This is a genomic window from Crateriforma conspicua (genome assembly GCF_007752935.1).
Taxonomy (GTDB): Bacteria; Planctomycetota; Planctomycetia; order Pirellulales; family Pirellulaceae; genus Crateriforma; species Crateriforma conspicua.
Genome location: NZ_CP036319.1, coordinates 1,441,784 through 1,672,469, shown reverse-complemented (window position 1 = coordinate 1,672,469; position 230,686 = coordinate 1,441,784). Strand labels below are relative to the sequence as shown.

Annotated in this window: 182 protein-coding genes and 5 tRNA genes (2 of these 187 cut by a window edge); 89 read left to right on the top strand and 98 right to left on the bottom strand. The window is 56.1% G+C overall.

Going from position 1 to position 230,686, the window contains the following annotated elements; translation table 11 throughout:
- Window positions 1-1,578, bottom strand: the start of a protein-coding gene (locus Mal65_RS06145) for a hypothetical protein (protein WP_145294877.1). Its footprint begins 1,608 nt before the window's first position; only the first 1,578 of its 3,186 coding nucleotides appear in the window; its start codon is at window positions 1,576-1,578; its stop codon lies beyond the left edge, outside the window.
- A 296-nt stretch (window positions 1,579-1,874) separates the two neighbouring features.
- On the opposite strand from Mal65_RS06145, the gene Mal65_RS06140 reads away from it, so the two are divergent.
- From Mal65_RS06140 to Mal65_RS06105, 8 genes are all read left to right on the top strand, one after another.
- A complete protein-coding gene (locus tag Mal65_RS06140) occupies window positions 1,875-3,467 on the top strand; it encodes a sulfatase family protein (protein WP_145294874.1) in 1,593 nt (530 codons plus the stop codon).
- A 545-nt stretch (window positions 3,468-4,012) separates the two neighbouring features.
- Window positions 4,013-4,762, top strand: coding sequence for a ribulose-phosphate 3-epimerase (gene rpe / locus Mal65_RS06135; protein WP_145294872.1), 750 nt, complete (start codon window positions 4,013-4,015; stop codon window positions 4,760-4,762).
- Complete coding sequence (locus Mal65_RS06130; protein ID WP_196784615.1) at window positions 4,759-5,349, top strand: histidine phosphatase family protein; 591 nt, start codon at window positions 4,759-4,761, stop codon at window positions 5,347-5,349. Before rpe ends, Mal65_RS06130 begins: the two co-directional genes overlap by 4 nt.
- 511 nt (window positions 5,350-5,860) lie before the next feature.
- Window positions 5,861-7,426, top strand: a complete 1,566-nt coding sequence (locus Mal65_RS06125) for a DUF1549 domain-containing protein (protein ID WP_145304725.1) — start codon at window positions 5,861-5,863, stop codon at window positions 7,424-7,426.
- 57 nt (window positions 7,427-7,483) lie between these two features.
- A complete protein-coding gene (locus Mal65_RS06120) occupies window positions 7,484-8,752 on the top strand; it encodes a DUF1501 domain-containing protein (protein WP_145294869.1) in 1,269 nt (422 codons plus the stop codon).
- A gap of 128 nt (window positions 8,753-8,880) precedes the next feature.
- Window positions 8,881-9,492, top strand: a complete 612-nt coding sequence (locus tag Mal65_RS06115; RefSeq protein WP_145294865.1) for an RNA polymerase sigma factor — start codon at window positions 8,881-8,883, stop codon at window positions 9,490-9,492.
- Between the two features lie 3 nt (window positions 9,493-9,495).
- Window positions 9,496-11,592 carry a hypothetical protein gene (locus Mal65_RS06110; RefSeq protein ID WP_145294862.1) on the top strand — a complete coding sequence of 699 codons (2,097 nt, stop codon included), beginning with the start codon at window positions 9,496-9,498 and terminating at the stop codon, window positions 11,590-11,592.
- Between the two features lie 163 nt (window positions 11,593-11,755).
- Window positions 11,756-12,424 carry a GYF domain-containing protein gene (locus Mal65_RS06105; RefSeq protein WP_145294859.1) on the top strand — a complete coding sequence of 223 codons (669 nt, stop codon included), beginning with the start codon at window positions 11,756-11,758 and terminating at the stop codon, window positions 12,422-12,424.
- 23 nt (window positions 12,425-12,447) lie between these two features.
- Here the strand turns inward: Mal65_RS06105 and Mal65_RS06100 are convergent, their stop codons facing one another.
- Window positions 12,448-13,290, bottom strand: a complete 843-nt coding sequence (locus Mal65_RS06100; protein ID WP_145294856.1) for a class I SAM-dependent methyltransferase — start codon at window positions 13,288-13,290, stop codon at window positions 12,448-12,450.
- 156 nt (window positions 13,291-13,446) lie between these two features.
- Here Mal65_RS06100 and gap point away from each other — a divergent pair, with 156 nt between their 5' ends.
- A complete protein-coding gene (gap, locus tag Mal65_RS06095; protein ID WP_145294853.1) occupies window positions 13,447-14,442 on the top strand; it encodes a type I glyceraldehyde-3-phosphate dehydrogenase in 996 nt (331 codons plus the stop codon).
- Between the two features lie 385 nt (window positions 14,443-14,827).
- A complete protein-coding gene (locus Mal65_RS06090) occupies window positions 14,828-16,090 on the top strand; it encodes a hypothetical protein (RefSeq protein WP_165701100.1) in 1,263 nt (420 codons plus the stop codon).
- On the opposite strand, the gene Mal65_RS06085 is transcribed toward Mal65_RS06090, so the two are convergent.
- The gene (locus Mal65_RS06085) at window positions 16,076-17,386 is read right to left on the bottom strand and encodes a PQQ-binding-like beta-propeller repeat protein (RefSeq protein WP_196784614.1); all 1,311 of its coding nucleotides are present in this window, start codon (window positions 17,384-17,386) and stop codon (window positions 16,076-16,078) included. The genes Mal65_RS06090 and Mal65_RS06085 overlap by 15 nt on opposite strands.
- A gap of 105 nt (window positions 17,387-17,491) precedes the next feature.
- Complete coding sequence (locus Mal65_RS06080; RefSeq protein WP_165701099.1) at window positions 17,492-18,556, bottom strand: esterase/lipase family protein; 1,065 nt, start codon at window positions 18,554-18,556, stop codon at window positions 17,492-17,494.
- Between the two features lie 226 nt (window positions 18,557-18,782).
- On the opposite strand from Mal65_RS06080, the gene Mal65_RS06075 reads away from it, so the two are divergent.
- The 3 genes from Mal65_RS06075 to Mal65_RS06065 are packed head-to-tail and all read left to right on the top strand — an operon-like array spanning window position 18,783 to window position 22,767.
- Window positions 18,783-21,197 (top strand): heavy metal translocating P-type ATPase, encoded by a 2,415-nt coding sequence (locus Mal65_RS06075; RefSeq protein ID WP_145294845.1) that lies wholly within the window; start codon window positions 18,783-18,785, stop codon window positions 21,195-21,197.
- Entirely contained in the window at window positions 21,194-22,165 is a 972-nt protein-coding gene (locus tag Mal65_RS06070; protein ID WP_145294844.1) for a deoxyhypusine synthase family protein, read from the top strand. Before Mal65_RS06075 ends, Mal65_RS06070 begins: the two co-directional genes overlap by 4 nt.
- Window positions 22,166-22,215: 50 nt before the next feature.
- Window positions 22,216-22,767 (top strand): nucleotidyl transferase family protein, encoded by a 552-nt coding sequence (locus Mal65_RS06065; protein ID WP_145294841.1) that lies wholly within the window; start codon window positions 22,216-22,218, stop codon window positions 22,765-22,767.
- On the opposite strand, the gene hemG is transcribed toward Mal65_RS06065, so the two are convergent.
- On the bottom strand, window positions 22,718-24,169 hold the full coding sequence (gene hemG / locus Mal65_RS06060; RefSeq protein WP_196784613.1) for a protoporphyrinogen oxidase: 1,452 nt from the start codon (window positions 24,167-24,169) through the stop codon (window positions 22,718-22,720). The two genes, Mal65_RS06065 and hemG, sit on opposite strands and share 50 nt — an antisense overlap.
- Entirely contained in the window at window positions 24,166-25,476 is a 1,311-nt protein-coding gene (locus Mal65_RS06055; protein ID WP_145294838.1) for a hypothetical protein, read from the bottom strand. The genes hemG and Mal65_RS06055 overlap by 4 nt, the downstream gene beginning before the upstream one ends.
- Before the next feature lie 509 nt (window positions 25,477-25,985).
- On the opposite strand from Mal65_RS06055, the gene Mal65_RS06050 reads away from it, so the two are divergent.
- The 3 genes from Mal65_RS06050 (at window position 25,986) to Mal65_RS06040 (ending at window position 32,544) form a co-directional block, all read left to right on the top strand.
- The gene (locus Mal65_RS06050) at window positions 25,986-27,284 is read left to right on the top strand and encodes a glucose-1-phosphate adenylyltransferase (protein WP_145294836.1); all 1,299 of its coding nucleotides are present in this window, start codon (window positions 25,986-25,988) and stop codon (window positions 27,282-27,284) included.
- A gap of 109 nt (window positions 27,285-27,393) precedes the next feature.
- Window positions 27,394-28,500, top strand: coding sequence for a Gfo/Idh/MocA family protein (locus tag Mal65_RS06045; protein WP_145294833.1), 1,107 nt, complete (start codon window positions 27,394-27,396; stop codon window positions 28,498-28,500).
- A 195-nt stretch (window positions 28,501-28,695) separates the two neighbouring features.
- Window positions 28,696-32,544, top strand: a complete 3,849-nt coding sequence (locus tag Mal65_RS06040; RefSeq protein WP_145294830.1) for a serine/threonine-protein kinase — start codon at window positions 28,696-28,698, stop codon at window positions 32,542-32,544.
- A 264-nt stretch (window positions 32,545-32,808) separates the two neighbouring features.
- On the opposite strand, the gene rplK is transcribed toward Mal65_RS06040, so the two are convergent.
- The 10 genes from rplK to Mal65_RS05990 form a co-directional block, all read right to left on the bottom strand.
- Window positions 32,809-33,234: a 50S ribosomal protein L11 gene (rplK, locus tag Mal65_RS06035; protein ID WP_145294827.1), complete on the bottom strand. Its 426-nt coding sequence runs from the start codon at window positions 33,232-33,234 to the stop codon at window positions 32,809-32,811.
- Between the two features lie 140 nt (window positions 33,235-33,374).
- Window positions 33,375-34,145: a transcription termination/antitermination protein NusG gene (nusG, locus tag Mal65_RS06030; protein ID WP_145294825.1), complete on the bottom strand. Its 771-nt coding sequence runs from the start codon at window positions 34,143-34,145 to the stop codon at window positions 33,375-33,377.
- Between the two features lie 75 nt (window positions 34,146-34,220).
- Complete coding sequence (gene secE / locus Mal65_RS06025) at window positions 34,221-34,664, bottom strand: preprotein translocase subunit SecE (RefSeq protein WP_145294822.1); 444 nt, start codon at window positions 34,662-34,664, stop codon at window positions 34,221-34,223.
- Between the two features lie 404 nt (window positions 34,665-35,068).
- Window positions 35,069-35,142: transfer RNA gene (locus Mal65_RS06020), tRNA-Trp, on the bottom strand.
- A gap of 226 nt (window positions 35,143-35,368) precedes the next feature.
- Entirely contained in the window at window positions 35,369-36,565 is a 1,197-nt protein-coding gene (gene tuf / locus Mal65_RS06015) for an elongation factor Tu (RefSeq protein ID WP_145294820.1), read from the bottom strand.
- Between the two features lie 250 nt (window positions 36,566-36,815).
- Window positions 36,816-36,887: transfer RNA gene (locus tag Mal65_RS06010), tRNA-Thr, on the bottom strand.
- Between the two features lie 139 nt (window positions 36,888-37,026).
- Window positions 37,027-37,097, bottom strand: a tRNA-Gly gene (locus Mal65_RS06005).
- 117 nt (window positions 37,098-37,214) lie between these two features.
- Window positions 37,215-37,296 (bottom strand) — tRNA-Tyr (locus Mal65_RS06000).
- 180 nt (window positions 37,297-37,476) lie between these two features.
- A tRNA-Thr gene (locus Mal65_RS05995) sits at window positions 37,477-37,549 on the bottom strand.
- Between the two features lie 109 nt (window positions 37,550-37,658).
- Window positions 37,659-38,498, bottom strand: a complete 840-nt coding sequence (locus Mal65_RS05990) for an MBL fold metallo-hydrolase (protein ID WP_145294817.1) — start codon at window positions 38,496-38,498, stop codon at window positions 37,659-37,661.
- A gap of 311 nt (window positions 38,499-38,809) precedes the next feature.
- Between Mal65_RS05990 and accD the strand changes: the two genes are divergently transcribed.
- The 5 genes from accD to Mal65_RS05965 all read left to right on the top strand — a co-directional run bounded on the left by accD (window position 38,810) and on the right by Mal65_RS05965 (window position 43,593).
- Window positions 38,810-39,616, top strand: a complete 807-nt coding sequence (gene accD / locus Mal65_RS05985; protein ID WP_196784612.1) for an acetyl-CoA carboxylase, carboxyltransferase subunit beta — start codon at window positions 38,810-38,812, stop codon at window positions 39,614-39,616.
- 51 nt (window positions 39,617-39,667) lie between these two features.
- Window positions 39,668-40,549: a serine/threonine protein kinase gene (locus Mal65_RS05980; RefSeq protein ID WP_145294814.1), complete on the top strand. Its 882-nt coding sequence runs from the start codon at window positions 39,668-39,670 to the stop codon at window positions 40,547-40,549.
- A gap of 161 nt (window positions 40,550-40,710) precedes the next feature.
- Complete coding sequence (locus tag Mal65_RS05975; protein ID WP_145294811.1) at window positions 40,711-41,787, top strand: hypothetical protein; 1,077 nt, start codon at window positions 40,711-40,713, stop codon at window positions 41,785-41,787.
- 779 nt (window positions 41,788-42,566) lie between these two features.
- The gene (locus Mal65_RS05970) at window positions 42,567-43,403 is read left to right on the top strand and encodes a hypothetical protein (protein WP_145294809.1); all 837 of its coding nucleotides are present in this window, start codon (window positions 42,567-42,569) and stop codon (window positions 43,401-43,403) included.
- Window positions 43,381-43,593 carry a hypothetical protein gene (locus Mal65_RS05965; protein ID WP_145294806.1) on the top strand — a complete coding sequence of 71 codons (213 nt, stop codon included), beginning with the start codon at window positions 43,381-43,383 and terminating at the stop codon, window positions 43,591-43,593. The genes Mal65_RS05970 and Mal65_RS05965 overlap by 23 nt, the downstream gene beginning before the upstream one ends.
- Window positions 43,594-43,790: 197 nt before the next feature.
- Here Mal65_RS05965 and Mal65_RS26370 read toward each other — a convergent pair whose 3' ends face one another.
- Both Mal65_RS26370 and Mal65_RS05960 read right to left on the bottom strand, forming a co-directional pair.
- Window positions 43,791-43,961, bottom strand: coding sequence for a hypothetical protein (locus Mal65_RS26370; RefSeq protein ID WP_165701098.1), 171 nt, complete (start codon window positions 43,959-43,961; stop codon window positions 43,791-43,793).
- Between the two features lie 89 nt (window positions 43,962-44,050).
- Window positions 44,051-45,736 (bottom strand): ABC transporter permease, encoded by a 1,686-nt coding sequence (locus Mal65_RS05960; protein ID WP_196784611.1) that lies wholly within the window; start codon window positions 45,734-45,736, stop codon window positions 44,051-44,053.
- Between the two features lie 178 nt (window positions 45,737-45,914).
- Between Mal65_RS05960 and Mal65_RS05955 the strand changes: the two genes are divergently transcribed.
- The 3 genes from Mal65_RS05955 (at window position 45,915) to trxA (ending at window position 48,023) form a co-directional block, all read left to right on the top strand.
- Window positions 45,915-46,664 (top strand): sugar phosphate isomerase/epimerase family protein, encoded by a 750-nt coding sequence (locus tag Mal65_RS05955; protein WP_145294804.1) that lies wholly within the window; start codon window positions 45,915-45,917, stop codon window positions 46,662-46,664.
- 5 nt (window positions 46,665-46,669) lie between these two features.
- Window positions 46,670-47,521, top strand: coding sequence for an NUDIX hydrolase (locus Mal65_RS05950; RefSeq protein WP_145294802.1), 852 nt, complete (start codon window positions 46,670-46,672; stop codon window positions 47,519-47,521).
- Between the two features lie 169 nt (window positions 47,522-47,690).
- On the top strand, window positions 47,691-48,023 hold the full coding sequence (gene trxA / locus Mal65_RS05945) for a thioredoxin (RefSeq protein WP_145294799.1): 333 nt from the start codon (window positions 47,691-47,693) through the stop codon (window positions 48,021-48,023).
- A 148-nt stretch (window positions 48,024-48,171) separates the two neighbouring features.
- Here trxA and Mal65_RS05940 read toward each other — a convergent pair whose 3' ends face one another.
- Entirely contained in the window at window positions 48,172-49,332 is a 1,161-nt protein-coding gene (locus tag Mal65_RS05940) for a DegT/DnrJ/EryC1/StrS family aminotransferase (RefSeq protein ID WP_145294796.1), read from the bottom strand.
- Between the two features lie 568 nt (window positions 49,333-49,900).
- Here Mal65_RS05940 and fusA point away from each other — a divergent pair.
- Entirely contained in the window at window positions 49,901-51,985 is a 2,085-nt protein-coding gene (gene fusA / locus Mal65_RS05935; RefSeq protein WP_145294794.1) for an elongation factor G, read from the top strand.
- 160 nt (window positions 51,986-52,145) lie between these two features.
- On the opposite strand, the gene Mal65_RS05930 is transcribed toward fusA, so the two are convergent.
- Window positions 52,146-52,997 carry a metallophosphoesterase family protein gene (locus Mal65_RS05930; RefSeq protein WP_196784610.1) on the bottom strand — a complete coding sequence of 284 codons (852 nt, stop codon included), beginning with the start codon at window positions 52,995-52,997 and terminating at the stop codon, window positions 52,146-52,148.
- Window positions 52,998-53,042: 45 nt separating this feature from the next.
- The gene (locus Mal65_RS05925; protein ID WP_196784609.1) at window positions 53,043-54,212 is read right to left on the bottom strand and encodes a dGTP triphosphohydrolase; all 1,170 of its coding nucleotides are present in this window, start codon (window positions 54,210-54,212) and stop codon (window positions 53,043-53,045) included.
- A 534-nt stretch (window positions 54,213-54,746) separates the two neighbouring features.
- On the opposite strand from Mal65_RS05925, the gene uvrA reads away from it, so the two are divergent.
- Window positions 54,747-57,287: an excinuclease ABC subunit UvrA gene (uvrA, locus tag Mal65_RS05920; RefSeq protein ID WP_390621887.1), complete on the top strand. Its 2,541-nt coding sequence runs from the start codon at window positions 54,747-54,749 to the stop codon at window positions 57,285-57,287.
- Window positions 57,288-57,323: 36 nt separating this feature from the next.
- On the opposite strand, the gene Mal65_RS05915 is transcribed toward uvrA, so the two are convergent.
- The 4 genes from Mal65_RS05915 to Mal65_RS05900 all read right to left on the bottom strand — a co-directional run bounded on the left by Mal65_RS05915 (window position 57,324) and on the right by Mal65_RS05900 (window position 62,293).
- The gene (locus tag Mal65_RS05915; RefSeq protein ID WP_145294788.1) at window positions 57,324-58,190 is read right to left on the bottom strand and encodes a DUF1571 domain-containing protein; all 867 of its coding nucleotides are present in this window, start codon (window positions 58,188-58,190) and stop codon (window positions 57,324-57,326) included.
- A 147-nt stretch (window positions 58,191-58,337) separates the two neighbouring features.
- On the bottom strand, window positions 58,338-60,044 hold the full coding sequence (locus tag Mal65_RS05910) for a hypothetical protein (protein ID WP_145294785.1): 1,707 nt from the start codon (window positions 60,042-60,044) through the stop codon (window positions 58,338-58,340).
- Between the two features lie 312 nt (window positions 60,045-60,356).
- Window positions 60,357-60,971 carry an RdgB/HAM1 family non-canonical purine NTP pyrophosphatase gene (rdgB, locus tag Mal65_RS05905; RefSeq protein WP_145294783.1) on the bottom strand — a complete coding sequence of 205 codons (615 nt, stop codon included), beginning with the start codon at window positions 60,969-60,971 and terminating at the stop codon, window positions 60,357-60,359.
- A 182-nt stretch (window positions 60,972-61,153) separates the two neighbouring features.
- Window positions 61,154-62,293, bottom strand: coding sequence for a hypothetical protein (locus tag Mal65_RS05900; protein ID WP_145294780.1), 1,140 nt, complete (start codon window positions 62,291-62,293; stop codon window positions 61,154-61,156).
- A gap of 447 nt (window positions 62,294-62,740) precedes the next feature.
- Between Mal65_RS05900 and Mal65_RS05895 the strand changes: the two genes are divergently transcribed.
- Window positions 62,741-66,481, top strand: a complete 3,741-nt coding sequence (locus Mal65_RS05895; protein ID WP_196784607.1) for a DUF7133 domain-containing protein — start codon at window positions 62,741-62,743, stop codon at window positions 66,479-66,481.
- Window positions 66,482-66,493: 12 nt separating this feature from the next.
- On the opposite strand, the gene Mal65_RS05890 is transcribed toward Mal65_RS05895, so the two are convergent.
- Window positions 66,494-68,320 carry a DUF885 domain-containing protein gene (locus Mal65_RS05890; RefSeq protein ID WP_145294777.1) on the bottom strand — a complete coding sequence of 609 codons (1,827 nt, stop codon included), beginning with the start codon at window positions 68,318-68,320 and terminating at the stop codon, window positions 66,494-66,496.
- A 119-nt stretch (window positions 68,321-68,439) separates the two neighbouring features.
- On the bottom strand, window positions 68,440-69,018 hold the full coding sequence (locus Mal65_RS05885; RefSeq protein WP_145294775.1) for an N-acetyltransferase: 579 nt from the start codon (window positions 69,016-69,018) through the stop codon (window positions 68,440-68,442).
- Window positions 69,019-69,245: 227 nt separating this feature from the next.
- On the opposite strand from Mal65_RS05885, the gene Mal65_RS05880 reads away from it, so the two are divergent.
- Window positions 69,246-70,268, top strand: a complete 1,023-nt coding sequence (locus tag Mal65_RS05880; protein ID WP_196784606.1) for a quinone oxidoreductase family protein — start codon at window positions 69,246-69,248, stop codon at window positions 70,266-70,268.
- Between the two features lie 210 nt (window positions 70,269-70,478).
- A complete protein-coding gene (locus Mal65_RS05875) occupies window positions 70,479-73,694 on the top strand; it encodes a glycoside hydrolase family 2 TIM barrel-domain containing protein (RefSeq protein WP_145294772.1) in 3,216 nt (1,071 codons plus the stop codon).
- A gap of 34 nt (window positions 73,695-73,728) precedes the next feature.
- On the opposite strand, the gene Mal65_RS05870 is transcribed toward Mal65_RS05875, so the two are convergent.
- From Mal65_RS05870 to Mal65_RS05845, 6 genes are all read right to left on the bottom strand, one after another.
- Window positions 73,729-74,610, bottom strand: a complete 882-nt coding sequence (locus Mal65_RS05870; RefSeq protein WP_145294769.1) for a YitT family protein — start codon at window positions 74,608-74,610, stop codon at window positions 73,729-73,731.
- A 98-nt stretch (window positions 74,611-74,708) separates the two neighbouring features.
- Complete coding sequence (locus tag Mal65_RS05865) at window positions 74,709-75,320, bottom strand: DUF3124 domain-containing protein (RefSeq protein WP_145294767.1); 612 nt, start codon at window positions 75,318-75,320, stop codon at window positions 74,709-74,711.
- 144 nt (window positions 75,321-75,464) lie between these two features.
- Entirely contained in the window at window positions 75,465-77,717 is a 2,253-nt protein-coding gene (locus Mal65_RS05860; RefSeq protein WP_145294764.1) for a sulfatase-like hydrolase/transferase, read from the bottom strand.
- A gap of 151 nt (window positions 77,718-77,868) precedes the next feature.
- A complete protein-coding gene (locus tag Mal65_RS05855) occupies window positions 77,869-79,272 on the bottom strand; it encodes a sulfatase-like hydrolase/transferase (protein ID WP_145294761.1) in 1,404 nt (467 codons plus the stop codon).
- Window positions 79,273-79,320: 48 nt separating this feature from the next.
- Window positions 79,321-82,578 carry a glycoside hydrolase family 2 TIM barrel-domain containing protein gene (locus tag Mal65_RS05850; protein ID WP_145294758.1) on the bottom strand — a complete coding sequence of 1,086 codons (3,258 nt, stop codon included), beginning with the start codon at window positions 82,576-82,578 and terminating at the stop codon, window positions 79,321-79,323.
- Between the two features lie 169 nt (window positions 82,579-82,747).
- Complete coding sequence (locus tag Mal65_RS05845) at window positions 82,748-84,763, bottom strand: glycoside hydrolase family 127 protein (protein WP_145294755.1); 2,016 nt, start codon at window positions 84,761-84,763, stop codon at window positions 82,748-82,750.
- Window positions 84,764-85,473: 710 nt separating this feature from the next.
- Here Mal65_RS05845 and Mal65_RS05840 point away from each other — a divergent pair.
- Complete coding sequence (locus Mal65_RS05840; protein WP_196784605.1) at window positions 85,474-86,187, top strand: FadR/GntR family transcriptional regulator; 714 nt, start codon at window positions 85,474-85,476, stop codon at window positions 86,185-86,187.
- 185 nt (window positions 86,188-86,372) lie between these two features.
- Window positions 86,373-87,638: a mechanosensitive ion channel family protein gene (locus tag Mal65_RS05835; RefSeq protein ID WP_145294749.1), complete on the top strand. Its 1,266-nt coding sequence runs from the start codon at window positions 86,373-86,375 to the stop codon at window positions 87,636-87,638.
- Window positions 87,639-87,748: 110 nt separating this feature from the next.
- Here Mal65_RS05835 and Mal65_RS27375 read toward each other — a convergent pair whose 3' ends face one another.
- Window positions 87,749-89,095, bottom strand: a complete 1,347-nt coding sequence (locus tag Mal65_RS27375; RefSeq protein ID WP_145294746.1) for a methyl-accepting chemotaxis protein — start codon at window positions 89,093-89,095, stop codon at window positions 87,749-87,751.
- 305 nt (window positions 89,096-89,400) lie between these two features.
- Between Mal65_RS27375 and Mal65_RS05825 the strand changes: the two genes are divergently transcribed.
- From Mal65_RS05825 to Mal65_RS05805, 5 genes are all read left to right on the top strand, one after another.
- Complete coding sequence (locus Mal65_RS05825; RefSeq protein WP_196784604.1) at window positions 89,401-90,567, top strand: alpha/beta hydrolase; 1,167 nt, start codon at window positions 89,401-89,403, stop codon at window positions 90,565-90,567.
- Window positions 90,568-90,660: 93 nt separating this feature from the next.
- Window positions 90,661-91,629 carry a sugar ABC transporter substrate-binding protein gene (locus Mal65_RS05820; RefSeq protein ID WP_145294744.1) on the top strand — a complete coding sequence of 323 codons (969 nt, stop codon included), beginning with the start codon at window positions 90,661-90,663 and terminating at the stop codon, window positions 91,627-91,629.
- On the top strand, window positions 91,629-93,155 hold the full coding sequence (locus tag Mal65_RS05815) for a sugar ABC transporter ATP-binding protein (protein ID WP_145294741.1): 1,527 nt from the start codon (window positions 91,629-91,631) through the stop codon (window positions 93,153-93,155). Before Mal65_RS05820 ends, Mal65_RS05815 begins: the two co-directional genes overlap by 1 nt.
- Complete coding sequence (locus Mal65_RS05810; RefSeq protein ID WP_145294738.1) at window positions 93,152-94,111, top strand: ABC transporter permease; 960 nt, start codon at window positions 93,152-93,154, stop codon at window positions 94,109-94,111. The genes Mal65_RS05815 and Mal65_RS05810 overlap by 4 nt, the downstream gene beginning before the upstream one ends.
- A 77-nt stretch (window positions 94,112-94,188) precedes the next feature.
- A complete protein-coding gene (locus Mal65_RS05805) occupies window positions 94,189-96,030 on the top strand; it encodes an arylsulfatase (RefSeq protein ID WP_145294735.1) in 1,842 nt (613 codons plus the stop codon).
- Between the two features lie 51 nt (window positions 96,031-96,081).
- Here the strand turns inward: Mal65_RS05805 and Mal65_RS05800 are convergent, their stop codons facing one another.
- Window positions 96,082-96,474 carry a winged helix-turn-helix transcriptional regulator gene (locus Mal65_RS05800; protein WP_145294732.1) on the bottom strand — a complete coding sequence of 131 codons (393 nt, stop codon included), beginning with the start codon at window positions 96,472-96,474 and terminating at the stop codon, window positions 96,082-96,084.
- A 168-nt stretch (window positions 96,475-96,642) separates the two neighbouring features.
- Here Mal65_RS05800 and Mal65_RS05795 point away from each other — a divergent pair, with 168 nt between their 5' ends.
- The 3 genes from Mal65_RS05795 (at window position 96,643) to Mal65_RS05785 (ending at window position 99,491) form a co-directional block, all read left to right on the top strand.
- Window positions 96,643-97,488: an enoyl-CoA hydratase/isomerase family protein gene (locus Mal65_RS05795; protein WP_145304715.1), complete on the top strand. Its 846-nt coding sequence runs from the start codon at window positions 96,643-96,645 to the stop codon at window positions 97,486-97,488.
- Window positions 97,489-97,535: 47 nt separating this feature from the next.
- Window positions 97,536-98,522 carry a zinc-dependent alcohol dehydrogenase family protein gene (locus tag Mal65_RS05790; protein ID WP_145294729.1) on the top strand — a complete coding sequence of 329 codons (987 nt, stop codon included), beginning with the start codon at window positions 97,536-97,538 and terminating at the stop codon, window positions 98,520-98,522.
- Between the two features lie 492 nt (window positions 98,523-99,014).
- The gene (locus Mal65_RS05785) at window positions 99,015-99,491 is read left to right on the top strand and encodes a transposase (protein WP_196784602.1); all 477 of its coding nucleotides are present in this window, start codon (window positions 99,015-99,017) and stop codon (window positions 99,489-99,491) included.
- 317 nt (window positions 99,492-99,808) lie between these two features.
- Here Mal65_RS05785 and Mal65_RS05780 read toward each other — a convergent pair whose 3' ends face one another.
- Complete coding sequence (locus Mal65_RS05780) at window positions 99,809-101,263, bottom strand: serine hydrolase domain-containing protein (RefSeq protein WP_145294726.1); 1,455 nt, start codon at window positions 101,261-101,263, stop codon at window positions 99,809-99,811.
- 347 nt (window positions 101,264-101,610) lie between these two features.
- On the opposite strand from Mal65_RS05780, the gene Mal65_RS05775 reads away from it, so the two are divergent.
- The gene (locus Mal65_RS05775; protein WP_145294723.1) at window positions 101,611-102,687 is read left to right on the top strand and encodes a uroporphyrinogen decarboxylase family protein; all 1,077 of its coding nucleotides are present in this window, start codon (window positions 101,611-101,613) and stop codon (window positions 102,685-102,687) included.
- Here the strand turns inward: Mal65_RS05775 and Mal65_RS05770 are convergent.
- Window positions 102,674-103,324, bottom strand: a complete 651-nt coding sequence (locus Mal65_RS05770) for a cobalamin B12-binding domain-containing protein (protein WP_145294720.1) — start codon at window positions 103,322-103,324, stop codon at window positions 102,674-102,676. The two genes, Mal65_RS05775 and Mal65_RS05770, sit on opposite strands and share 14 nt — an antisense overlap.
- 117 nt (window positions 103,325-103,441) lie before the next feature.
- On the opposite strand from Mal65_RS05770, the gene Mal65_RS05765 reads away from it, so the two are divergent.
- The 3 genes from Mal65_RS05765 to Mal65_RS05755 all read left to right on the top strand — a co-directional run bounded on the left by Mal65_RS05765 (window position 103,442) and on the right by Mal65_RS05755 (window position 106,939).
- On the top strand, window positions 103,442-104,161 hold the full coding sequence (locus Mal65_RS05765) for a vitamin B12 dependent-methionine synthase activation domain-containing protein (RefSeq protein ID WP_165701097.1): 720 nt from the start codon (window positions 103,442-103,444) through the stop codon (window positions 104,159-104,161).
- 205 nt (window positions 104,162-104,366) lie between these two features.
- Window positions 104,367-106,019, top strand: a complete 1,653-nt coding sequence (locus tag Mal65_RS05760; protein WP_165701096.1) for a uroporphyrinogen decarboxylase family protein — start codon at window positions 104,367-104,369, stop codon at window positions 106,017-106,019.
- Window positions 106,016-106,939 (top strand): CobW family GTP-binding protein, encoded by a 924-nt coding sequence (locus Mal65_RS05755; RefSeq protein WP_165701095.1) that lies wholly within the window; start codon window positions 106,016-106,018, stop codon window positions 106,937-106,939. The genes Mal65_RS05760 and Mal65_RS05755 overlap by 4 nt, the downstream gene beginning before the upstream one ends.
- Before the next feature lie 25 nt (window positions 106,940-106,964).
- Here Mal65_RS05755 and Mal65_RS05750 read toward each other — a convergent pair whose 3' ends face one another.
- Together Mal65_RS05750 and Mal65_RS05745 are read right to left on the bottom strand one after the other, a co-directional pair.
- The gene (locus Mal65_RS05750) at window positions 106,965-109,505 is read right to left on the bottom strand and encodes a right-handed parallel beta-helix repeat-containing protein (RefSeq protein WP_145294710.1); all 2,541 of its coding nucleotides are present in this window, start codon (window positions 109,503-109,505) and stop codon (window positions 106,965-106,967) included.
- A gap of 122 nt (window positions 109,506-109,627) precedes the next feature.
- Window positions 109,628-112,312 (bottom strand): carbohydrate binding domain-containing protein, encoded by a 2,685-nt coding sequence (locus tag Mal65_RS05745; RefSeq protein ID WP_145294707.1) that lies wholly within the window; start codon window positions 112,310-112,312, stop codon window positions 109,628-109,630.
- A 63-nt stretch (window positions 112,313-112,375) separates the two neighbouring features.
- On the opposite strand from Mal65_RS05745, the gene Mal65_RS05740 reads away from it, so the two are divergent.
- The 3 genes from Mal65_RS05740 (at window position 112,376) to Mal65_RS05730 (ending at window position 114,772) form a co-directional block, all read left to right on the top strand.
- A complete protein-coding gene (locus Mal65_RS05740) occupies window positions 112,376-112,573 on the top strand; it encodes a hypothetical protein (RefSeq protein ID WP_145294704.1) in 198 nt (65 codons plus the stop codon).
- Window positions 112,574-112,784: 211 nt separating this feature from the next.
- Window positions 112,785-113,777 (top strand): alpha/beta hydrolase, encoded by a 993-nt coding sequence (locus Mal65_RS05735; RefSeq protein WP_145294701.1) that lies wholly within the window; start codon window positions 112,785-112,787, stop codon window positions 113,775-113,777.
- Between the two features lie 212 nt (window positions 113,778-113,989).
- Complete coding sequence (locus Mal65_RS05730) at window positions 113,990-114,772, top strand: hypothetical protein (protein WP_145294699.1); 783 nt, start codon at window positions 113,990-113,992, stop codon at window positions 114,770-114,772.
- Between the two features lie 71 nt (window positions 114,773-114,843).
- Here the strand turns inward: Mal65_RS05730 and Mal65_RS05725 are convergent, their stop codons facing one another.
- From Mal65_RS05725 to Mal65_RS27300, 8 genes are all read right to left on the bottom strand, one after another.
- A complete protein-coding gene (locus tag Mal65_RS05725) occupies window positions 114,844-116,076 on the bottom strand; it encodes an SHD1 domain-containing protein (RefSeq protein WP_231131290.1) in 1,233 nt (410 codons plus the stop codon).
- A gap of 190 nt (window positions 116,077-116,266) precedes the next feature.
- Entirely contained in the window at window positions 116,267-117,241 is a 975-nt protein-coding gene (locus Mal65_RS05720; RefSeq protein WP_165701093.1) for a sulfite exporter TauE/SafE family protein, read from the bottom strand.
- A 31-nt stretch (window positions 117,242-117,272) separates the two neighbouring features.
- Window positions 117,273-118,061, bottom strand: a complete 789-nt coding sequence (locus Mal65_RS05715; RefSeq protein ID WP_145294690.1) for an SDR family oxidoreductase — start codon at window positions 118,059-118,061, stop codon at window positions 117,273-117,275.
- 65 nt (window positions 118,062-118,126) lie between these two features.
- Window positions 118,127-118,993, bottom strand: a complete 867-nt coding sequence (locus Mal65_RS05710) for a DUF4437 domain-containing protein (protein WP_196784600.1) — start codon at window positions 118,991-118,993, stop codon at window positions 118,127-118,129.
- 206 nt (window positions 118,994-119,199) lie between these two features.
- Entirely contained in the window at window positions 119,200-119,757 is a 558-nt protein-coding gene (locus Mal65_RS05705) for an ECF-type sigma factor (protein ID WP_145294687.1), read from the bottom strand.
- Between the two features lie 68 nt (window positions 119,758-119,825).
- Entirely contained in the window at window positions 119,826-122,039 is a 2,214-nt protein-coding gene (locus Mal65_RS05700; protein ID WP_145294684.1) for a serine/threonine-protein kinase, read from the bottom strand.
- A 221-nt stretch (window positions 122,040-122,260) separates the two neighbouring features.
- The gene (locus Mal65_RS05695; RefSeq protein WP_145294681.1) at window positions 122,261-123,811 is read right to left on the bottom strand and encodes a sulfatase family protein; all 1,551 of its coding nucleotides are present in this window, start codon (window positions 123,809-123,811) and stop codon (window positions 122,261-122,263) included.
- Between the two features lie 335 nt (window positions 123,812-124,146).
- Window positions 124,147-124,269: a hypothetical protein gene (locus Mal65_RS27300; RefSeq protein WP_261342881.1), complete on the bottom strand. Its 123-nt coding sequence runs from the start codon at window positions 124,267-124,269 to the stop codon at window positions 124,147-124,149.
- 64 nt (window positions 124,270-124,333) lie between these two features.
- Here Mal65_RS27300 and Mal65_RS05690 point away from each other — a divergent pair, with 64 nt between their 5' ends.
- The 3 genes from Mal65_RS05690 to Mal65_RS05680 all read left to right on the top strand — a co-directional run bounded on the left by Mal65_RS05690 (window position 124,334) and on the right by Mal65_RS05680 (window position 128,012).
- Complete coding sequence (locus tag Mal65_RS05690; RefSeq protein WP_145294678.1) at window positions 124,334-125,146, top strand: 3-keto-alpha-glucoside-1,2-lyase-like domain-containing protein; 813 nt, start codon at window positions 124,334-124,336, stop codon at window positions 125,144-125,146.
- A 131-nt stretch (window positions 125,147-125,277) separates the two neighbouring features.
- Complete coding sequence (locus tag Mal65_RS05685) at window positions 125,278-126,156, top strand: family 16 glycosylhydrolase (RefSeq protein WP_145294675.1); 879 nt, start codon at window positions 125,278-125,280, stop codon at window positions 126,154-126,156.
- Window positions 126,157-126,500: 344 nt separating this feature from the next.
- A complete protein-coding gene (locus Mal65_RS05680; RefSeq protein WP_196784599.1) occupies window positions 126,501-128,012 on the top strand; it encodes a hypothetical protein in 1,512 nt (503 codons plus the stop codon).
- A gap of 10 nt (window positions 128,013-128,022) precedes the next feature.
- On the opposite strand, the gene Mal65_RS05675 is transcribed toward Mal65_RS05680, so the two are convergent.
- The 3 genes from Mal65_RS05675 to Mal65_RS05665 form a co-directional block, all read right to left on the bottom strand.
- Complete coding sequence (locus Mal65_RS05675; protein ID WP_231131289.1) at window positions 128,023-129,345, bottom strand: endo-1,4-beta-xylanase; 1,323 nt, start codon at window positions 129,343-129,345, stop codon at window positions 128,023-128,025.
- Between the two features lie 152 nt (window positions 129,346-129,497).
- Window positions 129,498-130,565, bottom strand: a complete 1,068-nt coding sequence (locus tag Mal65_RS05670) for a glycosyl hydrolase (protein WP_145294668.1) — start codon at window positions 130,563-130,565, stop codon at window positions 129,498-129,500.
- Between the two features lie 77 nt (window positions 130,566-130,642).
- Window positions 130,643-132,211 carry a sulfatase family protein gene (locus Mal65_RS05665; protein WP_145294665.1) on the bottom strand — a complete coding sequence of 523 codons (1,569 nt, stop codon included), beginning with the start codon at window positions 132,209-132,211 and terminating at the stop codon, window positions 130,643-130,645.
- Window positions 132,212-132,610: 399 nt separating this feature from the next.
- On the opposite strand from Mal65_RS05665, the gene Mal65_RS05660 reads away from it, so the two are divergent.
- Window positions 132,611-134,026 carry a sulfatase gene (locus tag Mal65_RS05660; protein ID WP_145294662.1) on the top strand — a complete coding sequence of 472 codons (1,416 nt, stop codon included), beginning with the start codon at window positions 132,611-132,613 and terminating at the stop codon, window positions 134,024-134,026.
- A gap of 44 nt (window positions 134,027-134,070) precedes the next feature.
- Here Mal65_RS05660 and Mal65_RS05655 read toward each other — a convergent pair whose 3' ends face one another.
- The 3 genes from Mal65_RS05655 to Mal65_RS05645 are packed head-to-tail and all read right to left on the bottom strand — an operon-like array spanning window position 134,071 to window position 137,884.
- A complete protein-coding gene (locus Mal65_RS05655; RefSeq protein ID WP_145294659.1) occupies window positions 134,071-135,912 on the bottom strand; it encodes an alkaline phosphatase D family protein in 1,842 nt (613 codons plus the stop codon).
- Window positions 135,909-136,820 (bottom strand): hypothetical protein, encoded by a 912-nt coding sequence (locus Mal65_RS05650; RefSeq protein ID WP_231131288.1) that lies wholly within the window; start codon window positions 136,818-136,820, stop codon window positions 135,909-135,911. Before Mal65_RS05650 ends, Mal65_RS05655 begins: the two co-directional genes overlap by 4 nt.
- Entirely contained in the window at window positions 136,817-137,884 is a 1,068-nt protein-coding gene (locus Mal65_RS05645) for a cytochrome c peroxidase (protein ID WP_165701091.1), read from the bottom strand. The genes Mal65_RS05650 and Mal65_RS05645 overlap by 4 nt, the downstream gene beginning before the upstream one ends.
- Window positions 137,885-138,368: 484 nt before the next feature.
- On the opposite strand from Mal65_RS05645, the gene Mal65_RS05640 reads away from it, so the two are divergent.
- Window positions 138,369-139,415 carry a hypothetical protein gene (locus Mal65_RS05640; RefSeq protein WP_145294654.1) on the top strand — a complete coding sequence of 349 codons (1,047 nt, stop codon included), beginning with the start codon at window positions 138,369-138,371 and terminating at the stop codon, window positions 139,413-139,415.
- Between the two features lie 3 nt (window positions 139,416-139,418).
- Here Mal65_RS05640 and Mal65_RS05635 read toward each other — a convergent pair whose 3' ends face one another.
- On the bottom strand, window positions 139,419-139,652 hold the full coding sequence (locus tag Mal65_RS05635) for an FmdB family zinc ribbon protein (protein ID WP_196784598.1): 234 nt from the start codon (window positions 139,650-139,652) through the stop codon (window positions 139,419-139,421).
- A 28-nt stretch (window positions 139,653-139,680) separates the two neighbouring features.
- Here Mal65_RS05635 and Mal65_RS05630 point away from each other — a divergent pair, with 28 nt between their 5' ends.
- From Mal65_RS05630 to Mal65_RS05585, 10 genes are all read left to right on the top strand, one after another.
- On the top strand, window positions 139,681-140,199 hold the full coding sequence (locus Mal65_RS05630) for a hypothetical protein (RefSeq protein WP_145294648.1): 519 nt from the start codon (window positions 139,681-139,683) through the stop codon (window positions 140,197-140,199).
- A gap of 143 nt (window positions 140,200-140,342) precedes the next feature.
- Window positions 140,343-140,864, top strand: coding sequence for a hypothetical protein (locus Mal65_RS05625; RefSeq protein ID WP_165701090.1), 522 nt, complete (start codon window positions 140,343-140,345; stop codon window positions 140,862-140,864).
- Window positions 140,861-142,120 (top strand): zinc metallochaperone GTPase ZigA, encoded by a 1,260-nt coding sequence (gene zigA, locus Mal65_RS05620; protein WP_145294642.1) that lies wholly within the window; start codon window positions 140,861-140,863, stop codon window positions 142,118-142,120. The genes Mal65_RS05625 and zigA overlap by 4 nt, the downstream gene beginning before the upstream one ends.
- The gene (locus Mal65_RS05615) at window positions 142,113-142,805 is read left to right on the top strand and encodes a MerC domain-containing protein (RefSeq protein ID WP_196784597.1); all 693 of its coding nucleotides are present in this window, start codon (window positions 142,113-142,115) and stop codon (window positions 142,803-142,805) included. Before zigA ends, Mal65_RS05615 begins: the two co-directional genes overlap by 8 nt.
- A complete protein-coding gene (locus Mal65_RS05610) occupies window positions 142,802-143,950 on the top strand; it encodes an NAD(P)/FAD-dependent oxidoreductase (RefSeq protein WP_145294637.1) in 1,149 nt (382 codons plus the stop codon). Before Mal65_RS05615 ends, Mal65_RS05610 begins: the two co-directional genes overlap by 4 nt.
- Complete coding sequence (locus Mal65_RS05605) at window positions 143,944-144,171, top strand: hypothetical protein (protein ID WP_145294635.1); 228 nt, start codon at window positions 143,944-143,946, stop codon at window positions 144,169-144,171. The genes Mal65_RS05610 and Mal65_RS05605 overlap by 7 nt, the downstream gene beginning before the upstream one ends.
- Window position 144,172: 1 nt before the next feature.
- Window positions 144,173-144,775, top strand: coding sequence for a hypothetical protein (locus Mal65_RS05600; protein WP_145294632.1), 603 nt, complete (start codon window positions 144,173-144,175; stop codon window positions 144,773-144,775).
- A gap of 45 nt (window positions 144,776-144,820) precedes the next feature.
- Entirely contained in the window at window positions 144,821-144,982 is a 162-nt protein-coding gene (locus Mal65_RS27465; RefSeq protein ID WP_196784596.1) for a GTP-binding protein, read from the top strand.
- 8 nt (window positions 144,983-144,990) lie between these two features.
- On the top strand, window positions 144,991-145,446 hold the full coding sequence (locus Mal65_RS05590; RefSeq protein ID WP_145294629.1) for a thioredoxin family protein: 456 nt from the start codon (window positions 144,991-144,993) through the stop codon (window positions 145,444-145,446).
- Between the two features lie 29 nt (window positions 145,447-145,475).
- The gene (locus tag Mal65_RS05585; protein ID WP_196784595.1) at window positions 145,476-146,555 is read left to right on the top strand and encodes a CobW family GTP-binding protein; all 1,080 of its coding nucleotides are present in this window, start codon (window positions 145,476-145,478) and stop codon (window positions 146,553-146,555) included.
- 54 nt (window positions 146,556-146,609) lie between these two features.
- Here Mal65_RS05585 and Mal65_RS05580 read toward each other — a convergent pair whose 3' ends face one another.
- On the bottom strand, window positions 146,610-148,676 hold the full coding sequence (locus tag Mal65_RS05580) for a S9 family peptidase (protein WP_145294626.1): 2,067 nt from the start codon (window positions 148,674-148,676) through the stop codon (window positions 146,610-146,612).
- Window positions 148,677-149,071: 395 nt separating this feature from the next.
- Between Mal65_RS05580 and Mal65_RS05575 the strand changes: the two genes are divergently transcribed.
- Window positions 149,072-150,475, top strand: coding sequence for an alkaline phosphatase PhoX (locus Mal65_RS05575; protein WP_196784594.1), 1,404 nt, complete (start codon window positions 149,072-149,074; stop codon window positions 150,473-150,475).
- A 246-nt stretch (window positions 150,476-150,721) separates the two neighbouring features.
- Here Mal65_RS05575 and Mal65_RS05570 read toward each other — a convergent pair whose 3' ends face one another.
- The gene (locus Mal65_RS05570) at window positions 150,722-151,882 is read right to left on the bottom strand and encodes a transposase (RefSeq protein WP_145304704.1); all 1,161 of its coding nucleotides are present in this window, start codon (window positions 151,880-151,882) and stop codon (window positions 150,722-150,724) included.
- Between the two features lie 165 nt (window positions 151,883-152,047).
- On the opposite strand from Mal65_RS05570, the gene Mal65_RS27460 reads away from it, so the two are divergent.
- Window positions 152,048-152,395 carry a tyrosine-type recombinase/integrase gene (locus Mal65_RS27460; protein ID WP_196784592.1) on the top strand — a complete coding sequence of 116 codons (348 nt, stop codon included), beginning with the start codon at window positions 152,048-152,050 and terminating at the stop codon, window positions 152,393-152,395.
- Window positions 152,396-152,529: 134 nt separating this feature from the next.
- Here the strand turns inward: Mal65_RS27460 and Mal65_RS27455 are convergent, their stop codons facing one another.
- The 13 genes from Mal65_RS27455 to Mal65_RS05500 all read right to left on the bottom strand — a co-directional run bounded on the left by Mal65_RS27455 (window position 152,530) and on the right by Mal65_RS05500 (window position 174,959).
- Entirely contained in the window at window positions 152,530-152,877 is a 348-nt protein-coding gene (locus Mal65_RS27455; protein ID WP_145294624.1) for a 4Fe-4S dicluster domain-containing protein, read from the bottom strand.
- Window positions 152,878-152,943: 66 nt separating this feature from the next.
- Window positions 152,944-156,024: a hypothetical protein gene (locus Mal65_RS05555; RefSeq protein WP_145294621.1), complete on the bottom strand. Its 3,081-nt coding sequence runs from the start codon at window positions 156,022-156,024 to the stop codon at window positions 152,944-152,946.
- Window positions 156,021-157,760, bottom strand: coding sequence for a hypothetical protein (locus Mal65_RS05550; RefSeq protein WP_145294618.1), 1,740 nt, complete (start codon window positions 157,758-157,760; stop codon window positions 156,021-156,023). Before Mal65_RS05550 ends, Mal65_RS05555 begins: the two co-directional genes overlap by 4 nt.
- 11 nt (window positions 157,761-157,771) lie before the next feature.
- Window positions 157,772-159,823: a protease Lon-related BREX system protein BrxL gene (gene brxL, locus Mal65_RS05545; RefSeq protein WP_145294615.1), complete on the bottom strand. Its 2,052-nt coding sequence runs from the start codon at window positions 159,821-159,823 to the stop codon at window positions 157,772-157,774.
- Between the two features lie 17 nt (window positions 159,824-159,840).
- A complete protein-coding gene (locus tag Mal65_RS05540) occupies window positions 159,841-162,381 on the bottom strand; it encodes a PglZ domain-containing protein (protein WP_145294613.1) in 2,541 nt (846 codons plus the stop codon).
- A complete protein-coding gene (locus Mal65_RS05535) occupies window positions 162,381-163,538 on the bottom strand; it encodes a Fic family protein (protein ID WP_145294610.1) in 1,158 nt (385 codons plus the stop codon). Before Mal65_RS05535 ends, Mal65_RS05540 begins: the two co-directional genes overlap by 1 nt.
- Before the next feature lie 127 nt (window positions 163,539-163,665).
- Window positions 163,666-167,997 (bottom strand): BREX-1 system adenine-specific DNA-methyltransferase PglX, encoded by a 4,332-nt coding sequence (pglX, locus tag Mal65_RS05530; protein ID WP_145294607.1) that lies wholly within the window; start codon window positions 167,995-167,997, stop codon window positions 163,666-163,668.
- A gap of 19 nt (window positions 167,998-168,016) precedes the next feature.
- Entirely contained in the window at window positions 168,017-171,562 is a 3,546-nt protein-coding gene (gene brxC, locus Mal65_RS05525) for a BREX system P-loop protein BrxC (protein WP_145294603.1), read from the bottom strand.
- 14 nt (window positions 171,563-171,576) lie between these two features.
- On the bottom strand, window positions 171,577-172,164 hold the full coding sequence (locus Mal65_RS05520) for a BREX protein BrxB domain-containing protein (RefSeq protein ID WP_145294600.1): 588 nt from the start codon (window positions 172,162-172,164) through the stop codon (window positions 171,577-171,579).
- Window positions 172,161-172,940, bottom strand: a complete 780-nt coding sequence (locus Mal65_RS05515; protein ID WP_145294597.1) for a BrxA family protein — start codon at window positions 172,938-172,940, stop codon at window positions 172,161-172,163. The genes Mal65_RS05520 and Mal65_RS05515 overlap by 4 nt, the downstream gene beginning before the upstream one ends.
- Window positions 172,937-173,500 carry a BrxE family protein gene (locus Mal65_RS05510; protein ID WP_165701089.1) on the bottom strand — a complete coding sequence of 188 codons (564 nt, stop codon included), beginning with the start codon at window positions 173,498-173,500 and terminating at the stop codon, window positions 172,937-172,939. Before Mal65_RS05510 ends, Mal65_RS05515 begins: the two co-directional genes overlap by 4 nt.
- Window positions 173,490-173,759, bottom strand: a complete 270-nt coding sequence (locus Mal65_RS05505) for a helix-turn-helix domain-containing protein (protein WP_145294592.1) — start codon at window positions 173,757-173,759, stop codon at window positions 173,490-173,492. The genes Mal65_RS05510 and Mal65_RS05505 overlap by 11 nt, the downstream gene beginning before the upstream one ends.
- A 120-nt stretch (window positions 173,760-173,879) precedes the next feature.
- Window positions 173,880-174,959, bottom strand: a complete 1,080-nt coding sequence (locus Mal65_RS05500; RefSeq protein ID WP_231131287.1) for a tyrosine-type recombinase/integrase — start codon at window positions 174,957-174,959, stop codon at window positions 173,880-173,882.
- Window positions 174,960-175,349: 390 nt separating this feature from the next.
- Here Mal65_RS05500 and Mal65_RS05495 point away from each other — a divergent pair, with 390 nt between their 5' ends.
- A complete protein-coding gene (locus Mal65_RS05495) occupies window positions 175,350-176,138 on the top strand; it encodes a hypothetical protein (RefSeq protein WP_145294587.1) in 789 nt (262 codons plus the stop codon).
- Window positions 176,139-176,637: 499 nt separating this feature from the next.
- The gene (locus tag Mal65_RS05490) at window positions 176,638-177,465 is read left to right on the top strand and encodes an ArdC-like ssDNA-binding domain-containing protein (protein WP_145294584.1); all 828 of its coding nucleotides are present in this window, start codon (window positions 176,638-176,640) and stop codon (window positions 177,463-177,465) included.
- 134 nt (window positions 177,466-177,599) lie between these two features.
- Here the strand turns inward: Mal65_RS05490 and Mal65_RS05485 are convergent, their stop codons facing one another.
- The 6 genes from Mal65_RS05485 to Mal65_RS26360 all read right to left on the bottom strand — a co-directional run bounded on the left by Mal65_RS05485 (window position 177,600) and on the right by Mal65_RS26360 (window position 184,677).
- Complete coding sequence (locus Mal65_RS05485; RefSeq protein WP_145294581.1) at window positions 177,600-179,171, bottom strand: type IV secretory system conjugative DNA transfer family protein; 1,572 nt, start codon at window positions 179,169-179,171, stop codon at window positions 177,600-177,602.
- Window positions 179,168-181,597, bottom strand: coding sequence for a MobF family relaxase (gene mobF, locus Mal65_RS05480; RefSeq protein ID WP_145294579.1), 2,430 nt, complete (start codon window positions 181,595-181,597; stop codon window positions 179,168-179,170). Before mobF (Mal65_RS05480) ends, Mal65_RS05485 begins: the two co-directional genes overlap by 4 nt.
- Before the next feature lie 11 nt (window positions 181,598-181,608).
- Entirely contained in the window at window positions 181,609-181,830 is a 222-nt protein-coding gene (locus tag Mal65_RS05475) for a hypothetical protein (protein WP_145294576.1), read from the bottom strand.
- 38 nt (window positions 181,831-181,868) lie between these two features.
- Entirely contained in the window at window positions 181,869-182,105 is a 237-nt protein-coding gene (locus tag Mal65_RS26365; protein WP_165701088.1) for a hypothetical protein, read from the bottom strand.
- 354 nt (window positions 182,106-182,459) lie between these two features.
- A complete protein-coding gene (locus Mal65_RS05470) occupies window positions 182,460-183,917 on the bottom strand; it encodes a replication initiator protein A (protein WP_145294574.1) in 1,458 nt (485 codons plus the stop codon).
- A gap of 388 nt (window positions 183,918-184,305) precedes the next feature.
- The gene (locus Mal65_RS26360) at window positions 184,306-184,677 is read right to left on the bottom strand and encodes a hypothetical protein (protein WP_165701087.1); all 372 of its coding nucleotides are present in this window, start codon (window positions 184,675-184,677) and stop codon (window positions 184,306-184,308) included.
- Here Mal65_RS26360 and Mal65_RS05465 point away from each other — a divergent pair.
- From Mal65_RS05465 to Mal65_RS05405, 13 genes are all read left to right on the top strand, one after another.
- Window positions 184,663-185,403 carry a nucleotide-binding protein gene (locus Mal65_RS05465; RefSeq protein ID WP_165701086.1) on the top strand — a complete coding sequence of 247 codons (741 nt, stop codon included), beginning with the start codon at window positions 184,663-184,665 and terminating at the stop codon, window positions 185,401-185,403. The genes Mal65_RS26360 and Mal65_RS05465 overlap by 15 nt on opposite strands.
- Window positions 185,396-185,821, top strand: coding sequence for a hypothetical protein (locus Mal65_RS05460; RefSeq protein WP_145294568.1), 426 nt, complete (start codon window positions 185,396-185,398; stop codon window positions 185,819-185,821). The genes Mal65_RS05465 and Mal65_RS05460 overlap by 8 nt, the downstream gene beginning before the upstream one ends.
- Before the next feature lie 58 nt (window positions 185,822-185,879).
- Window positions 185,880-186,266: a helix-turn-helix domain-containing protein gene (locus tag Mal65_RS05455; RefSeq protein ID WP_145294565.1), complete on the top strand. Its 387-nt coding sequence runs from the start codon at window positions 185,880-185,882 to the stop codon at window positions 186,264-186,266.
- Between the two features lie 180 nt (window positions 186,267-186,446).
- Entirely contained in the window at window positions 186,447-187,457 is a 1,011-nt protein-coding gene (locus tag Mal65_RS05450) for a hypothetical protein (RefSeq protein ID WP_145294562.1), read from the top strand.
- Between the two features lie 230 nt (window positions 187,458-187,687).
- Window positions 187,688-188,149, top strand: a complete 462-nt coding sequence (locus tag Mal65_RS05445) for a hypothetical protein (protein ID WP_145294560.1) — start codon at window positions 187,688-187,690, stop codon at window positions 188,147-188,149.
- Window positions 188,150-188,307: 158 nt separating this feature from the next.
- A complete protein-coding gene (locus Mal65_RS05440) occupies window positions 188,308-190,038 on the top strand; it encodes a type IV secretory system conjugative DNA transfer family protein (RefSeq protein ID WP_165701085.1) in 1,731 nt (576 codons plus the stop codon).
- Window positions 190,039-190,131: 93 nt separating this feature from the next.
- A complete protein-coding gene (locus tag Mal65_RS05435) occupies window positions 190,132-190,398 on the top strand; it encodes a hypothetical protein (protein ID WP_145294553.1) in 267 nt (88 codons plus the stop codon).
- 71 nt (window positions 190,399-190,469) lie between these two features.
- Complete coding sequence (locus tag Mal65_RS05430; RefSeq protein WP_145294551.1) at window positions 190,470-190,850, top strand: DUF6573 family protein; 381 nt, start codon at window positions 190,470-190,472, stop codon at window positions 190,848-190,850.
- A gap of 220 nt (window positions 190,851-191,070) precedes the next feature.
- Window positions 191,071-191,397, top strand: a complete 327-nt coding sequence (locus Mal65_RS05425; RefSeq protein ID WP_145294549.1) for a hypothetical protein — start codon at window positions 191,071-191,073, stop codon at window positions 191,395-191,397.
- 24 nt (window positions 191,398-191,421) lie between these two features.
- Window positions 191,422-194,043, top strand: coding sequence for a MobF family relaxase (mobF, locus tag Mal65_RS05420; protein ID WP_165701084.1), 2,622 nt, complete (start codon window positions 191,422-191,424; stop codon window positions 194,041-194,043).
- Window positions 194,044-194,543: 500 nt separating this feature from the next.
- Window positions 194,544-196,058 (top strand): type IV secretory system conjugative DNA transfer family protein, encoded by a 1,515-nt coding sequence (locus tag Mal65_RS05415; protein WP_145294543.1) that lies wholly within the window; start codon window positions 194,544-194,546, stop codon window positions 196,056-196,058.
- A gap of 28 nt (window positions 196,059-196,086) precedes the next feature.
- The gene (locus Mal65_RS05410) at window positions 196,087-197,061 is read left to right on the top strand and encodes a DNA-primase RepB domain-containing protein (RefSeq protein ID WP_145294541.1); all 975 of its coding nucleotides are present in this window, start codon (window positions 196,087-196,089) and stop codon (window positions 197,059-197,061) included.
- Between the two features lie 266 nt (window positions 197,062-197,327).
- Window positions 197,328-198,812, top strand: coding sequence for a recombinase family protein (locus Mal65_RS05405; RefSeq protein ID WP_145294538.1), 1,485 nt, complete (start codon window positions 197,328-197,330; stop codon window positions 198,810-198,812).
- Between the two features lie 419 nt (window positions 198,813-199,231).
- Here Mal65_RS05405 and Mal65_RS05400 read toward each other — a convergent pair whose 3' ends face one another.
- The 4 genes from Mal65_RS05400 to Mal65_RS05385 all read right to left on the bottom strand — a co-directional run bounded on the left by Mal65_RS05400 (window position 199,232) and on the right by Mal65_RS05385 (window position 203,161).
- Complete coding sequence (locus Mal65_RS05400) at window positions 199,232-199,771, bottom strand: IS5 family transposase (RefSeq protein ID WP_261343541.1); 540 nt, start codon at window positions 199,769-199,771, stop codon at window positions 199,232-199,234.
- 331 nt (window positions 199,772-200,102) lie between these two features.
- A complete protein-coding gene (locus tag Mal65_RS05395; protein WP_145294531.1) occupies window positions 200,103-200,585 on the bottom strand; it encodes a hypothetical protein in 483 nt (160 codons plus the stop codon).
- Between the two features lie 13 nt (window positions 200,586-200,598).
- On the bottom strand, window positions 200,599-201,924 hold the full coding sequence (locus Mal65_RS05390; protein ID WP_145294528.1) for a hypothetical protein: 1,326 nt from the start codon (window positions 201,922-201,924) through the stop codon (window positions 200,599-200,601).
- Between the two features lie 37 nt (window positions 201,925-201,961).
- Window positions 201,962-203,161 carry a hypothetical protein gene (locus Mal65_RS05385; protein WP_145294525.1) on the bottom strand — a complete coding sequence of 400 codons (1,200 nt, stop codon included), beginning with the start codon at window positions 203,159-203,161 and terminating at the stop codon, window positions 201,962-201,964.
- 2,734 nt (window positions 203,162-205,895) lie between these two features.
- Here Mal65_RS05385 and Mal65_RS05370 point away from each other — a divergent pair.
- Both Mal65_RS05370 and Mal65_RS27450 read left to right on the top strand, forming a co-directional pair.
- Window positions 205,896-206,846, top strand: coding sequence for a DUF1559 family PulG-like putative transporter (locus tag Mal65_RS05370; protein WP_145294517.1), 951 nt, complete (start codon window positions 205,896-205,898; stop codon window positions 206,844-206,846).
- 129 nt (window positions 206,847-206,975) lie between these two features.
- Complete coding sequence (locus Mal65_RS27450; protein WP_145294513.1) at window positions 206,976-207,746, top strand: glycosyltransferase family 2 protein; 771 nt, start codon at window positions 206,976-206,978, stop codon at window positions 207,744-207,746.
- A gap of 36 nt (window positions 207,747-207,782) precedes the next feature.
- On the opposite strand, the gene Mal65_RS05360 is transcribed toward Mal65_RS27450, so the two are convergent.
- The 12 genes from Mal65_RS05360 to Mal65_RS05310 all read right to left on the bottom strand — a co-directional run bounded on the left by Mal65_RS05360 (window position 207,783) and on the right by Mal65_RS05310 (window position 218,299).
- Entirely contained in the window at window positions 207,783-208,181 is a 399-nt protein-coding gene (locus tag Mal65_RS05360; RefSeq protein ID WP_145294511.1) for a transposase, read from the bottom strand.
- 321 nt (window positions 208,182-208,502) lie between these two features.
- The gene (locus Mal65_RS27445; RefSeq protein WP_390621964.1) at window positions 208,503-208,940 is read right to left on the bottom strand and encodes a transposase; all 438 of its coding nucleotides are present in this window, start codon (window positions 208,938-208,940) and stop codon (window positions 208,503-208,505) included.
- Between the two features lie 320 nt (window positions 208,941-209,260).
- The gene (locus Mal65_RS05350) at window positions 209,261-209,800 is read right to left on the bottom strand and encodes a manganese efflux pump (RefSeq protein ID WP_145294508.1); all 540 of its coding nucleotides are present in this window, start codon (window positions 209,798-209,800) and stop codon (window positions 209,261-209,263) included.
- Between the two features lie 15 nt (window positions 209,801-209,815).
- Window positions 209,816-210,022, bottom strand: coding sequence for a helix-turn-helix domain-containing protein (locus tag Mal65_RS05345; protein ID WP_145294505.1), 207 nt, complete (start codon window positions 210,020-210,022; stop codon window positions 209,816-209,818).
- A 736-nt stretch (window positions 210,023-210,758) separates the two neighbouring features.
- The gene (locus Mal65_RS05340; RefSeq protein ID WP_145294502.1) at window positions 210,759-212,351 is read right to left on the bottom strand and encodes a type IV secretory system conjugative DNA transfer family protein; all 1,593 of its coding nucleotides are present in this window, start codon (window positions 212,349-212,351) and stop codon (window positions 210,759-210,761) included.
- The gene (locus tag Mal65_RS05335; RefSeq protein ID WP_145294499.1) at window positions 212,351-213,097 is read right to left on the bottom strand and encodes a hypothetical protein; all 747 of its coding nucleotides are present in this window, start codon (window positions 213,095-213,097) and stop codon (window positions 212,351-212,353) included. Before Mal65_RS05335 ends, Mal65_RS05340 begins: the two co-directional genes overlap by 1 nt.
- Window positions 213,061-213,669 carry a hypothetical protein gene (locus tag Mal65_RS05330; protein WP_145294496.1) on the bottom strand — a complete coding sequence of 203 codons (609 nt, stop codon included), beginning with the start codon at window positions 213,667-213,669 and terminating at the stop codon, window positions 213,061-213,063. The genes Mal65_RS05335 and Mal65_RS05330 overlap by 37 nt, the downstream gene beginning before the upstream one ends.
- Before the next feature lie 4 nt (window positions 213,670-213,673).
- A complete protein-coding gene (locus Mal65_RS05325) occupies window positions 213,674-214,402 on the bottom strand; it encodes a hypothetical protein (RefSeq protein WP_165701083.1) in 729 nt (242 codons plus the stop codon).
- A gap of 363 nt (window positions 214,403-214,765) precedes the next feature.
- The gene (locus Mal65_RS26355) at window positions 214,766-214,933 is read right to left on the bottom strand and encodes a hypothetical protein (protein ID WP_165701082.1); all 168 of its coding nucleotides are present in this window, start codon (window positions 214,931-214,933) and stop codon (window positions 214,766-214,768) included.
- 126 nt (window positions 214,934-215,059) lie between these two features.
- Window positions 215,060-216,100 carry a hypothetical protein gene (locus Mal65_RS05320; RefSeq protein WP_165701081.1) on the bottom strand — a complete coding sequence of 347 codons (1,041 nt, stop codon included), beginning with the start codon at window positions 216,098-216,100 and terminating at the stop codon, window positions 215,060-215,062.
- 5 nt (window positions 216,101-216,105) lie between these two features.
- Window positions 216,106-217,125 (bottom strand): hypothetical protein, encoded by a 1,020-nt coding sequence (locus Mal65_RS05315; protein WP_145294486.1) that lies wholly within the window; start codon window positions 217,123-217,125, stop codon window positions 216,106-216,108.
- A gap of 97 nt (window positions 217,126-217,222) precedes the next feature.
- Window positions 217,223-218,299 carry a replication initiator protein A gene (locus Mal65_RS05310; RefSeq protein WP_145294483.1) on the bottom strand — a complete coding sequence of 359 codons (1,077 nt, stop codon included), beginning with the start codon at window positions 218,297-218,299 and terminating at the stop codon, window positions 217,223-217,225.
- A gap of 459 nt (window positions 218,300-218,758) precedes the next feature.
- On the opposite strand from Mal65_RS05310, the gene Mal65_RS05305 reads away from it, so the two are divergent.
- The 7 genes from Mal65_RS05305 to Mal65_RS27440 all read left to right on the top strand — a co-directional run bounded on the left by Mal65_RS05305 (window position 218,759) and on the right by Mal65_RS27440 (window position 222,905).
- Window positions 218,759-219,367 (top strand): recombinase family protein, encoded by a 609-nt coding sequence (locus Mal65_RS05305; protein WP_145294481.1) that lies wholly within the window; start codon window positions 218,759-218,761, stop codon window positions 219,365-219,367.
- Complete coding sequence (locus Mal65_RS05300) at window positions 219,360-219,734, top strand: hypothetical protein (RefSeq protein WP_145294478.1); 375 nt, start codon at window positions 219,360-219,362, stop codon at window positions 219,732-219,734. The genes Mal65_RS05305 and Mal65_RS05300 overlap by 8 nt, the downstream gene beginning before the upstream one ends.
- Window positions 219,735-219,889: 155 nt before the next feature.
- Entirely contained in the window at window positions 219,890-220,858 is a 969-nt protein-coding gene (locus tag Mal65_RS05295; RefSeq protein ID WP_145294475.1) for a DUF3991 and TOPRIM domain-containing protein, read from the top strand.
- 243 nt (window positions 220,859-221,101) lie between these two features.
- The gene (locus tag Mal65_RS05290) at window positions 221,102-221,347 is read left to right on the top strand and encodes a hypothetical protein (protein WP_145294472.1); all 246 of its coding nucleotides are present in this window, start codon (window positions 221,102-221,104) and stop codon (window positions 221,345-221,347) included.
- On the top strand, window positions 221,344-222,018 hold the full coding sequence (locus tag Mal65_RS05285) for a hypothetical protein (RefSeq protein WP_145294469.1): 675 nt from the start codon (window positions 221,344-221,346) through the stop codon (window positions 222,016-222,018). The genes Mal65_RS05290 and Mal65_RS05285 overlap by 4 nt, the downstream gene beginning before the upstream one ends.
- Window positions 222,019-222,165: 147 nt before the next feature.
- Complete coding sequence (locus tag Mal65_RS05280) at window positions 222,166-222,495, top strand: hypothetical protein (RefSeq protein ID WP_145294467.1); 330 nt, start codon at window positions 222,166-222,168, stop codon at window positions 222,493-222,495.
- A complete protein-coding gene (locus Mal65_RS27440; protein ID WP_145294463.1) occupies window positions 222,495-222,905 on the top strand; it encodes a PIN domain-containing protein in 411 nt (136 codons plus the stop codon). The genes Mal65_RS05280 and Mal65_RS27440 overlap by 1 nt, the downstream gene beginning before the upstream one ends.
- A 15-nt stretch (window positions 222,906-222,920) precedes the next feature.
- Here Mal65_RS27440 and Mal65_RS05270 read toward each other — a convergent pair whose 3' ends face one another.
- Window positions 222,921-223,253 (bottom strand): hypothetical protein, encoded by a 333-nt coding sequence (locus Mal65_RS05270; RefSeq protein ID WP_165701080.1) that lies wholly within the window; start codon window positions 223,251-223,253, stop codon window positions 222,921-222,923.
- A 315-nt stretch (window positions 223,254-223,568) separates the two neighbouring features.
- On the opposite strand from Mal65_RS05270, the gene Mal65_RS05265 reads away from it, so the two are divergent.
- Window positions 223,569-223,841 carry a hypothetical protein gene (locus Mal65_RS05265; protein WP_145294457.1) on the top strand — a complete coding sequence of 91 codons (273 nt, stop codon included), beginning with the start codon at window positions 223,569-223,571 and terminating at the stop codon, window positions 223,839-223,841.
- 206 nt (window positions 223,842-224,047) lie between these two features.
- Here Mal65_RS05265 and Mal65_RS05260 read toward each other — a convergent pair whose 3' ends face one another.
- The 6 genes from Mal65_RS05260 to parA all read right to left on the bottom strand — a co-directional run bounded on the left by Mal65_RS05260 (window position 224,048) and on the right by parA (window position 230,120).
- A complete protein-coding gene (locus tag Mal65_RS05260; RefSeq protein WP_145294455.1) occupies window positions 224,048-224,461 on the bottom strand; it encodes a hypothetical protein in 414 nt (137 codons plus the stop codon).
- A gap of 2 nt (window positions 224,462-224,463) precedes the next feature.
- Window positions 224,464-227,433, bottom strand: a complete 2,970-nt coding sequence (gene mobF, locus Mal65_RS05255; protein ID WP_196784591.1) for a MobF family relaxase — start codon at window positions 227,431-227,433, stop codon at window positions 224,464-224,466.
- 440 nt (window positions 227,434-227,873) lie between these two features.
- Complete coding sequence (locus Mal65_RS05250; protein ID WP_145294452.1) at window positions 227,874-228,503, bottom strand: hypothetical protein; 630 nt, start codon at window positions 228,501-228,503, stop codon at window positions 227,874-227,876.
- A gap of 51 nt (window positions 228,504-228,554) precedes the next feature.
- Window positions 228,555-228,704: a hypothetical protein gene (locus Mal65_RS26350; RefSeq protein ID WP_165701079.1), complete on the bottom strand. Its 150-nt coding sequence runs from the start codon at window positions 228,702-228,704 to the stop codon at window positions 228,555-228,557.
- Between the two features lie 565 nt (window positions 228,705-229,269).
- Window positions 229,270-229,503, bottom strand: a complete 234-nt coding sequence (locus Mal65_RS05245) for a hypothetical protein (protein WP_145294449.1) — start codon at window positions 229,501-229,503, stop codon at window positions 229,270-229,272.
- Complete coding sequence (gene parA, locus Mal65_RS05240) at window positions 229,500-230,120, bottom strand: ParA family partition ATPase (RefSeq protein ID WP_145294446.1); 621 nt, start codon at window positions 230,118-230,120, stop codon at window positions 229,500-229,502. Before parA ends, Mal65_RS05245 begins: the two co-directional genes overlap by 4 nt.
- Before the next feature lie 164 nt (window positions 230,121-230,284).
- Between parA and Mal65_RS05235 the strand changes: the two genes are divergently transcribed.
- On the top strand, window positions 230,285-230,686 hold the 5' portion of the coding sequence (locus Mal65_RS05235; RefSeq protein WP_165701078.1) for an ankyrin repeat domain-containing protein. 306 nt of this gene lie beyond the right edge of the window; the window shows 402 of its 708 coding nt (coding positions 1-402); its start codon is at window positions 230,285-230,287; its stop codon lies off the right edge, out of view.

Here is a 230,686-nt window from a genome sequence, read left to right as displayed (position 1 = left end):
GTCCCGAACAGGCTCGGGTGCATCCTGATGTTCGCCTTGATTCACAGACTCAGCGGACGGTGATTGCATCGTCTGCTGATCGGACGTCAACAGATGACCTTCGGTGCATCGACACCCGCTGGACTCCAGCACGGACCGCAGGATTCGTCGGGGATGCGGCGACAATGAATCCGAAACCACCACGCCGTCGATTCCCATCGTGCGTACAAAATCAACGCACCGCTGGGCGGCAACCCAGTCTTTCTGGGCCTGGCAGGTGGCATCGACAAATTCGTCCTGCAGGGATCGCCAATCGACATCGCCGGTCCATCGCGCCGACCAGTCCGGCGACGTTACCGCCAAGTGGACTTGCCGCCCGCCGGCGATCTTATGCGTACGATTCTGGTTGTTGGTCGGGGAAGGAATGGTGGTCGATTCCAATTCGATCGAGCGAATCAGCACGTCGCCGGGCCCATCGTTGGTCACCGCCAAACGAAAGGTGTCACCGGCACCACGCACCAGCATGCTGGTTTCTTCCCAGCGATCCGCATCGGGATCCAGACCATCGGCCGCGCGATCACCGCTGGCAATGACGCGACAAACCGCGGCATCGCTTGCCCCCGCTTGTTCCGCTGCAACCGTCAACACCGATCCGATGGGTCCGGCGTGACGGATCCGAATCCGATAAAGCCGGCGGTCGTCGGGTCCATTTCGCCCCAACAATTGCCGAGGGTCCAGTTGTCGTGCATGAACCAGTTGCCGAGGATCAATTAACTGGCGTGGATCCAAAAGACTGGACCCGGCATACAGTTCCAACTGGATTGACTGAGTGGCATTCAACTTGGCCGCCAACGAATCCCCCTTGCCCACCGCAGGCAGATTCAAAAGTGGGTTGGGGGTCATCCCTGGCAAATGTGGCAATGCCGAACCGGTGATGGGGTTGGACTTGGGCATCCAGCGGTTGAAAGGACGCAGCGGATCGCCGCCCGCCCGAACCGCGTCCTCGCTACGCCACGTCACCGCGGCAATCGCTTCATCGGAAAGCTGGTCGCCGGTCCATGTTTCGGAGTGTTCGGTTTTGACGTCGGCCGCGTTGACTTTGGTTTCCGGCAACACGACCAAGGTCAGCCGGGTCATCGGCATCAACTCGGTCGCTTTGCGGAATCGATTCCAAGTCGAATCGACAATGTCGGTCAATTGAATCCGCAGCTCGTGGACGCCGGCCGCCAAATCATCGGGCAGGTCCACGGTGATCGTTTCGGTGGAACCCTGGTCATCCCAGGCCGAAGTCGCGGTTTGTCGATCCACATCACGATGCGGTTGAACCGACAGCAGTCGTGCGATGAAGCGAACCGATTGTCCGGTGGTCGCATCACTTCGCGTTGCTTGAATTTGAACTTGGGATGCTGCACGCGGCTTCAGAAACACGGGCGTCTTGGTCGAAACGGGCCGGTCATCAATGACCAGTGACCAAGTCGGTTCCGGGGGCGACGCGGCCGCAGGGGTAACGTCTTGGGACGATTCATCCGCCCCCACCGTGGCCCACAGCAGAGTGCCCAGCAGCAATGCACCGGCGCAGACGCCGCGTCCGATCCACATCCCAGACGACTCGGGTCGTCGGGTGTGATCAGTACAGGCGTTGCAATTCGGTTGGTTGGCCGAATGCGATCGGCGAAGACATCCTTGTCCGTTCATCCATCGCGCAGGTCGGTTCTCCGGCGGGCTTCCGTGAAAGCGGCCTGGGGCTGCCGGCGGGCTTCAGGCCATCACAAACGGTCGCAGCGTATCTGAACTTCTGTCTTCGGGTAAACAGCGAATCGGCGACGGTTGGCCTAAGATGGCATGCCTTCTTGCGTCCCCCCCTCCTTGAACACGCGTTGCCGAGTCCTTCCGACATGCCGTTTTCCCGTTCCAGACGTCCCGCCCGCGGCCCTGCGCCGGTGATCCTGTTTTGTTGTTTCCTTGCCGCAGCGGCCCGCCCACTTGACGCACAACCGGCCACCGAATCGCAGCCGAATCGGTTGAATGTGGTGTTCATCCTGTGCGACGACCACCGCTTCGATTGTCTGGGCGCGGCCGGTCATCCGTTTTTGGAAACGCCCCATTTGGACGCCCTGGCCGATTCGGGGACTCGATTGACGTCGGCGTACGTCACCACGTCGCTTTGTTCGCCCAGTCGCGCTTCGATTTTGACCGGCCAGTACGCCCACAACCACCACGTGATCGATAACTATCACGAAGTCGATCCAAATCTGAGTTTCTTTCCCCAGGACCTTCAAGCCGCCGGGTACCAAACCGCCTTCATCGGCAAATGGCACATGGGTGGCGACGACGACCAGCCCCAACGTGGATTTGATCATTGGATTTCATTCAAAGGGCAGGGGACTTACTGGCCGGACGGTCACGGCACGACACGAGAAGTGCCTCAGACGACCTATGACGGTCTGAACATCAACGGCCAACGTGTGAAGCAAAACGGTTACATCACGGACGAACTGACCGACTACGCAGAAGACTGGCTGAACCAACTGGACCCGGACCGGCCGTTCTTTCTGTATGTCAGTCACAAAGCGGTCCATGCGGACTTTGTGCCGGCGGATCGTCACCGCGGGCGGTACGACGACCAACCCTTGCCGATCACCATCCCCAGTGACGAAACGTTGCACCGGGGCGCGATTCCGATGTGGGTGCGGAATCAACGCAACAGCCGGCACGGCGCGGACTTCGGATACAACCTGGCCGATTTTGATCCCGCGGTCTACTACCGGCGGTACTGTGAATCACTATTGGCGGTGGACGATGGCGTCGGACGTTTGATGCAATGTTTGCGTTCCATCGACGCGGCAGACAACACCCTGGTGATTTACATGGGCGACAACGGATTTCAATTCGGCGACCACGGCCTGATCGACAAACGCACCGCGTACGAAGCGTCGGCGAAGGTTCCTCTGTTGTTCCATGCACCGGGACGTGTGCCGGCGGGCAAAGAGTTTGACGGGTTGGTCGCGGGCATTGATATCGCGCCGACGATTTTGGAAGCGACCGAATCGAAACCAATGACCTCGATCGACGGAACCAGTTTCTGGAAACCGTTGTGCCAAGCGGACGCTTCGCCTTTGGCCGACCGGACGTTGTTGTACGAGTACTATTGGGAACGCAACTATCCTCACACACCCACACTGCATGCGGTTCTTGGCGGCCGATACAAATACATCCGCTGTCATGGACTGTGGGACAAGGATGAACTGTATGACTTGCAAACGGACCCTGACGAACTGGTCAACCTAATTGATGCACCGGAGCACCAGAACCGCGTCGCGAAAATGAACCGACGCCTTTGGGAAATGCTGGAACAGACCGACGGGATGGAAGTTCCATTGCTGGAAGACCGGGGACCACGTTTCCCATGGCGTCATCCCGACAAGACGGACGCGGCCGAATTTCACGACGATTATTTTCACCGCAGCGAGCCGCCGCGCAGGCCTTGATGTCGGGCGTGAGCCGGTTCGGCCGTGGCGATGGCCGACCGTTTCTCGATTGAGTGGGAACCGAGCCCACCAGTGTCGGATCCCCCGATGGCGGACGGCTGTTTTGCATCGAATTGGCCCAACGCGAGGTTGGTGCCCAAAAACCGCACCCACGAAAATCGGATTTTACGGAAAAATCGCAACCTTTAGGCCAGATTCCCAAATGAAGAATCGCCGAGTTTCACGGACTCGGCGGCCATTTCGGGGGAGGCTTCAGCCGGGGATCAGGGAATTCGCCGATTGACACCCGGCCGGCTTCTCTGCAGTCTGTTCCGCCACTTGGCCCGTGAACGCCATTTGCGACCACACACCATCGACACCGCCGATCGAACGACGGGATCTTGGAACGGGGTTTGCGAAAACGCCTTGGACGCCAGTCAGCCGACTGACACCATGGCATGGGGGATGCGGGCTTGGCGTCATCTTTTTCGTCCGGTGCCCGGCGGCATAACCGCCGGGCCGATGGTCGGCGAAGGTGGCTTTGTGAACTCGACGCGAGAGACTGCATGTCTTCTGACGCCAACCGCAATCGATCTGAACGAATCCGCGTGTTTCGCGAGTCAACGCCGATGGTGTTGCCGAGCGTTCTGAACGCGGATTTCGGAGATCTGGGCGGTGAACTCCAGCGACTGACCGATGCCGGTGCCCGGGCGCTTCACCTGGACGTGATGGACGGTCACTTTGTGCCCAACCTGACGTTCGGCATGCCGATCGTCGAAGGGTTGCGACGCCACACCGATTTGCCACTGGACGTGCATTTGATGATCAGCGATCCGCTGCGTTACGCCGGACCGATGGTCGATGCGGGCGCCGACATGCTGACCTTTCATGTCGAAGCGGTCGACGATCCGGCGGCCGCGGCCCAGTCGATTGCCGACCTTGGCGTCGCGGTCGGGGTCGCGATCAACCCGGACGCGTCGATGGACCAATTGGAACCATGTTTGGACCACGTCGACATGGTTTTGATCATGAGCGTCCAAGCCGGCTTTGGCGGACAAGCCTTCAACCCGATCGCGTTGGAACGTCTTCGTTCGCTTCGCAATCAATACCCGGATTTGTTGCTGGAAGCCGACGGTGGCATCAAAGCGTCGAACATTGCCGACGTTCGTGCGGCAGGTTGTGATTGCTTCGTCGTCGGATCGGCGATTTTGAAAAGCGACGACTACGGCAAAGCGATCGACGAACTGAATGACCAGATCGCTTCGGCAAACCCGTCCGGTGCAAACATCAGCCCAGGACAGGAGGCCACACGATGATGTTGTTGTCACGCGCCCCACAGCGGGCCGAAGTCCTGTTGATTCGCCCCGGTTCCACCGAGTTCGATGAACAGGGTCGCATCAAAGGCAGCCTGGACATTCCGCTTAGCAAGTCTGGCAAGCGCGAAGTCGCGTCGATGGCGTCCGAACTGTCCAACCTGAACGTCGGTGTGATCTATGCATCGCCCTGCCGGTCGGCGCAACAGACGGCGAAGCGGTTGGCCGAAGGTCGCGACGTGCGGGTCAAGACGATCGAGTGCTTGCGTAACATCGACCACGGCTTGTGGCACGGGAAGTTGATCGAGGAAGTCCGCCGCAACCAACCGCGGGTCTATCGCGCCGGTCAAGAATCGCCCGACGATTTTTGTCCCCCCGAAGGCGAACCCATCTCGATGGCCAAGGAACGCGTTCGCAAAGGCATTCGCAAGCTCCTCCGCCGTCCCGGGGGCTGCGTGATCGCAATGATCGTCCCCGATCCCCTGGCGACGTTGGTCGAAAGCTGTCTGCGCGGCGAACAGCTGAGCAATCTATGGCAGGCCGAAACGCGGGCCGCCGACTGGACGCTGATCGAAACCACCACCGCGTGACCCGGACCCGGCCCGGCACCGACGGGCCGAAAATCCCCTGGAACCGTTAAATCCGTTCCCTGGGGTGGGAATTCACTGGCCGACGGCATTGCTTGGTACCGGATTTGATCGGTCGCGGCCACGATCGCGTTTGCAGACCGAATACACTGCATCGCACGGTTCAACACCGCTGTTGGTTTCGTCGGTTCGATTCGGACCGATTCGACCGCCGCGGGTACTTTCGCCGCGGATCGGCGTTTGAACTGTGACAAGCCGCCGCACCTTTGACTTTTCGGGGTGACTCTTCTGGGGCCAAACGCGATGCACCGTCGTGGGGATGCCTTGGTGGACGTTGCCGAGGGTTTCGCCGCCGATGATTCGATTGCCTTCATCACCGTTTTCACATCCATCCGCGTCGGGCGGACGTCGCGTTTTGACGGCGTCGTCGATCTGTTTGGCTTGGTTCGTTGTCGCCACCGTTGACGTGCAGATCGCCCGGGCCGATGACGCCGATTCCGTCCAGCGGCCGGAGATGTGTGACAGGATCGACGCCCGCATCGAATCGGTGTGGACCGATTGGGAAATGCGTCCGTCGGCCGAGACGGATGACGCGACTTGGTGCCGACGCGTTTTTCTGGATTTGATCGGTCGGATCCCTTCGGTCGACGAACTGGAATCCTTCACCGACGATCGATCGTCACAGAAAGACGTCGCGCTGGTCCAGCGATTGTTGCACGACGAACGGTACACCGCGGAGTACGCCAATCATTGGGCAGGCATTTGGACCAATCTGCTGATCGGACGTAGTGGCGGCATGGACCGCCGATCGTTGACCGACCGCAGCGGCATGCAAAAGTACCTGCGTGATTCGTTCGCAGGAAATCGGACCTACGACAAGATCGTGTACGACATGATCACCGCGACCGGGTCGACCAAGCCCGGCACCGAGAACTTCAACGGCGCGGTGAACTTTCTGGTCGACAAAGTCAACGCCGAAAAGGGCACGCTGGCGACCAGCAGCACGTCCCGCATCTTCCTGGGCCAACAAGTCCAGTGCACGCAGTGCCACAATCACCCGTTTAATCAGTGGAAACAACAGAAGTTCTGGGAATTCAATTCCTTCTTTCGCCAAACGCGAGCCTTGCGGCGTTTCCAGTCGGGAACCCGCGACATCGATCACGCGGAATTGATCGATCAAGACTTCGCCGGCGAAGCGGGGGATCCGGATGATGCGTTGGTGTTTTATGAATTGCGAAACGGCCTGACCAAGGTCGCGTATCCGGTGTTCACCGACGGGACCGAGGTGGACGTCAGCGGATTCGTCAGCGACGTGAATCGACGGCAGGAACTGGCGCGGCTGATGCTGCAAAGCGAATTTCTGGACAAGATGATCGTCAATCGGATGTGGGCGCATTTCCTGGGATATGGGTTCACTCGACCGATCGATGACCTGGGTCCCCATAACCCGCCGACGCATCCGGAATTGCTGGACGAACTGGCTGCGGAATTTCGCCGAAGCAGTTACGACCTGAAAAAGCTGCAAGCTTGGATCACACTCAGTCGGCCCTATCGATTGTCGGCCACCAAGAACGCGACCAACGAACTGGACGATCCGTCGGTCGGCGAAACGCCCAAGTTTTCGCGTTTCTATCTGCGTCAAATGTCCGCCGAGCAACTGTATCAATCACTGTTGACGGCGACCGGTGCAACGCCCGAGGGCAGCTACGAGGAACAGGAACAACAACGACGGCGTTGGCTGCAGCAGTTTGTCGTCGCTTTCGGTACCGACGAAGGCGATGAAGCGACGACGTTCAACGGATCGATCCCGCAGGCGTTGATGTTGTTCAACGGCGAATTAACGCGGCGAGCTACCAAGACCGAGACGGGTGGATTTCTGGATCGGCTGGCCCGCACATCGAAGTCACCGCGTGAATCGGTAAGGCGCCTATTCTTGGCGGGTCTGGCACGACAGCCGACTGCACCGGAGATTCGCATCGCGGGCAAGCTGATGGCGGCCCGGGGCGGCGACCAGAAAGAAATGCTGGGCGACATGTGGTGGGCGATTTTGAACAGCAACGAATTCATCATGCAACATTGACGACCACGCCCGCACGCCAAAGCAACGCTTGACTTTTCTTCTTTTGGGAAACGGACCATGTTCTTCACCACTCCGACGGGAATGACACGGCGGCACTTCATCAGCCACTTGGCCGGATCATCCGCCATGGCCGCTTCGGCGATGACGCTGGGAAACGCGATCGGTGCCAACGCTGACAGCCTGCGGAAGAACCGCAAGGCGGCGATCCTGTTATGGATGGGGGGCGGTCCGTCGACGATCGACTTGTGGGACTTGAAACCCGGCGCACCGACGGGCGGTCCGTTCAAACCGATCAGCACGACCGGTGATGTGCAGATCTGTGAACACTTGCCGCAGGTCGCCCAGCAGATGCAACATCTGTCGATCGTCCGCAGCATGTCCACTCGCGAAGCGGACCACAATCGCGGCCGGTATTACATGCACACGGGTTTCGTTCCCAACCCGAACATTGAACACCCGACTTACGGCAGCGTTATTTCACACGAATTGATGCACCAGAGACCGGAACTGGAAATTCCCCCCTTCGTTTCGGTCGGCGGCAGCAGTGGTGGCCCTGGATTTTTGGGCATGGCATGGTCGCCGTTTTCGGTGACCAGCGACGGTCGCGTCCGAAACCTGGAAATGCGTTTGGACGACCAGCGTTTGCGTCAACGTGTCGCCGCGTTGGATTTGATCGAAAGCGGATTCATTCGACGAACCCGCGACACGCCGGCCGGCGAGCACGCCAAAGTGCTGGACAAAACCGTCGCGTTGATGACCAGCGATCAGATGAAAGCGTTTGACGTCGACAGCGAACCCGAGGCGATGAAGGAACGGTATGGGACCAACCGTTTCGGCCAAGGCTGTTTGCTGGCCCGTCGGTTGGTGGAATCCGGTGTGCCGTTTGTGGAGGTCGACTTGGGCGGCTGGGACAACCACCAGGGGATCCATGCGACCCTGCGCGATCAACGCTTGCCCGTGTTGGACCAGGCGATGAGCGCTTTGGTCGAAGATCTGAACCAGCGTGGCATGTGGCAGGACACGGTGGTCCTGTGGATGGGCGAATTCGGGCGGACGCCGCGGATCAATCAAAACGCCGGACGCGACCACTTTGCCAGGGCCTGGTCCTGCGTCGTCGGGGGCGGTTCGCTGCGAGGCGGTATCGCCGTCGGGCAAACGAATGCGGACGGAACCGCGGTGGACACCGAGCCGTATAGCAGCGAAGACCTCATGTCGACCGTTTGCCACGGCTTGGGAATTTCCACCGATAAGACCTTCACCAGCAAGAACGGCAGGCCGATGAAGATTGCCGGGGGTGGTAAACTGATTACCGAACTGACGGCTTAGCGAAGCGGATCGTCACTGCGGCACCACCAACGGGGCACGGGGGCGATCGTCGCGGGGCCTTGATGGAAGGAAACTGTTTCGCCCAAGCCGCTTGGTAACGACCGACTTCGCCCCGCTGTGAAAGCTTGATGCCCGGATCGGATGACCCGCCCGCCGCGTCGACCGATCCGGATGGTCGCCCTGTGACGCCACAGGTCCCGTCCGACGAATCGGCCGACGACGCGAATTTGACGCCCGCCCAGCTGATCCAACGCCACCAGCGTGGCGTCTGGAGATACCTGCGCATGCTGGGATGTGACGAAGCCACGGCGGATGATTTGACGCAGGACACATTCCTGCGAGTACTGCGGCGGAAAAACTTCGTTCAACACAATGATTCCGCGACCGCCGGCTATCTGCGTCGCACCGCCTACAACTTGCTGATTTCCCAGCATCGAAAGACCGGGCGAATGCGAACGGTGGGTGATTCGGTGGTCCTGGATGAAGCCTGGCAACGCTGGGCCGGAAAGGATTTGACCGGTGACGCCGCAACCGATGCGTTGCGGCAGTGTTTGAAACAATTGACCGATCGCGCCCAGATGGCGTTGCGGATGCGGTTTGCCGAACAGGCCAGCCGCATCGAAATTGGCGACGCGCTGGGGATCACCGATCACGGCGCGCGAAACCTGATGCAGCGGGCCAAGAAACAACTACGTGAATGCGTCGACCAACGTCTGAATCAGACCGAGTCCGACACCTGAACCATGAACGCGACGAACCCAAACGACCGCGAATTCGACGACGGCGACGAAGGCCAGGACTTGGTCTTGGACGGCCTGCTGCGCGAAATCCTGAACAACAGTGATCCGCCCGACCTGTCGTCAAAGATCCTGCGTCGATTGAGCCAGGAAACCGAAAACGTCCAGCCACCGCCGGTCGTTCGGCGTGACCGAGTTTCGGAGGTGGAAAGCGACGGCTCGGACGCGCCGCAAGATTCTCGCTCGGTGGTCCAGCCCTCGAGTGGGCCCGATGCGTCGGGTTCCAAAACAACGTTGGCCGTGGTGATGACCTTGGCCGCTTCGTTGTTAGTTGCCTTGGCCTGGTACGGCTGGGACACGCGACCGACCGGTGACGCCCCCTCGGTGGCTGAAAAGCCGCCGGGTACCGACAAGGACACCGTGGCCGCCGATAACGAATCGGGGCAGGGCGATGCATCCAAGCAAAACGATGCACCGGAGCCCCACGATCAATTTGCGGCGACGTCGGATCGACCGACGGATTCGGCTTTGGCCGAGGCGTCCCCCGACAACTTGCCGAGCGTCAAAACGCTTCACGACGGCAGCGACGGCTCCGGTGCAACCACCCGCAACAACCCACCAAACACCGCGGTGGCAATGCAGCGGATCGAACGCTGGCTGGAATCACAACGACCACCGGCGTTGAACGTCGCGGTGGTTGATGACCTGTTGGACGACCAGTTCGAACGCTACTGGACATCGCTTGGCGTCACACCGACACCACCGCGAAGCGATCAACAATGGGCCCAGTTTGTACGCGACCGCTTGAACGTGGATCTGGATCCTTCGTTACACGACGATGCGGACCGGATTCGAAAGGTGCTGAGGGGTCCCGACCAGTCCAAGACGGTCGCACGTCAACTGTTGGACGATTGGACCGACGGCGGTTTGCAAAGTGTGGGAACACAAAAGCGACAATCGTTGATTCAGTCGTTGGCTGAAGTGATCCGCGACGGTGACAACGCGGCGGTGTGGTTGGCGGACTTGATGGGCGGACAGCATCCCGATTCCGCCGCGTTTGCCAAAGCGATGTCGCGGGGCGGTCCACACGCGATGGTGGGACGATTCGCATCGTTGTCCATGGGGCGCGACGTTCGTTGTTTACGCTGCCATGACGCGTTGGTCGACACCGGCGCGGCCCAGCAAGAATATTGGGCTTTCGCTAGCTTGATTCGAAATCGTCCATCCAGCGACGCCGGTTCGCCGGTCTTCTTTGACGCGACGGACGGACGACGGGTGATGACCCGACCGGGTGCAGCGATCCGCTGGGTGGTCGGTGACACTTGGCCGGCGCCGACCGCTTCACGCGGCGGCAATGGCGATCGCGAAGTTCTTGACTTGGAAGGCCGAATCGAACAACGAACGCGGTGGGCTCAATCTTTGACGCGTTCACCCGCGGTCGCCGATGGTCTGGTCAACGCGATCTGGGAATCGGTTTATCAACGTCCGCTGCAGGGTAGCTTGGTCGACGTCGACAGTGCGCCGATGGACGCGACTTTGGGCCAGATCGAACAAACGTTGGTTGCCGATCTGTGGGCCAATCAATTCGACTTGGCCCGGACCATTGCGTTGGTCGTCGCATCACCACCGGCCGATCGGACAACCGCCACGTCGCTGTCGACCGACCAACCGTGGACGATCGATCCGGCCGACGATCAAGCCTATGCGGCCTTTGCGGCTTCGCGGGCGGCGGTCAGTCGGATCTCGATGCGCAAGCGAGGCGAATTGGTGATGGCGACCGGCGGTGGATTGCTGCGGATCGAAAACGACCAAGTCGTCTTGGCCCAGGGACTTCACGCGGGTGCCGCCAACGATGACGGCGTTTCGGCGCGGGAACGCTTGCGTCAGTTGCAGATGCGTGATTTCCCGGTCCGCGAAGACACGTATCCCGTCGCCTGGTTGGCCAGCGTGGCCGATGCCGATTCGCGGCTGGATCACCTGTGCTTCCTGGCGGGTTGGGACGACGTTCCGCCGCTGGTTTCCGAAGCGGATCGTTCGATGCGTGACGGCCAGATTCCCGAAAAGCTGCGTCTGCATCGTCTGTGGTGGATGATCCAGCCCTGATTCCTGATAGTCATCAGCGGGCATCGGCAGGGTCAGTCCGTGGGGGACGAATCGTGGTGACGATTGCACTACACTGTGGGTGCACGGCACGGATAAGTTCGCGCCAGAAACACCCCGCCGGATTGACACCGTTCGGCCCGCTTTTCGATCTGATCTTGACGCCATGGGAATCCGATTTGCCTGCCATCATTGTGGCAAGCGACTGAACATCAAGAACGAATTGGCGGGAAAGCGAGGCGTTTGTCCGGAGTGCAAGAAGCGATTTCGGATCCCTTTGTCCGACGCTGATTTTTCGATCGCCGTTGATGCCGGCGATGACGCGGCCAGCGACGACACCGGTCAAAAGCCACCAGTCCAGCCGGCCGTGACCGCGCCGATCGCGGATTCGTTGCTGGACGATCCGGACGCGGCTTGGTACGTCCGGCCGGCCGAAGGAGGTCAATACGGGCCGGCGACCAGCGAAACATTGGCCCAGTGGATCGACGATGGTCGCGTGGCCCATGACGCCCTGGTTTGGCGTGACGGTTGGCCCCAGTGGCGACCGGCCCCTGAAGCGTTTCCGGAACGAGTGGACAAATTGCCCGTGGCGTCGCAGGCGGTCGACGCCCGCACCGAGGTGGCCGCCGATGCCGGCAACACAGAGCCCGCGGCGCCCGAAACGGACAACGTCGCCGCCGTCGATCCCACCGGCGACGCGATTCAATTAGCCGGAGATCCCGCGATCGGCGCGACTCGTGGCAAACGGACGGACCGGCGTGGGGTTTCGATCGGCATGCTGGCCGGCGTGTGCGTGGCGCTGGTCGCCGTCTTGATTTACGTCGTCACCCGCTAGTCACCATCATTCCGATCTGCAGTTCACTGCGCGACCACGATGAACCCGCCGATCTTTGACGGCAAACGAGGTCGCCTCGACAAAAAGCCCGTGCCATCGGCGGCGATTCGGTGCACCTGATCGACGGTCCAACCGGCCTGGCGAACCGCAGTCGTGATTTCACGTTGTGAAAACCGGTGCAAGAACATCTGGCTGAGCCCGCGATAGGCATACACATGATCGCCAAATTCGTGATCCTTCCGTGTCCAGGCCTTCACCGCCGAAGCCAACCAGCGACGCATTCCGCCGGGCTCGGCAAACCAGGCCGCACGATGGTGGACGTGAATTACCAGCCGGCCCCCGTTGCGGGTCATCCGGCGGGCGTGCTGCAGCACCGCGTTTCGATTGGCACGTCCCTGAATCATGCCCAGCGTGCTGAACATGCAGATGGTGTGGTCGATTGAATCGTCGGCCAGCGAATCCAGTTCGACCAAATTTGCTTGGACCGGAAAGATGCGTCCGACCGGTGAATCGGGCTGTGAATCCGTCGGGATCTCTTGGGTGACCCGCCGCATCAGGTTCTGCAGCATCGGCCGGCTTAGGTCGATCGCGACCACGTCATAGCCGCGTCGGGCCAGCGGAATCGCCGATCGGCCGGTGCCGCATCCCAAATCGGCGACCCGACAGCCTGCGGTTTCGCGTCGCGGGAACAATTCCGCCAGGAATTCATCATCTAGGTGGCACAGCGGGGTATCGGCCACAAACGCGTCGTAATGGTCGGCGATCGTCCGCTGATGAAGATACTGCCAGGTTCCCGGCGCCACGCCACGCGGTCGTCGCCACTGTGGCGGCGTCGGATCGGGCGGGGGCTGTTTCAAGTCGGTCATGCTTTCCTATAATCCCGCTCCGTGAACGACGTGTCAGCGGTCTTCCTACGACCGTCTGCATCATGGTCCCCACAGAATCTATTCCACCGCCGGCCTGGGGTCTGTAGCGACTTTGGCTTGGCTGATGTCCCAAGAGAGAACAGAAAGAGACGAACCGTGGCAGTTAAAGTCGGAATCAATGGTTTTGGTCGTATCGGCCGGATGGTGTTTCGTTCGTCGGTCACCCGCGACGATATCGAAGTGGTCGCGATCAACGACTTGTTGGACGTTGATTACTTGGCCTACATGCTGCAATACGACTCGGTTCACGGCCCGTTCAAGGGCGAGGTTGCTGTCGACGGCGACGCCCTGGTCGTCAACGGCAAAAAGATCCGCATCACCGCCGAAACCGATCCCGCCCAACTGAAATGGGGCGACGCGGGTGTCGACGTCGTCGTTGAATCGACCGGTATTTTCTTGACCGCGGATTCCGCACAAGGCCACTTGGACGCCGGTGCCAAGAAGGTCGTGATGTCGGCACCGTCCAAGGACGACACCCCGATGTTCGTCATGGGCGTTAACGACGACAGCTATGCCGGCCAAAAATTCGTTTCCAACGCTTCGTGCACGACCAACTGCTTGGCACCGCTGGCCAAGGTCTTGAACGACAGCTTCGGCATCAAGCGTGGTTTGATGACCACCGTTCACGCCGCCACCGCGACCCAAAAAACCGTCGACGGACCTTCGAAGAAGGACTGGCGCGGCGGCCGCGGCATCCTGGAAAACATCATCCCGTCCAGCACCGGTGCGGCCAAAGCCGTCGGAAAGGTCATTCCGGAATTGAACGGCAAGCTGACCGGCATGGCGTTCCGCGTTCCCACCAGCGACGTTTCGGTCGTCGACCTGACCGTCGAACTGGAAAAGGAAACCACCTATGAAGACATCTGCAAGGCGATGAAGGCAGCCGCCGATGGCTCGATGAAGGGTGTCCTGGGCTACACCGAAGACAAGGTCGTTTCGACCGACTTCCGTGGCGAAGCTCGCACCTCGGTCTTCGACGCCGGCGCCGGAATCCAACTGGATGGCACCTTCGTCAAAGTCGTCTCCTGGTACGACAACGAATGGGGCTACAGCAACAAGGTGCTGGACCTGGTCGCGAAGATCAGCGAGTAATCGTCGACCGGATGGCAAGTGATTCGATCCCGAATCGCTTCACCGCAACCGAATCAAACCTGCCGCGCAGCGGGCCCGCCGAACCATCGGCGCGGCCCGCTGGGTTTTTTAAGCCCTCCCCCAATTTTGCCTGCGGCCGGCAAAGGCATGCGTTTTCAAAGCGGCGTGCCGGTTTCCCGGCGAGACGTGGCGATCTTCCTATACAGATATGGCAATCTCGCATTGACCGGCGCGTCGGCTGCTTGGTAGGTGGACATGAGCGAAATTCAGAATTTTCCTTCATTCCAGCGCCGCACCCGGCAAATTGATCGCAAACACGCCGTCGCCGCCCCACCCGCTTACGCCGCCATCGAGCGCCGCGGCGTTTCGCCTGTTACACGTCGCGGTGCTGTTGATCGGCATCGCAACACTGAGCGGTTGCCGCAGCCGTGCGAAGCAGGACTTGTACGTCCAAAAGCTGACCAGCGAAGTCCGATTGCTGGAAGACCAGCTGTACCAGGCCGATTACGAGAACCAAGTGCTGGCTGAAAAGCTGCAACGTGAACGCGAACGCCGCGAACGAGCACGATCGGCTGTGAATGCCGAACCACGTTCGACCTACCGAAACCCACCGACCGAGCTGGCGCAACCGCGGACGACCACACCCCGCACCGAATCGACGGATCCGCCCCCCAGTCCGATCGCCGACCAGCGACCGGATGCCGATCCGGTCCCCGATGCGATTGAACCGTCCGATACAGCAATCCCACCGGCCGATTCGCCCAAGGCCGATGCGACCAACCGAGTGTTGCCACCGGCGGGCGACGACAGCGGCATGCCCGATTTAGACGACCTGGATGATCCGAGTGCTTGGATCGACGAAGGCGAAGTCATTCCGCCCGGTGTGGGCGATCTGGAAAACAATGGGGCGCCCAATACACTGCCGGCCCCGGCCGACGACACCGGCACACCCGACATCGGCGAAGCGACTCCGCCCAGCGAGCCGGAACCGCCGGGAACGTTCGATTTGCAGATCCCGCCCATCGAACCGGGTGAAATCCTGCCGCCACCGGCCCCGGGGACCCCCGCCGAAGATCCCCCCGGGAAGGTGCCGTTGCCCGATTCGCTGAAAGAACTGGGCGTCCGATCCGATGCCTCGCCGATCAAGCTGTCACTTCATCGCGGCTTTTCCGGTCCACACCAGTTCGGCGACGAAGACCATCCGGCCGATCAGCTTGCCAACGGCATGCTGTTGACCGTGACGGCCACCGACCTGTCGGACCGACCGCTGGATCTGGCCGAATTCGACATCGACGCCAAGCTGAACGTGGTTGCGATCGACCCGAACGAGACCGATGAGCACGCCGTTCTGGCGAAATGGGAATTTGACCCTGCCGAAGTCCGCGGGCTGGTCAGTCGAGTTCCAGTCAGCGGCCTGCGAATTCCCGTCATGTGGGACGACGTCCCGCCGTCGGTCAGCGAAGTGGTCATCCAAGCGACTCTGGCGACCGACGACGACAAATTGTCATGCGAAGGTGTCGTGCGGCTGGACAAACCCGCCGGTGCGAACGGTTGGATGCCTCGGGGCGACGATGTCCAGCGTGTAAAGACCGCGATGGCCGACGAACCCGACGCCGATACGAATTCATCAAGCTCAACGATTCGCTGAACCGGTCCAACGATATAAACGCAGCGAATTCAAGTCTCGCACGACGACCAGGTCGTCACGGACGGCCAGGTGAGCCCAAGCGTCGGCGGCGACTTGGGATGTATCCACCACGCGAAACTTGTCCGGCGTCGGTTCGATCAAACGCAGAACGCCGTCATTGGCAAGCGACAAGATTTGCCGATCGTTGTGGACCAGGCTGCAGTAATCGCCGATCGGCCGCGACGTCCAACGAATGCTGCCGTCTTGTAAATCCAAGCAAGTGAACCGCTGGTTCTTCAAATGCAGATACACGTTGCCGTCAATCACGACGGGCGATGACATGTAACCCTGCGTCTTTTGACTCCAAACCTCATTGACCGTCGAGCCTTCTGGATCGTCGTTGGCGATCTGAAACAGGTGGCTGCGTCCGCTGTGGGCGGCGGTAAAGATTCGGTCGCCGATCACAAGCGGCGTCAAGATATTCATTCCCCGAAACGCCTCCACCGGCGTCTTCCAAAGCACGGTCCCATCGTCGGGATCCACGCCGCACAACTCCAGTCGTGTTTGCACCACCAACTGTTTCTTGCCCGCGATCACCGCCATGACCGGACTGGAAAACGCGCCACTGGACATCATGTCCGACGAACCGCCCAAGACCGTCCACAGGACTCGCCCGGTGGCCAAGTCCACCTTAATCAGCCCACCGCCGGACTGCACATAAACGACGTCCCCGTCAATCAGTGGAGAGCAAACCGCACCGAAAGGTTGCAGGGGCGTACCCTCGCTGGCAGGCAAGTCGTTCCTCCAATTCTCTTGGCCGGTCTGCGGATCCAACGAAACCAACACGTCCCGCATCCCCAGAATCACCAAATGACCGGGAACGCACGCGGGGGTGGAACGAATCCAATCACCGTTCTTGGCGGCAAAGAACGGGACCGCCATATGACCTTCCCAGCGACGGTTCCAAACCATTTGCCCGTCGGACAACCGATACGCCGTGACCTGTTCATACTTGCGGTCAATGGTTTCGGTGGTGAAGACCAGATCATCCAGCAATACCGGCCCGCTGTAGCTGGGTGAATGATCTTTGGACCATTGCAATTGCAACCTGCCGTCCAGCTTGTCCGGCCACGACGATCCCGGGATGCGTCCATCGCGATCGGGGCCACGCCACTGGTTCCAGACGCTTGCACCGGAGCCCGTTTGATCCCCGGTTGTCGTGACAGCGGAGTCCGCCGCGGACGCCGAACGAGCGTCTGGGATCGAAGCAAACAGCACGAATCCCAAAAACAACGCAGCGTGAATGATTCGATTCAAAGCAGTCTTCTCCCCGATGCAGTGTCGAGCGACGCATGCGTCGCTCGACGCACTGTGATAACGACAGCCCAAAAGCTCGGTAACTCTAGCCGGCGGTCAATCCGCTCAGTTTGCATCCGAGACTTCGGGTGTACCGGTCGGCAATTCCTTCAAGCCCAAGTGGGTCTTTAGGAAATCGATGGTGTACGCCTGGACGTCGGGATCGTCCATGATGAACGAATGCAGCAGGGGAAACGTCTGGGTGTCGGCCGCCCCGGGCAAATAAGCTTCTTCGACGCTGACGACAAAGTCACCGGCGCCCTCGGTCAACGGGTTTTGGATGGCTTCATCGGACATGTCTCCCGCGACGATGGCGAAGGGGAACGGCGGAATGGCCAAGTGCTTTTCCAGTTTTTCAAATTCCGGCCCCAACTCCATGCCGCCCTGGCCGGTCACGATGCCGAACACGCCCGTTTGCGCCAATCGCTTGGCAATGATCGCGCCCTGGTTGGGCGGCCCCAACATGACCATCGCCTTGCAGCGTGGCAGCAAATGGTCCGGATCGCCGGACGCTTGCAGATCGGCAATCAAGTGCCGCACAACAATGTTCCCCATGCTGTGGCCGACGAAGGCGATCGGCCGATCCTTGGGCAGCGACCGCAGCGTATCGGCCAGTGCCGCGGCATGTTCGGCGACGCCGCCTCGCGTGCTGGCATAGCTGTAGGTCACCGCGTCCAACTGTTCGTCTTTTTCGATCGCGTCTTCCAAGCCCATCATCGACCGGTGGCTGCGGAACAATCCGTGCAGCAACATCACGATGGGTTTGCCGCCGGCGTCCGACGCGACCGCGGGCTTCAATGGGCACAGTTGATCCAAGACGGCTTCACAGGCCTCGCGGCTGCCCCAAGCCCGCCGAACGTCTTTCTGGTCCAACAGCCGCCAGTGCTTGGTCAACACGTTCTGCTGAATCCGGTATTCTTCCCGGTGCACGTGGTCGGTCCAAAACTGTGAACCTCCGGCCGTTTTCAATGGCACATTCCACATGGATTTGGGTGCCGGTCGGTCTTCGGATGACACCTCGGTCTCCTGAGCGTCGGAACGTACCTGGAAAACGCAATTTTGAATCACAGCGGCGACCGTGATTGCGGCGGCGAATGATGCCAGCTGGGCGACTGATTTTATAGAACGCATGGCGAACGCGATGATGGGTGGCAAGTGATTTGCAAAGTCGAATCTTGGGGGGATCCATCGGAGCGAAAAGACGGCCTTTGGAACAGAACCGAGCGTCCCGCCGGAATACAGAGCCCGCCCACGGCCCCGATCTTCGCCCCCGAACCGAAATTCTTGATTCGAGGTGCTGAATCCCCGCCCGAGCCCGAGGGCAGGGAAGCACCCTTTTTGAAAAAGATCCATCACCATGAACAGGACCGCCGACGCGATTGATCCCGTATGCGGCATGACCGTTGATCCCGACGGGGCGCCGCACCGACATCACCAGGGCACCGATTATTACTTCTGTTGTCCAGGCTGTGCAGAAAAATTCGCATCGGACCCCGAAAGCACGTTGCGACGACGGCGCGAAAAGGATGCGGCCAAGGCCCAGGGTCATGGGGCATGTTGCGGCGGCGGTGATGGCGGGCTGCCCGTGCTGCAAATCGGCGGCGGCAGCAACCCTGGCGTCTCCACCGGTGATCCGGACGCCGTTTATATCTGTCCGATGCACCCCGAAATCGAACAGATCGGGTTCGGCGATTGTCCGATTTGCGGAATGGACTTGGAACCCAAGCAGGTGCAAGTCGCCGGCGATGTTGCCGATGATCCCCAGTACCAAAACATGCGGCGTCGTTTCTGGATCGGCGTCGCGTTGTCGATCCCGCTGCTGATCCTGTCGATGGGCCCGATGGTCGGCATACCGATCACCGAATCGGTTTCGCCGCGTGTGGGCGGTTGGCTGCAATGGGCATTGGCGACGCCGATTGTTTTCGGATGCGGTTGGCCGCTGCTCGTTCGTGGCGTCAAGTCGTTCCAAGGTTGGAACCTGAACATGTTTTCGCTGATCGCGGTGGGCACCCTTGCCGCCTACGCGTTCAGCACGGTCGCATTGATTGCGCCGGCAGTGGTCCCCGATGCGTTTCGTTCCGGGGACGGCCTGCCCCTGTACTTTGAATCGGCCGCGGTCATCATCACCCTGGTTTTGATGGGCCAAGTCCTGGAACTGCGTGCCAGAGGTCGCACCGGAGATGCCATTCGCCAGTTGATGGAACTGACACCCGACACGGCACACCGAATGGACGACGGTGGCAACGAAACCGACGTGTCACTTGCCGAAGTTCGTCAGGGGGACCGATTGCGGATTCGACCTGGCGAAAAAATCCCCGTCGATGGCGAAGTGGTCGATGGCCAAAGCCACGTCGATGAATCCATGATCTCCGGCGAACCGATTCCGGTAATGAAGCAGACCGGCGATTCGTTGACCGGCGGCACCTTGAACCAGTCGGGCGCATTGACGATGACGGCGACCAATGTCGGCGACGAAACCGTGCTCAGCCAAATCGTTCAAATGGTGGCCCAAGCCCAACGCAGCCAGGCTCCGATTCAACGACTTGTCGACAAGGTTTCCCAGTACTTTGTTCCCGCCGTCATTGCTTCCGCGCTGATCGCCTTCGTTGCCTGGTGGGCTTTGGGACCGGAACCAACCTTGGCACATGCCTTTGTTGCCGCCGTGGCCGTACTGATCATCGCCTGCCCCTGTGCGTTGGGCCTGGCAACACCAATGTCCGTGATGGTCGGTGTTGGTCGTGGTGCCAGAGAAGGCGTCTTGATCAAGGATGCCGAAGCGATCGAAGTGATGGAGAAAGTCGACACCATCGTGGTGGACAAAACAGGCACGCTAACGGTCGGTCGTCCGGAAGTCACAAACGTTCGAAGCATTGGCGACGATGCTTCGGAAACCTGGATGCGTCTGGCGGCAATCGCCGAATCGTCAAGCGAACACCCGCTGGGGCGGGCCATCGTCCGGCACGCCGCCGATGAACCGTTGCCGACGCCCGAAGCCTTTGAAAGCACCACGGGTCGTGGCGTCACCGCACAACACGATGGTCACGTGATTCGCGTGGGGCAACCGGACTGGCTATCGGACAATGGCATCGACGTTCCAGAAAATGCCACCACGACGATGACCGAATTGCAGTCCGATGGTGCGACCGCGGTGCTGGTCGCAATCGACGATGCGGTCCGCGGTGTGATCGGAATCACCGATCCGATCAAGCCGTCGACCGAACATGCGATCGCGACTTTGCATGATTCCGGCAAGCGGATTGTGATGATGACCGGTGACGCACGGCCGACCGCTCTTGCGGTCGGCCAGACACTGGGGATCGACGAAATCCATGCGGGTGTCACACCACAGCAAAAGCATGACCTTGTCCGCGACATGCAGCGTGAAGGTCACGTGGTGGCGATGGCCGGCGATGGAATCAACGACGCCCCGGCCTTGGCGGCGGCCGACGTGGGCATCGCCATGGGAACCGGCGCGGGGGTCGCCATCGATTCAGCCAAAATCACGCTAGTCGGCGGTGATTTGCGAGGCGTCGCCGCTGCGGAATTGCTAAGCCGAAAAACCATGGCCAACATCCGCCAGAACCTGTTCTTTGCGTTCGTCTACAACGCGGTGGGCGTTCCGATCGCTGGCGGCTTGCTTTATCCCTTGCTCGGTTGGATGCTAAGCCCGATGATCGCCGCTGCGGCGATGAGTTTTAGCAGTGTTTCGGTCATCGCCAACGCCCTGCGACTTCGCAACCTTCGCTTACAACTGGACCGAGGAAACGAGTGAACGTTTCGGAATTTTTGGACCAACACTTTCATCACTTCAACGCCCGCGAAACCGTCCAGGCGGCTCGCGTCTATCGCGACTTTGTCCGGCCCGATGGTGGTGGCGGAAAGATGATGGTGACTCTGGCCGGTGCCATGTCCACTGGTGAAATCGGTCGTTCGCTGGCGGAGATGATTCGCCAGAACAAAGTTCATGCCATCACGTGCACCGCCGCCAATCTGGAAGAAGACGTCTTCAACTTGGTCGCCCACGACGAATATCGCATTGTCGAAGACTGGCGAGCCTTGTCGGTACAGGACGAGGTCAAGCTGCGCGACGAAGGTTTCAATCGCGTGACCGACACCTGTATTCCCGAAACGGTGATGCGGCACCTGGAAGCCCGTCTGTTGAAGCTATGGCAAAAGGCCGCCGACGAAGGTGAATCGCACAGTCCGGCTTGGTACATGATGGAAGTGCTGCGGGACGAAACCCTGAAAGAACACTACCAGATCCCGGTGGAAAACAGTTGGCTGATGGCGGCGATGCAAGCCGGCATCCCCGTTTTCGTTCCGGGATTCGAAGACAGTACCCTGGGCAACATCTTTGCCGCACGCGTCTACGAAAAGAAGGTCGCCCGGCACGACGTGTATTGGTCGGGCACACGCCAGATGGAAGCGTTGATCCAGTGGTACCAGGACACAGCGGCCGACAGCCCGATCGGCTTCTTCCAAATTGGCGGCGGCATTGCAGGTGACTTTCCGATTTGCGTCGTGCCGTTGTTGATCCAAGACTTGAAGCTGGACATTCCTTTGTGGGCGTACTTCTGTCAAATCAGTGATGCGGTGACCAGCTATGGCGGTTACAGCGGCGCTGTGCCGAACGAAAAAATCACTTGGTACAAACTGGAACCGGAAGCCCCCAAGTTCATGATCCAAAGCGATGCTTCGATTGTGGCTCCGCTGATGTTCGCCTACGTCCTAGGCTGGTAAATCGACTTGGGCAAATTGATCGACAGGCGACGACCGAAAGGTGCCGTTCCATGCTGATCCAAGGTCAATACCAAAGCGGATCGTTGGTATTTCCAGGCAGCTTCAATCCCATCCACGACGGCCACTTGGCGATGGCTGACGTGGCGTCACGCAAGTACGCCACGAAGGTTCAGCCGGAAATCTCCATTGCCAATGTGGACAAGCCAGACATTGACGATGCGGATCTGCAGCGCCGCCTGGCTCGGGTGCAACGAATCGGAACACCGCTGGTCACCCGGGCGGCACGTTTTTTTGAAAAGGCCGCGTGTTTTCCTGGGTGCCGTTTCCTGATCGGCGCCGATACGGCACTACGGCTGAATGATCCGGCCTATGCCAATCATTGTCCCCGCCAACGCGACCAGTGCATTGCGAAGATCCGACAACATGGGTGCCAGTTTGTTGTGTTCGGACGGTTGATCGGACACACGTTTCAAGACGCGACAACGTTACCGCTGTGCCAAAACCTATTGGCCATCTGTGATTTGGTTCCCGAATCCGATTTTCGCATCGACATCAGCAGCACGCAGTTGCGGTCGATGCGGCCTGATCAATCACCGCCTTAGCGACTTGCCCAGCCTGTCCGATCAGCGGTGCAATGCCGACGCCACGCAGTGCGTTACTGCATAAGTGCAGTCCGGGGATCCTGGCAATATCGGCATCGATCGTGGCGACTCGGTCCAGATGCCCGATTTCGTATTGCGGCATCGCTTTGTTCCAGCGAACAACTGTTTGATGCACCGGAGCCCCCGACAATCCAACCAGATCTCTGAGTTCGTCAGTGGCCAGTTGAACCAAGTCGGCGTCATCACGCTGCAGCAAATCACTTTGCAGCATGCCGCCGACAAAAACGCGAACGATCACATGATCGGGCGGACACCGACCGGCAAACTTTTCGCTGGCAAAACTGACGGCCAGGATGCGTCGATTCTCGATCGCCGGGACGACCAGACCAAAGGTGGGTGGCAACCCCGGCATGTCTTCACGGCGCACCACCATGACGACGATTCCCGCGGACGCCGAAATGATCGACGCTAGTTGATCCGACGCGGCGGGCGCCAAATCGGCGATCAGATTCGCCGTGCGTGATGCCGGCGTCGCGACGACGACTTGGTCAAAGCTTTGCACCGAAGCATCAGCCAATGCCAAATCAAAACCGCCCCGTTCATTGCGGCCAATGCGATTGACCGCGGCGTTGGTACGGACCGACGTGGGTGGCAATGATTCGGCCAACAAGTCGATCAAGCCTTGCATGCCGAAGCGAAATGCGCGGAATTTTTCATAGCGTGCACCACTGCTGGTGGCCTCAACGCCATCACGTCCCCCGAACCGACGACGCAGTGTCGCGGCGGTCAACGATCCGTGTCGACGGACCATCGCGTGGATCGGGGCCATCGTCGCACGCATGCTCAACCGTTCCACGTCGGCGGTGTAGATACCGGCGACCAACGGCTGAACGATCCGCTGTAACAATTCGTCCCCGAATCGTCGGCGGACGAATGACGCCACGCTTTCATCATCCTCCGAATCTGGTTCACCAATGCAGGGCTCGGCCAATAGACGCAGCTTGCCCTGTGGCGAAAGCAATGGCGTGGTGACCATGGAACGCAAGCGTGTGGGCCGCATCAGCACAAAGCCCTCGGGAATGCTGCGCAGACGTCCTTGGTGGACAATCATCGCGCCGCGACCGGCCGATTTCGGATGGATCAGGCGATCGGACGCGTCCAAACGGTCGATCAGATCCAGCGCCGACGAGGGCTCGGTCGCCAACATATCGGCACCGCGATCCAAGTGGATCGTCCCCAGATCGGGATGTTCCAACGTGGACGTGCCAATGACACCGCCCAGACGATCGGCACTTTCAAAAAGACAGACTTCGATCTCCGGTGCATCCAGCCGCAACCACGCCGAGGTTGCCAAGCCGGCCAAGCCGCCGCCGATGACCGCAATTCGGGTTTGACGAATCACCGACCGTATTCATCCCCATACTCGTCGCCATACATCTCTTCTTCCTCGCCGTACCCGTAATCTTCTTCGCCATAGCCGTAGCCGTTGTTTTGGCGACCGCCCAGATCGATGCCCAAATCTTTGGGGATCATTTTGCCCAGCGTTTCCGCCCCGGCGATCAGAGATTCCATGGCCACATGGAACTCCTTGGCCGTGCCGGCATCGCGCAGCGGTTGCAGGAACGGCCCGGCGACTCCGCTGACCATTGCCGCCACGCCGCCGCCACCGACGCTGCCGTCGTCGGTTTCGTCCAGCTTTGCCTGCCATTGTTCGACTTGTTTGTCCCAGTCTTTGGCCAAACTGGACGGCAACCAGAAACCGTCGACCTTTTCCAAGTCGAACTGAACCTTTTGCTTTTCGCTGATGACTTGGGTGACCGTGACCTTGCCATCCTTGCCTTCATCAAACGTCATTTCTGGTACACCGCTGGACGCCGAATCATCCATCAGCGGATGCAAATAGGCGGCCATGGCTGTGTCGTAATCCGCCAACCACTTTCCGAAAGGTTGGGTTTTCAAGTCTTCCAGCTTCAGCGTTTGCGGGTCGAAACCGGACCGCATCATATTGGCGGCAGCCAAGGTCATTTCACGAAGCTGTGCCGTGGTTTCCGCCGAAACACTTTCAAAGCGTGGGTGCGAAAACAACCAGTTCTGGCGGGTCACGACCGTGTCACCCACTTGATGAATCGTGGACGTGACCGCATCGAAAGCCGACGGGTCCAGTTTTCTAGCGGCCTGGGCAATGATCTTTTCCAGATCTTTGCGATACAGCGGCGGCAACGATTCGAACAGGACGCGGACGTGACCGGCCTGCAGTTGCGCGACCATGTGGTTGAACGCTTCTTCGGCAGAAACATTGCGTAGCGGAGGTTGATACGCCGGCGCCGGTTCGGGCTCGGGCAGCGGGTCGGGAGCCGGGGCCGCGGCGATTTCCGCCTGCTGTTGCAGCTGCTGGACCGAAGCATCGCGGTTCTGATCCAGTTCGGCCGCCAAGTCGTCCGCTTGGATACGGCTGTCCGACCGCAGGTCTTCCATTTTGACGGTGACGCGTCGACCGCCACTGGTTTCCAGCACCACGTTGTCGCCCCAACGTCCGATCATCCGGGCTTCGATGGAACTGGTGCCTTCCAGATTGGTCCAGGTTTCCGCCGACAATGGGCTGGCCATCACGACGGCCAAAGTGACCGACATCAAGGATCGACGGGCCAAGTGACCGATCGGTTGGCGGGTTTTGCAAACGGCGCGGAAGCCGATTTTTGTGGTCTTCATGTCCGGACCATCAGAAAAGTGATGCGGGGCAAACTGGCGAACAAAAACGTCGGCGATGGGGATCGCGGCGTCGCCCCCAGTTTAAGTCGCGACGTGATCGCTTGTCAGGGATTGTCGGGACTTCTTTGACGATCGTGTTACCCGAACCTATCGGACGGGGAATCACCTCGGAGGGTCGCCCGGGACATCGAATCACGGCAAAACAGACGGGGAAGATTGACGAAAATTCCAGATAGACGATCCCTTACCGGGCGGATCGACGCGGCGGCGCGATGACGCGTTGTCGCAAACCTTTCTGGTCACGGGCCGATGCAGTACAAACCAATCTTTCGCGCCCCTTCGCCGGCTGCCCGACGTTCGTGGTCAAACTGACACGACAAACGTGTCAGCAAATCCCACCGCCCCAGCCGCCGATGTTAAAACGGTCGCATCCCATATCGATCGCCAAACGCCCGCGAGTCCCGACGTCGGGGCCGGCATCCATCCAGCGTTAGAACCACGAGAACAGCATGTCCAGCGAACATATCGACCTGAGCAATACGATCGCATTGATTTTGGGTGGAGGCCGTGGGACGCGTTTGTTCCCGCTAACCAAAATTCGTGCCAAACCGGCCGTGCCGTTGGCCGCAAAGTATCGCCTGATCGATATCCCAATCAGCAACTGTATCAACAGCGGTCTGAATCGCGCCTATGTGTTGACCCAGTTCTTGTCGGAAAGTTTGCACCGGCACCTGCGGCAAACCTACACGTTCGACATTTTCAGCGGTGGTTTTGTCGAACTCTTGGCCGCTCAACAAACCGTCAGCGAAGGCACCGATTGGTACCAGGGCACCGCCGATGCGGTGCGCAAGAACTTGGTGCACCTGCGAGAAAGCTGGATCGAACACATTTTGATTCTGTCCGGCGACCAACTGTATCGCATGGACTTTCGCGACATGATGAAGACGCACATCGACAGCGGCGCCGATGCGACGATCGCCGCCATTCCGGTGGACCGCAAGGATGCGTCGGCCCTGGGCATCATGCAGGTTGATGACAGCGGACGAGTCCGTGGCTTTGTCGAAAAACCCCAAACCGACGAAGAACTGGCCAAAGTCAAAATGGATCCGGCTTGGATCGAAGCACGCGGGATCCCCGCCCAAGGTCGCGAATGTCTGGCCAGCATGGGCCTGTACATCTTCAACAAATCGGTGATGGTCGACCTGCTGGAAAGCAGCACCCACGAGGATTTCGGTAAAGAAGTTTTCCCCGCCGCATTGGATTCGCACAAAGTTAACGTGCACCTGTTCGATGGATACTGGGAAGACATCGGAACGATCCGCGCGTTTTACGAAGCTAACCTGAGCCTGGCCGGAAAGAACCCGCCCTTCGACTTGCGGGACCGAAACGCACCGATCTACAGTCGGCCACGATTCTTGCCGCCGACGATCATGGGCGATGCAAAAATCAACAACAGCTTGATCGCCGACGGATGCCACATCGGCGACAACGTGACGATCGAAAACAGCGTGATCGGCTTGCGGACCGTCGTCGGCGATAACGTGACCATCCGCGACAGCGTGGTGATGGGGGCGGATTTCATCGAACGCCGACAGGGGCCGCGCGACGGCAAACTGCCCGTCGGTATCGGCGCCAACAGTCAAATCAGTGGCGCGATCTTGGACAAGAACTGTCGGATCGGGGAAAACGTCGTGATCGAAAACGCCAGCAAGGTCGACTATCACGGCGAGGATGACGCCTTCCAAGTCCGTGACGGCATCTCCATCGTCATCAAAGATGCCCAGATCGAATCAGGGTTTCGGTTCTAAAAAATCCAACGCCGCATGACCTCGCCGTTCGCGTGCCTTCTTCCCGGAGGGCACGCGATGATCTTTCACCACCGAACCTGTTTCCTTCCAATTCGTGAAATTGTCATCCATGAGTTCCCAACCGTGTCGCTGGGGTTTTCTGGGCGCCGCCGCCATCGCAAGAAAGAACTGGAAAGCCATCCGACTTAGCGGCAACGGCGTCATCACTGCGGTTGCCAGCCGGAGCGTCCAAAGGGCGGCCGATTTCATTGCCCAGTGCGAAGCCGAAGTGCCGCAAAGTGTCACGGCCGAAGCGGTCGAAGGTTACGACGCGCTGCTGCAACGCGACGACATTGACGCGGTCTATGTCCCGCTGCCCACCGGTATCCGCAAGCCGTGGGTCTTGAAAGCCGCCGCGGCGGGCAAGCACGTCTTGTGCGAAAAACCGGTCGCGGTCCATGGCGATGACGTCGCCGAAATGATCCAAGCTTGCCAAGACGCGGGCGTGCAATTCATGGACGGCGTGATGTTTGATCACAGCACGCGGTTGGCCGGGATTGAAGATTCACTGCGCCCCGGTGGCCCGGTCGGCAACGTGCGCCGTATTCAAACCCATTTTTCCTTCAACGGCGGTGACGATTTTGTGGGCGCCAACATTCGCGCCGACGCCGAACTGGAACCGCACGGCTGCTTGGGTGATCTGGGCTGGTACTGCATCCGGTTCACGCTGTTCGTCACCGGTGGCCGGATGCCCGAATCGGTTTCGGCCCGTACGTTGACGCCGATCGGCCAGGGCAACGCCAAGGTACCGGGCGAATTTTCCGCCGAGATGCGTTTCGACGATCAAACCAGCGCCGCGTTTTACTGTTCATTCTTGACGGCGAACCAACAAACGGCCCTGGTCAGCGGCGATCGCGGCTATGTGGCGGTGGACGATTTTGTGTTGCCCTTTTACGACGGCTCGCTGCATTGGACCGAAAACCGGCACGACCTGCAGGTGGACAATTGCCGTTGGAATTTCCGTCGCGTCAGCGACGGACGACGTGTTGACGAGTTCGCCGGCGGCGAACCGGACGCACAAGAAGTTCGGATGGTTCGACATCTGGGCGATATCGCCCTGTCAGGTCAACTAGAATCACACTGGCCTGAGATCAGTTTAAAGACGCAACGAGTCCTGGATGCCTGTCGGCGAAGTGCGGCGGAACAGGGTGCGGTTGTGTGCATCGAGAGTTCTTGAAATCGCCATTTTGGCCGTTTCCTAAGGCTCTGGACGGTTTTAGACTGTTCCCACCCCCCCCACGTCGGCGACATCGGATGGTCCGCCGACGCCCGGTGACCATCCTAGAATCGTGGTGGCTCTCCTCGGGCATGGGGGACCGCAGCGCAACAGCCCGAACCGTTTCGTCACGATCGCCCACTGGAATGTGCCCCCATGGCGGGACCGAGCCAGTCCGACTTTTTGCCGCCACAGTCATCCGAAACGGTGACCCGGGGCCAATTGCGCAAGGACACTCGTCGTTCATCGCCATTGGACCGTCATCAACCGCCGCCGTGGAAGGAAGGCGACCGGCTTGGCAGTTTCATTCTGCGTGAATGCTTGGGACGCGGCAGCAGCGGTTGCGTTTATCGGGTTTCGGAAATCGGCGGTGGCGAACGGACGTTGGCCCTGAAACTGTTGTTGCCCGGCAGCCCCGAAGACCTGGTCCGTAACAAGTGCGGGTTCCGGCGGATGCAGAACATCCAGCACCCGGGGCTGGTGCGGGTCCATCGCATGCACCGCCTGGACGACTTCATCGGTTTGTCGATGCAGGAAGTCGATGGTGTGACGTTGTACCACTACGTCGACGAACTGTTGAATTTGCCGGTCGAACAGCGTTGGCAGCGGCTGCTGGAACTGACCCGCGATTACGCATCCGCACTCGCGGCGATGCACCATGTGGGACTGGTCCATCGGGACATCAAGCCGCGAAACCTGATGGTCGACAACCAGGGACGCGGCCGCATCGTTGACTACGGCTTGGTCGGTACATTCGACCCACAAGAAGACCCCAACGGATTCCGGCATTACTACGTCGGCAGCCCGAACTACATGGCACCGGAAACCTGCTGGGATCGCTACTACATGCCGGCCGGTGATGTTTTCAGTTTGGGCCTGTCGATCGTCCAGGTGGCACGCAGTATCGAATCGGCGGGACGAGACGACGAAAACGACTTGCCCCGCAGCGACAGTTCGCGGGACCAGGACGGCCAATTGATCCGGGGCGCGATTCAAAGCATGGGGACCTCCATTCCCCAGTTGTTGCGTAACGCTTGTGCCGAAATGCTGGAATTGGATCCGGCCGAACGACCCAGCGCGTTGATGATTTCACGGCTGGGCCAGCCTCCCAAAGTCAACTTGTTGGCGTTGGGACACGAGGAATTTTCGAGCCGACCGCTGGAATGCGACCAGATTCGCGCTTGGATTCGCTGCATCGCTAGCGGCGGGTCCGGGCGATTGCATATTTGTGGCGATAGCGGCATGGGTAAGTCCGCGCTGCTCGATCGCGTCTTGGAAGCCTTCCCAAAGTATGGCTGGATCCAAATTTTTCGGGCCAAGTGTTTGCCGCGCGAAGGCCAACCGCTGCAAGCGTTCGACACGATCGTCGATGAGATCGTGGGCCGTTTCATGAAATCCGATCGCGAGCCGATTCGGATGGACTTGGCCAGTACGTCGGTGCTGCACGAAGCGTTTCCGGTGCTGGCCAGCATGATCAAGCCGGACGATACGCTTGCGCCCCCGCCGCACGATTCCCAGCGTCTGAACGCAATTCAGGCCGGCGTTCGACTGACACGAGAACTATCTTCCCTAGGCCCTTTGATCCTGATCATTGACGACGTCCATCGTGCCGATCGTGACAGTCTGAATTTACTGGACGATCTGCAGGCGTCGGGTTTGGATTCGTTCGGAATCATCACGGTTTCGCGGACGCCGGATCGACTGCAGCACCGTGCCGCCGATGCCACGATCCAGCTGGAACCACTGAACGATCGGACCGCCCATCAATGGCTATGCGAAGTCAATGATCGCTGGGCGTTGGGGCTGCCGGACGACGTCATTCGACACTGGGTGTCGGTGTGCGGCGGCTGCCCGCTGGACCTTCAAATGGTCGCCGATGAATTGAAACCCGGCGGCGTGCTGTCCCCACCCGGCAACCTGTCGAGCGACTTGGGCATCGGACGCATGCGATTGTGGCGACGCCGCATCGATCAATTATCGACCGAGGCCCAGCAGGTCTTGGAATGGATCTGTGTCGCAGGCCAGGGCGTCACCTATCGCGAACTGGGCCAACTGAGCGGGCTGGGCGAAGCGGTCGACGTGGTGATTTCGGAATTGTCGCACCAGCGGTTGGTCTTGGATGACACGCAACCGACGGCCGGCAGCGACGATGACGATGAACAAGGGTCCGGCGGCGGTTCTGTCCGCGCGATCCACTGCAGCGTGGCCGAAGGCGTCATGGCCACGATGTCCGGCAAACGAAAGTTGGCGGTGCATCGCCAGTGGGCAGAACTGCTGATCGCCCGCCGTGACGCCGATTCGCTGGCCGGACGCATCGCCGGTCACCTGCTGGACGCGGAATTACCCGGCGAAGCGGTCCCGTATGCGTTGAAGGCGGCCGAAGATGCCGAGCGTCGTGTGGCGATGACCGAAGCGGCGCGGTGGCGGGAAAGGGTCTTACCCGAGCTGAGCGGGCCAGAACTTCAGCAACAACTTCGCGAAGTCGCACGCTGCTTCGACGCCGCCGATCGCCCCGCCGATTCGGGACGCTATTTCCAACAGTTGGCCGATCTGGAGGACGATTCGCCGGAAAAGACCGACCTGGAAATGATCGCGCTGGTCCAGTTCGTCCGCAGCGGTCAGCTGGGACGATTTCGACAACGATTGGCCGACCTGAGCCGTTGCACCGGATTGCCCGCCCCCAAGTCGCCCTGGAAATCCAAGCTGGCGGCCTTGTACCGAGCCGCTCGCCTTAGCCTGAGCGGTTTTCAATTCGGTGACCTGCCGCCCCAGGACGCTGCGGCCCCGTCCACCGATGGCCCCGATGAAAGGTCACCGGATCAACGGCCACAGGATGCCACGGGGAACAAGCCGGACACCGAAGACCTACGCTTACGTTGTTCCGTCGAACTCACCCGCCCGCTTTCCATGCTGGACAACGGCTTGGCGACGGAACTGGGCCTGGCGGCGACCGAGGTGGCGTACCGATCGGGCAGCGAAGCCCAGCGGTTGCACATGGCCGTGGGATCCGCCGTTTTTGGTTCCTATCAGCCGGGCCGAATGCGAGCCCGCAGCCGTCAACTGCTGGAAGAAATCCGCCCGCGTTTCGAAGCCTGTCACGACGAAAAATTGTGGGGCGACTTCCATAGCGCCTGGGGATATCACCATTTGCTGCAGTGTGACTGGGCGTCCGCAATCGGCCCGATGCAGCAATCCGCGATCCACTACGAACGATCGGGACAGCGGTGTGGATTCGAACTATTTCATACCAAGTGGGGCATCATCTGGTCGCTGTTGAAGACCGGCGATGTGGAAGCCATGCGGGCGCTGGCCTATCAGATGCGTGACGACGCCAACCGTCGAAATGACCGGTTCGGATGGCTGGTGTCCACCGGTGGGCTTTCACTGGCGGCTTGGCTGGCCGACGACGACATGAACGGCGTTTCGGAAATCCAAAAACTGACCCGTCGATCCATTCATGAACTGGGTCCACAGTGGATCGACGCGTTCGATAGGATCAGCGCGATAGCACGCGACAGCTATCTAGGATTGTGGGATCGTGTCGCCCAGTGTGATTCCGGACCCCAAAATCGCTGGATCCGGCGTCTGGCCAAACGCTTTGAATTGCTGTCGGTCCTGCAGGATGAATTTGTCCTGCGAGGCCTGTTCGAATCCTGGAAGGATCGGAGGGATGACGACGGCCCATCCGCCGGCCAAACCAAGTTGGTCGAACGAAAACTGTCACGCCGCTTGGCAAAGATGGGCCGCCAGCCGTCGGGCTACGCCGGCATGGTGTCGGATCTGTTCCGCGGCAAACTTGCCGCGTGCAGCCAACAACCCAATGCGATCGATATCCTGTCGACTGCGGCCGACCATGCGGATCAATTGAACCTGCTGCCCTATCGCTTGGTGGCCGAGGACTGGATCCGCTTCTGCCACCACAACCAAAAGGGCACGGCACTGGTCAAGCACCTTCGAGACCAAGGCGTCGTTCGCCCGGAAAATTTCAGCCGTCTGTTTGATTGACGGCCGGGCATCGACAGAATTCCGCGGGTGTGGCGCAGCAAAACGCCCGCGCGACCGGTCATCACGCGGGCCTATGTTGGTTTGCTTTGCAGGCAAACGTTGATCGATGTCCCTGGTTTCAATGATCCTGGTTTCAATGCCACCAGATTCAACGGGCTCGCCCCGTCAACACGTGGTGTTGTCCGTGCGGAACGTGACGCAACCGGTGTGCATCATCAGCGCGAAGCCATCAGCACGGGGCCGCTTGGACGCCCCGGCCGATCATCAGCCTTCGACTTCGATGCCCATGCTGCGGGCGGTGCCTTCGATCATCCGTGCGGCATGATCAACGCTGCGTGCGTTCAAGTCGGCCATCTTCTTGGTGGCGATCTCTTCGCACTGAGCACGGGTCACCTTGGCGACCTTGTCCTTATTGGGGACGCCACTGCCCTTGGCGATTCCAGCGGCCTGCTTCAGCAGCGATGCGGCCGGCGGGCTTTTGGTAACGAATTCAAAGCTTCGGTCGTTGTACACGGTCACGATCACGGGGATCGGGGTACCGTTATACTCTTTGGTACGATCGTTGAACTGTTGGACGAACTGTCCCAAGTTCACGCCGAACTTACCCAACGATGTACCGACGGGCGGCGCGGGGGTCGCTTGACCGCCGGGGACTTGGAACTTGGCTTGACCGGTGACTTGTTTGGCCATGTTTGGTTAGCTCTTCGCGTCGTGACTGATGATTGGCTATTTGCGAGTGTAATGGTTGTTTATCGGGGCAAGATTGCGACGATTGCCGGCGGCGGAAACGGCCGCTTCGCACGGGTCATCCCGCGACTTGCCTCAGCTGCTTACAGCGGTTCGACCTGCCAGTGATCCAGTTCCATCGGAACACTGCGTCCGAAAATATTGATGATCACGGTGACGCGACCGTTGGCTTCGTCCACGCCATCGACATCGCCTTCTTGATTCTCGAAGTTGCCTTCCTTGACGCGAACTCGGTCGCCGACCTTGAAGGGAATCGACGTCTTGATGGTCGGTTCTTCTTCGTCTTCCTCGGCCGTACGGTTGATGAATCGTTCAACGTCTTCCGGCTCCATCGGCATCGGCTTGCCGGCGGCGCCGGTGAAATCGCTGATACCGGCGGTCTCACGCACCAAGAACCACGTGTCATCGTTGATGATCATGTGGGCCATGACGTAGCCGGGCAGAAGCTTTCGTTTGGTAATTCGGCGTTTGCCATCGCGGGTGAACGTGGCCACGTCTTCGGTGGGTACGACGATGTCGCCAAAGAACTCTTCCATCCCTTCCATCTTGACGCGTTTTCGCAGCGCGTCGGCAATCGAATCTTCGCGATTGAACGCGACTTTCAAGATGTACCAATCCATCAACGGTTGGACATCACCGATCGGGGATTCGATCTTCTTTTCGGCTTCGGATTTTTGCGGGGGTGGTGCGGCCGGCGGCAATTCGGGCGCGGCAGGTTCCGGCGTTGCGGCATCGGCGACCGGAGCATCAGCCTCCGGCGTCGCCTGGTCCGCGCCGTCGTCTTCGACGCGATCGACCAGATCATTCAGGTCGCGAGGTTGGTCGTCGGACGATTCGTTTGGGGGGACAGACATGCCGGAATAGATTACAGACGGAATTTGATTTCAGAAGACCTGGGTGGGCCCGGGATTGCAAAAGCCCGGTAATTATCAGCTGGTCACGCCCAGAACGTTAAAGAACCACTGCCAAAGCACGTCGAACAAGAACAACGTGGTGGCCAGGAAAAAGATCGTAAAGATGACCACGATCGACGCGCGGATCAGTTCGTCCTTGCTGGGCCAACTGACCTTGTTCATCTCCGCTTCGACGGCGATCAAAAAGTCAGCGAAACGGGGCCAGTTCACCAGGCGAAAACCGAACCACAGGCCGGCAACCAAAACCACCCCCGGGACAACGGTGGGCCAGTAAGACCCGGCCGTCATCATCGACTTCATCGTCGAATTCAATTGCCAGGCTCCCAGCCCGACGATCACCCAGATCGCCAGCGCGGTCGCTTGGCGGACGATCCGTCCTTGCGTGGGCTTGTAAACCGACGCCTGGAACAGTTCGCTGATCAGAGGACTGTTATTGGCTTGGGCGATATCGCGGGACATGCATCCGCTCCCTGGGAAAGCCGTTGCGTAGTGATGTGGCGATGGTGGGTCCGAATCGCCGGACGCGTCCTTGCTGACGACCAAAATCCTTGCTGACGACGAAAATGTTTCGACTTGGCGACGATTCTTGTGTGGCGACGAACGGTCAGGGTTTCGGCACTGGATGACACGAACCGATCGCGTCGTCCATCTTCGTAAATGTGATTGATGCTAGTGGTGGGCTCGCATGCGGGGTGCACCGCACGAACCCTGGTCCCGCATACCGCACGGACGAAAACCGGACCGGAACCATAACCGGACCGACCTTCGCATCGACGGGCTGCAAAAAACGCAGACCGCCAAGTCGGGCGACGGGTGGGCACCGAACGTCTGGAACCGAGGGAACAGACGCCGGCACGTATTAGCAGGGGCGGAGGGACTCGAACTCTCAACCGCTGGTTTTGGAAACCAGTGCTCTAACCAATTGAGCTACACCCCTGGGTGAATCCGATGGAATGCCAGCATTCCGCAGCAGATTCGATCGGCCGGTGGGCCGTTTGTTGGCGACGGTGCGTCCATTACTGGACCAACGCCCGCGTGCAATGCCAGGATTGCGGATCGCAAAAACCTTGAACGCCCATCGGATGTCGGGCGTCCAAGGTTAACCGTTGGATCAAGATTTCGGAAGCGCTACCGGGATCGGCCTTGTCTTCCGACGCCCCGATCTACTCGACGATCTTGGTCACGACACCACTACCGACGGTACGGCCGCCTTCGCGAATCGCGAAGCGTACACCGTCGTCCATGGCGATCGGCTTGTGCAATTCGACGGTGACCTTGACGTTGTCACCGGGCATGCACATTTCGGCGTCGACCAAGTTGGCCGTTCCGGTGACATCGGTCGTACGGAAGTAGAACTGCGGGCGGTAACCGCTGAAGAACGGGGTGTGACGTCCACCTTCGTCCTTGCTCAAGCAATAAACTTCGGCTTCGAACTTGGTGTGCGGGGTGATGCTGCCCGGCTTGGCCAAGACCTGACCACGCTGGATTTCTTCACGCTTCACACCACGCAGCAGGCACCCGACGTTGTCGCCGGCGCGGCCTTCTTCCATTTCCTTGCGGAACATTTCGACGCCGGTGCAGGTCGTCTTGGTGGGCTCTTCGGTCAGACCGATGATGCTGACTTCCTCGCCGACCTTAATTACGCCGCGTTCGATCCGGCCGGTAGCAACCGTACCACGACCTTCGATCGAGAAGACGTCTTCGATGGCCATCAGGAACGGCTTGTCTTCTTCGCGAGCCGGTTCCGGGATGAATTCATCCAGGGCGTCCATCAGTTCGCTGATGCACTTGCTGGCTTCCGGATCGTCGGGCTTGTTGTAAGCCGGCAGAGCCGAACCACGCACGACCGGGACATCGTCGCCGGGGAACTTGTACTTGGTCAGCAGTTCGCGGACTTCCAGTTCGACCAGTTCCAACAACTCTTCGTCGTCGACCAAGTCGCACTTGTTCAAGAACACCACGATGTAGGGCACGTCGACCTGACGGGCCAACAGCACGTGTTCCTTGGTTTGCGGCATCGGGCCGTCGGCGGCCGACACGACCAGGATGGCACCGTCCATTTGGGCGGCACCGGTGATCATGTTCTTGACGAAGTCGGCGTGGCCGGGGCAGTCAATGTGAGCGTAGTGACGCTTGTCGGTCTCGTATTCGACGTGAGCAACCGCGATGGTCACCGTCTTGGTCGCGTCACGAACGGTACCGCCCTTGGCGATATCCGAATAGCCTTTCGCTTCGGCCAAGCCCTTGGCGGCTTGGACGGCGAGAATGGCGCCAGTCGTCGTCGTTTTACCGTGGTCAATGTGGCCAATCGTCCCAACGTTAACGTGGGGTTTGGTCCTTTCGAATTTGTCCTTAGCCATTCTGGTTCACCTGCGATCACGATCGTTCACACCACTATCACCGCCGAGATACGCTCAGTGGTAATCCTCCCGAATGCTGTCCGTGTTCACACCCACGGGGTCGTCAGCAAACGTTCGGCCGTGCGAGACCGCTTTAATTCTGTCTATCTCTGTCGAAACGAAACAAAACGTACATCCGGCGACGGCGCGTCGACAGCGGCACCGGCCTATCAAAGCCAGTTCCGCCGTGACCCGGTCGGTCACCATCAAGAGCTGCTGATGGGATTTGAACCCATGACCTCATCCTTACCAAGGAGGCGCTCTACCCCTGAGCTACAGCAGCATGTTTCGGCGTTCGATGCACCGCCGCTCGCGCGACTCCGCCAACCCCCGCCCTGCAAACCGAACCGCCAAAGCAAATAACCTCGGACGTCCGGTGGGCGAATCGGCGGAACCGATCGATCGAAATACACCTGGGCCAAAGCGGGTGAAGGGAATCGAACCCTCGTATTCAGCTTGGAAGGCTGCTGCACTACCATTGTGCTACACCCGCGATTTGCAACCACAAGCCGGACAACCGGCCTGGGCCACTTGCCCCCGTCGCTGGGCATCAACCGGCATCGAAGAAATCGACACGACAGACGACGCAATCACCGACGGGCTCATTCAGTGGGGGCTGCAGGATTCGAACCTGCGTAGGCATAGCCAACGGATTTACAGTCCGTCTCCTTTAACCACTCGGACAAACCCCCGAATTGTTCAAATCGAATTGATTGTTTCTTCTCGGTTGCTACCCGTCTTAATCCGTATCTTTTCTGTTCTTGTTTCCAACGTCTTTTCTTTGGCCTACAACCAGCCAGAGCCGAATTGCACGCACGTTGCCGTGGCGCAAAGGCCGGGCCAGCGGCCACCAGCGTCTGTCGTTGTTGTAGAGCCAGCGGAGGGATTCGAACCCACGACCGGCTGATTACAAATCAGCTGCTCTGCCAACTGAGCTACGCTGGCCTTGTAGAAAGGGCAGAGTGTAGCGATCCGGCCCGAGGCGACAAGACGGAATTGGCCCCTGTGACTTCAATTCCGGTTGGTTTTTTGGGCGAATATTTCGCCCCCGGTTCTAGAACGACACTTTCAGACCGTCTTGGGCGATCATCAGTTCGCCATAAAACGTTTTCCGGATTTTCTCCGAGTCCACCGGATCGACACTTTCGTCCAGCGGGTTGATGTGGGTCAGCAGCAACCGTTGCGGACGAATCAATGCGGCCAGTTCGGCAATCCGGCTGGTCCAACTGTGTCCGGTTTTCTCGGCCCACTGGCGATGCGTGTCGCGAAAATAGCATTCGTGAACCATCAGATCCGGCACCGATGCGGCTGCCCCGGAACCCGCATTGGCCGCAATACCACCCGCTGTATCGGCGTCCCCACCGAACCAGGTGATGTCCTGTGGGTCGGTCAGCCCCGACGTGTCGGTGGCATAGACCAAACGCTTGGCCTGGCAAGATGCGACGGCCGGCCAGTCCAGCCGATAGGCGACCGAACCGCCGGGATGTGGCTGGCGACGCCAAGACACCGTCGCACCGGCGGCAGAAAATTCGGGGGTGTCGTCGATCGTCACCCACTGAACATCCAAGGGAGCGGGAAAAATCAAATCCGCGAACAGATGCGTCTGGATGGCGTCCAGCTTGGCCGCTTCACCGAAAACACGCACCTGATCCACCGGCCGTCCGGCGACGGAACGACAATGCAAAACATCCAGCAAGAAAGTCAGACCGGCGATGTGGTCCAAATGGGCGTGGCTGATCAAGATGTCCAGGTGATCCGTCTCGATCAATTCAGTCAGCCGAAACAGCCCCGTGCCGGCATCCAACACCAATCCACACTGGGGCACGCAGTAACAAGACGTATGCCGGGACCGGTTGGGGTGATACCCGGCGGTCCCCAGACAGTGAAAATCCATCGGCTTATCAGTCGCCCCAGCGAAATACCTAATTTGCAACACCGCCACGACGGCCCGGCCGAACGCGACCGACCAGTCTAGCATGCCCCGGAGCCGGTTCGACCTGACGCCGGCCCGACGAGGCCTGGTCCACGGTAGTCGCTGGCCGATGCCGGGGCGAAGCCCGATTTGCAGCAGCATTTTTGAAAATGCTTTGCTAAAGTGGCTGACTTGTCGATTCCCAACGATCCGTCCGAGTGTCCATGGCCACAGCGAGTCCGAATTTGTCTTCGACGCCCCGAACGCCTGACGCGTCCGTCGATCCGCCCAGCATGCCGCGAAAACGAGGCGTCCCGGAAGGCCTTTGGCTGAAGTGCCCGGGGTGCGGAGGATCGATCTATAAAAAGGAAATCCAACAACGGCAGAACGTCTGCCCGAAATGCGAACACCACTTCTATGTGTCCGCCAGCGAACGAATCGAACAAGTGCTGGACGAAGGCACGTTCGAGCCGATGAACGACCAAGTTCGATCGGTCGACCCGCTGCAATTCGCCGATCGCCGTCCCTATGCCGACCGGCTGGTCAGCGAACAGAAACGAACCGGGCTGTCCGATGCGGTGGTCACAGGCACGGGCATGGTCCGGGCACGACGCGTCGCGTTTGCCGTGACCGACAGCGCATTCATCATGGGCAGCATGGGCAGTGCGGTCGGCGAGCGACTGGCCCGCCTGGTCGAACACGCCACTGCCCACAACCTGCCCCTGATCATCGTCAGCGGTTCCGGTGGTGGTGCTCGAATGCACGAAGGCATCCTGTCTTTGATGCAGATGGCCAAGGTCACCGCGGCCCTGGCCAAGTACGACGAAGCCGGCGGGCTGTTTATCAGCGTCCTGACAAACCCAACGATGGGCGGCGTGGCGGCCAGCTTTGCGTCGCTGGGCGATTTGGTGTTCGCCGAACCCAAAGCGTTGATCGGATTCGCCGGGCCGCGAACGATCAAGGCGACGATCGGGATCGAACTTCCTGCGGGATTTCAGACCAGCGAATTCTTGCTGGAACACGGCTACGTCGACCGTATCGTCGAACGAAAGAACCTGAAAACGGAAATCGCGCGGGCGATCGACTACTGCGGCAAGTAGGCTGGCCGCGACTGATGATCCGAATCCATTCTTGGCACCAGAATCAACGCTATGGGTCTGTTTGATTCCATCCGGAACGCTTTCGGTTCCTCTCAAAAGCACCAGGTCATCGACGTCGACACCCGTTACGAACGGATGCGGACCAGTGCCGTGGGCACGATGAGTTCCTTCTACGTCGCCAAAGACCATAAAACCGATCGCTTGGTCGGCGTCAAATTGCTGGACATCGAAAAGCACGAGCAATTCGAGGCTCGGTTCAAGGGCCTGAAGAAGCCCGGCGAAGCCGAAATCGCTCTTTCGATGCACCATCCCAAGATCGTCGAAACGTATGAAGCCGGCGTCACGCCCAAGGGGCAACCGGTGATCATCATGGAGTACATCGAGGGGCCGAGCCTGCAACAGATCATTGTCAAAAAGCAGCGACATCTGATCGCCGGCATCGAAACGACGTTAATTCGTGACATGGCCGAATCGCTGAAATACGTCCACGACCAGGGATATATTCACCGAGACATCTGTCCGCGGAATTACATCTGCTTGCCCGACATGAGCGGGCTGAAGCTGATCGATTTTGGCTTGACGGTCCCCGCAACGCCGCCCTTCATGGCACCGGGAAACCGGACGGGGACGCCGTTGTACATGTCGCCAGAAATCGTGCGGCGTCGGCCGACGGATAAGCGGGTCGACATCTTTTCGCTGGGCGTGACGTGTTACTGTCTGTGCACAATGCAGCATCCCTGGCAGGGCGAAGTCGTCACAGGCAAAGCGGCACTGCAGCACGACACGACCGAACCCACACCGATCCTGGAACGGGCCCCCGACCTGGACCCCAAGCTGGCACGTCTGATCATGCACGCCTTGCAGCCCAGCGTCGAAAAGCGGGTCCAATCGATCGACCAATTCTTGGCCACCCTCCGCACCATCGCGGCCTGAAACTCCCACGAACAATACGCGCCCCCCAACTCCTCAATAGGGGCCACCCATATTTGTTTGTCTTTTCAGAGTCTCAAAAGGGGCCACCCAGATTTATTTGTCTTTTCCGCCGATGACGGGTACGATCAGTCGGTTCGACAGCCAGAATTGGGGATGGATTGATGCCACGAAAACCACGCTATGAAGTCGCGGACCCTGCTCAGGTGCAGGTCTTTCACGCGGTACAACGCTGCGTCCGCCGGGCGTTTTTGTGCGGTGAAGACCCGCTGACTGGCCGATCCTTTGAACACCGGCGACAGTGGATCCGGGACCGCCTGGAGTTCATGGCAAGCGTCTTCGGCATCGACTGCTTGACCTATTCGGTCATGAGCAACCACTTGCACTTGGTGCTTCGAAGTCGTCCGGACGTTGTCGCTGCATGGAGCGACCAGGAAGTGGCCGGTCGGTGGTTGCGGTTGTTTCCGGCTCGCCGGCGTCCGGATGGTTCAGCCGAACCGCCGACCGAGGCAGACATCGCGGCGCTGGTGAATCATCCGGAAGTTCTGGCCGAACGTCGACGACGACTGTCGGATGTCAGCTGGTGGATGCGGTGTGTTGCCGAGTTCATCGCCAGACGTGCCAACCGCGAAGACGAATGCACGGGCAGGTTTTGGGAGGGGCGATACCGGTTGCAAAACCTGCTTGACGAAGCCAGTTTGCTAGCCTGTGCGGCCTATGTGGATTTAAATCCGGTGCGTGCAGCGATTGCCGAAACACCAGAATCAAGTCCTTACACCGGAGCGAAAGATCGCATCGATGACCTGCCGCAGCAACCGAGTCGACTGCGGCCAAGCATGCATGAGTGGGAACGAAGTCGCCGGCGTCGCCACAGTGGATGGATGAGCCCGGTAGAGATCAATGAGGCGAAGGACCCGGTTGGTCCCTGTGTCGAGAAATCGGGGCGGCGGGCGAGTTCCAAAGGCTTCTTGGGGATATCGCTGGTTCGATACCTGGAATTGCTCGACTGGACCGGTCGGCAACTTCGGTCGGACAAACTGGGGTCAATACCGAAACACTTGGCTCCGATTCTATCCCGCATCGGCGTCGACACTCGGGGGTGGTGCGATGTGGTTCGCCGCTTCGGCCGCGTCTTCAAGCGTGCGGCGGGAACGCCAGAAAGCCTCGCACGTGAAGCCGTGCGGTGCGGCCAACACTGGATGTGTGCACCGGACAACCCACTGGGACTCTGTTCCGACTAGCGGCACGGCGCCGACCGGCCGCTGCCGAGCAGCAAGCGAAATCTGAATCCGCTCGATGTTGAGAGCGAGCGGTAACACTGCGCTCCCGGTCCGCTTCCAGAGCTTCGCCTAGGCTGTTTCATTGCTTCCAAGGGAGAAAATCCGGCATCCCGGTGGACCAGCCCCTCCAGCCAACCGCCCCCCCACGCCGACCGCAGCCCCTTTCAGGCCCCCCTACCGGAAAACGCCACGCAATGGCAGCCGCAGCATGACTGTGCTTCGTGTAATTAATGGGTGGCCCTTATTAAGCTCCCTCGATGTTGAGAGCGATCGGTAACACTGCGCTCCGGGTCCGCTTCCAGAGCTTCGCCTAGGCTGTTTCATTGCTTCCAAGGGAGAAAATCCGGCATCCCGGTGGACCAGCCCTTCCAGTCAACGGCTTCTACGACACCTCCGGCCCCCCCCTTCCAAGCCTTCGAACGAAAAACCGCTGCAAACTGGTGGCAAAGCGACAAACGTGATCGACAATATTTATGGGTGGTCCTATTTGAGAAGCGGCGTAGGGAGCCGGACCGTCGGCTGGGGGATACATGCCGCGACAACTGGTCTGTTCGGCAAAAACGGCCCGCGGCCGTTTCAAGCTAGGCAAGCTTGGCTTTTCGGGTTGAATTCGTTGACACGAAAATTTCGCCGTAATTATACTCCCTGTGGATGCACGGCCCCCGCAGCAATTGCGTGGCGGGCCGCCGATCAGTCTTTTCTGCCCCCACCGCCAATTCTTTGCTCGGAACCCATTCCTCATGAATCTTCTCGGGAAGGCGCTGACGTTCGCCGTGTTTGCCTTGAGCATTGTGTTCATGGTCGTCGGGCTTGCCGTCAACGCATCACACCGCAACTGGCGCGACGTCGTGCTGGGCCCTGGCGGCTTGAAACAGCAAATCGAAACCGTTGAAACCACCAACGATCAACTTCGCGATTCGGCTCAGCGAACCCAAGCGGCTCTAGACCGCGAACGCGCCGCCCGCCGCACCGCTCTGGCTGCCTTGCAGACTCAGCTGAACCAACTGCAACAGGAATTGGTCCAAAGTGCGGCCGACGTGGAAGCCCTACGTGCGGCCAATACGGAGCTGACCCAGTTGGACCGTTCTCGTGCGGCCGACTTGGAAGCCAAGACCGAAGAAATCACTCGACTGCGGGCCGCTCTGGTCAAGGAACGCGAGGACCGCGACACCCTGTTTGCCAAATCGCTCGAGCTGACCGACTTGCTGAACCGCGCCCGCGGCACCGTTCAAAACCAAAAGCAACGCAACGATCAGCTTCGCACCCAAGTCACCCGTCTGCAGGAAGTGGTCGAAGCCAAGGGCATTGACGTCAACGCACCGCTGGACGGCGCACCGCCGGAACGAAACGGTGTCGTCTTGGTCGTCAACCGGCCTCGCAAACAAGTCGAAGTCAGCATCGGCAGCGACGATGGCCTGCGTCAGGGACACCTGCTTGACGTGACACGAAACGGTTCGTTCGTCACCCGCCTGCGTGTCGGTTACACCGAACCGGATCGTGCCGTCGCCGAAATCTTGTCTGACTACAGCAACCGAACCATCCAGGAGGGCGACCGTGTCGACACTACCTACGAATGAGCCCCCACGGAAACAGCCGCCGAACGTCTACACGGTGATGCTGATCCTAAGCACCGTCTTCATGCTGATAGCCGTCGTCGCGATGCTGATCGAAGCCGGCCGCTGGGCTCCCGATTACTGGAACACGCGGACGGCACAACCCAGCGTGATGCATATCGACGCCGACGCGGGAGCACATTTCCGCAGCTAGACGGCAAAATTTCCGCAGCTAGCCGGCAAACGCGCGAGTTAGCAAACGCACAGGTGATTCAGCCATCGGCGAAAGCCATGACGGTGAGCCGATCCCCGAATCAGCGAAACACAAAATTCCAAACAGGCGACCTTGCCCCAAGGTTGCCTGTTTTCGTTTTACAGGCACGCACAGATGCGGGCTTGCTTGGTCGTACCTCAAGACGCCCGCAACTTTTCCGCTTCGGCCTCCAGCGCGGCGATCTCTTCTTCCAACGCTTTGGTTTCTTCTGGATCATCGGCCTGCTGCTTCGAACCGGCCAATCTTGGGCGCAGTGTGCTTAGCTTCTTCTTAATGACTTCCAGTCGTTTTTTGGCTTTCTTATCCATCTCGATTCGTTTCGTGGTTGAGCCGGTTGGGAATCCGAATTCAAAACGTGGGGATCGCGTGCGACAACACGGTGGCGATGCGTCGACGATTAAAATTCCATCAACGCAACGGCAAAGTGGACGCCCAAAACCCACAAGGTCGTCCAAAGCACGGTCGCCGTGATCGCCTGGCTGACGTCAGCGGCGGACTGTTTGGATCGCAGACCTTGATAGTAGCTGATCACCGCGGTGCCCACACCGCACGCGGCGTTCTTTCCGAAAACCCAGCCCGCCCCCTTCGGCCAAAGGCCATCTTGCCCGCGAAGATTGCGGAAGAAGTGCTGGTCCCAAAAATAGGACGGGATGTCGGCATGTGTGGCGGAGAACGTCACCATGCTGATCAACCGCGCGGCAAAAAAAGCGATCCATTCCAACACAGGGGTGGCTACCAGAAAGGCCGCCAAAATTGGAACCAACAAATAAGCTTGCGGCCGAACACCCAGCGTCCGCATCGCATCGACCTGGCCGCCGTATCGCTTGACGCCCACGTCGGCGGCCACCGCGGCACCACAGCGAGCCGCCACCAAGATCGTTGCCAATACGGGAACCAAAATTCGATACAACGCGAACCCGATCGACGCCAACAATTCGTCGATCAACAACGGTTGCGTGTACAGTCGAAACGGCAGAAAGCGAAACGTGAAATAGGTCGTCGTGAACCCGGCGATCAAACCCGCGATGGCCAAATACACGCATGCCGATGGGCCGCCCACCAATCGCAAATAGTGCACAAAGAATCGCCCCGCCCATTTCCATCGCGGGAAAACTGGCAACACATCGACGGGCAATCGCAGCGCACTGATCAATGCATCGGAGCTGGCCAACAGGAACGTGTCCAGCTGTTCGATCAAACGGCGCCCCATCGACCACCCACGTGTGCCCGACAGATGTTCCGGCGTTTTTGCGTTTGCCGGGTCTGCTGCGACAGGATGCATCCACTGATGAATCTGCGACCACTGATCGCGTGGGACGGAAACCAGTTGCTTTTGCCGACTGTCCAAGAAGACGACTTCGTCCGCAATCGGTATCAGCGTTTGATAATCGTGCGTGACGACCACACTGGTCCGGTGATGAATCTGCTGAGTCTGGCGAATCAAGGACGCCACCTTCGCACCGCTGGCCGCATCCAGTCCTGATGTCGGTTCGTCGTACAGGATGACTTCTGGATCGGAGGCCAACGTCCGTGCGATGGCCAGCCGCTGTTTCTGACCACCGCTAAGTCCGGCAACGGGAACTTCCGCGGGCACCCCCAATTCCGCCAACCAACCGGCCGCGTCTTGTTCGGGTGGCCGATGACGATCGCCGCGATGGTCCATCGCAAACTGGACATTGGCCGTCGGCGACAGTTCATCGAACAACGCAAACTGTTGAAACACCACGCCCACGCGACGAAGCAGAGGTGACAGTGCGGCGCCCAGGCGGGCCGGCCCCTTCGATCCGGCATCGGTGTCAGGGTGTCCCGCAGTGCCAGCGGCGATGTCAGCCGACCAGCGCACGACGGCACCATCACGCGGCAACAAGCCGGCCAGAATCCGCAGCAACACGGATTTGCCGGCCCCACTGCCACCGACGACGACCAGCAGTTTTCCCGGCTCCAAATCTAACCGAGCGTCATCCAACAAACGGCGACCCGCCACGTCCACGCAAAGCCGTTCCAGCCGCACGGGTCCCCCGATCGACCGCACATCAGCCGAATTCGTGTCGCTGTTGGACTGGGGATCATTTTCAGACGTCATGCGGGCAGCTTACCGGATCGATCACCCACCTTGTCAGACCACCAGCCCGCGGGACGGACGCGACGACCGGTGAACCGGTGAACCTGTTTGGCAATCAGGGTTTAGCGATCGACGCCGGCGCAGTAGACTGCGCCGGTTACGCAAAACCGATTGATTTGTTGCTGAAAGGACGCCTGAATTGTTTGTCGCTGCTTCGACGGAATGTTGGCCGGCTGATGACCTGCAAACCAGCATCGAAACGCTGCAGGACCTGGATTTTAGCGCGATCGAGATCGCCATTCACGAGTCCGGCGCGCACACTCGCCCCAGCGAAATCCTGGCTGATCCGGACCGCGGAATCCAATTGCTTCGGTACACCCACCGGCTGGACATCTCCGGTTACAGCATCGAATTGGACAGCACAGGTGACCAGCACTACGACGACTTCCACGATTTGTGCCGGATCGCCAAAGCCACCAAGGTCGTCAATTTGACCGTGCCTTCGGCGGAACTGGGCACGCCTTTCAATGAAGAAGTCGAACACCTTCAGCGGCTGGTCAGCATCGCGGAAACCGAAGGCGTACGCGTCGCGGTCCGCAGCCAGCTGGGCTGTCTCAGCGAAGACCCCGACACGTTGATGGTCTTGTGCAACAACGTCGATGGCCTGGGCATCACATTGGACCCCAGCGTTTACGTTGCCGGTCCGGCCAAAGGCAAATCGCTGGACAAGATCCTGAAGTATGTGATCAACACGCACCTTCGCGACACCCGCCCCGATGCGTTCCAAGTCAGCGTGGGGCAGGGCGAAATCGACTACGGCAAATTGGTCACCCAGCTGGAACGTGAAAAATACGATCGCGCTTTGACGATCCACATGGCGCCCCAGGAAGACTTGGATCATCGCGTCGAATTGCGAAAGCTTCGTCGATTGTTGGAAACGTTGATTTAGCAACCGTGAAAATACCGGCAACCAGGCGACCGGATCGGTGGCAATTGCCGGCGACTTGGCCGCAACAACTCAGCGACCGCTTGCGACAACGCGGCGAAACGCCCGAACTGTCGCGACGCTATCGTTCGATCGCGGCCGTGCCACTTGCCTATGGTCGCCACCGTGGCCCCGCACCGCTCCGTGCTCGCCGCGCCGCGGTGCTGGTCGGCATTTACGAAGATGCGTCTGGTCAAAATGGTGTGTCGTGTGCGGAAGTCGCGCCCAGCGGATCGGCATCAAAGAAAGCCCCGGCCGGCGGTCAATCCGCGACGGATGCCCACCAACCGCGCCCATCGCTCCGCCACATGCGTGTCTTGTTGACGCGGCGGCCCAGTCTGCTGAAACATCACGGTGGGCAAATCTGCTTTCCCGGGGGTCGGGTGGAACCGGGCGAAGACACCCGCGAAGCCGCCTTGCGGGAATTCGCCGAAGAATTGGGTCGCCCCGCCGTGGTCCGCCAGTGGATCGGACGGCTGGCATGCCAGTATGTCTATGCCAGCGACAACCGGGTCACCCCCTGGGTCGCGTGGCTACGAAAAGAATCCGCCCCCTGGTGCCCCGACCCGGCCGAGGTTGATCAGGTGCTGGATTTGCCGCTGGAAACACTTCTGCGGCAGGTCGTCGCGGGAAACCTGTCACGACACACCGAAATACGATCCGTCCGTCGGGGCGAACATCGCGTTGGTCATTTGCAGTTCCGCACGCCGGCGTTTGCACACGGCGAACACAAGGTTTGGGGTGCCACAGCGATGATTCTGGACGAATTGGCTCAGCACTTGCTTACCTTGTCAGACGTTCCGGTCGGACCGGCAAATTGACAGCGGGTGTTGCCATCCTACAATTCGGCCGTCTGTGCAAGGCGTCGTCGACCGGATGTGACACGCCCCGCCCGCCGATGGATCACCGTCGATCAGTCCCTGTGAACGATTACCGCGATCCCGACCGATTCCCCGTTTAACTATCCGTACAAAACGAGAGACCACTGTCATGGCTTCCGATGCTGTCAAAGAATTCACCGACGACAATTTCGACTCCGAAGTGCTGCAATCGGACCAACCCGTCTTGGTCGACTTTTGGGCACCCTGGTGCGGCCCTTGTCGTCAAATCGCTCCCATGATCGATGAACTGGCTGGCGAAAACCCGTCGGTCAAAATCGGCAAGATCAACATCGACGATAACCCCGGCGCCGCCCAGCGTTTCGGCATCAATAGCATCCCGACGCTGTTGGTTTTCAAAGGCGGCGAAGTCAGCGAGAGCTTCGTGGGCGTTCGCCCCAAGGCCGCGCTGCAAGAAGCCCTGGATTCGGCGGCAACGTCTTGATTCCAAGGTGACGCCTTTTGGCATCCGATTCACGAAACAGGCCGCATGCGAATCATCGCACGCGGCCTGTTTTCGTTGGTCTTTCAAACGAGGCAGTCAAATCCGCCCGCCAAAACGGCGGTTCGGTGGGACCACAGCCCCGGTTCGTTCAGGCGGCCTTCTTGGCTTCGCCCGACTGATAGAACTGACCGACCACTTCGACGACTCGGTTTTGTTCTTCCACGGTCAGCGACGGGAAGATCGGCAGGTTCAAGATCTCGCGGCTGGCCCGCTCGGTCTCGCTCAAATCGCCGGCTTTGAAGCCGATGTTTTCAAAGCACTCTTGCTGGTGCATCGGCACCGGGTAATAGATTTCCGAACCCACACCATTGTCGGCCAAGTACTGGCGGACTTCGTCGCGTCGCCCGTCGGCGATGCGAATTGAATACTGGTTCCAGACCGAGAAAGCGTTCTCGTCGATCACCGGCAAGGTGACCGGGCCGTCTTCGACCAAACCGGCTTCGCGGAACAAGTGGTGATACCGCGTGGCGTTGGTGCGCCGGCCTTCGACGGCCTGGGGCAAGTGATTCATCTTCACCCGCAACACGGCGGCCTGGAACGTGTCCAAGCGGCTGTTGATGCCCACCACCTTGTGATAATAGCGGGGCCGCATGCCGTGGCCGGCGAACAAACGCAGCCGATCCGCGAAAGCTTCGTCATTGGTCGTCAGCATGCCGCCGTCGCCCATGCCGCCCAAGTTCTTGGTCGGATAGAAGCTGAAACAGCCCACGGTTCCCCAGCTGCCGGCGGGACGTGAATGATAGGCCGCACCGATCGACTGGGCGGCGTCTTCGACCACCGGAATATCATGCTCGGCGGCGATCTGACAGATCCGGTCAATGCGGGCACACTGTCCGAACAGGTGCACGGGAATGATGGCTGCCGTTTTGGGGCCGATCAGCGAATCCAGCTGGTCGACATCCATGTTGTAGGTGTCCGGATCGATGTCGATGAAGACCGGCGTGGCGCCCAGTCGCGTGATGCAGCTGACCGACGCGAAGAAAGTAAAGCTGGGAACGATCACTTCGTCGCCCGGGCCGATGTTCAGGGCCATCAGGGCCAGCAACAAGGCGTCACTGCCGGAGGCACAACCGACGGCAAATTGGGCTTGGCTGTATTTGGCGACTTCCGATTCCAGTTCGACCACATCGGGGCCGAACAGAAAGCGTCCGGAATCCAGGACGCCGGCCAGGGCGCTCATGAATTCTTCACGATAAGGGCGATTGTCGCGGTTGACGTCCAACAGCGGAACAGAATTCGGGCCTGGCATGGTTCGATGACCTTCCTTGGATGAATGCAGAAGCTCGGCCGCCTTGCCGAGTTGAACACTGACAGGACAAGTTGTTAGACGCGGCCGGGGCGTGGGTCAATAGAAGAAAAATGGCCCTCGGCCGGTGCGACGGATGCTTGGCCGTCGCGGCAATTTGATCCGGGCGCTGGCCGCCCCGTTTTTGGGTCGACTCGACGGATCCGACGCAGGGGCTCTTGCGTTTCCCCAACGGTCATGCAAGATAAAAAACCACGCCGAAGCAGCGATATCGGGTCCGGCGTCCCAAACCTCCACCCCGCCCCGGACCGGCCAACCGACGGGCTCCGATCGGTCCGCGCCCGGAGTCCGGGATACTTCGTCGCACCTTTGCCCTTCCAATCTGGGCAAAGCTTTGCGATATTTCTGCTTCAAACGCCTCGCCCGAGCCGCATCAACAACACAATTGTCCAGGCCCGCGACATCGATCTTCCGGGGCGCCTTGTATTAAATCGCGACGCGAATCGTCTGACGCGTCGAATCCGGAACACGTCGAATCCCATCGCCGGCGCCAGTAGAGGTTTAGAAGAGTATGAAATTGGAGAAGGTTCGCAACATCGGGATCAGTGCCCACATTGACTCCGGCAAAACCACCCTCAGTGAGCGGATCCTGTTTTACACCGGCCGTATTCACAAGATCGAAGAAGTCCGCGGGGACGGCGACGGCGCGACCATGGACCACATGGAGCTGGAGCAAGAACGTGGAATCACGATCACCAGTGCCGCGACCAGCGTCGAATACAAAGATCACGCGATCAACCTGATCGACACCCCCGGTCACGTCGACTTCACCGTCGAAGTGGAACGTTCGCTGCGTGTCTTGGACGGTGCCGTCTTGGTTCTGTGTGCCGTCGGCGGCGTGCAAAGCCAGTCGATCACCGTCGACCGCCAAATGAAACGCTACAACGTTCCCCGTTTGGCATTCATCAACAAAATGGACCGCACCGGTTCGAACCCCCGGCGGGTCGTCGAACAGTTGCGTGAAAAGCTGGGCGCCGACGCCTTCCTGATGCAGATCCCGATCGGTATCGAAGACAACTTCCGTGGCGTCGTCGACTTGATCGAAATGGTCTCCTACACCTTCGATGGTGATCAGGGTGAAAAGGTCGTCACCGGCGAAATCCCCGCCGACTTGAAAGACGAAGCCGAAGAACAACGCGTGCACATGCTGGATTCGCTGTCCAACTACAGCGATGAAGTCATGGAATTGCTGCTCAGCGAAGAAGAAGTCCCCAAGGACATGATCTATCGCGTGACCCGTGACGCCGTCTTGAACGGTGCCACCCCGGTCTACATGGGCACCGCGTTCAAGAACAAAGGCGTCCAGCCGCTGTTGGATGCGGTCACCCAATACCTGCCCAGCCCGCTGGATCGCGAAGTCAAAGGTCGCGACCCGTCGGACGAAGAAAAGCGAATCGAACTGAAACCCGATCCCGATGCTCCGTTCGTCGGCATGGCTTTCAAGATCGTCGACGATCCGTTCGGCCAACTGACCTTCATGCGGATCTATCAGGGCACGATCGAAAAAGGCGGCACCTATGTGAACCAACGGACCGGTCGCAAAGAACGGTTCAGCCGTATCGTTCGCATGCACAGCGACAAGCGAGAAGAAATCGACAAAGCGACCGCCGGGGACATCATCGCCGTCATGGGCATCGACTCGGCCAGTGGTGACACCTACAGCGTCGAACGTGATTTCTGCACGCTGGAATCCATGTTCGTCCCCGAACCGGTCATCAAGATTGCCGTGACGCCGACCAGCCGCAGCGACGGCGACAAGATGGGCAAGGCACTGCAGCGTTTCCGCAAGGAAGACCCCACCTTCCGCGTCGAAACCGACGAAGAGACCAACGAGATCCTGATCTCCGGCATGGGTGAATTGCACCTGGAGGTTTACATCGAACGGATCCGCCGCGAATACGGCGTGGAAATCGAAGTCGGTGCTCCGAAAGTTAGCTATCGCGAAAGCCCGACCAAGACCGTCGAATTCAATTACAAGCACAAGAAGCAAACCGGTGGTAGCGGTCAATACGCTCACATCGTCGGCAAGCTGTCACCGATCGAATCGGACAGCGAAGACAGCTTTGAATTCGAAGATCACGTCGTCGGTGGTCGTATTCCCAAGCAATACATTCCGGCAATCCAAAAGGGATTCGTCGACAGCCTGGGTAAAGGCCCGGTCGCCGAATACCCGGTGGTCGGCACCCGGATCGACTTGGATGACGGCAGCTATCACGAAGTCGACTCCTCGGAAAAGGCGTTCTACACCGCCGCACAAGGCTGCTTCCGCGAATACTTCAAGCAAGCGTCGCCGAAGCTGCTCGAGCCGATCATGAACGTCGAAATCGAATGCCCCGAGGATTTCCAAGGGACCGTCGTGGGTGACGTCATCCGCCGCCGCGGTGTGATGACCAGCACCGACGTTGTCGACGGAAACAGCATCATCCAAGCCGAAATCCCGCTGGCCGAAACCTTCGGTTACGCCACCGACCTGCGCAGCATGACGCAAGGTCAGGGATCGTTCAGCATGGAACTGGCCAAGTACAGCCAAGTGCCGTCGAACATCCAAGAAGAAATCATCGCCGCCAAGAAAGAAATGTTGGCCGCCGCGAAGTAATACGTTTGATCGTCAAACATCACGAAAAGCCTCGCCGATCACCGGCGGGGCTTTTTTTGTAACTCGACGGGAACCTGAAAGCCCAGCGTCCTTCTTCGTCCGCCGGGCACCGCGTTACAACTTCGCCGCGGGCCTCGCGACATCACTCAAGCCACGCGGTTCAAGCCGAACCGTCCAGGCCGTTCAGACCGCCCCGTTCGATCAAGCCTTCGATCGCCGGATGGCCATAGTCGGCCGCCCCGGTGTACACCCGCAGATTCTGGGCTCGGCGATAAACGCCACGGTGATGGGTGTGCCCACACAACACCTCCAGATTCATCCGGGGGCGCCGCGACGCAACGTCATCCAAGCACTCGCCGACTCGGCCGCAAACAAAGTAGGGCGCCCATTGATCGTCGGCGATTCGGCCTTCATACCAACAGCTCTCGCGATAAGGCGGAACATGCGTGGCCACCCAAACGGTCGTTGCCACGTCGGGCACTTGCATCAGCTTCTGTCGTAAACGATCCGCCGATTCGTCGCCTTGCGCCCGCAGCGTTGCCAAACGGTCATCGGTGGTGCGACCGCGCAGGTCATCGATCTGCTGAAAATCTTGCAAGCGGATCGGGCTGGTGCGCGCGTCCCCGATCACTCCGTCGCCCCAACCGTCTTCACCCACCAAGAAAACATCATCGGCCAGTCGAATCGGTTCGCTGTCGGTCAGATAGACCAGCCGCGAGGATTCGCGAGCCGCCTGGACTGCACGACGCCGCGTCTGGGCGACGGACCCGCCATAGAAATCATGATTGCCCAGGACAAAGTAAATCGGGCACGTCACGCAAGTCGCCAGACGATCCAGCTGGAACCATCCGTCGTCACCATCGCTGATGTCACCGGTGATCAGCAAAGCGGTCGGATCACTCGATCGTAACGCGTCGCACCACGGGTCCCAACGACTGGCCGGCACATGATTCAAATGCGGGTCGGTGATCCAAGCGATGCGAAACAATGCACGTTCATCAAATGCGGACACGGGCGGCCGAAATAATCTTGCCGCCACCAAAGATCGCCCCGAACATTACCAGTCGGCCAGCGGACCATCATCGTTTTGACAGATATGGCGATACTGGGCATCACAAAACGTGTCCGTCATCCCGGCCAAGTATTCACCGATGACACGTGGCACGCTGTGGTGTTCACATCGTTCACGGAATCGCAGCGGCAACCGTCCTGGCGACGCCAACAACGTGTCGAACAATCGACGCAAACGGTCACCCGCCGATCGTCGCACATCCATCAACCGCGGATGCCGATAGACGGCGTCGAACAAGAAGGACTCCAGTTCGCTGCGTTCCCGGGCGATCACATCGCTGTGATGGACGCGAATCCCTTCACTGCTGATGTCTTCGGCACGATAGCCCGACAACGGTCGCAAACGTTCCAAAGCACCGTGCAACAAATCGCTGACTTGCAGATCGATCAATTCGTGAACCAATGACTGACGCACATACTTGCGTTGAATCTGGCTGCCGGCATCGGCGATACGATCCAGCGAACGCCGCACGATGGCCAATTCGGAAAGCTCTTCGATCGTCAGCAAACCCATCTGCAGTGCGTCGTCCACGTCGTGCGCGTCATAGGCAATGCTGTCGGCCAAATCGACGATCTGAACTTCCAGCAACGGCGCCCGACCGACGGCGGCTTCCGCCTTGTGGGCTCGCACGTCTTGTCCGGCCAGCGTTTCGCGGCACAGATTCAATCCGGCAAAGTCTTGATAACGTTGCTCCAATTCCTCGACGATCGTCAACGCGAATTGGTTATGCGAAAAACCGCCGACGTCTTCCAAGCATTCCGCCAACACGTCTTCGCCGCAATGACCGTAGGGCGGGTGGCCGATGTCGTGCATCAAAGCCAAAGCCTCGGTCAAATCTTCATTCAATCGCAACACTCGGGCGATCGTGCGGGCGACCGACGCGACTTCGAACGTGTGGGTCAAACGCGTGCGGTGATAGACACCCATTTCGCCGGTGAAGACTTGCATCTTGCCGGCCAAGCGCCGAAACGCGCTGCTGTGCAGTATTCGGTCCCGGTCGCGGCTGAACGGTCCGCGGTACGAATGCCCGTATTCATCGTGAATGCGGCCCGCGGTGTCACGGCTGTGCATCGCATAACTGGCCAGCAACAGGTGTTCGCGGTCGGCGTACCGGCTGAGGTCAATCATCGGCGTGGCTTCGTGCGACAGTGACATTGCGATCGGTTTAAAGGCGGATGAGGCAAGCGTGCGGGTCGATTCGACGAACCCAATGCAGTGGATTTCGCGTCATGCCAGGGCCACCACCGGCCATCGGCGGTACCGCAGCACAGCCAGGTAGCAGTCACCGGGGCCCTGCCAAACGGCGGCGCCGGAACCCTGTCTTCAAGGATAGGACGTGTTTTGGGGCGCGTCGATCGCAATTTGCCCGCCGCACGGACGGCTGCATCCCCCCCCCGAACAAACCGAACAGGCATCCATACGCCTTCGGCAATCGTCCGCACACCGCCGTGCCCGGCATGGGGAATGCATGCCCAAGCTACCCACTGCCATAAGATTCGGTCATCATCGTCGACTTGCCGACCGTTTGCGTCTTTCCCGCTTTTGTTGCGACCAACCTTGCCGAAATCCAAGTCCACCGCATCCGCCAAGTCGACGCCCCGCTCATCCAACCGTCGCCAAACGGGCGCCCGCAAGTCGTCCGGCCGCAAACCCCGTTCGACATCGGCCGGCCCTGCTAAGACCGACGCGATTCGTATCCGCGGCGCCCGCGTCCACAATCTGCGGTCGATCGACGTCGACTTGCCCCATCACGCGATCACGGTGATCACCGGCGTTTCGGGCAGCGGCAAGAGCTCGTTGGCTTTCGACACCCTGTTTGCCGAGGGACAGCGACAATACATCGACAGTCTGTCGGCTTATTCGCGTCAATTCCTGGACCAGATTCCAAGGCCTGACCTGGACAGCATTGACGGGCTGGCTCCCACACTTTCGATCGACCAAAAAGCCGGCACGACGGGATCACGCAGCACCGTCGCGACGATCACCGAGATCTATGACTACCTGCGTTTGCTGTTCGCTCGCATCGGCGTCGCCCATTGTGTGCAATGCGGCAGCGCGGTGTCGCAGTTATCACCCGACGCGATCCTGAAGCGACTGGCCGATCGCCCCGACGGGACACGCATGATGCTGTTAAGCCCGATGGTCCGCGGACGAAAGGGTGCCCATCGCGATGTGTTCGAAGCCATCCAGAAAGCCGGACTGGTTCGCGCCCGCGTCGACGGCGAGGTCCACGCCATCGACGAAGTCCCCTCGCTTTCGGTCCGCAAGGATCACACGATCGAAGCGGTGGTGGATCGCCTGGTCATCCGCGAAGGCATCGAATCACGTTTGCACGATTCGGTCGAATTGTCACTGCGGCTGGGCAACGGCAGCCTGGTCGCGCTGACCGAAAATGAATCCAAGTCGTGGGACGAAGAACTCTTCAACACGTCGATGTCCTGTGCAGAATGTGGAACCAGTTTTGCCGAGGTCGAACCACGAACGTTCAGCTTCAACAGCCCCTACGGCGCATGCCCGACCTGCGACGGCCTGGGCGAAATCGTCGTTCGCGAAGGCAAGCGTTCCGGTGCGACCCGCATCACCGCCATTTGCCCGGAGTGCGATGGTGCCCGTATCGGACCAGTCGGGCGCGGTGTCAAAATCGCCGACGTGAACATCGCCGAATTGACCGCGATGCCACTGGATCAATCGCTGGAATGGTTCGGCAGACTGCACGAGCGTTTGGCCGGACATGGCGACGAGACGCTGGAACAAAAGATCGCCCATCCGATCGTGGATGAAGTCCAACGGCGGATCGGATTCCTGCGAAATGTCGGCGTCGACTACCTGACACTGGACCGACGCGGCGACACACTTAGCGGCGGTGAACTTCAACGCGTTCGCCTGGCCACCAGCATCGGCAGCGGGCTGGTCGGTGTCTGTTATGTCTTGGATGAACCGTCGATCGGATTGCATCCAGCCGATCACGGCCGACTGATCGATGCGATCATCCAATTGCGTGATCAAGGCAACACGATCGTGATCGTTGAACACGACGAAGCCACCATTCGCGGCGCGGATCACCTGATCGACATCGGTCCGGGTGCGGGCACCGCCGGCGGTGAACTGATCGCCAGCGGAACCCCGGACGCCGTATCTCGTGATCCCAAAAGCTTGACCGGTGCTTACCTGCGCGGCGATTCCCGGATTCCCATCCCCACGACACGCCGCGACTGTGGCCAAGCCAAACAATTGGTGCTTCACAAAGCGGCCACGCACAATCTGAAAGACGTCACCGTATCAATCCCGCTGGGTTGCCTGGTCGGTATCAGCGGCGTTTCCGGCAGCGGCAAAAGCTCGCTGATCAATGACACGCTGTATCCGGCCGTCGCCCAGTCACTGGGATTGGTGACCGATCCACCGGGCCCTTACCAACGACTGGAAGGTGCCGACGCCATCGACAAACTGATTGCGATCGACCAAGCCCCCATCGGCCGGTCACCACGCAGTTGCCCGGCGACCTACAGCGGCGTGATGGATGAACTTCGCAAAGTGTTCGCGACCACGCGGCAAGCGAAATCGTTGGGCTTCGCCGCCAACCGATTCAGCTTCAATTCATCGGCCGGTCGCTGTGACCTTTGCGGCGGCTTGGGGATGGAAAAGATCGAGATGAATTTCTTAAGCGATCTCTATGTCACCTGCAGTCGATGCGCGGGCAAACGATTCAATCGCCAGACGCTACAAGTGCGTTTCAAAGGACACAACATCGCCGACGTCTTGGACCTGACCATCGATCAGGCGGCGGAGTTGTTTGAAAACATCCCCAAACCCTATCGGCAACTGTGTTCGCTGCAGGATGTCGGCCTTGGCTATTTACACCTTGGGCAATCCAGCACCACGTTAAGCGGTGGCGAAGCTCAGCGAATCAAGTTGGGGACCGAATTGTCCCGACCGGCCACCGGTCAAACGCTGTACGTCATGGATGAACCGACGACGGGATTGCACTTTGACGACGTCGCGCGTTTGGTCGGCGTGATGCAACGCTTGGTTGATGCGGGCAACACCGTGCTGGTCATCGAGCACCAATTCGACTTACTGGCCGCGTGTGACCACATCATCGACCTTGGACCGAGTGGCGGTTTGGGCGGTGGCAACATCGTGGCAACGGGCACGCCCGAAAACATTGCCGAAAACACGAATACACCCAGCGGTGCAGCGATGGCGCACGCACTTGAATCGGCGGGCCGTTGAACCGTGCTGCTTTGACGACAAAATCGCCAAGCGGATTCACCAGCCGTATTCAGGATTGCTGGTATCGAAGTCCTTTTCCGACAGCCCCACATTCACCTGGATATCTTCGAAGGTGTAGGATTCCAACAGCGGTGCGTCGTCTTGGCCCTCGCTTGGCCATCCAAAACTTTGATACTTCAGAATCAGACTGCGCTGTTGGTCGATGAAGATTTCCGCCAGTGAAAAATCATCGACGCGGCCGGATGGCTTGGAACGGTTGACCTGAATCAGCGTCGCGGTTTGACCGTCAAATGGCACATCTTTCTGGATGACGACCGACACATTTGGATCGCCAAGATCGGCTTGGCCGCGTTCGTACAACAGTTCGACCATTCGTGTTTGGCCCAGTTCACTGATCGGGTAACGTTGCCCCTGCATCGCCAGCGCGCCGTTGGGATCCAGTGGCGGAATGGGAACCAATCCCAGCATGCCGGTTTCCTTGACCCACAGTTTGCCGTCGGTCAGATCTTCCGCCCAAATGACTTGACGTCCATCATCGCTGCCGGGTTCCAAGAACTTCAAATACACCCGCATCGGCGCCCCCGGTCGCCCGCCACGGTGGCGTGTTTGAACTTTCATGAACATTTTGGACACCGGGCTTAGAACGCCGTTGGCGTCGCGTTCCTGCTTGACGAATGTTGCGGTGTAATCGTCGACGTTGGCGACCAACGACTCTTTGGCCTGGGCAGCCATTTCCAACACGTCCTGCAGGGTGGCTTTAGCGGCAGAATCCTGGTCGATCAAAACGGACGTCGGCGCCGCATCCGTCTGGACACTTTGTTGTCCCTCGGGCCAGAACAACAGCACCGTTGTGACCACCACAAAAACGCCAGTGGCCAGGATCCATGTTTTTCTTTTCGACATACGTTTGACGCAAGTGATTTGCGTCCAACGGCAAACCGGTTGGCCGTGGACGTCGTAGGTTGCCAATACAAAAAAGCTGGAGACACCCTCGTGGGATGCCTCCAGCCTTCAACATTTTACTCGTTCCGCCAATGCGGTCGACGATGCTTAGAAGTCACCGTCGGCTTGCTTGGCCGCCTGACCGGCTTGGATTCCGGCACCGACGGCCTTCAGCACGCCTTCGCCGATGACCAGATTTGCCTTTTGGCCGCTGGGGATGGAATTTGCCGTGAACTCGACCTGACCCGACAGGTTTTCGTTGGTCAAGGATTGCACCATGGCATCGATCACCGGATTCGATTCGATCGAACGCACGTACTTCAAGATCGGCAACATCAAGATGCGTCCTTGCGACAACGCTTCACCAGCGGCTTGATTCGTGGTTCCTGAATCAATCAGTTCTTTGGCCAAATCAACGCTGGCGTCTCCGATGGCCACATAGACCGCTTCGTCGGCCGTGCCCACGTAAACCTTCAGCACGTCGCCGAGCACTTTACGCGCTTCGTCTTCGCTTTCCGGAACGTCGGCTTCGATCAAGTGGATCGTCACGCCGCCGTACTCGGACATGTCGAACTTGAATCGCGGCGTGTTCGGCTTGCCTTCCAACTTGGCCGCCAAATCTTTGACGACTTGGGCCGCTTCATCACCGTCGGAAACGAACGTTCCCATGGCGAACTGCAATGATCCCGTGTCGGCCAACAGAACACCGCCGGCGTCGGTCTTGCCTTCGGCGATCGAATCCATGACCAATCCGGCAACCGCGTCAATCAATTCGTTGACGTCGGCCATTTCGTCTTCGTTCAGTTCGTCGGATTGTTCCAACGCCTTTTTGACCATGGTGACCGAACCGCTGATGCTATCGCGGCTCTGTTCCACCAATGCCGGACCCAGCGAAGCGGCACCGTGGAAATAGGCCGCGGCATCGTCACGAATCACGCTGGCAAATCGCGACGGGATCGGCTGTTGGTCGCTGTACATCGCACTCAACTTGCTGCCATCCACGGCGACAAATCGAGAATCAAATTCCAACTGTTTGGCTTCGACGTTGGTGTTCCAGCCGACAAACAATTCTTCGGTGTCTTCGATCAACTGTTCCAGCTGATCCAAAGTCGATTCGGCGTACGCGGCGGACTCATCATCGCTGCCGCCTTGTCGTTCCATGGCTTGTTCAAAGCCCTGACGCAGTTGTCCGATCAACATCGCACGAACATTGGCGGGGACCAATTGCATCTTCAGCTGAACCGCCAGGTCATAGTTGTTGCCCATGCCGGCGAACAACGTGGTCGGATCATTCGGGACGGTCGACAGCATTTCGCGTTTGCGGGACACGATCGCCCAGTCACCGCTTTGCTTGATGTAGATCACAGTTCCCGCGACGCTGATCACGTAGGTTCCGTCATCCAGTTCGTCGAAACCGCCCGTTTGCGCCTCGACCGTTTTCAGCACGGTGCGGACGTCTTTGGTCGGAATCAGGGCAACCGGTTCGGGGGCGCCGTTGACCAAGGGCAATGTGATGGCGATCGGCTGGGTGGTGTCCACGCCGTTGGTGAACATCGCACTCATGCCCAAAAAGATCCCGGCGGCCTGTGGCTGGCCTACGGCGGACGCCAGGTACTGCACGTCCTTTTGCAGCTTGCTGACGCTGCCGAGCGTCAAGACGACCACCGGTTCGGAAACCTGACCGCCGGCGGCCGGGTTGGACGATGGCGCCAGTTGCTCTTGGGCTTGCGCAATGCTGCCGGCGGTCGGAACCGCGGCCACCAGCATCGCTACAACAGCCGCACGCAGTGAAAGCGTCCGGAAAAGGGAACTCATCGGTTTTTCATCCTTAGATGTCGGGACTTCAGAACTGGAAAACTCATTTTTGCCGTCGCACCCGTGCAAATTCAGGTCCACAGCGTTCTAAACAGTTTTACCCCTGGTACGGCCCGCCGGTTTCAGCGGCCGTCGGAAATTCAAATTTTGATCCGTGAATTGTTTCCAAAGGAAACCCACCCGTACTCGGGCAGCACTTGCCGACACATGGTGGTCCAGCCACCCAAAATTGCACATGCCGGTCCGGTAATGACCGCCTGTTCGATGTGGGCACCACCGCGGTGATGCCGGGGCGCGGGATTCCGATCGGATTCAGGCGACGCCGTCGGAATCGATCAGCCGCAAAAAACGCGGCAAAAACTGACGAAGCGCCCGGCTGCGGTGGCTCAGTGCCTGTTTGACCACCCAGTCCAGTTGCCCGAACGTTTGATGGTATTCACACAACTGAAAGATCGGGTCGTAACCGAACCCGCCCTGACCGTGCCGCTCGGTAATGATCCGGCCACGACAGATGCCTTCGGCCGTCAGGCGGACCGCACCGTCGGGGTCCGAAAGACAGAAAGAACTGGTGTAGTGGGCCGACCGACGCTCCGGTGGAACCCCCTGCAATGCATCCAATAACTGATTCAAATTCGCCTCGTCGTCTTGTGCCGGACCTGCATAGCGTGCCGAGAATACACCCGGGGCCCCATCCAAAGCGTCCACGGACAAGCCGCTGTCTTCGCCCAAGACCCAGACGCCTAAGTGCTTCGCCTGCTGGCAAGCTTTCTTGGCAGCGTTTTCGGCAAATGTCGTCCCGTCTTCGACCACATCGATCGGGTCGGAGAAATCCGCCAGCGTTTTCAGCCGCACACGATCGGCGGGCATCATGCGTTGGATTTCGACAAGCTTCTTTTGATTGCCGGTTCCCAAGACCAGTTCGAACATCAATGCATCAACCGTCGATTCGGAACTTACGGACGGACGTGTCGGCCGAACCGGCGTGGACGCTGCCCCGCTTGCATCCCGATGGCCCTCATTCTCAAGCTCAAAAGACTCGAGCTTGAAAAACCGTGTTTCGGATCAAGGGCCATGCTTCGGTTGACTTTGACCGACGTCGGCCGGCCAGTCTATCGACTGAACGCGCGGCTGTAGAGGCTGCGTTTGGACGGCTTGGGAACGGCGATCGGCACCGGCTGGACATCGAACGGGATGTTCGCGACGTGATTGGCGGCCGTCTGGTTGTTCTGTTTCAGCTTGCCAGATTGAGCCAGTTGGCGGTTGACGTCTTCGGACACGTTGAACGCCCGATACTTGTCCATCACCTGACGAATTTCGCGTGCGTATTCAAACGTCCCATCGGGCAGTTCACGTCCCAGGTTGTCAAACCCGCCGATCGTCACGATCGACTTGTCACGATCATGGAACTGATACGCTTGGACGCCCTGTTTCCGCAATTCCGTCACCATCTTGCCCGCGTCGATGGCGCACTTGTCCAGACGTTCGGGGCTGGGGGTAAAGTTCTGTTCGAATTTACCGTTGGCGATCAAACCGAACCCTTGGAACGTTCGCACCACGACGGTGTATTTCGCATCGCACTGCAGCAAGCTGTGCGGCATGTCCTTGTTCAAGCTTTCGACGAACGAATCGACACGTGGCGATTGAAAATACTCCGGCGGCAACATCGGATTGCGAGTCATGAAAGCGGTCGACATCGGACCGGCTTCATCGTCGCGTGATTCAAGCAATTTTTGGTGAACCGCTTTGATCGCCGTCACCGGATTCATCAAATTCGTTTCCTCCGCCATCACCTGTTGATCGTTGAAAATCGCCGGCGTCGCGGACTTGATTTGACGCAAGTGTTTTTCCGCATTGGGGTGTTCCAAATCGTCATACTCGCCCACCAAGACGGCGTAGGCTTCGTATTCATAAGGATTGGCGTAGCGTACCCGTCGCGTTTCGTGCGGCTTGGCTTTGGGCCCATCGGTAAAGTCAAACTTTTCCTTGTACACGAACGTCGGCAGATTCATGCTGCCACTAAGTTCGCCGGCCAAGCGTTCGGCTTTCTCTTGGCTGTTGGGGCCCACGAAGGTGTGAGCCAAAATCATCCAAGGCCCATCTTCCACCGCCAACGCACGACCATTGGCGGCCGTTTCAATCGGCTTGGCGGATTTGTTGAACATCCGCGACAAGAACTTGGGAGGTTCGGCGACGGCCGGCATCGCGGTCGCGATCAACAGGATCATCATCGATCCGGTGGGACGGTTCATGGATCTGCTTTCCGGTGACGGGGGGAGGGTGACGGTGAAGCGTTCGCCTTGACCGCGATCACGCCACGGCGCAATGGACGGTCTGAACGGCGGACATATCAAAACCGTCCGATCGGGCGAAAGACGGCTTGGAAAATTCCCGCGACGTCGATTCACCAGGCTCGCCATGCCGCCAAATACAGATTCTGCGCAGCCTGTTTTGGCCGCATCGATGGCCACGCCCGGTGGATCGGGGGGCGTCCTAATTTCTATTGCCCCCGATAGGGAACACCCGCTACGCTGCCGCCGGCGTGAACCGGAATTGCGCCGATTGCCCCCACCGAATGAACCGCCATGGAAGGATTGTCTGCGATGGTTCGCTTCCGATTTTGTGACTCCGGCGCACCCCGCTGCGCCGTGACGTCCATCGCCAGCCATTGGATTTTCGGCCTCGGAATGATCGTGCTGATGAGTCCGATCGTCGCCAGTACGGCCCGTGCCGAAGAAGCCCAGTGGATCTGGACCAGCGGCACGCAAGCCTCCGATGCCGTTCCACCTGGCGAAACGTGCTATATCCGCAAAGCCATCAACCTGCGTGTGGCGGCCGAAGCGATCATCGAAATCACTGCGGACGACGAATACGCGTTGTTCGTCAATGGCCACAGCGTCGGCCAGGGCGAATCGTCCCGTGACATGCAGCAATACGATGTCAGCCAATACATGGACGTCGGTCGCAACATGGTGGCGGTCGCCGTGACCAACCGCACCGGCACCACGGCGGCCTTGGCGGCTCGGGTTAGCGTCCGCCCGGAAAACTCCGACCAGTGGTACACCTTCAGCACCGATGATTCTTGGCTGACCAGCATCGAAGCGGAACAGAACTGGCAATCCGCCGTCTACAACGATCGGTCTTGGACGCCCGCCAGCATGTTCGGCCCCTTGGGCGACACCGCCCCGTTTGATCAAAGCCAAGACGTCGTTGCCGAAGCCGAAGTGGAACGCAAAGAGCGGTTCCAAATTCAAAAAGGATTCGGCGTCCAACGCATCCTGAAAGACGACAGTATCGGCAGCGTCATTTCGATGGCCTTCAACGAGTTCGGCCACCTGTTGCTGTCTCGTGAAAACGGACCGCTGTTGTTGGTCCATGACAAAGACGATGACGGCATTCCGGAAAACGTTCGAACCTATTGTGATGAAGTCAAAAATTGCCAAGGCATCTTGCCGCTAAACGGCGACGTCTATGTGACCGGCCAAGGCCCCGACGGCTGGGCGTTGTATCACCTGCAAGACTTGGACCGAAACGGTTCGCTGGAAGAAATCGAAACCGTTCTGAAGTTCGCGGGCAAAGGCGGCGAACACGGCCCGCATGCCTTGCGTCTGGGCCCCGACGGCATGATCTATATCTCGATCGGTGGCCAAGCCCAAATCAAGGGCCGAACGGGCAAAGGCGAAACGCTGATCAATGTTTATGAGGGTGACCTGCTGCCACGTTATCAAGATCCCGGTGGTCATGCCCGTGGCGTCAAAGCCCCCGGGGGCACCCTGGTCCGAACCACCACCGACGGCAGCGTGGTGGAACGAGTCGCCGGCGGCATCCGCAACGCCTATGACTTCGTCTTTCATCCCTCCGGCGCACTGTTGGTGCACGATTCGGATATGGAAGCCGACGTGAACACCCCGTGGTACCGCCCGACCGCATTGTTCGACGTGACCGAAGGCGGCGAAATGGGTTGGCGTCCGGGATGGGCCAAGTGGCCAAATCACTACTACGACCGCCTGCCGAATTTGCTGGACACCGGTCGTGCCAGCCCCACCGGCGCCGTCACTTACGAACACTACATGTTCCCGATTCGCTATCACAACACGGTGTTCTTGGCCGATTGGTCGGGCGGACGCATCCTCAGTGTGCGTCTGAAACCGCGTGGTGCCAGCTACATCGCCGACAGCGAAGTCTTCCTGCAAGGTTCCCCGTTGAACGTCACCGATGTGGATGTCGGTCCCGATGGCGCGTTGTACTTCTGCACCGGCGGTCGCAAAACCGCGGGCGCGGTCTATCGCGTGGTCTACAAAGGCGAAATCCCGGATCGGATGAAACAACTGGGCACCGGGATCGCCGCCGCCGTCCGCCAGCCTCAACTGGATGCTGCTTGGACGCGTCAAGAAATCGCCGCGATCAAACGTGATCTGGGCGAAGATTGGGCGGCACAAGTCGCCGGTGTCGCTTACAGCGATGACAATCCACCCCACTATCGCGTTCGTGCCCTGAACCTGATGGAACTGTATGGTCCGACACCCAACGAAGCCCTGTTGATTCAGCTAAGCCAGGCGGCGGCCGAATCGGTGCGTGCAAAATCGGCAACCCTGTTGGGACTGCATCCCAGCGACCGAGCCGCCGAACGCTTGGAAGAAATGCTGACTGACGACGACCCGATGGTTCAACGTGCGGCTTGCGAAGCAATCCTACGCAGCGACCAACTTCCCGAATCGGCCGAAAACGTACTGCCGCTGTTGGCCAGTGACGATCGAACCCTGGCGTTCGTCGGACGACGCGTCTTGGAACGCATCCCCACCGACGTTTGGGCTGACGATGTCTTGGCTTCCGAAAACCGACGTATCGCTCTGGTCGGCCTGCTGGCTTTGGTCATTGCCGAACCCACCGAAGCCAACGCGCTGGACGTGATCGATCGTGTCAACGTGATGATGGACGGATTCCTTAGCGATGCGGACTTCATCGATCTGCTGCGATTGGCCCAAGTCGCTTTGCATCGCGGCCAAATCGATCCCGCGCAAGTCCCGGAATTGGCCACTCGTGTCGCCCAAGAATTCCCGGCCGGTGAATCACGCATCAATTACGAAGTGATCCGCTTGGCGGGATACCTGCAATGCAGCGATGTGGTTCCGCGTGCCTTGGAATACCTGACCTCCGATGCGGATAACGATGACAAGACACTGGTCGCGATGAGTCTGCAGTTCATCGAACACCCGTGGACCGCCCGCCAGCGATTTGAATTGCTGAAGTATTTCGAAAACGCCGCCAACGACGTCCAGTCCGGTGCGTTGTCGATGTACATGATGCATGCGACTCGTGATTTCGCACGCAAGCTGTTGGCCGAAGACATCGACGCTATCTTGGAACAAGGTGCGACATGGCGAAACGCAGCCCTGGCGGCGATCTATCAACTGAAACGACCGATCGACGCCGACACCGCACAAACCCTGATCGGCTTGTACGAAGACTTGGCTGACGACGAACGCAACGGCGAAGTCGAACGCCGTCTGCGAACCGGTGTCGTTGCCATGCTTGCGACCTGTCCCGATGACGTGGCGCAAGAATATCTGCGACAACTATGGCGTGACGAACCAAACCGCCGCAACATCCTGGCCATGGCGTTGGCTCAACACCCCGATGGTGACAACTGGGATTACCTGATCCGCAGCCTGGGCATCGTCGAAGACGCAGCCGCCAACGAAGTCATCAACGCTTTGCAAAAGGTCCCGTTGGCCACCGACGATCCGATGGCTTTGCGACAGCTGATCCTGATGGGCCTGCGATTCGAATCGACCGGTCGAAATTTCGAACCCGTGGAAAAACTGCTGGAACACTGGACGGGTCTGCAGCGTCCCGAAGATGCGACAAAGGAAATGCGTCCCTGGCAAAAATGGTACGCCAAGACCTATCCGGATCGTCCGCTGGCCGAATTGCCCAAGAAAGATCTGTCACGTTGGGACTTTGACCAACTGGTAGCCGTGCTGAACAGCAACGACAGCACCGAAGCAGATCCACACATGGGTGCCGAAATTTTTGCCGCGCAAGCCTGTGCCAGTTGCCACACCGTGGGCAACAACGGGGAATCGGTCGGCCCCGATTTGACCAACATTTCACGGCGATTCACTCGACGCGAAATTGTCGAATCGATCCTGTACCCGTCACACATCGTGGGACGTGACTTTGCGTGCAAGAAAGTGGTCACCCTGCAAGGCGACGTCTACATCGGCATCGTTACCGAACGAAGCGATGGCGGTCTTCAGATTCGCGACAGTAACAACGAAGTCGCGATCGTGGACGCCGACCAAGTCGACCAGATCTTGCCCAGCAGTATCAGCATCATGCCCAGCGGCTTGCTGGACGATCTGTCACTGCAAGAAATCAAAGACCTGATGTCGTACCTGGGTGTGGTTGAACCGGTCGATGTCGCCAGCCGTCCGTAACCGCGGGCCGCATCACTGGACATCAGCGCGATCGATGTAGTCTTTCACCCGCTGTCCCAACACGGGCAGCGGGATGGAACCGGCCCCCAGAACGACGTCGTGAAATTCACGCACGTCAAATGAATCGCCCAAAGCTTCTTCGGCCTGTTGTCGCAAATCGGTGATGTAAAGCTGACCGACTTTGTACGCCAGCGCCTGTCCCGGCCAACCGATGTAACGATCGACTTCGGCCACCACGTTGTGCTCCGACAACGCCGTGTTGGCCTTCATGTATTCGATCGCCCGCTGTCGGGACCATCCCAGGGCGTGGATCCCCGTATCAACGACCAGACGACTGGCCCGCCACGCTTCCATGCTTAACCGGCCAAAGTCCTGGTACGGATCCTCGTAGAAACCGATCTCTTTGCCCAAGCGTTCGCTGTACAGCGCCCAGCCTTCGATGAACGCCGTGAATCCGCTTTGTTTTCGGATCGGATGCAGCCCATCCAATTCAGCCTGCAAAGCCAGTTGCAGGTGGTGGCCGGGAACCGCCTCGTGCAACGACAAAGCTTCCAGCTGATACAGCGGTCGGGCGGGCAGGTTGTAGGTGTTGACGTAGTAAAAACCACCTCGCGAACCGTCGGTGGCCGGTGGCCAGTAATACGCCGATGTCGTTTGCGGCGCGACGAAAGCGGGAATCTCGCGAATGCCATAGGGGATCCTTGGCAGACGACCGAAAATCTCTGGCAAACGTCCGTCGGCACGCTTCAAAATATACGCGACTTCCTTCATCAGTTGCTCCGGCGTCTCCGCATAGAACTCCGGTGCAGTCCTTAGATGCGTCAAGAATTCCGGCAAGTCTCCGTCAAAGCCCACGTTCACGCGGATCGCATCCATCTCTTTGCGAATCCGTGCGTTTTCTCGAATGCCCGTCTGATGCAATTCGGTTGCCGTCATGGGCAACGTCGTGAACTTCAAGATTTGGCTGGCGTAAAACTCCCGCCCCTCGGGCAATGCATACGCGGCCACGCTGCCGCGGCACGCCGGAACGTATTGGTCACGCAGAAAAGTCGCAAATCGGCGATACGCCGGAACGACGGTTGATTCGATCGCCTGGATGATCTGCAGCCGCAGCGTTTGCCAGCGTTCCGGATCCAGTCGATCGATCGACTCCGGCGTGATGTTGGTCAAAAACAGCGACTGTTCGGCATCATCCACCACATGGGCTTCGGCCTGGGAAACGCTATCCCGCATGATGATCGCCGGCTGTGTCAATCCGGCGTCCATGCCCGCCTTCAGCAACGTGATCTGCTGATCGGTGTAACGTCCAAAGTCGTTCAAACGGGCGATGTAGTTTTCGAAATCCGGCGACACTTTCAAATTCATCGTTCGCGCAAGTTCGGGAAAGCTGATGTGGAAGCCTTCTCGATTGTTGATCGGCATCAAATAGGTCTGAAAGCGATGGTCATCCTGCTGGCGACTTAATCTCCGGTGCAACAAATCGTGATCGATCGCGTCTTGCCGGTTCAGCGATTGCGGATCGATTTCGTCTAAACGATCCAAGAATTCCGCCCGTTTTTCAAATCGACGCTCGATCGCCTGGATCGAATCGTCGGCCAAGCGATCTTGCCCCCGCGGATCTCCCACGTCGGTGGCCAACATCGGCGATTCATCCAGTTCAAACTCCCAAACGTCGTCCATCAAACGCCGCAGCGTCGGATCGGTGGGCCCGGCGGTGCTGGGGGCCGGTGAATCGGATGAATCCGGGGCAACTGTTTGTCCGCATAAAACGGGCGACAGCGTACAAATGGCGATCAAAAACGCTGCAATGACAGACGTCACGTTTCTGCGAAGCTTCATCAGTGGTCTCGTCCAACGGCTGACAGGGCCGACCCCACCCGGAGTCGTTTCCGATCCAGCTTATCGCAGCACTCCCAACGACGTCAGAGTTCGCCGGAACGTTTTCGCCGGACGTTGGATCAGAGGGCCAAAACCCATCCGGGCTGGTCCACGCCGATTCCAATCCCGCCGGGTGAATGAATTTTCGGAACCCTGCTGAATTGGACGTGTCCGATGCCGGACCGCCAAACGGTTCCGACCGATTGCATGCCGAATCGTCGAAACGCTCGCATCGACGGCTGATTGGTCCAATCGATCGACGCCATCAGGTGATCCACATCGATCATGCGCGAATCCAATGCTTGGCTGCACATCGCCGCGATCAATCGGCGGCCACGGTGCCGTGGATCGGTCGCTGCGTTGAAGATGTATCCCACGCGGTTGGGTAATTCCAACGTTGTTCCCAAGTGGACCGAACGGCTGAAGTTCTCCTCGCTGGGAACGCGTCCGGTCATGATCCACATCGACGACGCCACTTCGTCGCCACGCCGCATTCGCACCGCAATTCGATCTGCCTGAGGCAACACTTCGCAATGATAGCCGTCGGGGATGCCGTGGCCGTTCGCATCACTACGATGCACGTGCATCATGTGTGTGACTTCCAGGAATCCCAGCCGCGCCGCGATGCGGTAGCCTAATTTGGTCGTGTTTTCAAACATGGGGCGTCTCTTGGCATAATCAAAGCAAAGGGTTCCGTGCGGCGAATCGCAACCTACTTCACGCCGGCCCGGCGGCTGCGACAATCAGCCACAAGGATGTGACTTTTTGTCACGCCCGATGTTGGTCAAATTGACTTTGCCATCTGTATCGGTGCTGCGGATCATTCCTGATTTGCCAGGTTCCATGCACACCACCCCCACCTGACCACGATCGACCTGACGATTCGATGATGAAAGCTTTGGTTTTGCATCAGTTACAGACCCCGCTGACGCTGCAAGAGCGTCCGGACCTTGATCCGCCGGCCGACGGCGTGGTGGTCGGCCTCAAAGCGGCGTCGCTGAACCGGCGAGATCACTGGATCACCCAGGGCATGTACCCCGGCATCCAGTTGCCAGTGGTCTTGGGGTCCGACGCTTCGGGTGTGGTGATCAAGACTGGGGCTCGTGTCGGGAACTATTGGCAAAACCGCGCGGTGATCGTCAATCCCGGCCAACAATGGGGCGACAACGCTGCCTTCCAAGCCGACGACTTTCACATCACCGGAATGCCCAGCGACGGGTCTTTCGCAACGCAGATGGTCGTCCCCGTCAGCCAGCTTCACGAAAAACCGCTGCATTTGGATTGGCGACAAGCTTCCGCCCTGCCGTTGTCCGGCGTGACGGCGTTCCGTGCACTCTTTACCCAAGGCAAAGCCGAAAAGGGATCGCGGGTTTTGATCACGGGCATCGGCGGTGGCGTCGCGTCCTTCGCGTTGCAGTTCGCGGTCGCCGCGGGCGCCGAAGCCTGGGTCACGTCATCGTCCCCGCTGAAAATTGACCAAGCCGTCGCCTTGGGGGCCAACGCCGGATTTAACTACAAGGACGACGCCTGGCCCCAACGCGCGATTGAAGATGCGAGGCAGTTCGATCTGATCATCGATGGTGCCGGTGGACCGGGCTACGCCAACCTGCTGAAAGTCGCCGCGCCCGGCGGCACCATCGTCAGCTACGGCGCAACGACAGGTGCACCGGAAAAGTTGGATCTGTTCAAGGTCTTTTGGAAGCAGTTGCGTCTGCAAGGATCAACGATGGGTTCCCCCGAAGACTTTGAAAAGATGATCGCTTTTGTCGAACGACACCAAATCGTGCCGGTGATCGATGAAGTGTGCCCGCTGGAAGAAGGCAATCTTGCGTTGGAACGCATGCAATCCTCCCGCCAGTTCGGCAAGATCGTTTTGTCGATGGATCCCGGCGTCGACGCCACCCTGTGACCTGCACCGCTTTGGTTGCTTCAGACCGACGTCCGTCAACGGCGACAACGCCACAGTGTCACGCCGCCCAGGGATGATGTGATCAGCGACGGACTTCAGCATAATGGAGCCTTCGAATTCAAATCTTCAAAGCGTCCCTTGGCCCAAACGCATCGTTTTCCACGACGACATGGCGGGACGCGTCTTTCCCAATCAACTCGATGACCAACGATGGCGTTTCACTTCACGCTTAATCACCCACCGAATCGTTTCACCGCCATTGTCCACGCCGGCCCGGTTTCGCTCATTCTGGCGTGTTTGGTCGGACATGGATTCGCACTGGATCATCCATCGACCGCATCGGCCGATGTTCCAGCGGAGATCGAAGATGCGTCGATCACACAGATCAACAAATTGGATCCTCGCAGCAGCTATTGGCCGTTGCCGCCCGACGCATCTCCTACCTTGGAATACGCAGATTCTCCGTGGGTGAAATCGCTGAACGGGACTTGGCATTTTCACTGGTCCGCCGATCCAAAGGGACGGGCCACCGACTTTGTCGACGATCCGGCCAGCGTGGATGGTTGGGCCGATCGGATCATGGTCCCTTCGACCTGGGAACGTGAAGGTTACGGGACGCCGCTTTACGTCAACATCAAGTATCCGTTCCACGTCGCCCCGCCCAGGGTCATGGATGAACCCGATCCACAGTTCACGTCCCACGATGAACGCAATCCCGTGGGCACCTATGCTCGCAAGTTCCGAGTGCCTGGCGATTGGCCGGACGACATGCGAATCATCCTGCATTTCGGCGGCGTTCGCTCGGCAATGTTTGTCTGGGTCAACGGAATCCAGGTGGGCTATTCCCAGGGGTCACGATTACCGGCGGAATTTGACATCACCGACCACGTGGTCCAAGGCGACAACCGATTGGTGGTGCAGGTCTACAAATTCAGCGACGCGTCGTACCTGGAAGATCAAGATTTTTGGCGTTTGAGCGGAATCTATCGCGATGTGTTTCTGTGTGCCGTTCCGCGACGTGGCTTGTGGGACGTGTATGCAAAGCCCAGTGTGGACCTTTCAACCGCAACCGGATTCGCAAGTCTAAAGTTCGTCGCCTTGCCCGATTCGAATCTGGACGTTCGCACTCGCTGGCTTGATCCACAAGGCCGTGAAGTCGCCGTCGGTAACCAGGTTCGCATTGAAGATGTTCAGCTGTGGTCTGTCGACCATCCGGCGATTTACACCGCAGATGTACGCGTGGATTCCAATCGCAAAACCATCCAGCGGTTCTACTTGCCGGTCGGGTTTCGACACTTGGGTATCGACAACGGCATCCTGAAACTTAACGGTACGCCATTGAAGATCCGAGGCGTGAATCGCCACGAATTTGATCCTGTCACCGGCTATGTCATGACGCCGGAACGGATGCGGCAAGACGCAAGGTTGATGAAACAAGCCAACATCAACTTTGTCCGCACCGCCCATTATCCACATGACCCGCGTTGGTATCGCATCTGTGACGAAATGGGATTGATGTTGATGGATGAAGCCAACGTGGAATCGCACGGTTTAAGCTATCACAAGCGGGTCTTGCCCGGCGATCAACCCGACTGGTCCGATGCCGTGGACCAGCGGATGCGGCGTATGGTCATCCGTGACCGCCAACACCCCAGCGTGTTGATGTGGTCACTGGGCAACGAAGCGGGTTACGGAAATGCGTTCACGCGAATGTACAAGACTTGCCGCGAACATGATCCGGAAAGGCGTTTGATCCAATACGCCGACATGAATCTGGCTGCCGACGTTGACAGCCAGACCTACCCCGACATCCGGTGGCTGCAGGATCACGTCGCCGGCAAAGCCAAACGGAAAAGTGAACGCGGAAAACCATCGTCGGTGGAACAACACGGTCCGTATCCTTCATCACGCCCCTTCTTGATGAATGAATACGCTCATGCGATGGGAAACAGCGTCGGGAATTTGGCCGACTACTGGGAAACCATTCACCAGCATCCGATATTGGTTGGCGGCTTCATCTGGGACTGGGTCGATCAAGCGTTGTATGCCGATCCGGATGATCCCAACAGCGGCTTTCGCTATGGCGGTGACTTCGGCGATTTTCCCAATGACAGCAACTTTTGCATCAACGGTCTGATCGGAGCCGACCGTCGCCCGCATCCTCACTACTGGGAAGTTCAAAAGGTTTATCAGAACGTTCGCTTTGACGACTGGAAACCATCAGCATCGACGGTCACGGTTCACAATGATTTTGCGTCTAACCATTTGAGTGACTTCCAATGGCGTTTCGAAATCTTGCGCGACGGACATCCTTGGAAATCCGGCCATTTATCGGCTCCCGACGTTCCCGCGGGCCGGGACGGTACCGTCGACATCAGTCCGATCACCGCGATTTTGAATTCGACGGGTAGCATCGCGAAAGAACATCATTTCCGAATCAACGTCATCCAGCCGTCAGCCACCACCTGGGCACCCGCCGACCATATCGTTGCCTGGCAGATGTACGCCGTGCCGGGGCAACCGACTTGCAACCCGCCCTTGGAATTCGCCAGCGGCACAACGGAATCGGATGACCAGGGCATCACCGTATCCAACGACGGTGCGTCATTCCACGTCGATGCCACCACGGGCCAGATCGATCATTGGGTTGTCGGCCAGCAAACGTTGTTGCGAGATCCCATGCGTTGGCACTTCACTCGCGTGTGGACCGATAACGACCTGGGCTGGAAAGCCGACGTCAAGATGGCGGCTTGGACCGAGGCCGAAGAATCGATCAACGTCACCGACCTAACGGTCTCTACCGAGGACGGAGTACCAGCGGTGACAGTGTCTGCGGAACTGCTGGATGGGCAGATTCAACTGCGTAGTCATTATCAGATGACTGAATCCGGTGGCATCGCGGCAACGTTTCGCTATCACCCGGTATCCAATCAAGCCATGATTGATCCGGCACGCCTTGGTCATCAGCTATCCGTTCCTTCGCAGTTCGGTCAAATTGAATGGTTCGGTGCCGGCCCCCATGAAAACCACTGGGACCGAAAAACGTCCGCGGCTTTGGGGCGATATCGGTCGACAATCGCGGAATGGGTGACACCCTACGTACGTCCACAAGAAAACTCCAATCGTGCGGACGTTCGGCAGATTCAATTCGTCGCCGACGACGGCCGTACCATTCGATTCCAGGCGACCCACGGCCAACCACTATCGGTTTCTGCTTGGCCGTACACCGAAGACGACCTTCGCCGGGCCCAGCACAACGACGAATTGCCGATCCGAGACACCATCACGATCAATGTGGATCACCGACAAATGGGCGTTGGTGGCGACAATTCTTGGGGGTTGCCCGTCAACGATCCCTATCGCATTGACCCGATGCAGACATACGAATGGGGATTCGTGATGACGCTGCAACAGCCTTCACCCTGACCAAGCACCGATGGACCAATGGGCCGACAATTCATCAACCAATCGGCGTGATGTAGTAGCGGTTCGAAACGCCTTCGATGTCATGGTGGTAATAAAAGCAATCCTGGTCGGCCTGTTCGACGGCGCCGATCAGTTGTGGCAACTCTTCTTGGGTCACGATTGTCCGGACCATCGCAAACGGTTCGCCACTGTGTCCACCCACGCCCGATTGGACGGTATAGGTTCGGTGCTGGCTGGTGTTTCGTATGGATTCGCCGACAGCCTTGTCGTTGCGCGTGATAATGACCAGCATCGTGATTTTGAACTTCTTGTACAAGTTGTTCAGCGTTTCGGTTGACGCAAAGATGTAGATGCAGGTGTACATCAACGTGTTGATGACCGATTCGACTTGGCCGTTTTTCAACAAGTCCATCAGCATCCCAAAGGCCGTCGAAGCGACCGCAGCCAAAACCGCAATTGAACCGACCGGACGCAGGTATTTCATCGCCAGATAAGCGGCCAAGACGTCTTCATCCCCGGTCGAACCACGACGCTGAAAGGCCATGGCTTTTGCCACACCGGCAAGCAAACCGCCGAAGATGACCAAAATGATTCGCTCATTCTGGGGCTCGGGCTGGGCAAACTTCAATTCAGGAAGGATTGCCAAACACCCCACCACCGTCGCCACGACCAACAACGAACGGGCGGCAAACATCCAACTGACTTTGGCAAACGCGAACGTCAAAACGCAGGCTTGAAAAATCAAGTACAACACGATGAACAGCGTGTAGCTGTCAAAGTAATACGAAAACGCGGTGGCAACGCCCTCGGTCCCCGTCAAAATGACCTGCGACGGCAGCACGAAATACTTCAACGCCACCGCATACAGCAAGCCGGAAATCACCAGCCAAATGAAATCAATCGATTGACGAAACACGGATGTCTATTTTCCCTAGTAACGGGTCTGGTCGATCAGCAACAACACCGGGCCAGACGCATTGCGGAAACACTTGCCAAGCGGCGTCTTGCCCGACGTCAATCGTTTCCCATCTCCGTGGCTTCGTCCAGAGACTCATTCAAGACTCGCGCCGGTCGGACGAAAGAGATCCCCTGCATGTTGTCAGTGTCGATCATCACCGCTTCGACAACGGGACTGTTGACCAGTGATCCGGAAGTCCACTGCACGATAAAGCTCGCTCCGCTGCCACCGGTCGTGTCCTTCCGTTCGATCACGAAATCGGTCGACGCCAGCGGGGCAAGACGCAAGGGTTTTTCCAAAAGTTGGCGACGACGTTGCCCGGTGGAATCAAAGTAGTCCACGCGGGTCACCACGATGTCGTTTCGCTCGTCCGTGTTTCGAACCGACAGCGTGACCGCCAACAACCGCGGCTTGGCATCCTGGTGATAGACATGTGAATACGCCGGGACATACAGCGTTTGGCCCTGAACCGGATGCCAAGGCAATTCGACCAATTCCGTCCGCGCATGATCGCGTCCACCGGGCTCCAAAGATTGGATTTCCGTTTCCAACGCCTCGAAACGCAACTCCAGAAAAGCCCAAAAGATCACCAGCGGGATAACGATCGCCAGCAAGATCAGGTATTTCACGAATCGAACGAACTTGTCGCTGTCAGATTCTGTGGACATGGTTGCTGGTGCTTGTCCGGTGGGCGATGCAAATCGAACCGACGCCGGTTCTTGATCCAAGGAACTTATCGAATCGCTATCACGCGTTGTCAATGCCGCTAGCGGACGATGCACCGCCAAACGACGTTCCGCGTCGTTGTTCGGTCATTCCGCCACGGCGTACAACACGCCCGCGTCCCAGTGCAGCGATCGTCCTGTTGCATCGCTACAGCGGATGCGTGTTTGTAACCATGACGGCGACGGGTCGGTGCCGACAAGGCGGGCAACCGCGATCCGCTGGCCAGGTTGCGGATGAAAATCGTCAGCCAATTGAAGCTGGATGGTTCCCGCTAGCGACACTTTGCCATTGACGATCAATGGCGCCGGGGTGTCGGCCCCCACATTCATCTGGATCCGACTGTCAATCCCGGTGGATAAATCGCCGTGAATTTGAATCGATTCATCGATCTGCAAATCGCCGTTCAATACAACGTCAGTCGCCAAGTCCCCGCTGCCTTTGATCACTGCCGATGACTGAACCTCGATCGCTCGACGTGATTGAACGCTGCCGCCGTCCAATCGCAGAACGGAATTCCGGCCAAGTCGCAATTCATTGCGGGCGTCCAATCGCCGCCCCGATGGGACCGCCAACACCTGTGGTGCCGTCGACGTCCCTTCGACGTGCAGCGCCAGCACGCTGGCGTCCGCGTCGACCGTGACCGTTTGTTTCGCCGCCGATGCGTTGACAATTTTTGCGATCCAGGACGCCTGCGGTGCACCGGAATCACGGATGTACTGAACCCCATCGTTCTCGTACACATAATCGGACCATCGATCGGCATCATCGAATGCGCCGTCCCTGTTGCCCGTCCATTCGTGATAGGTGACTGCAAATCCTTTGGGTTCGGTCACCCGTTCCAACAACAAATCGCGGCGCAGCTGATCAACCAACTCCGGATGTTCGGACAACACATCGGTCGTTTCGCCGGGATCGCGTTGCAGGTCGAACAACTGGTACTGTTCCGGACCTTTTCGTCTGACCCTGCGAATCAACTTATAGCGACCTTGGATGATCGATTGCCCATCGGAAGCCTCATGAATCAGGAAAGGACGCTGGCGTGGGGATGGCCGACCGGTCAATTTCGAAACCAACGACACACCATCGATTCCCAACGGTGGCGTCGTCCCCGCCAACTGACAGAATGTCGGCAACCAGTCGGTCACGTCGACCACGTCATCGACGCTGGTGTCCGGCCGAAGATTACCGGACGCGTGGATCGCGTCGGGCCAACGAACCAACAAAGGAACACGAATCCCGCCCTCGGCGATCGAGCCCTTGGAACCCGACAATCCACCGTTGGCATCCAGTTCCTTCAGGTTGTTTCCACGCGGGCCACCATTGTCCGATTGAAAGATGACCAAGGTCTGTGCGGCAATCGAATCGGATTCATCGCCATCACCATTGGGATCATCCAACGCATCCAACAGGTTGCCGATGTGTGCATCAATTCGAGTCACCATTGCAGCCCACTGAACCGTTTGCCGTGACAAGGCATCGAAGCTCGGATCGTCACGATATTCGGCATCCCAATCAGGCAATTGTTCAACTTCACCGAAGGGTGCATGCGGAATCTGGCAGGCCAAGAGCCCGAAAAACGGCTGGCCGGTTTCCTGGTATCGTGCGGCGCCACGCCGAACAAAATCCAACGCTGCAAAGGCATAGTGGTCGTCGCAATAGGCTGGATCGGGATAGCCCGGATCTGATTGACGGGCCGGCAAGGACGGAAAATCGGCTTGGTGATAAGCATCCAATCGGTTGGGGACCAGCGTCAGTCCACCCAACGCATTCACGTCCTCGGAAGTCTTCCAAAGCGTGGGCTGGAAAAACGTGTGGGCACGGACGTGGTGCAATTCTGCAAGCACGTCTTGGTAACCGTGCGATGTCGGAAGTGTCTGAACATTGACGATTTGTGGATCTTGCTGATCTTTCGATCCGCCATAGCCCCACTTTCCCCAATACCCGGTCGCATAGCCGGACGGTGCCAGGCATTCACCGATCGTGATGTCGTCGCGCCTAATCGCCTTCTTGGCGTTATCCGGGTCATTGCGATCGGCAAACGTGTGGCCTTGGTGAAAACCGGTCTGCTGCGACGATCGTGCGGGCGAACAAACGTGACACCCATAGGCACGCGAAAAATTGACTCCCTCGCGTGCCAGTCGATCCAGACTGGGCGTGCGAACGTAGGGCAGCCCCTGCTTTCGACGTTCGAATTGGCCGTTGGGTCCGATGGATCCCCAACCCATGTCGTCCACATACAGATACAAGATGTTTGGACGCATCGGATCGCTATCTGCGGCGACGGCATCGCTGGGCATCCAGGACACCGCGACAGCGCAGGCAAGCAGGAACGTTCGCATGATCGACACCCGAGAATCAAAACCGGACCAATGAACACGCGTCCGACTTTGAAAACCAGATCATCGGACGTCACAGACGAATCGCCGATTCTAACCGGGTGTCATGCACGTCTGTGGCAGCGTAAAAACAGAACGACTGCTGCGCGAGGTCTCAGCGATTGTTGGCCGGCGGCACACGAAACTGGTCGAAACGTTCGGCCGACCAAGCTTCTTCCTCGGGACGCAGCATGAACAACGGTCGTTCCAAGCCGACTTCCCAGTCAAACAGTTTTTGAAACAGTTCGCGAACCTTGTCCGGATGTTTCGCCGCCAAGTCATTTTGTTCGCCCGGATCGTTGGCCAAGTCGAATAGCTGTGCCGGACGATCAGGAAACCGCATCAATTTCCAATCTCCATCGCGAATCGTGCCTCGCGTTTCCTTTTTCCAGTACAGGGTCTGATGAGGCCTGCCCTGTTTTTTCCCCTGCAAGTACGGCAATAGGTTCACGCCGTCCAGTCCGTCGATCGATTCAGGGTCGCCGCCCGCCGCGGCCACAAACGTCGGCAACAAATCCAACGTGATGGCCGGATTATCGAACGTTTCCCCCGCCGGGACTTTTCCAGGCCAGGCAATTAAACCGGGGACACGAATGCCGCCTTCCAGATGCGTCGCCTTAACGCCTGCAAAGGGGAAGTTGTTGGAAGCGTTTTTATCGCTGGGGCCGCCGTTGTCGTTGCTGAACACGATCAAGGTGTTCTGCGACAAACCCAGATCTTCCAGTTGCTTCATGATCTGACCGCAAGCCCGATCCATGGAAAGATTCATCTGCGCGAGTGTGCGGCGATCGCCCGAAAGTTCGGCAAATGCATCGCGATCACGCCCGTCGGCCTGCAATGGCAAGTGCACCGCGTTGAAAGACACAAAAGCAAAGAATGGGCGGTCTTGGTTTTCACGAATGAACTCACACGTCGCATCGGCCAGAACGTCGGTCAAATAGTCTTTCGGTTCTTGGTACTGCGCGAACTGTCGCTCCAACAGATTTTCGCGTTGCGTCTTGTCCGGGTTTGGGTAAGCAAAAAAGCTTCGTGCGCCGCCACGAAACCCAACGAACGTGTCGAACCCACGTCGCAGCGGGTGATAACGATCGGCATACCCCAAGTGCCACTTCCCAAAAATTCCGGTGCGATAGCCTTGCTGTTGCAACACTTGTCCCATCGTTGGGATCGTCGTTGGCATCCCCATCTCGGCATCCAACTGTTGACTGCTGGGGCTCATCACCGGTGGCACATTGTTTTCTTCGAAACCAAAACGCTGCTGATACCGACCGGTCATCAAACCAGCCCGCGACGGACCGCACACCGATGCCGACACATAGAATTGTGTCAAACGCGTTCCCGATTCCGCCAACCGATCCAGGTTCGGCGTCTGCATCACCGTGCTGTCGTGGAATCCGAAATCGGCATAGCCGGCATCGTCGGAAAACAGCAGGACGATATTCGGTTTTGCTTCCGCGCCCGACACGGACGCCGCAGCCAAAACCAGACCGGTAACCATGAAGGCTTGAATCAAACGCATGGATGTAACCTGTGTCAAAATGTGAATCATTGTGTAACGCGAACCTGTCTATTCCTGGTTGGGAGGAGACGTAATCTGAAAGCGAAGTTGGTAATTGCCTGATGGCATCGTTTGGTGGGTCAAGGGGCGTGCCCGCATGCCCCCCAAACCGGTTTGGGAATGATCGATGTTCAGCGTGTAAAAGCCTTGCGGCTTCAATTCATACGTGTGCTTGGCAGCATCAACATCGTCGCGGGCAAAGGCTGACACACTGAAATTGACGGTCTGGTCGGCGTCCATTCGCAGCACCGGTGCCTTTTCGTCGGCACCAAATTCAACCCAGCGAACTCCCATACGGTTTCCAGATTCCTGCGGCATGGTATAGCGATAGGACATTTCATCGGTCGGCAACTGATAGCGTCCAACTTTCGCGCTCCGCTGACGGTCGGGGTAGGCTTCCCAAGGACCTTGGCCAAAGTATTCCGTCTGTTGATACTCCGGCGGGATTCCCATCGTAGCGCCGAATCGAATCAGTTCCGGCAAACTCGGATCCGCATCCAAATCCATTTCAACCCGGACGCGTCCGCCAGGATGAAAGCGATAGACCATCGTCAGCTCGATCGGATGATCGGTGCCATAGGTGACTTCGACGGCCACGCCGCCGGCATCAGCGTCTTCATCAGAACCGTCATCGGGCTCGGCAAGCCGGCACGATTCCAATCGCAGCTTTTCATCCAATTGCCACCAAACGCGACTGTTCTGTTCCAGCCGACGAAAACGTCGATCGTTGTCCGTCAGAGCACGGCGAAAATTGGGTCGCAATGGCTGACGCAGAATCTCATTTCCGTCGATGATCAACGCCGTCAAAAACCCTGTCTTCTTCGACACAGCCGCACGCAACCGGTCGCCGAAGACCTGAATCCGATCCTGCAGTTCGATCGTATCCAGCGTCCCGTTGTTTGCGTTCAACTGATCAGTCTTTGGCGTAGCGTCTTGCAACAAGAACTGTTCGTATGCGACTTCGAAACCGGGATCACACCACGCACGGGCGGACGTTTCATGTGCACTGAATCGAAACCAGTACTCCGACGATGGGTCCCATTGATTCCGTTCCAGATTCACATGCACCACTTGGTCGGCCCCCGGTGCAACGTCCAAGGTGTCCAGGCGGCCCGATGAAATCACCACGCCATCGCGTTGGATCTGCCACCGAAATTCGTACCGCTTCAGATTGGTGAATGCCAATCGATTGACCAGACGAAATTTCCCGGAAACCTTGTCAACCAGATCGAATGCAACCGGCTGGAACACATACTTGCACTCGTAGGCATGCGGCTTTGGCGTGCGGTCCGATGCAAAGACACCGTTCAAGCAAAAATTCCCATCGTTCGGGACATCGCCATAGTCACCGCCGTAAGCGAAATACGACTGGCCCGTTTCCGCGTCAGTCCTTTCAAGTCCTTGATCGATCATGTCCCAAATGTACCCGCCGATCAGATTCGGCTTGGACCGGATCACATCCCAATAATCGCCCAGAGTCCCGACCGAATTGCCCATCGCGTGCAAGTATTCGCAGTAGATAATCGGTCGATCCAACCGTGGGTCGTCCGCCATGTTCCCGACCTGTTCGTACTGCGGGTACATGCGGCTGATCACATCCACGTACGGCGGATCATTGGGATTGGACATACTGGGAAAGGTTTGCGACTTGTATCCGGCCCCCGGCTGGTGATCGGGATCGGTCGGATCACCCTGCGCCCCTTCGTAATGAATGAACCGCGACGGATCAAAGTCTTTGATCCACCCCGCGGCCGCGGCGAACGCCGGTCCACACCCTGATTCATTCCCCATCGACCAACTGATCACACAAGGATGGTTCTTATCCCGCTGAACCATTCGGCTGATTCGGCTAAGGATCGGCATCGCCCAAGACGTTTGCTGGGGGATGTAGCTTCCCAAATGGTGACATTCAATATTGGCTTCATCCATGACATAGATGCCATGCTGGTCACACAGATCGTAGAAATATGGATCATTGGGATAGTGTGACGTTCGCACCGCGTTGAAGTTGAACTGCTTCATCAGCATCACGTCGCGCAAATAATCCTCGCGACGCAACGCCTTTCCGAATCGTGGATTGTGGTCATGACGGTTGACGCCCATGATTTTGACCACTTGGCCGTTGACCAATAACTGATTTTGCTCGTCAAACTCGATCGTACGGAAGCCAACCTTTTGCGTCCGCACTTCGGCGACATCGCCGCTGGGTCCAACGACCTCCAGCAACAGTTGGTACAGATGTGGCGTCTCAGCAGTCCACTTCTTCACGTTGGGGATTTCGGTCGACAGCAATCCGAATTCGTTGACGTCGCGTGGCGTCCAACGCTCATTGACGGTTACAGCGACGGAAATCTCCATTCCATCAGCAACGACACTCTTAGTCTGTGCGTCATACAACGTCGCCCGCAATTTCCAGCCGTCAAAATCGGCATCCGGGTCCTTCAACCAGATGCTCGGACGAATCTTTAGGGTGCCGTCTTGGTATTGATCATCCAAGATCGCCCGGGCGTCGATATCGCTAAGCGACACCGCCGGTTGTGCCAACAGCATGACGTCGCGATGAATCCCGCTAAGCCGCCACATGTCCTGGTCTTCCAGATAGCTGCCGTCGCTCCACCGAAACACTTGGACCGCTAACCGATTTCGACCGGGCGTTAGATATTCGGTGATATCAAACTCAGCGGCCAGGCGACTGCCCTGGCTGTAGCCCACCCTGTGACCATTGACCCAAACGTAGAACGCCGACGAAACGCCACCAAAGTGCAACACCACACTGTGGCCGTCCCATTCGCTGGGGACTTCGAAATCGCGAAAATAGCTGCCGACCGGATTGTCGCGATAGATCCGTGGCGGCAGCGGTGGCATCGGCCCCTTCCAATCAAACTTCAGATCGGGATTCAGAATCCCCGGCGTGAACGGATAGGTGATGTTGGTGTAAATCGGCTGTCCGAAACCTTGCAGTTCCCAGTTGGCCGGCACCGGAATGGTCGCCCAATCCTTCCCCTGAAAATCCTTGGCATAAAAGTCCAAAGGACGCTGATCGGTACTGTCGACGTAGCGGAACTTCCAAGTCCCGTTAAGCGAAACCATCCTGGAAGAATCACGATCCTGTGATAATGCGTCATCAGCCGAAGCGTAGGAGTAACTGGCCACACGCGCCTGCAACTTGCCACGCTCAAAGACGGTTTCGTTTTCCCAATCGGGCTGCGACGCATGAAGCGACACGGAGACGATGGCCAGGCCAAGGCTGGCGACAAAGCGAAGCATGCGAAGTTTTCCGATCACGGATCAATGAAACGGTTGCGCAGGGACACCATGCCAAACGTCGTTTGCATGACCATCAAATGGGTCCATGCCCACGAAGTTTGCGGGATGCCGTCTTACAGCGGCATGATAATTGGTCTGCCCACCAGGCGGCACGCTGGTGGAACACGGATTAACGCCAAACAATCGGCATCCACACCGTCATCTCGCTTAACCCACGGTTAGACCAAGCGTGATAGGGGACGAAGCGGGCTTCGTGTTCCTGCCACTGCGGTTCATCCAAAGCGCGATACATCGAACGATTGTCTTCCGCCCGCAACAGAACCGTGCCACGCAGCGCCGTTACGTTGCCCAGTTCGCTGATCCCGGGCTCCAGTTCCCAATCGATATCGGAGGGAACGTTCACGTCCAAAATGCTGGTGTCTTTGGGAAGGTCGGGAGATTCGATGCAGTAGACCACGGGGCCTCGCTGGACGGCGGCTTGATTGCGAACCTCTTCGATCCGCGGGTGCCCGACCATCAACCGAGCCTGCATCGGCAAGTCCAACTCGATGACATCGCCCGGTTTCCACTCTCGGGTCAGAACCGCGAACTGTCCCGCCACCGGAACCACGTCCGCCGCGGTTCCGTTGATTTGCAACTGGGCCGCGTCGGCCCAGTGCGGGATACGCAAGTGAACATCAAAGGCGTCTGACTTGCACTGCTGGACGGTGATCTTGATCGCCCCGTCCCATGGATAATCGGTTTCCTGTCGCAAACGAAGCGTCGAACCATCACACAGGCGTGTCGCCAGTTCGTTCGCCCCATACAGATTCACGGCAACACCGTTTTCCGGCAAGCTGTAGGCCCAAGATGAAAGCTTGGCGATCGTTCGAACCAGATTCGGTGGGCAACAAAAACATTTCAGATAGGGCTGGCGATCCGGCGTTTCGGTGTTCAATGCGGAATAGTCGCGGGCACCATGAATCGAACGCAACGGATTGGAATAAAAGTATTGCCGACCATCGGCACTGATGCCCGACAAACCACTGTTCAGCATCACCAGTTCCATAATGTCCGCATACTTGGATTCGCCATGGATCCCCAACATCCGATGGCTGAACATCGCATTGCATAGGTTTGCACAGGTTTCGTTGTACGCCGTCAGGTTAGGCATCACGTATTCGCCGGCGAATGCCTCGTGGACCGCGTCTCCCCGGCTCGATGCGCCGTGGTGGGTTTGGCCACAGGCACCGGTGATGTACATCTTTTTGTGGACCACGTTTTCCCACAGCCGATCCAAAGCTTCGACCAGCGCCTGTTCGCCGGTTTCAGCATAGACGTCCGCGGCACCGGCATAGAAATACAAGGCCAAAACGGCGTGGCCGACCGCTTCGGTTTCCTTCCGCAACGGTTTGCGTTCCTGCACCATATCACCGATCGTCGAATGCCGGACCGATGGACCGGGTTCGACGCGTGACCGCCCCCGCATGTTGATGAAGATCTCCGCCAAACGCAGATATCGCTTGTCACCGGTGGTGCGATAAAGTTCCACCAGCCCCATGATCTGTGTTTGATTGAAACCGAATCGTGCCAGCCGTTCAGGCTGTGGCTGGAACGTTTCGTGCAGATGATCGGCGTGCTTGATCGCGATGTCCAGAAAGTTTCGCTTCCCGGTCACGCGATGGTGGATACATGCGCTGGTCAGCAAGTGCCCGCTGTTGTATAGCTCGTGGTAATTGCGTGCCGTCCAAGGCTCCGGTGCACCAAGTTGGATCTGCGTCGACAGATAGCCGTTATCCAACTGAGCTTTCCCGATGACATCGATGATCTCGTCCAGTTCGACCAAGATCTTTTCGTCACGGTTGATGGCGTACACGTAAACGGCCGACTCCATCCATTTGTAAAAGTCGCCGTCATGCCAGTGCATGCCTTGATGCTGGCCTTCCTTCAGCCCCGCGGCAATTTTGAAATTGTTGTAGGCGTGACCGACATCGCCTTTCAACAAACTGCCCATGTGAGGCACCATGACCTGCTGGCACAACTGGAACTTCTCTGCCCAAAACCCATCGGTCCATCGACAATCCCCAATGCCGATGCTGCGAAACTTGACGTGGGGGCTGTCGGAGTTGTCGATGACGCCTGCCTGATCGGCTTGGACGATCGACGCACCGAGGATCAGCAAAACGATCAAAGTGGAAAATCGCACGGTTGGTCTCCGCAGGTGGGATAAAGCGGTGGGATGGTGTTCGATCGGCCGAACGCTCCGGCCAGTCTCGCAAAGATTCCGTTCGTCGGCGGCTTGCCGCTGCGACGGTTACCGTCGGTGATCACGGGGCGTGTCAATGTCCCATAGGGATTGAATGCAGGCACCTCGTCCTGCCCCGACCAGCGATGCCTGTGACAAAACGCCATCCGGATTGGAAACCACAATTCGCGGCCCAAACCAAAGAATCGGAAGCATCGCTACGGTACGATGGATCAACCGCCCGGCTTCTCGCGACCTTGGCTTGACGCACTTCGTGGCGATGCGGGAAAGTGCCGTGAACAACACTTGCCAAAAGCACCAGCAATCGTGGAAACAGGACATCGTTCGTCGATACCTTGCCTTTTTCGCGGAAGCCTTTGCCCCAAAGACCGCCGACAATTTCGTCCGGTTCTGACGGCATACCTGTGCCGTTGACCGATGCGATTCCGGCGATACTGACGCGAGGGCACTGCGACACATTTGGCAAAGCGATCGACGGGGCAGGTCGGACCATTCCGTTTTGCGAGACCACCGGTTGTCGACGACGACTTTGCGCAGGCGAATCGCCCACAACTAGCGTGTACGGCGGTGATCGATACCGCTGAACCTATTTGTATTACAATAACAGCAAGCACCCCCTGTCAACAGGCTGCGGCATGGAAATTCCCCGAATGCGACGAAATCTCTGCGGGCAAGTCGTCCACGATTTGGGATTCAAAATTCTGGCCGGGCAGGTCAAACCGGGCGAAGCTTTGCCGCAAGAGCCCACTTTGTGCGAACAATTGGGCGTCAGCCGAACCGTCGTCCGCGAAGCGATCAAATCGCTGGCGGCCAAAGGCTTGGTAGAATCACGCCCCAAACGTGGAACGATTGTCCGTCCCTCCGCTGACTGGAATTACCTTGATTCCGAAGTCCTGGCCTGGCACGCCAGCGCCGACGGTGACGGCCAGCACCTGCGTTTCCTAACGGAGTTTCGGCTGACCGTCGAACCCGCCGCCGCTGCCCTGGCCGCCAAACGTGCCAGCGAAGATCAGCTGGATCGGATACGCGCGGCCCTTGAAAAGATGGCCGCGAACACCGACAGCGTCGAAGCTTTCAAGGAAGCCGATTTGAGGTTTCACACCGAGATCTTGCACGCCACGGGCAACCCCTTTTTCTCGCCCGTCGCCGGCGCGATCGCGATTTCATTGGCGACCAGTTTGAAAGTCACCAACCGACAACCGGCCGACAACCCCGCATCAGTGCCGCTGCACCGTGACGTGATGGATGCCATCTGTCGACGTGATGCCGACGCGGCCCGCGAGGCAATGCACTGCTTGTTGGCAGACGCCAAACGACGGATTGAAAGCGCCAGCGACGCCACCAACGGCACGCCATCCGCCTGATCGCCGTCGCCTATCACTCCGTCGCGTTTCCATCGACATTCCATTGACGGATAAACGACCAATCCGTCGCCATGGCAACCAATGGATCGCGGTATGGCGATGATCGCTTTGTTGTTCAGGCCGCGGCACGAGACGTGCATCAGTGACAGCGTTCTCGATCCCGACCGCTGCGCCGCGAAAGCCCGATGTTCCGTTTGTTCCTGGTATTTACTCTTCAATTCGGCAGCTTCGCCACGCTGGGCATCGTCCTGGGGCAGGTTCAAGATCCACCGGTCGACGAACCTACCAACACGGACGCATCGCCCACGGTTTCTGCGGTCGCGGTCAACGAGGTCACCGATGACCGTGCGATCGAGAAACGTTTGCGGGCCGTGTTCCAGGCATCCGGCTGGTTCGATGATCTGGACGTTGAATCACGCAACGGCGTGATCACCATCGCCGGGATCGCTGACAATGATCGGCATCGTGATTGGGCCGGCGACATCGCGCGTCGCACCGAAGACGTCGTGGCGGTCATCAACCAATTGGACGTCCGCGAAGAATTCAGTTGGAAATCCAGTGGCCAGGTGATCAACGCTAGTCTGGATTCGCTGCGCAAGGAAACGCTCAGCCGGTCTCCGTTATTGCTGGCCGCAGTGATCGTTCTATTGCTGACCGCCGCGGCATCCAAGCTATGCCAAGCCATCGAACAACGCATTCTGGAATCGCGTGGCATACGTTCCAGCTTGAAAGACTTGATCTATCAGTTGTCATCGATCGGGATCTGGATCATCGGGCTCTTGGTGGCCACGATCATTGCCTTTCCCGGCATGACGCCAACGCGAGCCCTGACGACACTGGGGCTGGGGACCGTGGCGATCGGGTTTGCCTTCAAAGACATCTTTGAAAACTTTTTCGCCGGAATCCTGATCCTGTGGCGTTATCCGTTCGACCGCGGCGATTACATCACGTGCGAAGGCACCACCGGAAAAGTGGAACAGATCACCGTTCGCAACACGATGATTCGGAAACTGGATGGCGAATTGGCGGTCATTCCCAACGGCCATTTGTTCAAAAACAAAGTGGATGTGTTGACCAGCCAACCACAGCGACGCGTTCGAATCATCTGTGGCGTTGCCTATGGCGAAGATGTCGACCAGGCACGGGAGGTGATCCGCGAGGCCGTTCAATCGTGCGACACAGTGCGAGGCATTCGCACGGTCGAAGTGTTCGCCAATGAGTTTGCCAACTCCAGCATCAATTTCGAAGTCGCGTGGTGGACCGGTGCCAAGCCGATCGACATTCGCCGCAGTCGTGACCAAGTCGTCGCAGCAATCAAACGGGCCCTGGACGAATCGGATATCGAGATTCCATTCCCCTATCGCACGCTGACCTTCAAAGACGATCGCATCGCCGCTTCCCTGGTCGGCATGTCGGGGTCGAACGCGGCGGCCTCCGGTGCAAGCACCTGATACACCATTCTTTCGCGCAAAAAAGATGCGGCAGCAGGGACCCGGTGCGATCACCTACTGCCGCTTCCCCTGCAATGGTTCAGCGTTCAAATTCTGTTGGCCGGACGGGCCTAGCTGTTGCAGCCGACCAATTCGTCGGCGGCCGAACTGAGCTGCGAAATCACCACGTTTTGCTCTTCGACCGATGCCGCAACGCCGGTCGTGTTGTCGCTGACTTCGCCGACACTGTTGGCGATACATTCGATGGCCGAAACCACTTGTCCGATGCTGAACTGGATTGTTTCGACGTTCTTGCGAATCTCCGACGTCGCCTTGCCGGTTTGATTGGCCAGTTCCTTGACCTCGCTGGCAACCACGGCGAAACCGCGTCCTGATTCCCCCGCTCGTGCGGCTTCGATGGTCGCGTTCAGGGCCAACAGATTCGTTTGGTCGGCCAGATCCTGGATCGTGTCGATGATTTCGCCGATCGTTTCGCTGCTGCAATTCAAGTCCTTGACCAAATCGGTCGCGTTCTTGGTGTTTACATCGGCGTCTTTGGCCAACCCGGCGGTGCGAGTGATTCGCTCGCTGATCTCGGCGATCGCCTGTGACATCTCCGAAACGCTGCTGGCGATGGAGTTACCCAACGATTCCGATTGATTCTTGGAATGAACTTGATCGGTAATGTCGCTGACGTTCTTCACCACGCGGGTCACGTTGCCGTCGTTATCAAAGACGGGATTGTAGGCACCGCTGAGCCAAATCTCTTGACCGTGTTTGTTCACACGTCGGAATTCGCCTTGCTGGAATTCACCACGAGCCAGACGTTCCCAAAAACGTGCGTACTCCGCGGTCGCGGCATCTTCGGCCGGCATGAACATGCGATGGTGCTTGCCGCGGATTTCTTCCAGCGAGTATCCGGTGGTTTGCAAGAACAGCGAATTGGCGTGCAGGATCGTACCGTCCGGCTTGAATTCAATCATTGCCTGTGAACGGTTCTGGATGTCGGCCTGGATCATCCGCGCCTTGGTAACGTCGGTCGCCAATTTGATGATCTTGATGACCTGTCCGGAGTCGTCCATCACCGGATTGTATGTCGCTTGAATCCAGATCTCGCGGCCGCCGCGACCGTAACGCTGGAACAGATCGCTGTGGAAGTTTCCGGCGCGAAGCTTTTCCCAGAACTGACGGTATTCATCGGATCCGGCGTATTCGCTGTCGACGAACATCCGGTGATGCTTGCCCTGGATTTCCGACAAGGTGTATCCCACCGTGTCTAGGAAGTTTTTGTTGGCCTTCAGGATGGTTCCGTCCGGTTCAAATTCGATCACCGCTTGCGAACGGTGCAACGAATTCATGATCTGAGACAGATCAACAAACTGATCCGCGTCGATGTCCAACGTCGCGGTGGCGGAATCCAACATGTCTGCCTGCGATACGTTTTCGCTTGCGTTGTTGGACCAGTTCAACAATTTCATCTTTCACCCTTGTGTCTAACGCACCCGGCCGACGCAAATCCGCGTCCCCCGATGCTTGCCTGCACTGTCACTGCTGGGACCCTTGGTCGACAAATCGTCGCGGTCAAATCGTTTTGACGGCGAAGCTTGACTTTTCAAAAAAGACACCCGTGGCAAGTTGAAAACCGAGCCATCGCAGAGCACGAAAACGCTCGCTTTGAGCGTGTGGTAGAATCCGCCTCCCCGGCGGAAGCGGTCGAGGTCCGGTAGACTCATTTCCTGGTGGCCGCCCGGTTTCATTCATGTTGTTCCATAGGACCTATCCCATGTTGCCCCGACAAATGCCGCGGATCCTGGCGTGCCTTTGCTTGACCGGCCTGGCCGCGTTGTCCTCCGCCCAAGCCCAAAGTGACCGCCCACGGATTTCGTTGTCGGCGGTACTCGATCGCGACGACTCGGATTCCGATGGGGCGGTGACCGCCACGGAATTCAGTGGCCCCAAAGCGTTGTTTCGGCGACTGGACACGAACGGTGACGACAAGATCGACAAGGCGGACTTTGCCGACAGTCACTCGGGCGCTTCGGCACGTGGGCGTCGCCAAATTCCCGGCACGCGTTTGGTGAAAGACGTGGTCTTTGGCCAGGGGGGCGGTCGCGACTTGAAGCTTCACTTGGTGCTGCCTGACCCGCCGGCCGATGCGCCGACGCCGCTGATCGTCTGGATCCACGGCGGTGGATGGATGGGGGGAAACAAAGAAGGTGGCGTGGGGCGTCTTTCCCGCTGGGTCAAAGAAGGCTTTGCCGGCGCGACGATCGAATACCGTCTGACCGGCGAGGCTGCTTTTCCGGCGCAAATCCATGACTGTAAGTGCGCGATCCGTTTCTTGCGTGCCCATGCGGACAAGTACAACCTGGATCCAAGTCGAATCGCCGTCGCGGGCAGTTCCGCCGGTGGCCACTTGGTTGCATTGCTGGGGACATCCCGCGGAGCCGACAATTTGGAAGGCGACGGCGGTTGGAACGACCAGCGCAGCGACGTCCAAGCGGTCATCGATCTGTACGGCCCCACCGACTTTCAGATCTTCGTGACCACCCCGGGATATGAAAGCCACAACCGCGATCAATCGCCGGAGTCGCGTCTGCTGGGTGGTGGGATCGTGACCGAAAATCCCGAAGGCATCCGCCGTGTGAATCCCATCACTTACATCGATCCCAAAGATCCGCCTTTCTTGATCATCCACGGTTCGGCCGATCGCGTGGTCCCGGCCAACCAAAGTGAAGCTTTGCACGCGGCGTTGAAAAAGGCCGGCGTCAAATCAAAGTTGCACATCATTGCAGGCGCCGGACATGGCGGTGCCGGCTTCGGCGAACCCAAAATCCAAGAAATGCAAATGCAGTTCTTGCGTGACACGTTGTTGAAAACTCAACACGCCGACGACACGCCTGCCGATTCGGATGCCGTCGATGTGGACTCCCCGTCGAAAGACCGTTGACATCCGGTCGGGTGGTTTGCTGCGTCTGCAACGTGGTTGCTGTATTCTGTCAGACCGAAATGTTTGGCAGGCTGTCTATCGGGATTCGCAACGATGAAACGCAAGTTCGGGCTGGTGGTTTTGGTGGTCGCATTGGCGGGATGCCGACCGAGTAGCACCACGACATCAACAGACGCTGACGGCACCGGCGATAACGGCAAGCCGCGCGTCGCTTTGATCATGAAATCGTTGGCCAACGAGTTCTTTTCCACGATGGCCGACGGCGCACAGGCGCATCAAGAAGAAAACGCCGACGACTACGCGTTGATTGTTAACGGAATCAAAGACGAACGTGACCTTAGCCGCCAAGTCGCCTTGGTCGAAGAAATGGTCAGCAGCAACGTCGACGCGATCGTGATCGCCCCGGCGGATTCCAAAGCACTGGTCCCCGCACTGCGACGTGCCCAACAGGCCGGTGTGGTGGTCGTCAACATCGACAATCGCTTGGACGCGGACGTGTTGAAGACCGAAGGCATCACGATCCCCTTTGTCGGCCCCGATAACCGCGCCGGCGCAAAGAAGGTCGGCCAGTACTTGGCGAACCAGTTAAATGGTGGCGATCAAGTGCTGGTGTTGGAAGGCATCCGAACCTCCTTCAACGCCCAACAACGTCGCGAAGGTTTTCAGCAGGCGATGGCCGAAGCGGGTGTCGAGATCGTGGACAGCCAATCGGCCGAATGGGAAATGAGCAAGGCCAACACGATCGCTTCGTCCATGCTAAGCGAACATCCGAATGCCAAAGCCATCTTGGCCGCCAACGACAGCATGGCGTTGGGGGCCGTCGCCGCGGTCCGCAGTGCGGGGCGATCCGATGACGTGATGATCGTCGGTTTTGACAACATCAGTGCCGTGCAACAAGCGATCATCGATGGAAAGATTTTGGCCACCGCGGACCAGCATGGTGACCAACTGGCCGTCTTTGGGATCGAAGCCGCGCTGAAAATGCTGCGTGATCCCGACACCAAACCGGAAGACGTCGAAACGCCCGTGGATTTGATCCACCAACAAACACTGACGCCGTGATGACGTCTTCGCCGGACTTGTTCACAGCCCGGGGGCTGTGCAAACGCTACGGCCGCGTGACCGTCCTAAAAGACTGTGATGTCGCGATTCGCGGGGGTGAAATCCATGCGTTGCTGGGCGCCAACGGCGCGGGCAAAAGCACACTGGTGCGAATGATGGCAGGGCTGTTGGAACCCACCGCCGGCAGCATGCAACTGGATTCGAACGACTACGCCCCCAACAGCAAACGCGACGCGGAAATTGCCGGCGTCGAAATCGTCCAACAAGAATTGAACCTGATCGCGACCCTTTCGGTCGCCGAAAACTTGATGCTGGCACGTCTGCCGTCGATCGGTGGTGTGATCCGGCGTGGACCGTTGAAGGATCGTTCCAGGGCGGCACTGGATCGCGTCGGCTTGAACGATGTTCCAGTGGACACACCGGTCGCGAAGCTGGGGGTCGGCAAACAACAAATGGTGGAGATCGCCGCGGCGCTGGATCGCAAGTGTCGCATCTTGATCTTGGACGAACCGACCGCTGCGTTAAGTGCCGCTGAATCGGCAACCTTGTTTCGATGGCTGAACAAACTGCGTGACGCAGGCGTGGGCATCGTTTATATCAGCCACCGTTTGGACGAAGTCGCGCAACTTGCCGACCGGATCACCGTGCTGCGTGACGGCCAAAAAATCGGCACCTTCGACGCGACGGAATGTTCGACCGATCGCATGGTGGAATTGATGAGCGGCGATGGCGGCTCGGACGATTCCGCCTTGCATCCGTCACGACGACAAGTCGACACGGTGCTGCGTGTCGATGCATTGACCGGCGGCCTCGTCGATCGCGTTTCCTTCAATGTCAACCGTGGCGAACGTTTGGGGATCGCCGGGCTGGTCGGTTCAGGTCGAACGGAACTTTTGCGGTTGATCTTCGGTGCCGATGTCGCCACGTCGGGCAACGTCTACTTGCGTGATGATGCCACTGCGTACCGCTTTCGTCATCCGCGTCAGGCGGTCGCCGCTGGCATCGCGATGGTCACCGAAGATCGGAAGGACAACGGTCTGTTGCTGTCCAAATCGATCCAATTCAACACGACTTTGGCATCGCTTCGACATCGCTTTGCAACCACTGGCATGGTCCGCGGCCGAATCGAACGATCCGCCACACAAACACAGTGTGACCAGTTGGATATTCGTTGCCACACGATCGACCAAAGCGTGGGAACGCTTAGCGGCGGCAATCAGCAAAAGGTGGCGATCGCCAAATGGTTGGTCCGCGATGCCGATGTCTTCCTGTTTGATGAACCCACGCGTGGAATCGACGTTGCCGCCCGACGCAGAATCTATCGACTGATCGATACGCTGGCCAAAGACGGCAAAGGTGTCGTGATTGTCAGCAGTGACCTGGAGGAACTTTTGGAAACTTGTGATCGCATCGCCGTCATGTCGGCCGGACGATTGATGGAGACGTTTGAACGTAACGATTGGTCGCACGATCAAATCATGCAAGCCGCGTTTTCCGGATACCGAAACCAGGAGGCCGGGGCATGATGCCGAAACACGTTCGCAATGTGCTGGTCCAGTACGGTGGTCTGTTGGCCGTCTTGGCGGTGATCGTCGCGGTGTTCAGCTTTCAAAGCCAGAATTTTTTCCAGCATTCCACGTTGGTTTCCATCGCCAACCAGATCCCCGATCTGACCTTCATTGCGGTCGGCATGACGCTGGTGCTGATTGTGGGCGGAATCGATTTGTCGGTCGGTTCTTTGCTGGCACTTTCATCGGCGGTCTTGGGTTCGCTGATGGTTGACCATGATTGGTCTTTGGGAACCGCCGCCGTGCTGTGCTTGGCCACCGGCGCCGCTTGTGGACTGGTCAACGGCGCGATCGCGATTGGTTTTCGGATCCCATCGTTCATCGTCACGCTCGGGATGTTGGAAATGGCTCGCGGGGCGACCAAAGTGGTGACCGATTCGCAAACGAAATATATCGGATCAGCCGTGGAAGCCATCGGACAACCGTTGCCAGGCCTGTTGCTGTCGCCTGCATTCCTGGCCGCACTGGCTTGCGTCACCGCGGGACAATTCTTGCTGACCCGAACGGTTTTCGGTCGGTATTGCGTGGCGATCGGCACCAATGAAGAAGCCGTGCGAATGTCGGGCATCCGCACCGCACCGTATGCGATGACCGTCTTCGTCATCAGCGGGCTGATGTGCGGCATGGCGGCGCTCGCCCAAACATCACGTCTGTCGTCGGCCGACCCCAACGCCGCGATCGGTATCGAGTTATCCGCCATCGCCGCATGCGTCATCGGAGGCACCAGTTTAATGGGCGGTCGCGGCAGCGTGATCAGTTCATTCATTGGGGTGCTGATCATCGCTGTTTTGCAAACGGGGCTGGCACAGATCGGCGTCTCTGATGCCAACAAACAAATCATCACCGGTGCCGTCATCGTCATCGCTGTCCTGTTGGATGCCCTGCGTTCGCGGTGGGACCCGACCCGACCATAAGCCGATCTCCGGTCAGACCTCTGCACCAACCTTTCGCCAGACTTTCCGTTCCCCCACCTTCCAGCCCCCATCCCGCCATGAATCGAATCATTCCGCACCTGGCAACCGTGCTGTTGATGGCGTACCCGATCGCCGCCGCCCCTTTGCATGCCACGGCGAACGAAGCCAAACCCAACGTGATCGTCATCATGACCGACGACCAGGGTTATGGTGAATTTTCGTGCCATGGAAACCCCATCGTTCAAACCACCAACATCGACAAGTTGGCATCACAAAGCATTCGCTTGACCGACTTTCATGTCGCCCCGATGTGCACGCCGACTCGTGGGCAATTGATGACGGGCTTGGACGCATTTCGCAACGCGGCGATCAACGTCAGCAGTGGACGCACCCTGCTGCGACACGATGCCAAAACCATCGCCGACGTGTTTGGCAACGCCGGATACCGGACTGGTATCTTTGGCAAGTGGCACCTGGGCGACAACTATCCGTTCCGCCCCGAAGACCGCGGGTTTGATGAAGCCGTTTGGTTTCCGTCGTCACACATCAACAGTGTCCCCGATTACTGGGACAATGATTACTTCGATGACGTCTATATCCACAATGGAAAGCGTGAACGTTACAACGGTTACTGCACCGACGTGTTCTTTGATGAAGCCCAGAAGTGGATCGGCCAAGACGCCGATCAACCGTTCTTCGCCTACATCGCGACCAACGCGGCTCACTGGCCCTGGTTCGTTCCTGATCAGTATCGCCAACCGATTCGCGACGCGATCGGACAGCATCCTGAAGTCGTCGACCATTTGTCGGAAACCAAGATTGAATCGCTGGTCAGCTTTCTGGCGATGGGCGCCAACATCGATGACAACGTTGGCGGTTTGGACCGGTTCCTGACGGAAAAAGGACTATTGGAAAACACGATCATTGTTTTTCTGACGGACAACGGCAGCACGATGGGGCCGGACTATTTCAATGCCGGTATGCGTGGCAAGAAAACACAACTGTGGGAAGGCGGCCACCGTGTGCCTTGCTTCATCCGCTGGCCCGCTGGCCCGATCGCAAACCCCAAGGACGTCGACGAACTTTGTCAGGTGCAAGACCTGCTGCCCACGCTGGCGGACTTGGCCGGTATCGCCAACGTTCCCGACGAATTGGACGGCATCAGTTTGGCGCCGCTGATTCGCGGCCAGCGTGAATCATTGGACGACCGCATGCTGGTGATCAACTACAGTCGAATGCCGACGTTCAAGGTCGGATTCACCAAAGGCAATCCGGCGGTGCCGCAAAAGAATGGTGCCGGTGTGCTGTGGAAACAGTGGCGTTTGCTGGAAAACCGACAGCTTTACAACATCGACAACGATCCCCACCAAGATCACAACGTCGCCGCCCAGCACCCGAAAGTGGTTGCAAAGATGCGGTCACATCTGGATCAGTGGTGGGATGGCGTGAAAGATGATGTCAACACACCGCAGCGTGTCGTGATCGGCAGCGACCAGGAAAACCCGATGTTGCTGACCGCCTGTGAATGGCTGGACGTTTTTGTCGATCAGCAAATTCAGGTCCGTCATGCGGTGCTGAAAGATGGCGTCTGGCATCTGAACGTCGCCCAAGCGGGCACCTATGAATTGGAATTGCGACGTTGGCCACGTGAATCCAAGTTCCGCTTGCAAGCCGCTGTGCCGGAAACCCCGGTCACCGATGGCGTTTATGTGGCGGGCAAATCGTTACCGATCCATTCGGCGCGTCTGCGAATCGCAGACACTGAAACCAAACTGATGCCCGACGACGACGGCCAATCGTTTACAACCAGTGTCCAGTTGAACGAGGGCCCGCTTGAACTGCAGGCGACTCTATTGGACGCCCAAGGCGATCCCATCTGCGGTGCCTATTACGTTTACGTCAATCGTCGGACACCCTAGAAGTGACGGTCTTCACGGCGGCAATCTTGGCGGGCGATCCGGTGTCATCGGTCATCGCCCGCCCCCATCTTCTTCGGCGATTGCCAATTCCCGATTCTTTAACAGCGGCAATGCGTGGGCTTCGCCCCAAGCCTTCAAGGCGTACAGGATTGGCTCCAGTGACTTTCCTTCCTCGGTCAATTCATATTCCACGCGCGGCGGGACTTCCGCGTACACGATGCGGTTGATCAAGCCGACGTCTTCCAATTCGCGAAGCTGTTTCGTCAGCATGCGTTGGGTCACGCAGCCGATTTTGCGTTTCAGTTCACTGAACCGCAGGCGACCGTCCAGCAAGTAGAAAAGCACGATCCCTTTCCACTTGCCGCCGATCAATTCCAGCGTTGCTTCAACTGGACAGGCCGGCAACACATAGCTGGAGTGCCGCGATTTCCCATTAGTATCCATTGTGTGCCTACAGGCCGTAAATGTGCGTTCTTGCTCTGTGGTGACTTACACATACTATCAATGCGTACTCACAAAGCGAGTGCGTTTTTGCGGTTTCATCGCTCGACCCGCAAACGCAGAAACGACGTCACCGTTGATCCACGGAACCAGTCACCGCAGGGAATCACGATGGGCTACGACAACTTTTCGACCTTCCACACTTCGCAAGACGGGGCCGTTCTAACGGTCACGTTCGACAGCCCACCGGTCAACGTTCAAGGCATACCGATGCTAGACGACTTGAACCGGCTGGCCGAATTGCTTGAACGAGACCGCGGCATCAAAGTCGTTGTATTCCAGTCGGCGCATCCGGAAATCTGGGTCTGCCATGCGGACACCCATTTCTTGAAAGACATGTCCATCGATGCCGTGGATCGCCAGGACGTGAAACTGCTGTACCTGCAAGAGGTTTTGCAACGAATCAGCGAAGTTCCCCAGGCGACCATCGCCAAGATCGAAGGGTTCGCCCGCGGCGGTGGCCATGAGTTTGCGTTGGCATGCGACATGCGATTCGCCGCTCGGGGAAAAGCAACGTTCATGCAAATGGAAGTGGCGATGGGGATTTTGCCGTGCGGTGGTGGTGCGTCGCGAATGGCCCGTCAAGTCGGTTTGGGTCGTGCACTGGAGATCATCTTGAGTGCCCAAGACTTTGATGCCGACCAAGCCGAAGCCTATGGCACCATTAACAAAGCACTCGACCCCGATGACATCGGGCCCTATGTCGACGCCCTCGCCAAACGTATCGCTCGGTTCCCCGCCGAGTCGATCGAAGCGTGCAAGCGAGCGGCCTATGCGTCGATCGATCTGCCCATTCAGGAAGCGTTGAAAGAAGAAGCCTATCAGCTTTACCAGGCGACCAGCCGAACTCCGGCAATCCGCCGTTTCGCGCAAGCAGATGAGACTGGGGTTCAAAACAGTCTGGAGAACCAACGCAATTGGAACCAGATTGTTTTGGCCGTTCAAGAAATCCTGTAACCCATTGATCCACCAACCATCCACTTCCCTTGATAAGGAAACCAGCTATGAAAGCCATGATCATCCAATCCTATGGTGAAGACGCCGTATTTGAATCCGCCGACGTGGAAACGCCGTCGGTCAAACCCAGACATGTGCTCGTCAAGATCGCCGCGTCCAGTGTCAACACGGTCGACACGATGATCCGAAAAATGGGCAAGGACTTGCCATTGTCGCCCGACACACCGGCGATCCTGGGCATGGACTTTGCCGGAACCGTCGAAGCGGTCGGCGATGACGTCGATGGGTATCAGGTCGGCGACGAAGTCTACGGTTGTGCCGGTGGCTTGGCAGACTTGCCGGGAACCTTGGCCGAATACATCGTCGCTGATGCTGACCTGATTGCCCCGAAGGCGAAGAATCTTTCGATGGCACAAGCCGCCGCATTGCCGTTGGTCGCGATCACGGCGTACGAAGGTCTGAAACGTGCAGGTACAGGTCCGAATCAAAAGGTGTTGGTCCACGGCGGTTCGGGCGGTGTGGGCCACGTCGCCATTCAGTTGGCCAAGCATTTCGGCGCCGACGTGTATTCCACCGGTGGCGGTGACAAACAACTGGCGCTGATCGAAAAGCTGGGTGCAACCGCGATCAATTACAAATCCGAATCAGTCCAACAGTACGTCGAAAAACACACCGGGGGTGACGGCTTTGACGTCGTGTTTGATTCGGTGGGCGGTGCAAACCTGACCAAGTCGTTCGAAGCGGCGCGATTGAACGGTCAGATCGCTACGACGGTTTCGATGATCGAGCTAGACCTGACCCCGGCCCACTTCAAGGGCCTGTCATTGCACGTGGTCTTCATGCTGATCCCGATGCTTCACAACTATCGCCGGTCGGATCACGCAGAGATATTAGCCGACGTCACACGCATCGCCGAAGCAGGCGATCTGACGCCCGTCTTGGATGAAGAAAAGTTCTCGCTGAACGACGCGGGCGCGGCTCATGCACGACTGGAAAGCGGCAAAGGCATGGGCAAGGTCGTGATCGAAAACTGATTGGGCCCGGCTCACTCGGTCAACGATCAGGAACAACCTCTTCGGATCACCCGGGCCACGCGTCGTTTGACCGTCACCCATCCGGCCCAGACGCAAGCGGCAATGGACCACCTAAGTCGGCGGACAGATCTTTTAGGTCAGTCAACCCGACGCGTCAGTTTTGAAGTTGCGACTTTCCTGGTAACCCGACGCGTGAGCGAGGAAAAAAGGATGCTGACATCGCCTCGCTCACGCCTTTTAAAGTTGTGGTTTCCTGGTAACCCGACGCGTGAGCGAGGAAAAAAGGACGCTGACATCGCCTCGCCCACGCCTTTTAAAGTTGTGGTTTCCTGGTAACCCGACGCGTGAGCGAGAAAAAAAGGACGCTGACATCGCCTCGCCCACGCTTCGGGTTACCAAAAAACCAATGCCTCGGGTAAAAGCGCAACTTCAAAACTGAAACATTGGGCTACCATTTTCGTTTCAACAAACTTCTCCGATTTGTGATCTGCGATGCACGATCCGATTGCATTCTTCCTGACGATCGCGACCTACGGCACTTGGCTGCCGGGCGACAAGCGAGGGTGGGTTGAGTATCAACTGGGATGGAAACTGCCTTGCCGACCGTTGGAACTTGAAGCTCGCGCACGGATGACGGAGCAAGCTTGTATTCTCAGCTTAACGCAGCGCAAATCGGTCGAGTCCCAGATCGCGGAAACATGCGAATACCGCAAGTGGACACTGCATGCAAAGAACTGCAGATCCAACCATCTGCATGTTGTCGTCGGTGCATTCAAAACGGCACCAAAGAAGGTGCGACAGGACTTAAAAGCGTGGTGCACAAGACGCTTGAGCCAGGGGACGGATGATCGCCGTGAAAACTGGTGGGCTGAACGAGGAAGCATCCGTTGGGTTTTCACCGAAGAGGAGTTGGAGCGAGTGATTGAATACGTCAATGATGCTCAAGACAGCAAGCATCTCGAAAAATGACCCGACGCGTCGTGTCTTGAAGTTGCGACTTTCCTGGTAACCCGACGCGTGAGCGAGGGAAAAAGGATGTAGACATCGCCTCGCTCACGCGTCGGGTTACCAAAAGACCAATGCCTCGGGTAAAAACGCAACTTCAAAACTCAGGCGTGGTGTTTCCATTTGTCGCAATACTGCGGTCCACCTGCTTAGGCACTGTTTATCAATTGGTAACCCGAAGCGTCAGCGAGGGGCCGAAGTTATTCATTTATCAAGAATCCCTCGCTGACGCGTCGGGTTACCGTCTTCATTGGCCTTCGTGTTGAATTGATAAACAGTGCCTAGTGAAGTTCGGCTTGTTCGTTGGCACCATAAACCGCGTCGCGAAACGCTTTATGCAGTCCCACTTGGTCAAACGGACGTAGTTGCACGAATAGGACGGCGGTTAGATCGTTGACCGGATCCACCCAAAACAAAGTGCTGGCCGCACCGTCCCAAAAGAATTCACCCACGACGCCAAAATTCTCCTCCGCGGATGCCGGTGGACGAACACGAACGGCGAAATCGATCCCAAAGCCCACTTGTCCCTTTCCCGGCAACCAAGACTTGTCGTCAACGTCGTCGGGCAATTGATCCGTTGCCATCAAACGCACGGTTTCAGGCTTCAGGATTCGAACGCCGGCCAGTTCACCCTCGTTCTGCAGCATCCGTGCGAATCGCATGTAGTCATCGATGGTCGCCGTCAGCCCCCAACCGCCCGGCGTCAACGCCCAGGGCTGCGTATTGAACAAAAACGCTTCTTCATCACTTTGGCGGGTCAATTTGCCCGTCGTATTGTCACGTAGATAGACCGCCGCCATGCGATGTTGGTCGGCCTTGGGGACGCGATAGCGTGTCTGATCCATTTTCAACGGATCAAGAATGTGTTGCCGTAGGTAATCTTCAAACGCCATTCCCGACAATTGTTCGACCAAGCGTGCTTGGATGTCGACCGATGGACCGTACGCCCATTTCTGTCCGGGGTGAAACCACAGCGGGATCTCACTGAACTTCTGAGCGACGTCTGCCAACGTGTGGTCACGATGAAACGGATCCGCCTTCTCCAGCAACGGACCGACCATCGGCAATCCGTTTCCGTTGGCAAGCCCCGATGTGTGACGGGTCAGATCGCGAATCGTCATCGGACGCTTGGGGGACTGAAGGATCAGATCACCGTTGTCGTCCGTTCCCGTGGCAACTTTCAAGTCGGCAAAATCGGGCAGGAACTTGGCGACCGGATCATCCAGTTGAAATCGGCCTTCTTCATACAGTTGCATCAGGGCGACACCGGTCACCGGTTTGGTCATGGAGAAGATTTGAACGATGGTGTCCCGTGCCATCGGGCGATCGTGAAGCGTGTCCGCCATGCCGAATGTGTTGAAGTAGGCCTCCCCACCATTCTCATAGATCAACGCAGAAACCCCTGCGATGCTTCCCGCATCCACCAGCGATTGCAAGGCCTTATCGATCCGAACTTTGGCGTCCGAATCAATCAAAGGCTCGGCGTCGCGTGACTGAGTTTGGATGTACCTGACATCCAGTCCCTGATCCGATGTCGCCGCACTATGGTGCGTTTTCAAAGCACTCCTTTGCTCGGTCGAAGCAATGCCTGACTCGATTCCCAAATCATCGGTTTCCGAGGTGGAAATATCTGTCAGTGCGACGATTCCAGGTTTCAGTGGTTCCGCGGCCACAGCGGAATTCGAAAGCAGAACGAGCGACGCATATGGAACGACGAAAAGAAGGAGACGGTTCATCGGAACGATGCCTTGAAAAGCGAAATCAGCGGCGATGACGATTGGCCCCGGACCGCGAACGAATCCCTCGTGTTGGGAGAATGACGCAGTCGGGTTTGGGCCGCCAATTCTAGTGGATTTGCAAACACCGATTGCGTTTCACTTCGGCCGACAGCATGCCGTCGCGATCGCGTCTGCAAAATTGACGCACTGACTTTACGGCGAACCCGGTTGCGCTCACCGTTGGCTGTAAACTGTTGACGGTTTTCCCGCTTCGCTTGGGTGCCCCCAAAATCGGCTTCCGGCGCCGGACCGAAGCAATCGTCCATCCCTACCGATCGTGGCCACCCAACCCTTAGGCACAGAAAATGGAATTGACGTCACGTCAGCGAATCCAAAATTCGATTCGTGGCCAGGCAACCGATTGCGTTGCCGTTGGCCCCTACATGTACGACGTTGCGGTCGCTTTTTCGGGCGTTGTGTTACGCGATTTTTACACCGACGCCGATGTGATGACCAAAGCGCAATTGGCTTTGCACGAAGCGTTGGATCAAGATGTGATCGCGGTCGGCGCGGACAACTGCTACATCGCCGAGGGCTTTGGTTGCAAGACCACGCGAGAACGCGATGAACTGCCGGCGATCACCGAATCGCCTGCTAAGGCGCTGGACGAAGTGTTCAAGATCGAACCGCTGGATCCGTATCGGGACGGCCGGATGCCGGTCATGATCGACGCCATCAAACAAGTTCGCGCCGCGGTGGGCGATTCCGTGGCAATCCGATCACCGGGAACCGGACCATTTGCGTTGGCTTCGTATCTGATCGGATCACAGACTTGGCTGTATGAAGTCGGCATGCTGGAAGCCGGTTTGACCGAGGGAACCGAAGACGCGATACGCCACGCGCTGGAGGTGGCTGCTGAATCACTGATTCGGTTCGGCAAAGCATGCTGGGACGCCGGTGCCGACATCATTCACTGCGGTGATTCGCTGGCGTCATGCGACATGATTTCGCCATCAACTTACGAAAGGTTTGCGCTGCCGTATGAGCAAAAGGTCTTCCAAGCCTGGCGGGATCATGGCATCACGGGAAGCCTGCTTCACATTTGTGGTGACAGCACGCGAGTGCTGGACATGTACGCCAAGTCGGGTGCCGCGATCGTGGAAGTCGACAACATGGTGGATCTGTCCGTCGCCAAACAGATCCTCGGCGACCGAGTCGCGTTGATGGGCAACGTGCACACGATCAATGATTTATTGCAGGGCACACCGGAAAGCGTTGAAGAAGCATCCCGACGATGCATCGAAAACGTCGGCGGGGGCAATCATTTCATCTTGGGATCCGGATGCATCGTTCCCCGCGACACGCCGATTGAAAACTTACAAGCGATGGTCCGCATCGCTCGCAGCATCCATCCGACCGCCGGCGAAACTACGCCGGCGTGACGATCGATCGAACCAGCGTCACGGCGGCACTGGCATTTTCGCTGTAGCCGTCGGCGCCGATGGAATCGGCAAACTGTTGGGTCACCGGTGCACCACCCACGATAATCTTGCACGTCTGGCTGATGTCGGATTCTCGCAGCGCCGTGACCACATCCTTCATCGCCGTCATTGTGGTCGTCAGCAATGCCGACACCGCGACGACATCCGCTTTCTGTTCAACCGCTTTGGCAATGAACGAGTCCGCCGCCACGTCGACGCCCAAATCGAACACTTCGAAACCGCCGCCTTCCAGCATCGAACCAACCAAGCCTTTGCCGATGTCATGCAAGTCGCCTTTGACGGTGCCGATGACCACGCGACCCACCGGTTCAACGCCACGTTCGGACAACAGCGGCCGAATCAATGCCAGCGCCCCCTTCATCGCACGCGCGGCGATCAACAATTCAGGGACATAAAACTCACGCTTCTCAAATCGCCGCCCCGCTTCATCCATCGCCGGGATCATGTCTTGGTTGATCAAGTCATTGGGATCGACGCCGTCGGCCAATGCGGTCTGCGTCAACTTGACGCTGCCATCGGCATCGCCGGTCAAAATGGCTTCGTACAATGGGCTGCCGTTTGCACCAGATTCGGACATCAAAATTTCCTTCGACCTGCTTGCGTTTTCGGTCAGGTTCACTGCATGACCGTGTCGGATTGTTAACATAGCATGTCATCGTTCTCCCTACGAAACAATGACCGCCCGGACCATGGCATGAGTGTCAAATCGCCACACCGTTTCCTGCAGATGGAACCGGTGACGGTGGCCCAAGTCGACGAACCGATCGACGTCGCCGAAGTCTTGCGCTACTTGGGCTATCCCGCCGAATACACGCCAAGCGGTTCCGTCGCGGAGATGCTGGAACACTGGATCGACCAAGCCAAACAGGCCGCGTCGCCTCGCGCCGTCTATGTCGTTCTGCCGGTCATTCACAAAGACAAGCGTTCGTTGATCGTCGACACGTCGTCTGGCGAAATCGAATTCTCGGGTGCAATCGGCAGTTTTCTGGGGGTGTCGGAACTAATCGTCGCCTTCATCGCGACCGCCGGCCCAAGCATCGTTGATCTCGCCAGCGACCTTTTGTCACAGGGCGATGATTTGGCCGCGTTGATCGTGAACTCCGTGGGCGCCGAACGAGCCGAAGCAGCGGAGACCGAAGCGGTCCGCCAGGCTTGCGATCCCGTTTCTGACATCGGCTTTGCCGCCACGTTGCCGTACAGTCCCGGTTACTGCGGCATGAAGTTGACCGAGCAACAAAAACTGTTTTCGATCTTCGGCAACCAAACCGCGGGTGTCCGACTGCACGAAAGCTGTCTGATGACACCCATCAAGTCGGTGTCGGGGCTGGTCGGTTTGGGGCCAAGCGAGTTGGTCCGTATCGAAGGCACGCCCTGTGACCGTTGCGAGCTGAAGAGCTGCAACATGCGGCGCTGATGAATTGAATGCGACAATCTGGTCCACCCAATCGCGGCCATTCAGGGTTTTGGACCGTCGCCAGCATGCATACTGTTGACATCGATCATTGGTGGCACAGTCGGCATCGATTTTCGTGCCGCCATGTCACAGTTGCGGCACGTGTCGCATGAGTCCATTTCACCGCGACGGCGGACGGTCAGAACGCAAAGCAAGGGCGAGTCAAATGAGCACCAGCACCAATCTTTCGGTCGGCGGAAAAGAGCTCGTGCATGCCGCGATCAACGGTCAACGAACGGACCGCGCGCCCTGGGTTCCCTTCGTGGGATGCCACGCCGGTGCCTTGTTGGGCGTCGGTGCGGACGAATACCTGAAGTCCGCCGACCTGATGCATCGTGGCGTCAACCTGGCAATCGATCGATACCAAGCCGATGGAATCCCGGTGGCGTTTGATCTGCAGATCGAAGCCGAGGCGTTGGGCTGTGAATTGCGTTGGTCAACGGACACGCCGCCCGCGGTTGTCGACCATCCGCTGGCCCAGGACACGCCTCTGGATCAATTGAAGGTTCCCGGCCCAAACGAAGGCCGCATCCCCATCGTCTTGGACGCCACCCGCCGGTTGCGTGCGGACCATCCGGACACCGCACTGTACGGTCTGGTGACCGGCCCATTCACTTTGGCGTTGCACCTGCAGGGCACCGACATTTTCATGCGGATGTTTGACGACCCGGAATCGGTTCAGCGGTTGCTAGAATTCTGCAGTGATGTCGCGATCGCGATGAGCCGGTATTACATCGAAGCGGGCTGTGATGTGATCGCCATCGTCGATCCCATGACCAGCCAAATCGGTCCCGACCAATTCCATCAGTTCGTGACCCCTTATGCCAAACCGGTGTTCGAATCGATTCGGACCTCTGGCGGCCTCAGTTCTTTCTTCGTCTGTGGGCACGCACAACAGAACGTCGAAGCGATGTGTCAGTGTGGGCCGGACAACGTGTGCGTCGACGAAAACATCCCACTGGATTTTGTCCGTGACACTTGCCGGGACAACCAAGCCAGCTTTGGCGGAAATCTGCAACTGACGACCGTCCTGTTGCTGGGCAGCCCCGAAGACGCTGAAAAGAATGCGGTGCAATGCCTTGCCGTTGGCGACAACACCGGCTTTGTGCTGGCCCCCGGATGCGATCTGCCCTATGCAACGCCGCCAGAAAACCTGGTAGCGGTCGGTCAACTGGTTCGCGACACGTATCGCCAAGAAGCCGTGATGGCGATGTCGGAAAGCGCCGACGTCCAAGACATCCCTGACATGTCCGGTTATGGCCAGGGCGATCATGTGATCGTCGATATCATCACATTGGATTCCGAATCATGTGCCCCCTGTCAGTACATGGTGGAAGCCGTTGAAAAGATTGCTCCTGAGTTTGATGGAATTGTTCGTTGGCGCGAGCATAAAATCAAAACGCCCGAAGCGATTCGTTTCATGACCAGTCTGTCGGTCAAAAACATCCCGACGATTTGTATCGACGGCGATATCGCGTTCGTGTCACGGATTCCCCCCAAAGACGAACTGTCCGCAGCGATCCAAGATCGCATCAATCAGAAGGCAAGACTTCGCATTCGACGCCATCAATCCGAAATCCACATCTTGGGCCAGAACACTGGCGACACGATTGCGATCAAAGATGCGGTGGATCAGGCGGTGCTTGAAACCGGGGCCGACGTGGTCGTTCATTTGGTGACCGATCCGCTGGATTTCATTCGCTTCGGCGTCGAGCCCGATGAAACGCCGGCGTTGGTCACCACTCGAAACCAAGTCGTATCGACGGAACGTGTCCCCGACAGCATGGCGATCAAGCAATGGGTTCAATCGCTGCAATGAATAAGATTCCCGTCTATCTAATCACCGGTTGTCTCGGGGCGGGCAAGACAACGCTATTGAACCATTGGCTGGCCGGCCCTGAGTTGAAATCCAAACGGATCGCTTTGCTGATCAATGAATTCGGCGACTTGGGCGTCGACGGGCAACTACTTCCCGATGATGCCGGGACTGTCTTTGAACTGAACCGCGGCAGCCTGTTCTGCGCCTGCATCCGATCGGACTTCGAAGCGACGATGCATGCGATCGCGGATCAGGTTCGCCCGGACTTGGTGATCACCGAGGCGACCGGAATGGCACAAACCAGCGACCTGTTCAGCTTCATTGAAACGCCGGCGACTCGTGAGCAATTTGAAATTGCCTGCAACGTTTGCGTCATCGACGCGCTGAACTTCACCAAGGTCTTGCCAACGCTGAAGGCGGTTGCATCCCAAGCGATATGGGCTGACGGATTGGTCATCAACAAGTCCAACGGATTGAACACCGATCAAGTCGATAAGCTGTCATCGCTTTTGAAAGATCTGAACCCTCGTGCAAAGCAGGTCCGATTCGGCAGCGAAAACTTCGGCTGGCCGTTTGTGGAATCTTTGCATCACGTTCCCTGCACAGATGCGCCGTTGCAGGCACCGCCAGCCGAGGTGGTCGCCTGTACGATCAACGGACGTGATTTTGACCGAGCGGCGTTTCAAACCGGGTTTGAACAAATTCGGGGTCGGCTACTGCGGATGAAAGGGATCGTCAACTTTGGTGATGGTCCCCGTTTGGTGGAATCTGTTTTTGACAGCTTGACCGAGCGCCCTTACACGGCAAACAACCCGCGTTACGGCCTGACCGTCATCGGCTGGAAAATCACCGCCGACGAAATCCGTTCCGCCTTGCACCCCGCCGTCACTCCTCCAGTGGTCACGATTGGCTTGCAATAAAACAGGCATCAACCACCGGCCGATGTCACTTTGCTTCGCATATGATTTCCAAGTCGTCGATGTCGACCGTTGAATCCGCGTCGGCTTGGCTGACGAAGCCCACCCAGTCCAGCGTTTTCCACGAGTTGGTCACAATGGGCAGGTTGTCAAATGTCCGCGTCGGTACGCCATCGCTTTTGACGGTGACCGCCCAAGTGCCAGCGTTGTCGCCCAGCTTTGCCATGACATCGACTTCGATCCATTGTCCACTGGGAATCTTCATCAATTCCTTCGTGGGCGTTCGAAGTCGGCCGTTTTCAAACCACAGGCTCGGTCCCGTCTGATATCGCTGTGACGCATCCCGCCATTCATGCTGAAAAACAGCGGCATCATCCAAGCGAACAAAAAAACGACAGCGTGTGATTCCATCGACATGGTGCGGCGACACCACCATCATCGGGTAATACCGCCGACGTTGCCCCGCGGTATCCGTCAGACGCAGCACCTTCTTGCCGCTGTGGGCCTGGTCGACGTCGACCACCGCGACCCCGCCCAGATTTCCATCGACACTGACCCGAGATTTGATTGGAAGAATTCCACTTTCGAAATCTTCGTGCAATTCCAGCGGCGGCGGCACCGGCGGTTGGTCCATCGATGGCATCGGCAATGACTTGGCAAGACTTCGCCATTCTTCATCGCCGTACACACCCGCCCTGGTCCAATCGAACGGTTGAAATCCAATCCGCTTGGCCGCAGTGGTGTCGACGAAGTGAAAATCGTCATTCTGCGGGTCCACAAATCGCGGGTCTGCGACAACCGACGTCTTACTACGATCACCTGGCGTGATGTCGACTTGGCCGCTGGAATTCCAATACAGGTTTTGTTGCACGGTGACTTTGTCGTCGCCCCATTGGCCATGGAACAGGTCACCCGATTCGAACAACACGATATTTTGCTCGAAGGTGAATGACCGATGATTTTCAACCTTGCTGCGTCGGACTTGATACTCGCGGCCAAACGCAAAGATATTATTGCGAATCCGATTGTCGCGTCCGTAGTGCTGGTGGTATCCGCCTGATTTGGTGCGATAGACCAAATTGTTTTCTAGCAAAATGTCGGAACTGCCTTCGTCGTTGTACAAGCCCCAACCGCCGTATCCCCATGATTCAATGTCATGGATGACGTTACCGCTAAGCACGGTCCCTTCGGACGGCCCCAATGTATAGATACCGCCCATGTCGCTTAGATAACCTTGGCCCAAATGATGGATATGGTTCATTCGAATCTGGTTGCGTTTCGCCAGACTTTCCGCATAGCCCCAACGCCATCCGACGGAGATCCCCGTGTAATAGAAATCGGCAATCTCATTGTGTGTGACCTGGTTGTCACCGCTTTGTCCGATCCATATCCCAACGGCACATGGAAAGGTGTGCCCGCCATCAAAGACAATGTTGTTATCGACGGTGATGTGACTGGTTTGTTCCGATTCATTGGATGCGATCACGGTTTCACCGATTCGAACACCTCCGGCACCCAAGTCCTGGATCAAACATCGCTGAACCAATCCATCGCGACAGCCCCGACGGAACCAGATACCGTAGCCACCGACATGGCCAATTTCACAATTACGAAAGGCGATACCATGGGCACCATCGACTTGGACGGCGGCTTCGATCGGCGATGCCGCTTGTGACGGCTCGAATCCTTCGGGCGGCGATGTCCATCCGCTGTTTTGAAAAGTGATCCCTTTGAATTCCAAGTCGCGAACGGTTCGGTCATTCGCGGGGTCTCCCTGGATGATCAATATCTGTTCGCAAACCGGAGCGATCACCTCGGCGTCCCCCATCACTTCGCCTTTGCGAGGCAGATAGCTGAGAACACCATCGGGCGACAGAAACCATTCCCCCGGCTGGTCCAAAGCGGCCAGATAGTTTTCCAATTGGTAACCCGTATTGTGCGTGAGCGGATTCCACGACTTCATTTCGCGTCCGCTGGAAACCAGACGGCCGGCCATCGGGTCGGCATGATCCAGATAGCGTCGCGTTGTATCCCACTTGTGAAACGCTACGAACTGGACGCGCCGAATCTCTTCAGCGGTCAATCCGGCCAGCCCCTCGGTTTCACCCGGGCGTCCATGTAACGTTTGTCGAAATCGACCCTTTTGGTCCTCGGGTTCTTGATCGACTCGCAACAGGTAATAAAAGAACTGATCGGGTTCCCTGGCTCGCGTCGCACGACTTCCGTTGACCCAAAGCTGTTCGAAGTGCCAGTCGCGAGGGACATTCGTCGACCAGACACCGTTGGCGCCTTGGGTCCAACGACTGGTGATCCGTCGGCCCGCCGAGACGATCGGCTTGGCACCGGTGTCGGCTTCGTAGACAACGTTGCCATCGCCGTGACCAAACACGATGGGCTGTTCAATCGAATAAACCCCGTCGGCGATCAGAACTCGGAATGCTTGATCGGGCGTTCGACCACGTTGTCGACGGATTTCATCCCTGGCATCAGCGACCGATCGCAGCGGCCCGTCTGGGGAGACCCGAAGCACCGACTGTGCGACTGCACGGGGCCCCAACAAACAGCCCATCAAAACGACGCCGACTGCAATCGACGTCTTACTGTGGGATTTTATCCCGGGCTTCGCTGTCGCGCACATGATTGGTTTCCCAACGTCGTTGTTGTGGCGAACCGGATGCTTTGGAAACGACATCACTCGGAAAGCTCGTAAAACAGTGTTTTGTATTGCGGTCCGATCTCGAATCGGAGCATCGTTCCCGACGACTTGCCTGAGATCGTTCGCACTCGGCGGCCCTTGGCATCCAATGCGTACAAACGTCTGGCTGTTTGATCAGCGGGAATCGACAGCACCGCGGGAACGCCGTTGACAACCGTCGGGCCGTGGCCCCAATCCTGGCCCACCGTCGTGCGATCGTCGTTCCACCCCATGTTTTGATTTTCGCCGTTGGCAACAACGGTCAACAGAATGGAGGACGACGATTCCAAAGGCCGGTCATCACGACTGGTTGCCACCAAGACGGCGTAGTCACGCTCGGTTTCACCGAACTGCAAGTCCCAGGTCCCGATCTTGTAAGCTTGCCCACCGACCAAACCCCAAGCACATCGTGTCTTTGGCGTATCGATCAACACATGTGCGGATGAAGCGCTGCGTGCATCCCAACGCACCGAGCCATCGGGCGTCGCCAAGCGTTTGCGTTCCGGACGCTGCAAATCCTGGGCGGACGGAACGGCGGCCGCACGGTGTGCGTCCGGATCAACCGTCATGCCGACGCGATATTGCATCGCCAACGCGCCTCCACGATCCGCATTGTCGGCCGAAACGGCAACGGGTTCCTCCAGCGGCGAAAGATCCCCGCGTCGATACAGATTCGCAAACGCCGCGGTCAGTGCGATCTTGGTGGGTTGGCCGTTCAGATCAAAGTAGCCCAGGATCGCATCGGTGTCCCAACGGCCGTTGGAACTGTGATAGTTAAAGAAAAACACCGCGTCCCAATCCTGAAGACTGGCGATCATCGCCGCCGCGGGGATCGCATCCGCGGCGAAAAAGCCAGGTTCGCCGGCGTTCCATTCGCTGAACGTGAACGGTTTGTCGTGCATCCGCCAGGCCGTCCGCATCAGCAAGTTGTTTCGCGGCCATTGATTATGAAATGGAAACGCGACCATTGTTTCGTTTTGAACCGTCCAGTTGCTTCCATCCCAAGGTCGGCCGGGAAAAATTGGATGGTGCCAATACGCATGCATATCAGCAAAGTCGGCAATCGTTGCCGTAATCTCAGGTGGTTGGTAATTGGCTTGCGTGGTCGTGATCGGAACTCGGACGCCAATTTCTTCGCGAAGCAATTGCTTGGCTTCGTTGTAGAAGCGTTTCTCCAGATCCAACATGAACTGACGAAAGTCACGACGCGACTGCAGCGACCAATCAAACTTGGGCAGATCAACGTTCGCCTTTTCCAGCGATTGCCCCTGGGGTACCGACACCGAACCGCTACCCTGCACCAGGCGAACGTTCTTCAGTTCGATCGCAGTCTTTTCGCCGCCCAAGTCGAACGACAATCGCACGCCTTCGTCGACCGTCTGGGGTGCCTGAAAACGAAACTGAAAGTCGTCCCAGTCCTGGCGAACGTTCAATCCTTGAACCAACCCCAGCGGTGTCCATTCGCCCTCGATCGTCTTGGCAACGTTCATACCGACACTGCGTGGCTGATCGGACCGTGCCTGAAACGTCAGCCGATAAAAGCTGTCCTTGGTCACACCAAAAGTCTTGCCGGTCAGTTGCTGGTGCCACCCTTGTGCCGCGACCGCTTGGGGCACCAGACGCAACACGGCATCGTCACCGTCCATTCGCACCACCGCACGGATCGGCGATTTCCCGTTGTTGTCCGATAGATTCCAAGGCGAAATGTCGCCATCGGCCCACGCCTGCGAATCAACCAAAACACGTGACGGCGCTGCCCCTTCACTGGCCCAGGCGTTCCGAAGCGTTCCGGTTTGTCCATACTTTTGGATCAGCCATTGATTCCACTGGTCCATCAAAGCGGAACGATAGGGCTCCGGTGCATTCAGCAGTGCGCCAGGCCCTGCCAAGGAAAACTTGTTCTCATTGGCAATCTCGATCATGGCGATCGCGGGATCATCCGCCCGCCGAAGTTTGCGATACGGATTCACATGCCCCAGGTATTCGCGACAAAATCTCCAAAACGCGTCTTGAATCTCCGGTTGAAAGTGCAACGCGTGCTTGTCGTGCATCAAATAGTGCTCGCTTCCCAGCGATGGCATCCCCAGTTGACGGCTGACCGAGCGTCCCACATGCAAATTCAGATTCGCATAGATTCCATGGTCATGAAGTTTGGCTAGAAAATAGTCCAGCCGATCGACTTGCTGGGGATCCCAGCGACCGTCTTCGGTGAACAGACCTCGTGGCGACGCCGATGTTTCGTGGTGATGGATGCGTACCCCGTTGATGCCGATCTTTGCCAAGTGGGCCGCAACGCGATCGGCATCTTCATGCGTTGGAAAGATGGCACCGAAACACAGATTGACGCCCCAAATCTTTAGCCGCCCCGATTCGGTTGCGAAGTGCCCGTCGACGATTCGCACGAATCCATCGTCACCAGCAGGCGTTGGTGAAAGCATCGAAAAATCGGTTGCCGATTCCTCCGCGTCAAAGCCGGAAATGACAAACGGAAATCGATCGTCTTGGAACGACTGCCCGCGGCAAATAGACGCTGTCAAAGACGCAGCAATGACGGCGAAAAGCGAAACCGATCGAAAATGTCGCAAGAACATGATTCCAAACTCAACGGAGGATGCTTGGCGGCGCAGGCCAAGTCGCAGGCGATCGTCGGCCAAATTGCTGGACGACGAACCGGCAAACATCGAAAATGAATCGTTATTGACCTAGATGCTTAAGCGACCACTTTACCGCAGAGGTTAACGAAGATGTCTGTTCCGAATTGCGAGAAATGCCGACTGCGTGCCAAGTACGATGCCAACCCGACTTCGCTGCTCGGACGTCTATGGCGATGGCACACGAACTGGTGCCCTGGGTGGAAAAAGTACATGATGTCGCGGCCTCCGGAAGTGCGTGAAACCATCGCCAAGAAATACGGCATGACTCGGTTTCTGCAGCAACACTGATTGGACAACGCTTCATCGGTATAGCGATGTTCGCCAGAGCTTGGGTACTGCGCCGTCGGCCAGCGATTGCTGACAGTGCAGCACTGTTTTTCCACACGGTACCGGACGTTGCCGCCGGCGGCACAACCGCTGTGAATCATCGTTGCCTGAATGCAGGCGACGTTCCGAACCAACATCGCGAAAGGAAATTGATGTGCGATTGAATCGATGGATGCTTACCCCGCTCTTGCTGTGCATCATCGTCCAATGGGGGCGATGTGATCAGCCCAGTGGACCGGGCACACCAACCGCTTTCGCCGCCACCGAATCGTTGGGGCCGGTTTCGCGAGACGCGATTTACCAGGTCCAGGTGACGCGAGGTCAGCCATACGGCCAAGGCATGGTCTATCACCCGGCGGACCCCACGCGTTGCTTTCCGCGGAATCTGACGCTGGACATCTACCAACCTGATGATGGGCAGTCCCACAGACGTCCAGTCGTCGTGCTGATCCATGGCGGAGGGTTTTGGACGGGCGATTCGTTGATGCGGTCCATGGTCAACGCAGCGGAGTATTTCGCCCGTCGTGGCTGGGTTTGTTTCTCTATCAATTATCGCCTGAGCGGTGATCGGGCGATCGCGCCCGACGGCTGGCCCGACAATCGTCCGACGTATGCGGCGACACGAGATGCCAAGATGGCGGTGCGATGGATTCGAGCCAACGCGGATCGATACCGTATTCATCCCGATCGCATCGTCGCTTATGGCGGATCAGCCGGAGCCTACATTTCGGTGGCGTTGGGCGCGTCCGACGAACAGGACTACCGCGATGAACTTCTGGACAATCCGGTGGAAAGTCCGCTGCTGGAAAGTAGCCATCTGGATCAATCATCTCGGGTGCAGGCGGTTGTCAACCATTGGGGATCGGGCCTATTGGTCGATTCACTGCAACGTTTTGACGGACACAGTCGATGGGACACGCAAGATGCACCCATGCTGATCATTCATGGAACGGAAGACCAACGCGTCCCGTACAGTCATGCGATCGATTTGGAAAAGAATTACAAGGCCAGACTGAAGCTCTGTCCGTTACAGGGACGCGGACATTCGGCGTGGGACGGAATGATCGACGGCAAGCCGATGATCCACACGGTTTATCAATTCCTGGTGGATGAATTGCAGCTTCCGGTTGACCAAGAAACCCCAAAAAGATCCAACAATCGATAGCCCGCGGGCGATGATCTGTCGCCGTCTTTGACGTCGATGTGCCGTGTTCATTCAAGGCGAAGGGCGATTGGGAACCATGGACGACGTCAAAATGGACGCGTTGATTCACCGCCGTTCTCGTTTTGACCGTGTTTTTGCGCTGCCCTCCCGTCGCGACGGGATCTAGATTCCAGGGGCGCCAAATCGCATCGCCAACTCAATCCGGAAGCCGAATGATGCCCAGCCGAATCTTTGACAAGAAAACGCTCTCGGCCAAAGTTTTTCTTTGGGGACTGATCGGATCGATCATCGTGGGCGCTGTTTTGGGGATCACATTCGTCTTACGCGACACGTGGGGCTGGTTCGAAGTCCAAGTGATGCTGACCACGGTGGTCGTTGCGGTGGCCAGTCTGTGTGGTCTGGCTTGTGACCTGTCGCGGATCCCCAAAGGCCTGAATCTGTTGCCCCGTTCGGGCATGGGGTTGTCGATTCTGGCAGCGGGATTGTTGTTGATCGGCATTTGGGGCGAAGTCGATTCGACCGAGTTTTGGAAAGCAACGATCTGCGTCGTGATCCTCGGCGTCGCGACGGTGCATGTGTGCCTGCTGTCCATCGCCAAACTGGCCCGGCGTTTCGATTGGATTCGATTCATTGGAACCCAAGTGGTGTTCGGGTTTGCTTTGTTGCTGTGTGGTGTGATCCTTGCCGAAGTCGATTCGCCCGGAATCTGGCGTCTCATTGCCGCGATATCGATTGCGATCGGAGCCTTCAGTTTGGCGGTGCCGATTCTGCACCGAATCAGCAGACTTGATCGGTCCAACGAAGACTTGACGACTCCTGTTGAAACACGAAATTTGGCAGCGATCGATGAAGAGATTGATCGTCTGCAGAATCGTATCGCTGATTTACGTCGACTCCGTGAATCCATCGGTCACGTTGAATCGACATCCACCGAATCGATGGCTGACGCGGCGTCCTTACACGAACGAACGGCAACGGAAGTTGCATCGCATTAGTTCGCCTCTCAAGATTCACTGACCACGCACCATCAGGCCTGTTTGGTCGCCACAGACGAATGCCGAAAGGCTTACTGGGCGCCCCTTAGCGTTGCGGACAATTGCATTAGTTCACGCAGCACCGGTTGATTGGCGGAGACGCTTAGGCCACGTGAACCAACGGGCGAAATTTGACATTTACCGCCCAACGCTTCCCACTGCTCCGGAGCCACCGTTGTGTGAATGACTTGCAGCAACGATCGCACATTCGTTCCCGCTCCAAAAGCTTGCAGGCTGAATTGACTGTCTTGCATGGATTTCTCGGCGGCCTCTTGGGTAGTGATCGTCAACGTGTCGTCTTGTTCAAACCATGTGCATCCAACCGATGCCAGGAACACGTCCAATGCATCTTTTGCAGAACAGCGATCGACACCGGTCCTGATCTTGACATCCGCCGACATTCCAATGGCAGACAGTGCGTCGATGTCAACACGGGGCGATCGACCGATTTGCGGGCCTAGACTGTCGGCGAATTGCGTCAGCGACACGATCGGCCCCACCACGTCGATCATCTGTTGATCCAACGGATGTAAATACCGCGTGGGAATCGGCCGCACCGGCAACCGTGTTTGAATCATGTGATGCACAAGCCCCGACTGACGAACGATGGCACGAGGCCCCAGAATCGAAATGCTTCCCGGTCCGCCCATTGATTCCCAGGACGACGGTTCCAAACCGGAAAACCGTTTGACAATATTGGCGGAATCATTCGATCCGGTGAAGTAGACCGCCGTTTGCAACAGGCCGTCACGTCTCTTACCGCTTCCGATGACCAACATCGTTCGGCGCGCCTGCCACGTCATCTCCAGCGGCTTCAAGATCGCATACAGTTGCTCCGCAATGGTTGCCCCCTTGGGGACCGTGCTGATTTTCTGCCGCTCCGTCACTCCGCTTCGATTCAAAGCAAGAACATCGACGTAAACGGGGCAGGGCAGACGTGAAAAGAAATCCGCCAACGTGTCGTCGGCTGAAACGGCAACCGCCTTTCCATGCAGCGTCCTCAGAATTTGCTGTTCGATGGCCGCGGGATCATCGGCCAACGTTTTGCCCGACGCATCGGACGAAGACTCGGAATTGGCCGACTTGCCCGCAATGGTTTTCAGGTACCGTTGATCGCCGGCGCTCAACCGTTTGATTGGAACCCGGATTTCCTTGCCCGCTTCGGTCCGCAACTGAACCGATTCACCATCGCTTGATACAAGCGTCGCCGTGACCGAAAACTTTCCGGTGCTGTCGCGCCAAACATGCAATTCATCAGCTCTCACCGCCGAATGGCACAGCGACAACAAGCACATAAGAATTGGACAAACGCAATGTCCTGCTGTTCGTCCACCGCTGAAGCTCATTTGCATGGCCCTGTCTTTTGATCGCATGAGAAACCCCGGCCATCACTGAGTCGCCGGAGGCCCCCTCAATAGTAATGCGAGGCCCCCTCACTTGGTAGACTGCGGTCGCTCATCCCGCACCTTTGGCGATCAATAACACCGCGACGAATGCCAAGCCGGCCGCCACCATGCTTCGAAATCCACCGGCGGAAAGGCGGGTGCTGAATCGTTTACCAACCGCAATCCCAAGCAACGCGGCAGGAATCAACAACAGCGCTTCGATCGTTGACTGACGGCTGATCTCGGTGGAAACCAGCAGCCCAAGAATTTTGAAAACCGACAGGGCCAACAGAAACTGGTTCACAAATGCCTTGAATTGTTCCTGGTCCCAATCCCTCTGCAGTGCATACGCGACAACAGGCGGTCCAGGCATGGTGACCGCCCCCATTAGGAAACCTGACGCCACGCCGATTCCGGTCGCTCCCCCGGCATCCTTCCGATCACTCGCAACGTCCGATGATCCGTCGGCCGATTCTTGTACTGCCAAGTCCGCACGATTCCGCGACGCTTTTCGATTGTGAAACGAGTACCCGATCATCAGAAGCAATGCGACGCCGGTTCCCCGCGTTAGCCAATCAAGGTTGATCGAATGGAACAGCCACAGCCCCAAAGGCAAACCGACCAGAGCACCGGCCAAAGCAAAAAGTAGCGGACGCCAGACAACTCCTTTTCGATACGCCCAAACGGTTCCCATTTGAACCGGCACCGCACAAAGGCTGACCAACAAATGCGTTTGGCGTGCATCAATGACCAGCGGCATCAAGCCGATGGCAACGATGCCGAACCCGAATCCGATCCCGCTGTGCACGAAACCTGCCGCAAAAGCAATCAACGCAACAACCGCGATCAGCATCGCCCACCCATGGCCGATGCCATTCGGATCTGCATTGTCCATCGGATCTGAAATGCCGGCCTCACCGGACACCGCGCTGGTCGTCATTAATGTCCCGGCCGACGTCGGATCGTCCGCCTGCAATGCGGTAGCGCCGCACGTTGCGATCATCACCATCACCAGTGCGAGCAGCGTTCGGAAAATACTTGTCATGGTGTTCATGCAAAGAAGTTGTTCATGAAAATCAGTTGGATACGTTTTGCTGTTCGTCGATACCGAAGGCTTGAGCGCGAATCGCTTGCATATCGCCATCGATCACGTTGTCGACGAAGGCTTGATAAGAGCGGCTGACCATTTGTGCCAAAGGCCCGACCCACGCATGAAACGCTTCGCCATCAATCGCATCCAAAATGGCATCGGCGACCTGGGATACCGGGGTCGCAAAGTCTCCGAATCCCGCCGACGCTCCCATGTCCGTTTGCGTCGGACCGGGGTGAGCACTGATCACCCGCGTGCCTTGTCGGCTCAACAAGTCTCGCAGCCCTTGGGTGATTGAGTAACTGGCCGCTTTCGACGCGCAGTACGTCGCAAAGTTCGCGGACGCTTTGACCGACGCGACACTGTTCAGTTGGACAAAGACTCCGCCGCCGTTCTGATTCAGAACGGGTGCGAATGCTTGGGCCACACGCATCAATCCATAGACATTGATTTCGATCTCCGCCTGCAGTGCATCGATGGCATCAGGCTCCAACGCCGACTTCATCTTCATGATTCCCGCGCTGTTGATCACGATATCAACATCCTTTGCGACGCCCGCCGCTTCGATGATGCTGTTGGGATCGTTCAGATCCACGCGGACAGCCACGACACGTTCGCCGTGCTGGGCAATCAAAGGTGCAACGGATCGAGGGTCACGCACGGCGGCGTAAACCTTCTTCGCGTCACGCCGAATCACTTGGTCCAAAATTTCTTTGCCGATGCCTCGGTTGGCACCAGTGATCAATAGAGTTTGGTTTCGAATGTTATCGGGCATGGTATTTCGAATCCTTTGGAGACTTGGATGAACGGATCGCTTCGGTCGTTGCTTATCCCGGCATATCAGCGTGATGCCACTTCAAAGCCGCCTTCGTTGCGGACATAGATCAGGCAACCGTCGTCCGTTTGCACCTTGTGCGATGCTGTACCGTGGGACCCGAAATAGCTGCCCGGTGTCAGGGATTGCTCGCCTCGCTGATCCGAAAGCGAAAGCGTCAAATCACCTTGAATGACCACGGCACGAAAGGTGGAATCGTCGCTCAACACACCGTGAAAACCCCCGGGCAGTTGCAACAACGACGCGTTAACATTGCCTTCGGTCGTATCGCCCCACAGCAGCGACAACTCGGGACCATCGCCGGGCTTCTTCGTTTCGCCAGAACGGTTGATCCAGTCGCTGGAAGTTGCATCCAGCCAAACACGATTGGTCGCGTCCAGGTTGAGCGGCCGCTGCCCGTTGTCGAAGGATTCTTTCGGCGGTTTTACCAGATAGGGTCCCGACTGGATTTCCAAGAATGCAACGCTGGCCCCACGCGCAGCGGTGATATGCACCTCACCGGCCGGTTGCATCCAATAAGATCCCGCCGGCATCCACATCGGTGCGGCATCGGGATCGTCGTTGTGCAAGGCACCGGCAATGACAACACCGCGATAAGTGATGTTGTGGATGTGGGGTGGAGACGAAAACCCGTCAACAAACTTGACCAAGAATCCCGACGCTCCATCCTTCGTCTGATCTCCCCACAGTGTTCCGGCTTTGGGACCTTTGTCACCGCGTGCCGGATTCAAGGGCTGCCATACGACATCCGAAGCCATGACGACCTCCGTCGCCGAGCCGGAATCGTCGGCCGCCGCGTTTCCGGCAGCGAGGCAGGCAAGCCCGAAAGCGGCCCAAACGCGGGCAAAGTGTGGTCCAGGTGTCAACTTCATCGTGATTTCTCCGTTGGAACAGGTTTCGTGTTTCGAGCCCCGATTCACGGTTCAGTGCGAAACCCGGACCCGAATTCCATCAGAAAAATCAAAAGAAAGAATATGCCTAACTGCAGGCCTCGAGGGCTTGCGGGCAACCAGCACGATTCAACAACAACACACGTTGCAAGATGCCAGCCCGATCGCGGACGACCGACGGGGGCCTTCTACTGCATTTCGGCCTGCAACCAGGCCCGCGCGTAGGCCCAGTACCGTTCCGCCGTCGCGGTGGATATGTCCAACGCAGCGGCGGATTCCTTGATCGTCAAACCGGCGAAGAACTTCAACTTGACCAACTCGGCTTTCACCGGATCCTGGTTCTGCAGCTTTTCCAAAGCCTCGTCCAACGCGATTAGCTTTTCGGGTTGCGATGCGGCCGGATGATTCCATGTATCCAGTTCAATTCTGGCTCGCCCGCCACCACGTTTCTGAGCTTTGGCGGCTCGCGCGTGTTCGATCAAGATACGACGCATCGCTTCGGCGGCGGCGGCAAAGAAGTGCCCACGCGAGTTCCACTTTTTCTGATCGCCGGCTTCTTCGCCTGCGATCCGCATCCAAGCTTCGTGGACCAAGGCCGTCGCCTGCAATGAATGATCGGGACGCTCTTGAATCAGCCTCGCGGCGGCAAGCTTTCGCAGTTCGTCATACACCAACGGCAGTAAATCACTTGCCGCCGTCGCATCGCCCGATTCCAACGAATCAAGAATCTCAGTGATTTGTTTCAACGAACTGCTCTTTCACCACGAGACGATCGATACGAAACGTCCACATTTAGATCGAAAATCATACACCGCTAAGACGACGCCCGTTCCAAACCGATGGCGATCTTCATCGCATCATTGGCGGCGTCGGTCTCACCGCTGGCGACGAACGCGTCAGCCAAGCTCCTCCAAATGCCGGCAACATTCGGACGCAACGCCGTGCACCGCATGTAGTAACGAATGGCGTGCTCATATCGACCTTCGTTCATCAGCGTCGTTGCATACTCAAAGTTCAGCATCAAATCGGCCGGGTGCTGCATCAACGCATACCGCTGGATTTCTTCGGATCGTTCTTCGTTGCCAAGCGACCGATAGGATTCCGCCAGCCAAGAAAGCTTTCGCGGACACTTTTTTGCCAGATTGCTACGCCGAACCACCTCTTCCAATGCCGATTCGTCGGGTGGTCCTGGTGAATAGATGACCTTCCGAATCGCAACCCTCAGCGGATCCGGGTCGGCGATCGACATCGCGTCGGTCCAATCCCGACGCTGCGATTCGGTCAATTCGGGGCCTCCCAAATCAGCGGCACGCTGACGGGCGGCGATCCATAGTTCCAAGGCGTCCGCCAATTGAAAACTGGACGGGTCCTCATGCATGCGACGCCCGAGTTGCAGCGCGGGCACACGATCGACGTCGTATCCACGGTCACGCAAAATTCGCCGCAACTCTTCTTCCATTGCCAGCCAACTCGGCAAATCCCGCCGGGTGCCCCGTTCGATCAACAGGTTTTCCATCGCCAAAGCAAACTGGCGGTCCTGCTGGATCGATTGATAGTGACGTAGAAACGCATCAGCCTGCTGCAGCGATTCATCGCCGACATTCGACTCGGTTGCCAACAATTGCACCTGATCGGCCAGATACTGGGCGCCGGTCCAGCGTTCGTCGGCCGGAGATGCTCCTGTCAACGCGGCCAACGCCGTGCCGGCCTGTTCAACCGCACCGGCCAAACGATGCTCGTCTTGCCCGCGCACGGCCCGTGCCTGGGATTGCTGTAACCAAACCACCGAACCGATGGTCGCCACAACGATCGCCAACAAAGCCGCCGAAGCGACGTGGCGTCGATGGCGGACAAGGAATTTCTTTGCGCGATAGGAAAACGATGGTGGTCCCGCCAGCACCGGTTCGTTGGATAGCGCACGCCGAATGTCGGTTGCCAGACCACTGGCGGAGTCATAGCGGCGACGGCGGTCCTTTTCCAAGCCCTTCATCACGATCCAATCCAAATCGCCTTGAATTTCGCGTGACAAACGATCGGGGCTGATGCTGCGATGCTTCGCCAAGACGGTCAGCTTTTGCCCGGACGAACTCAAGCGTTTGCTCGGTTTGACCGGTTCTTCTTCGCGGATCATCCGCTGCAATTCTTGGTAACCCGCTTCACGCAACGATTCGGCTTGCAGCGGCGTTGTACCGGTCATCAGTTCGTACAACAGAACCGCCAACGAATACACATCACTGCGTGTATCGACATCCAAACCGCTGATTTCCGCTTGCTCGGGACTCATGTACTGAGGCGTCCCGACCATCATTCCGTACTGGGTGAACAGTGTTTTTTCTGTCAGCCGTTGATGCAAAGCCTTGGCGACACCAAAGTCGATCACTTTCACCACGGGCCGACCATCATGCAACGTGACCATCACATTGGACGGTTTGATGTCGCGGTGAATGACACCTTTTTGGTGCGCGTGGTGAACCGCGTTGCAGACGGAAACGAAAAGCTCCAAACGTTCGGACGTTGACAGAGCATTGGCGTCACAAAATTCCGTAATCGGCACGCCTTTGACCAGCTCCATCACAAAGTACGGGCGGTCTCCGTCGGCGACCGCACCGCCGTCAAAAACACTGGCGATGTTGGGGTGGTCCATCATCGCCAAGGCTTGACGTTCGGCTTCGAAGCGAGCCACCACGGCCTTGGAATCCATCCCCGGCTTGATGACCTTCAGCGCGACCTGGCGGCGGACCGGGTGGCGTTGCTCGGCCATATAAACGACGCCGAATCCGCCTTCGCCCAACTTTTGCAGCAGGCGATACGGCCCGATGTCCTGGCCGGCGCCGACACTGGTGGATTGGTCCAAGGTTTCGCGAGGATCCAGATCCAAAAATCCGTCGTCGTTGTCGTGGGCGGCAAGCAGTTTCTCCAAACGCCCCCGCAGTGTCGCATCGTCCTGGCAAGCCTGACGCAAGTAGTCCGCACGCTGGGACTCTGGCAATTCTATCGCCCGGGCAAAAATAGACTCTTCGGTGTTCATGCGTCGGCGTTGATGCTTCGGTGTTGATGCGGTGCGGCACACGGCAACGGATCGGTTGGTTGGAAAATCCCGGTCTTGGGCCGCGCCCGGGGATCCCCATCAAACACAGTGCGTCAAAGGCCGCCGGTCTCCATCACCGATTCCCAAAGTTTTTCAAAACTGCGTGACCGACCGCGACAACGGCGGCCCTGCCGTTGTCGTCGGTTCGAAACCCGCCACCACTATTTCTTGCGGTCCTTGGGCTTTTTGGTGAACGGAATTTCGGGCCGCTTCATCGTGCTTTCGGGTTCACGAAAGACCCAGGGTTTCCACATCTCACGAACCTGTCGCCATTGTTCCAGGGTTCGAGTGGGGTACCAGCCCGGAACGCCGTACGTTTTGAAATCGTATTCGTCGGCGTGATCTTGGACCCACTGGCCGACGGTGTCCGAGGGGCATTGATCAGGAAAGACGCCTTCGGCACGAAATGCGTCGGAGACGCCGGTGTCGTGGATCACATCGTTTCGCCAACGCGTCAGTTCCGCCAACAACTCGGCCTTCACATCCGCGTATTCCGGATCATCGGCGACGTTGTGAATCTCGTGCGGATCCTTGCGCAGATCGAACAGCTCGACCGGCGGCTTGCGGGGCGACATGAACGCGGCTTGCTCTGGGGTCAGCTTTCCTTCCAAATTCAGCACGTTCATTTCGGCCAACGGCGGATAAGCCCCCTCTTTGTAGAAGCTGAATTGGCAGTAAGCTCGCTCGGGCATCAAGTTCAAAATCAGCTTGAAATCTTTGGACCGAATCGATCGCATCGAATCATGCGTGTCGTCCATCTTGTCCCGTGCCGCGAACGTGTAGCGTCGATTCTTGACGTCGTCGCTGAACAGACTCTTGCCATGCAGCGGCACCGGCGGGGTAACACCGGCACCTTCCAAAACCGTCGCACAGATGTCGATCGACATCACCAAATCATCATTGACCTGCCCCGGCTGCACTTTTCCCGGCCAACGCATGATCATGGGAATGCGAGTCCCTTCGTCGTACAGGAACTGTTTGCCGCGGATGTGACACCGACCGTGGTCACCAATGAAGAATACGATCGTGTTGTCTGCCAAGCCTTCGTCCTGCAGTCGCTTAAGCAACGCCCCGACTTCGCGATCGACCAACTGCATCTGTTCCAAACCATTGGCCCAGTCACGGCGAATCAGCGGCGTGTCGGCGTAATACGGCGGCAATTCGACATCTTTAATATCGATCGGTCGCTCCGGGTCACGATTCCAAGCACGATGGGTTCCACCGAAAGTAATCCGTGCGAAAAATGGTTGATCCGGATCGCGATCCTTCCAATCGACGCCCATGAAAAGATCAGACTTTTGATCCGGCAGAAAATTGCAATCCGTCTTCCAACTCATCAAACACGTGTAGTATCCCGCGTCGGCCAACAAATGTGGGATCGGCCGAATGCCGTAGGGCAACGGCTTCTTGTCTTCGGTGCGGTGTTGATGCGCACCGATGTAGTTTTGATGGAAACCGGTCATCATGGCTGACCGTGACGTTGAACAAACCGGTGACGTCGTGAAGGCTCGTTCGTATCGAATCCCCTCGGATGCCAGTTGGTCGACAAAGGGTGTGTGTATCCCCTTGGTGCCATAGCAGGACAGATCGGGGCTCCAATCTTCGATCGTGATCCACAAGATGTTGGGACGCGATTGGTTGGCCCCGTTTGCGATCGGCGTTGTGGCGGCCAGCAACAAGACGCCGAGCAGGAATGAGATTCGAGGTTTCATGGATCCGTAGGATATCCTTCAGTGGTCAATGACAGTGTGTGGTGAAGTCAGTTGTGGCAAAACCTCGCGGTGCGTCGCGTTCAAGCCACTCGATCTTTTTCCCGCCGCCACCAAACACCCGCCCTTGGTTTGACGCGGCATTCTAACGGGGCATTTTGACGGGGCATGACGCCCATCGAAATCGGAACTTCGCTTGATCCGCGTCATTGCCAGCCCAATGCGGCAGATCTATCCTTCTGCAACAAGCATCCAATCGGCTGAGCAACAGCGACTTCGTCAGGCGGAGCTTTCCAATCCGTGTGGTTGGCGAAACATGCCAGGCGGAATGAACTATTCTAGCCAGCGTTGGTCACGGGAATCAGACCGCGCCCCAAAAAGAACCAGACGGGAAAATCAACCACTGTCTCTGCATGCAGAAACTGCGTCTGGTTTTCGCCCGTTCCAGCGTCTCGTTCCATCTTTTTGCTCCCACCAGAAACCACGCCTCAAGACCAAGGTTGGCCCCACATGCCTCGATGCCAAATGTCCCAGCGACTGACGAGTTTGTTTCCCGAAATCTGCATCGCAACGTTTCCGACGTTGGCACTTCTGTGCGGATTGACGGCTTTGATCGGAATCGGTCTTTCCTTCGACACCCAAGTTTCCGCAGCAGACGATTTGAATGCGTCGGCCGAATCCGACGGCAAACGCACGCTGTTGTTTGAAGACGATTTTGAAAGAAATGAGTCGCAGGAACAAACCGACGAACTGGGCAACGGTTGGGGAACCAACAGCGACAAACGAGCGGGCGGAAACAAGCAGGTCGACCTGGGCGATGGGGCCATGTTCATTTTCCGACACAAGACCGCCGACCATGGCGTGTCAGTAACGCACCCGGCCGAATTCAAAGACTGTCAGATTCAATTGCGATTCCGCCTGGATAACAAAGCCGACGATTTCGGAATCGATATCGCCGACATGGGTTTTCCCGATGTGCATGCCGGCCACATTTGCAAAGTCAACTTTCGTCCACAAGAAATCGAGATCCTGGACTTCAAAAACGGTCGCATGAAGAAGTCGTATCGCGATGCCGCCAAGGCGGGAACCGCAACCGCCGAACAAAAGGCGGCTGTGAAACAGTACGAACGCAAGTGGCAACATCCCATCACCTTGGGACAGTGGCATGATGCCGTTATCACGATACGTGGCGACATATTTTCCGTTCAGTTGGACGGAACGAAAATTGCAACGTTCACTTCGGACGGCTTTGATCACCCAACCAAAGACATGATTCGCTTTTCGGCGCGTCGCGAAGCACGTGTTGATGACGTCAAGGTTTACTCGCTCGCGCCGTAGATCAGGCTCTTCATCGTCCTGATGCCTTCACCACACGAACAGTCCTGTCCCCGACAAGCGAATCACTGAAAGTCCGACTGATGCCGTTCCCCCATCGTTCACTGCTCGTCCTTGGTTGGCTGGTGGCAGCCATGTCCTTCCAGAGCGACGAATCGCAAGCCCAGACCAGCAGGAACAACTTGCCCTTCACCGCACAGCCCACCGAGAAGTGGAAAATTCGGTGGGACCGATCCGATGACTTCAATGGCGACAGCGTTGATTGGCGAAAGTGGAATGCGTCGCCCGAAAACTTCGGCGCCTGGGTCTGGGACAACCAGAACAACACCAGTGTTGCGGACGGCACCGTGCGTCTGACGATGCGCAAGCTTGACGAACCGATCACCGTCGGCCGACGAGCACCGACGCCATACACATCCGGCATGCTGAAGTCACACGTCAAGGGAACCTACGGCTACTACGAGGCTCGCATCAAAGGCGCCCCGTTGTTTCCCGGCGTATGCCCGGCGTTTTGGCTGTACAGCAGGATTGATGACACGATCTTGGCCGAAGGAGAAACACGGTACAGTGAAATCGACATCGTCGAACTGACCCAGCGTGGTGACCGTTTGGAAGGTAACGAGAAGGTCGCCGACTTCAATTTGCACGCGATTCTGTCCAACGGCAAACCGGGAATCGCGGGACGCAGTTGGCAACGCCCGAACGACGCCCGGTTCAAAGCCGATCAGGCGAACGAATTGAAACTGCCGTTTGACCCTCGTGATGACTTCCACATCTATGGGTGTGATGTAACACCGGAAACGATCACTTGGTTTGTCGACGGACAACAGGTCGGCCAAAAACCCAATCGCTATTGGCACCGTGAAATGAACGTGGCAATTTCGTTGGGGCTGCGGCCACCCTATTCCATCTACACGCCCAAGGGTTTCGTCCCATCCGACGTCGATGCCGCTGATGCCTTTCCGACCAGCATGGAGGTCGACTATGTGCGGATTTGGCAACGCATTCCCTGATTGACTTGCGTCAAGGCGTTCGCCGAAAAACGAGTCGTGTTGCAGTTACGGACGACATCCGGGATGGGCGCTGAAGGGTTCATCACGTCGTCATTAACGGCGATTTCGAATCTCAAAATGGCCGCAATCACGGCGTGCGACTAGCGTATACTTCGCCGAGACATGCCATGTTCACAGCGCTCGGCAACCTGCGTGTTTCCATGCCGGATAGCTGATTCCCATCGACGCGTTGCATTCCAAAGTTTGACAAACCTCGTGGTGAAAAGATTTCCCGCAAAGGCAATCAAACTCATGGCGATAACGCTCCCCACGTAGATTACTGAAGCAATGACAAGGACCAAGCCATGAATGCGACGAAGCCCCATTCGACCCTATGGATCGCTGTGGTTGCCTTGGCTGGGATCCAAGCGGTACCGGCCAGCGCGGAAGAATCACCGTGGACACGTGACAACCGAATCGCGATCAGTGCGGATGGCAACCCGCACGCGGATGCCGATGACGTTGGCGCCACACCGCTGACCATGGCGGTGATGGCCAAAGCGGGACTGCAAGACAACCTGGTGCACTTCGATTTCAACAACTTCCTGGAGTACGAGCGAATCGATCCCGAAGAAAATCGCATGTGGCAAAGTGCGATGGGTGCACAGGCCCGCTTTGGATTCGATCGCAACCGCTTCTTCGATGCCGCGATCCAGCCGAATCGCGCAATCGAACACTTGACCGGTGTCATCAACGAATCAACCGCAAAGGATCCTCTGTATCTAATCGCGGCAGGACCAATGGAGTTGATCTACCGCGCGCTGGAGGCCGCCGACGCGGACGCCAGAAAACACGTCACCATCGTGTCACATCACGACTACAACGAATACTTCAAACCGCGGTTGTGGCATCGCAACTGGAACGACATTCAGCGGCTGGTTCCCGACATCGGCTACCTTCGGATCAAAGACCAAAACGGCAGCAAGGGGCAAGGCCTGAAGGGATCGTCCAACGATGATTTCCAGTGGCTGAAGCACCACGCGGATTCCAAGCTGAATTGGGTCTATGATCGAATCGCCGCAGGAAAACCAGACGTTTCCGATGCCGGAATGCTGACTTGGCTGATCGGGATCAACGGAACCGACACGGTGGTCTCCATCGCGGAAATGAAGGATTGGTTTGGCACCGATTCCATTTCCAACACCGGCGATCCCCAAACGACGCCAGACGCACCGGCCGGCGTGGCCCCCGATGTCGTTCCGCCCCAAGGACAAAGCATTTTCAAGGAAGTGGACGGGAAACTGGTCATCGAAGCGGAAAGCGTACCGCTGACCGACGACTGGGTGGTGGAAACCAGCGAATCCGACTTCAGTGGCGACGGATACATTCGTTGGATGCCGTCATGGATCCACAAAATCAGTCATCAACACCAAGGCGTGCTGATGTACCGTTTGCGTATCACCCATCCCGGCGAATATCGAATGGCTCTGCGTTCGTCTCACAAGGGCGCCCCCGAGCGTGACAAGTGGAACGACTGTTGGACACTGATGGGGCTGAACCCGGTTCACCCATACGGAATCACTCGCAAGACCTATCATGCCATCAATCAAGAATCATTCGACAGCGGAACGGGATTCACCTGGCACACCACGCATGACAACTATGGCTCCGTTGCCAAGTCAGATGGTCACTTTTCGACACCCGTCTATCAACTTGACAAGGGCGACCACTATTTTTGGATCTGCGGTCGTTCGGGCGGCTATCGCATCGACAAAATTCATTTCTTCAAACAAGGTGTCGATGGTTTCAAAGATGATGCCGAGCCGGTCACCCCGATCATTTCGGTCGACCAGGACAGGGATGAACCGCAGCGATAATGAAGCGATGTCAATGCAATGACACGGAAATGGCGTCCGCATTTTCTTCGGTCAAACGAAAGGTTCCTTCCAGCTTGACGCCATCTTTGGCCAGGGTGACACGGTAATCACCGCGAAAGCCACGGAAGCTGACGCGGCCCTGTTCATCGACGTCGCAACTTTCCGATGTCCGCCACTGGTGGTTGACCAATTGATCCAAGGTTTCGTAGGCGGGTTTGGGATTCAGCTGAGTGTCCAATAGCCCGCTGGGCATCCCACGCCAAGCCTTTTCGTCCGAGAGGCTCCACCAAACGATTGCTTCCACATTCGGATGGCTGAAAGCTATTGTGTAAAACTCCCGCAGGCTCTCCGCCTGACGTCTTTCGCCGTCGGGGGTACTGGGAATCGCCGGATCGGGTCCATGATTGCGTCGAGCTCTTTCGACAGCAGCCTCCTGTTGTTGTACCTGCCGCCAATCGCTGAGCGGTTCACAGCTGACGATCGAAACCTCCGTCAAATGAATCGGCTTTTTGTACTGCGCAAATCGCTGCAGCATGTCCCACAGTTGTTCCGGTGTGATCACATCGGACTTTTTATGCATATGGGTTTGAATCCCGATGGCACTGAAGTCCACGCCATGGTCTAGGCAATACCGAATCTGGTCGTGGTACTGTGGATCGTCGTGACGAAAGTGATTCAACAGAAAGTACCCGCCGGGCTGAACTTGACGCACCGCACTGACGATCTTCTGCGTACACGGGCCCGGTCCGCCCAAGGATTCCACCCAACGCCTCGCACCGTTCTCCGCTGGCTTTAATCGGATCCCTGGAGTCTCATTGTATAAGTCCCACTGATCGACCAGCGAATATTCACTCGCCAACATGCGAACGTGATCCATGACATAGCGATCGATCTGATCCACACGGGGCTCTTGTTCGATAAAGGCCGGCAAGGTGTTGTGCCACATCATCGGGTGCCCCTTGGTCGTCATGCCTTGTTCCCGAGCAAAACGCATCGCTTTCTCGGTATGCTCATTCAGCATCCACGTACCAGGCTGTCGTTCGTGTTGACTCCAGTAAAACGGCAACGTGGCATAGTTGAACACCTGGGAGAACTGCTTCAGAAAGGTCTGCAGTTCAGGCCGGTCGTGATAGACCCTGACGGGACCCAAGAACCCGCCAAAATGGAATTCGTGCCCGGTTTGATCGATCGTCACCGTCACTCCTGCCGGGGCCTGAATGCCGTCGGGCAGGGTGATCTCGACAACGGCATCGCTCATCCGGTGTTGCCGAATTCTCTTTTCCGCCTCCGCCAAATCCCACGCGGGTTCGTTTGCGGTGCATAGCATCGTCATGAACGCAACACATACGGCCGTGTGGACAGCAATCTTCACGTCAAGCCTTTCGAATCGAACACACAAACAACATTGAACTGCGGAATGCAAATGTTTCCCGCCATTCCGCCACGGGCGCGAGAGCACCGCACCAATGGCAAGTGATTGAACCTCTACCGGGCATCCCAGTCCGGCAATTCGTCCAAGGTGACCATCAACGGATGATTGAATGTCTTGTCGACCCAGTCTTTGGGATTCAATCGATGATCGGCCCACCATGGCAGGCAGTACAACCACTTCGGTCCCGTCTCGGACATCGCGTCTGGGTCGGGAATACCCGCGCCCTCGCTGAAGGCCAGCATTTTGCCGGGCGTCACCTTTCTCATGATCTCAAAAGCCTTCGCATAGGATGACTCCTGCGGCAGCTTCCATCCGTAGTGTTCGCTGGGATAGATATCGATTCCCGAAATGTCGACGTACTGGTCGCCGGGATAATACCGCTTACGATGCTCGATCGCTTCGACGGGGTCGGCCGGATCCGCCCCGGCGCATTTGACGCCCGCGTTGTAGACCCAAATCAGATTGTCCAGCTTTCGTTCTTTGACGTAGTAGTTGAAGATCATCCGATAAAGTTCCGCCGTATTTTCTGGCGTCTCCGCATCGGTCCACCAGAACCATCCTCCGTCAATTTCGTGAAGCGGACGGAACAGGATGGGCACCCCGGCGTCTTCGAAGACCTGCAGATAATCGCCATGACGCCGCAGATCTTCCATGACTGCTTTGTATTCCGGTGTGCCTGGTGTCGTCCCAGCTTTCATGTCAAACGGTCCGGTGCCCTTGGGCGGTTTCACCCAAGCGGTGCCATCCTTGTTCGCTGGATTCTTCCAGTGGAACGTCATCGTAATGATGGTGCCCTGTTTGGCTCGCTGCAGGATCGGTTCGATCTTGGCGTCCATAACCTTGGTATAGCTCTTGCCCCACGTCGGACTGTTCCATCCACAAAGGTCATAGTTCACTATCGCGGGACGCTTGCCGCTGATTTGGATTGCTTTTTCCGTTTCCCGATCACCATTCATCCCAACCAGCACACGATCACCGTAGATCGATTCCAGGTAATTCAATACCGCACGGGCCTTGTCATTCAGGTTTGGATTGACCGGTTCGATCGCAACCGCGTTCCGCACCAAAATGGCCATCAAAACGGAAATCAACAGGTGACGCAGGCAAACAGTTCCAATCATCGTTCGATTCCTAAGAGGTTCATGTTCCCAAACAACGCTGTTTCGTTCAGTGTCCCGTTTCAAATTCTCTGCCCGATTCAATCATCCCAGTGGCGATCGACGATCGCTTGAATCTCAGGGTACGCCGTATCCGTTTCGTTCAATTCCGCACGTTGTTTCCTTAGTTCGTTTTTCAGTTCCTGGATGACCTCTTGGTATGCCGGATCGTTGTACCGGTTGTCCAGTTCATGGGGATCGTTTTTCAGGTCGTAGAATTCCCAAGCCACGGGCGTTGCATCCGCGATTCCGTGGTACTGAGTGGCCCAGTAGTACTTTCCGAAATCAGATTCAGGCAGATAGTGTTTTCCGTAGTAGAAGATCAGCTTGTGATCTTTGGAACGGATCCCAAAGTGGGCGGGGACATAGTGGTGGATGATGTGCATCCAATATCGATAGTAGGTCCCGGTCCGCCATCCCGACTCTTCACGGCCCCGCAGCGTGTTGACAAAGCTTCGGCCTTGCATGTAGCCCGGTGATTGACCGCCCGCCAATTCGATCATCGTCGGTGCAAAATCGGTATTGTTGATCAACAGATCCGACACGGTGCCGCCGCGGATCATCTGGGGGCAGTGAATGATCAGAGGCATCCGCATCGATTCATCGTACATCCACCGTTTGTCTTGCAGATCGTGCTCACCCAGCATCATTCCTTGGTCGCCCGTGTAGATAATGACGGTGTTTTCCCATAGGCCGTGGGATTTCAAGTGATCGAACAATCGTCCCAGATTGTCGTCGACGCCTTTGACACATCGCAGATACGCTTTCAGATATTTTTGATAGCCACGGTGTGCTGATTCGGGCCCCGCGAACTTGGATTCCAACAACATATCGTTGTAGTTGCGATACTGGTGGCGATCGGAAATCGACGTCCCGATATAGCTTTCCAACGCGCCATCCTTCCCTCGCGTTCCGATCGAACCCCAATTCGGTTGATAATACAAGCTGGACGGTTCGGGGATCTCCGTCTTGGCCAGATAGTCTTCGTAGCGAGGCGCGTGTTCGAACATGTCGTGTGGCCCCTTGTAGTGATGCATCAGAAAGAACGGCTTGGACTTGTCCAGACCGTCGATGTACTCGATCGCCAGGTCCGTGATCACGTCGGAGGAATGCCCCTTGCTGCTGACCCGATTGTTGGGCCATGGCCCCTTCCCTTTCTCATGAAAATCGGGGTCGAAATACTTCCCCTGTCCGGGCAGCACTTTGTAGTAGTCAAAGGCGACCGGTTCGGTATGCAAATGCCATTTCCCGATCACGGCGGTGCTGTAGCCGAGACGTCGCATTTCTTTTGGCAAGTACTGTTTTTCTGGATCCAAAGGGATATCCAGATCCAAAACGCCATTGGTTTGCGGATATTGTCCGGTGATGATCGACGCGCGACTGGGCGTGCAAATCGAGTTGTTGCAAAACACGTTTTCGAACCGGATACCACCGGCGGCCAAACGGTCCAGATTCGGCGTCGGATTCAGTTCCGATAACCGTCCGCCATAAGCACCAATCGCATGCGCCGCATGATCATCGGACATGATGAAGATGATGTTCGGCTGACGCTGGGCCGACGCAGATTGCAACATTGCGGCGATCGCCAAGACGATCAATGTGGATCTCATTCGAATGAACTTTCGGTGTCGTTTCATTTTTGGATATGCGTCGGGTGGCATGCTGCCCCCATTGAAACGTCGTCGCATCTTAAAAAGCAATGGAACAGCCAATGGGATGGCGTCGTGATTGATGCCCGACGTTTTGGGGCCTGCCGTCGGCCGGTTCTGCGCGCAAATTCGAACGAACAAGACCGAAAGCAATCGTAACAAGAATTGCCAATGCTTGACCCTGACACAGGTCCAAACGCGACAACAGACCGCTGCCACGACAGCAGGTCCCGGGCGGCTAGCCTCAGGCGATGTCGCCGAAAGGGATACAATACGTTTCTGCGCCGAATCGACGCACCTTTGCGAACGGCCGTCTAACGGTGGCGGCGTCGCACGGACCTCCCCCAGGAAATCTTCAATATGCGCTGGCTTTTGTTTGCGGTCACCTTCGTCGGATTCAATTTCGGCACGCTAGACGCTTCGGAAAAACCCAACATCTTGTTCATCGCGATCGATGATCTGAATGACTGGCTGGGCTGTTACGAAGGACATCCGCAGGCCCAAACGCCGCACATCGACGCATTAGCCGCACGCGGCGTGACCTTTACCAACGCCCATTGCCAGGCACCGATTTGTAATCCTTCCCGCGTCAGCATGTTTTTAGGAAAGCGGCCTTCGACCACCGGGATGTACTTCCTGGGGCCAAACTTTCGTTCGGTTTCACCGACACGAGATGAAACGACCCTGTTCCAGACGTTTCGAAAGCATGGGTTTTACGTCACCACGCGGGGCAAGATCTTTCATGGGAAAGCAGACCCCGCGTCGTTCGACCACATCGAACGGACGCAAGGATGGCGGCGCGGTGATCAGAAGTTGAACTACACCGTGCCGGGTTCCCACCCGCTGTGGGACTGGGGCCAAGTCGATGTCCCCGATGAACAACAGCGGGATCACCAGACCGCCGCTTGGGCCGCCCAGCAATTGGGTGAACTGGCCAAACGCGATCAACCGTTCTTCTTAGCCGTCGGATTCCACCTTCCTCACGTCCCGGTTTACGCATCCAAAAAATGGTTCGATCTGTACCCGATTGATGAAGTTCAATTGCCGGCGACCACGAACAGCGACATTGATGACCTGCCCGAAATCGCAAAGCAGTTGACGTTGAACCCGACCGCGCCGCGACATCGTTGGATGGTCGAAAATGATCAGTGGAAAATCGCGGTCCAGTCGTATCTGGCGGCGAACAGTTTCGTCGATTCGCTGGTGGGCATGCTGGTCGATTCGCTTGATGCCAGTGGCGCCGCCGACAATACCATCGTGGTGCTTTGGAGCGACCATGGGTTCCACCTGGGCGAAAAACTTCGCTGGGCCAAGCGAAGTCTGTGGGAAGAAACGACACGAGTCCCGCTAATCGTGACCGGACCAGACACCTGCCGTGACCGCCGCTGCGGCCGACCGGTCGGGCTGATCGATGTTTATCCGACGTTGCTGGAAATGTGCGGCCTGCCGATGGTCGATGGCCTGGATGGCATCAGCCTGCGGCCGTTGCTGCTGAACCCCGATGCCACCTGGGAACGACCTGCCATCTGCACGTTCGGCCCGAACAACCATTCGATTCGCGGCGAACATCTTCGATACACCGTTTACGCCGACGGCAGCCGCGAACTGTACGATCACCGCGTGGATCCCCATGAATGGCAAAACCTGATCGCCGACGGCCAGGTTCCCGAGGCTTATCAAGCCGCCGTCGAAACCCTTTCGCGATGGATCCCGAAAACCAATGCCAAACCGCTGCCCGGCAGCACCGGTTCGGATTCACCGCTGTACTCCGAATGAAAATGCTGGCGGCACTTTCGCGATCATCGGATTGCGTTTCGAAATCACTTCTCCAGGGAAACCCGAATGGGATCGCCTTCGGTTTCAAGGTTCGGCGTCGCCAGCGTATCCAGCACATCTCGGCCCGCCTTCACGATGAAACGTTTGCCTTTGGGGGCATGCGGCGTGAATGATTTGCCAACGGCACGGACGGTGTACAGCACCTCGTAGGTATCGGCGTCGGATAACTGCACGACTGGATCGGCAACGTCAAACAGCAGCGTACGGCGGGGTTCCCACGATGGAGGATTGTAATTATCGAACTGGGAAATGGTTCGTGGCCACCCCGGATACTGCTGGGCGTCGGAAGACGTGATGTCGACGTTGCGCGGCCAGCATTCCATGGTGATCATTCGAGTCTTGGTATTCAGCCGCACCACGCCGAACCCTGCCGCACGTGTGTTTAGCAAGTTTCCGGCAGGTTTCTTGTCCGGGTTGGCCGCCGCATAGTTGGTCACCTTGTTGGCGAAGCCGTCTTCTTGGTCTCCGGTGTAATCCGGCGCTCCGGGTTCGCGGTTGGCTCCGGGCGTCAACGGATCCCACCAGCGAAGATAAAGATTGGCGATCGACGGGACACAGAACGACCAGACCGCGTCGCGGTGTTCGTCGATTCCATGATGAAAGATCGTCGCCAAGTGTTGGTCGCCCGCCAGATGAAACGCAAACGCTTTGCGCAAGGCGGCCAATGCACGATTGCGTCCCGTTTGCGGCCAGCCATTGGAATCCATGTCCGCATGCAAACGACCGCTGGCCGATCCGTGAATGTGGGCGCCGCCACAAAAGATGGTCTGAGACAATGCGACCTTCATGTCGGCGTTTCGCCAATCTTTTGACCAACGGTCAAGGAAGTTCAGTTGCCGCTGGCCCAACAGGACCGCCCCGTCAACATCGACGCTGGCCGGATCGTAATCAGGGTTTCGAATGTGGTCGGGGCGCGGACCTTGCTTCGGCACGCGTCCGGCAGGTCCCGTTTTGAACTTCCGATCTTCCAGGATCGCAAAGTCGACATTGCCCCAGTTCAAATTGGTGAAATAGACACCGATGCCTTGACCGATCGGTTTCGGATCAACCGGATCCGGAAGATGGCTGGTCTGCGCCCGTTCGACTTCTTTGACATAGACCGCCGGCTTCGCATAGCCGCCATCGGATGCACCGCTGAGCGTGGAGATCTTTCCGCTTTCGCCCCACAGGTTCGGCTGGCCCACGTCATGGTCATCGGGCAACGTCACGGTCGGTCGGTCTTTGATGATCTGGCCGAAATCTCGTCCGAATTTCAGCCAAGCGGCCAAGTGCCGATTGTGGTCATAGACTTGGTCGCCGGAAAAGAACAACAGATCCGCGTCGATTCGATTGACATTGTCGATCAAATCTTGACGTGAAATGTCGCCGCCGTGCGCCGGTTGAATGGAGTTGCCGGTAAAGGCGGCGATCACAATTTCGTCTTCGTCGACGGGATTCTTTCGAATCTTGCCTTCGTACTTGGCCTTGGTTCCGTACAGCACCCGATAGTTTGCATCTTGGGTGTCGTCCCAATCATCGACGCGCATCGTGGCGGTCCATCCGGGCTGGATCACTTCGGCACGATCCACTTCCACCCATTGCCCGTCCTTCTGGACCTCCAAACGAACGGTCTTTGGTTGGTCGTCCGATAGGGGATAAAGTTGGGCGGTCAGCTTCAGCGTCTGGTCGCTGACCGTGTACAAGGCAAAACAGATCGCATCCTTTTCAGCGACTTGCGGAATACTCAAATCGACGCGATTTCGCCGATTCGAATTCTGCTGTGCCTGGACCGTATTTCCGGCAAGCGTCATAAGAACAAGCAACGAAAACGGAATCAGCGGCTTCATACATTTTCCTCGACATCACGTTCGTCCACGGACTGCCGCCGTTTCCAGAGTACGAACAGATACAGCGGTATCAAAAAGTGCGGTGCTCGCAAAACAGCATCATGAACATACTGGTCGGCGCCCCAGTAATTCAGATCCCACGACATCCCGGCGACGGGGCGTGCCAATGACGTGAGGCATCCCCATAGAACAGCGTAGCCGACCGCAAGCCGGCGTACAGGTGGAACAAACACGGCAACACAGACAACAAAGTCAAGCACGCCGGCTAGATGCAACAGTGCCGTCGCCGATTCGTATTCCACGCCAAAAACCAGCGTGATCATAGCATAGAAATTTCCGGGGGTCGGCCACCAACCGACGGCATAGCTACCGTGGCCGGCAAAGGTCGTCACCACCGCAACCATCGCCATGGCCAGCGTCACCCGGTGTCGCACCCCCAATGCGAGCGCCGTCGCCAACAAGACCGGCGAAAGAATCTGGCCACCGTGTTCGACCAACATGGGAAGCTGGTACTGCGATGCGACATACTTGGCATAACTCAAGATGAACAGCATCACGCTAGCGATCGCCAGTCCCCCCCACTGAACGTAAGACCGTCGCCCGGCCGTCAGCGTGAGTGGCGTCACCGCAAGATAAATCCAGCCGATTCGTCCCAGCCAAAGCTGGACCCAGCCATCATCCGCGCCGCTTCCGACAAACTGATCCCAGTCGATCCCAAGTCGACTGGCCAAGTCATAGGTGGCGTCCTGCCACAACAAAACGCCATAGGGTCCCTCCCAGTACAGATGCACCCATGTCCAGCCGGCCAGACACAAAAATGCCGACGCACGCAAAATCCACAACAGCACGGCATCCGAGCCTTTTCGATCATCCGACATCGCCGACCGCACCTTACGCTTTCCAATCATTCACCATCCGGTGGCGAAAAGTTCCGGGGAACCTTCCCCGTCAAAGAATCTAGAAACTGGACGATCGCATCGCATTCCGCATCCGTCAATGTTCGATCCAACTGAACCTTGGCCATCACCCGCACCGCTTGCGACAAGTCACCAACCGATCCGTCATGAAAGTATGGGCCAGTGGCCGTGATGTTCCGCAACATCGGAACACGAAAACGATATCGGTCTGCTGGCTGTTTGGTTTTCGCATGCAGGCCTTCGTCAACGTTCGTCGATCCGGTTGCCGTCCAGTAGTCGCCGAACACACCGAACACCGACATCAGCTGGCCTCCCAACAAACGCCCGGAATGACAATCCACACACCCGATATCCATGAACAGTTGCAAGCCTTTGTGTTGTGTCGTCTTCAACGCGTTTTCATCCCCCGACAGATAGCGATCAAAATCTGCCGGTGTGGTCAGTGTTTTCTCATACCCCGCAACGGCTCGCCCGAACTGATCGATTGGCGAACCATCGTCGCCATCGCCAAACACTTTCTTCAGCCGCAACGCATATCCAAGTTCGACCAGTCGTGCTTCGGCTGATTCTTTGTCGTCATGCCCCAGTGATCCGGTCAACGACCCGCTGGCTTGGACCTGCAACGACGGCCGATCGGCAAGCCAGCGAAGTTCATCTTGAAACATCGCGTTGAACACCGTCTGTGAATTTCGCTTGGTCAGGTCCCCCTTGGCTCGCTTGGAAAAACGGCGTGGATCGGCGCCACCACTTCCGGGCAAATGACAACTGCCACAGGACACCTGACCGCCCACCGAAATTCGCGTGTCCCAAAACAACGCGCGGCCCAGTTCAGCCTTTGCGGACGAAACAAGCGCCGCATCCGGCGCCGGCACGATGTCAAAGTGTGACTGTGCCCGGGCCAAGAGATCGTCCGCACGAAGATTCGGATCGGCGAAAACCAACATCAGCATGACGACCGCGATACCGATCCAGCAGATCGGCGACGATCGACCGATCGACGCAGACCACCGCTCTTTTTGGATTTCAGCCAAACCGATCGATTGTCGCAATGACATGTGTCCGCTCCAGCGGCAAAAGGACATCGAAAAACATTCGAACCAATCGAATCCATGGTTCAGGGATCGCAGAGCAACTCGGCAAGAATGATGCGACACAGTCTAACCAAGCCGGACGTTCCATACCCGACACGATCGGCCCCCCATGAAACACCTGCTGTTGGGCGAACGCGTCAAAGCCCAGGCGTCGCATTCACATTGCCTGCGGTGGCCCAGATTCGCTAGCTTGCGTGTGAACAACCACACCTTCATGACGATGCCGGGCTGAACATTGTTTTCCCTAAGAATGACCATCCCATTTACGGCGACAACGCGATCCTCGATCAGCCGGTATATCCGCAGAAGCAGACGATGGTATGAATTCGCGCTCATTCCGCTACTGGCGATCATCTGTACCTGCCCAGTCGCATCGGTTCAGGCCTGTCCGTTTTGCTCCGCGCTCGCACCAACGATCAGCGATGACCTGAAAGGAGCTTCCGCTGCGGTGATCGCCCGTTGCGAATCGGTGACCGAACAGCCCGATGGATTCTATGTGTGCCGTCTGCATATCGACGAGGTCATCAAGGGCGAACCGAGCCTGAAAGACAAATCGGTCGAAGTCGACACCATCGAGAAGATCTCGGCCAAAGGAACGTTCTGGCTGTTGGGTTACGGCCAAGATTCGATCGATTGGGTTGCCCCGACGGCGATCTCGACCAGCGCAGTGCCCTACCTTCGCGAGCTAGAGAGTCTGGCGGATGAAGGGCCCCAGCGTTTGGAGCACTTCCTACGTTACCTGCGTCACGACAACGAACTCGTTTCCGACGACGCCTATAACGAATTCGCCGAAGCTTCGATGAAGGACATCGCGTCATTGAAGGCAAAGCTTGATCGCACCTGGGTCCTGCAACAGCTTCGCGACACTTCCATTTCGCGGCATCGTCGCCGTTTGTTTTGGACACTGCTCGGACACTGCGGAACAGCGGACGACGCTCGCCTGTTTGACGAACTACTTCGCGTCCGTGCCAGCGATCCGACGTTTGACCCGGGCATGGATGCGGCCATCGCCTGCCTGATCACACTTGGCGGCGAATCCGCTTTGGTTGAAATCGAAAAAGACTACTTGGCGAACCCAGACGTCGATTACTCCGAAGCCTTTGCCGCCATCAGCGCAATACGTGTCCATGGCACCGATCTGTCGGTCCTGCCGCGTGATCGGCTGGCACAGTCACTGCGAATCGTGCTTCGGCAGCCCGATTTATCCGATCTTGTGATTCCCGACCTGGCCCGCTGGGAAGACTGGTCAGCGGTGGATCGCGTTGTCGAATTGTTTGAATCCGCGACGGATGAATCCAGCTTTATCAAACCAAAGGCGGTCCAATACTTAAAGGCGTGTCCCTTGCCCGCTGCGGCGACCGAGTTGGATCGACTCCGACGGCTGGATCCTGATGCCGTGCGTGCCGCGGAAGAATCAATGATGTTCTATTCCGGACTGGCAACGCTGCCGGTTCCCCCACCCGAAGAATCGGCTGGCACGGTCGAATCCCGATAGGGTTCAGCCACACGAGCAACCGGACGAACAGCAACCGCCTTTCTTGGATGAAACCGGCAAAGAATACCCGCCCGCAATGACGCGGCGAACGGGTTGGCCCGTTTCAGGATGCCGGGTCAACGGTTCATCAGCCATGGACTGCATGATTTCGAAACGCAACGGCTTCTCTTGCTCGTTGCCTGAAAGAGTCTCATAGACATAAATCGGCATCAAATCATCCTTTTGAGTGAACGCCATCGCGGCGTGAACTTTTCGACCGCACCGAATGCATCACTTGCAATCGTTGCATATTCCACGCAGAAGGATCCCGGCAACCTCGCTGCTGACCCTGCCGATCGTCGTTGCGTTTGCGGGCTGTGGGCCAACCGACACCTCCAGCGGAGATGCAACCACGCTGAGCCCGGGGCATGACGATCACGACCGTGATCATGACGGCCACGATCATGGCAGCCACGACCATCCGGAATCGCTCGGCGAGGCGGTCGAGCACATCCAGGAAATGGGCGGAACGATCGTCACCGCGTTCGAAAGTGGCGACCCGGAAGACGCCCACCATGAGCTGCACGAAATCGGACACGTGATCGAATCTTTGCCGGGACTCGCCAAAAAGGCAAACCTGACAAGCGAGCAACAAGACGCGATCAACAACGCCACCGAAGCACTAATAGACGCCTTCGGGGAACTGGACGGGACCCTGCACGGCGGCGACGACGTCGAGACCGGCGCCATCTCTAAACAAATTTCTGACCAGATCGAAAAGCTGAAAACGATGCCAGCGTCGTAGACCACGCGGGACGTCGGAACGCTTGGCTATACGCGAAAACCGCCGCTCACCCCAGCACCATCGGGTCGCCGCCAGCCTGGGGCGGTGAAACCCGATGTGAGGAAATCGCAAAAACCCGCTTTTGCAAATCTGTTGCATTTGCTATGCTTTTGCCAGTCGAATTCAATCGTGTCCAGGGAGCTTCATTCATGCGGTTCAGTGCAATGGTTTGTACGGTCGCCTTGGTGACTATGTTTAAGTGGGGCGCCGTCGCCCGGGGCCAAAGCGTTCCGCCGCAACGGCCGACGCCGCAGGTCGTTGCGGTCGACACGTTTGTGGCCGAGGCACTGGCGCACCATTGGGCGGGCGCAACGATCCCGACACTGTTCGGTGAAACGGACGAGTCTTGCCAGGTGATCGCCAAGCGGGCTTGGTCGATGCGCGACGCCAGCTTTTTGGTGTACCACAGTCGCCGGCTTAACCCGACCGCTCGGATGTACTGCGAACGCCTGCAGGTCCAGGGCGTTCGGCTGGTCGACCTGAAAGACCTGGGCGTCCCGGTGGCACTCGATGGCCTGCGGCAACCGACCATCCGCCTGGTCGACCACACAACGCCTTCGCAGTTAAGCGTCGTACTGCGGGCAAGCTTACAAACCCATTCGTTGTCCAGCGAGGAAAGCCGATGAGCGATACGCCAAAACGTTTGCCCGTGACCGTTTTGTCGGGATTCTTGGGTGCCGGAAAGACGACGTTGTTGAATCATGTATTGGCCAACCGCAAGGGGATGCGAGTGGCCGTGATCGTCAACGACATGAGCGAAGTCAACATCGACGCGGCACTCGTGCGCGATGGCGGCGCTGACTTGTCACGAACCGATGAGCAGTTGGTGGAAATGAGCAACGGCTGCATTTGCTGCACGCTGCGAGAGGACTTGTTGATCGAGGTGTCTCGGTTGGCTCGGGAAGGCCGGTTCGATTACCTGTTGATCGAATCGACCGGCATCAGTGAACCCATGCCCGTGGCCGAGACCTTTACCTTTGAAGACGAAGACGGCAACAGTTTGTCCAGCGTTGCGGAATTGGACACGATGGTCACCGTGGTCGATGCCGGCAACTTCTTCAAAGACTTTGGGTCTTGGGATGACTTGTCCGACCGGCGTCTCGGGGTCAGCGAAGACGACCAGCGAAACATCGTCGACCTGTTGGTCGACCAGATCGAGTTTGCCAACGTCATCATCATCAACAAAATCGATCTGCTGTCGGCTTATGACGTCGAACAGTTGGAACAAGTCATTCGCCGATTGAACCCGAACGCAAAAATCCTGCGTTCTCGAGAGAGTCGTGTGCCGCTGGAAGAAGTGATGGGAACGGGTCGCTTTGAACTTAGCGAAGCGGAATCATCGCCTGGCTGGCTGGAAGTTCCTCGGGGTCAAGAACAAACCGAAACCGAAGAATACGGCATCAGCCATTTTGTCTATCGACACGACCGACCATTCCATCCCCAGCGTCTATCCACAGCGATGAACGAAGGATTCGGGTCGGGGCAACCGCTGGACGGCGTGCTGCGAAGCAAAGGCTTGATGTGGATCGCGTCCCGAAACGATTGGGCATACGACTGGTCTCATGCCGGTTGTTCGATCCGCATGGATCCCGCCGGGTATTGGTGGGCCGCGGCACCGGCCGACGAGTGGCCGGAAGAAGAAGAAATCATTGCGGAAATCAAGGCAAAGATCGTCGGCGCCTACGGGGATCGCCATCAAGAACTGGTCTTTATCGGTCATGCGATGGACCAGAATCGCATCATCGAGGCCCTGGACGAGTGCTTGCTTGACGACGACGAATTCGCCCAGGGTCCCGAAGCTTGGGCCGAGTATGACGATCCGTTTCCGCAGATCGAATTACAGACCGACGACGAAGAATCCTTGGAGACCTGCGGTGAGTAGTGAGCTGTTTGTGATTGATGCGGCGCCCGCAGGCGAGGCTGAATCGGTTGCGAAATCCGTGTGGTCCGGTTGGAGCGACTGGGCCGGGATGGTTGCGTCGGTGGGGTGCGCGATTCACTGTGCCGCGATGCCGTTTGTGATTGCCTACCTGCCCGCACTGGGGCTTAGCTTCTTGGCCGATGAAGCGTTCCACCAATGGATGGCCGTCGGTTGTTTCGCGATTGCGTTGACCGCATTCGTTCCAGGTTTGCGGAAGCACGGCCGATTGACGCCGGTGATGATCGGCAGCGTCGGATTGGTGATGATTTCGGTTGCCGCATTCGGATTCGCCGGCGAATGCTGTGCGGCGTGCGAAAACACGACAGCCGCATCGACAGTGGCCCCGACGGATCCGGCGTCCGGGGTCAACGCCGCCGCTTCGTCGGACGATTGCACCGAAGCTTGCTGTCCACACTGCGCTGCGGATGAAAGTTCGACAGGCGAAAGCGACAGCGTCGAAGGCAACTCAGTCACCGACACCACCCAGCAAACGCCTCCATCATCGTCTAGCCAGTTGGTTGCCACGTTGGTTCCCTGGATGACGCCGCTGGGCGGTATCGTTCTGGTGTCGGCGCATTTGCTGAATCGACGTTTCGGCTGCTCGTGCGGTTGCTGCGAAGACGAAACCGCAGCGGTGACCGCATGATCAAAGCCTTCGCTGAAACACAAGATGCTGGGCAACACACATTGGATGTGGTCGTCGTCGGTGGCGGGGCGGCCGGTATCGGCGTCGCCGTCGCACTGATGCACGCCGGCGTGAAAAACTTCGCCGTGCTTGAACGCGATACGGTCGGTGCTTCGTTTGCCGCTTGGCCGGCGGAGACTCGATTCATCACGCCGTCGTTTCCGACCAATTCGATCGGTATGCTGGACCTGAATTCGATCGCGGTCGGCGTTTCGCCCGCTTTCAGTTTGGAAGTGGAACACCCGACCGGCGAAGAGTACGCGTCACACCTGCGTGGTGTCGCACAGTTTTTCGAGCTTCCCGTTCGCGAGCAAACTGATGTATTGCGGGTCACCAAAGTCGGCGAAGACTTTCGCGTGGACACGCCCACCGAGACGCTTCGCGCGAAGCACGTCATTTGGGCCGCGGGTGAATTTCAATACCCTCGGCTGAACGGTTTCCCGGGCAGCGAATTCTGTCGACACACGGCAACCATCCCCAGTTATGAGGACTTGGACGGCGACGACTTCATCGTCATCGGTGGCTACGAAAGTGGTGTCGACGCGGCCTATCACCTCGCTTGCTGTGACAAACGTGTTCGGCTGTTCGATAAAGCGTGTCCGTGGAAAGACGAGAGCTCCGACCCCAGCATTGCGCTGTCGACGTATTCGCTGGAACGGATGCGTGAAGATTGGTTCGAACAATTCGTCGAACTCTTTCCGCACACGCCCATCGCCTCGGTCAAGAAATACGAGGACGGCTTTGAAGTCAAGGCCCTGGACGGCCGCTGGTTTCCGACGTCCACACCGCCGTTGCTGGCCGGCGGATTCGAAGGCAGTCACCAGTTGGTCGCTGACCTGTTCAAGCAACGCGATGACGGCTTTCCCAAACTGAACGAGAACGACGAATCGACGGTGACACCTGGGTTGTTTTTGTGTGGACCCGCGGTCCGTCACGACAACCACGTTTTCTGTTTCATTTACAAATACCGTCAGCGATTTGCGGTCGTTGCCAAAGCTATCGCGACTTCCTTGGGCTTGCCCGCGGAGGAACTGGAATCCTATCGCAAGTGGGGCATGTACCTGGATGACCTGTCGTGCTGTGGCGAGGAATGCGTTTCATGTTGACGAATGAACCCAACGTTACCGTCTCTCCAACCCCTCAACGCCGTCGACTGGAAAGGGTGCTTTCCATGGAATGGCTCGGGCAGACATTCGCAAGCATCTGCTGGATGGGCAGCGTGTTCGTCTATGGCATCAGTTCGAACGGAGACTGGTTGCAATTGTTCGCGGCATCTTTTTGGCTCGTCGCCAATGTGGCTTCTATCTCGACGGCTAAGGCTGACTGAGATGCCGGTCGCACTCCAACCGAATGACCAGCAAAGCACCATCCGTCGAATCACCGAACAAGCGGTGGACTTGCTGAGCCAACAGATTTGGTGCTGGGGACAGGACGTTTTGCGGCGTGAAGGCAATTGGTTGTTGGAATTGGGCTTCAACCGAGCCAAGCCGCCCGCCAGCCGTAAAGATTGCTCGAGCGTTTACACGCTTGAATTGCCAGACCATCGCCGTGTCGTGCTGCGCGGCTTCGGCGTGTTTTTCGGTGACGATCGATGGGGCGGCGTGTTCTTGCCACGCTACGAGTATCGGCCCAAGTACACACATCAGGCGACGCTCCGCTGCCCGCCCTGGTCAGAGGATGATTTACCGACACTGCGTCCCCCAAGCGAATCCCAACGCCACAATTGCGTCATGCTGACCTTGCAACTGATCGATTGGATCCGTGGCTATGAAGTGGACATCGCGGATCGCTTAGGAATCGAGTACCGGCGGCGGACGCTTGCGGCATGGGACAACGGCAAACGACGCGTCATTGCTGCTGAAACGATGGCTTCGGCGTGGCGTGTGCTTTCCATCCAAGTCGCCGGAAACTTCGACGCCTTTACGGCCTAGGGAAGATCGCCCCGAATCATCGCCCTCGCAACCATCAGAGAACGCATGAGCAAAACTCGCAAATTGCCCGTCACCGTGCTGTCCGGTTTCCTTGGCGCCGGAAAGACGACGCTGCTTGACCCCATGTCGATTCGGTGTGCTCTGTTCCGTCGTCGTGTTGATCGAAACCACGGGACCGAACATTTCCATTCCACCAAGCTCGCTTGAATCAACCAATGGTTTTCACAAGATTGGCACCGAAGAAACTTGCCTTGCTGATTGCATGCGGTTGCCTGCTGATGGCCGGATGCAATCGCCAGCACCCAACGGCGGCAACAGAAAACTCCGGCGATCGTGACCTGCCGGTCGTCAGTGGAAGTCGCTTGGAACAATACATACGCGACAGCACGCAACCCGTTCTGGTTGAATTCGGTGTCGATTACAATTGCCCACGGTGTGCACAAACCAAAGGTGATGTGGTGCGTCTGCGAGAATCGTTGGATGGGCACGTCGATGTGGTCCGCGTTGATTTCAATGCCAACGTTCAAACCGTGGCAGCGCTGGGCGGAACGATTTGCCCAACTTATGTCCTGTTCGATCGCGGCGAACCCGTGTTGACGGAAAGCTTTCCGGTGGCAATCGACCTGTTGGAGGGACAGATCCTGCGGCAAACCGATGGCCCCATCCATTAGCCAGACAATTGATCGAGAGACGGTCTGCCGTGCCGGCAAAACAATTCAGTCGAATCCCCACCAACGTGATCATCGGGTTTCTTGGTTCCGGGAAAACAACGGCCATTGCAAAGCTGGTCGATAAGCGGCCGGCGGGCCAGCGCTGGTCGATCCTGATCAACGAATTTGGAAAGGTTTCGATCGATCACGCGCTGGTGAATTCCAGCCTGGACGGCGTCGCAGTGGAAGAATTGGGCGGCGGTTGCGCCTGTTGCACCCTGGCGTTCGTCTTCAAACCATTGCTTGCACAATTCATCCGCCGGACCAAACCCGATCGATTGATCTTGGAACCTTCCGGCGTCAGCCATCCGGCCAATGTGATCGATATTCTTCGCAGCCCCAATTTCGCCACCGCGATCGATCTTCGAAACATCATCTGTTTGATCGATCCCAAAGATTTTGATGATGTTCGATGGCGGGAAACCGCAGTGTTCCAAGATCAAGTGCAGTTGGCGGACATTGTCATATTGAATTGGACCGACAGCCGTGACCGAGAGTTGATCGATCGCTGTCGCACGTGGATCGAGAGCTTTCGTCCGCCAAAGCAGCTGATCTTGGAAACCAGTTTCGGCGAAATCGATTCAGAACTATTGGACCGACAATTCGACACCCTTTATTTCCCGATGTTCGCCGACGCCCATCGGTCACCCGAGGATGACAGCACGTCGGCCGCCGAGCTTCATCCGGTTTCCGATCCCGATCATCACGACCACGATCACATCGCAGAAGAAGCAGCCCCGCCCCAACCGGCACCGGGACGCCCCGTCCGGTTCCAAAACAGTGATGCCGACTACGACGCGTGCGGATGGATCTTTCACGTCGATGACATCTTCGATCGTGACGAATTGTTGGACTTACTCGGCTACGTTCATCCCATCGTGCGACTCAAAGGCGTCTTCCGGTGCGACGACGACTGGTGGACCATCAACCGTGCAAAAGACGGCACCAGTTATGCGCCGTCGGCCTACCGCCGTGACAGTCGCCTGGAGATCATCCTGGATCGGAAGACTCCCGGCTGGGATGACTTCGAAGCCAAGCTTTTGGATTGCCTGCGCCCGGCCGGCGACTGACGCCGCCCGTTTTACCGCAAACGTTCCGGTTCGCTCGATGCACTGGCCGAAACTTCACTGGCCCGAATCTTCGCCCGGTTGATAGGTCACCTCGCTCACATCGACCCGCAACTCTTCCAAGCGATTGCCCACATCTTCCGGCATCGTTTCTTGATAGCGACCGCCGATCTGGTCGGACAAAAAGGCTTCAACCTCGGCATACATGGCCATCCGGTTGACGGGCTTGGCAAAACCGTGGCCCTCGTCATCGGCCAACAAATAGCTGACCGCGTGACCATGATCCCGCAAGGCGATCACGATTTGATCCGCTTCGGCCTGCTTGACTCGCGGGTCATTGGCACCCTGAACGATCAATAAGGGTCGCGAGATCTTATCGGCACTAAACAGCGGACTTGCTTCGCGGATTCGCTGCTTGCCTTCTTCGGTGGCCGGATCCCCGACCATGCCATACAAAAAGGCCCGCCCGGCTTCCCAGTAGGGCGGGATCGAATCCAACAGTGTGAAGATGTTGCTGGGGCCGACGATATCGACACCACACGCATACAGATCGGGCGTAAAGGCCAAGCCGGCCAGCGTTGCATATCCGCCATAGCTGCCCCCCATGATGGCAACGCGACTTTTGTCGGCAATTCCTTGGTCGATCAAATACTTCACGCCCCACGTGATGTCGTCCTGCATCAGTTTGCCCCACTGTAGGTCACCCGCGTTCAGAAACTGCTTGCCATAGCCGCCGCTGGCGCGAAAGTTCGGCTGCAAAACCGCATAGCCTCGGTTGGCCAGAAACTGAACTTGCGCATTGTATCCCCAACGGTCACGCGGCCCCTTCGGCCCACCATGGACCAGAACGACGACAGGCAAGTTCTTTGGCTCCGCCCCCACGGGCACGGTCAGATAGCCGGGAATCTCCAATCCATCGCTGCTTGGGTAGCGAATCGACGTCATGGGTGCCAAAAACTCCTCGACCTCCTTCAACTCCGGGCGAGGCGTGTATTGATGAATCAATTCACGACTTTCCGCATCAAAATACCATGCTTCTGCCGCATAACGGTCACCATGAACGGCGATCAGAAACTTGCGATAGTCATTGGTTGAGCTTTGGAATGCGATCTCGCGTCCGGGAAACCGCTGCTGCAAAAACTGGTAATTGGCTTCCCAAGTCTTATCACGCCAGTAGTACCGAGTCTTGTCTTCGGTGTAGGACGTCGAGATGATTTCGCGAGTGTTGCGGTCCATTTGCAGACCGCCGAAATCGACCCGATTCTGGGGATCGCTTTCCAACAACTCCAATTCTTGCGTTTCGGGATTCATCCGAAACAATGTCATCAAATCCAATTCACCTTTGTTGGTGACCAGATAAAAGTTTTCGTTCTTCGCATCCCATCCGGTCACTCCCCCGTTTTCGGTCACGGTGGTTTCATAGATCGGTACCAAATCGTCGCCGTCTTTTCGTAACAACGTGGTGTTGCCCGCCGGATCGGTTCGGCTGAGCAAACGAAGGTTGTCATCCCAATCGAACTCATAACCCGTGATACGGTCGGTATTCTGATAGACCGGCGTCAGGTTTCCGCTGGAAATCTCCAACCGATAAAGGTCGTGCCACGCCTTGTCACGGTCGTTCAAACCCACCCACAAAAGATCCGGGTTGTTCTGGCTGGCATGCATGATCCGCGCCGTGACCTCTTCCATCGGAGTCAGATTACGCGCCGCCGGCGTTTCTTTGCCGCTCTCTGGCTCCGCATTCGGGTCCACGGCGAATAGATTCATGTTTTCGTTGCCGCCGGAATCTTTCACAAACAGGATGTACTTCCCATCCTCGGTCCACGTGTAACCGTACAGCGGTCGTTTGCTATCGGTCAGCGGCCGAGCCTTGTCAAAAGGTTCGGCAAACGGCTTGACCCAAACATTCATGATGCCTTGATAGGGCTTCATGAACGAAATGAACTTTCCGTCCGGACTCAGTTTCCCGCCGGCGATCTGCGGATTGCCAAAAAACAGTTCGCGATCCAACAACGGCGTCACCTTTTTCGTTTCCGATTCATTGACTTGTGAAAATGCCCCGTTCGGTTTGAGGCCAACGGACAACAGAACCATCGCCGCAAAAGCGATTAACACGTTTTTCATCAGACAGTCTCGATGGATTCACGGGGGCAAGGTTAAATTTCCAACAGCAGTCGATATCGACAAACCATTGTGGCAACATCGCAAATCCCAGGCGACTCGGACACAACAAATGCCGGACGCTGGAGTTCACACGCAACCTTTTTGCATTTAGATTTTAGATCGACCATCGGCTCGTACGCTACGGGTGACCACCGCCGCGCCGCCCCGTCGTCATTGAATCGGTCTCGGTATCGTGGCGTCATGTCCCTGCCGATAGATCGCGTGTGACCATCCATGTGGCTTGATTGCAAACGCTGACTTGTTGCCACGTTCCCCCGTATCCGCCTCAAGAACCCAAGCGTAGACGACAGGTGGGCGATCACCGAAAGTCTTCGCCGCTCATCCAAGGAACCGTCGTGAAATCTCGTCGCGAATTTCTCAGTGAATCATTTTCATCCGTGACCGGTTTCGGGGTGGCTTCGGCCCTGGCCGCATTGGGCGGACGCATCGCACTGGGCGATCACGCTCGGTCCGGACACGCGTTGTTGCCGACCAAAGATGAAACGACCGGCTTGGAACTGATTCGATTGCCCGAAGGATTCCGGTACGTCAGCCACGGCTGGACCAACGATCCGATGTCCGACGGAACTCCGACTCCGGCAGCACACGACGGGATGGGTGTCGTCGCCGAACACGATGGCGTCGTCACGCTGGTCAGAAACCATGAAATCAGTGACGACTCCGACGCTTTACCCATCACCGACGGGACTCCGTTCGACCGCCGCGCCGGTGGCGGCTGCACCACACTGACGTTTGATACACGTCACGGTCGCTGGTTGGACAGTCGCGTGGCGATCGCAGGGACCAGCCGTAATTGTGCGGGCGGCGTGACCCCGTGGGGCACCTGGCTGACCGCGGAAGAAACCGTCTTGGGTATCGACTCGGTCGATCCGTATCAAAACAATGCCGCACGTTCTTTCAAACGCGATCACGGCTGGGTCTTTGAAGTCGATCCCACCGGCGTGCGTCATCCTGTACCCATCAAAGCGATGGGGCGATTCGTCCATGAAGCGGTGGCGATCGATCGCGAAACCGGCATCGTTTACGAAACCGAAGACCGTGGCACCGCTGGATTCTATCGATTCATTCCCAACCAGCACCGAAAGCTGGCCGCCGGTGGCAAGCTGCAAATCGCACAAGTGGTCGGTCACGACGACCTACGCGGCCACGTCGAACAGGGGCGTGAATTCGATGTCCGGTGGCATACGATTCCTGAACCGACGCTGGCCAACACGCCCGGCCTGGATCAACCCGATGAACTGGGCGTGTTCAAGCAAGGCAAGCGACTCGGGTGCACCACGTTCGCACGACTGGAAGGCTGTTGGAGCGGCAATGGAATGATTTACTTCGACGCCACCAGTGGCGGCGCCGCCAAAGCAGGTCAGATTTGGCAGTACGATCCTGAAGCTCAAAAGTTGACGATGCTTTTCGAAAGCCCCGGCAAACAGACACTGAACATGCCCGACAACCTTTGTGTCAATCCGCATGGCGGCTTGGCTTTGTGTGAAGACGGCGACTATGGCGATGATGAATACCCGCAACGAATCCATTTGCTTTCGCAAGACGGACATCTGATCCCGCTGGCAGTCAACGACGTTCAGCTGAACGGGCAAAAGGGTTTTCAAGGCGACTTCCGAGGACGGGAATGGGCCGGCGCCACGTTCAGCCCCGACGGGCAATGGCTGTTTGCCAACATCCAAACCCCCGGCATCACCCTTGCGATCACCGGCCCCTGGCAAAACCTGACAGGCGATGCCTAAGCGGTCAAAACAAAGGCCGAACGCTTGGGGGCCTATCGTGGCCATGCAGCTCTAATTCGCGGGCGATGCATGGAAAGACTCCGGGGTTCTGGGGCTGGCAGCCAAGTCCGCTTTCCCTCAGAGAATGGAATTCGGAAATCTTTTTCCGAATCAATGTTGACCATTGTTAAGACCATCGCTGACCCTCAAACGCATCTCCGGTGCAACGCCTGAATACCGAACAAGGAGGCCTGCCCCTTTGTTCGTTTAGGCAAAGCAGGCGCGGGCAGATGCTTGGCCGCGGTGATGCCGTAGGCCGGACTGCTCGGCATGCTGTTTCAGCGAATCGGGTGCGCCGACACACGAAGTCTTGCCGAAGTATTTTTGCCAGTTCCAAACCAAGTCACGCCACATCGACGCGTCGATACCGAGCGACTGGAGTATCGCCGAAAGTTTGCGGGACACTTTCGACGCGACACCGTCTACGGTCTGCTTTGCCGTCCAGCGCAGCAGTCGCTTGTAATCACTCCACTCAACGCTCAAGAACCCACGATCGCTGCTGCGGAATCCCGCGGAATGAACCTGAGGTTCGTCAGCGAGTATCGATGGATTAAGCGGAAGTGGTGCAAGCCACTGATCACGACGGATGCGCTTTCCGGTTGGGTTCGCCTTCTTTGCGATTCGTTTCTTGCGAAGCTGAGCGACCGGTGTTTCGCGGATCTGGTGCCCCGCTTCTTCGGTCGGAATTGGCCGCAAGTCGAACGCCGCGGATGGGATCTGCTTGCCCCTCTCGGCTTCAATGCGGTCATAACCACTGGTATTCGGACTGTGATCGGGTGAGTCCGCCATTGCCGCTCGCACCGGATTCAAGTCGACATACATGCTGCATGCGAGCAAACCAGCCTCGTCGACAATCCGCTGGCACTTGAACCGCCCTTCCCAGAACCGCCCCGTGCATTCGTCTTGCTTGTTGGCCATTCGGGCGATTGGCTCAGCCAGTGCGCGCATGAACCAAGAAATATCTGACAGACGCCGACGTATTTCAGCGAGTCGTTCCTTGTCACCGCAGAGCATCTTGACGTCGTTCTCAGTGGGTTCGGCCAGATGCTCCTCGAGCCTACGACCTGGAAACACTCGCAGCCAGCGGATCGCAACTTCCTCGTCGGACCAAGCCGCACAGACATCCGGCCGGTTGCGCAGGATCTGGTGAATGTGATTGCTCATTACCGCGTAAGAAAGCACATCGACGGCGAACACCGACGCAAGCGATTCCATCCGACGTCGAATCCACTCTTTGCGAAATGAGTAATCGACGCCGGTCTCCCGATCGACACCGGCCAGGAACGCGCGTCTCACGCAGCGTTGAATAACGTGGACGACACACACTTCGGCAGGATCGAACTGCTCAGCACGTTGCGGACGAGGCATCATTCACCGGCGGCGGAGGGGATTGCTATGGCACAAGCAGAAACTAGCCGAACTAAAACGGCCTGTCAACACAAGGTGGGTGGCACCTTTTGAGAGGAATAGCTGCGGATTACGAACAGCGACCCTACCGCCGCCGGGATCGACAAGACCGACGCGGACGGGTGCGTGATTCATGTTCATGCGCTGCGGCATTCATTCGGGACGCACCTATCGCGGGCCGGCGTGACGCCCAGGGTCGACCAAGCTGCGATGCGACACAGCGACATAGCCTCGACGATGAACACTTACACGGATGCTCGGTTGCTCGATACGGCCGAAGCAGTGGAAGCGTTGTCGATTGCCCGGGATCACGCACTGCGAACGGTTGCACCAAACTTGGGCAAAGAGGGTCAAATGGAGTCACATTCTGACCATTCGACCGATCGTAACGGGAACGACGCAGATACTACAAAAGCCCGCAAAACACTTAGTTTCACGGGCTTTGATGCAGTCGGGGCGACAGGACACCGTTAGAACTTTTCTGCTCTGGTGTGTCGGATCTGCAAACAGCAGATTCACTGCGTTTCTGGCAGCTAAATGAACTTATTGGGGAGAAGTGTAAACGGTTGGAGTGAGTTGAACCGGGGCACAAATGCCGTTAGCGGAATTCACTGAGGATGTTGACGAAGACCTTCTTTTCGTTCAACGGAAAGCGAACGAGTGTAGCGAGCGTTGATTGCAATCCAGTTCGTAAATTCCTCCGGGACTGAGCTGTCTTCGTAAATCGCTTCTACCGGGCACTCCGTTTCACACGCTCCACAATTCGTGCATTCATCAGGGGCAATCATGACCATTCCTCCCGCGCCGGTCGAACTGTCATCGGTTCCGGCAAACACAACTCCCTGGCCGGGAATGCGGTTAGCGAGTGGAGCGAGGTAGAAGCAGCTTTCGGGACATGACTGTATGCACGATCGATCCAGACAACCGACGCAGGCTTCTGTCACTACGTAGCTCATTGAATGTTTCCTTCAGACTGTTTCGAGACTTCTTCTCCAACCCAATCATCTCCAGTCTCTAACTTGCTACTCCCTTCGCAAGTCAAATCGCACGAACTGCCCTTCTCCGAGAAAATCGAATTTTCGTTCGAACAACATCGCCAATTTGTCATTTGCTGTAGAAAAAAAGACTTGCCTGCCTCCGGCAACGACGAGGTCTCGAAGGTAATCAAGGAACGAAAGACAATTGAAGTCATCGACATGCGCTACGGGGTCGTCGATCAAAATGGCGGGCGGAGCAGTCCTGAGTTGCGCATTCTGAGCGAGGAATAGCGAAAGCGCAAAAGCTGATCGCTGCCCGGTACTGATCTGCTGAAGACCTGCAACAGCCCCGTCTTTCTTTCGCACAAGCGTCGTAAGGTCTTCGCCTAAGCCGGAAAACTCAGGTGGCGAATGTATCCGTGCAAATATTCCCTCAATCGCCATTCGATTTTGCCGCAATGCTTCCTCCATAGCACCACTCAGGGAATGTTCTGTTTGAATTTTGTTGAGTACATCTTGTGCGTCATTAAGCCGTTCAATGCGAGGGGTCAGCCCAGCCAGCTGCTTTTCCACCTGCTCCTTGCGCTTCGTTGCCTCAGACACTCGTTTGGCTTCGCTTTGTTCTTTCTGAGATGTCAGTTGGTAATCTGACGCGACCTTTCGAATTGAAGTACTTGCGACCATTACTTCAGACAATGCAATATGCTTTTCCCAGGGATAGTGCGTCCGGAAGTCCGCAAGCCGATTCAACAGCGTCTTGACGGTCGAAATTCGCTCGCGAATCACCGCAAGAGATGATTCTGGTGACTCGCTTCCTGGCTCGACTATGCCGAGAGTCTTTTCTAGCGTTTGGTGCTTCTTCTCAATCGATTTCCTAATCGATTCATGTTTCTCCACCGACGCTTCCCTCTCGGACTCTAGCCGTAAACGCTGGGTTTCGAGAGCTTCTCTGGTCGTGTTTGCAACGGGCTCTCCTGAGCCACTCGACTGCGAGAAAAGCTCTCGCAATTGACTGACCGAATACTCGCCCTGGCTCACCGAAGTCAGATCATCTTGAATCTGAGATGTTGTGTCCTCTAATTGCGACACCTCTTGTTGAATTGCTGATGCACGGTTCAGAATGTCGCGAATTGTTACGGACGTTGAAAGCTCATTCTGTTCACAGAATCTTCGAATCCACTCAGCGTACGGCCTCTGAGCCTCCGCCCACTTGACCTCTTTTGTGCAATTGCGCAGATCCTCCAAAAGTTGCGTCGCCTGAGCTTCAATGTCAGTGTCCACACCTGAGTTGATGTGGCTCGCCAGTTCACCGGGCGGAAATTCTGTATGGCATAATGGGCAGGTATTGGGAGACGCAGCGTCCTGTAGCATTTGCGAAGCAATGCTTCGAAGTTGTTGCGACAATTTGACTGACTCATCTCTGAGTGCAGCAAACTTCGAGTAACGGGCGTCGGCATCATCGCGTGCCTTCTGAAGCGTGTCGAATACATTCAGAACGCTATTCAGAAAATCTGATACTGATTGATCCAATGACGGCTCAAGCGATTGTTGCAGCTCCCGCTCTTTGAACCCCACGACCTTTCGGCGTAACGCCATTAGCTTCTTCTCAGCATCCTCGATTCGCGCCACCATATCTGGGACACCAGCAGCGACCAATTTGGACGCCTGCTCTAAATCCTTCAAAGCCGCATCGAACTTTGTCAAGGCACCAACAAGCGGACGTTCATCACTTCGCAACATCTTAATTTGATTGATCAGATCAGTAGCCAACGTACAATTGCTTTCTGCTTCTGCAACGAACCGCTCCAACTTGTCGATGGTGACTGGAGAACCAGCCCATTCGAGCGCAATTGATTGGTTAAGCAATGTGTTGAGCTCGGCCAAAGATTTCACCAGTTCGTCACTTGCTTTGTCTTTTTGTCCTTCTTGGATCGACCATCCGGCCCGCTCAACGAGAGTTGAGAGTTGAGCGAAAACCGCATTTGACTCCTGCTTAGATTCAGGCGATGCTTCCAGCTGACGTTTTACGGATTCAAGTTCCAGGTTCGCCTGGTTGCGAACCGCGCTCAGCTCCTTGATCTTGTCTGCTATCTTGGCACTGGTCCTCTCAATCTCACGCCATGTCTTTGACGTTTCCGGTCCAACCAACAGTTTCGACAAGTCATCTTCAAGCGACTCATCCGATTCGGCCAGACTGACGGCGGCGTCCGTGTTTAGAAAATTAAATTGTGAAAAGCTCTGATAAAGCCGATTGGTCTTAACTTCTGATTGGCCATACCAAGCAAGATTGCGATCACGGAACGTGGTAGCCGACCGTCTATCAGTGGCGGATTCAGAAGTGTTGTCAGAAAATATCGCATCAATACGATACCTCTCCTTAGACTTCGGGTTCCGCTTGGTGTTGCCGCAATACAACAGCTCCACAGCCTCAAACAAAGATGTTTTCCCGGTTCCATTTGGTCCGCAGACAAGGTTTACCAAACCAAATGAGAACGATCGCTGAACGGGAAACTCGCGAAACTTAGTCAGTTCAAGTGACGAAAGGAATGGTTGTTGTTTCGCAGCTCTAACCGGACGAGTAGCTGGCAGTGGCGTTGCGTCTTGCCCGTAGTCAGCCTCGATAAGCTCTAGTCGACGCGGTAGTGATTCGTCATTCAAAACAGCGCGATCCAAGTTCGCTGCCGCAAGCATATCTGTCCAAATGCTCACAATTCCAGTCGCGACTTGACTGTCAGCGATCTGAAACGACGGAGAAGAAATCGCCCAGTCTAACTCACCTTCCGCGATAACAAACTTTCTGGCGTACTTACGGTCTCGCTGGATAAGCTCACGCGTTGATTGTATTGTCGCGTCAGTAGCTTTCTCCGCACCCACAACAAAATAGAGATAATTGCTCCACTGAAGGCTTTTTCTGCCTTCAAAGTACCGCTTGCCAAATATCTTTGCTTGGTAATCATCAAGCAACTGAGATGACGTTGGCAACTCATCAGAGACATCGACATAGCAAATGGCGAAAGCGCGGTCGTTCGCTCGGCGCGTGAATCGAACTACGGCCTGATCAATCTGCTCGATATCTGGATACTGCGAAGTCAGACGACTTCGAAGCTGTTCTACAGTTAAAGTCATTTAGGCCTCGTAATGTCAAATGGTGACCCAGATTTAGGATCATCGATGTCGACGTAGGGGTGAGAATCGAACGTGACATCATTGCCTTCGTCACTTCGGTACCACACTTGAAGACGCTGTCTTGCCTCGATAATGTCGTCTGGATCGTTCAAACTTTGCCCCAAGTATTCCTCGACAGTCTTCACGATCGACTCCACCTGCGTTTCGCTGTAGTCATCACCAAGATAAATGGCAGTCGCTCGCCGCCCGTTCTTTGACACGACGTTCTGGTGAGGTGAGTCAGGATGCCAGTCAAGATCGAAACCGGCTTCGAGATCGGCGATGCCTGCCGGTAATGATTGCTCTAAGAGTCTATAGAGCCTTTTGCATCGCCGCAGTCGTTCCACGCGGAAGTGATGAGCCTCCCCGTCCTGACATGCGGTTATTCTTCGTACAACTTCCGTGGACTCGATCGCACAGGAGTCGAGTTCCTTCAGCGTATGCCAGTTAGCGCCCTTCTCCACTTTGCCCGCGCACAGTGCGAGTAGTCGTTCCACCTGGAACGGGTTCGTGGAGGCCATCGCTGTGATTTTTGTCTCAGCTCCACCGCATTCAACTGCAATGGCAGCAAAACCATCGTCGACGGAATCTTGCACTACCCAAGAGGCCGTATCGGGTTCCCATGCTCTCGTCTCAACGACTTGTGGACCACGGCGTCGTGAAAGCGACGCTGGGACTCCAATGTGAGCAACCTTTGTTGCGTTGAGCAAGAATAAAGAAGGACTGTAGTTAAAGAACAACGCATGAGAGCGGAGAGATTCGAGCCATGTGTAGTAAAGTCCACGCCGATGATTCTCGGCTAGCGTTGAATCTCGGTTGTCGAATTTATCCGGGCACAAGTACCAAGCAGATCCACCAATATTGCTCCAACACTTCTCAGATCCATCGTGCGAAGCATGTACATTCTGAGCCCAATTCAGGCAGACAAGTTCCGTTTGCCCTCCACCGTACTGAAGCAAGCTGCTTCGATATCGCCGAAATTGATCTTGTCGCGGCTTGGCATTTAGTTGGATGTGAATCAGGAGCGTTCTGTCATAAAGTAATTTGGCGTGCTCATCCAAAAATGCAAAAGCATCGGAACAAATCAGCGTGGCCATTCGCAGTTGCGAAGTTCCATTTCCGAAGCAGTAAAGTCGACTGCCAGTCTGCAATCCATTGACTTCGAAGTGATCGGGATCTCCTAATGGACATATCTTGAACTGAAGCAGCATGACAAGTTGATCACTGCTTTCTGACCCATGTCGTTTTGAGCGAAAGATGTACGCGACCGGATTTAAGAAGCGCCCGGAAGTGTTGTCAATTTCCTCAAACACAAACTCTATGAGATGAGAAAGTCGTCCCCGCATCGCTGTGAGTTCAGAGATGGTGATGCTTTCACATCCAAGAACCCAAACGCTCCCTTCCACCGGAGCGACACCGTTTGAAAGCTGTACTTCCAACGTTCGCCAAGGCATCGAATATTCGGGACTGACCACCAAGTCGGCAGAACTGCGCACTGCTTCGTTCAGAAATGCGCTGAATTGGTCATTTGCCAGTGCCGAATCTGCGTGTCGCACACCGTCTTGCCCAAGTTCGATGTTTCCCTGGGGCTGAAACAACAAAGCGCTGTAATTGCTCTGTGTAGGCGCAAGGACGTTCAAATCAGGATGTTCAATCCCGAGTTCTGACAATACATCGCTAACAGAAGTGATCTCCATCTGAGCTATTCCTAGTTCATCCCCAACGCTTTGAAGGCAGCTGCCTTCGGATCTCCATAAAACACCGGGTCAACATGCTCCATGATGTCACCACTGACTTCAAGGAATTGTCGCTTGTTCTCAATTGGAACCAAGGCGCGTTTGACTCCATTGTCGCGTGCTAGCTGTAATGGCTCAGTGAGCGATCGGACTTCTTTGATGTTTCCTTGAATGCTCATGTCACCGAGAATCAACGTTGCAGCTGTGACGGGAGAATGGCGAATTGCTGAGAAGGCTGCGACGAAGAAAGCAACGCCAACCTCTGCTTCGACACCGTTATTTAGAAGGTCGATTGACTCGACGTGGAAATCGGATGTGTCAATTTCTCGTCCCATCCCGAATTCAACTTTCTTCGAAAGGAAATAGCTAAATGCTCGGCTGATGGACTCCTTCATTGTGCCCCGAACGCCTCCAGCAACTTTCAATTTGCCAGTACCGGAAGTAATCGTGACTTCAAGTCGATAAAGACCGACTGTGCCATCTGGGCCAATCGCTCCCGTGTATACAGAGCCGGGAGCCAGTGGATCGGCAGCTACCAGATCCTTTCCACCCTGCTCGGGCACGCCGACAAATCGCTCCTCGCCCAGTTCCTTGTCGCTGTAGCTGAATGATGTTTGGTAGTACTCGAATGATCCCATTTTCTTGAGTTGCTCTTTGACGCGTCGACGTCCCTCTATTGCAAACTCAACAAGTTCACCAAGCTCGTCTTTGGAGACCTTGCCGTGCGGATAAATGATCTTCATCAATCCAGAGACTGTCTTTCGGACAGCTTTCTGATCTCGTGTGTTTAGATGACTTCCAAGGTGAAAATGCCGGTCGAGCATTTCGGTGAAATTGTGCTTGCGAAGTGCCCTCAGGGCTTCCGCAAAATAATCGACAACGAAGCCATAGTGGCTCGTGAACAGATCGGGGCGCATTTTTGGCACTTCCCAGCCCGGAAGGTAAAAGTGCAAGCGATCAATAAACGCCATATCATCCCGGATGACGTCTGGCATTGGTGCAAACAGATGCCCCTGCTGGACCATCACGTCGATTGGCTGATTGGTGTTCCCGAACATTGCGATACTTGCATCGCCCGTGTCAGATTCCTTCCCTCGCTGAAACGTTCCTGACTCACAGTACGTCTTCATCGTTGTGATGACTTCTTTGGGCATCTTTTGAAGGTCTGCCACTTCATCAAACGCCACCACGTCCCAGATTGTCACCATCCCTTTCTGCTTGCCTGACATGTGGCCAAACATGTTCGCCACAGTCGTTGGTCCTGTCAGCAGCGCTCCGTAAGGAGAAAGCTCCTGAACGGCATAACTCTTTCCGGTACCACGAGGACCAAGCTCAACCAGATTGAAGTTTCGCTCGGTGAGTGGAATCAGCCGAACGAGGAAGAGCATTTTGAGCCGCTTATCCATAACGTCTGGTTCGTAGCCCATCGTGCGAATAATGACATCGATCCACTCATCGGATGTGAATTCAGCGCGTCCCGCCTGGTACTCTTCAACGTTGAAAGAGGCGATCTGAATTGGCTGAAGTTTTGTGATCCAGAATGGATTCTTTCCCTTTGTCTCTTCGTCGTACTCAAACTTCATGTCGACCTGAGCCCAGACGCCACCCGTCAGAAGCCTGTCGTAGTCACGAACGTATTTTGGCGAAACGTGGACGAACTTGTGGTTAAAGTTCACAAGCTCTGCCCAGTACTCGGAATCTGCAAGACGGACTTTCACCTTGTCGATAAAGGTGTGGGTGTCGCCCTGAAGCTGTTCAACTTTTGACTGCGCCTTCATGAACTCATCTGGCCTGATGTAATTCTCAGAGAGCGTGTCGTTCACTACCTTGAGACCCATCTGAATCGCCATCTCGTCTGAGGAGGCGCAGTACTTCCCAAGGAGGAATTCCAGCACGAACACAGGAACGTTTGCGCCGACTTTCACTTTGCGAACAAGATCCTTGCGAACAACTTTGCCGTCAAAAGCTCTGGTGAGCTTTTGATCAAGTGCGTCCTGCCCGGTTTGTGTTGCTTCTTCAGTCATAAGTTCTTCCTATTCGATCAAATCCCAAGCTTCACCGGGATCTTGTTTGATTTTGCCAGTATCCGGTCGGTCTCAGGGTCAAGGACCACTATCTCGACACTGGTCACGCTGTCGTTAAGTAGCTGAACGCCAACCGTGCATTTCGTACCTGGCTTCATTCGCACACAATGCGTTAGCTGCTCATGTTCTGCATCGAGAACCATTCCGACGTGCCCAACGTGTTGCCCGGCACTGAGCAATACAGGGCGAACACTGAAATCGTCTTGAGAGAACAGGGAGTTTCCTGCACTGATCCCGAAAGTGACGATTCTGTTTGCAATCTTCTCGGGAATCTTCGACAGCGTAATGTCAATGTCGGACGTGGCTTCTTTTGCTACAGAAGGCATCCGTATCGAGAGTACAGGTATCAGCAACTCCTGGAGACTCAATCCGCCGTGATAATACGCAAGGTCACCACCTGCCTTAAACACAGAGTTACTGGCAGGGAACACGAAGTCTAGATCTGAGTCGTATCCAAGTTGCTCGGCAGACACGCGAACAGTTCCAGGAGCTGTCGCTCCTCCTCTTCCGGCCCAGCATCTACGATGCAACGAAACCTGCTCACCGCCAGGCTTATCAATTCTCTCAGACTCATCACGCTCGTGGATGAACAGGTGTCCGTGGTCCGCTGCGACCACGAACTTTGAAATACCCATTAAAGAAAGTCGCTTGATAGCTCGTGCAACGTTGTTTATTGCCGTATCCATCACCTGACGTGCGAGAAAGGTGTTGCCTCCCTCACCCATCGCATCAATTTCAATGCTTCGAACAACCACCAGTGGAGCAGCTGCAATTCGTTTTTTCAGCTGTGAAGGCGAATGACTCAAGACCTTATCCAGCTCAAGATCCACAACATCTGGAACGCGCCCCTTCCAGACCTTTCTGCGATCGTTTAGTGATCCAGATACTGAGTTCTCAATCTTCGCTCCGAGATCCTTTCCGCTTTCAACAACGGAAAAGGATTCATCTGCTCCCGGCATCAATGCAGCCATTCCGATTGGCGTAATCGTAGGGATCGCTGCAATAGCAGGTTCGAGACTCAGCTGTTCCGCAACTTCCAACAGCCCTTTTAATTCAACGCCCATTTCGTAGCGGAGAGCATCGACCAGAATGAAGCACACCGGCTCCCCGGTCGTTTGCACTTCCCGGCTGTAGACTTCTGTCTGGTGCATGACTCCAGGGAGTGACCAGTCGGAGTCTTTGAAAGCAGCGATAAAGCCGCCGGTCATGCGATTGAGAAGCTTTTCGTAGTCTTTGCGGACGCGGTGAATGACTTTCTCGGATACGATTGTATCTGTCATCGCAGAAAGCGCCGATTCCAACCGTCTGTGTAGCAGGTCGACTCGATACCATCCTTTTTCGGCAGAATAGCCCTCAACCCAGTGGACTGCTGTTTTCTTTGCGTCGGGCAGTTGAGCTGATACATCAGTGACAGCTAAGCCAAGCTGTGCGGCAAGGCTGTAAGCTTGCCACTGTTCCTGTCGCTGAAGCCTGTTCAGTGCCCAGAAACTGAGCCGTCTGTGCTCCACAATCTCAAGTGCGGCCTGAAAGTTACCGGTCTCGATTTGCTGCCCGACGTATTCAAGCAAGCATTCCTCTTCAAAACGAAACGTATCAATCTTACCAAGCGTTTCCGGGGCAATTCCCTGAGTCTTTAGATGCAATTCCTGCTCAATGCTGTCGGCAATTGTGACGTAGGATTCAGAGTGGGTCTCCCGCAACTCCTCTGCAACAGCAAGAACCAACTCAAGTTGTTTGCCAGTCGGCTGCTCAACGAGATTTAGTGACGGAGGAGCATCACATTTCAGATCGTTTCGGAACTCGCCCAGCAGTACATACCGACATGCCTTTCGTCGTGCATCTTCAAGCTCGAATTCGTCTTCGAGTTCCAGACCGAGCCGCGAGGAAAGCAGGTCGCGAAGCTCTGGAATGGCTCCCTTTTCGGTGATTCGGGAGTCTTCATCATCGGTAGCGAGCCACGATGCCAGAATGGTTGCGTTGTCTTTGGCATTGTAGATGACCTCCAACAAAGAACCTGATGTTCCTTGTCCCTGCCCACCGGCAAGTATTCCGACGATGTCGGCGTAGCCAATACCGGGTGAAGCAAGGAGACCGTCTATTTGCCCGTCCCCAAGTTGTTTCTTGAGCACCCTTCGAGCCTCACGCTTTAGCTGGGGCTCCCATCGCTCCCCTCCCGCTTCTAGCTCCATTAAGACTGCGGTATCATCATCTCGTTTCTTCTCCGGAAGATACAGCAAAAGTGGCTCTGAAGAATCACCAGAGACTATGCTCTCGACTGCAAACTTCGCTTCAAAGAACGAATCCTGCATCACGCATAGTGACGCGGCTTTGCCATCGATTGCGATCGTATCCACCTGGCAAGTTGCCGGGACATTCTCACCTGTCAACTCGGCGACGAATTCCTTGAATTCTCCCCGTCCGTCGTACCAGACAACGACTCCGCGTTTGACAAGCTTGTCTGCCAGTGTCTGCGATAGATGCTTATGCAGTGCGTGCATCAATCCTCCCTCTCGATTGTTAACTTGTCGGGATCGAAAAGACGCACGTACGGCTCGTATTGATAACGCCTGTTACGCTCCTGTCCGGTAATCTCTCGAACCAATCCCAGTTCCTCTAGCTTTTCAACAATGGTGTTTGCAGTACCGTACGCGCACCCCATAACTTCCTTGGCTTCGCCCACTGAGAACGTCGGCTTCTCAAACATCCTGTCATGGAGGCGAAGCGAGTTACTGGCTGAAGCAAATGATTCAGAGAGAACCTGCCGATGTTCCTCACGTAGTGCGAGAATTCGACGTGCTGTTTCCGTAGCCGAAAGACTCACTTCGTACACACCACGTAGAAAGAACTTGAGCCATCCTTCCCAGTCGCCATTGACCCGCACTGCTGTGAGGCGGTCATAGTACTCGGCCTTGCGGCTCTTCAGGTAATAACTCAGATAGAGCAGAGGGCGAAGCAAAATCTTCCGTTCACACAACATGAACGTGATGAGGAGTCTTCCGACTCGACCGTTACCATCAAGAAATGGATGGATAGTTTCAAACTGGGCGTGAACGAGACCGCATTGAATGAGAAGCGGCAGCGAGTCGCGCTCGTGAATGAAACGTTCAAGGTTATCAAGTGCCTGAAGCATCTCATGCGGTGGTGGGGGCACAAAGTCAGCATTCTTGAGCGTGCAACCCTGCGCACCAATCCAGTTCTGCGAGCGACGGAACTCTCCCGGTTGCAGTTCGCTTCCGCGAACCCCGGCCATCAGTTGCGCGTGGATCTCTTTAACGAGTCGAAGACTCACTGGCAGCTCTGGAAGTCGCCTCAGTCCATGGTTCATGGCAGCAACGTAGTTGACGACTTCTTCGACATCCCCCGGACGTGAATCTTGATTGGCGTCTGCTTCGAATGCCAGAACGTCTTGAAGCGTGCTCTGGGTGCCCTCAATCTGGGAACTCAGCACGGCTTCCTGCCGAACGTACATGGCAACGAACAGGTCTGGATTCGGAAGCACCGTAGCCACACCGTCGAGTCGACCAAGAGCACGGTCAGCATCTGAGAGGAGTCGGGTCAGCTCCGAGTCCAGCGTCACAGGCGGATCGGGAGGCAGATCAGCCGGGATAAATGCCCGGTAATCGGTCTGTTGCTTGACGTATCTGCCTGCTCTCATTGAACTAACGCTCTATTTCAGTTGACTTAACTACTGGCCCTCCAGGTTCCAGTTATTTCAATTGTTGCAGGTTTTTTGAAATAAAGACAGCCCCCGGCCAGTCTTGTTTCAAAGCCTGGCACTTCTCTCAGGAGCTTCCCCGTCGCCTCCGGCTTCTGCTGGACCCGTTTGATGGAACAGGAGCATCCAGCAAACTCTGGAGTGCTGCCTTTACGGCTGGACTGGTACGCTCTTTCACAAGTCGTTCGATGACCGTTTGCCAGCCGCCTTCCGGTTCATGCTTTGGCTGCAATCGTTCGCGGTCGTCCTGTTCCCAGAACACTTCTTCGAGACCGTGTGCGATGGCGAGGCACGCGTCGGTGACGCATTTAGGCACCACTCGCTCTGGCCATAGGTGCATCGCAAGGTGAGCCCAGTCGTACTCGCCTTTGACCAGCTTGCCCCAGCACGCTTTGCATTCCTTCTGCCACGGCTTATTCTGCGGGACAAGCCGCCAGAGCGGGGCGAAGTTGATGATCACACCGTCATTGAGGTTGGGATTCCATAGCGGAGCGATTCGCTCGATCTCTTCGGCCATCGAAGCCAATTCGGCGACAATCTGTTCTTGGCCTTCAATTTCCTTGCGCTGAGAGCGACTTGGCTCGGCGCCTGCTTCACCACGTAATCGTTCAAGCTTTTGCCGCTCATGTACAACCTTGGGCTTGGCGTACTCATTGAGCACTTTGAAAAACGTATCCTTCGTGAAGTGGTGGTAATAGAGCCAGACGGAGTAGAACGCTGAAGGCGTTGCAACTTGCCAGTAGATTGGTGCTTTTCGTCGGCTCTTAGAATAGTGGGTTATGTGCAGGCTAAAGAACTGCTTGGCCAACCAAGGGCGTAGTTCCGCTTCTCGACCTCCGAGGATATCGATTACTTCGCGAACAATTGCGTCCGACCTATCAGGTGCAATGTGACCAAACTGAAGCGATATCGCCCGAGCCACATCGTCCTCATGTCCCTGATCATCGACGAATATGCCTGCAACAGATTGGTTTCTTGCGTTTGCCGCAGGTGGAATAATTGGTAAAGGAGCGAAACTATCCTTCGCGTCGCATCGGATATTGTCGAATGACGAAAAAGAGCTTCCCCAACGTCCCATCGCTAAGCCAAACGTGAAAGACAAGACTTGGAAAGCGAGATCTGTCAAGTCGAGATGGTTGATTGGATTCTCTGATTCTAAGACGCTCAGCACTTGACGCGGTGTTATGTTCAATGTGCGGCATATTAATTCGATCCGTCGCGAGACCATATACATTTTCTTCGCGGTAAATCGTGTCGCTCCAACCGCATCCATTGCCGCACGCGTCAGCTCGTCTTTACTTAGACGGTAAAGCCGACATATGTCCTCTCTGCTTGGATCGCCGACTTCATTAGTTGTAATGTGTGGGCCAAACTCGTGGTCTAAGAACGCAATGTCGTGATCAGATAGGCCAAAAGCGGCGGCTATTCTGGCATCTTCTTTCTCGACCTGTTCTAGAAGCGTGACGGACAGCCCATCCTCAATTCGTGATATTCTCGCCGCCGTCTCACGTATACCGTGAATTCGAATGTAATCAGGAATGCCGACAAATTCGCGGCTTGTTTCGTCGCGCAAGAATGGGCTCCGCATGAACTCCAGCCAGCTGACCGCAACGCTCACGTCAAACTCTCCTCCATGAGGAGGAGACGGTAGCTGCTCTATTGCTCGCGGAACATAATTTCGGGCAGCACCTTCTGCGCTTGTCGAACCACCTTCGCCTAGAAATATTTCGAGCGTTGCACGAGCGATTCGAGTGTGGCAATAGGCAATTAGCCTTAACAGGGCCTCAGAAGCGTTCTCGGCAAACGAATCCGGCAACAACCCATGCCCCCCGTCACTAAACGCACAACCAGATGGAAGTATTCGCACGCAGAATCCACTCCCGGTACGATATGGATACGTGCCACCAGGTTTGCCGTAGTGCCGGACATTCCGCACTGTCGCGGCAGAGGATTGGAGTAGCTCTCGACCATTGTCATGCCAATTAAGCATCAAATGTATATCGTCGTACAGTGGATTGTATTCACCGCCTTTTGCCATCGGAACCCATTTGGAGCCTTCACCCACGAATGTAGACGCATCGGCTGGAATTTCCCAATGCAATCGAAGGTAGCGAAAGTTATCGGCAGAACTTAGGCCAACCAATGCGTGAATGCCAGACTCCGCGAACGTCTTTTCCGCGGTGCATGCTCTCAAAAACGACGGAGACATCCAGTATGCAAATGGGTGGTGTGGTAGGCGTGAAAGCAAGTCGATGTTTACAACAAATGTCTCTTCAGCATTAATATTGATGTCGCGCAGATTAATGATTCGTTGGCGGATGACCGCCTCTTTGTCTAAGTCACGAAGGGCGCGAATCGCAATGGCTTGCCCAACGGCATGACGTGCTTGGATACAGTAAGCTGCTGCTTCAACCGCTGCTCCGTCAAGAACTCGCCAACCCAAATCGATTAGTTCAGTTGTTTGACATTCGCCTAGCATGCATCGTCGTCGCGCATCTCCACAGTAAGTATTGAACAAGACAGTTCTCGAAGAAATTGCACCAAGTCGACCGCCATCACGCAGCATTTCCGTAGTTCGAGACAAGAAGCAAGCCATAATCTCATTTCGGTCTTTCTCGTATTCCTGACGCAAATATGTCTGGCTTGTCTCTGCCGGTTCTCCGAAAGGAGGATTCATCAAAATTACGTCATATCGAGTTCGGCACAGGTCAATGAATGAAAATCCGGTTGCGACATCCTCAGTAAACAGACGACGTTGATAACCGATCCCTTCAGCTCGTTCGGCGTACTCGCTGAGCGCACCATAAATACGTTGCTCCGCTTCTTCCCAAAAAGACTCGTCGGTGATTCCGCGAGTCAGATCAAGTTCTTTCTGTACGAAGTGTGGTTCATCATCGAACAACGTTTGCTGTTTAAACTCAGGGCGTTCCAGCCATTGCTTCTTGGCTTTGGCTACTTCCTCGGAGATGTCATCTTCAATCTTCAACAATGAACCTGCGTCACTTACTAGTTTCATTGCCTCGAAAACTTTTCGGACCAGAACCCCAAGAAACCGGCTTTCAGCATCACTCGACAAGTGTGCTTCGATGAACTCATTCAAAAGCTCAACTTCCCCTGGCATCGCCTCAGCACACACAATATTCGATCTTGCGATCAGTTGTCGTGCGCCCGTTCGCACGTTGGCGTCTTTGTATGTTCGCTGCCCTCGCATCCAGAGAGCCAATGCTGCAATCTGAGCTGCCCGTGGATCTATGTCGATCCCATGTAGATTGTGACCCAGCACCAAACCCGGCAACGCAGCGTGGAGCTGCTCCAAGTCAGAGTAGTCGTCTCGCAACCGCCGCCCCGTGATTTCCGACTTCGGACTCGCTTCGTCATACCAAGCTTCATCATAAATTGAGATTAGTAAATCGAACGCATACAGAAGGAAGTGACCGCTTCCACATGCGGGGTCGAGGATCTTCAGGTCTCGTGGATCTTTCTTTGCACGATATGGGATGTAAACGGTCTTGTTGAGCAACTCTTCCTGGGTGGACTCCAACTCTGAGTCGCTGCCATCTTCATGCGCCTGCTGACCGTCTACTAGAAACACTTCGTTGGGTCGGCGAACCAAGTACGGGCACACGTCCACGAGCCTCGTTTGCCCCCGACGCATTTCGTACCAGATGCGCCCTAAAGTGTTGTCTGTCAAGAACTCAACAACATACCGTGGCGTGAAGAACTGGTTACGTACGGCCAATTCGCGACTGTTGCGGGGAGCCTGGGATTCCTCCCGCATTTTTTTCCGTTCTTCGCCGCTATTAAAATATTGGTAGACCCAGCCGATCGTTTCATCTTCGCTCCAGATGCCAGCGAGCTCGGTCTCTCTCAATATGTCCAGCACTTCGGTCAATGCAGCTCTCCGAGGCCAGAGTAAACTGGCTGAGTCTCGACGGTCGAAAAGGACCTTGACCTCAACGGTCAGCTCATCAAACAGGCTCTCCAGATAGATACGATATCCACCATCCTCCAGGCCTGACAAACCGGGCGCAAGCCCACAGAACTCTTTAAAACCACTCGAATCGTCTCCTTTTGAAACGCACTCCTGTAAGAACCCGCGAGCTTCAAGCATACGCAAAGCTACAAACCGGTTGAGGAATGTAAATGCAGCTTCACGAGTGAACTCGTCGACAGCTTGTTTTGCCGTCTTGCCACTCGCCTTAATGTGTTCAATCGCCTCGACCAGCTTTCGGCGAGTCAGTCGCTGTCTTGCATCGAGGTGCTTGCCTGGCTCAGGCAAAATATTGCCATCGGGAAGTACATCAAACGCACCTTCCAACTGTTCGGTAAATTCCTCTTCAAGAATCTGCCTGACCTGTTGGGTCGCGCGTTGCAGCTTGTTACGAGTATCCTGATCCATGAAATCGTCCTGTTCTTCCCTACTGAATCAAGATGCGTTTGTTTTTAGCGATGTAGTGGGCACACTCTTCACGGAGCGAGCCAAGTGCTGCGTCAAGTTGGTCCTCGGTATCAATGCCATTACTGAAGTGGCTCCCCACTTTCACGCGAACGATACGATCTCCTTCCACTAATCGATGGACTTCTGCAACTGCGTCCGCCAATCGTTTATCGCACGCATCGATATCAGAGCGGAGTTGAGGGATAGGAGTCGTCGCCGATACGTCGGTCGATGTGCGACTGGTGAGCGGCTCACCAATCTTGGTTTGCCTATCTTCGTCAATCTGATCCCAACCGGGGGTTGATTTCAGTGTGTCTACCGCAGCGAGGTACCCTTCGGATCGCATGGCAACCGAAGCCTTGAACGCGGTCTCATATTGCTTGACGATGTGTCCAGCGGCCTGGTCGATCTTCGACAGCTCACGATAAAAGGTCTCTCGCGACATCAGATCAGCGAGTTCCTCGGCACGCTGTTGATCTTCTTCGCTGGTCGAGTCCTCGCCCTGAAGGAACGGCCAATGGTAACTGAGAGCCGTTCCTGCTCTTGCTAGAAGCACAAGTTGCGGTTTAGCAACAGTCTTGGAAATGTCCGCCGCACGAGTGATGGCGTCTTTGATCTTAGCGTGCCCACCGGCAAAACTGAGAATCGTCTCTTCTTCATTGGCTGACGACATCTGATCGAGTTGACTGATTGCTGACGTCAACAAATCACCACCGGGCAAATGATTCTGAACAAGCATTGAATGCACTGCCCTGAGATCGCGCTGACACACAATTGCCTGCTCACGAATCGCTTTGGCAACTTCATCCTGAGTCAGACTTGGGATCTTTTCGCCAAACGTTTGTTCGTACGCGTTTCCAGCCTTAACAATTTCTCCGAAGTCGAGCACTTTCTTGGGACGAAACGTACAGGATCGAAACTTTGTGTTGTTCGTAAAAGCATCCACAGCGCCAATATCTACGACCGATTCAATCGTGACTCCCTGGCTGGTGACAGTAACCTGTCCGGCTCGGAGTAGTGACAGAGCGAAGAGTTTCACCACGTCAACGTCCCAGCCATACGGTGCAGAGCCAAACTCAGCTTCGAGCGCTTTTCCGGTCGGATTGATGCCGTAGTCGCTCTTGTTGTTGATCCAGGTCAGTACTTCCGAAAGCGGTCCTGAATCAGACTCAAGAACCACGGTACCGTTCTCGTTGCGGAGTAGTTGTAGATCGTTGAAAACAGATGGCAGACCTCTCAGGTCATCACTGTTGAGCAGTGCCTCAAGATCTTTCTTTGAGACACGAGCCGCTCCCTCGGAAAAACGCTCGAATACCTCAGGCAGGGCTTTCGCCATCACTGACTCAGCGGCCTTGATTACAGTCTGGTCCGACTCATCCGGGCTACGGTCATTGCCCTGAAAGTAAATCACGGAAGTTAGGGCAGCACGTTCTAGCAACCGTCGGACTTCAGCTCGATGATTGTCGCGCCTTCGTCCTTCCTCAGACAAGAGCCTCGTTTCAGCGGCGGTTTGGGCACCACGTTCTTTCTTGGTGATCATCTCCTTGGAGCGAAAGACCTCAGAAACTTCTTTGTCGATGCGTTCATTGACAGGAATGATCCAGAAAACTGTGCCCCGTTCAACCTGACTCTGTTTACGCAGCTCATCTTTCAGTCGCTCGTAATCATCTTTGTCGTCTTCAGCAAGACGCACCTGAAAATCGATGTCTCCCTTAATTCGCTCACGCCCATCAAGGAAGAGGCTTCCTTTGAACACTCGTGTTCCAAGTAGCGTGTGAGTTGGTTGCGGCTGCCAGAGCTTCTCCATCGTCTCGCGAAGCACCTGATTTGTGTCGGCCCGCTTTGGCTTCAGTGCAGCCCGTTGAGTCTCCCAGTCATCTTCTGTAGGCGTTGGGATTCGGTACCCGTCATCGCCAAGCCGAATTTTGTGAGCATCAAGCAGTGCCTGGAGTGCTTGATCAACACTTGCCCGAGCTGAATCTCCACCAATACTCGGATAAAGCGTCGCTGCGATGTTTTCCGCAGTTCGGTGGATACTCTTTACGAATTGAAGCAAGCAAATCGACTTGGCTACTTTCTGAGCATATGGATGCTCAACTTCTGCCGGGAGTCGGGCAATCTTTTCGCGAATCGTGCTGTCGATGTTATCGCGCACAAGGTCGTAGATATGTTCAACAGTTACGAGCTGCCCCAACTCCTGCTCACCGAGACCCACTTTCGGATGAGCGAGTAGCTGTTGAGCAAGCTTGATGACCGTACGGTTGGCTCCTCCAACGTGGCGACTGGCTCCACCCTGCGTGCGAAGACCAGAAACGACGTGGATCACAAAATCAACCTGATACGGCAACATCGGATAGAGGTCGATAAAGTTTTCGCGCCCAACTTGCGGCAGTTTGATGTCGGCTGAAAGCGATGTGTTTGCTGTCAAACTCCCTCGATTGGCTTCGTACACTTCTGCCAGTTGCTTTTCTGCATCCCCCTTCTTTGCAAGCACTCGCTTGCTGGTGACTTCAGAAATGTCACTTGGTTCAAGATGAACTTGAAGCGGAAAGCGATCCATGAGTCGGGCAAGCTCAACGCGTGAATCATCCAGTCCACCCACAAGCTCGTTTAGCTTCTCCTGCGAAGTAACAACGACCCAGAACTTCCCCTGGCCGACACGCCCGAGTGCCTGAACGATGCCCTGCAAATCGAGCATTTTGTTGACGGTTCTGGCAACAAACTGGCCCACTTCATCGATTACAAAGACAAGATTTCGGCCTTCACCTCTTCTCGCAGTCAATTCCTTGCATCGATCAGCAAGATGATTCGGGCTAATGTCTGCCCGTTCTTTCGCGCCGCGAATCCAGGAGTCAGGCGAGGAATACGTTTCTGGTTCCAGCTCATGCATGACTCGACTGGCTTCATTCATGGCAAAGGCAATCAGATTCTTGCTTTTATCCCAGTCCTTCTTCGGGTAGAGCGTCTTGTAGGTCGTTTTGAATTCATCCAGACGCCCCTCACCTTCAAGCGTTATCTCCAGTTCTGCCAGATCCAGATCTGAGGCGTAGCCAAGGTGCTCAAGAAGCTGCCGGTACATGATCTCGGTCAGCATCTGATTTCCGTGCATGACACCGCGTTCAGTAGCGACGTCGAAGATAACTGCCTCGGTAGGAATTTTCTCTGTGACCGTCTTGATCAGTACCTGAACCTTTGGGTCTCCAATGTGCGTTGCCAGTAGATCGCTGGTGGTGTCGCTGCCAAGTTGTCGGTTGGCAATAGCGAGCCCAAGCAACTTTGCAAAACTCGATTTACCGGAGCCAAAGAAACCGGAAATCCAGATCGCCATCCTGTCACTCGGTTTGTTGACCGAGGCACTGTAGGATTCGAGAATCTCGATGAAATTACTGAGGATCGTCCTGGTTACGATGTACTCGCCAATTTCACTGCGAATCACCTCTTCATCCGTCTGATCCACTTTGATCACTTCACGGATGTCGCGGTGAATATCCCTTGCGAATATGTCTTTGATGTATTGCTGTGCCATTTATCGCGTTCCTATCACAGTATCTTTGCCCGGTAGTTGTGTTCTGCTTCATGCACTCCCATGAAACTGAGCCCCGCAGGAGGCACAATCTCGCCCGGATAAAACAGCACACCCGGTATTTCTAACTTCGCTTGAAAATGTTCAATCAGTGTTGACGTTCGATAACACGGATACAGGGCACCGGCTCGCGTGATCCAGACAATGTCACGCAATGGATCGCTGTTTTCTGGAACTTTGCTCAGCACCAGTTGATCAAGTGGTGCGTATTCGCTGAGAACCTGGTGAACCGTTTGTGCAACCTGTTTGTGGCCGTTTCGGCCAAGCATTCGCTCGTTCTCTACGAGATCCTCGGCTGAGACACCAGCACTTTCGAGCGCCTCCATCATGCACTGCATGAGTGAAATGACAGTGATTCGTTTTCCCTTCTGCTCAAGGCGAGTTTTCAGCAAGGAAAGCTCCTGCCGGAGCGCAAATTCACTGGCCGGATCGTAGAGAAAGATGCAAAGCGGCATGTCCTTATAGGCGCTAATATCTGGTCTCGGATCTTCGCTTGAAAGCAACGGCTCCAGCGTATCTCTGAGGCGGGACTTCCAGTCTCTCATACAACGGCGCTCCTTACGTATTCATTGGTGTCTTCGCAGGGAAGCGTAAGTTCCAGCAAGCTGCCCGCTCTTTCAAAATGAAGCCTGCCGTACTGGTGAAGCCGCAAGAGTTCTTCTTCCACCTCGTTCGATTTCATCATAAAGAGTCGCCAGTCCTTCGCTTCGACAACCTTCCGAGTGTTTTGCTCTCTTTCCATCAGCGAATGGAGCAGGTAAATGAAGCTTCTCTCCGAGAGGCGGTACGATTCGAATTCTTTGTTGGTACGGCCGCGCATGAGATGGAACTCGACCGCTATTTTTAGTAATCCGTTTGCAACGCGGCGATAAGTGTTTTCTTTCCACGCATCCACTGACCCCAGCTTTGCCCTGACAACTCCGTGAAGGTACTCAACGACGGGATCAGCAGTAATGATCACAATCCCGGCTTGATGCTTCTCGAAAAGCCACTCTGTGATGAACGTGCGAAGCAATTCATCATGACGACTCATGTGCCAGAGTTGCGCCGGTCTCCAGTCCTCCAGGTGCCAGCCTTGTTGGACCAGCTCGATCAGGCGTTTGTCAGGTCCCGTCAGGTCGTAACGGCGCTTGAGGACCTGAAGAAACTTCGTCAACCAGCTTTGCGAAGACGCTCCAATTGAATTCGTTTCTGCAATGCGCTTGAAGTTCTGTGATGTGGATTCCTTCAACTCCCAATTGGAGAACGTTCTATACGTTTCCTCGATGAATGGGCCGCGAATCGCCAGATTCGAGCTTAGCTCGCTGTCCTTTGCATTCATTTCGGGAACTCCTCTTCTCGAATGAAAGGAACGGCGAGCTTTTGCGGCTCACAGCTTTCGTGTGCTCCGGCAAGCAGCGATACCGCATCTGAAATTGATTCACCGCTGAGCTTTATTGGAACGGATCGTAAATCGTCAGCGCGGCGTAGTTTGCTTGCCTGCTCTGCGAGCCCGTTCCCGAGCAAATGCATGCCGGTCAGAGCGCTAACAGGTTTTCCGGTCGAAGCCTTATCGACTTCTTCCAGGAACTCTTTCCAGGGAGCCGGGTTTTCTAGCCAACTCGCCCAGCCATCTTCAATTCGGTCCTCGATTTCGGCTGGCAAACGCCACAACGTGTACGACTCGGGCGGATTGAACACCTCGTTGCAGCGTGCGGAGGCAACAGCGAACACGGCACGACAACGAGCAAAGACATGCGTTTTCGGGAATCCGCGAGAGATGGCCATTTCCCCGAGATTGCTGAGCAGCCCCTTGGTGTTCCACCATTTCATGCGGTCCATTTCGCCGAGCCGCGCAATGACGATTCGCTGCTTAACGATTTGCTCAACATCAATTTCCACGTACCCGCTTCCTCTCTTTGTCATGGCGGTTCGATGACGTTTTCTTGACTGGCGTCTGTAATGCCTTCAGCAGTGCGGTCACATCTTCCATTCGATAAAGTCGATAGTTGTTCACCGGATGCCGGTATTCGTCGATCTTCCCGCTTGCGCCCCAGGACCTGAGCGTATTGGGGGCAACACCCAGCAGGTCGCTGGCATCCTTAACGGTCAGGTACTGTTCTTCTTTAGCAGCCACGGTACTGGCCTCGCTTTCAAACATGGCGAACTCTATCTCTCGCTAACGCGAAACCTTACCAGTCCTTACGAAGGTTCTCAAGCAGACTTTGCCCTCGGATCGGGGCCCCAGATGCGACTTTGGTGGCGACAACTCAGGTCACGGTCACTTTGAGGGCCGAATTCCGATGCGTCTCGCCGCCTGTTCGGCATCTTCCTCACGGCGCTGGTAGTACAGCTCAGTTGTCCGAATGTCGGCGTGCCCTGCAAATTCACGGACTTCGTGCATTCCAGCTCCGTTTCGGATCGCATCCGTAATGGCGGTTTTACGAAGCGAATGAACACCAATTCCTCGGCCACCGAGTCTGTCGGGTGAGATCCCAGCCAGTCGGCAGTACCTCTTCACGAGTCGCCAGGGAGTTTTGCGGTCCATCGTTCGCCGTTCAAAGCCGAATCCATCAGGTGCCATTGGTCGAAAGAGCGGTCCTTCGAGATCCTCCCCTATCCCGGCCTCCTGCACGTATCGGAGCACAGGACGGGCAGCATCGAGCAGGATTTTCCGTGCTCGCTTGTTCCGTTTCTCTGTGACGTGGAGAAAGTGCTCAACACCGTCAAACTCAAGATGACCCACACAGGCACCTGTTACGGCAGAGACGCGGCAGCCAGTGATGAAGAACGTCTGAATCAGGGCGAGATCTCGCATCCCCTGAAGCGAATCAGTTGGAATCGCTTCAAGGAGAGCGATTGCCTGTTCGCGAGTCAGTGATGGCGTAGTGTTCTTGGCAACCTGCGGCGCTTTGACGGTCGAAAGATCTTGAGAAACCTTCCACGGTACAAGCCCCTTCTCGGCAAACTGCCGGTAAGCGCCCCGGAGTACAGAAAGCCTGCGAGCAACGGTCGTTGGGCGAAGCCCTGCTTTCAGCATCGCTCCCTTGTAGAGCCGGACATGGTCCGCTGTGACTGCAAGTGGACTGACCCCGAGCCGCTTCATATGTGCCACAAAGTCAGCAAGGTCGTGTCCGTACGCGCGAAATGAATTATCTGACTGGAGTACATCGCTCACCCACGGAACGAGAGCGCTCGCAGGAGTTTCTGGACCGGACAGATCACCGGCGGCTGAAAACACTTCGGCCAGCACCTCGGACACTTTTTGTCCTGGGTTGATTTTGTCGGGGGCATGAACAACCGGTGCGAGCGACTTACTTTTGATTTCCGTTAACTGCTTGCATTCACTCTCCTTGGTCACGTTCCTCCCTGGACTGTTCTGATTCTGCAACGTTGCATGGAACATAAAGCACATTATGTTCCATTCCTGAGTAACATGACTCCCCTTTTTCTGTCCACCATGTTTCGTCCGTTGCACACACAAGCTATTGACTTCGCTCGCGATTTTGCTCCAGACTCACGATCAACAACGGTCTAACAATCTAGCAGTCTTCCTTGCAAATAGATGCGAGCTAGCACCGCGATTGTGGGATGCAAAATATTGGAATAACTATTGAACCCACGCGGCGAGATTTGCGGAAGTCTAACGGTCTAAGCTGTTTTTAGCTGCTTGTACCTCCGTCTTTCACCGTGCTACGGTTGACGCATGGAACACAGGAGAAGAAAGGCACGTCGCAAGGAAATAAACGCAATGATTCTGAGAAGCTACTCGGATCTTGCGCGTTTCGTTGAAGCGTTCGCCGAAGGTCACATCAATCTTCTGATTCTCGTCGGCCAACCCGGCCTGGCAAAGAGCCGCACTGTTCGCTCGTTGCTTCCAGAGGAAACGTGTTGGATTGAAGGAAACGCGACCGCATTCGGGATCTATCAAGAACTCTACCGTCACCGCGATGAGTTCGTCGTGATTGACGACGTCGACTCGCTCTATTCAGACAAGCACGGAATTCGGCTTTTGAAATGTCTCTGTCAAACAGAGCCGACAAAATCAGTTGGGTGGCACTCGGCAACTCGAATGCTTGAGCGAGCTGGTATTCCCCGCGAGTTCAAGACGTCGAGCCGGGTGATCATCATCTGCAATGACTGGAAGACGCTCAATCGAAATGTCGCAGCACTACAGGATCGTGGCCACGTCCTTGAGTTTTCTCCAACTCCACAAGAAGTACATGCTCTTGCTGCAACGTGGTTCACCGACACAGAAGTCCTTGATTGGTTTGCAGCTAACCTTGATCGGTTTGAACACCTCTCGCTTCGGCTGTATCTCAGAGCTGCTGAACTTAAGGCGGCAGGTCTGGATTGGAAGGGGCTTGCACCGGTTGAGCCAGAAGATAAGCGAAGGCGTCTCGTAGCGGAGCTGAAAGCTGACGCCACGTTTGACCGCGAAGAAGATCGAGCGCTACGCTTCCAGGAGCTAGGTGGGGGCTGCCGTGCGACGTATTTCAATCACGCCAAAAAGCTTCAAGTGGCTACGCCTTGTGGGTGACGGCACTCGGCATGCTAGATTTGACTAAGAATCCTATCCGGGAAACACTTCAAAACATCGTTTGAGGGAATGCCTTACATCCCTCATTCAAGGGCAACAAATGCTGATAGTTGCCCGTAAGCGAGACCGCGACACGCGAGGAAATCCATCTGCGTTCAAAGTATCGGTCTCCCGTTCTTTTCTAATCCGGTCTGGCAGATGACTGTGCCCCGGCCTGCATGATCGCAGGGTTCACCTCTTTCATGGAGGCTGGTGGCGTGCAATCCATGGTTTTCCAACGACTCACGTGGTGTGAGTTATTGATTCTTTTCTTCCCAGTCAGCGGCAATTCCAAGTTTACCACGGCGTCAAGGTCCGACGCCTCGTAGGCGTCTGCTGCTTCGCTGTCGCGAAGGCTCCACCTTGACTGTGCCGTGCGGGCAATGCCTGGCCGCCGACGGGCAATTCTTTCACCCGTATCAGGTTCGAGACAGTCGGATCGGACACAAAGGAGAATGTTATGAATCGCGAAGAAGCTTTACAGAAAAGTGAGGAGGCTCTCCAGGATCTCGCTCTGGATCTCCAGAGTGGGAAAAGTGAGTCGCTCATCAAGTATCTCGACGTAATGGGACGGTTTCACCGGTACTCGTTCGGAAACTGCATGCTCATTGCAATGCAGAAACCGGATGCAACGATTGTGGCCGGATTTGGTCACTGGAAGAAACTGGGCCGTTTCGTCAAGAAAGGTGAGCGTGGAATCGGCATCCTCGCTCCGCTCATTTCCAAACGGAAGGCTGACGACGACAATGCGGAAGACGAGAAGACCAAACGTGTTTTCGGATTCCGGGTGGTTCACGTATTCGACGTTTCTCAAACCGAAGGCAAGGAGCTTCCAGAACTTCGAAGTTTCACCGGTGATCCCGGAAAGAAACTACAGGATCTGGAGGAAGTTGTTCGCGGTAAGGACATCGAGCTGCAATACGAACCAATTGCAGGTGGTGCCCTTGGCGTTTCAAGTGGCGGAAAGATCACGGTGCTTCCCGGCCTCGAAGCGGCGGAACAGTTCTCAGTGCTCGCTCATGAGCTGGCACACGAGATGTTACATCGCGGAGATCGCCGAAAGGACACGACCAAGATCATTCGAGAGACCGAGGCAGAAGCGGTTGCCTATGCAGTAAGTCGCGCGGTCGGACTGAACTGTTCAACCGGCTCTTCGGACTACATCAAGCTCTGGAATGGTGATAACGAAGTGCTCATGCAATCGCTTGATCTCATTCGTGATGTGGCAAGCAGCATTATCACCGATCTGGAACAGGTCGGGGCAAGAGAGTTGCAGTATGTCGCTTGACGACTGCCACGGCACATGACTTCACGGAAGGAGTGTTTTTTTCAGGCGTCTATTGTCTCATCAGCTGACGATAGATCGCATGATTTTGAGGCCATTTACTTGCACGTCACCGGGCCTCTTCATTCTTTTCTCACTCAGTGAGAAAGTGAAGTCGCAAGATTTGCAGTCTTTTTCAGTTTTAGCGTCCGTTTCACCGTTCGCTTTGTGAGCTGAAGACGATCTTCATCGGCCACATTCCAAAGCCTTAGCGTTTGCTCCTCTTCAGGACGAGACACAAACTTGCACGCATATTCCGGTGAGTCGTTATCCGCAACGGCGTCCAGAACTTTTGGTGAAATCGTCGCTTGCACAGCACCGTCATTTGGCGAGACGAAGTACCCGGTGAGGCCATTCGATTTGCTGGTTGGTGGAATCAAGTAGAACTCGCTTGCGAGCACAGCATCCTTTCTAGCCAGGTGTTCTGTCTGAGTGCCACCACGCATTCCATGCACAGGATCGCTTCGCATGGTCTCAATCACTTCGTGCTGGCCGAGTAACTTCGAGGCCCATCCGGCACTTTCCTCGGACTCCATCCGCAGCAGCGCCTTGTTGCTACACTGGGCGATGATCTCGTGGGCGATTCTCGGACCGGCTGCTTCACGAAAGCCTTCGATATCCTGAAACGCAAGAACGAGACACGCCCCTCGTGACCGGCCCTTGACGGCAAGGTAGGGTAGCATTTCTCCACGAAGCAATGGGCCGCTAAGTCTCGCTTCATCAATCCAGATCCAGGTTCTTCTGGTCGATGAATTCTCCTGCATGTCAATCTCTTCAACGAGCACCCGAAAGAGGATCTCGTTTATGGCGTCAAGCGCAGCGCGTGCCGTTGCATTCACTCCGAGCAGCAGCACAGAATCATCATCCAGCCAGTGGCGGAGACTCAAGCGTTTGTTTGTCCTCTGCCAGATAGCAGCAATGGATCGGAAGTAGGCCATACGGGAAACAACCGTTGTGAAAACCTGATAGCCCGTCCGCTCATCGCCAAGGAAATTTTCAAGCACTTCCTGCCCCTCTTTATCGCGCGAAAGAATGGTGCGTGTTCTTTCCATTGAAAGCGATGCGAGCACAAGATCTGGAAACGTCCAGTCGTGGGGTGAGTGACGAATAAATGATTCAATGATGCCGGAGACGACAAGTCTTGCAGCGTCAGTGAAGTATTGATTGTTACCTCCCTTCTCAGCCGGAATGAGACCGGCTGCAAGGTTTAACGCTCTTGCAGAAGAAGTAATGTCAGTTGCAATATCCCAGGCAACCGGTTGAGGGAAGTCGGAACGACCGTCAAATGGATTGAACGTATAGACGGGGCATGTGACCCCGATGTGCTTTAGAAACGAAGCCGAGTCATTTTTGGCATCCAGTATCAATGCTCTCTGGTCGGGCCTTTTGCCAATTTGCAAAAGTGCCCTTTTCATCAAGAAACGCTGAACGAGTGATTTTCCAGATCCGGTTGTCCCGATGGCAAGGAAATGCTGTGTGGCCTGTGATTCCGGTATCTGGAGTGCGCCCCAGTTAAGGAAATTGCCCGAGCGACTTCGCCTGGTTTTGGTGGTTAGTTTTCGGCCACGCTCAAACTGGCGCTTTCGCTTAAGAGCGTTCAGTCTCTGAAAGCCGAAGACTGCAAGACCTGCCACCAGCACCAGTAAAAATCTTCCGCTAGAGTCAATCATCCGGCCTCTATCAGATACTCGTGGGCCATGTCCTTTGCTCTTGATTGCTGCATCTGGCGAGACAGAACGGAAAGGTCTTCTCCAGCAGAGACCGAGTCTGTGTAAATTCTGGTTTCGCCTCGCGAACGAGACGTTTGAACGTACGACAACTCCCGGTCGGTCATCGAGCCACCGGCAAGTACAAACGCCGATTCCACCGTTTGCCCCTGTCCCTTGTGAGTCGTTACGGCATAGCCAAGTGTCAGATGGTCAAACGTTGCCAGGTCGATCACGATGCGATAGCCGCTATCGAGTTCCACGCGAACCGAATTCTGGGACGGGTTGATTTCAAGCACCGTGCCTGTGTTTCCGTTTCTTACAAGCAGTGCAGCGTTGTTTCTGGTAAAGAGCACACGATCACCAACGTGAATCTGCTCGTTTCCAACTGCTATGGAACCAACACCAAGCCTTCCTTCCTCAAGCCGTTTCTCCTGGCAGAGCCGATTAAGAACGGTCGTCTCGTATCGTGTACCGGCAAAAATTAGCGACTGCTTCGGAGTGCCTGCATTCTGCCAGTCGGTTACCAGCGAACGCATCGCCTCACTTCGGTCTTCTGAGACAAAGAGAAGCCCCCTGTTGTGGTATCGAGACAGCGCCATATCGGCATCACCTGCCGCCATTTCCTTCACAGCATCTCGTGCCCAGTCGTCTCGTTGTCTTGTGATCTCAAGCAATTCGGCTGCACCAAGTCTTTCACAGATTGCCTTGAAGCAGCCTCCAGCATCAATTGATTGCAGTTGGCGGTAATCACCAACAAGGACCAGTCTTGCACCGGCCTCTTCGGTGAGCCTCACAAGCCGCTCCATCATCGCGGTACCCACCATTCCCGCTTCATCGACAACAAGAACAGATTTGGCTGACAGCGATTCTCGCCCGAGTTCAATCTGCTTTAGAAGACTGTGGATGTGGAGGCTCCGAATCCCGGACCCGTCTTCCAGTCCCTGAGCTGCCTTTGCAGCCAGCGCTGTACCGATCACATCGTTACCAGAACGCTTCCAGACTTCCCTTGCCACATCCAGTAAGAAGGTCTTCCCGGTCCCTGCCATGCCGTACACGCAAGATATTCTGTCCGAAGAGCACGTGATGTGTCTGACTGCTTCTTTCTGCTCGGGGCGAATCGTCGGATAGTCATGCAACGTTTGCGAAAATTGACCGCTCTCGTGTGGCGTTCTCCAGCCCGATGACCGCTCAACCGCATCAAGCAAACTTCTTTCCACAGCGAGCATTTCTCGCGTTGTAAATCGCCTGACGCCATTTACTTCCTGAAGGGAAATGATTTCCTGAGACGTAGTTAGGGTATCGGCTATCGTTTTTCGTATCTCATCAATCCCCACTCCCCGGCACTGGGCGTTTTCTGCAACACGGCGGAGAAGCGAAAGCTCTGAAAAGTGTGAATCGTTCCGGGCAATCGCTGTTGCTGCTTCTTCCACTTCCTTTTGACTCAAGGGCTTCGCTGTTATCGGCATTCCGCTTCCAAGCAATTCGGAATCAAACCCGTAGGTTTCTCCGATTGCCTGCCACGCTTGAAGCAGGTCTTCCCGTTTCCAGCTATCCTTTCCCTGCTTTGTCACATTTGTGGCTTTCTCAGATGCCTTTGCGCCCGAGAGTCCACGTTCGTTCAACCAGTCGAGAATCTCTTTTCGGCGTTTTGAAAACGCTTCAAGCAGTTCAGCAGGTACAGTGTCCAGTTCAAACCAGGACGCCTCCCGCCCATTTCGCCGGGGACGGTGGCTGGATAGCCCGAGCTGTGAAAGCTCTGCTGAGAGTTCAGCACGAAACAGTGCCCCGAGTGCCATTTTCATCTGCGGTCGAAACAGACTCCTTGCATCGAGCGCCCCGGTGGTACCATCCTCACGAGTGCAGACGTTGAGGAGCACAGCGTGCCAGTGCAGGTTCGGGTCGGGTGCAGCGTTTTTCACGCCCCTGGCCGTATCATGGCGGAACAGCGCGGCTGCGATGCCCGATTGCTCAACTCGTTCTCCATGGTGCCCACGACGGGTCGTTCCACAATACTCGCGAACAACATCAAGGATCTTTAAGACAGCCCTTTCTCCGGCCTGTTCAATTTGTCGCCTGAGTTCAATGTCGCCCTGACTCCAGGCCACTGAAACGGACTTTGGGACAGACCACGTGAGGTCAAACGCCGACCGTCTCTTCGGATGCCCTGCATTCTGAACAAGCCGCTTCTTGCCATCCGCTGACTTTCCCTGAAGCAGATTACCAAACGCCTTCCCTTCAACCTGCCCCGACACTCCAAGCTGTTCAGCACCGGTCCCCCACCAGACGCCGGGCGGCTCTCCGCCTCCAACGTAATAGTCTTCCTGTCCAAGGTGCGTGTAATAGGTGACTTCGCCAGAGCTGCTTCCAATGGGTTTGATTGACAGCATGCGTTGTGCCCTCAGTCGTTACCCGTCTCCACGGCGCTGTTGAAGTCTTTTCGAAGCCCGAGAAGCTCCTCTTCGATGCGTTGCAGTCGGTTGCTCAAATCGAGAAAACCGCCGTCAGAGACTGACATCGTGGCGATACGTGCGAACTGATTCGGATTTAGCTTTGCAATCCTTGCCTGCTCTGCAACTTTACTTGTGTATGGTGGAAAGAGCCGGAACGTTATCTTTTCCACTTCATCCTGAAATTTCTGTACCCCCCGCATCCTGCCTCCTACCGTGTCTCTTTATTTCGTTCCAGCCATTCGGTTATTCCAGCAACGGCGATCGCGTTCTGAGACGCAAAGGGAAGCCCGAGCTTCTTGCGTCTTGCCACTTCATCCACCAGATCCTGCCAGAGGTGAAGTGGAACCTGATAACCCTGATTTTTCACAGCGGTAATTTGAGTGCCCTGATCGGGCGAGCTTCGTAGCGTACGAGCAGCTCTTTTCCTTGTTCGACCTTTTTCCATACGTATTTGCCCTGTCAGTAATCCTACGCAGGGCGGAAAGCTAACACGGTTTGAAATTCAAATCAAACATCAGTTGACACCCTGCCGGGCGGTTTCAACCAGTGGTTCGTTCACTGGCAGCCTGAAGGCTGGAGAAAGACACGCAGTGACAGCCCGATCCATGGAGACATCCACGCACGTACCCATGACCCCATGGATACATGTCTCCGTTAAGCTCTAAATGAATTCATAGAAGCATACCCACACCCGTGCACCTTTCAGGCGACAGAAGATTCCGACCGTTGAAGATTGTCGGCACGCATTTCTCATGTGATTCCAAGATGTTTCCGGCGCGGCGACCAGCAATTGTCGCCATCAGGCATTGGCTACTTTTTTGTCGACAACTGCCGTGCTTGCATTTGCCTTTTCCTCATCGGTCAGCACAAAATCCCACCAGAGTTGTTGTCTGAGCGCCCCTGATTCCGTGACCCTTTCCCCTCGCCTTCTCAGTTCCTGTACGTGATCAGCAAGAATTGCCTTTCCAGCTTCGTGAGCTTTGGCAATGGCTTCCATTTCAAGCCGGTTACAGTCTTCCTCTGAAAGCCCGTCCACATAGGCTGCAAACAGTGAACGCGTTTTCTCCATCGCTTCACGTTCTCGTTTCAGTTCGGATTCAAACTCACGCTCTTCGATGACCCGCTTTGCCTTTTCTTCCTGCTTTGCTCTGACAGCAAGCTCTATCTCTTCTCTGGATCGATAGCCCTTTCGAAAAGCGAATCCATCCTGGTGGATGATTGCTTTCCCGAGCCAGCCAGGACCGATGTCCTCACCATGGGCCACTCTGTCATCAAAGTTCTCGATCGCCTCCAGAATTCGCTCCATGGAGCAGTTGTCCACGAGTTCAGAGCCGTTCTTCACGCCCCGCACCGCTAACTGCTCGACCAGTGTCTGCTCGTTCTCAGATGGAGCCGGAAGCTCCTTTTGTTGTCGGATATCACCGTACACAACATCCCACTTGCCGCTTCCCCGTTTTACGTACTCGGTTCGGCACACCCCGCGCTCGTTTAGCTCTTCGTGGGCCGGTTTGAGCTTTTCCTTGATTTGCCCCGTGTGCATCTTTCGGCTCAGGCCCACTTTCTCTTGTGCCAGCCGATGGAGGTCAAACGTCACCACCTTACGGTTATAGAAACGCTTATCGAGGAGCCTGTAGAGTCGTTTGGCAACCGGTGAATTCAGACTCAGCCAGAAATCAAAGTCGAGTTCCTTCAGGTTCCCTGCCTGAAAGCTCTTCCACATGAAGTCGCCCCAGATAAATGAGGATCGTCTCCGTTTGTTTCCCGGCCCATCCCCACTCTCACGATCTGAGAGAATGACCCGGTCGAGGATGTTGAAGGAATCCTTCACCCAGCACTGGCCAGCTTTGTCCCAGAATGCCTTGTCAGAAATAATGAGCGTACCTGCCCAGCGGTCGAGGCTTTCCGAGATGCGACGATAATTCTTCCCGTCCTGCTTCCAGCCAATCCGCTCCATCAGCTCGTAACGAGTGAATCGAACCTTCCTGTTCCCAAAATCCGATTCCTTTGTCAGCTGCACGCAGCCAAGCAGTACTTCATCGTCCAGCGATGTTGGCAGTCCAAGAAGGTCAGAGCCGGTGATGGTGAGCTTTCGAGGAACGTAGGCTTTCTTTGATCGGTCCCAGACTTCGTCCTGGAAGTGAAGCGTCTTTGCGTTTCCCGGTGCTCGTTTACCAACGACCGAGAGCGGAAACTCGGCAAGATTCATTTCGTCCCTGCCGGTTGTTGTCTGAATATCCTTTGGCTTTGCTCGGCTCATTCTTCCTTGAAAGAGAAATCAACATCAGTTGTTGATCTAGTTTATATCTAGGTTAGAAAGTTAGTCCCTTCCATCCCGTTGAAATCACTGACCAATTCGAGACAAACCGTCACTCAAATCACGTGGTTCCGTCACTCAAGTCACGACAGCCCGTCACTCAAATCACGTGCCTCTCGTCACTCAAATCCCGTGTCCTGCCGGGTATTCTGTCACTCAATTCACGTGCCATCGCTTTAACCTACTTAAAGCAAACACTACCCCGAATCTGAGCGTTTGCGCAAGGTAAATCATGGCCTGAATCAGGACCCGTGAAAGACTTGAAAGCGCCCGCTTCGGAGTCGTCTCACCTCCCCCATCGCGTTTCGATTCACGTCCAACTTCATTGCAGTCAGCCCATCGGTACCAGCTGACCGAGGCGTTCATCCCGAGTCGTGGCTGCAAAGAAGTCCTTGAAAACAATCATGTTTACATGCTTGCAAGCTTGTATGTTTGGTTGATTGTCAGCTTGCTTACATGCAAACCCGCAAGTGAGCTGGATGGCTTCATTGCAGGTCATCCAGCATGACTGCATGAAAGCCTCCATGTGTGCCTGTTTGCTTTCAGGTAAGAAAGTCAGCTTGCTGCCTTGCAGGCAGGTCAGATTGCTTGCTGGAATGTCGGACAGAAAGTCAGTCAGTCGGACTGCTTGTTTGTTTTCTTTCCAGCCATCTTGTTGGATTGCATGTTGCCATGTCAGAAAGGTTTCATGCTTGCGGTGCAACTTTCTGTATTGCCAGACAGCCAGCCACGATGCAGACTTGCCAGCATGATGATTGTTTTTTGTAACACAAAAGGCGGAGTGGGGAAGTCGACTCTGGCCGTTCACGCAGCAGTGTGGCTTAAAGATCTGGGATATCACGTGGCACTCCTTGATGCCGACAAGCAGCGGTCAAGTTCCGAGTGGATGACCGAGGCAGAGGCAGGGATCACTATCGCCAACGCCACCGACCCCGATGAGTGCCTCGAAAAGGCTCAACAACTCATTGAATCTCATGACATTGTCATCGGAGACGGGCCGGGCGGACTGGATGATCTTTCCAGAACGCTCTTGCTGTTAAGCGATCTGGCCGTATTCCCGATCAGTCCATCCATTCTTGACCTGCGTTCGGTCTCTCAGGCGACAACAATTCTTCGTTACGCTCAGGGCATCAACAATGGCAAGCCAGAAGGGCGGCTTGTTCTCAACAAAGTCCGAACGCGGGATACGATTTCAAAAGAACTCAGGGCCGCAGCGCCAAATCTTGGAGTGGAAGTGACAGATGCAGCCATTCGCGATCTTCAGGCTTTCCGAGACTCGGCACAGCAGGGAACGGTTGTGTCCAGAATGCGGCGGAAGGGGGCAGGAGCAGCGAGTGATATAGATGCACTTTGCAATGAGTTACTTGAGATCGTCAAAAAGAAAGGGAACCTCATACGAGGCAATGACAAGGAGGTAGCAAATGGCTGAGCGTCGAAGCATCAATGAAGCACTGAATCTAACACCGGAGAAACTTGCGTTCATCAAACAGGACCCGCGACTTGAAGCGGTGAAAGATCGGGACGCCAAGACAATTGATCTCGATCAGTCGAAAGAAATCAAAGAGTCATCCAAGGCGCAGCCAGAACCCGTGGAACCAGCCGCTGCAAAAGCGACACCGCGACGTGAAATGCGTCGGACGAAACGCACAACAGCACAACCAACGCTTTCAGGCGGTGCCCTTGTCCCACTTACAACGCGGCTTCAGCCCGAAACAGCCGATGCGCTACGCCGGGCATACCTTGAGCGAAAGCTTGATGGTTTTACAAACGCGACTCAACAGGAGATCGTCGAAGAAGCTTTACAGGCGTGGCTTGTGAACGAAGGCTATCTGTCAGACGCTGCCTAATTTGATTAGGCCCTGATTCTGTGTAAGCCTCTTGCAAGAGGACGTCACGGGAGAGGGGATGCTAGAAGACATTCGGCAACAATACCAAGAGATTCAACAGGCACGTGAGGCAATCGACTCGCAGCGGGACGAGTGGCTGCACGAGCAGGCAGGACCTTTCATCGATGAAATGGAAGAGCAGTTGCGTTGTTCTTCACTGCCTGAAGGTTTCCGAAAAGAGATTGACGAAATGCGAAAGCAGCTAGTCATCGACGCGTACTATAAGGGAATCATCAACACTTCCGATGTCGCAGAATTCTTAGGGCTTGATGAAAGTCGGGTTCGACAATTCGCAAGAGAAGGCAGGTTAGGCTTAGCTCTTTCACGGCAGTATATCTTTTCGCAGCAAGACCTTGCTCGGTTCGCGGAAAAAGATCGACCAACTGGTGTCCGGCATCAAAAGTAGCCCTCGCCGGATCTCCGATTGAAGTGACCACCGAGGTCGAGCTTCCTGTTTCGGGGACGACGTTTCTCAGTTCAAACGGTACAATCGGGTTTGGTTCGCTGTCATCGGCAGTGAATTCGTATTTCCCGTCAGAACACTTGATCGAGGGGGGCAGCGTGGCTGCCGCCCTGGAATTTCAACATGCCGCCCAGCGATAAAAGAAAACACGCCAGGCCCGTAGCGGGCCAAAGCCCCGTCGATAAACAAGACCCTGTTGTGCAGGATGCGGTCGATGCTTCACCGCACGAAGAGGTTGTTAGGGATCATCGCTTTCCGTTTCAAAAGGACTTTATCGACGAGGTCACGGGGGAACTCCGGCTCAACGATCGCACTGAACTTATCAACAGCGGAAAGCCGGTACCTCCGCCAGATGGCCCGCAGGTTCGAGTTGCATTCGAGCGAGACGAATTCATTCTTAGATCGAAGGGGGATAGTCGGCTAGACCGCGAACTCACCAAGCTGGTAGGTGAAGCGATTCAACTGCTCGATAATACGAGGCTCCACAACTTTCTTCGCAGGTCGAAGACCGAACTCGTGTTCTCATTTGGTGCCAACGGATCGCATTTCGTCGATCCTGATTCACACATTCTCGCAGTAACTTATCTCTGCACGGCGCTGTCAGAAATTGCCCATGGGAAAATGGATCGTGTACTGGATCATATCGCAGAACACCGACTGTGGACGTTCAACTGGGACGATCAATTTGCGTTAACTTTTGATTCGTGTCAGCCTTCTCGGAAGGATGGCACAGGATCAGGGATGCTGAAAAACTTTCGAGAACAATACAAAGAAGCGCAACAGGCACGCGAGGAAATCGACGCGAAGCGGGAAGAGTGGTTGAAGTCCACGGCAGCACCTTTGCTCGATGCGATGGAAGAGCAATTGCGTACTTCTTCATTGCCTGAAGGTTTCCGAAGCGAAATAACTGAGATGCGACAAAAACTTATCACCGATGCGTATTTCGCAGGTGTGATCGAAACTGCGGATGTTGCGAAGGCATTAAACGTGGACGAGACCTGGGTTAGAAAAATGGCCGGAGAAGGGCGTATCGGCTTGAAGCTCACGCGGCATTACGTCCATTCAGCAGCTCAAATCGAGCACTTCAAGAAGATGCCGCGACACGTGGGACCACCAAGCAAAAAGGGTGAATAGCCAATTGTCGTGTTGACACGCCAAATAGCTTGCGTACAATAAACGCCAGACAACCGAAGCTGCCTGGCGTCGAGACCAGCCTGAGCTGGTTAGTGGTATTTCTTAGCATAGGCACGCGTCTCTCTTGCTTCAAGCACCTTCGGGGTCCATTCCACCCCCGGTGCGCGCACGTTCTGGCAAAGTAGCCAGTTCGACCGCACCGTCCTGAATTTTCTGGAAGGTGCATTCTCATGTCCGCCAAGTCTACCGATCCGTCTACACCTACGCTCATTGAGCATCTTGAGCAAGATCTTGTCGCCGCAGAGGCGAAAGAGCAAACCGCACAGGTTCAAGTTGAAGATGCCAAAGCTTTGCTTTCGGCTGCAAAAGATGAGAGTAAGCGACTTCGCAAAATCATCGGACTCTATTCGGGTAAAGCTTCTGCATCGCTGACCAAGAAAACGATCCGGCCAATCGTCGAGCGGCTGCTCAAAGACGGCAGCGCTCTTTCTGAGGACGATCTTCGAGACCGAGTCGAATCAGAGCTTCGCGAGAAATCAATAGCTCGCACCGGACTCTCGCTCATCCTTCGCGTGTTGAAGAAGGAGTTCTCATCGAATGGCGTCTGGTCCCTGAACACTGATCGCAATGCTCAAACGGAAGGCGCTGATTCACCCCTTGAAGCTTCTGCCATGAAAGGGGGTGCAAAATGATTACCGCAAACTTCGCACCAGATCCACCGGAGCCAAATGACCTTGCCTCTCAGCTAGGTCGCATCCCGAGACGTCACCCCTCAGCAATCTACGGGAGTGCGCGACGAGCCAGTGCCGCTGACCTGAAAAATTTTCTTTCACCTTCCCGAGGAAGCTCAATGCCCGCATTCCAGGGCACGCTATTAGCTCTTGAAAATCCTCGGACACGATCAGTTGAACTCACCGGTCCACAGAGTCTTTATTTGCCCACCACAATTCGCGAGAGAAACATTCTCGTCATTGGACCAATTGGTACTGGCAAAACACAGGATCACATTTACCCATCAATAGACGCAGGAATAAAGGACACCAATGCCTCAAACTTCATCATCGCCACCAAAGACGACGATACGCAATTTATAAAGGCGCTCGTAGAAAAGCATCGTCCGGGAACTCGTGTTTCGGTAATAAACCTGGCTGATCGGTACCGCTCTACGTCCACCTGGATGCCCTTTGTCGTAAAGCCGGGAAACGAAGGAGCACTTCTAAGTGCTGTTCACACCTTCATCAAAGTGAGCCATGTTGCAACAGACCGCATAGATAGCTTTTGGGACGGTGCATCTGCCCGGATCATTGCCGGTATTTGCCAGCGACTTGAACTGAGATTCCCCGGACGGTGGTCTCCGGCAGACGTTCATCAAATTCTGGAGTTGCCTCGACCGCAACTCCAGAGCTTTCTTAAGCACGGTCCACCTCTTCGTTTCGCGCAATCGTCTGCTGCATTCATTGAAAGCGGCTCGCACAATGCCGAAACGGCTCTGGCATTTGCTCAGGGCCACATGCGTTGCTTTGCTGACGAAGATATCGCTGCGGTGACGGCGGAAGAGGGCTTTGATCATGACGCTCTTTTTTCTTCACCAGCGGTTGTCATTCTCGAAGTGCCACTCCGAGATCAGCAACGTGTCAGGGCTTTACTCAATCTCTTTGTGACCGAGCTATTGCGGAGCGCAACTGCCTTTGCCGCAAAACAGAAAGGCAACCGGCTTGCGCATCCACTCAACATCTTCCTGGACGATTTCCCACTAACGACTGGAAAAATCGAAGAATTTGCTCAACAACTGAATCTCGTAAGATCAATCGGCGTTCGGGTTCTTGCTGCTGCTCAAAGCATTGGGTCTATCGAGCACTTCTTTGGCACCGAAACCCCACTCGTTCTGGCCGGATTTTCGACCAAGATTTTTATGCCGTCCGTCGAGCTTTCTGATGCTGAATGGGCGTCAAGATACTCTGGCTCCACTACGGTCAACTATGGCAACGATAGTGAAGAGCCTGATTTCAGTTTCATTGATCGTTTTTCAAGCCGAAATCGCCGCTCGCAACCGATTGGTCGCCGGTTGCTGCTACCGGAAGAAGTGCGACTTCCCCTCAGACACCCGGTTCGCGGTCGCGCAAGCACGATCTTTCTCGCTGACGAGCATGTCTTCCAGGGTTGGTTTCTGCCTGCTTACAAGCAGCCCGATCTTGGCAGCATGCTAAGCCGTCTACGTCAAACTCCACCAGAGGATAACACGAAGACTTCTATTCCTCTCTGGAAGCCGCGTCTTGAGCCAAGCAACGCTGATTCCAGTCACGCACAACTTACGACTGAAGAAATCAAGGCAAGATATGAGGAGCTAAAGCAATCGCTGTTTAGAGAAACGGATACAGAAAAGCAACGCAATTACTGGACTTCGCTTGAGGAGTCTTTGAAGCCGGACGTGTGCGTGAAGTTCACCGAAGAGCTTGTCAAACGAAACGCCTCGATAGGTGAATGCATAGAAGCAAGTTACGGAGGACGCACCAACAACCCTCAAGCGATTCTTCACTATCTCGATTTTTCCCGAGTGAAAGACAGTACAAGCGGCGCGTAGCTCTGGTGCTAGTCGCACCACACACCGTGGCACGATGATCGTGCATGATCGTACACGGTTTTGCATATCTAACTTTGAATGAAGGAAATGACCATGGGAAAGAAAACCACTGAAACCAACAAGCCAGCCTTTGAAGCGCGACTGAATCAGATTCGTGTTTCTGTCTGGGAAAACAATGGCGACAACGGAAGTCGCTGGTTCAATACGACAATTACACGCCGCTATAAGGACGGCGACGAATTCAAAGAAGCGACAAGCTTTGGCGGACTCGGTGACCTTTCGCTTGTGATTGAAGCAGCACGCCTTGCTCGCAATTTCATAGCGAGCGAAGAGCTGCAACAAAGCGAAGGGCAGCTCTAGCATGCAATGATTGCTTCGAGGCCAGGGAGGGTCTCGGAGCCTTTTGTTTTGGTTGATATGGAAGGAAAAGCATGAGCAAAGATAGACCGTTTGAAGTCATTCACAGCTACAGCCGCCGTCAAGCGATTGCCGATGGCGTTCTTGTTGACGTGACAGAAGCAGCACTTGAAGCCGGTTTTGTTTATCCGGTTGCTTTGACGAGTTCAGTCTGGTCGCGCTGCGTTGCGGTTCCTTCCAAGTGTCCGTGGCAGGATGAAAGCGGTCGCCTTTGGGATGTGCTCTGGATGCTCCTAAACGCCATACGCCAGAACCGCGATGAAAACCCGCTCAGCTTTTCACTGCACGTCCAGAACGACGAACGCCCAGCACAACTTGTCACACTCAAAGCGCAGTGCGGACCTGGTGACATTGGTGAGCCGGTTATCACCGTGATGATGCCGGATGAGGATTGAACACTCCCGCTCAAATTACGAGCAATTCAATGACATCGAAACGCGTTCAGTGACAGATCGGAAGCGGACAGCATCCATGAAATTCCAATCGAAAAAAACTGTTGACTTAAACATATACACCGTGGCACGTAGTGCAAACACTTTCATTCCAAAATGCCGTGCCGGACACCGAATACCAACACTGAATCAATGTTTGCAATCTGCATACAAGGAGTGAGTCGTGCGACAGCAGACTGAAACCGTTTCGTTTCGTTTGACAAGCGAGGTTTTGAAACTCATTGACCGCGAGCGATCACCGTTCGGCCTCTCTCGTGGCGAATGGGTTCGTGGCCTGGTTGTGAACCATCTTCAAAACAACCCCGTGGATAAACTCGCTGAGGAGCTTGTCGAGATGCGGCAGGTGATCCATGGGCAAACCATCGATGTGCATTCACTTCACGACTCTATCAGGCGGCTTGCGTACGTGCTGATGACGCAAGCGGAACCACTTTCTCCCAGCGAAGCCAAAGAAGGCGTGCAGAAGCTTTTCCAGACAACTCAACCGTAGAGCATGCAACGAAGGTGCTTCAAAATGGTGTCAACCATCTCAGTAATTTCCGGTAGCGTGGCAGCGGCAGGGGCGTATTACGTCTCGCTCTACTATCCCGGTCAGGAGCAAGGCGTCTGGTTTGGAGAGGCCACACTGCCGTTGGGATTAAGCGGTAGAGTCCGAGAAAGCGACTTCCAAAAGCTTCTTTGCGGTCAGTCCCTATCGGGAAGTCAACTGGTCAAGCCCGTGCAACCTACAGCGTCAGAGGACAAAAAAAAGCAAAAGAAAAACGTGCTCGGCCTAGATATTACTGATTCGGCTCCCAAAGAGCTATCGGTGTTATGGGCGTGTTCCGATCGGAGGCGTCAGCTACAAATCGAAAAGTGCGTGTTGAGAGCTTCAGAGAAAAAGAATCGTTGGATTGAAAAGAACCTCAACCTCGCGCGGCGGGGACGAAATGGACAAAACCGGATTTCAGCAAATCTAGTGGGCGCCCAGTTTCTTCACACCTTGAACCGCGCCGGTGAGCCACAGCTGCACGTTCATAACGTCTTCAGCCATATGGTCTACGGAAAGGACGGACGCTGGTCAAAGGTTAACACAAAGCAGCTCCACACCTGGACGCCCGCTCTCGGACGGATCTTTCGCGCAAATCTGGCACGCGAGCTGACAAAAGAACTCGGTCTTGCGCTTGTCAGACCAGTTGATAGCGATGGCAAACAAAAATCATGGTTTACGCTTGCGGATGTCCCAAAAGAACTGGCCGACGCCAATTCTTCGCGGAGACAAGCCATCTTGGATGCAGCGGGATCTCAAGGCGAGGCCACGGGAAAGTACGCTGCTTTGGTTCGTCAACATGCTGCTTACAACACAAGAGATAGTAAAGATCATGACATCAATCCCCAAGAAGTGTTTGATAGAGTTCGCCGTCAGGCTGATGAGCTTGGATTCTCAAGTGATAAACGCGACAGACTTCTGTGTCGGTCACAGTTGCCCCAGGAACACGTAATAGAAGGTCTCTACGAAAAAGCCTTCCCCAAAGCATTTACCAAGCTCACAGAGGAGGTGGCTCACTTTCGTGAATGCGACATTGTCCGCGAGGTAGTGGAAGAACTTCAGCACGTTGGGGTCGATGGCTCTGAGCTTGCGACGCGTGTAATCGATGACATTCCTCATCGACCTGAACTGATTCAGTTGCAAACCTATCAGGGCGAGAAGCAATTCACGACAAAGAAGATGTGGGAACTTGAAGCTCGCTTGCTCGATGACGTCCAGGTACTTCGTGGCAGAACCGGGGCAACTCTTTCGAGAGACGCGTTTGAAGCCCTTCTCTCAAAGAATCCGAGTCTATTTGATGAGCAAAAAGAAGCCTCTCTGTCGCTGCTAACAGGCAATGGAGCAATTCGCCTTCTAACTGGCGAAGCTGGAAGCGGTAAATCTACAACTCTTGAGTTCGTTCGCGAGGCATTCGAAAAGCATGGGTACCGTGTCGTTGGTGGTGCTCTGGCAGGTGCGACAACACAAGACCTTGCGCAAAAAACCGGAATGCCATGCCGAACCGTTGCGAGCTACCTGTTTCATCTCGACAAGACAAAGTCCAAGGAGATTCAGCAAACAGTTTCTCATCATGCTCAGATGATTTCCCGAACAGCCATGGGAAAGCAGACGTGGGCGATGCCGGATCACAGGCTCGATTCGAAAACTGTTCTGATTCTCGATGAAGCAGGAATGCTTTCCACGAAGGACCTGTCTCGGATAACAAGAATCGTAAGAGATGCGAAAGCAACTCTCATTCTCACAGGGGACGTTGCACAGCTTCCTGCCATTGGAGCCGGGACACCTCTCAGACGACTGGCTGAAGAGACACCGCACTCCCATCTAAAAACAAATCTCAGACAACAAGATCCAAACGACAGGGCTGCTGTTTCGCAACTAAGAAATGGCGACGCAGCTACAGCACTTCAAAACTACGCGGCTCGTGGTCGCCTCGTCATTGGCGATGGCAACTTTGACACAGCCTTGAAGCTGGTTGAAACATGGAAAGACGCAGGAGGGCCTGTGCGGCCAGATCGGCACACCGTGCTAACTCAGACACGGTCTGAAGCACGCCTTGTGAACGCTCTCTGTCAATCAGAGCGACTTGCGACGGTGACACAGTCTTCCGTCCGTTCCATTGCTATCGACAACACGAAGTTCTTCGAAGGCGACCGGGTACTGTTTCATAAGCCGCTTCGACGACTCGGGATTGAGAACGGGCACTTTGCCAAAATCGTCTCCATAGACGTAGCCCGCCAGACAGTAGCCGTGCGGCTGGAACGGGAACGAACGCCGACAGAAAGAGCAAAAGGCCTCGGCCAGACAGTCAATCTTCGGCTTTCCGACATTGCGAAGGACTCGTTGACGCTCGGATTTGCTGCGACGGCACACAAGCTTCAGGGCGCTACGGTCGACCACTCATACGTGCTGCTTTCGGGGCCGCTTTCAAGCAAAGAGATGGCATATGTGCAAGCCACTCGGGCACGCTTTTCAACGCACCTGTTCGCCGACCGGACAACAGCGGGCAAAGATCTGGAACGGCTTGAAAAAGCTTTGACACGTTCGCGAGAGAAGAAACTTGCTCACGATCTAGGCAAGCAACCATCGATCTCTCAATCGTTTTCATAAGGAGACTCAGCCGTGACCAGGGATCGTCTATTACTTGGATGCGCGTGGTCGCTGCTAATTGCAGTCGGCATCGTCTGGTTCGTCTATATCCATCCCTCGGCACTTCTTCCCTGGGCCGCAGTGGTTGTTCTTTGCATAGCCTTTGCAATCTATGACTCGGAGACCAACGACCTTCCCTGGGAGTTTTTCAAACTGTCTCTCTGGTTTGGCATTGGCATGACAATAATCATCTCCTTCACGAGTCTTTCGTACTCGAAGAGTGGAATGGATGGCTGGTTCATAAACGGCAGCTCTGCTGTTGGGTTTCTGATCTACGCATTCTATAGCTTGCGAGATTCTTCGAACCCTTCCGTGATTCATATACGTGGTCGCCGAGTTGTGGAATTCACGTCTGTTGAGTACGTGTCCCGCAGAAGTGTTCGCAATACACAATCAGTGCCAACCGCTAGGAGCCAGGATGTAAACGATTTTGAAACCGACTCGGACAAGGAGAATTGCTCATGAGCAGATCCCCTGGCAATCGCGGTGCCCAACTAAAATCGCTCTTTGGTTTAGGCAACGGAACGCGTGAGCATTCCCAGAAAGGCAGTGAGAAAGACGGCCTTCGGTGGGGGCCACTGAATCTGTCGCAGGATGAAGCAGTACAACACTTTGCTGCCATCGGAGCAACCGGCTCAGGAAAGACGACGATACTCCGCCTCCTTCAGCAAGACATTATTCCTTCAATTCGCAAAGGATCGAATCGACGGGTACTTATCTACGACCCAAAACAAGATGTACTCCCTGTGTTGAGTGGCATGGGCTTCGATGACGGAGTCATCAATACGAATCCGTTCGACTCTCGCTCTTTCGCATGGGACATCGCCAGAGACGTGCAAGAACCACGCGTTGCACTGGAAACGGCTTACAACCTCTTTCCTGAAGAACAGGAAAGTCAGCCCTACTTCGCTAACGCATCGCGGCATTTCATTTATGGCACAATGATCAGTTACATGTGGCGAAATCTGGACTGGTCATTTGCGGATGTGCTTCGACCGTTGAGGTGTCCAAAGCTTCTCACACGCGTCCTCTCAGCCTGTCCCTACTCAAAACCTATTGTCACTCAGTACTTCAAAGACAAGCGAAGTCTCGGGCACGTCCTTTCAACAGCCGCCACGAAAGCACTTGCCTTTGAAGCAATTGCATCGGCGTGGGAAGCGGCAGAGCAAAAGTTCTCAATCGATGAATGGGCGAGGAATGAATCCGTCCTTGTGCTCGGGTCTTCCGAAATAGGGCGACACGCAATTGATGCAATCAATCGCTGCATTTTCAAACGTGCTTCAGATTCCACGTTGGAAATGAGCGACTCCGCAACTCGCCGTACATGGTTCATTCTTGATGAACTCTCAGAAGCCGGAGGCGGCATGCTGCCAGGTCTGGTGTCGCTTTGCAAGAAAGGGCGTTCAAAAGGTGCGTGTGTCGCAATCGCGTTTCAATCCATTGCCGGTCTTCGCCAGAAGTCCTCATACGGTCCTGAATTGACCGCCGAAATCATGGGGCAGATTGGCAATCGTTTTATCGGACGGCTTGAATGCCCTGATACTGCCGAGTGGGTTGCAAAACTGGTTGGCGATGAAGAGATAAGGCAGGTCACGGTCAATCACACTGTCGGGACAGAAAAGACTGTCAGCTTCAACGAGCAGTATGTCACGCGGCAATCTGTGCTTCCCTCTCAGTTCCTGTCGATTCCAACCTGCAACATACGAAACGGTTTGTCTGCCTGGTATCTGTGCCGGGATCAGGCGGGAGTGTTCACAGCGAATCTTCCCGGTGAAGAATTGTTCACACAGGATCTTGCACCGCTCTCAGCGACTGAGCCTGGCTTCATCTCACGCCCACCGGAATGCCAGTATCTAAGAAAGTGGACCAAGGAAGAGAAAGCTATGTTCGCTCCCAAACTCCCCAAAAAGGAAAAGAAAAACCAGTCTTCCGAGACGCCTGAAACGAGTCGATTCGAAGGCCTGGATGACATCTAGCGAGATTTTTGAGTAGGCGGGACAAGGCATGATATTGTCAATTATGGAACACAGACTTGGAACAACTTTGCCTGTTCATCGAATGGGACCGGAGCAGCAGTTCCATGCCTTTATTGAGGCATTGTTTCAGCCGGGTGACCTGGTCGAGATTCGTGCAATTATGCCCGACCGAACTGACTCGAAGAACCGTGGAACGGTGGTGCTCCGAGAATGGCCGGAAGCGCGGCAGCTGGTTGAAGAGTTTCCGAAGCTTTGTGAACTCAATCAGCAAGGCGCAAACATTTACTTCGGTGTGAATCCACGCGATTATCGCAGTGGAAAGAAAGATGCAGTCACGCAATGTCACGTCCTCTGGGCTGATCTTGATGACTGTACCAGCGCTGATGCAGAAAAGCGTTGGCGCAATCACCTCCCCCATCCATCAATCATCGTAAACAGTGGTCACGGGGTTCATCTTTACTGGACGTTGAAAGAGCCAGTATCCGTTCAGAAACCAGAGCTTCGTGAGCATCTGGAGGCTTCCCTCAAAGCGCTCTATCAAGACCTGCAATCGGACTCGACGCAGGATGTAACGCGTCTGCTACGACTGCCTGGGTTCTTCAATGCGAAACGCGAGCCTGTCCCATGCGGCATCGAGCAATTGAATTCTGGTCTCATTCACCCGTATTCAGTGTTTCGCCACTGGCAGGATTTGGCAACGGCGAGGCTTTCAGACTCTATCCAATCCCATGCCGTTCAGAACGCCCCGGTCCCTTTTGATTCCCTTGAGCTTTCTGTTTCCGAAACCGCTGATCTCAATCGAATTCGTGGACTTGTCGCAACTCTCGACAGAGACGTTGAAGATCGGAGCCGTCGGGATTTCTGGGTTGTTTGCCGGTTGCTCGAAACGGGGCTTCCACCGAATGAAATTCTGATGCTTGTCGCCGGTAAATCAAAATTCACAACTGACCAGTACGGTCAAAACACCATGCAAAACGCACTCGATGCGATGACTCAGCACTGAGATTTGCCGTTCCGCCACCTGTTCCGTTCCCTTTGCCACAGGGCTTTGAGCTTCGATGTCAGACCGGTCCACCAAAGCGACTCTTGCCGACCCAGAAGCGGTCGCGCATGCGCTTTCCGGTGTTCCGGACTGGGTGACACCAGAATTGATCGAGAAAACTCTACTTACATGGCAGCCGTACTATGAGGAGCGATTGATCCCGGAGGACGCATTGGAGATAATTTTGAGTGCCGGGCGGTTGCTCGAAGTCCTCTCTGGAGAATCCCATGAAACAGTTTGTCGCACTCGCACGCGTAAGTAGTCGCGAGCAGGAACGTGAAGGATTTTCGCTCGAAATTCAGGAGGACGCACTGCGTGGCTTTGCCGAGTCTCAGGGCGGAACCATTTTTCGTCTGTTCCGTATCGCAGAAACAGCAAGCAAGGCAGATGAGCGAAAGACGTTTCGCGAGTTGCTCGCGTTCACAAAGAAACACGCTGTCGAACTCGATGGTCTGCTTGTTTACAAAGTCGACCGGGCGGCAAGGAACCTCTTTGACTTCGTCGAAATTGAACGCCTTGAATCAGAGTACGACGTCCCTTTCATCTGTATCTCTCAGCCAACGGACAACAATCCGGCGGGTCGCATGATGCGGCGAACGCTTGCCAACATGGCAAGCTTCTACACAGAGCAGCAATCAGTTGACGTTCGGGAAGGTCTTTCACGCCGAGTGCAAGAAGGCTGGTTTGTCGGTCTCGCTCCCTACGGCTACAGGAACGTCCGAAAGAACGGTCGCGGTGTCGTTGAGATTGATGCCGAGCAGGCCGACAACATTCGCCGCATTTTCCATCTCTACGCCTACGAGAACCACACCGTGGATGGTGTGGTAAAGAGAATCAACAGCGAATATCGCGTGTTCCGGAAGTCGCAACCAAAATTCCCCCGCTCTTCCGTCCATAACTTTCTGCGTGACAGAGCGTACATCGGAGAGATTGAGCACAAAGGGAACTGGTATCCAGGCAAACACAAACCGATTATTGACCGGTCAACATGGGATCGTGTTCAGGTCTTGATGGGCGATCAGAACTACCAGAGCCACACGCTTACTTACGGTGGCGAATTCATGCGCTGTGCCCACTGCGGAAAGCCCGTCACGGGCGAGTGCAAAACAAAGAAAACGAAATCAGGTCTCAAGCAATACGTCTACTATCGCTGCGCCCGTTACACCGCCAAAGGGCATCCCCGCCATCGCGTGCCGGAACGAGAACTGGACACACAGATGCTTGCCATCTTTGATCGAATGCGAATCGATGATGAATCGGTTCGAGACTGGTTTAGAACCGTTCTCGCTTCTCAGACACGCGACATGCAGGCCGAATCGATGTCGAAACGGTCAGAGCTTCAGCGTCAATCAACGCTGCTTGTGGAGCAACAGGACAGGCTCCTCAACATGCGGCTCAGTCACGAGATTGATGAGGATACGTTCGGTCGCAAGGCCACCGAACTCCGAGATCGACTCGCCTCAATCAAGCTCCAATTGGATGCGATTGACCGCTCGCACGATGAATCCGCCGAGCTTGCCTCAAAAGTGTTTGAACTTTCTCAAACTCTTCGCGACAAATGGCTTACGTCAGATTACGACATAAAACGTCGTATCCTCGAAATCGTCTGTTTGAACTGCACACTCGATGGCGCAACTCTTTGCCCCACAATAAGAAAGCCCTTCGACGTACTCGCCGAAGGGCTCATTTCTAAAAATAGTCGGGGCGACTAGATTCGAACTAGCGACCTCTACGTCCCGAATGCAGATCGCCTAGCTCAAAAACGCGGTTTTCCACGTGTTTCAGACACATTTCCCTTCCAGGATTTCCTTCCGATGCCTTTGATTCGTGCACGTTTCGTGCATTGAAACGTGCATAAATGAAGGGGCGTAAGCGGTTGTTTCCGACCGCTACACGCCGCACCGGTACGCTCATTCCGTAGCAGACACTTGGACAAACAATCGACAACCAAGACGTCCCGGACGCACTATGAACTGCAAATCTCGCCGACACGAAACAAAGCCCGCGTCGGCCACCGGAGCAGGACGAGCAGACAAGAGCCACCTCAACTGCTATAGGTACTCCGGGAGGCTGTCCGATGCGTTCAAATTTCGCCAGATCAGTTTGTTAATCGGTGCCTAGGCACTGTTTACTAAATCAGCTTAAGGGCTCGTCGCAGGGCGGCGAGTTGCACGAATGCAAGGTACGAGCAAGCAAGCTTATCGTATCGCGTTCCAACCCGTCGTGATTCTTTTAACCATCCAATCAAGCGTTCGACGATGTTGCGACGACGATAGGCTTCGCGATCAAATTCCTCTTCACGCGATTCGTTTGACTTTGATCCGATCACTGGCTCGATCCCTAACTCACGAAGTCGATCTCGAATCGCGTGGCTGCTGTATCCTTTGTCGCCAGCGATTGCGTCGGGGCGGGAATCATAGCGATGCAGGCTCAGTTCGCAGTGGTCGATTAGATTCTCCAGTTCGGTGGATTCATGACGTTGTCCACCGGTCGCAGTGATTCCCAGCAGCGTTCCTTGGCCGTCGCAGAGGATATGGATTTTGGTCAAGTAACCTCCGCGAGAACGTCCCAAAGCGACCAGTTCGTCGTTCTCCTCGCTTTGTGGAATCATTCCTGCGGCACACCGATGCGCACGGATGACGCTTCCATCGACACACCAGAAGGCTTGAATCAGTTCTCGTGACCGTCGTGGCGTTCGAATTCGATGATAAAAATTCAGCGATCAAATTTTTTCATCCCAGGCCGGAACTACCTTTTTGCCGCCCCATCAAATTTCGACAATACCTCCGAACTGAGTTCGGATTGAAACACCGGGGGCTTCCTTGCTGCGTGTGTTTAGGTCGTTGGATACCCAAACTCATCGCAAGTGAAGCCCCCTGCTGTCAATCGACGCTAAGTGCCGACATCACAAGACTTTGCCGTGGATTAAGTGCCATTCACGCGAGGACCTCATTTTACCCGCTCAGCCGAGTAGATGGTTTCGGACAGCTTTTTACTCTGCACTACAGAGCCACCCGAGAAACCTCTCGGTAGGCGAGGCTCCAGCTTCGTCGGGAATATTCGCCCCCAGCAACATCCAGAAAACACTCTACGCGGAAATCCCTCGGTGGTCCCATCTCAGCATCAGTCGAAATTGTCATGAGAGCACCTGTACAAATGACGTCATCTCCTACAAGATAATTGATGATTTGCCCGCGCACGCACTCGCAGCTTGTTTTGATCACTGCATTATCAGGCACGAACTCACCAGGGGCGAGGTCAATCTCAACGAGGATCAATCTGGCTTCACCTCGTACAAGTATCCCAACATCGACTACTGGAACCGAAGGATCTGGCAGTATTGATTCATCGCCCCCTCCAATATGCTCATTGCCCGGCGTAGAATAGCTACATCCCACACTCAGTGCGATGGCGGCAAGTAAAGAGAAGGAAAAGAGATTGACCGGGCACATAATCGCTCTGAGATCCATAGAAATACGGTCCACAGAAATTTTGTATTTATCGAAACTTCCAACGTCTCATCGCCCCCATCGCCTGATCGATCGCGCCTACTACTAGAACCGGCTTGATCCAAAACACCGCAGCTGAGTAACGCTCACAATAGCTTATAATAATGTAGGGAGCTAAGACGCAGGGGTAGACTACAACACAATTCCGCAATGTCTTGCCTAGGGTTGCCCACCGGAAAATCAGGAACAACCAGGCCATGAATGGCAGTGGAAAAACAATGTCCAAAACTAGTGAAATTGCTGCAGAACCTGGGAAAGGTTCGATCACAGGCATTCTCAAAACCAAAACAGCTAAGAACCGATTAACTACTTTGATTAACGGATCGAATGGTCGTTCTATCGCGTGCTCAATTGCCAGATTTCGATGCAACTGGACAAATGTCGTCTCGCCAAGGGCTTTGTGCTGCATCCTTGACCTCGGGTTGACCCAAGGGTGAAGCCGACCCGATTGAAGGTCTAGAACCCCATCTTCATCAACACAAAGTGACTGCCAGACCTCATAGGCACCGTTCGATTTAACACACACCAGACTCCCAAGCAGCATGTAATTCCTGAATGTCCAGGGAATCAGGAAAACAGAAACACAAAGCATAGCAACGCCGGTGCGTAGCATACCCTCGGTTGTCAACTTCTGAGGTGAAACCAAGCTATGCATCTTCTTGGCGTCAGCGAAACGTAGAGCAAGCGAGATACACCAGACAGCCAGTGTAACAGGGCCAGCACAAGCAGCTAGAATGCCGCCCACCCCCCAGGCAAGACCGTCAAGCAATGGCTTTTCAGGCCTACGCCTTTCTAAGAGCAGGAAGCATACGAATACCGCGGAACCAGTCACCCACGCGTCGTGCGTTTCCTGGAAGAGCCTGTTAAAATACTCCAGTAATGTCAACAAAAGAAACGTGGCAGAAGCTACCGGGCGACCTACACGCGCGGCGTAATGACATACCCATACACTCGCTGCCAGAACGAACGTGGTCTGAAAAAGCAGCATTATGTACGACAACGCCGACCGACTTTCTCCAAAAACTAGCATTAAGACCGCGATGAGTGATGGCAGTGCCGGAGCTACCCAGGCAGTTGCACCCGCGTGATCGCAAAATGGATCGCTGAAGCCACGGCCTTGATGCAATGCCCTTCCAACGCAGTAATGCTCAGCCCCAAGATGCTGGATACGATCCTTTGCAAGATACCCTTTTGGAAGCAGTTCCGCTCGATGCAACTGCGCCACTGTCGTAAGGCAAACAACGACCACCACCGCCCACCCCCAAGCCGACCACGCAGAATCGACTACATCGCTTTCTCCGTATCCATTGAACATTTTTGTTCTCTAAGGTCACAAGCAGAGCGGCTGTAATTTAAGCAGCCCCAGCCCCTCGCCGCCAAATAAAGAATGCCAAAATCGCAAGTCCCGCAATCACTATCGCTGTGAGGCTAGTAGTCGGTGAGATCTGACTATATGGCTGACGACTCCCCACCTGCCCGACGAGAAAAGGCTCATCGCCGCGCGCGTCAAAAACAAGCGTGCCTCCTGGCACATCAAACTTTTTGTAGGAAAATCGATCGGAAGCAATTGGAGCATTGACGCTGTTCCAAGTCAAAGAGCCGCCAAAGGTGTGCTCAATGAGTCTTGCGGACTCCGGATCGAGCTTCCCGTCAGCAGTCTTGTCAAACTTTTGTTCGAGAGCCATCGCATTTATCGACGTCGGAACCCAAACTCCGTCAATCTCCTGCCAGCCGACATCAACTTTCCTTTCAACATCTCGCACCAATTTTCGCACTAAAAAATCATCAGCACTTCCGCTTAGAGGAGGGTTTTCTCGAAAGTATTGACTCGCTGGCACAAGCTGACCACCTGTGCCAGTTGCAAAGTGACTGCTAACCTCCATTCGATTGAGAACAAAGCCAGATTCAACGTCAACCAGGAAATCTGTCACGCCAATCAGGTTCCCCGCCTTCGTAGTATCACCGTAGACCTTTCGAATTCGCGCAATCCCCCCCTCGTAAATCGCTACACTAAATCCGTCGGCAAATCGTGCCGAGACATCCTCCATCAGATCAGACAAATCATAGAGTGCGTGCATTGAATCATAGCCGACAAGGCCGACTGCACGAGGATCAAAGAAGGGAAAGTCGTCGCCACCAATCCCGCTATAACTAGTTTCATTAGGCGCCGTAATGAAGATATGGGGCATCGGCGCTGTGCTATTGTAATGAAATGTCTCTGCTTTGGTTCGACATTTCAACATCCGTACGTCCTTGAGGACGAAGCCGCTTTCCGTCGAATCCTCTATAACTCCTTCATGAAGGAGAAGAGTTGCGTCTCTCGGGAGGTCAAATATCACCCGTTCTTCAAAATCCACCAGCTCTAACTCCCCGCTGAAGAGCTCGATCGTTTTTGATCCGCTCAGCAAGAAATCCCCCGACTTGATCTTCCCTCTCTCGAAGGCCATGCCAGCCACTATCTCATCCAAAGTGAAGTCCGCATTCGCCTCAATCGCAATAAACGAGCACGCCAAGCCAATCCAGCGAGTCAAACAAGGAAACTTTTGTAGCATTTGAAATGGTGATTAACAAGAAGTGCGCGAGGTGTCCAACCGAATTTTCATCAAACAGCAATCCTTCGCGTATTCTGTTTCAAATACAATACTGACGCCGGTGCCGGAGACACCAGCGTCAGTAGAGCCTGCTGGAATCCACTGTACCTAACTTGGATCACACCAGCAGATATCACCGTCGGGCGTCTCCGTCTGCCCTTGGCTGCTGTCGATGTCCGGGCCCTTCTTACCGCATGCTCCACCACTGCCACCTCGGCCAGGCGGAATATTGTTCGGGCAACCGCAAGCCCTAATGTCATAGCAGTCTGCAGTAATTGACAAGGTTGTTTCGTATCCCGGAATGATTCCCAAGCACTGGCCAACCGCATTCGGAATATCCCTATTTTTCACGTGTTCACTATTTGGAGGGCACTCCCACTCGCCAAACAGCTGCGACCCTCCGGTACCGTTCCAGACGCACGCACCCCCACAGGAGTTTTCAGCTAGTTCAAGACAGGTTGTCGTTGTTGGATACCAGCAATCATCTTGCTCAACACCTCCAACAATTTCTCGCTGCTCTTCGCCAGTTAGAAAAACACTGCTTGCGCACACGCACGCGGCTACTGCAAATACAATTGCCGCAACACCGCTACCTGACCTTCGCACAAAACTAGTCATCTCAAAACCCTTCTAACAATTGAAATCGCTGCCAACAGTAGCGAGCAGCAGAAACAGAAAACAAACCCCCACGACTGCAGAGCGAGCCTGCATAGCATCGACAATCCAGAACCGCTATCGGTAGTTATGATCACGTTTCCAGAAGAAACGCTTCGCAGTTGTGCTAGGCCCATGTGCTGCATCTTTCCGGGAGACATCTCAACAAGGTATCCACTATACGCAGATGAAACACACATCGCAAAGTGTGGATGTGGACGTTCTTCACCTGCAATATGAATTATAAACGGATCATACTGATCCAAGATGTCTTGAGGGGGGTCTCGCACACAGATCGCGCATATCCCTGAAGCCCTGAGGACCCGCCGGAGATCAGCAAAGGAGCTGTAAATTGAGTCGTCTCGCAGGAAGATCCTCGACTCTAAATCGTCATATTCAAAAGCGACTTCGTAGTATTGCATCACGCTCGCCACTGCATGAACACCACATCGCTGACGATTCTCCCGAGAACCGGAAACTTGAGGGACGACCAGGCTCGCAAATGCCACCAAAAACCGAATCATTGCTTTCCTGCCACTATTACTAACGGTATGTCCGCTGAGACCCCGTGCGACGGAATGTCCAATACAAGCTCGCCGCGAAACGGAGCCCCCAAACTGGTGAGCCGATACCACATTTGGAATTCACCGCTATCCAGTTGGTCAACCCCACATTCCAGCTGGTCCGGAATAGGGTTCCGCAAAATAAAGTCCGTCGATGACCTGGGTGGGTCCAGCATCTGGAAGGTAACCGTAAGCTTCCCTTCAATCGGTCCATCCGGACCGCAGAAAACGCGATCAGGAAAGAGCCTGACTGGTGGAAATACAGAAAGCTGCAACGAGACTTTTCCAGAGTGCCCCCCGGGTGATATAAACTCAAGTGATCTCTGAGTTGTTCCGGGCGAGGATATCATGGAATCCAAAGGGGCAACTCGAACTTCCCAGGACTCGAGAGCGTTAGTACCTGGAGCCACTCGCTCAACGTCGACCGAGAACGAGTCTTTTACGTGCTCTCGGAAGCCAAGCTTGTTCCAGGCTTTGCCGGACCGATTTTCTACCCTGAGACTTGCAGGGGTTGCCAACTGACCGTGATAAAGTTGCCACTGAATCCCAGTGCGGTCCACGAAGAGTTCACTGCGGATCTTCGCTACCGCACGAAGCTGAAGCAAGAATGTGCCTCCGCGGCTATCGGCAAAGATGCAATCAATTGGAAAATCGATGTCTTGAGGTACTGACGCCGCATCGAGATCGATGTCAATCTCAATTGTCCCGCCGGGATCTACTGTCCGTTCCGCGATTCGCGGCTTAAGGCACTTGCAACCTACAATAAAGCGTTCGAAAACGATTTTATTCGGCCTAGGATTCCCATGCGTCACCCTTTCGGAGTGCCTAGTCCCGGGCGCAATCACGCCATAATCGCAAACGACCTCGCTCTCTCGCGATGACCGTATCTCCTTTGGGCTGTCGCAGCCAGCAAGTGTTGTGAGTACGCAGAAACAGATCGTCAGAAAAAACACCACAAGCCCAGCCCCTCCAGCCCAGAGAAGCAACTTCCTTTGCATGTCGAACTTGTCAAACAGCTTGTACATCTTGCCCCACGCACGCGTTCCAAATAAAGAGTTTGTTAATGCGGCTGCCACGCAAGTGGCCACCTAGCGACCGACGTCAGCGTAAGGGGCGAAGCGGACGGAATGCAACAAAATTTCCAGATTTTTTGGATTGTTTCCGCCCCAAGCTCTGTGTCCTCGATTCCCATTGATGTCAGTTGCAAAGTTTTGCCGAAACAATCGCAGTTCGCTGGAACCACAACAGCATCGCTGTTACCGTCGCACACGAAGCTTGTCAATTCATCCTGAAAGCCCACACCGAATCGTAGGCAGTTGCGGCTCACGTGGGCAAAACCCAATTCGACTAAACTAAAATTCTGGCCAACCCTACGCTCTTCGATCTGCTAGGATTGCGGCGGTTGACGGAATGCCGTCAATTTTGCAACCGGTTAAGTGCCCGTAGAGGTTTTCCGAAACTTGTTTGGAGCAAACCATATGTTGAAGCAGAGTGGTAGCGGTCTTGCTGTTAGCCGGAGGACCAACCTTGCATCCTTTGGAAGATCGGCAATAACAAGTATCGAATTGCTTGTTGTCTTTGGCATCATCGCTTTGCTTCTCGCGATACTCCTTCCCGCTGTCCAATCTGCTAGAGACGCGAGCAGGCGTTTGGACTGCACCAATCGGCTTCGTCAGCTTGCACTTGCGGTGAGCAGCTTCCAAAGCTCGCATACAGTATTTCCTTCAAACGGTGGGGCTCACGAATCAAGCCGTATCTTGTCCCGCGACGGTAATTTGGTGAGACCTTCGACGACGGAAAAGCGAACTGGAACGGTTCGATACTGGGGCGTTTACTCCGACCGGCTCTCACCTGGCAAACAAACCGGGCCGTGGTCCGTTGCAATTTTTCCACAGCTTGGAATGCCAGTCCAACAGATGACCGACTATGCTTCCGAAATCTCCTATTTTCGGTGTCCCGCACGCGGTGCACGCCGGGCAGAGACACCAGTTGAAGATGACTACGGCGTATATGAATCTGGAGGTCACGCAATGGCCAAGACCGACTTTGCTGCAAATCACTTATCGATTTTCGACCGCCCCAGAGAGTCTAGGCCAGCTACAATCTCCGCGGGCCTCGCCAATACAATTCTGCTGGGCGAGAAAGCCTATGACATGGGGAAGCAGACCCCTACGAGCTGGCACTGGGACGAGCCAATATACGTGGGTGGAAGCAAAGGCACAGCTCGCTCTGGCTCGAAGATAACACAAGACGGCTACAGGATTAGCTATCAGGACAACTGGGGATCGCCACATGTTTCAGTAGCCAATTTTGTATTCTTCGACGGCCATGCAGACCAGATATCCCGATCAATCGACAGGGGCATTTTTTATGAACTCCTAACCCCTTCAGACAGCTCCGTCCCTAAAGTTGGCTTGGCAACTGACTAGTGCTCTTTCCAAAGACCAAGTTTCACTTGGCGGGCAACCGCTTTTAGACCCTCGTCTCACAAGCAATTTGGACAAGTAGCAGATCACGGCTTCAAGTCACGTATTGGCAGTATTGATTGGGGCAAAAACATGAGCGTCAAATCAGATCAGTTTGAAGGGCCAGCCGTTAGCGTCATCGTGCCGGTTTTCAACGAGGAGCAAACGGTAATATTGCTGCTCGATCGCCTTGAGCGTTGCTTGCGAGACTTGCAAGGTGGCGCGGAGATCATCGTCGTTGATGACGGCTCGGACGATTCGACTGGGGCCTCTATTCGTGACTGGCTCAGTTTTGACCGTTCGCTATCGATAAAGTCTTTCAGACTGGATCGAAATCGGGGGAAGGCTTCCGCCGTAAACGTCGGATTCCGACACGCATCGGGTGAGTGGATACTAATCCAGGATGCAGACCTGGAATATGACCCGCGCGATATCAAGCATCTCATGGGCCGAGCAAGCTCAAACACATCCGCTGTATACGGCTTGAGACCTAGTTGTGCTGAACTGCCAAACCGATGGGTCCCTGCGTTAGGGGTTCTCGCCGTAGATGTCGCAATCTTTCTTCTGTATGGAAGGTTTGTACGGGACCACGCAACTTGCTATAAGCTCGTACGATCGAGTGTATTCAGAACGCTTGAACTCAGCGATGCGGGATTCGAGGGTTGCGTTGAGATGACTTGCAAACTAATTCGAATGAATATACGGATACACCAGGTTCGAATTTGCTACGTTCCGCGATCCAAGTCTGACGGCAAGAAGCTGCGGTGGTCTCATGGCTTCGCAGCATTGCTAGAGACCGTTCGTTGGATTGGCTGGAAACCAAAGGTATTCCCTTCGGCTAAAGGTCGACCAGAAACGCCCTGACCAGATTGGCAACGCATTTACGCCACTTTGCAGCCTTTAGATTAAGAACCTAAGCATGTCGCTGAAGGTGATGGACGTCTTGCCGATCCAGAACTTCTGGCGGCGATGAGAACTGCCGTCGGGCATGGTGTCATAGAAAACAACGACAACTGTGTATAGCAGGAATAACGCTGGAGCCATCCGCAAGACCGTGCGTTGATGCCAACCGCGTGTTGTCTCCAAGCCCAAATGCTCTCGCATTTCCTGAAAAGTCGTTTCGATGTTCCAACGCCCGCCGTACATCTCGATGATCTCAGTCACACTCATTTGGACATCGGTACTGAACAGATATTCGTCGCGATGAGTCCCATCCAGATGACGAACCATTACCCTGCGGATCTCGACCAAGCCTTTGCCGCTTTTGAACCAATGACCGGTTTCGGTAAAGACCTCCACATTCCGCCAGTCCCCACCGTACCAACTGACATGTAGCCTCTGGCCGCGGCCTCGGCTTTGGACAACTTCGTAAGGCTGCGGGAGTGCCTCGCCTTTGACGCGTGGGCGTCCATTGGTCCCGGGCTTTCTTCAAGTTGGCTTCCGGTACAAGTTTGCATCTGAAATGAATCTGCTAACCAAGGAAATCTGGCGACGATGTCGATAAGCAAAGCGACACATCTGATGCGTCCCGTAGGCGTTATCCCCAGCAAAAACGAACCTTCGGTGTGGGAACCAGCGCATCATCAACGCCAGAAGCCCGCACATCAACCCGGCCGGAGTCTAGTGTCGTCGGCCCTCGGCAGCGTTGGCCCTTTGGTCTCGATAAAGAGCCACCAGCAGCGGCAACGCCATCGGTCTGCCAACCCCCGGCAATCGGATGAGGATTGCTAGAACGACCCATTTGTGTCCGTAGCGATAGACAGGGTGCGAGTGTGTGCTGCGCACTGCATCGCGGTGCCTTGCTTTGCCGTAGACCTTCTCGCCGCGATGACCGTCGACGGTTTCGTCGCCGACGATTCGAATGACGCCTTCGGGGCAAAAGCGGTCGATGACAAAGCCAGCGATGATTTTGGCGAAACGGTTGGCACACCACCGTCGATGGGAAAAGACTCGATGATAGGTCGAAGGGTTCAGTGGTTCGATGAGCGAGAGTAAGCGCAGGACTGCCGAGACGGTTCGATCACCGGTAACCAGAATAGCGGCGGTGAAGTAGTAGATCAGATGTCGTCAGGTCTCGCGATGCTCCGTTGCTGATGACAGAAGCTCGAGTAATGATTTAAAATCACGCGGGACGCGAATCATAGCGGCTTCCTTGCCAAGACTTGTATCTGTGAGAAGTCACAAGTCTGACGTGGGGAAGCCGCTTCTCAAACACCAATCAGGATGGAAAAAGTCGAGCTCAGTGTCTGCTCCAGCTTAGAGGCGTCCAGAGTCCGGATTGCTCGCTTCCCGCTGAAACAAATCATCAGGTGATGCGGAGAGTCCTAGCTGCGTAGCTTGCTTGCGTGCTCCGGCGGCCGACGCCGATGCCCGCTTTGTCAACGGACAAGGGAGATCACTCCGAGGCTTGCTAGTGCTAGTCCGCCGATCGCTTGGCATTCCGCTTCAACGTTGGCCAGCAGCCGGGCTCGCAAACGCGTTCCTGCAACGAGTGCAGCGATCGTGGAAATGCCCACGGCCAAAAACAGCAAAGCGGAGTCCAATCCCAAACCAGATCTCGACAATCCTACGACGAAAGCGTCCAAGCCCGCGCCAAAGCCGAACAGCCAGATTGTTGCCCATGACTCGAGACGACGGTGGCGTGGCCGATGTGAGCGGTCGGCTTCTGTCGCGGCCTTCAAGCCGATACCGATAAGTACGGCTGATGCGAGAACCGCCGTTGTTGACTGAAGCGCAGGCGGGAACATGGTATCGACGGCAACGCCCGTCGTAAGTAGCGCAAGTGTGCAGCCGGTGATGACCAGGCATACAGACGAGAATCTGATTCGATCATTGATACCAATTCTGATCGCCAGTGCCCAGATGAACACATCGGCGGACATACCTGCCGCAGTCATGATTTCCAATGCAGCAGTCACAATCAATCCTTCCGTTCAGAAGTGACGTTTGCGCAAACCACCTGTCGGCAGCTTCGGTAGTTGTTTCCGGTTTTGCTCTAGAAACATGTTGAGGTCGGACTCGCTGACACGTTTGCAAGAACCGATCTGGTAGCAGGGCAGATCGCCTCGGCTGATGAGCGCGTAGGCTTTGCTGAGGCTGATCCTCAACCTCGCCGCCACTTCCTTTGGTGTCAATAACATGTGTCTCATCTCCCTGCTTGATCAATATCTCTTCCAATCGCCCGTTGCTGTCGCGACGCATCAACATCAAGGGCACTGGTCAACGCTGCTGCGGTCGAAAGCACGATGCACACACGTTCCGCAACCTGCTCGTCGATCTCGCAGATCGGGATCGCTCGCACGGGATGGACGCGACCTGCTTGGTTCGCCGTCGCGCGAGTCTCCGTCGACAAGATCAGACGAAGAATCCGAGCCGTGTCGAGATGCATCCGATCGAACGGTTCTCGATTTGCTGCCTCTTGCCGTCGTTCGATTGCCCCCGGGTCGGATGCAATCGAAAACTGGCTTGTCACTGGCAGTCCCTTCCAACGACGCCAGATGACGAACCCAGATGGGAACAAGTCCGACTTGATCCCAACTCCTTTTCTGCTGAACCAAAAAGTCCCGCGGCTGGGAAAGAAGCGACGAGCAAGAAACCCCTGAAGTGAACGACGAACAAACAACACAAGCAGGCGTCCGAAGATCGCAAGGAATAGGCCTGTGACGACAATGCGAGCCAGCAATTCGTAGCCAACGGTTTTGTTCCAAACCGCGATCGTCGCAACCAGTAAGACCAGCATCGCGATTAGCTTGGACCACATGAATGCCCATTCGTGACTTCTCCAGTTTGCATGACGGATAGACACTTTGGCGAGCCTTCGCTCAGGGTCCCATTGGAGTACGGGGAAGCTCGGCAATCCCGGAGACACGTAAGCAATCATCGCGATTCCTCATCGAACTTGCCGCGAAACAGTTCGTGTTGGTCGTAACAGACACGCTGACAAATCATCGGCCGCATGCCGGGACGCAGGATAAGTTGTCGCTGCAAATGGTCGTCGCGGCCGAAGAATCGGCAGACCTCCTCAGCGTCCATCAGCGGATGCGTGCCGAGCGACCAGTTTTCACCCGTCGCGGCCTGCTGCGACGCCTGGTCGAAAGACGGCGAGTTCGTCGATCGGGTCAGGGTCGGTGCCAGACCGAGTTTCTTAACCAAGTACTCAGCCGACGCGGAGTCGGCGATGCCGAACGCCTGAAGCACTCCCGCATTGGCAATGAAAGTCTCCCAGCTTTTCGGATACTTTGACTGCAACTGCTGAAGATCTTGAATGATGGCCCACAGATTCAGTCCCAGGCCGGCGATCTGTCCGGCTGCAACCTCGATTGAGCTCAAACTGCCCAGCACATTGAACTCGTCCAGGATCGCAAGTGTGTTCGGTCCATGTTGGTCGGGTTCATCTTCGTGTGCCGCCAAAGTCATCTGAACGACCAGTCTCAGCCATCCGCTCAATTCCGACATTCGCATGGCGGGCAGGCACACGTAGAGTGCCATCGAATCTCGCTTCAAATCGCGAAGATCGATGGAATCCCCTGCAAGGCAGTCTGCCATGCATTCGATCCCGATCCAGTCGGTGTGCTTTCGCAGATTAGACAACACGGACGAAAACTCGCCGCCCGTTCGGTCGTAGAAGCCGCGGGCGGCGTTTCGTATCATCCCGCCGGCCGCATCGGATGCGAGCATCTGTTTTTCCAGCCAGTACCGATGCGGGTCGTTGGGATCGGGCGCGGCGAGCTCGGAGATCAGGTGCCAAACCGTGACGAGGTTGCGGTTACCTGCATACCGTTCGTGCGTCGCGACTAAGGCGCAGATGCCAGCAAGCACCTGTTTCGCGGTCTCATCCCAGTGTCGATCTTTGAAATCGCCCGATACGATTAGTGAATCCGCGATCAGCTTCGCATTTGGAACAAAACTTCGCCGATCGGATCGAGTAAGCAAATCCAACGCGTTGTACACGCAGCGAAACGGTTCCGTACGACATCCCGACACTCCGAAGGGATCAAGCACGCCAGTTTTCTGACCTATCCCATCGGCTCGCCAACGGGCTGAAATGCTTGCGTTTTGTCCTTTCGGATCGATGACCAGCATCGAGGCATCACGCGGTGCCAGAATGATGTTGGGCACGATAATTTGTCGCCCCTTCCCCGCTCGACTCCCCGCCATCGTGATGAGGTGCCTGTCATCACCGATACCAATGGGTGCGCCGCCCACAACATATCGGGTTGTACGCCCGTCACGCAGGCGAGGCCCCGGAACACACTCGCCACCGATCACACCGAGAAATCGCTTCGCTTCCGGATTGCCGTCGGCGTTGAAACGGAGTGACTCCGTGGCGACTACGTTCTCGGGCAACTCAAAATGGGAATGAGGCGGGACACCAACAAACGATTCATGCCGCCCGCGTGGAAGGTCTTCGTGCAAGTGAAGGCGTTTTCGTTCCCGCCCCCGCTTCGTTTCCTTGTTCGGTCGTTTCATCAATCGAACCGCGGAAGTTGAGGTCGACGCGTCAGTTCGTTTTGGATCACGTACTGGGATTCCAAAAACCCTGCTCGGTCGAGAATGTCCTTCCAACGCGGTACCTCATCCGACGCGACGAAGTACAAAGCCAAAGCCCCTCCCCTATTCCGGTAGTCATTCATCGACTCGACCATCTCCTGGCCGATGCGGTTTCGTTTCTCTTGATCGGATTCCGAATCCCTCAAATCGCTCATGACGACGGTCATCAGTCGCGTTCGTTCGGTGACACCGTCCATGCTGGAAAGGTAGTCGAGCGTCTCGGACACCGACGCGTACACGCGGGAACGGCTCGGGTCCGATTTCTTCTTCAAGAACTGATTCAGTTCTTCGGGCGATCGAAACTGCCTTGTCAGATCGACGGGCGCGCCTTCGAATACAACAACTCGATCGTTGCCGCTAAGTTGTGAAATGACCAAGCGATTGTTTGTTCCCATCGCCTCAGTGAAATAGCTTTCGGAGAGTTCGATGAACAGTTCGTACGCTCGTTCCTCCCAAGCATCCGCGAACGAACCCGACATATCGATCAGGATCGCCATGCATCCGTCAAGTTCCTGTCGCTCGAACGCCGGCCGCTCCGATGTGCGAACAGCTTTCACGCACCCGACCATTGCTACAGCAGCAGTCACGACGATGAAACATATAGATTGCTTCTGCATCGTGTTCCCTCCTAAACCAAACTTGAAGTTTTGAAGTCGGCGTGCCACCAGCCCAGAACTGCAAGTCCACACGAGTACAAGGTGGTGGCAGCGGGCGCAACGTACGCGGGTGTTTCTGTCCAACCACTTGCTGACTGGGCGGACAGTCCGACGTAGAAGATCAACGCATCGCCACAGATGATGACCGTCGCGATTCCCGCCAACAGAAAGAACACGATCGGGTGAGTGTGTCGCGTGTCCGCGATCGTCCCGAAACCTTGGAGTTCGATGAACACCTTCATCCACAGCCAAGTTACGACAGCAAAGAGCAACAACGACATGACGATTGCCAAGTCGAGTCGATCCCAGCCGTCATAGTCCCTCGCAATCCCGAGACCAGGCACAGGCAACTTGTAAATACGAAGCTGGAATATCGGCATCAGTCGCCGTAGGCCCTCAGCGATGACTGATGCGTAGATCAGCCCGACGATAGGCATGATGATCAGGTTGGCGAAGATAAACACGCAGCATTCGCGAAGCGTTTTGCGGCGTTTGAGTGGCAGGGTGCGTGGCGGAACCGTCGTGGTGTCTTCCGGCACGTCCGGAAAGACCGGATCGAACGTTCCCAGTTGTTCAAACACAGGATTACGCTCCCCTGCCGTAGTGCTTGGCAATCCGTGCGTCGACCAGCGCGGATCGTTCTAGCGATTCAATGGCCTCGCGAAGGTCACGGATGATCGCCTGTCGGTCCTCGCGGCTGTTGGGCTTCAAGGCGATCGAAATCACGCGACCCGTGAATTGCCAAGCCGATCTCGCGGCGTTGCGGACTCGAGGCGTCGAGCCGCTTTTTTTTCCGCCTGACAGATCATCCTCGGGCGTTAACTTCGGCGACTTTTTCGTGTGCTTTGCTATCAATCGCTTTGCTGCAGCGATATCAACGGTCTCGCCCTGCTCGGTAATCTTGATGGCTTCGTCGACTGCCTGTTCCGGGCAGGAGTCACGCGACAACATCACCAGTGCGGAGGCGATGAAATGCTGAGCGTGCTTTGGCTCGTTGATCAACTTCTTGCCGAAGCGTCGCCAAACTGCGCGGAACTCATACGCCCTGGATTTTTTGATACCGAGGCGTTCAAGCATCGACGCGTAGATTTCGGGCGACTTTTTCTCGTCGGATGGCGCCGCGAACAATTCCAGCAAGCCGCCCACCAGCAAGACACGCTGCACGCCCAGGCTTTGAAGAGCCGTGTAGACGTACTCGCCGATGATCGGCAGTTGCGGTGTTGTGACGGACGCCGCAAAATTATCACGATCAAAATCGCTTAAATTTGCTGCTGCCTGCAGCACATCGTCGTGCGACATTCCTTGACGCATCATTTCATATGGGTTGGGCATGGGGCACCTGTTGAGGTTTGAGTGGATTGGTTGGCACGCGCGATCAGCACTGCCAGGTCCGATGCTCGGGAATACGCAGCCCGCGAGGGCAAACAAGCCACCAAAGCAGCAAGTCGACGATGATCAGAAACAGCGTGATTGCGCTGATCAAAGCGGCGTTTAGTAGGAGTGCTGCGAAGAGTAGGGCTGCCAGGGCGACATCTCGCCAATTGGTTTCCAAGCGCGTTCGCGATGGAAGATGGCGTGTTCTGACTCTCATGCTTCGACCCGGGGTTTGAACTGTAGGTGAGAAAGTTGGCGGCCGACTTCCTATCGGCTACCAACGAGTCAATGAGAGACCTGCATCTATCGCTTGCGAATCGTTCCGCGAGTCGTCGACTGAATGTCGTAGACGGACTTTTTGGTCATCGCCTTGTAAATGGCGTACAAGAATCCGAGCAGGACGAGAAACGCGATGAAGCCGCCTGCGTCATCGTTTTGGGCGGTCTGAGCCGCCAACAGAAGCGATTGCATTTAATCGATCCAAAAAGTGAGATGTACCGCGACAATCGGGACGCGGACCGGCATGGGCCACTAGTGGCCCATGCGTTGGTAATAATCTCCGGCATGCACCGAAAGTAAAGTCCTAAAGCGAGACTTTCAGTCGATCGTGAGTTGCGGGAAGGCTTTCCGGTAAGCCAGCGCTACCTGGGATTCCCCGCTGGACCGAACTACAAATCGAGTTCCGCGGCGTGCTCGGGTTTGGGTAGTCAGCGTGCACTTCGGGCGATCTAGTCGATCATCACCGACATATCGAAGCGCAACATCGAATTCGCCCCTAAAAAAGCTGATGGCTTTTGCGATCGCCGGTTTCGACTCGTCGCCAAACTGCGTTCCAGCGTTTTTGTGGAGCCACTTTCGAAGGAGTGACGGTTTTGGTTTTGAACGGCCAAAGATGATCTTCGTGAATTCTTTGACTTGGGCTTGGTGGACACTTTTGTAAATGCGATCCCGCTGACTTGAGTCGAGCAATTGCATCGCCTCAAGAATTTCTTCGTCGGCGGCACAGCGGAAGGTCTCCGCAATAGCATGTGGAATAAGACTTTTACTCGTCAATCGGTTGCCGACCTCCCTGGCGACTTGTTCGAAGCTACCTTGCCATCGGACTCGGCATTGCGCAACAGAATTCTCGTTTACTATTGCTTCATCGCCTCCTTCTAACGAAGCCTGATCGAGTAGTGAATCGCCTTGCTTATCTGATGTTGGTTGCCAAATTCCCGACGGTTCTAGTGGTGGTTGTTGGAAAGATTCCAATTGACGACTACCACTTGCGATGCCATCGGCTAGACGCATTGCGTTCTTCGTCAGGTCGTCGTCAACAGATCCCCAAACAATTCCATGGACTCCGTCGTCATCAGCCCACGCGATCTCCCGATCTGCAATGGACTGTTGGATAGCTCCCTGGAGAGGGTGGTTCGCTACCAGTTTCGGTGTGTCCAACCTGAAGGATGGATTGATGACCGCAAATCGGCCGTCTGGCAGCTGTAAGTCCGCGAGATAGGTCTGAATTGCCAATTGAACCGAACTGAGTACGTCAGCACCGGAACTTTTGAGCCGGCCACCCCCCTTGCTCTCCCATGAAAAATAGGAAACGTCTGGCGTGGCTTGCTGCTCGCGCGACTTGGGAACTCGTACTGCCAATGTAACTACACTAGATCTTGAAGATCGTCGATAAATCCGAGTACGCCGGGGGTAGTTGCAGCGTAGGTGTTCAGATCAGATTCACGCGAAATAATTTGATACAAAGCTCCGTCGCCCTGCCGAAGGCATAGCTCGCCGCGGCGCGCCTGAATGTACACTCTACCGCTCCACAGGCGATATCCGGTGTAACGCACCAACCGAACCCGAATTTCCCTTGTTCCAAAGTGCACGGGCTCGCCGGCGATGGTGCCGGAGACCCACTTGTCACGGGCCAACTCGAACTCACGCTCAACTTCAAATAGACGAAGGCGACACTCCAACGAGCTGGCGTTTCCAATGTTGATCCCGGTTGACAGTCGAGCCGACTCCTTGAGCTGGAGACGTTCATTCCCTCCGAAGTTCAGGCCTTGCTCGGAAGCGATTCCCCAATCTCGCATATTGAGCCGCATCCGATGTCGAGGATTTGAGAGCGACATTCGCATGCTGACTTTCCCATCCATCGATCGTTCCAACGGCGATGGGCGAAGGTCGTCAAAGCGATCCGTACCGAAATAACACTTCGTGGCCAGAGCCAACCAGGAGAAAGCAAAGTCTGCGACCGAAATTTCGATTGGAAACTGAAATCCCCCGTCGTCGGAATCATTTGCAAATGCCACCAAAAAATTGACGAGCGCGACACGCTGTTTAGGAGGGAGCTTCGTCTCAATCAGCCCATCTATGGTTTTACAAACCGAACGGTGAAGACGCGTGTTGTTCCGAAGCTCTCGATCAGTCGCGACAAAGACCAAGCGGCTGGGAGTACCGCCCATATCGATCTGGCTTTGTACTAGTTTGAGACGGCCTGAGCCTGAGCTTCTGAATGGCATTTCACTCGTGAGAAAGCCGCGTTTCCCGTGCTGAATTCTTCTCATCAATCGGCCGAGTTGTTGGCCGGTGCGTAGCGACTGATCTGGTTCCGGTAGTCCGCTAACCGATTTCGCTGCTGCCGTTCCGAAGTACTTCAAAATTTCTCGGCGATTCGTCATTTTTCGGTTTCCACCAAATCAACTTGACGACGTTGTATCCCGGCATAGGCTAAAGTCCCCCTGTTTCGAAGTCAAAGCTCCAGTGGACCTTGGTTACTCAGCCTCTTGTGTTCGCACCTCGATTCGCTAGCCATTTTCGGCAGAAACCAACGAATGCCGCATCGGGCCGTCGCGGTGGTTCGGCTCCGGACATGTCCAGCCATGACCGCCACTGGCGCTCAAGCTCGTAGATATCGAAACCTGGGGCAGCCAAGCGGGCTTCATGATATGTGTCGGGCCGTAGCGGCGGCACTTCGAAGCTTCCGTCCTCGATCGCCGGAATGCAGCCCCGGTTCTCAAAGATCACGATGTCGGACCCCCCCCCTCCCCGCTCGTCCAGCCGAACGCGGTAATCGGGCATGTGATCCGTCCTGGTGTCGTCTTCGACCACACGTTTCACTAACCGCTTGAATTCTCGAAGTGTCGAGCCGGAGCCGGTCTTTGCCTTGAGTAGCTGCAACGAAATCCGCCATTCGTTTTTGCGTCCGCAGTGCTTGCGGGCAAGCTCGTACAGCCGTCGCTCGATCGGCTTCCGCAGGCGGAAGTAGTCTCGGTGCAGCGTCAGTACTTCCCTTGCCTCAATTGCACTGAACACCCAGTCGGACAGTTTGATCTCAATCTCCTGCATCCGGCCATCCCGTGTTTCGCGAACCACCTTCGCCCGTTCGATGATACCGAAGGTCTCGAATTCTTCCCGTCCACCGGAAACAATGTTGGTGCTGATACGTGTGCCCGACAATCTCTCCAACGCTGCCTTCAACGCATCGTAACCTTGACCGTTGGTCATGCGGTTCGTTGCTTTCAGCAGATCGTGGGCACGGAAGCGGATGGTCTGCGAGACCTCCCTACCCTCGTTGATCGCCGATACCAAGTGCGAGATGCAATAGATGATGACGGCTCGATCATGAACCGTTGCCAACCCGTCGGCGGATGGTTTGATTTCAATGAATTTATCGCCATTCTCATAGCGGCGGACACGGTGGTCGGGCTTCGTCGACAGCGAGAAAATCGGGTGCTCCATCGCCGCCATGTCCCCTTTCAACGTCGCAGCGTCAAACACATCCACGACGAAGAAATCGGGAGTCGCGTGGCGATCAGGCAGCAATGGCGAGCGTTGAACGAGTTGATTCGACATCTTGGTTTCAGCGTGCCATCATCGAGCGACGAGATCAACGGTCTTCGATATTTCAAACACATTCGTGGCGTTTTCGACACATCAGCCTCAGACTTCGGTTGTTCACACACAGTCGCCGTCGCTTCGACGGCTTACACACGGACATTCGACGGTTTGCACACGCGAATTCGATGGTTTACACACATCGCGATCTGATTTTCCAAATGGAATCAGAGCTTTGACGCACAATTCGTAACCCGTAACCCATTACTTAACACCTATTAAACACCAAGGCTGTGGACAACTTTCGTCGGTCCCCTACTCCGGTTTGGCGATTGGAAAAAAGTGTCAAGGGTCAATGTCCGTAGTATTTGATGGTTCGGATCAAGGTATTCCGGTGGTGATCGAATTCAGATTCGTGGCAACAGTCATCAACAGTTCACCATTGACGCTCTTTCGCGGTTGCGGCATTGTCGATTGATGTCGATCGACAAGCACATTTCCGTCTACCTTCGCGTGAGTTCACGCAGCCAAGACACGGCCACTCAACGCCCCGATCTTGAACGGTGGTTGGCCGCGTTTGGCGCCGACACCGAACACGTTTGGTACGAAGATCGGTTTACCGGACGCACGATGCAACGTCCCGCCTGGTCGAGGCTGATCGCGGCTGTCCGTGCCGGCGAAGTTCAACGTGTCGTCGTCTGGCGTCTCGATCGGCTCGGCAGGAACGCCAAGGGGCTCACTTCCCTCTTCGACGAACTTCCAAGGCTGGGGGTCGGTCTGGTTTCCATCAAAGATGGCCTCGATCTCGAAACGGCAGCCGGCCGACTGATGGCGAACGTTCTCGCCAGTGTCGCCCAATACGAAACCGAAGTCCGAGCCGAACGGGTATTGGCCGGTCAGGAACGGGCTCGTCGTCAGGGAAAGACCTGGGGTGGGTCGAAGCCGGGACGGTTGCTGTCACTGTCGCGTGACCAAGTTGATGCCATCATCCGGCTTCACGGCGAAGGTGAGCCGAAAGCCAAAATCGCCAGGGCGACCGGCGTGTCCCGTCCAACGGTCTACCGCATTCTGGAACAGCATGGCTGAGCGAATCCCAGACCTCGCTGAGATCAGATGCCTTCCGAACATCGAGGATTACGGCATCGATGCACCAAACGGTCGATGGACCGGCCAGCTTCAATGGAGGGCATGGGGACGATCGACGAACCTGTTTCTCTACTTCGAAGACTTGGAGACCGGCAAGAAACATCGGCTGAGCGTCTTTCATCGACATCAGTACCGGCCCTATGTCGCCGGCCCCAATTTCAAGTTTGCTAAACAAGGCGGCTTCTATCTGCTTCGAACCGAGCCGAGTCGCAATGGATTACCAAAGCTGATGACGGCAGTCGCCATTTCCTGCCCGTCCCGCTTCCCAAGTCTGTTCATCGACTTCCTTCACTCCGCATCGCCGTGACTGCGGTCCTGCGGAGACACGCCATTGCGGCGCCACGGCGAGCCGCCCCGCCTTGCCAAGAGTTCACCAAGCTCTTTTCCAATCGTCCCCAACCTTGTGGCATCCCCAAGCTCAAAATGCTTCGTTTTTCAGGTGAGTTGCGGTAGCGTCAAAACATGCTGCCTTCACGCGATACCGAGTTCGATAACTTCAAGACTCAGATCGATCTTCGTGCATATGCCGTGTCCGTTGGCTTTGAATTGATCCGGAGGCAGTCCAGTCGGCATAGTTCAGTCTTGAAGCATTCCAACGGTGACAAGATCGTGGTGGCCCGTATGCCGTGGCGTCACTACGTTTACTTCAACGTGCATGGCAGCGCCGGAAACGACAGCGGTTCGATCATCGACTTCGTGCAAAACCGTGAACGGTGTTCACTCGGCCATGTTCGCAAGATTCTGCGTGGCTGGAACGGAAGCTCAGCAACTGTGTCAAGCAAGTGGGTACGCGATCTCCCTTCCCTACTCCCCTCCTCAGCTGACTCGGCTCGCGTGTTGGCCAATTGGCTGAAAGCAAAAGCGATCGACGCCGACAGAAACTACCTGTCCAACGAACGACGCATCTCGCCTGAAATCATCGGCCATCCCATCTTCATTGATCGCTTGCGAACCGACGCTCGTGGAAATGTCCTGATGGCCCATCACAACAAAGACGGACTCTGCGGCTACGAAGTAAAGAACCGAGGCTTCACGGGCTTTGCACCCGGCGGCACCAAGGGGCTGATGTTCTCGCGTCCTCGTGATACGGATCACGCCATGGTGATCAGTGAAACGGCCGTCGATCTCCTGTCGGTCGCAACGCTCGACGGCACTGAAGGCAAACGCTTCTTCAGCCTCGCCGGCCAGCCGAGCCCCGTTCAGATCGAGCTCCTTCGTTCGGCGGCCAGCAAGATGCCACGCACCCCGACGATCATGCTCGCTTTGGACAATGATCAAGGCGGCCGCACCATGGCCGGCGTCCTGGCCTCTGCACTGTCGAACGTCGCATCATCAGTTGACCGCTATCTGCCGGCAATCGAAGGACAGGACTGGAACGACGTACTCACGGAACACCGCAAATCCGGATCGCCGCATCCACGGTTTGGCTGATCGCCGTAACACCGCATCACCGTGAATCAGCATGAGTCAGTGTGTTCCTATTCACTTGCTTCTCCCCAATCTGTTGACTGTTCCTGCAGCTTGCCGCCTTACCGGATCGCCGCAAGGGTTTTCCTACAGCAGGCCACAAGGACCAGCTTCGGAAAATCGCTAACGCGAAGACCCTTGCCCCGATTCCGGCAACCAGGCGGCCTGGACGCGTGCATGGTCAACAGAAAAAGGGAGAACCAAACCATGTACGACAAACACATTGATTCATTTGACAGCGAACTTCTGATCCGAATCAGCGAAGCCTACGAGGGACCCTTCGTTTACGAGCGAGGTGTCGACGGAACTGACAAAACCTTTGATGTCTACTGCCAAACGAGCGACACGCATCTGCTTTCCGTTCCATTCTGGGAAGCGAAAGACTGGGCCGAGAAGTTGACAGCAACCGTTGTTCGATTCATGAACGCACAGCAGCGGAGGGACGAGTCATGACGACAGTGCAAACCATCGAACTCCCCGCGGCACCGATCAACGCCAGTCCGGTGCCGCACCTCACCAGCATCCACGCCGCGAAGGGCAGGGGGCCCTACGGTTCCAGCCGGTATCGCGGAAACTGCGGCGGCTATCTGATCCGAGACCTGATCCGATACTACAAATCGGAACACGTCCTCGATCCGATGATGGGAAGCGGCACCTGCCAGGACGTCTGTCGCGAGCTGCGTGTCGCATGCACCAGCATGGACATCAAGCTTGGCGACGACGCAGCCGACCCGGAAAGCTATCGCCACATCGATCCCGTCGATTTTGTCTGGATGCATCCGCCGTACTGGAAGATGATCCGCTACAACGACGATCCGCAGTGTCTTTCCAATGCAGAATCGCTTGAAGCGTTCCTGGATCGAATGGCAGAAGTGCTGAACCACTGTCGTTCCGTGCTGACGCGTGACGGTAAGATCGCTGTCCTGATCGGTGGATTCAGCGAGGGCGGGCGGTATCAACCGCTGTCGCAGTTGCTCATGGCCAAGGCAATCGAGATCGGGCTGTGGCCAGCGACGACCGAAATCATTCGGTTTCAACACGGAAACACGTCGTCGCGGCGTTCCTACCAGTCATCCTTCATTCCCGGCCTCCACGATACCTGCATGATCTTCGAAGAACGCTGATTTGCGGGAGTAGGGCGGTCGCCAAACACCGGTGATCGCCCTGCTACACGAACCAGAACCCCTCCGCCGCACGCCGCAGAACCGAATTTCGTTGCTTTTTCCGTTGTTTGGCTGCTAAAATGGGGCGGAAGGAGTTGGCAAGCGATCATGCAGATTCAGTTACCCGCACACATCGAAGCATCCGTCATCGCGGCTTTGCAAGCCGGCGAGTACGACCGCGTTGCGGACGAAATCGCTGCCGCCATTCGTGACAATGCGGCGACGGTTACCCCGTCGGTCGAATCCAGGGCAAAACGCGAGATACCGCGAATTCCTGACTCCGTCACCATCGACGAACTCGCACGCGAGCAGGGGATCGGTCCGATCAAGGATTTCCGTGACCTGAAAGCAGATTTCTGGCCGGAAGGCGAGACGACCGAAGCTTTTCTCGCCGCCATTCGTGACGCCCGAAACGATGCGGAGCCGTTCGTTCGGTAATGGCTGATCTGGTTATCGACACGGACGTTGTTTCTTACGGGTTCCGTTTGGATCCGATATTCCGAGATTTCTACGGACCCGCCATTCAGGGCCACCGCGGCGTTGTTTCATTCATGACGATCGCAGAGCTCGAATACGGCGTCTTGCATCGAGGATGGGGCGAGCGACGCATCAACGAAATGCGGCGGTATCTTGCCGCGAACTATGTTGATTGCGGCGTCACACGACAAATTTGTGATTCCTGGGCAGAACTGACACATGAGGCCCGAACGCTTGGCCGCGTTTTGATGCACGCCGACGCATGGATCGCGGCGACGGCCAGAGCACTCAATGTGCCACTCGTGACCAACAATTCAAAAGACTTTAGCTATCTCCCCGGTGTCACGTTGATCACGAACGCGAGCACTTAGCTTTTGGTACGTCACTCATTTGCGTTCCCACTCACGGCAGTATCGCCGGCCGTATTCGCGCATCTCACGTCGATACCTGATCGGTTCTTCAGTCTTCATCCTCAACAGTCGTTCCATCTGCCGACACGCTGACAACATCAATTCTCGCATCTCATCGTCTCGGATACGGCTCAGTCCATCCTGGTGTAGCAGCTCGGACGAATGACCTGCGTGAAGGTCTTCCAGTGGACCGTTGCGGAAAGCCCAGGCGACAATTGCGTTGGCTTCGTCCCGGATGGTGAAGCCGTCGTCATCGACCGCATCGTGCGATTGGCGGTTTGCCTCAGCGTCGTTTAGGTTTTCATCCATCAAGCGACGTTGCCTGATCGACAGGCTCAAGTCAATCGGGCATCTCCATCAGATTTGCGACAGGTCACACTTGTTGCTGTATTGATTTCGCTCTCGCTCCATTCTGTGTTATTGACGACTCGTGCAGCCTTGGCACGCATGCCAGCCTTAGCCGCTTGTGCCACGTCATCGACCTCCATGCGTCAATGGCCTGCCCGCACCACTCCCGCTAAAGCGGGACCGTGTGGTCCATGACGCCGGTCGAGTGCCGTAGCCCTGGTCGCTCATGGCTGGCAAGGTGCCGGCCGCAGAAACATCAAACAGAAGGAGACAATCATGTCCAACACAAACAGCAACAAACCAGTCCACACCGTTCGAATTGGTCTGAACTCGATCGCGATCTTCAAGAACGTCACGCAGTCCGGACGAGCCATCTACAACGCTTCATTCGAACGAAGCTACAAGGACGGCGATGAGTGGAAGTACACTCGCAGCTTCGGCCTTGAAGACCTTTGCATCCAATCGGAGCTGATCGAACACGCCAAGTCCTGGATCTTCGAACAGCAACAGGCCGATGCAAAATCTGACAGCTACGAAGATGCCGCCTAGCACGACGACATGCCGGTTTCGATGGCCGGCATGTCTGCCTCATTTGCGGCGATACGGCACACCGGCGATCCGCAACTTCTTTCCAATCGTCCCGGATCTCGAATCATTCCAGAATTCTGGAAACCCAATTTCAATCCGCGAACTAGCCGAAAAAGCGGACCCGCTGACGCGGGGACGATTGGAAAAGAGGTCGTCGGCTGATGCTGTCACTCTCGCGGCAGCTTCTCAATCGTGATCGCGACGATTGCCGGATCGCTGTCGGCCCGGTCACAGTCCCGATCGTCCGACTCGCCGACCCACCGTATCCGGCCCGCCGCCAGCAAGCCACGAAGCTCACCAAGATGCCTGCCTTCGATCGTGACCAATGTCGGCCGCGACCCGACGATGCCAATCTGCAGATGACCGGCATCCCGGTAGTCGATGAAATCGACGTTGTTGTAGGGATGGCTCAGGATACGACCGTTCGAAAGCCGAATGTCCAGCATCATCGGGGGCATCGCATTGGGGTGAACCTTCTCCCAAGGCTCATCCTGTCTTATCGGTTCCGGATCGGGTGGTGTGACATCGGGCAGGTAGCTCGGCCTGCCAAAATCATCGAATGCTCGTGCTGCTTCTCCCATCTCTAAAGGCTCCTTTCTGGTCGTGCCGCACCCAGCCCGAATGATCGGGCGATGTCGGCTGCTTTGTGTCGCCCGGCGGTCTGCTCAGGCGTTCGCTCGGCGGTCTGTTGTTTCCACCAGGCGGTCAAACGATCGCGGTAAGTACCAATGCGGCCACGAATGGCACGTCCGGCGGACCGCATCGGTTCATACGCGGGAGTAGGGGACCTTGGTTCCGGTTCCGCGATCAGCTCGGTCGCCGACATCCTCTCGCCCGATTTCTCGATCGCCCGTCTCACCTTCGCCTTGTCGTCGACGTAAATGGCGACGTCCTCGCTCCCACGCGAAACAGTCACGTAGAACTGTTTCGCATTGATCGCCGGCAGTGATTCCGATCCCATTGCAGCCATCGCGAGCTTGCGATCCTTCCCCTGACTGGCGTGACTGGTGACCACGTAGCCGAGATCCAGGTGACCGTAGTCACGGTCCACCGTGACGCCGCTTCGCAGCATCATGTTGCCCTGTCCGTCGAAGCCGGTGAACTCATCCAGCCGACCGTTGCTGATCCGCTGCTTACCATCCACACCGGTGCCGCCGAGGCTGAACCTCACCTTGTCGCCCTTCGCAAGCCCGATCTCGGACTGTTGATACACCTCGAAGCGATCCGCGTGCCGCAAGGGCAGGGACTTTGTCCGCTTCCCGTCCGCAGCCACCAGTTCAACCGCCTCGTCGGACGCTTTCTCGACCGTGTAACGCTCACCCCGCTTGATTCCGCCCGCCACGTTCTGATGGAACTGAACCACCACGCCCTCACGACCACGATACGTCGCAGCGTCGCCTTTCTCCGCTTCCGTCAGGTTCATCGAACGAAGCTGCGTCACGGCTTGTTCGTGATCGCTCAACAAGCCCTGCTTCCTCAAGCCATCGCGAATACATTCCGTCACTTGACCAGCTTCCGCGTGCGTCGGTGCAACGACGAGCGTCGACTTGCCTTTCCGCTCGGCCTTCAGATACTGTTTTGCCAGTAGCTCATGACGTTCGTCGGAGGAAACCTCCTTGATCTTGCCCATGCGATCGAGCATGTCGAAGCCGGCAAGCAAACCTGTCTTGCCCGTTCGTTCATCGATGACCTCATGCCCACGGCTGATCATCTTCACCGCGTCGCGATAGCGACCCTTCTGTCGTTGAATCGCTTCAACGCGTGCAATGTTCAACCCGGCTTCCTTTTCAAGCAACCGCATCGCCTCGCCACGACGCGGCGATGCATGCTGCCGTGTATCCCCGGAAAGCACCACGCGAGCGTTCTGTTGCTTCGCAATTTTGAACACCGCTCCCATCGAACGAACGTCCAGCAAACCCGCCTCGTCGATCCACATCACGCCGTCCCGAACCTGCGTTTGAAATTCGGTGTTGCGGATCAGGTACTCGACCGTCTGAGCGTTCTCGAATCCCTTGTCCTGTAACACCTCGCGGGCCCCTGTGCTTGGGGCAAAAGTGAAGACTTGTTTCCCATTGTCCCGGATTGCATTGGCCGCTTCTTCCATCAATGAAGACTTCCCCGTACCGGCTCCACCTGTAACCGCCGTCACGCGATCGCGTGACATCAAGACGTGGTTCACCGCGTCCTTCTGCTGGTCGTTCAAGAAATCCATCCGAAACTCATGCTCGCCCTTTCCGATGGACTTCACGGTGCCGCGACCGTCACGAGCGAAGGCGATCATGTCGCGTTCCGCTTCCAAGACCGCCCGCGTCGTGATGAACTCGCGATTGGCACCTTCAACGTCTCGGCTGCGACGGATCACCTTCATCTCGTCCAAGGATTTCTCGACGCACTCCGGTGTTAGAATCAGTCCATGCTCCAATGCAGTGCCGACAATCTGATGTCGCTCGGCAACCGACTGTCGGCAGAGGTTGTGTTCCAGGGAATACGCGAGTGATTTCTCCGCCGCCCGTTCTTCACTCCGCTCATCTTCCCGGTTGCCGCGAAGTAGCGAACCGAAGGCGTCGCGTTCTTCCTTCGTCAGTCGCGATCGCCATTCGTCGCGAAGCTTTTCAATTGACGCACCGCTATCCTTCTGCTCTCGCGTCTCCACGCCCAGCTTGCCCTTCTTGGCGGCATCCTTGATGCCCTTCTGCCGAGCATGGTCTTCGACCTGCTCGGTTCGGCGGCTGAATTTCTCGACCGTCTGCCGCGTGACGCCCTTGATCTCCCAGCCGTGCTTCAGGCGACCCGATTGGGTGTATTGAACCCGCTCGACACCATATCCAAGTTCCCGCTGAAGCCGCCGGGCGAGCCGAGCCTCGAACTTCGCCTGCAAGCTCGGCCGTTGCCGCACGATTTCTTCCATCTCTCCGGCGTAGTGCTTCCCGTTTTGTTCCGTCCAGTTGATGACGTAGGCGTGGATGTGCAAGTGCGGGTCGGGCCGACCTTCGACAGGACGTGATGTCTTGTGGAGGAAGTCGGCGTAGATCAGCTTCCCGGTCCGCGTTCGCTGTTTGGTGTGGGCATGCTTGCCGTCGCGAACGCGGCGTTGCATCAGAGGCTCGACATCTCGCCTCATGCACTCGCGGACGGTCTCGCGTAACGCATCGACGATCCGCTCGTCGCAATTGATCGCCCACGCAAGCGAAACGCTCTTGGGCACCGAAAACGTCAGATCAGTCCCGGGCCGGCGGTCCTTCCGTGTCCGCTGTGTCAGTTTCTCGTTCGTGATCGGGTGCTGACCACGCAGCAGAGCCGCGAACTGTTCTTTCGTCACCTCGGTCCCGTGGCCAAGTCCCAGAATGTCAGCACCACGGCCGTGCCACTGCCCGTTAATCTCTTGACCCAGGTAGTAGTCACCCTGCGTCAGGACAGAATTGAAATACTGCTGCGTCGCATCGACGCTTTTTCCTTGTGTGGCAATGAGCATACGGGAAGGATAGGAGGCACGACTGGTTGAGACAAAGTAACGCGGCGGAGGAGGGGATGAGGCAAGTGCCTCAATACGCAACCCGACCAGTCAATTTGATTCGTCCCGTGCCAACAAGATGCTGCGAAGCTGAATCCAAACCGATCCACAGAATTCGCAATGTGCAACCCAATGCAACGCGAGCAAAATCCAGAAGCGATCCATTGAACTGCGGGTGCAAGTCGGTTCAAACTCCGGTGCAGAGAGAAGTCATAAACCAGATAGGCTTGTCTCCTAAGCAGTGCTTAGGCAGTATCAGCCTGACATAACGATGTTGGATTGAAAATGCGGCTACACGCTCAATCGGCGTGTATAGGACGTCGAAGCATTTCAGATGCAATATCGAGAAAGCCAAACGGCAAAACCTCGCCAACCGAACAACTCAAGCGATTGAAAGCGAGGGCGAGCGGACTAAGGAGAAGCTTCGCAATGCATGGTGTTTCGCAGGAAATCCTGTCGGCCAGCTGAAACAAAAATCGAGCTCAGAAAACAGGAGATAGCCACATTTGGCAATCATCGGAACCGTCAGCTTTGTTCCGATGAGCAGTGCGGCCGAAAGCAGTTCCAAGCACTGCGTAGCAAAACGACCACGCCTCTTGTTCGAACACCGGTGACGCGCTGTTTGCATACCACACGGTCGCATCAGTATCCCTTTGCTCCAGAATTTGGCCATGCAAAACCAAATGACCAATTTCGTACAGAATTAGGTGGCACATCATGACAGCCACACGGTAGGTGGGAAGAGTCTCCTTCAAGCATTCAGAGTCGATCGCGATATGATTCACAATCTCTCCGTCCGGCTCGTTGAAGCTCATCAGCCAAGATGCAGCTTGACCATCCCGTCCTTTCTTTCGGCGTTTTTCACCTTTCACTTTCGAAAGGTCCTTAAAGACGACGGTCGCTTCCCGCTTAAGCCGGTCAGCGTTGGTACTGGCGCAAGCAATCCCTTCACAAAATCGAAAAAATCCGACGACTGCTTCGTTCAATTCTCTCGCTCGCGGGCCAGCTTGCAATAGTCTTCCATCATCCTCTTGAAGCTCGCCGGCTACGTAGGCATCCCAAAACTCCACAGCCTGAGCATATATTTCCAGTCCACGCTCATGCGTCATCATGTCGCGATCCAATCGTACACCCTATACCAAATTACCAGAATCCAAAATCCGCTAGTTGGGTTCGACGTCAACGTACTTCGCGTGCAATGCGTCCATGGCTTTCAATGTCTTATCGCTTGGAGGATTGGGTTGAGCTAGACACAATTCGTCAATCGCCTTGACGATCTGTTCGGGCTTACGTCGCTTTCGTGCTTGTTTCATCTCGAGAGTCTCCTTGGCCGTTATTGGCCGGTACACTCTCATAACTCATGGACCAGTTTTTGGGGAGCACGCCACCTGGTCATTGCAGCAAGAATTCCCAGTGGCTTCGCAGATGTCAAAAACTGTTCAGAAAGATGACTGGGTTCCGCAATTGCCCCAACTATACGCGCTGCGAGCTTCTCTTTTCCGCCGAACAGATCGCAAGCACTTCGTGATGGTAGGTTTTTGTTCATTACCTACCGTACAATTCTGGCGAATCTTTGTTAATCAGTGCGTTCGCTCTCGCTTCGTGAAAACATCGGTTGAATCAAGGAGGAGCAACACCCGTTCCCATTCTAATTGCTTGCAAATCCCGAGTTTGCAAAAGCTACGTGGGGTCAGCAAGCCTCATCGGTAAGACTGTCCGCTAAATTTGACAGAGCGTTAGATTTCGACGTCGAGTTTTGCGTCACTAAACTCCGTCGAAACGTGACGCCAGGGGAGACAGCAAAGATGCAGAAACATCTAAAATCACTGGAGATAGTGTTGTTTTGCACATGTACCGCCTCCGTTCGCAATGGAGCGGTTACTCTACTGAGTCTCGAATCAGGCAGCGGACAAACGCCGACACGTGGATCTCTTGGTCGAAGCAGTATCGCCGTAGTTTCGTGTGCAGTTCGCGATCGAGATCAAACGTCAAACGGACGGGCTTGGACTGATTGGTCGTTGATTTCCCATCGCCAGCTTCGTCCACCCATGCGTCGGCTTCCGGCTTGCTGGCCGCATTGGACCGCGTCGTTAATTTGATCTTCTTGCTCATTTGATCCTCCGTAACTCGTTCACAAATCTCTTGATCTCGTCCGCCGCTTTCGAATCCGCGGCGTCGATAACCGTGCCGCCTTGGGCCGCGGATTCGGCAAAAGCAACTCGCTGACCAATGTCAGTTTTCAAGACCGGAACATCGAGTTCTCGCAGAGCTAATCGCACATCCCGTCCAATGGCCGTGTTCACAATGCGTCGGTTAATTGCGAGGCAGCATCGGATCTCTGGGCGGAATACCTGCGCTTCACGGATCAGATCTAGCGTCTTCGTCGCTTCCCAAACATCGAGTGGTGATGGCTGAAGAGGGATGACCACCAAGTCGGCGGCGAGAATGATCGACTTCGCGATCTCCGCCGCGCGTGGCGGTCCGTCGATCACGACATCGTCGTAATCTGCCGAGATGGCTTCGATTTCTTTGTGTAGCGTCGCCTTCGGCATCCCGACAACGATGAACATCGCATCTTCTCGACAATTCGACCAGGACAAAGCGCTGCCCTGCGGATCGGCATCGATCAACAGGACGCGACGTTTCCGCCGTGTTAGCTCGGCTGCTGTGTGGATCGAGAGCGTTGTTTTTCCGACACCGCCTTTTTGACTGAGGAATGCGTAGATCATGGTCACCGTATCGCCGTGGTTGCGGCGTCACGGTCGAGCGTGAAGCAATCGGCTCTGCTGCGCAAGTCTTACCGGAAACTTGTCCACAGGGACCTTTACGCCCAGCGAAAAAATCATTGTTCGCTCGCGTGCCTCATGGCAGCGTGTTGCTTTTCGCGAGCGACATGCATCCAGACTACGCCCTCTTTCATGCCATCAGATTATCCTGCCTTTCGGATTTCGAAGCAGCCGTGGCTGATGGCGCAAATGTGCATGGTCGCGATGTAGACGGCAGATTGGCCATGGAAGTCGCCGAGAAGTTTGGTCGGATCGAGGAAGCACGACGCTTGCATGCACTTGGTGTTGATCCGAATCCGGCGATAGGAAAGGGAAGCGACAGGCTCATCCATCGAGCAGCTCGAACTGGCAACGCCGGTTTTGTCAAGCTGCTCCTGGAGTTCAACGTCAACGCAGACATTGGCGGAACGGCGGGTCAAACTCCGCTACATTTGGCTGCTCGCACAAAGCACGACTACATGGCCATCGACTTACTCGAGGCCCACGCCGATCCAAATGCCACCAACGAT

Bases quoted from the DNA above. Each gene is read 5' to 3' on its own strand.
- Mal65_RS06140 (WP_145294874.1), top strand. From the start codon at position 1,875: ATGCCGTTTTCCCGTTCCAGACGTCCCGCCCGCGGCCCTGCGCCGGTG.
- rpe (WP_145294872.1), top strand. From the start codon at position 4,013: ATGTCTTCTGACGCCAACCGCAATCGATCTGAACGAATCCGCGTGTTT.
- Mal65_RS06130 (WP_196784615.1), top strand. From the start codon at position 4,759: ATGATGTTGTTGTCACGCGCCCCACAGCGGGCCGAAGTCCTGTTGATT.
- Mal65_RS06125 (WP_145304725.1), top strand. From the start codon at position 5,861: ATGTGTGACAGGATCGACGCCCGCATCGAATCGGTGTGGACCGATTGG.
- Mal65_RS06120 (WP_145294869.1), top strand. From the start codon at position 7,484: ATGTTCTTCACCACTCCGACGGGAATGACACGGCGGCACTTCATCAGC.
- Mal65_RS06115 (WP_145294865.1), top strand. From the start codon at position 8,881: ATGCCCGGATCGGATGACCCGCCCGCCGCGTCGACCGATCCGGATGGT.
- Mal65_RS06110 (WP_145294862.1), top strand. From the start codon at position 9,496: ATGAACGCGACGAACCCAAACGACCGCGAATTCGACGACGGCGACGAA.
- Mal65_RS06105 (WP_145294859.1), top strand. From the start codon at position 11,756: ATGGGAATCCGATTTGCCTGCCATCATTGTGGCAAGCGACTGAACATC.
- Mal65_RS06100 (WP_145294856.1), bottom strand. From the start codon at position 13,290: ATGACCGACTTGAAACAGCCCCCGCCCGATCCGACGCCGCCACAGTGG.
- Mal65_RS06080 (WP_165701099.1), bottom strand. From the start codon at position 18,556: ATGCGTTCTATAAAATCAGTCGCCCAGCTGGCATCATTCGCCGCCGCA.
- Mal65_RS06075 (WP_145294845.1), top strand. From the start codon at position 18,783: ATGAACAGGACCGCCGACGCGATTGATCCCGTATGCGGCATGACCGTT.
- Mal65_RS06065 (WP_145294841.1), top strand. From the start codon at position 22,216: ATGCTGATCCAAGGTCAATACCAAAGCGGATCGTTGGTATTTCCAGGC.
- Mal65_RS06055 (WP_145294838.1), bottom strand. From the start codon at position 25,476: ATGAAGACCACAAAAATCGGCTTCCGCGCCGTTTGCAAAACCCGCCAA.
- Mal65_RS06050 (WP_145294836.1), top strand. From the start codon at position 25,986: ATGTCCAGCGAACATATCGACCTGAGCAATACGATCGCATTGATTTTG.
- Mal65_RS06045 (WP_145294833.1), top strand. From the start codon at position 27,394: ATGAGTTCCCAACCGTGTCGCTGGGGTTTTCTGGGCGCCGCCGCCATC.
- Mal65_RS06040 (WP_145294830.1), top strand. From the start codon at position 28,696: ATGGCGGGACCGAGCCAGTCCGACTTTTTGCCGCCACAGTCATCCGAA.
- rplK (WP_145294827.1), bottom strand. From the start codon at position 33,234: ATGGCCAAACAAGTCACCGGTCAAGCCAAGTTCCAAGTCCCCGGCGGT.
- nusG (WP_145294825.1), bottom strand. From the start codon at position 34,145: ATGTCTGTCCCCCCAAACGAATCGTCCGACGACCAACCTCGCGACCTG.
- secE (WP_145294822.1), bottom strand. From the start codon at position 34,664: ATGTCCCGCGATATCGCCCAAGCCAATAACAGTCCTCTGATCAGCGAA.
- tuf (WP_145294820.1), bottom strand. From the start codon at position 36,565: ATGGCTAAGGACAAATTCGAAAGGACCAAACCCCACGTTAACGTTGGG.
- Mal65_RS05990 (WP_145294817.1), bottom strand. From the start codon at position 38,498: ATGGATTTTCACTGTCTGGGGACCGCCGGGTATCACCCCAACCGGTCC.
- accD (WP_196784612.1), top strand. From the start codon at position 38,810: ATGCCGCGAAAACGAGGCGTCCCGGAAGGCCTTTGGCTGAAGTGCCCG.
- Mal65_RS05980 (WP_145294814.1), top strand. From the start codon at position 39,668: ATGGGTCTGTTTGATTCCATCCGGAACGCTTTCGGTTCCTCTCAAAAG.
- Mal65_RS05975 (WP_145294811.1), top strand. From the start codon at position 40,711: ATGCCACGAAAACCACGCTATGAAGTCGCGGACCCTGCTCAGGTGCAG.
- Mal65_RS05970 (WP_145294809.1), top strand. From the start codon at position 42,567: ATGAATCTTCTCGGGAAGGCGCTGACGTTCGCCGTGTTTGCCTTGAGC.
- Mal65_RS26370 (WP_165701098.1), bottom strand. From the start codon at position 43,961: ATGGATAAGAAAGCCAAAAAACGACTGGAAGTCATTAAGAAGAAGCTA.
- Mal65_RS05960 (WP_196784611.1), bottom strand. From the start codon at position 45,736: ATGACGTCTGAAAATGATCCCCAGTCCAACAGCGACACGAATTCGGCT.
- trxA (WP_145294799.1), top strand. From the start codon at position 47,691: ATGGCTTCCGATGCTGTCAAAGAATTCACCGACGACAATTTCGACTCC.
- Mal65_RS05940 (WP_145294796.1), bottom strand. From the start codon at position 49,332: ATGCCAGGCCCGAATTCTGTTCCGCTGTTGGACGTCAACCGCGACAAT.
- fusA (WP_145294794.1), top strand. From the start codon at position 49,901: ATGAAATTGGAGAAGGTTCGCAACATCGGGATCAGTGCCCACATTGAC.
- Mal65_RS05925 (WP_196784609.1), bottom strand. From the start codon at position 54,212: ATGTCACTGTCGCACGAAGCCACGCCGATGATTGACCTCAGCCGGTAC.
- Mal65_RS05915 (WP_145294788.1), bottom strand. From the start codon at position 58,190: ATGTCGAAAAGAAAAACATGGATCCTGGCCACTGGCGTTTTTGTGGTG.
- Mal65_RS05910 (WP_145294785.1), bottom strand. From the start codon at position 60,044: ATGAGTTCCCTTTTCCGGACGCTTTCACTGCGTGCGGCTGTTGTAGCG.
- rdgB (WP_145294783.1), bottom strand. From the start codon at position 60,971: ATGTTCGAACTGGTCTTGGGAACCGGCAATCAAAAGAAGCTTGTCGAA.
- Mal65_RS05900 (WP_145294780.1), bottom strand. From the start codon at position 62,293: ATGAACCGTCCCACCGGATCGATGATGATCCTGTTGATCGCGACCGCG.
- Mal65_RS05895 (WP_196784607.1), top strand. From the start codon at position 62,741: ATGAGTCCGATCGTCGCCAGTACGGCCCGTGCCGAAGAAGCCCAGTGG.
- Mal65_RS05890 (WP_145294777.1), bottom strand. From the start codon at position 68,320: ATGAAGCTTCGCAGAAACGTGACGTCTGTCATTGCAGCGTTTTTGATC.
- Mal65_RS05885 (WP_145294775.1), bottom strand. From the start codon at position 69,018: ATGTTTGAAAACACGACCAAATTAGGCTACCGCATCGCGGCGCGGCTG.
- Mal65_RS05880 (WP_196784606.1), top strand. From the start codon at position 69,246: ATGATGAAAGCTTTGGTTTTGCATCAGTTACAGACCCCGCTGACGCTG.
- Mal65_RS05875 (WP_145294772.1), top strand. From the start codon at position 70,479: ATGGCGTTTCACTTCACGCTTAATCACCCACCGAATCGTTTCACCGCC.
- Mal65_RS05865 (WP_145294767.1), bottom strand. From the start codon at position 75,320: ATGTCCACAGAATCTGACAGCGACAAGTTCGTTCGATTCGTGAAATAC.
- Mal65_RS05860 (WP_145294764.1), bottom strand. From the start codon at position 77,717: ATGCGAACGTTCCTGCTTGCCTGCGCTGTCGCGGTGTCCTGGATGCCC.
- Mal65_RS05855 (WP_145294761.1), bottom strand. From the start codon at position 79,272: ATGCGTTTGATTCAAGCCTTCATGGTTACCGGTCTGGTTTTGGCTGCG.
- Mal65_RS05850 (WP_145294758.1), bottom strand. From the start codon at position 82,578: ATGCTTCGCTTTGTCGCCAGCCTTGGCCTGGCCATCGTCTCCGTGTCG.
- Mal65_RS05840 (WP_196784605.1), top strand. From the start codon at position 85,474: ATGCGACGAAATCTCTGCGGGCAAGTCGTCCACGATTTGGGATTCAAA.
- Mal65_RS05835 (WP_145294749.1), top strand. From the start codon at position 86,373: ATGTTCCGTTTGTTCCTGGTATTTACTCTTCAATTCGGCAGCTTCGCC.
- Mal65_RS27375 (WP_145294746.1), bottom strand. From the start codon at position 89,095: ATGAAATTGTTGAACTGGTCCAACAACGCAAGCGAAAACGTATCGCAG.
- Mal65_RS05825 (WP_196784604.1), top strand. From the start codon at position 89,401: ATGTTGCCCCGACAAATGCCGCGGATCCTGGCGTGCCTTTGCTTGACC.
- Mal65_RS05820 (WP_145294744.1), top strand. From the start codon at position 90,661: ATGAAACGCAAGTTCGGGCTGGTGGTTTTGGTGGTCGCATTGGCGGGA.
- Mal65_RS05815 (WP_145294741.1), top strand. From the start codon at position 91,629: ATGACGTCTTCGCCGGACTTGTTCACAGCCCGGGGGCTGTGCAAACGC.
- Mal65_RS05810 (WP_145294738.1), top strand. From the start codon at position 93,152: ATGATGCCGAAACACGTTCGCAATGTGCTGGTCCAGTACGGTGGTCTG.
- Mal65_RS05805 (WP_145294735.1), top strand. From the start codon at position 94,189: ATGAATCGAATCATTCCGCACCTGGCAACCGTGCTGTTGATGGCGTAC.
- Mal65_RS05800 (WP_145294732.1), bottom strand. From the start codon at position 96,474: ATGGATACTAATGGGAAATCGCGGCACTCCAGCTATGTGTTGCCGGCC.
- Mal65_RS05795 (WP_145304715.1), top strand. From the start codon at position 96,643: ATGGGCTACGACAACTTTTCGACCTTCCACACTTCGCAAGACGGGGCC.
- Mal65_RS05790 (WP_145294729.1), top strand. From the start codon at position 97,536: ATGAAAGCCATGATCATCCAATCCTATGGTGAAGACGCCGTATTTGAA.
- Mal65_RS05785 (WP_196784602.1), top strand. From the start codon at position 99,015: ATGCACGATCCGATTGCATTCTTCCTGACGATCGCGACCTACGGCACT.
- Mal65_RS05780 (WP_145294726.1), bottom strand. From the start codon at position 101,263: ATGAACCGTCTCCTTCTTTTCGTCGTTCCATATGCGTCGCTCGTTCTG.
- Mal65_RS05775 (WP_145294723.1), top strand. From the start codon at position 101,611: ATGGAATTGACGTCACGTCAGCGAATCCAAAATTCGATTCGTGGCCAG.
- Mal65_RS05770 (WP_145294720.1), bottom strand. From the start codon at position 103,324: ATGTCCGAATCTGGTGCAAACGGCAGCCCATTGTACGAAGCCATTTTG.
- Mal65_RS05765 (WP_165701097.1), top strand. From the start codon at position 103,442: ATGAGTGTCAAATCGCCACACCGTTTCCTGCAGATGGAACCGGTGACG.
- Mal65_RS05760 (WP_165701096.1), top strand. From the start codon at position 104,367: ATGAGCACCAGCACCAATCTTTCGGTCGGCGGAAAAGAGCTCGTGCAT.
- Mal65_RS05755 (WP_165701095.1), top strand. From the start codon at position 106,016: ATGAATAAGATTCCCGTCTATCTAATCACCGGTTGTCTCGGGGCGGGC.
- Mal65_RS05750 (WP_145294710.1), bottom strand. From the start codon at position 109,505: ATGGGCTGTTTGTTGGGGCCCCGTGCAGTCGCACAGTCGGTGCTTCGG.
- Mal65_RS05745 (WP_145294707.1), bottom strand. From the start codon at position 112,312: ATGTTTGCCGGTTCGTCGTCCAGCAATTTGGCCGACGATCGCCTGCGA.
- Mal65_RS05740 (WP_145294704.1), top strand. From the start codon at position 112,376: ATGTCTGTTCCGAATTGCGAGAAATGCCGACTGCGTGCCAAGTACGAT.
- Mal65_RS05735 (WP_145294701.1), top strand. From the start codon at position 112,785: ATGCTTACCCCGCTCTTGCTGTGCATCATCGTCCAATGGGGGCGATGT.
- Mal65_RS05730 (WP_145294699.1), top strand. From the start codon at position 113,990: ATGATGCCCAGCCGAATCTTTGACAAGAAAACGCTCTCGGCCAAAGTT.
- Mal65_RS05720 (WP_165701093.1), bottom strand. From the start codon at position 117,241: ATGACAAGTATTTTCCGAACGCTGCTCGCACTGGTGATGGTGATGATC.
- Mal65_RS05715 (WP_145294690.1), bottom strand. From the start codon at position 118,061: ATGCCCGATAACATTCGAAACCAAACTCTATTGATCACTGGTGCCAAC.
- Mal65_RS05710 (WP_196784600.1), bottom strand. From the start codon at position 118,993: ATGAAGTTGACACCTGGACCACACTTTGCCCGCGTTTGGGCCGCTTTC.
- Mal65_RS05700 (WP_145294684.1), bottom strand. From the start codon at position 122,039: ATGAACACCGAAGAGTCTATTTTTGCCCGGGCGATAGAATTGCCAGAG.
- Mal65_RS05695 (WP_145294681.1), bottom strand. From the start codon at position 123,811: ATGAAACCTCGAATCTCATTCCTGCTCGGCGTCTTGTTGCTGGCCGCC.
- Mal65_RS27300 (WP_261342881.1), bottom strand. From the start codon at position 124,269: ATGGAACGAGACGCTGGAACGGGCGAAAACCAGACGCAGTTTCTGCAT.
- Mal65_RS05690 (WP_145294678.1), top strand. From the start codon at position 124,334: ATGTCCCAGCGACTGACGAGTTTGTTTCCCGAAATCTGCATCGCAACG.
- Mal65_RS05685 (WP_145294675.1), top strand. From the start codon at position 125,278: ATGTCCTTCCAGAGCGACGAATCGCAAGCCCAGACCAGCAGGAACAAC.
- Mal65_RS05680 (WP_196784599.1), top strand. From the start codon at position 126,501: ATGAATGCGACGAAGCCCCATTCGACCCTATGGATCGCTGTGGTTGCC.
- Mal65_RS05675 (WP_231131289.1), bottom strand. From the start codon at position 129,345: ATGACGATGCTATGCACCGCAAACGAACCCGCGTGGGATTTGGCGGAG.
- Mal65_RS05670 (WP_145294668.1), bottom strand. From the start codon at position 130,565: ATGATTGGAACTGTTTGCCTGCGTCACCTGTTGATTTCCGTTTTGATG.
- Mal65_RS05665 (WP_145294665.1), bottom strand. From the start codon at position 132,211: ATGAGATCCACATTGATCGTCTTGGCGATCGCCGCAATGTTGCAATCT.
- Mal65_RS05660 (WP_145294662.1), top strand. From the start codon at position 132,611: ATGCGCTGGCTTTTGTTTGCGGTCACCTTCGTCGGATTCAATTTCGGC.
- Mal65_RS05655 (WP_145294659.1), bottom strand. From the start codon at position 135,912: ATGAAGCCGCTGATTCCGTTTTCGTTGCTTGTTCTTATGACGCTTGCC.
- Mal65_RS05650 (WP_231131288.1), bottom strand. From the start codon at position 136,820: ATGATTGGAAAGCGTAAGGTGCGGTCGGCGATGTCGGATGATCGAAAA.
- Mal65_RS05645 (WP_165701091.1), bottom strand. From the start codon at position 137,884: ATGTCATTGCGACAATCGATCGGTTTGGCTGAAATCCAAAAAGAGCGG.
- Mal65_RS05635 (WP_196784598.1), bottom strand. From the start codon at position 139,652: ATGGCGTTCACTCAAAAGGATGATTTGATGCCGATTTATGTCTATGAG.
- Mal65_RS05630 (WP_145294648.1), top strand. From the start codon at position 139,681: ATGCATCACTTGCAATCGTTGCATATTCCACGCAGAAGGATCCCGGCA.
- Mal65_RS05625 (WP_165701090.1), top strand. From the start codon at position 140,343: ATGCTTTTGCCAGTCGAATTCAATCGTGTCCAGGGAGCTTCATTCATG.
- zigA (WP_145294642.1), top strand. From the start codon at position 140,861: ATGAGCGATACGCCAAAACGTTTGCCCGTGACCGTTTTGTCGGGATTC.
- Mal65_RS05610 (WP_145294637.1), top strand. From the start codon at position 142,802: ATGATCAAAGCCTTCGCTGAAACACAAGATGCTGGGCAACACACATTG.
- Mal65_RS05605 (WP_145294635.1), top strand. From the start codon at position 143,944: ATGTTGACGAATGAACCCAACGTTACCGTCTCTCCAACCCCTCAACGC.
- Mal65_RS05600 (WP_145294632.1), top strand. From the start codon at position 144,173: ATGCCGGTCGCACTCCAACCGAATGACCAGCAAAGCACCATCCGTCGA.
- Mal65_RS27465 (WP_196784596.1), top strand. From the start codon at position 144,821: ATGAGCAAAACTCGCAAATTGCCCGTCACCGTGCTGTCCGGTTTCCTT.
- Mal65_RS05590 (WP_145294629.1), top strand. From the start codon at position 144,991: ATGGTTTTCACAAGATTGGCACCGAAGAAACTTGCCTTGCTGATTGCA.
- Mal65_RS05580 (WP_145294626.1), bottom strand. From the start codon at position 148,676: ATGAAAAACGTGTTAATCGCTTTTGCGGCGATGGTTCTGTTGTCCGTT.
- Mal65_RS05570 (WP_145304704.1), bottom strand. From the start codon at position 151,882: ATGCCTCGTCCGCAACGTGCTGAGCAGTTCGATCCTGCCGAAGTGTGT.
- Mal65_RS27455 (WP_145294624.1), bottom strand. From the start codon at position 152,877: ATGAGCTACGTAGTGACAGAAGCCTGCGTCGGTTGTCTGGATCGATCG.
- Mal65_RS05555 (WP_145294621.1), bottom strand. From the start codon at position 156,024: ATGACTTTAACTGTAGAACAGCTTCGAAGTCGTCTGACTTCGCAGTAT.
- Mal65_RS05550 (WP_145294618.1), bottom strand. From the start codon at position 157,760: ATGGAGATCACTTCTGTTAGCGATGTATTGTCAGAACTCGGGATTGAA.
- brxL (WP_145294615.1), bottom strand. From the start codon at position 159,823: ATGACTGAAGAAGCAACACAAACCGGGCAGGACGCACTTGATCAAAAG.
- Mal65_RS05540 (WP_145294613.1), bottom strand. From the start codon at position 162,381: ATGCACGCACTGCATAAGCATCTATCGCAGACACTGGCAGACAAGCTT.
- Mal65_RS05535 (WP_145294610.1), bottom strand. From the start codon at position 163,538: ATGAGAGCAGGCAGATACGTCAAGCAACAGACCGATTACCGGGCATTT.
- pglX (WP_145294607.1), bottom strand. From the start codon at position 167,997: ATGGATCAGGATACTCGTAACAAGCTGCAACGCGCGACCCAACAGGTC.
- brxC (WP_145294603.1), bottom strand. From the start codon at position 171,562: ATGGCACAGCAATACATCAAAGACATATTCGCAAGGGATATTCACCGC.
- Mal65_RS05520 (WP_145294600.1), bottom strand. From the start codon at position 172,164: ATGAGAGACTGGAAGTCCCGCCTCAGAGATACGCTGGAGCCGTTGCTT.
- Mal65_RS05515 (WP_145294597.1), bottom strand. From the start codon at position 172,940: ATGAATGCAAAGGACAGCGAGCTAAGCTCGAATCTGGCGATTCGCGGC.
- Mal65_RS05505 (WP_145294592.1), bottom strand. From the start codon at position 173,759: ATGTTTGAAAGCGAGGCCAGTACCGTGGCTGCTAAAGAAGAACAGTAC.
- Mal65_RS05495 (WP_145294587.1), top strand. From the start codon at position 175,350: ATGATTCTGAGAAGCTACTCGGATCTTGCGCGTTTCGTTGAAGCGTTC.
- Mal65_RS05490 (WP_145294584.1), top strand. From the start codon at position 176,638: ATGAATCGCGAAGAAGCTTTACAGAAAAGTGAGGAGGCTCTCCAGGAT.
- Mal65_RS05485 (WP_145294581.1), bottom strand. From the start codon at position 179,171: ATGATTGACTCTAGCGGAAGATTTTTACTGGTGCTGGTGGCAGGTCTT.
- mobF (WP_145294579.1), bottom strand. From the start codon at position 181,597: ATGCTGTCAATCAAACCCATTGGAAGCAGCTCTGGCGAAGTCACCTAT.
- Mal65_RS26365 (WP_165701088.1), bottom strand. From the start codon at position 182,105: ATGGAAAAAGGTCGAACAAGGAAAAGAGCTGCTCGTACGCTACGAAGC.
- Mal65_RS05470 (WP_145294574.1), bottom strand. From the start codon at position 183,917: ATGAGCCGAGCAAAGCCAAAGGATATTCAGACAACAACCGGCAGGGAC.
- Mal65_RS05465 (WP_165701086.1), top strand. From the start codon at position 184,663: ATGCTTGCGGTGCAACTTTCTGTATTGCCAGACAGCCAGCCACGATGC.
- Mal65_RS05460 (WP_145294568.1), top strand. From the start codon at position 185,396: ATGGCTGAGCGTCGAAGCATCAATGAAGCACTGAATCTAACACCGGAG.
- Mal65_RS05455 (WP_145294565.1), top strand. From the start codon at position 185,880: ATGCTAGAAGACATTCGGCAACAATACCAAGAGATTCAACAGGCACGT.
- Mal65_RS05450 (WP_145294562.1), top strand. From the start codon at position 186,447: ATGCCGCCCAGCGATAAAAGAAAACACGCCAGGCCCGTAGCGGGCCAA.
- Mal65_RS05445 (WP_145294560.1), top strand. From the start codon at position 187,688: ATGTCCGCCAAGTCTACCGATCCGTCTACACCTACGCTCATTGAGCAT.
- Mal65_RS05440 (WP_165701085.1), top strand. From the start codon at position 188,308: ATGCCCGCATTCCAGGGCACGCTATTAGCTCTTGAAAATCCTCGGACA.
- Mal65_RS05435 (WP_145294553.1), top strand. From the start codon at position 190,132: ATGGGAAAGAAAACCACTGAAACCAACAAGCCAGCCTTTGAAGCGCGA.
- Mal65_RS05430 (WP_145294551.1), top strand. From the start codon at position 190,470: ATGAGCAAAGATAGACCGTTTGAAGTCATTCACAGCTACAGCCGCCGT.
- mobF (WP_165701084.1), top strand. From the start codon at position 191,422: ATGGTGTCAACCATCTCAGTAATTTCCGGTAGCGTGGCAGCGGCAGGG.
- Mal65_RS05415 (WP_145294543.1), top strand. From the start codon at position 194,544: ATGAGCAGATCCCCTGGCAATCGCGGTGCCCAACTAAAATCGCTCTTT.
- Mal65_RS05410 (WP_145294541.1), top strand. From the start codon at position 196,087: ATGATATTGTCAATTATGGAACACAGACTTGGAACAACTTTGCCTGTT.
- Mal65_RS05405 (WP_145294538.1), top strand. From the start codon at position 197,328: ATGAAACAGTTTGTCGCACTCGCACGCGTAAGTAGTCGCGAGCAGGAA.
- Mal65_RS05390 (WP_145294528.1), bottom strand. From the start codon at position 201,924: ATGTTCAATGGATACGGAGAAAGCGATGTAGTCGATTCTGCGTGGTCG.
- Mal65_RS05385 (WP_145294525.1), bottom strand. From the start codon at position 203,161: ATGCTACAAAAGTTTCCTTGTTTGACTCGCTGGATTGGCTTGGCGTGC.
- Mal65_RS05370 (WP_145294517.1), top strand. From the start codon at position 205,896: ATGTTGAAGCAGAGTGGTAGCGGTCTTGCTGTTAGCCGGAGGACCAAC.
- Mal65_RS27450 (WP_145294513.1), top strand. From the start codon at position 206,976: ATGAGCGTCAAATCAGATCAGTTTGAAGGGCCAGCCGTTAGCGTCATC.
- Mal65_RS05345 (WP_145294505.1), bottom strand. From the start codon at position 210,022: ATGTTATTGACACCAAAGGAAGTGGCGGCGAGGTTGAGGATCAGCCTC.
- Mal65_RS05340 (WP_145294502.1), bottom strand. From the start codon at position 212,351: ATGAAACGACCGAACAAGGAAACGAAGCGGGGGCGGGAACGAAAACGC.
- Mal65_RS05325 (WP_165701083.1), bottom strand. From the start codon at position 214,402: ATGATGCGTCAAGGAATGTCGCACGACGATGTGCTGCAGGCAGCAGCA.
- Mal65_RS26355 (WP_165701082.1), bottom strand. From the start codon at position 214,933: ATGCAATCGCTTCTGTTGGCGGCTCAGACCGCCCAAAACGATGACGCA.
- Mal65_RS05315 (WP_145294486.1), bottom strand. From the start codon at position 217,125: ATGACGAATCGCCGAGAAATTTTGAAGTACTTCGGAACGGCAGCAGCG.
- Mal65_RS05310 (WP_145294483.1), bottom strand. From the start codon at position 218,299: ATGTCGAATCAACTCGTTCAACGCTCGCCATTGCTGCCTGATCGCCAC.
- Mal65_RS05305 (WP_145294481.1), top strand. From the start codon at position 218,759: ATGTCGATCGACAAGCACATTTCCGTCTACCTTCGCGTGAGTTCACGC.
- Mal65_RS05300 (WP_145294478.1), top strand. From the start codon at position 219,360: ATGGCTGAGCGAATCCCAGACCTCGCTGAGATCAGATGCCTTCCGAAC.
- Mal65_RS05295 (WP_145294475.1), top strand. From the start codon at position 219,890: ATGCTGCCTTCACGCGATACCGAGTTCGATAACTTCAAGACTCAGATC.
- Mal65_RS05290 (WP_145294472.1), top strand. From the start codon at position 221,102: ATGTACGACAAACACATTGATTCATTTGACAGCGAACTTCTGATCCGA.
- Mal65_RS05285 (WP_145294469.1), top strand. From the start codon at position 221,344: ATGACGACAGTGCAAACCATCGAACTCCCCGCGGCACCGATCAACGCC.
- Mal65_RS05280 (WP_145294467.1), top strand. From the start codon at position 222,166: ATGCAGATTCAGTTACCCGCACACATCGAAGCATCCGTCATCGCGGCT.
- Mal65_RS27440 (WP_145294463.1), top strand. From the start codon at position 222,495: ATGGCTGATCTGGTTATCGACACGGACGTTGTTTCTTACGGGTTCCGT.
- Mal65_RS05270 (WP_165701080.1), bottom strand. From the start codon at position 223,253: ATGGATGAAAACCTAAACGACGCTGAGGCAAACCGCCAATCGCACGAT.
- Mal65_RS05265 (WP_145294457.1), top strand. From the start codon at position 223,569: ATGTCCAACACAAACAGCAACAAACCAGTCCACACCGTTCGAATTGGT.
- Mal65_RS05260 (WP_145294455.1), bottom strand. From the start codon at position 224,461: ATGGGAGAAGCAGCACGAGCATTCGATGATTTTGGCAGGCCGAGCTAC.
- Mal65_RS05250 (WP_145294452.1), bottom strand. From the start codon at position 228,503: ATGATGACGCATGAGCGTGGACTGGAAATATATGCTCAGGCTGTGGAG.
- Mal65_RS26350 (WP_165701079.1), bottom strand. From the start codon at position 228,704: ATGAAACAAGCACGAAAGCGACGTAAGCCCGAACAGATCGTCAAGGCG.
- Mal65_RS05245 (WP_145294449.1), bottom strand. From the start codon at position 229,503: ATGAGCAAGAAGATCAAATTAACGACGCGGTCCAATGCGGCCAGCAAG.
- parA (WP_145294446.1), bottom strand. From the start codon at position 230,120: ATGATCTACGCATTCCTCAGTCAAAAAGGCGGTGTCGGAAAAACAACG.